Consider the following 230,686-nt stretch of genomic DNA (forward strand, 5'->3'; position numbering starts at 1 on the left):
TGGATAAATTCATGCATTTCGAGCGATCCCCTGATTTCAGGATCCTTACCAAGGAAGACACCCGAAAATTCAGGAAACTACCGAAGGATCTGGCTTAGGCTTCCTGCTCACCAGATACACCCCAAGGCATACCAGAAGGGCTGAGGCTATCTTAACCGGACTCAGCTGATCCTTCCCGCTCAGGACTGCGAACAAGATACCGACCAACGGTTGCACATAGACAAAAGCACTTACGGTAGATGCTTTTAACTGAGTTAGGGCAAAGGCGTTGAAGAGGTAAGTGCAGAAGGTGGTGCCCAACACCACAAAGGCAATTCCCCATAAGGCTTCCCCCGGCAGGGTGCTCCATGAGATCTCCAGGAATTCGGGCAGGGCCAGAGGGGCATTGAGAAAGATCCCGATCAGGAATAGCCATTTCATCAAGGTAAAGGGGTGGTACTTCTCAACCAGCTTCTTGGCCAGGATCAGATACAGGCCAAAGAACAGGGAGTTGACCAGGAAGAGGATGTTTCCCAAAGGGATGTTCGGGGCATCCTGCCGCATTTCCTGCCCGTAAAAGATCAGCCCCAATGCACCTGCCAACCCAATAATGATGCCGATGCCTTTCGTCAACCTGATTCGTTCCGCGATCAAGAATGCTGACAGAACGACCACGATGATGGGCGTAGTCGTTACCAATACGGCACTGTTGATAGGGGTCGACAGGTCGAGACCTTTAAAGAAGGCAAGCATATTGATGGCCATCCCGAAGCAGGAACAGAGGATAAACCGGCCCCAGTCCTTTTTTTCGACCCGTTCTTTCGGCCCCAAAAATGAGATCGCCCAAAAAAGTGCGGTAGCCCCCAGGACACGGATCATGATAAATCCGAAAGGTTTTACATATACGGGCATCACACCTTTGGCTATGGTGTGGTTCAACCCGTAGATCGTGGTTGCCCCGACGGCGGCCAGTAAGGCCAGGGTCCTTTTGTTCAAGGTTGGAGATATTCACGGGCCGCAGCCACTGTATTCCTGGAATTGCCGACAAAGATCTTCCCCGAGACCACAAGGACTGGTCGCTTTAAGAAGGTGTAATGCTCCAGGAGCAGATCCCTGAAATCCGATTCATCAAGGGCCTTTTCCTTGAGATTGCGTTCCTTGTAAAGGCGGGCGCGTTTGCTGAACAAGGCCTCATAACTTCCGGCCAGGTCTTTTAGTTCATGAAGTTGTTCCCGGGTAAGAGGTTCTGTTTTTATATCCTGCAACCTGATTTCTTCGGGGAGGTCGAGTTCTCCCACGATACGTCTGCAGGTGTCACAGGTACTGAGATAAAAAAAAGTGTCTTTCATCCTTCAGGTAATTTAGCTCGAGGAATAAACCCTTTGCAAAGAAACCCAAATATCTGCGAATTCTATACTTTTATAAAAACGAAGTCCATGGAAAAACTCTTCGAGATCACGGAAAGACTGCATGCCATCTACCATAAAATACTTTTGGATACCCCGGAAGAACAACTCTTTGAAATCCCGCCCAATCACAATAATCACCTCTTCTGGAATATCGCCCACGTCCTGGTTACGGAACAATCCCTTTTCTACAGGCTAAGTAATTTAACTCCCCGCCTGGATATGGAACTGATAAAAAAATACAGCAAGGGAACTTTTCCGGAAGGGGGAGTAGCCCCGGAAGATATAAAGTCAGTATCAGAGGCCTTGCCCCTGACCCCCAAATGGGTCAGAGAGGACTATGAAAAAGGAATATTCAAATCTTTTAATCCCTATACCACGAGTACGGGGGTTACACTCAATTCGGTTGAAGAGGCCATCTCCTTCAACCTCGTCCACCTGGGCTTGCATTACGGTACTATTCTCAGTATGAAAAAACAACTGAAGGCTTCTGCCTGAATCACAGCTTCATCCCCGGGGTGATGAATTGCTTGGCTTCCTTAAAGGGAATGGTCAGCTGGATCTGCCCATCGGCATAGGAAGCCACCTCGTATTGGTTGTACAGCAGTAGAATGCCCTTAGGCGTGAGCCCGATATTGGCAGGCAGATAGAAGGAATCCAGTTCAAACATAAATCCCGTACTGTTGATCGGGGCATCGGCTGGGATATTTTCCTGTTTTCTGAAAGCCTCTTCTGCATAGGAACGAAAGGCCAGCAGGTCTCGGAACAATTCCTGGGTATTTATTTTTTCTCCTTTCTGCACATCGAAATTCAGGAAATTCGTGGAGGTGTAGCCATGGGCTCCTCCCGTAAAAAGGTAGGAATCGAGCCTTACAGAGAGAATCCTGTGGTTTTCGAAGGAGACTTCTGCCCTGATCCTGGCCTCCCAGGGGACTGTCTCATCAGGGTAAACGGATTTTAATTCGGTGTACCCCATCGTAAAAGAATTGACCGCCTCGTTGATGTCGGTGACCTCCAGGCTGTCTGAGAAGGTCAGCAATCCTATGATCTCTTCTGTGATCCCCGCGTTTACAGCCCGGCCGATCTTTGTATCCTCAATCACCCTGGGGTATTCGATGGATACCTCCGGACAGTCGTCACAAGGAGCATTGGTATACACAATGGGTTCCATGACAAGGTTGGATTCTTCCTCGCAGGAAATAATTACTAACAAGAGCAAAGGAATAAAAGTAAGCCTGGAGAACTTCATAGGAATTCAATCTGATGTTCGAACAAAACTACATTTTATTCTGAACAGAACCATTCCTGCCGGGACGGATTATGATCAAAAAAAAACCCTTCGTTAATTCCCTGCCAGAACAATACCTTTGTAGCTCTAGACCAAGAACATGAGCAAGAAATCCTTACACTTCAACAGCAAGGCAATACACGGGGGACAGGAGCCTGATGCCGCCTACGGCGCCGTGATGCCTCCCATTTATCAAACTTCCACCTATGCCCAGTCTACTCCGGGCGGGCATAAAGGATACGAATATTCCAGAAGCGCCAACCCCACCAGGACTGCCCTGGAAAAGTCTCTGGCCAGCATAGAGAATGGAGAGTACGGCCTGGCCTTTGCCAGTGGCCTGTCTGCTATCGACGCTGTGATCAAACTGCTTTCTCCCGGGGATGAGGTCGTATCCACGAACGACCTGTACGGGGGCAGTTACCGGCTTTTTAAGAAGGTTTTCGAGAAATACGGGATCACCTTTCACTTTGTCGGGATGACCGATCTGGGGAAGATCGAGGAAAAGATCAATGACAAGACCCGCCTACTTTGGGTAGAGACGCCGACCAACCCCATGATGAACGTGATCGACATCAAAGGGGCGTCAGAGCTGGCTAGAAAACACAAGCTATTGCTGGCTGTTGATAACACCTTTGCCACTCCTTACCTGCAGAGGCCCTTAGATCTGGGTGCAGACATCGTCATGCACTCGGCCACCAAATATCTGGGAGGGCACAGTGATGTGGTAGTAGGAGCCCTTGTGGTACGCGACAAGGAACTGGCCGAGAAGCTTTATTTTATTCAGAATGCAAGTGGGGCTGTATGTGGCCCCATGGACAGTTTCCTGGTGCTGAGGGGGATCAAGACGCTCCACGTGCGCATGCAGCGGCACTGCGAGAACGGGGAAGCCATCGCCCGCTATCTCAGGGAACATCCCGGGATCGAAAAAGTGTACTGGCCTGGATTTGAGGACCATCCCAACCACGAGATCGCAAAGCGACAGATGAGCCATTTCGGAGGGATGATCTCTTTCATCCCCAAAGGCAGTTCTTTTAAAGATGCGGTAAGAATCGTCGAAAAACTGAGGGTCTTCACCCTTGCGGAATCCCTGGGTGGGGTTGAAAGCCTCGCAGGACATCCGGCCAGTATGACACATGCCAGTATCCCTAAAGAAGAACGGGAGAAAAGTGGAGTGGTAGATGCGCTCATCAGGCTTAGTGTAGGAATAGAAGATGTGCGAGATCTCATTGCCGACCTTGAGCAGGCGCTGTCGTGATCATTTTATCAAATACTTAAAAAAAAGGGCAAAAAATTATTCAAATAATATAATTTTGCCGCTATATTATGAATCTAACAACAGCCATTTAATAGAAAAGTCATATGGATGCAAAAATTAAAGCTTTCATGGATGAGGTAACTGCCCGGAATGGTCACGAACCCGAATTCATACAAGCGGTACAGGAAGTAGCAGAAACTGTTATCCCGTATATTGCCCAACACGAGATCTACAGCGGAAAGAATATTCTGCTGCGTATGGTAGAACCGGAACGATTGATCTCCTTCCGGGTAGCCTGGGTGGATGATGACGGGGAGATTCACGTCAACCGGGGGTACAGAATTCAGATGAACTCGGCTATTGGGCCGTACAAAGGCGGTCTCAGGTTCCACCCCACCGTGAATGCGAGTATCCTCAAATTCCTTGCCTTTGAACAGGTCTTTAAGAACAGCCTGACCACCCTTCCCATGGGAGGTGGTAAGGGAGGTTCAGATTTTGATCCCAAAGGGAAATCGGATGATGAGGTGATGAGATTCTGCCATGCCTTTATGACGGAATTGTGCAGGCACATTGGTCCTAACACGGACGTACCTGCAGGGGATATAGGAGTTGGAGCCAGGGAAATTGGATTCCTTTTTGGGATGTATAAAAAGATCAGGAATGAGTTTACGGGGGTGCTCACCGGAAAAGGGCTTTCCTGGGGAGGCTCCAAGATCAGGCCCGAGGCTACGGGTTACGGTACTGTCTATTTCGCTCAGAGCATGTTAAAGACAAGAGGGGAAAGCATTGAGGGTAAGACAGTCGTGATCTCCGGATCCGGGAACGTTGCCCAGTACGCAGCGGAAAAGGTCATCCAGCTCGGCGGAAAGGTTCTTACCCTATCAGATTCAGGTGGCTATGTCTACGATAAGGAAGGTATAGACGAAGAGAAACTGAAATGGGTCATGGACCTGAAGAACAATCGTAGAGGACGTATCTCTGAATACGTCGAAAAATACAAGTCGGCCTCCTATCACAAAGGGAAGACTCCCTGGGAAGTACCTTGCACCATCGCACTTCCCTGTGCAACCCAGAACGAACTGGACGGGGATGGGGCTAAGGCATTGATCAAAAATGGCTGTATTTGTGTAGCTGAAGGAGCGAATATGCCTTCTACCCCGGAGGCTATCCACGCCTTCCACGAGAAGAGGATCCTGTTTGCTCCCGGTAAGGCATCCAATGCCGGAGGGGTAGCAACTTCAGGGTTGGAAATGTCACAGAACTCCCTTAGGATCAGCTGGACAAGGGAAGAAGTAGATGAGCGTTTGAAGGGTATTATGGAGGATATCCATGATTCCTGTATCGAATATGGAAAAGAAGAGGACGGGTATTGCAATTACGTCAAGGGAGCGAACATAGCGGGCTTTGTGAAAGTAGCAGATGCCATGCTCGCTCAGGGGGTGATCTGATATATTCCTGTTCTAAACAAACCGGCCTCCACGGGACTCCGTGGAGGCTTTTTTGTACCTTTACCAGCCAATGAAATTCCCATGCGCGTAACCACCAGGGCCATCGTGCTCTCTTCCATAAAATACGGGGATACCAGCCTGATCGTCAAGATGTTCACAGAAACAGACGGACTCAGGACCTACCTCCTCAAAGGGGTACTCAATTCCAAAAAAGGCAAACTCAAGATCGCTTATTTTCAGCCTTTAACCCAGCTCGAGATCGTGGCGGTGCACAGAAACAAAGGGAGTATGGAGAGGTTGCAGGAAGTACGGGTCACCTATCCCTATGAAACCCTGCACACGGATGTGATCAAGAATTCCCTGGCATTCTTCCTGGCTGAGATGATGAGCAACAGCATACAGGAAGAGGAGCAGAACCAGGCTTTATTCCACTTCCTCGAAGCTGCCTTTCAATGGGTAGACCACAACCGGCAGATCGCTAATTTTCACCTGTACTTTTTGCTCGAATTAACCAAGTATCTGGGCTTTTACCCCGATGTGTCCCCACCCAGGTCGGCCTACTTCGATCTGCAGGACGGGCAGTACTGTGCCCGACCTTCTCTAAACCCGATGATCTCAGATATGGAATTAAGCTGGTTTGAAGCCCTCTTAGGCACAAATTTTGATGCTATGCATACGATCAAAATCGGTAAAAAGGAGAGACAAACGTTGTTGCAAAAAATAGTCCTCTATTTTGAATTACATTTGCACGGCTTTAGAAAACCCCGTTCTCTGGAGGTTTTGAATGAAGTTTTTAACTGAACATGCGCGTATTTTTCAGTATCGTATTTTTCCTGTTGCTTCACTGTGCATTTACACAGGAGATCAGGGTATTGGACGGGGAATCCGGCCAGCCCATTGTCAATGCCCTGCTTTACAATGACAGCAGGTCTAAAACGGTGCTGACCGATCTGGAAGGTCGGTGTGACCTATCGGTCTTTACGCCCTCTGAACGGATAACCATCAGCCATATCGGCTATGAACTCCGGATAACGAATAAAAGTCAGATCCGAAGGCGGAATAATCGGGTGTATCTCTTTCCCAAGACAGAACAATTAGATGAAGTGGTCATGTCTATCTCTAAGTGGGAACAGCAGAAAAAAGATATCCCCCAGAAAATTGAAACGATCAGGGCAGGAGATATTGCCTTCACTAACCCACAGACCGCAGCAGATCTTCTGCTCAACAGCGGGCAGATCTTTGTGCAGAAGAGTCAGCTAGGCGGAGGGAGCCCGATGATCAGGGGTTTCGCCACAAACAGGCTGGTTCTCTCCGTTGACGGGGTCCGCATGAATAACGCCATCTTCCGGGGAGGGAATTTACAGAACGTCATTTCCATTGACCCCTTTACCATCAAAAATACCGAGGTGGTCTTCGGACCGGGATCCGTGATCTACGGGAGCGATGCCATAGGGGGGGTGATGAACTTCTACACCCTTGAGCCACACTTTCCCCGGACCGATACTTTGATAGTCTCGGGAAATGGGAATATGCGATTTGCTTCCGCTAACAGCGAGTTTACCTTACATGGAGATGTGTCTGTCTCCTCCAAACGCTGGTCGTCCCTGAGCAGCGTCACCTATAACCGTTTTGCAGACCTTAGGATGGGCAGCCATGGCCCGGAGAGATATCTCAGGCCAAATTATGTCATCCGGGAGGATGGGACCGATGTTCTGGTGGCAAATAACAAGCCTGAAAAACAGGTGTCCACAGCGTATGACCAGATCAACTTCCTCCAGAAGATATCACACCGACCCGATACAGAGTGGCAATACGACTTTGGGCTCTATTATTCAGAAACTTCTGATTATTCCCGATACGATCGTCTGATCAGGCCAGACCGGGATGGCAGCGGCCTGCGGTCGGCCGAGTGGTATTACGGTCCGCAAAAATGGTTCATGGGTAATTTTCAGGCCTACCACAAGGGGGAGAACAAGTTCTATGACGGCCTAAGGCTCACCACGGCTTACCAGTTCTTTGAAGAGAGCAGAAATGACCGTGATTTTCAGGACCCGGAACTGAACAGGACACGGGAACAGGTAGATGCCTTATCCGTTAACCTGGATTTTGAGAACCGCAGGATAGGTGACCTTAGGCTCTACTATGGAGGAGAATACATCTTTAACTATGTCAATTCTGAAGGGAGTGTATTCAACATCGAAACCCTTGAAGAAGAAAGGGCAGCCTCCCGTTATCCCGATGGTTCTACCTGGCAAACACTCGCGGGATATGTGAATGCAGAATACAAGGCTCTGCCCAACCTCACCCTCCTCTCCGGGCTCAGGTACAGCCATGTATGGATAAACGCCGATTTTGAGACCACTTTCTATCCTTTCCCCTTTACAACAGCAAATCTCGACAACGGAGCTCTTACCGGAAGTCTGGGCCTGAGCTGGTTTCCCGACCAGACACTACAGATTACACTCAACGGGTCTACGGGATTCAGGTCCCCCAATATAGATGACATCGGGAAGGTCTTCGATTCAGAACCTGGGTCTGTGGTCGTTCCCAACCCCGACCTGGAACCAGAATACGCCTATAATGTGGATCTGGGTCTTAAAAAAAATATTAAAGATAAGGCCGTTCTTCGGGCCAATGCCTTTTATACTTATCTGGTCGATGCCCTGGTAAGACGGGATTTTACCTTTAACGGAGAAAGGGAGATCCTCTATAACGGGGAGTTGAGCAACGTGCAGGCAATTCAGAATGCAGCCAAAGCTTTCGTCTATGGCTTCGAATTCGGAGCCCAGGTAAGCCTGAACAGTGAGATGCAGATCACCTCCAACCTGACCATCACAAGGGGTACTGAGGAGGATGACAGCGGATTGGAATCAGCAGCGCGCCACGCCGCACCCACCTTCGGGGATCTCCACTATATCTGGACGACCCCGAGATTCAAGACTGATCTGTTCCTGGTTTATAACGGGGAGATCAGGTATGAGGACCTCGCTCTTACAGAAAGGAGTAAGGATTATATATATGACCTGGACGCCGATGGAAACCCCTATTCCCCTTCCTGGTATACCCTGAACCTGAGGTCTCAGTACAAACTGAGTGATGCGCTTACCTCTTCCCTGACCCTGGAGAATATAACCGACCAGAGATATCGGACCTACTCCTCAGGGATTTCTGCTCCGGGGATCAACCTTATCATCTCGCTGGGATATACTTTTTAAACCCTGGCTTTTACCACTGAACACCGCATTTTTAATTCGATGAATGTTAAAGTCTTCTGCTTGCCTGACTATCAGGCAACTAACCTGCCTTGTTTTATGTAATTCCAGTGTTTATAGGGTTTACGGAAGATATCATTCATAGACATTTAACAAAATTTAACAAATTTTTAGAAGGGTAGAATCGTTCATTGTTGTTGACTAGGTGAACAATAAACCCAAATAAAATTTTAATTCTATGAGACATTTTTTTAAATCGTCAATCTTAGTTTTAGCAACTGTATTTTTAACACAATCCTGCAGCAAGGATGACAATGAAGTGGATATGTCAGGAGAGACCTACAACACCACTTTTAAAATTACCGACGCTCCAATAGACAATGCCAATGTGGAAGGCGTTTTTGTTACACTTGCAGATGTGCGGGTAGATGGCAGGTCGCTGGATGGCTTCAGTCGAACTACGGTAAACCTGGCCGCTTTGGTCAACGGACAGACCGAAACCCTGGGGAGCCTCGACCTGGCAGCGCGGTCTTATTCCAGTCTCGAACTGGTACTCGATTACGACACGGATGCCCAGGGAAATGCACCGGGATGTTATGTAGCCCTGGCCAATGGCGCCAAGGACAAACTGACCGCCCAGTCGGACCGCATTTCCGTATCCGATGCCTTTGAGGTCTTTGGGAGAGCCACGAATGAAGTGGTGCTCGATTTTGACCTGAGGAAGACCATCATGGAAGAGCAGGGAACCCTCGAATCAGACTTTGAGTTTGTCTCCATGTCTGAGCTTTCGGCAGGTATCCGTACTGTAAATGAAGAAAGCACAGGTCGAATCTCCGGTATCGCCAATGATTCCCAGAATACCTCAGACAGGATCGTGGTGTACGCCTATGAAAAAGGCACCTTCGATGCCGAGACCGAGACCAGGGGTCAGGGAGAGAGTGATGTGACCTTTAAGAATGCGGTTACGAGTTCTGTGGTCAATGCAAATAGTGGTTCATACACCCTGAGTTTCCTTGAGGAAGGAGAGTACGAACTGGTCTTCGCATCTTACAACCGCGATGGCGATAAATTCTTTTTCAACGCCCTCCTGGAGGCCGAGTCGACCACAGGACTCAACCTGGGATCCATCAGTGTTACTTCGGCTCTTCAGATCAGTGCGAACGTGACTATCACAGGTACCCGATAATTTCTGTGTAAACCATAGAAAGAAAGGCCCGTTTACGGGCCTTTTTTTGTGGGGCATACCTCCTGATTTAAGACAAAAATCACTAATTTTGCCACCTTTAAATAGGTGAAACAACAGCGATTATGAAATTTCAGGAATACAAAGGACTGGATTTACCCCGAATAGGGGATGAGATACTCCAGCGCTGGAAGGAAAATCGCATTTTTGAAAAAAGTGTTGCCTCCAGGGAGGGAAAACCGGGTTATGTCTTTTACGAAGGCCCACCCTCTGCGAATGGTATGCCCGGTATCCATCACGTGATCTCGAGGACCATAAAAGATATCTTTCCGAGGTACAAGACCATGAAAGGGTATCAGGTGAAACGCAAGGCCGGATGGGATACCCATGGCCTGCCCATTGAACTCGGGGTTGAGAAGGAACTAGGCATCACCAAGGAAGACATAGGCGTCAAGATCAGCATAGAGGAGTATAACGCGGCCTGCAAGAAAGCAGTCATGAGGTACACCGATGCCTGGAATTCCATGACGGAGAAGATCGGCTATTGGGTAGATATGCAGGACCCGTACATCACTTACAAGTCGAAGTACATGGAAACCGTCTGGTGGCTCCTGAAAGAGATCTATGACAAAGGGCTGTTGTACAAGGGGTACACTATACAACCCTATTCTCCTAAGGCCGGGACCGGACTCAGTTCTCACGAGTTGAACCAGCCCGGAACCTATCAGGATATTTCGGATACCACTGTAACTGCCCAGTTCAGGGCCAGGAAGGAAAGTCTTCCCGCTTTTCTCCAGGAGGTGGAAGGCGATATCTTTTTTCTCGCCTGGACGACCACTCCCTGGACGTTGCCTTCGAATACGGCACTTACCGTGGGCCCAAAGATCGATTACGTCCTTGTAAAGACATACAACCAATACACCTTTGAGCCTATCCATGTGATCCTGGCCAAGGCCCTGGTCGGGGAACAATTTAAAGGCCGGTTCTTTGAAGTGACCTCCGAAGATGAATTAGCCGAATACAAGGCAGAAGATAAAAAGATACCGTACCGGGTAGTAAGATCCATGAAGGGGAAAGACCTGCTGGAGGCGAGATATGAGCAGCTGCTTCCCTACGCCCTGCCCTACCAGCATCCGGAAAATGCATTCCGAGTGATCGGAGGGGATTTCGTAACCACCGAAGACGGTACCGGGATCGTTCATACAGCTCCTACTTTTGGTGCAGATGATGCTCTGGTGGCAAAACAGGCTTCCCCTGAAGTGCCGCCCATGCTGGTCCTTGATGAAAGCAAGAACCCCGTACCCCTGGTTGACCTGCAGGGGAAATTCCGCCCGGAAATGAAAGAACTGGGTGGGAAATACGTCAAGAATGAATACTACGAAGATGGCAAGGCCCCTGAAAAGTCAGTAGACGTTGAGATCGCTATCCGACTCAAGGAAGAAAACCGGGCTTTTAAAGTAGAGAAATACCTCCACAGCTATCCCAATTGCTGGAGGACAGACAAACCCATTTTGTATTACCCCCTGGACTCCTGGTTCATCAAGGTCACCGAGATCAAAGACCGGATGTACGAACTCAACCAGACCATCAACTGGAAACCCAAAGCCACCGGTGATGGTCGGTTCGGAAACTGGCTGGCCAATGCAAACGACTGGAACCTTTCGCGATCTCGTTTCTGGGGAATTCCACTGCCCATCTGGAGGACAGAGGATGGAAAGGAAGAGATCATCATTGGTTCTGTGGCCCAGCTGAAAGAGGAGATCGGAAAATCTGTAGCCGCAGGCTATATGAAGGAAGATGTTTTCGCTTCCTTCGAGCCGGGTAATATGGAGGAGGCTAATTACGAGAAGATCGACCTGCACAAGAATGTGGTGGACGACATCATACTGGTTTCCCCGGGTGGGAAGCCAATGCGAAGGGAAACCGACCTGATAGATGTCTGGTTCGACAGTGGCTCCATGCCCTACGCCCAATGGCATTACCCCTTCGAAAACAAGGACCTCATAGACAAGGGGAAAAACTTTCCCGCGGATTTTATCGCGGAAGGGGTAGACCAGACAAGGGGTTGGTTCTACACCCTGCACGCCATCGCCACTATGGTCTTTGATTCGGTGGCCTACCGCAATGTAGTCTCCAACGGACTCGTCCTGGACAAGGACGGAAAGAAGATGTCGAAGAGACTAGGCAATGCCGTTGATCCTCTGGAGGTTGTCGGGGAACACGGCCCCGATGCTACCCGCTGGTACCTTATCTCCAATGCCAATCCATGGGATAACCTGAAATTCGACATGGAAGGTATTCTGGAAGTGAAACGCAAGTTCTTCGGAACACTGTACAATACGTATTCCTTCTTCGCCCTGTATGCCAATATCGATGGCTTTACATACAAGGAGGAAGAGATTCCATTGCAGGAAAGGCCCGAAATTGATCAGTGGATCCTTTCCGAACTGCATTCCCTGATCAGGACTGTGGATGAGGCCTATGCAGATTATGAGCCTACTAAAGCTGCCAGGGCCATATCAGACTATGTACAGGAGAATCTCAGCAACTGGTATGTTCGTTTATGCAGGAGGAGGTTCTGGAAGGGGGATTACCAGCAGGATAAGATCTCCGCTTACCAGACATTGCACACCTGTCTGCGTATTGTAGCCCAGTTATCGGCACCCATTGCGCCCTTTTTTATGGAGCGCCTATATACCGACCTGATGGAAGGGACAGAACTCAAGGGGGAGGAGAGCGTCCATCTATCGAATTTTCCTGCCTTCAACCAGGCTCTGGTAAACGCCGGGCTGGAGAGCAAGATGGCCAAGGCCCAAACTATCTCATCCCTTGTACTTTCTATCCGCCAGAAGGAAAAGATCAAAGTGAGGCAACCCCTTCATAAGGTCATGATCCCGGTACTCGACCAGCAGGAACGGAAAGAGATCGAAGCCGTGGCCGGACTCATCAAATCAGAGGTGAATGTGAAAGAGATAGAATTGCTGGATGATGCTTCCGGGATTCTCGTTAAAAAGATCAAGCCTAATTTTAAGTTACTGGGCCCCAGGTTTGGGAAAGACATGAAAAGGATCGCCCAAAAAGTGGCAGGGTTTTCGCAGGAAGATATCCAGAAAATCGAACGGGAAGGCGAAATATCCATTGAGTTAGAAAATAAAAGTATTAACTTACAGTTAGAGGAAGTAGAGATTTCCTCAGAAGATATCGCCGGATGGCTTGTAGCAAGTTCAGGTGGACTCACAGTGGCGCTCGATGTGACGATTGACGAAGAACTGAGAAAAGAAGGTATCGCCCGGGAACTTGTGAACCGTATCCAGAACCTGAGAAAGGAGTCTGGATTGGAAGTAACAGATAAAATTGACATTAAAGTACTTAAAGACGGTTTTGTAGAAAAAGCGATCGAAAGTAACATTCAGTACATTAAAACAGAGACGCTCACCGCCGATCTTGCATTGGAAGAGCAGTTGGAAACAGGTACGGAGATCGTGTTCGATGAGGTAAATACAAAATTGTTGATCAAAAAACATTGACATTATGGGACAAGATTTAAAAGTTAGGTATTCAGATAAGGAATTGGAAGAATTTCGGGTTCTGATAGAGGAAAAAATAGAGAAAGCAAAAAGCCATCTGGAACTGCTCAGGAGTTCTTATATGAATGACGGAAACAATGGTACGGATGATACATCCCCCACTTTCAAGGCTTTTGAAGAGGGCTCGGAGACCATGAGTAAAGAGGCCAACACCCAATTGGCTATCAGGCAAGAGAAATTTATCCGCGACCTCAGAAACGCCCTGCTGCGCATAGAGAACAAGACCTATGGTATTTGCAGGGTAACCGGAAAACTGATCAACAAAGAACGCTTGAAACTGGTCCCCCATGCTACCCTGAGCATAGAAGCCAAGAACATGCAGAAATAATCAACGCCCCGTCCAGGGGCGTTTTTATATGACCGAGGTGAAGTATTTTACCACCTTTTTACTACTACTCTTATGCCTTGATCAGGCTTGTGGCCAGAAGATCGTGAAAAAAGCCATGCTCTTGCCCCATATCACCTCCATTCAGATCGAAGCGCAACATTTCTCGGAGGTTCAACTGACCACGACCCCGGGTGTTGAATTGCAACTGGAGGCAACCATGGAAGGCGAGTATCAGAAAGATATAGGGATCGAAATGACCGAAGATGGGAACACGCTGACTATCTCAGGGTCATTCCAGCCATTCTTTGAGGCACCGAACGACAAACTGAGCGCTCATAAGGTCGTAGCGGTTTCCTTGCAGGTCCGCGTTCCTGAAGACCAGATCGTAGCTGTCTACGGAACCAATACCAGAGTGATGGCAGGAGGGATCTTTCGCGAACTGGAGATCGTCCTCAGTGACGGTCAATGCTCTTTGGAAAATCCTGAAGGATTTATTAGGGCGACCACCCTTAGCGGAGATATATTTCTTTCAGCCGAAACCGGGGTTGTGAAGGCCGAGTCTAAATACGGGAAGGTAGACATACCTGAGTTACCTGTCGGGAAAAATCGATTTAACCTGGAATCTGTCAGAGGGGATATTTATGTCAGGAAAACGCACTAGAATGATGGAATACCTGAACCCTGGTTTCAGTGCTGCGAAATGTATTAAATATCCCTATTTTTGCCCCTGCACCTCAGAAATATGAATATCAAGAAATCCCTTGTCCTAGTTATTGTGATCCTGTTGGTCGACCAGATCAGCAAAGTATATATCAAAACCCATTTTATGCTTGGGGAATCGGTCGATGTCTTCGACTGGTTCAAGATACTCTTCATCGAGAATGAAGGGGCGGCCTGGGGAACAAAACTCAGCGACCTGCTTCCGATCTCAGACAGTGCGGGCAAGCTGATTCTCACGGTTTTCCGGTTGTTTGCCATCACCGGGATAGGTTACTGGCTTTGGGACAGTATAAAGAAAGGTGCCTCAAGCACCCTGATCACAGCTGTTTCCCTCATCTTCGCAGGGGCGGTCGGCAATATAGTAGACTCTCTTTTCTACGGGATGATCTTTAATGACAGCTACAATACCGTGGCCACCCTGTTCTCTGAGGATCCCTATGGCAAACTGTTCTATGGGAAGGTGGTGGATATGCTGTATTTTCCCCTGATAGACACGGTCTGGCCTGAGTGGGTGCCTTTTGTGGGGGGACAGGACTTCCGATTTTTTGAACCTGTCTTCAATATAGCAGATACCGCGATCAGCACCGGGGTGGGAATCCTGGTTGTCTTCAACAAAAAAGCTTTCGGCAAGAAAAATCCAAATATGGAGGAGATCCCTGAGGAGGGTCAAAATTCATAGATCCTTAGGGGAGTAACACAGTAATTCAAAGGGATATCATGCTTGTCCTTATCTGTGATCTCATCCACTGCCTCAAACTGGCTGAGCCCTATCTTGATGCAGTCCTTCCTGCATTGGGCAAAGAACCTGTCGTAATACCCCTTTCCGTACCCCACCCGATATCCCTGGCGATCAAAAGCCAGTAAAGGAGTAAACACCACATCTATTGCATCCGGTGAAATGGTATCCCCATTTACAGGTTCAGGAATACCCCAGCGGTTGACCTCCAGGATGGTGTCTTCGGTTAATTGTATATGCTGGAGCTCTTGATTCGGACTCATCCTGGGCACAAGGATGTTTTTGTTCTTCTCCCTGAGGTTATCGATGATGAGTCGGGTGTCTAATTCTTTTTTTTCAATGCTGTGAAGAAAAATGTGGAAGGTAGCCAGGTCCCAAAGCGGCAACTTCAAAACATTTTCTGAAATATCTAAACTGGCTTTTGTTAGAGTTGAGGCAGGGGTATTCGCTCTCAGTTCCAGGAAGTGTGTCCGGAGGTCTTTTTTTAGCATCAGGCCGGGAAGTTCAGCGCGGTGGGGAGCAAAAGAACTTTAGTCTTTGGCAGAAACAGTAAAATAGATTTTGAAGAACAGCATCAATATAAGATACATGCCCAGGGTAATAAGGTAATTATCCATTTTAGTTTTGTTACGCTCCTAAAATAGGTAAAAAAAGATTACAAATTCTACAAGCGGTCCAATTTACCCGATGAAATGCACTTTTTTAGTAAAGATTTAACAGGGAAGCGAAAAATTTAAACAGGAGCAGGGTTGAAATGTGATGATTTTCCCCGCAGAAACAGTAGAATTATTTTGAGACCACATCAGGGGGAATAAATCCTCAGGACGTAAGGTTTCAAATGATTTTGCTACATTATCTTTGTGTAAAGCGCCTCCATCTCAACCTCATGCCAGAGTTAACCGTCGAACTTCAGCTCAACACCCTGCCCGGGTCTCCCGGGGTCTACCAGTTCTTTGACAAGGACGGTAAAATGCTGTATGTGGGTAAGGCCAAAAACCTGAAAAAAAGGGTGACTTCCTACTTTACCAAGACGCACGAGAACGGGAAGACCCGTGTGATGGTAAAGAAGATCCGGAACATCAAACACATAGTGGTCCCAACCGAGTCGGACGCCCTGCTGCTGGAGAACAATCTCATCAAGAAATACCAACCCCGCTATAACGTACTGCTGAAGGACGATAAGTCATATCCCTGGATCTGTATTAAAAACGAGCGATTTCCAAGGATCTTTCCCACCCGGAAACTCATCAGGGACGGATCGGAGTACTTTGGCCCGTATACGAGTATGAAAACGGTTAAAACCCTCCTCGACCTGATCAGGAGTGTCTACCCCTTGCGCACTTGTAACTACGATCTTTCCGAAGAGAAAATAACAGCCGGTAAGTACAAGGTTTGCCTCGAATATCATATGGGCAATTGTAAAGGTCCCTGTGAAGGGTTGCAACAGGAAGAGGAATACCGGCAGCAGATAGACGATATCAGGGAGATCATCAAAGGGAATTTTAAGTCGTCCCTGCATTATTTCCGAAAGGAAATGAAATCACTCGCCGCCGATATGCAGTTCGAGGCGGCACAGCAGATCAAGAACAAGATAGAAGTGCTGGAAAATTATCAGGCGAAGTCAACTATTGTCAATCCCAAGATCAACAATGTGGACGTATTTTCTATCATTTCGGATGAGGCTTATGCCTACATAAATTTCCTGCAGCTTTCCCACGGCTCTATCATCCGATCTCACACCATGGAGATCAAAAAGAAACTCCAGGAGACCGATAAAGACCTGCTGCAGCTGGCCATCGTGGAGATCCGCAACCGTTTTCAGTCCCAGTCCCGCGAATTGTATTTGCCCTTTCCTCTGGCTCTTCCGGATGATCTGAAAGTCACGGTCCCCAAACTGGGCGATAAGAAAAAGATACTGGACCTCTCTGAACGCAATGCCAGATTCTTCCGGCAGGAACGCTTTAAGCAGGTAAAGATCACGGATCCCGACCGCCATGTGAACCGTATCATGGCTCAGATGAAAAAGGATCTCAGGCTGCCCGAGGAACCCAGGCATATTGAGTGTTTTGATAATTCGAACATTCAGGGGAGCAACCCGGTTGCCGCCTGCGTGGTTTTCAGGGATGGCAAACCCGCCAAGAAGGAATACCGCCATTTCAATATCAGGACCGTAGAAGGACCAGACGATTTCGCTTCCATGGAAGAAGTGGTATTCCGAAGATACAGGCGGTTGCTGGAAGAAGGTTCCTCTTTGCCCCAGCTCATCGTAATAGACGGGGGCAAGGGTCAGCTCTCCTCCGCCCTCAAGAGCCTGGAAGCTTTGAATCTCAGAGGGAAGATCGCCATCATAGGGATCGCGAAGAGGCTGGAGGAGATCTACTTTCCGGGAGACCCGGTTCCACTCTATCTCGACAAGAAATCGGAAACCCTCAGGATCATACAACAGCTCAGGAACGAGGCACACCGATTCGGGATCACTTTTCACCGGGATAAGCGGAGTAAGAATGCCATCCATTCGGTCCTGGAGGACATACAGGGGATTGGAGACAAGACGGCGGAACAGGTCCTGAAAAAATTCAAATCCGTAAAACGGGTCAAAGAAGCATCCCTTGAAGACCTCAGTGAAGTTGTCGGATACGCCAAGGCCAAGAAAATATATGAAAACTTCCACTAAACCCCTATCTTCATTGCATGCATAAGTTTTTGCCCGTCTTTTTTTTACTGCTGATGGGGTGTCTGTTAACCGCCCAGGAAACTGATTCCCTGAAAGTGCCCAAGGTAGGACTCGTACTGAGCGGAGGAGGGGCCAAGGGACTGGCACATATAGGAGCTTTAAAGGTGATCGAGGAGGCCGGGGTCCGTATCGATTATATAGGAGGGACCAGTATGGGGGCTATTGTAGGGGCTCTCTACGCTTCGGGATTTTCGGCGAATCAGCTCGATTCCCTTTTCCGCAGGACCAATTTAACAGAGCTCATCCAGGACAACCTGCCCCGCGATGCCAAGACCTTTTATGAAAAGGAAGCATCGGAGCGCTACGCCCTGACCTTACCCTTCAACGACTTTAAACTCTCCTTCCCCCAGGGACTTTCGAGTGGGCAGAATATCTACAACGCCCTGGTGCGTATGCTCTACCACGTTAAAGACATACGCGACTTCAATGATCTGAAGATCCCTTTCTTTTGTATTGCCACTAATGTTGAAACCGGAAAACAGGTTATGCTTAACAAAGGATACCTTCCGGAGGCCATCCTGGCCAGCGGGACCTTCCCTTCCCTTTTCCAGCCGTCAGAGGTAGATGGGGAGGTATTGATAGACGGGGGTGTGCTTAACAACTATCCCGTGGAAGAACTGAGGGCCCTGGGTGCAGATGTCGTTATCGGGGTGGATGTGCAGCACGGTCTGAGGGACCGGACCAGTCTTTCATCCGCCACGGAGATTCTCCTTCAGATCAATAATTTCAGGACTATAAAGGATATGGCACGAAAATCGGGACTGACCGATATCTATATCAAACCGGATATGGATAATTTTTCAGTGATCGATTTCCAGCGGAAAGACACCATCATCAACACAGGGGAAGAAGTGGCCCGCAGGCACCTGGAGGAATTGAAAGAACTCGCTTCCAGGCAGGGGATACCTCCTGAAATACGGCCGAAGATCATCCTTCCGGATTCACTGGTCATAAACCGCCTTGTACTGCGAGGTGACCCGAATTACTCCCGAGGCTATATCAAGGGAAAGCTGAGGGTCAACCTGAATGAAAAGATCAGTTTTACCAAACTGCAGCAAGGCATAAACAACCTGGTGGCCACAGGCAACTTCAAGACCATCCGGTATGAACTTACCTCCAACGGGTTGAACCAGGATATGGTGATGACCCTGACAGAAAGCCCTGATAAGACCTTCCTCAGAATCGCTGCCCATTATGACAACCTGTATAAAAGCGCAGCCCTGATCAACCTAACCAAGAAAAATCTCTTTCTTCAGGACGATGTGGCCTCCCTGGACCTGATCCTGGGAGATAATCTCCGCTACAATTTTCAGTACTACGTAGACAAAGGTTCCTACTGGAGTTACGGGATCAATTCGAGTTTTTACGAGTTCGACAAGGAGGTAGATTACCGGGTACTTGAATCTAATTACGATTTTCCCGTCAACAGCAATGTCAGTAATATCAATTTAAAGGTAACCGACTTCACCAACCAGATCTACCTGCAGACGGTGCTGAAAGAAGAATTTGCATTCCAGATAGGGGCAGAGCACAAGGAACTGCGTTACAGCACAACAACGCTGAATGAACAGGGTAATGACAGCATTCCACCCGCAGCCGGAGGCGGTGATGTGACCTTTTTTGAGAAGGGGACTTACCTTTCTACCTATGGCAAGCTGATTCTGGACACCTATGACGACAAGTATTTTCCGTCGCGTGGTCTTTATTTCAATGGGGATTTTCATCTGTATTTCTGGTCGTCTGACTTCAACGATAATTTTAAGAGTTTTTCCATTGGCAAAGCGACCATCGGCGTAGCGTTCCCTCTATTTCCCAACCTGAGTGTAAATTTTGAGAATGAAGGCGGATTCAAACTTGGGACTTCGAGGGTCACTTCCTTTGATTTTGTACTGGGTGGCTTTGGCAGTTATCCCCTGAACAATTTCCAGCCTTTTCTGGGCTACGACTTTCTGAGTTTGCCCGGGAACAGCTATGTGAAATCCCTTCTCAAATTCGACTATGAGATCAGTCCGAAGAACCACCTGTTGTTCGCCGCCAACTTTGCCAATGTGGAGGACGACATCTTCCGGACAGGTGAATGGTTCACGGCGCCTGATTATACGGGTTACGGAGTGGGATATGGATGGGAGTCCTTCTTCGGGCCCGTTCAGTTCCTCTATTCCTGGTCGCCCGAGACCAGTGACGGAGAATTCTTTATTTCCCTGGGATACTGGTTCTGATAAGCACTTTATTTCTCATAGTCTAAAGGACCCGGCCGAAAGGCCAACTTTCCCTCTTTTTTACGATCTTTGCAAGGATAAAGTGCACTGATGAATTACAAGCTTGAAGAGATCAAAGCCCATCTGAGGGCCATGTGGTAAAGAACCTGCTTACCCAGGGAACCGAATTATTATATTATTTCTTTAATCAATTCAAAATCAAATCATGGCTACTTTAGATAACACTTCATTACATCTGCCCAAGGAAAATCCGGCTGCAGAGGATTTTCTTCCCTTACTGGGCACAGACCACGTTGAACTTTATGTCGGCAACGCCAAGCAGGCAGCCCATTACTACATGTCGGCATGGGGTTTCCAGCCCGTTGCTTATGCCGGACTGGAGACAGGTCTCAAGGACCGGGTCTCCTATGTACTGCAGCAAGACAAGATCAGGCTGGTGCTTACGTCTCCACTGAAATCCGGAGGGGATATCAACAGGCATATCGACCTCCACGGTGACGGGGTCAAGGCTATTGCCCTATGGGTAGACGACGCGACCAAGAGCTACGAGGAGACTGTGAAAAGGGGAGCAGAATCTTACATGGAGCCCAAAACGCTGAAGGATGAACACGGGGAAGTGGTCCTCTCAGGAATACATACCTACGGGGAAACCGTTCACATATTTGTGGAAAGAAGCGCTTACAAAGGTGCCTTTATGCCGGGATACAGACCCTGGAACCCACACTATCAGCCCTCAGACGTCGGGTTGAAATACATAGATCATATGGTGGGCAATGTAGGGTGGAACGAGATGAACAAGTGGTGTAAGTTCTACGCCCATGTCATGGGGTTTGCCCAGCTGGTCTCCTTTGATGACAAGGACATCAGCACGGAATACACGGCCCTGATGAGCAAGGTGATGAGCAACGGGAATGGCCGGATCAAATTCCCTATCAACGAACCTGCAGAAGGAAGAAAGAAATCACAGATTGAGGAATACATAGAGTTCTACAATGGTGCAGGTGTCCAGCATATGGCGCTGGCCACCGATAACATCATAGAAACGGTGAGTTCATTGAGGGACAGGGGTGTGGAATTCCTCACGGTTCCTGCTACTTATTACGAAGACGTTCTGGACCGCGTAGGTGAGATCGATGAGAAATTGGAGCCCTTGAGGGACCTAGGTATCCTTATAGACAGGGATGATGAAGGGTATTTATTGCAGATCTTTACCAAGCCTATCCTTGACAGGCCCACCATGTTTATAGAGATCATACAGCGAAAAGGCGCCAAGTCATTTGGCAAAGGCAATTTTAAAGCTCTTTTCGAAGCTATAGAAAGGGAACAGGAGTCGAGGGGCACTTTGTAATTTTCCCTTACTTTTTTAAAGGAAAGACCATAGATCTTATAATCTCTTGTTAAGACTCTCGTTAAATAAAGTTAAAACGAAAGGGAGTTTCATTTAGTTGTCTTACATTTGTTGTCATAAGGGGTGGTTCCCTTATAACTTTAAGTATTGGTTTTTCATAATTTAAAGTTTGGTTGGTTATTTAGGAAAAAGCTCCGACGCCCGTCGGGGCTTTTTTTTGTGCGGTACCTTTTGGAATAAAAATTGTTCTATTGACGTTATCGAGGTGGCCCATGGCCGACTTTTACTAATTTTGACCAAATTTTACAATGAAAAAGAAGCTGCTTATCTGTTTTCTCTTGCTCCAGGGTGCAGTATACGGCCAGAACATACACGAGGCCTTTAAACCCGGGGAGTGGCTCAAATTCAGGATACATTACGGTTTCCTGAATGCGAGCTATGCAACCCTGCATGTAAAGACAGACAGCGTTCAGGATACCCCCGTTTACCACGTCGTGGGGAGAGGTAAGACAACCGGCTTTGCCAGTATCTTTTTTAAGGTGGACGACACTTATGAAAGTTATTTCGACATGGAAGACGGCAAACCCTATCGTTTTATTCGTAAGATAGATGAAGGGGGATATACCAAGGATATCGAGATCAACTTCGACTATCAGAAAAAGCAGGCTCTCCTGGACGACAAGAAGAACGATAAAAAGTTTAATTTTAGCCTGCAGAATAATATCCAGGACCTGGTGTCCGGATTTTACTATCTCAGGAATAATTACAGGCCCGAAGACCTGGAGATCGGAAAGTCGATCCAGCTTAATATGCTGTATGACGATGACGGCATCTTCAAGTTCAGGTTAAAATTCCTGGGGAAGGAGATCCTGAGAACCAAATTCGGAAAAGTAGAATGCCTGATGTTCCGGCCATATGTTCAAGCGGGCAGGGTATTCAAGGAGCAGGAAAGCCTGACACTTTGGGTGTCTAATGACCTAAATCTGATCCCCATAAGGATCAAGGCCGACCTGGCCGTTGGATCTCTCAAGGCCGACCTGGACGGATACAACGGGCTGAAACACCAGTTCAAGATTATAATGGACTAACTTACAAATGAAGAAAAAAGAGCAGATCGATGCCCAGATCGCGAAACTGGCAGAAAAATACAAGGACTCGGGTCAGGACCTTAGTTCTTATCTCGATGGTTTGCTCTACCAGCGATACCTTACCTACTGGGATTACATCCACCTGGATACCCTTCTGAGCCTGCAGGTACCCCGGACCTACTTTCCGGATGAGGAGATCTTTATCATGTACCACCAGATCACCGAACTGTACTTTAAACTCATCATACACGAGGAAAAACAGATCGTAGACGACCAGTCGCAGGAAGTGCCGCTTTTTATAGAGAAGCTCAACCGGATCAACAATTACTACAAAGCCCTTATCTCCTCGTTCAGCATCATGATCACGGGGATGGAGCGGGAACAATTCATGCGCTATCGTATGGCGCTCCTTCCTTCAAGCGGATTCCAGTCTGCTCAGTACCGCATGATCGAGATCTATGCCACTCCTCTTGAAAACCTCGTGCACGAATCAGACAGGTCGGATTTTTCGGATGAGAACAGCATAGAGGAACTCTATGAGAAAATGTACTGGAAGAAAGGGGCCACAGATGTTAAGACGGGGGAAAAGACGCTGACCCTCAAGCAATTTGAATATCGCTATACGCCTCGCTTCATCAGGATCGCCAGGGAGGTGGAAGGCAATACGATCTACCACAAATACCTGAAATTACCTGAGAAAAGCAGGAATAATAAAGCCCTCAAAGACGCGTTAAGAAAGATGGACCTCAATGCCAACGTAAACTGGCCGCTGATGCATATGGGATCGGCCTACCGCTATCTCAGCAGAGGCGACAAGGCTATAGAGGCGACAGGGGGGACCAACTGGAAGGAATATTTGCCACCTAGCTTTCAAAAAGTGGTGTTTTTTCCGAACTTGCACACCGAAAAAGAATTGGAAAACTGGGGAAAACAATGGGTAGACCACCTTTTTAATCCCGAAAGAATCTCATAACGACAATGCGAAAATACTGGGGCCTCTTTTTAGCATGCGTACTAATGTCCTCCTGTGGGGAGGATAAGCAGGTTACTTCTCAAGCCGATCTTCCTGACGAAGATGCACATTCTGTTGCCGTCAAGCCCATAGAAAAATACGGATTTAACCTGTCTGACTTTACCGTGGTAGAGGACACCATAAGGAAGGGCGATATCTTCGGTGAGATCATGACCAGAAACAAGGTGGATTACCCGAAGATCTACGAGCTTACCCAAAGATTCAAAGACACTTTTGACGTGAGGCGGATTCGGGTTGGAAATCCATACACCATCCTGAAATCTAAAGACACCTCAGAAGTTGCACAGTTGTTTATATACGAAAATGATCCCGTGAACTACACTGTTGTTGATTTCCGAGATACCGTGCTGGCGTATAAGGGTAGAAAGAAAGTAAAGCTTGTAGAAAGAGAAGCGGCCGGTATCATACCAAGGGGTGGCTCTCTCTCCGATGTGATCGTGCAGCAGAATATCGATTACCTCATGGTCAACGAACTGTCCGGGATTTATGCCTGGACCATCGATTTCTTCAAACTGGATGCTGGGGATAAATTCAGGATCATCTACGATGAGAAGTATATCAATGACAGCATCTACGCCGGAGCCGGACCTATAAAGGCCGCATTTTTCGAACATAAAGGGGAACCCTTTTACGCCTTTGCGTATCACAATGACACCCTGGACATCAAGGAATACTACGACCAGGAAGCCAACAACCTGAGGCGTACCTTCCTCAGGGCCCCGCTCAAATTCGGCAGGCTCTCATCCCGATATAACCTCAAACGCAGGATACGGTATTACGGCTATAAGGTAAGGCCGCATAAGGGCACCGACTATGCCGCACCGATTGGGACCCCTATCCTTGCCACAGCAGACGGAGTAGTAACTGAATCAACGCGAAGGGGTGGTAATGGCAAGTATGTAAAAATTCGCCACAATGGCACGTATAGCACACAGTACCTGCACATGAAGGCCCAGAATGTAAGGCAGGGACAATACGTCAAACAAGGCGATGTCATAGGCTGGATCGGTATGACGGGCAACACAGGAGGGCCCCACGTATGCTACCGTTTCTGGAAGAACGGCAGGCAGGTAGACCCCCTGAGGGAGGAATTACCGGCCGCAGAACCACTTGCTGAAGTACTCAGGCCCGCCTATTACGATTATATGGGGCCCGTGAAAACACAACTCGACTGTATAGAGTTTCCCGGAGAACCCACAGACGAACTCCTAACACTCAATCCGTAAGATGTCCTTAGCCAAGATCGATCCAACCACTACCAAAGCCTGGCAAGAATTAACTGAACACTACGGGAATACAAAAAACGTCCACCTGAAGGACCTTTTTGAAAAAGATCCCGGTCGGGCAAAGCGATTCTCTATCCGATGGAATGACTTTTTCCTGGATTACTCCAAGAACCGTTTGGAAGACACTACCCTGGATCTCCTCGTTTCTCTGGCAGGAGAGGTAAAACTCAGGGACGCCGTTAACCAATATTTTTCGGGATCTATCATCAATGAAACAGAAGGAAGGGCCGTGTTGCACACCGCGCTAAGGGCCGGGAGAAATGAAGAGGTACATGTAGATGGTGAAAATGTGATCCCGGAAGTATATGAGGTCAGGGATCATATCCGCCAGTTCTCTGAGGCGGTTATTTCAGGAAAGATGAAGGGGTACACCGGGAAGACCTTTACCGACGTGGTGAACATCGGGATCGGGGGGTCGGACCTGGGTCCGGCCATGGTTTGCGAAGCCCTGAAATACTACAAGAATCACCTGAGAACTCATTTTGTCAGCAATATAGATGGGGACCATGTGCAGGAAGTCCTGAAGGAAGTAAATCCTGAGACCACTTTATTCATTGTGGTATCCAAGACCTTTACCACCCAGGAAACCCTGACCAATGCATTGACCATCAAGGAATGGTTCCTCAAGACAGCCTCTCAAAAAGATATCGCCAAGCATTTCGCCGCTGTTTCAACTAATACTGAGAAGATCAGGGAATTTGGGATTGCGCCCGAAAATGTATTCCCGATGTGGGACTGGGTAGGCGGACGCTTTTCCCTTTGGAGTGCCGTAGGCCTGTCCATCGCGCTCGCTGTGGGTCCTGACCATTTCGAAGGACTGCTAGAGGGGGCAAGAGAGATGGATAACCATTTCAGAACCGCCCCATTCAGTGAAAATATTCCTGTAATCCTGGCCTTGTTGAGCATCTGGTACAACAATTTTTACGGGGCCGAGACCGAGGCGATTATCCCTTATACACAGTACCTGAGCAGATTCTCTGCCTATTTCCAGCAGGGGATCATGGAGAGCAACGGCAAAAGCACCGCCCGCGACGGTTCGAGGGTTGCCTATCAGACCGGGACCATCATTTGGGGAGAACCGGGCACGAACGCCCAGCACGCTTTCTTTCAACTGATACACCAGGGGACCAAATTGATTCCGGCAGATTTTATCGGATATAAAAAATCATTATACGGAAATGTGGATCATCACCAGAAGTTGATGGCCAATTTCTTCGCCCAGACCGAAGCTCTGATGAACGGAAAAACGGCCGATGAGGTCAGGGCCGAACTCGAGTTGAAAGGGGTATCCGCAGATGAGGTTGAAAAACTAATCCCCTTCAAACTTTTCGAAGGCAATAAACCCACCAATACCCTGTTGATCGACAGGCTAACACCGGCGAGTCTGGGCGCCCTGATCGCCATGTACGAACACAAGATCTTTGTGCAGGGAGTGATCTGGAACATCTTCAGTTATGACCAGTGGGGAGTGGAGCTGGGGAAACAACTGGCCTCTCAGACGCTTAAGGACATCACTTCCTCAGAAATTTCCAAACACGACCCTTCCACATCACAATTACTGCAAAATTTTAAGAAATAATCAGGCGGGTCCGCAATTCTCGGAACAGGCCTATTTCTTTGGCTCTTTTAGGGGGAAATTTCACAATTATATGTTAAATTTGTTCTCCTTAACTTAACGCTGTCTTAATGTAAAATTGCTTGTTTTATGGCATTTTTGCAGATAGCATAAATACTAATTAACACGAGAACTTATGAAGAAACTTTACGTTGCTCTTGCCGCGTTTTTGATCACGGCAATGGCTTTTTCACAAGGGGTTACCACTTCTGCGATCAGCGGAAAGGTAGTCGATGACGCGGGCGAGCCTCTAGGAGGTGCCAGCGTAGTGGCAGTCCACCTTCCAACAGGAAGTACTTATGGCGCTGCCACTGATTTTGATGGCTTTTACCGAATATCCAACATGAGATCCGGTGGGCCTTACCAGATTACTTTCTCCTATATTGGATTTACGGAAGATGTGAAACAAGGCATCACCTTAACTCTTGGTCGGACGTCGACTTTTAATGTTACACTTTCTGAATCGGCAACTGCGCTGGAGGAAGTTGTACTTTCGGCGACAGCAACTGGGGTATTTGGAGCCAATAAAACGGGAACTGAAACTACCATTACCCAGAGAGAGGTACAGACCATTCCTGCAGCATCCAGGTCTATTGCGGATTTTGTCAGGCTGACGCCTCAGGCTCAGGTAACAGAAGGAAACGACGGCTTTAGTATCTCACTGGCAGGACAGAACAATCGTTACAACGCTATCTACATCGATGGTGCGGTAAACAATGACGTATTTGGACTGGCAGGATCGGGAACGAACGGAGGTCAGACCGGAGTAAACCCACTTTCTGTTGATGCGATTGAGACCTTCCAGATCAACATTGCTCCTTTTGACGTTCGTCAGTCAGGTTTTTCTGGTGGTTCCATCAACGCGATTTCACGCTCCGGTTCCAACAACTGGGAAGGATCAGCATATTCATTTGTTCGAAATGAAAGTCTGGCCGGTAAAACGCCTCCAAGTTTAGTTGGTGATGGAGAAGAACGTGAAAAGCTCGCGGATTTCTCTGCTTTGACATACGGAGCTAGGATCGGTGGGCCTCTTATTAAAGATAAAGTATTCTTCTTCCTGAACTATGAAAGGCAGGAAGATGAAACTCCTCAGCCTTTTAACTTCAGCAATTACACGGGTAGATCCAGTCTTGCTGATCTCCAGGGTCTAAGCAGTTTTCTTCAGAGTACATACGGATATGACCCCGGTATATTTGACAATAACACCAGGACCTTAGAAAGTAATCGTATTACGGCCAAGGTGGATTGGAACATCAACCAGGATCACAAATTGTCTTTACGATACGGATATACCGATGCAGACAATCTTGAAGCGAGAAATTCCGGAAATCGAAATATCGGCTTTATCAATGGTTCAGAATCCTTTGTATCCAAAACGAATTCTCTGGCTCTTGAATTGAGTTCACGATTTGGCAACAAATTTTCCAATAATTTCATCTTAGGATATACGACAGTGAGAGATGACAGGGATCCTGCAGGAGACCCGTTCCCAACCGTGGATATCCAGGATGGTGGGGGTACCATCTCTTTTGGTGCCGAGCCTTTCTCTACTGCCAACCTTCTGGATCAGGACGTGCTTACCCTTACCAACAACTTCGAGATCTATGCGGGACGCCATACGGTGACATTGGGAACCAACCTCGAGTTTGCCAAAATTAAAAACCTGTTCTTCGCCTTCAACTATGGAGATTATACTTTTGAAGACCAGTTTGACGGATCGGGTACGCTGACCTCTTCAGGTCTGAACCAATTCCTTACCGGGCAGGACGCCGACGTGTATCAGCATGGGTATTCTCTTGTAGGTACTGGTGTTGTCGGTGACGAATCTGCAGGTGCCTCGGAGTTCGATACCTTCCAGGCAGGATTCTATGTTCAGGACGAAGTGCAGATGTCCGATGATTTCAGAGTGACACTTGGAGCCCGAATTGATATTCCTTACTGGAGTGACGGAGCAGTTAATGACGACTTCAATGAGAGGACTATTCCTCTTCTCGAGGCGGCAGGCAAAGACGTTCAGGGAGCCCGTGTAGGGCAGGGGATCGATCCAACCCCTATGTTCGCTCCCCGCCTTGGTTTTAACTGGGATGTGAACGGTGAATCAACTACCCAGGTCCGTGGTGGTCTTGGAATTTTCACTTCTCGCCTTCCCTTGGTGTGGCCCGGAGGTACCTATAATAACAATGGTATCACCGGTGGATTCATGTTTGAATTCGGTCAGCCTTTTGAGCCTAACGTCAACAATCAATTTGAAGATCCCGCTCCTGGTTCAGGAGGTACAGGGGGGAATGTGGACCTTATCTCAAAGGACTTTAAATTACCTCAGGTGATCAAGTATAATATAGCCGTGGATCAGAAACTCCCCATTTGGAATCTGATCGCTTCGGCAGACTTTCTATACACTGATGTGATTACCGATATCTACTATGAGAACCTGAATTTAGGAGGACCCGTTGGAACTTACGAGGGAGCTGATAACCGTCCCTTCTATGATAGGAGAGCTGAGATCGATGATACCTACGGGCGTGTGATCCTCGCATCTAACACTGGTGGGGGATATGCTTATAATACCACTTTCTCACTGCGTAAACCTTATGAAAATGGTTTTGCAGGACAGATCGCATGGACCTTTGGAGATTCTTACAAGATCTTCGACGGTACTTCCTCACAGAACAGTTCACAGTGGAGGAATATCCAGACTGTCAATGGTAAAAACTCTGATTTACCGGTAACACGTTCAGATTTTGCGCTCGGTAACAGGGTAACTGCAAACGTTTCATACGAATTGAGGTGGAGCGATAATGTGAAGACTACCTTCGGCCTGTTCTACGAAGGATACCAGAGTCAGCCTTACAGCTTTACATACAGGGAAGGACGCGACCTGCTGAATGACGATTCCAGGGACAATGCCCTGATCTATATCCCGGCCAGTGCTGACGAAATTGTCCTGGTTGGAGATGATCCCGCTGCCGAATGGCAACGTCTGGATACGTTCATCGAGAGTGTTGATTACCTAAGGGAAAACCGCGGTAAATACGCTGAGCGCAATGGATCTCGGGGAATCTGGAGCCATGTTGTGGACCTGAAAATACTTCAGGATTTCAGCCTGGACTGGGGCGGAAAAAATCACACCTTCCAACTTTCATTGGATATGTTCAACTTCACAAACTTCCTGAATGAGGAGTGGGGCCAACGAAGGTTTATACGAAGTGAGGTATCACCTCTTACAACAGTATCTACCGGGTCTACCCCTGCATTCGAAATCAACGATGGAATAGTGAATGCTGATGGATCACCCAACTTGGTTGAGATAGATGATTTTGGTTTGGCTTCTTCCAGATGGCAAGCTCAAATCGGACTTAGGTATATTTTTAATTAATGTAATAACAGACTCAAGCATAAAACCCCGCTTTTTGCGGGGTTTTTTAATGGGTAAAAATCCGTACTTTTAAATTTCAAAATCACTTAAATGGAACTCTTACAAAACGTACACTCCTACCTGGCCTACGTGGTCCTGCTTATCCTGTTTATCGCAGTGGCCAATGCCATCACCGGCTTAATATCTAATCGCATGTTCAACCTGGAAAAGGACTACCGCCTCAGCCTCTTTACTCTCATCCTGAGCCACATTCAATTGCTCCTGGGACTGGCGGTCTATATCTTCTCGGCCAGCGGCCTAAACGCCCTGATGAATGTTCCCATGGGCAACATGAACGCGGCGGCACGCCTTTTGGCCCTGGAGCACCCCCTGACCAATATCCTGGCCATCGTGCTGATCACCGTGGGCTGGTCGCGCCACAAAAAATTCATGGAAGGGAAAAAGAAATTTAAAAGCATCGCCATTTTCTACGGACTCGGCCTGGTCCTGATCCTGAGTCGGATCCCGTGGAACCAATGGTTCAATTAAATACCGCTGTTATGAAAAAAATACACATCTTGTTGGCCCTGTTTCTTGTAACGGGATTGACTGCTCAGGAAAAGGATCTTTTTAATGGCAAAAATCTCGATGGCTGGACGATCTACGGCACCGAAAAATGGTATGTTGAGGACGGTCTCCTGGTCTCCGAAAGCGGCCCGGACGCCCAATATGGATACCTGGCCACCAATGATCATTACAAGGACTTCGAGCTCAGCCTGGAATTCCTCCAGGAAGCCGACGGCAACAGCGGGGTCTTTGTCCGCTCTACAATAGAAGGAACTAAGGTAAGCGGCTGGCAGGTAGAAGTGGCCCCCAAGGGGAAACACACAGGAGGAGTGTATGAATCCTATGGCCGTGGCTGGCTCGTAAAGCCGGAAGCAGAAAAGGAAATGGTCCTTCAGGAAGGACGGTGGAATACCCTGAAGATCCGGATGATGGGGGACCAGCTTACCTCATGGCTCAACGGGGTACAGATGGTCAGTATCAGCGATGAGGCCATCGGAAAAGGAGAAGGTTCCATTGCCCTCCAGATCCACGACGGAGGCGGCATCAAGGTGAAGTGGAGGAACATCAAATTAATCGTCCCTGAATAGGACCTTCACCTGCTTGACAAATAGCGCATACACCGGAAAGTGGTCGCTGTATCCTCCTGTATAATTTCCGGAGGTAAAACTTCGGAAAGGGTACCCTTTAAACCTGCCCCTTCTTTGCGTTAAAAAGTCCGGGTTGTGTATCCCCGCTTTCCAGAATCGAAGAGGACTCTCAGGCTTTGCTAGATTTCCACTCATATAGATCTGATCGAACAGACTCCAGGAATCCCTGTAGGCAAGACTTCCCATTCCCTTTCTGAAAAGGACTGTCATGGGATTGTACAGATCGCCCGACTGTATACTGTCTGAGTCCTTCTTAACTCTCAATACCTTCCTGAAAGTGTAATCCGTGGGATTGTCATTGAAATCCCCCATGGCAATAAATATGGGTTCAGGAGAGATCGTCCGGATCGAGTCCATGATCTCGAGGTTCAGTTCGGCTGCTGCAATCCTGTAAGGGCGGCTGCGCATTTCCCCTCCCCTGCGGGAAGGCCAGTGGTTCACCAGCAAGTAAATAGGAAGTCCGTCCATATATCCATGCACCACCAGCTGATCTCTGGTAAATTCCCTGAACCTCTCCTCGTTCCTAATGAGCAGCGGGTGCCACTTCATACTAACCGGCGAAAAAGAGGCCTTTCTGTACAGAAGGGCCACATCGATTCCACGTTCATCCGGACCGTCCCTGTGAATAATGCCGTAATCAAAAGTCCTGAGCAATTCGTGAGAGACCAGATCGGATAAGACGCGATAATTTTCTGCTTCACATACTCCCAGAATATCCGGGGGACCATACCCTGTTTTACTTCCAATATCCCTGATCGCCTGTGCGAGTCTCAGAATCTTTTCCTCATATCTGGTACTGTCCCAGTGATAGTCGCCTCCGGGAGTAAAGTCATCATCCATGACTTTCGGATCGTCAATGGTATCGAACAGGTTTTCGAGATTGTAAAAGGAAATCATCCTTATTCTGTAGGTAGTCTCCTGACTTACACATAACAGGGGCAGGCTGCAAAAAAGGAAGAAAGTCAGATAAAGCGATTTCAAAATCATTGACCGGGCTTTGAATACGAGTCGGCAAGGTATATTCCCGGGATGCAAGGGGATTGCAGCAGGCCCGGTTATTTTGGCCATGCTGAAAAGAAGGAATCGTATGAAAGAGGTCGGCACAAGGAACATATCAATCCAGATTTCCAAAAGGTATTGCCTTATGATATTGGCAGGGATCATAACTGTAAATGGGATTGCTCAGGAGGTTGTGATAAAAGGACGAGTCCTGGAATTTCTGGATCGAAAGGAATTGAAGGGAATTGAAGTACGACTTGAATCGGAAGGAGAACCGGTGATGACGGATGGATCCGGAGAATTTCTCCTGATCAGCAAAAGTAAAGGACACCAAAAGCTTCTCATCTCGGCTCCCCAATATCAAACGCTTATCTTCCCCTTGGTAATAGGCTCTCAGGATATCGACCTGGGTCCTGTCTATCTCAAACGGGATCTCGAGGTCGAGAAGACCGATAACCTGGTAACGCTCACAGAGGCTGAACTCATCGATGAGGCGGGTAATGAATCGAATTCAGGTTTTTTGCAGGCCACGAGGGACATTTTTCTCAATCGCGCGGCCTTTGATTTTGGTCAGGTATTCTTTCGGGTCAGGGGGTACGACTCCCGTGAAGGAAGCATTCTGGTCAATGGCATCCCCATGAATCGAAATTGGGACGGCAGACCCCAGTGGAATAACTGGGGAGGGCTCAATGACGTGTTTAGGAATCAGGAATTTAGCTATGGTCTGGAAGCTTCTGATCACGCCTTTGGCCGACCTATGGGAATCACCCTTATCGATGCTTCTCCTTTCGGGGCACGACCCGGGATACGCATTTCGGCAGCAGCATCGAATCGTACCTACAGGAACCGACTGATGGCTACCTATCATTCAGAAACAGGAGAAAAGGGCTTTAGGCATACTCTTTCATTGTCGAGGCGCTGGGCTGAGCAGGGATACGTGACGGGTACCCCCTATGATGCCTATTCGATCTTTGTATCCTCGGGAGTTGCACTGAACCCGAACCATACTCTCGGACTTACCCTGATCAATGCCTACAACAGTCGTGGCCGCTCTGCAGCTCTGACCGATGAGGTTGCAGAACTCGCCGGTCCGAGATACAATCCGTACTGGGGTTTGCTCGGTGGATCGACGAGGAATTCCCGCAACCGTACTATCCATGAACCGGTGATCATGCTGGATTACGACTATTCGAAAAATGACCTCCGCTTCAGGATTGCTGCAGCCTTTCAAACCGGAAGTACAGGATTCTCGCGTATCGGGTATTACGATGCGCCCAATCCCGACCCCACTTATTACCGCTATTTGCCGAGCTTCTATCTCAATAGTCCGATCGGGGCGAACTTCTCTGGTGCAGAAGAGGCGAGAATGAGTTTCCTGAAGAGATCGCAATGGCCCTGGTGGTCCCTGTATGAGGCCAACAACGCTCCGGCACAGGCAGGCAGAGCTGCCTATGTTTATTATGAGGACCAAAGAGAGGAAGATATATTCTCATTGAATACCGTGTTCAATCTACCCCTGAGTAGAAATGTCAAAATTGATGCAGGTGTCCTGCTACAGGAATCCGGTATCCGTAGTTTTTCGAGATTGAATGATCTGCTGGGAGCGACTTTCCTGTTAGATGAGGACAATTTCTCGAATACGCGAAATGACCTGAACGGAATGATCGAAAAAAAGGAAGGAGAAATATTCGGGTATCACTATAGGATCGATACCGGGCACCTGATGAGTTTTATTCAAACCCGTTTCTACTGGAAACAATGGGATTTTTATGTCGCTGGAGAATATGCTGAAAAGAGTTTTCAGAGAGACGGGTTTTTTTTGAACGAACGCTACCCCGATGCGTCTTTGGGGAAAAGTGAAGCCTTGAATTTCAGGTTTTGGGGTATAAAATCCGGTCTTTCCTTTGGGATTAATTCCAGGCATTGGATCAAAGCCCATGTATACAATGGGAAAAGACCTCCCCTCTTAAAACACATCTTCGTCAATCCCAGGGAGAGTAACAGGATCGTACCCGGCCTCACGGGAGAATCTGTTTTCAGTTCTGATATCAATTACTACCTGCGCTTACAGAGACTTAAAGGTCGGGTATCCGCATACTATAGCCGATTCCAGCACGAGACGGAGGTAAACTTTTTTTATGTGGATTCCGGATTCGGTTCTGATTTCGTTCAGGAAGTGGTTACGGGTCTCGACCGGTTGCACAAAGGTCTCGAAATGGGTTTGGAGTATGAGATATCTCCGGTTGTAAAGCTAAGTCTGGTGGCTGCTGCAGGCAATTTTGAATATGCCAGTGATCCGGATGTGTCTATAAATTTTGACACCTCGGGGGCAGAAGGGGAGTTGCGGCAATCCAACGGAAGGATCGATCTGGGCCCTGCTTTGATCAAAGGGTATAAGTTGCCCAGGGGTCCTCAAACGGCCCTGTCATTCGGAATCGAGTATCGTGACCCTTCCTACTGGTGGGTGGGCGTCACCGCCAATTACCTGGCAAACAATTACCGGGATATTGCCTTTATAAAGAGGACCCGCAGTTTTCTCATCGATCCGGATACCGGAGTGGAATTCGAAAATTTCAGCGAAGAGAAATATCAGTCTTTGTTAAAACATGAGCCGCTACCGCCCGTGTACCTTCTCAATCTCACTGCAGGTAAATCCTGGCTGCACAAGGGGAAATATATCAGTGCCTTCCTGAGTGCAAACAACCTTTTTGATGAGGCTTTTAAATCGGGGGGATACGAACAGAGCAGGAACGGAAATTACGGACAAATGTCAAAGGACAACCTCAGCGGCTCACCCTCCTTCGGGCCCAAATACTGGTATGGGTTTGGCCGAACTTTTTTTTTGAATCTGGCAATCAGTTTTTGAGATGTTTAAAAGAAGGTATTTGGCGTTAGGAATTTTATTGTTATTCCTGTTCTCGATGGGATGCCTGAGACAGGACGACTTGTCGGCTCCAGAACAGGACTGTGATGCGGAGTTGTCTCCAAATATCACCCTGCTTGAAGTTTTGGATTCTTTCGATGGAAGTACACGGGAGATCCGGAACGAATGGGTCGTCGAAGCATACGTGATCTCCTCAGACAAAAGTGGAAACTTCTATAATACCCTCCATCTTCAGGACAGACCTGCGGTTCCGCAAGCAGGGGTACAGGTAGAACTCGAAATGCGGAATTCCCATTTGTTCTTTCCATTGGGACAAAAAGTCTTACTAAACCTCAAGGGACTTTATTTAGGAAGGTCCAAAGGCATCTTCAAACTGGGCCATGTGTACACTTCTTTTGGGAACCTGCAAGTGGGACGTATCCCAAAACACGCTGTTGCTGATCACGTATACAAAGTGTGTGAACCGCCCCAGGCTCTGGTTCCAAAAATACTCTCGGTGTCGGATCTCACTTCTCAACCCGCGAATACGCTGGTCGGACTTAAGAATATGGAATTTACACGGGAATTGAAGGATTCGACCTATGCGCGAGCTGAGGAGGAAACGGTCCGGACTATGCAGGATTGCGATGACCGTGAAATCGGCCTGTTGAGCAGCGGGTATTCCGACTTCCAAACGGAAACTCTACCCTCAGGGAAGGGTGCCATTACCGCCATCTATTATCCGGAAGGTGGGCAGGCCATGCTGATGGTCAGGTCACCTGAAGATCTCGACCTGAAAGGAGACAGATGTGAAGAGCTGATCACAGAATTCACTTCTTCATCCCTGATCATTTCGGAGCTCGCTGACCCGGATAATAACAGTGCTGCCAGGTATGTAGAATTGTATTATGCAGGCTCGGAACCCCTTTCCCTGAACGGGTGGAGGCTGGATCGTTATACGAATGACAATACGGAGAGAGGATCTACTCTCGACCTTTCCGCTTTTACCCTTAACCCGGGTCAGTTTCTACTGATCGCATCAGACGCGGTCGTCTTTCAACAGACTTATGGATTTGCACCGGATATGGAAGGTGGGACGAACAGCCCGGCAGACTCCAATGGAGATGATAACCTGGTGCTGGTCGACCCCTTTGGAACCGTGATCGATATCTTCGGGGTCGTAGGGGAAGACGGATCGGGAACCAATCACGAATTCGAGGACGGGAGGGCGTATCGAAAAGCAGGTATACAGCTTGCCAATCCTGTATTCGACCCATCAGAATGGGAAATCTTTAACGATACAGGCGCTTCCGGAACTACCAACCAGCCTCAACAGGCACCCGGGGATTTTTCGCCGGGAGCGAGGGACTGAACCCGGAACATATAGAAAACCATATTCCGCTTCAGACAGGAGCCTTGTAGGCGTATTTAAGCAAGTTTTCCATATTCGTGTATTCCAGGGCCTTTTCATGTGTTGCTTCCAGGATCACGGGAGGTGCTACCCCGGCCTGTTCTGCTTCGATCCAGCGGGAAACACACAAACACCACTGGTCGCCCGGTTTGAGCCCCGGGAACTGCCACTCCGGTATGGGGGTGATCAGATCGTTTCCCCTGCTCCTTGAAAAGTCGAGGAATTCCCGGGTTACCCTGGCGCATACCACATGTGTACCCCTGTCCTCGGCAATGGTTTTGCAATAGCCATCCCTGAAGTATCCCGTTACCGGGTCCTGGCAACAGGAGATCAATGGCAGGCCGAAAACGTTTAGTGGATTGTTTTCCATATGGCAATATAACCCCATTTCGAGAACTTTCCCGTTCTAAGTGATTTCCAGACGGCATGCATGGATAGAGGATTTCTATAATGGGAGGTGAATCCTCCCCGTCATTATCGTACCTTTAAACAGTAGTTAAACAGGTATTTATGGCACAGGAAGCTTTTTTTGAGGCAATCAGACAAGGAGATCTCGAAACGATAAGTTCGCTGGGGGAGAAGAACCCCGATCTTTACCGTTCCAGGGATGGCAGGGGGTCAACTCCTCTTATTCTGGCGGCCTACTACAACAAGGAAGCCGTTGTGGATCACCTGCTCAAAACGGGTGTCCCTGTGGATGAAAAGGACGGAGCAGGAAACTCTGCCCTTATGGGCTGTTGTTTCAAGGGATATGAGGGCATAGCGAGAAAATTGATCAAAGCAGGGGCCGACGTGAACACGATCAATTCCCTGGGGTCGAGTTGTCTTATTTATGCCGTCACGTTCAATCAGACCGAGGTCGCTAAATTACTCCTCAACCATGGGGCGGATATCCATATCAGAGATGCCAGGGGTCATTCGGCTCTGGACCATGCAAAAATGCAGGGGTTCAACCATTTTTTACCTATGCTCACTCCTACACCATAATAACAGAATCACTTGGCGACAATTTTAGATATAGCACTCGTCCAGTCGGAGATTTTCTGGCACAATCCTGAAAATAACCGGCGGCATTTTGCATCCCTGATCGATGGGATTGACAAGAAGGTTGATCTTATCGTACTTCCGGAGACCTTTACCACGGGCTTTACCATGACCCCTTCTGAGATCGATCCCTCTGAAGGTAACCGGACCCTGACCTGGATGAAGGAAGTGGCCAGGGAAAAAAGGGCTGCCATCGCCGGCAGTATTCCATTTTTTGAAGGGGGGAAGTATACCAACCGCCTTCTCTTTGTGGAGCCGGATGGCAAATCTCACCACTATGACAAACGCCACACCTTCACCCTGGCAGGGGAGCACAGATCCTATGCGCGAGGGGAAAGCAAGGTGCTTATCGAATACTGTGGATTCAGGATCTGTCCGATGATTTGCTACGATCTTCGTTTCCCCGTATGGACAAGGAATACCGAAGATTACGATCTGCTCTTCTTTGTCGCCAACTGGCCCAAACCCAGGATTGATGCCTGGGATACCCTGCTCAAGGCGAGGGCTATCGAGAATATGGCCTATTGCATTGGCGTGAACAGGGTGGGAACAGACGATAACGGATATGAATACGTCGGTCATTCGGCCTGTTACGATCCACTGGGGCATAGAGTGGCCTTTTCCGATCGGGATGAGGTACTATATGTAAAACTCGATAAGTCCCGAATAAAGGAGGTCCGGGATCAGCTAAGGTTCCTGGACGATCGGGACGAATTCATTCTTCAATAAGGAAGAGCTGTTCAAGCTCCCAATTCGCCCTGACCTCAATAGGGGTGGGAAAATAAATGACCTTTTCGGGCTGGATTTTTTTGTAAAAATCCCCTGTATCCCAGCGATCATTTTCATTTTCATCAAAAACAGCTCTGACCAGGTAGTTGCCCGGGCTCAGCAGGTTGAATTCAAAAACCCCATTCTCAAAGGCCGTGATGGAGCGGATAGTTTTACCATTGGTATCTGTGAGCTGCAGGAGAATAGGATATGGCAGCTCAGTCTCCAGCCGGATTCTCAAATTCCCGTAATCGGCATAGCTGCCTGTGATAAGCCGGTAGTTCAGGGTATCGTTGCTGTTGCCGAAGATATCTGCAAGGGCACCCGGTAAGAGTTTCAGATAGTAAGCATTGTTGGGTTCCTTCTCGAAATCGACAATTAACCGCTGGCCCACTGTATCCAGGGTGACTTCCATGGGCTGTGGCACGGAATCCCTGTTCATCAGCGAAATGAAGGCCGTATCTTTTTTGACTAGTGGGATATTGGAGGTGATGGCCATGGTATCCAGAAAACCGATGCTGCTTCTGTAACTGGCTGAAAGCTGCAGGGAATCCGGGGGCAGCTTACGGGATTTTACAGTAAATGTATCCCTTTGTTGCAGTCGGGGATTAACCACCTCAAAAATCAGGGAATCCGGATCAAAGGGAGTAAACCAGAAATTCAGGGAGTCCCTTCCAGGCATCTTTGCCAGGTAAGTAAATACTGAATCAGGGATAGGGCTTACAGGTTTGATCTCCAGTTGCTCGTCCGGACCCTTGTATCCAAAAAGGAGCCTGTTAGATGCTTCGAATTTGGGCACTGAAAGGCTGTATTCCGGTATTTCCCGGAACAGATTCAAAAGATATATCGAATCCGTGGGCAGGCTGATGGTATCTGCCACAAAGCCGATCTTGTCTACCACGGGATCGTACAGATTATTTTTTGCCTCGTCTTTAACCGCTATCAGCCGGTATTTCCCCGCTTTCAGATACTGCAGGCGAAAGACCGTGGTGCTGTCCTGGGTATTGGCCAGGTAGTTAGGAGGTGTCTTCCTGATTACAGTGTCGGTGTACGCGGAGTCGATCTCATACAACATGACACTGATAAAATCTTCGGTTTCCTTGTTAAATGCGTCCTTTACAACGCCTGTCAGGAAGAGGGAATCCAGGTAATCCCCGGTGGAGAAAACATAGGTTAGGAAGGGGTAGGGATTGTTTTCATTGTTGTCTACGATGCTTTCACCAAAGTTCAGGGTATAGGTGGTGTTCTCCTTCAGGGTATCCTTGATGACGATCTCAACATACTTGCTCGCCCCTCCCTGAGGGCTGATATCAGGGGGGTATTTAAATGGGGGGGAAACGATCAGTTTGTTCTGTACGTCCTGCAATTTGATGTATTCATCAAAAAATAAACGGATCCTGTTTCCCTTGAAATTCGTGCTGAGGTTTTCAGGCTCTGCCCTGAGCAGTACTGGGGGATCCGTATCCTTGGGCCCACCGGAAGGGCTTCCTCTTCTGGCACACTGATAAAGGGCCATAGCCAGGAAAAGCAGAAAAACCCCCGAAAGAAATCGCTTTAGATGCGCCATAAAGCCCGTTGTTTGGGCAAAGAAACAACTAATTTACAGAATTCTAAAATCAGGGAACCATAGCTATGGTCGCGATATAAACTTCAATTTCACCAACCTTTTTAAGGGCCTGAACACAGGCCTCCAAAGTTGCCCCGGTGGTGATGACGTCATCTATCAGCAGCACTTTTTTTCCTCTTAATTCACTGCCTTCGGTTACCCGGAAGATCAGACTCCGCTCATACCACCGGAATAACCTGGTTTTCCGGGTCTGGGTCTGGGTATAGGTACTCCTGACCAAAAGATCTTCCCTATGAGGCACGCAAAGACTGCGTGCTATTTCACCACTGAAGCCCGTCACCTGATTATATCCCCTTATTTTGAGTTTTTTTGGATGAAGGGGTACCGGGATGACCATATCCAGAGGGGGAAGTGCTTTATCGTCTGAGAGGATATTGCCATACCACCTCCCTAGAAATAGGCCAATCTGCTGCTGGTTTTTGTATTTGAGGTAGTGAATGAGGTTGCGAACGATGCCTTTTTCGTGAAAATACAGGAAACAAGAGGCTTTCTGAACCGGGATTCGTCCGTAAAAAACTCTGTCTAATCGGTTTTCATCGCAAAAATTGAACTCGGTAAGCGGTAATTGGTCTCGACAAGGAACACATAAAATTTTCTCTCCCCGATATAATCGTGCATTACATCCAAAACAGACTGTAGGGAAAAGGACCGTGTTGAGATCATTTAGTATATTTGGTAGCTTAGTAATATTCAAATCTTTACGCATTTTAACCTACTTGCAACGTACCTTCCAGCGAATGGATCTTCAGGAAAATACATTCAATTACAAAATCATTCTCGCAGCACTTGTGGCAGTGATCATAGGTATCCTGATCGCCTTTTACTACAGCTATGCGCAGTCTCAGAATCAGATTATATACCTGGAGGATGAAAAGACGCTTCTGGTGCGAGACCTTACGCTCATGAAAACCGAGGTAGACCGTCTTTCTGCCCTCAATGAGGTCAATGAGATCGAATTACAGGATTCCCGGGACCGGGTACAGCAATTGCTCGACTCAGTGGGCCGTCTCAATTTCACCATAGGAAAATTGAGTGAATTTAGGACCCAGCTCCGCAATCTTGAAGCACAATATGACAGTATTAAACTGAACAATAATTTGCTGAGGTACAACAACAGACTGCTTGCTAATCAATATCAGGAAACCCGGGAGATGCTGGAAGAACTCAGGGGCAGAAGCAACACCCTGGCTGAAACGGAGGCTTTGCTCAGGAGAAAGAACCAGGAGTTGAGTAGGGAGCTGAAGATGAAGAGCTACCTCAACCTGGCTAATGCCGAAGGGAGCGGGTTCAGGATGAGAAGCGGGAGGCCGATCAAGACGAACAAGGCATCCACAGTAGAGAAATTAAGGGGGTGTGTCACCATACAGGAAGACCCCAATACGATAACCCCTAAAGAAAAGGTCCTCTATTTTCAGTTTCTGGGCCCCAATATGGGGATTATAGAAGACAATGCGAATGTCATTTCAGTGAACGGAAATATCTACAGCAAAAGGGTGACCCTGATCTTCAGGGGGGAGGAAATGAGTGTTTGCGATTTCATCACTGTACCCGAAGGATCCCTTCTGGACGGTACCTACACCCTGAATGTATTCGAGGATGAAAAATTGCTCTCCACAACCGAATTTCAGTTAAAATAAACTATCCAGTCTTTCCTTAAAATTCTATTTTTGCCCCATGGCAAATCAAGAGGACATTTTCAAAAAGGTAATTTCACATGCCAAGGAATACGGTTATGTGGCCCAGTCGAGTGAGATATATGATGGTCTGAGTGCGGTATATGACTACCTTCAGAACGGAGCCGAACTCAAGAAGAATATCAGGGAATACTGGTGGCAGGCCATGGTACAGCTCCATGAGAATATCGTGGGGATCGATGCTGCCATTTTCATGCACCCTACCACCTGGAAGGCATCCGGGCACGTAGACGCCTTCAATGACCCGCTGATAGACAACAAGGATTCCAAGAAAAGGTACAGGGCCGATGTACTGGTCGAAGACCATGTAGCCAAGATCGAAGCCAAGATCGAAAAGGAGGTAGCCAAGGCAGCCAAGCGTTTCGGGGATGCATTTGACGAGGCACAGTTCAGGTCTACCAACACCCGTGTCATGGATTACCAGGAAAAAGCGGATACCATCATCAAAAGGTTGGCGAGATCCCTGGAAAAAGAAGACCTGGAAGATGTAAAGAATCTTATCCTGGAACTCGAGATCGTTTGTCCTGTCTCCGGTTCCAAGAACTGGACCGATGTCAAGCAGTTCAACCTGATGTTTGGAACCAAGTTGGGGGCCTCTGCCGAATCTGCCATGGATCTGTACCTGCGTCCGGAAACGGCCCAGGGGATCTTTGTAAACTTCCTGAATGTTCAGAAATCCGGTCGGATGAAGATCCCTTTTGGGATCGCCCAGATCGGAAAGGCATTCCGAAACGAGATCGTCGCACGCCAGTTCATCTTCAGGATGCGGGAATTTGAGCAGATGGAGATGCAATTCTTTATCAGGCCCGGAACTCAGAAAGAATGGTATGAATCCTGGAAAGAGACCCGAATGAAATGGCACCTTTCCCTGGGGATGGGAGAAGATAATTACCGCTTCCACGACCATGAGAAATTAGCGCATTACGCCGATGCCGCCGCTGATATCGAATTCAGATTCCCCTTCGGCTTCAAAGAACTTGAAGGGATCCACTCCCGAACCGATTTCGATCTCGGGAGCCATGAGAAATATTCAGGCAAAAAACTTCAGTATTTCGATCCGGAACTTGAAGAGAGCTATGTCCCCTATGTCATAGAGACTTCCATAGGCCTCGATCGTATGTTCCTAGCAGTGCTGGCCCATTCCCTGGTGGATGAAGAGTTGGACAACGGATCGACCCGTACTGTGTTGAAGATTCCGGCCGTACTCGCCCCTACAAAGGCTGCCGTATTACCCCTGGTGAAAAAGGACGGACTTCCGGAGATCGCCCATCAGATCATCGACGACCTTCGCCTCGATTTCAATGTCACCTATGACGATAAAGACGCCGTAGGCAGGCGCTATAGAAGGCAGGATGCTGCGGGAACTCCTTTTTGTATTACCGTAGACCACCAGACCCTGGAAGACAGGACCGTGACCCTGCGTCACCGCGATTCTATGGAGCAGAAACGGCTTCCGATCGAGGAGCTACACACTGCAATAGACAGGGAAGTGGGAATGAGGCACTGGCTAAAAAAGATCCTGTAAAATCAGAGCGTGTATTTGAGGCGAAGACTGCCGTACACATTGCGGTCATTACCCGGATAGTAATACCGGGGTTCCGCACCTCCAAAGGCATTGGTGTTGATCAAAACGGACTGCGCATAGCGCACATTGAAGAGGTTGTTGATACCCAGGCTTAATCCCAACCCTAACCGGGTACTTACTTTTCTTTCATATCTCCATTTCGTCCCGAAGAGATGGAAGGCATCGCTCGACAGGCTGTTGGCATCGGTAAGAGGGATACTGCCCACATACTGGTGGGTAGTGTTCCAGAAGAAGCTACTGCCGTACTGTAGTTGAAGGCCGCTGTTTAGCCTGTGCCTGGGCACCCCTGTCAATGGATTGCCGGAAAAAACTTCATCCCCATCCACAAAATCCACGAATTGATGATCGCTGTAAGTGTAATTCAGAAAGGGCATCAACTGCCAGTCGGGCCCCAACTCCCACAGGTAATTCAGGGCGGCTTCCAGGCCCCTGTGCCGTGTCTTCCCCGCGTTCCTTCCCACAAATTGATCATCCCCGACGCGTTCAGCTACTAGGAGATTCGATACATTCATCTGGTACACCGTCAGGAGCAGGTTGAGTCGGCCGTCGAAAAGAAACAAGCGAGAACCCAGCTCGTAATTCACCCCTTTTTCCTGTTCGATATCCGGATTGATGACCCCGTCCGGGGTAAGGGTTTCCTCCAGGGTGGGGTTGGAGAAACCCCTGCTGATATTGGCGTAGACAGACTGATAGTCAGAGAACTTGTAATCCAGATTCAGACTGGGCAAGGCAATGGTCCTGAAATTGCGATCGGCACTCCGGTTGGCATCCCCGGAATTGAACCGGTCCCTGTAGTCGTATTGGGTATGGTTGATGTTCAGGCCGAGTTGAAGGTTCAACCTTTCAACAAGTTCGAAATTCAAGGTGCCAAATGCATTGATCTGGGATCTGAATTCCTTGTTGTCAGCAAAAATATCGCCCTGCAGGCTACCTTCTCCATTATTCTCCTGGTAGTCATTCTCGTACTCCTGCCAGGTAAATTCATCCCGGTAGAGTTCTGCACCAAAAGAATAGGTCGTTTTTCGATCGAGAAGCCGCGTACGCCCCCTGAAATGGGTCCGCAACCCAAAGCCATTGGTATATTCATCAAGGATTCCGAATGGACGGACCTCGTAATGGTCGAGATAGGAATAAAAGATACTGGTCGTATTACGGAAATCAGCTGAAAAACGATGGGTAAAATTCAGCCCGAGAAGGGTGTACCTGTTATCTTCAAAGCCTTTCGAGGCCCCCCATATAAAAGCTGCCTGGGTGGGGTCTTCCATGAAAGCCGTGATGCCTAGGGAACTCGGGATCTGAGCCGTATAGTCGATATAGCTCAGAAGCAGACCTATCTCATTCTTTTCATTCAAGGAACGTGACATGCGCAGCAGCAGACCGTCCCTTTCAAATCGGTTGTTCTCCCTGTAGCCGTCGGTTTCCAGATGCTCATAGTTAAGATTAACACTGGTAAATTCATCCCGATGAGAAAAATTAAGATTGTTCTTAAACAGACTGTAAGAACCCAGGGTAGTGCTGTTGCTGAATTGTGTCCCCGTACCGAGGTTCTCCCGGGTAGTCAACAGGATGGCCCCTCCGAGATTGGTGCCGAAGGTGGTGGCCTTTGGACCTTTTACAACCTCAACCTGACTGAAATTCTCAAGGTCGAAGGCCTCGATGCTTGAGAAACCACTGCCATCCGTGACGGGGATATCGTCATAGTACAACCGGAGTTTGTCTGTTCCAAATAGCGTCCGTGCTCCAATTCCCCGGATCGTGATCCTGTTCGTATTCAACGCCCCGGACAGGATATAGACCCCCGGGATCTGGTTGATGGCTGAGACTGCGTCAACCGGACTGAAATTGTCGAAAACCTTCGCCCCTATAATCTGGGAAGGAATGATCCCCTCTGTCTGCTTAACTTTTTGTTCTTCCAGCAGCAGTACCTCAGGCAAAACGGTGATACTGTCTGTTTGAATGGTATTCTGACCATAGAGTACCAGGGTGCAGAAAAGAAAGGGAAATAGTATAAAGGCCGACCTCATTATAAAAATCTGAGGGGCAAAAATAAGTATTAAAAGCGGAATCCAAGAGAGATACCTCCCCGGGGTACGACTTCCGGAGCGAAGTCCGAATTGAGAAAATTTCGACCAATTCCGCCATATACCTCAGCCAAAAAGCCTCTTTTGGATATGAATTTCCCGCCAATACTAACCCCAAGTGCAAAATCGGTGTATTTTTCATCTGATCGGATCAGGTTCCCCGTCTGTTCGTCGAATTCAGCGTACACATCTTCATTACCGGAATTCAGCATGGCAAATCCTTCCACAAAAAAACCACTCGCATAGCCTTTGGAGAAGTACTTCCTGTAAAAAGGGGTCAAAGAAAAACTTCTATCGTACCCTATATCCTCATCGTATTCCCCTATCCTGAACAGGAGGCCAACCCCAAATGAAGTCTCCTCATTGATAATTGCTTCATAGGTGATATCACCAAACTTAAATGCGATAAGATTAAACACATTGAGCTTCAATTCATTCTGAGCGGTTCCCGTAACATCCGAGGATGCAGGGGCAGGATCCTGGGCAGAAGAAGCAGACACCATCATCATCACAAAAAGGGAAGCGAAAAAGAATCTTTTCATTGGATAAAAGTTTTAGGAAAGATATGTCGAATTGACGAGAATCCGATATGGAGCTTTGTTCAAAAATATGAGGTGCCGAATTACAAATGCACACAGGCCCGGTTTCCTCAAATGTTACGGATTCTTTATTTTCGGGCGAAATTTCAATACATGAAGATCGTATCCTACAATGTGAATGGAATCAGGGCTGCCCTCAACAAGGGATTTTTGGAATGGCTGCAGGATGTAGACCCCGATGTGGTATGCCTTCAGGAAATCAAGGCGATGGAGGAGCAATTGGATGTAAGTCTTTTTGAAAAGGCCGGGTACCCCTTCCACTACTGGTTCAGTGCCGAAAAAAAAGGGTATAGCGGAGTGGCCATCCTCGCTAAAAAGGAACCGGATCACGTTGAATTCGGTACGGGCATCGATTATATGGACAGAGAAGGAAGGAACCTCAGGGCTGACATAGATGGGGTCTCAGTGATGAGCCTCTATATTCCTTCTGGGACCAATATTGAAAGGCTGGATCATAAACTTCAGTACATGGCCGATTTCCAGGATTATGTGGATGGCTTAAAACAAGAGAATCCAAACCTTGTAATCCTGGGGGACTATAACATCTGTCATCGCGCCATCGATATACACGACCCGGTGAGGAACAAAAATGTTTCCGGCTTCCTGCCGGTAGAGCGTGAATGGATCGGCAACTTCATTGACAGTGGCTTTATTGACAGCTTCCGTCATTTTAATAAAGAGCCACACCAATATACGTGGTGGACCTACAGGGCGAATGCACGCAACAAAAACAAAGGGTGGCGGTTAGATTACGGGATGGTCAGCCGTAATCTGGAAGATCGCCTTCGCAGGTCAGTTATACTTTCTGCGGCAAGGCACAGCGACCATTGCCCCATCCTGGTGGAGCTGGAAACTCCGTAATTTTAATTCTTAGACCTGATCCTTACCTTTGCGGCCGAAATTCAAACCTGAGTACCATGATCTATACCAAGTTGCCGCATACCGATATAGAGGTGAGCAAGATCTGCCTGGGCACCATGACCTGGGGGAAGCAGAATACGGAAGCGGAAGGCCATGAGCAAATGGATTATGCCCTGGACCGGGGCATTAATTTCTTTGATACCGCAGAGTTGTATCCCATCCCTGCACATCCCGATCGATATGCCCTTACGGAAGAGATCATAGGCAACTGGTTCGCCAAAACGGGGAACAGGGCTAAGGTGGTATTGGCCTCCAAGATCGCCGGCAAAGCAGAATTCACCAAATTCATCCGAAGTTCTGGTTTTAGTAAGGATTCTCTGATCGAAGCAGTGAATGGCAGCCTGAAGCGGTTGCAAACGGATTATATCGACCTCTATCAACTCCACTGGCCCGAAAGGAACACCAACTACTTTGGACAGAGGGGGTATAAGCATGACCCCTCGGATTTCTGGAAAGACAACATCCACCAGGTGCTGGAAACATTGCGAGATCTGATCAGAGAAGGCAAGATCCGCCATGTGGGGCTCTCTAATGAAACCCCTTGGGGGACCATGAGGTTCCTGGAAGAAAGCAAAGTACACGAAAGCCTGCCCCGGATGATCACCATACAAAACCCTTACAGCCTCCTCAATCGCTCCTTTGAAGTAGGGCTCTCTGAGATCTCCCTTCGTGAAAAAATAGGATTGCTCGCCTATTCCCCATTGGGATTCGGGGTGCTTAGCGGGAAATATCTTGGAGGTAAAAAACCTGAAAAAGCACGGATCACCTTATTCCCGGCTTACAAAAGATACAGCGACGAACAATCGCAAAAGGCCACTCAGATGTACTACGACCTGGCCAGGGATCACGGTCTCTCCCTCACACAAATGGCCCTGGCATATGTAAATACTCGGCCGTTTCTGACCAGCAATATTATAGGGGCGACTTCCATGGAGCAATTGAAGGAAAATATCGGCAGCATTGACTTACTGCTTACCGAAGAAGTACTGAAGGGAATAGAGGCCATTCACCGGGAAATCCCGGATCCGGCACCTTGATCTAAAACGATCCCTGATCCACGTCGTGTACGAACCGGATCACCCCGTCAAAATAATTCTTCTGATCATCGTATTGGGATAAATGACTGCCATTAGGGCAATAGAGGTAGCGGCCGTTCTGCACTTCTTTTGACATCCATTCCATATGATCAGGATCCATGGTATCATAACGGGCACCAATTACAAGGGTGGGCACTCTGATCTCCTTCAGCCGTTCCTTCACATCCCAGTCCTTTAAGGTTGCATCACCTGTGATCCCGAACTCACTATAGCCCTGCATGTGTACATACACCTGGTTATTGGCGTGCTTTAGGGTTCGCATCACCGCTTCCGGCCATTGATCCGTGGGCCTGCGTAGTACATGTTCCGTGTAATAGTGTTCAAAGAGCAATTCTCCATACCGGGGGTTGCCAAAATCCTCTGCTTCCTCCATGGCTTTGATCTCCTTGTAGATCTCCGGATCCATCTGCGGTCCCAGGACGGTCTGGGCATAGGTGTTGTACTCAGGGATACTGCTCATCATATTGGAGATAACCAGACCCTTGAGGTTATCCTGGTATTTGAGGGCGTATTCCATGGCCAGGATCCCGCCCCACGACTGGCCGAGGAGATAAAAATTAGAATTGTCAAGCCCCAGGGCTTTGCGCACCTGTTCCACTTCTTCTACAAAGCGCTCAGTGTTCCAAAGGCTCAGATCGGCCGGCTGGTCACTGTAATAAGAACCCAACTGGTCATAGTAAATATATTCGATCCCTTCCTGCGGAAAATAACCGTCAAAGCATTCGTAAAGCTCGTGTGTCATCCCGGGTCCGCCGTGCAATAACAACACTTTTTTAGTGGGGTTGTTTCCCACCCGTTTGGTCCAGACTTTGAATGTGCCATTATCCGTGTTAATCGGGATCATTTTGATTCCCCCTGTGTACTGGTCGTCCCTGTTCTCGAAGCTCAGGTATTCCTCAAAGGAGCTGTTTGCCTGAACACTGTCTTCTTTGGGGGTGTTCTGACATGAAATGAGAAAGAAAACAGGTAACAGAAGGCTGGCGAAGATTTTCATTGTGATGGTTTTGATGACTCCTAAAGGTAAAAATTATCCGTTTATCTCAGCCGAACAATTCGCGTATCACGTCTTCAATCTTTGATACCTTACTGATCAGGATGTTGTGTTTTTTCAAACCGATCTTGTTGTTCTTGGACACAAAGATCCGCGTAAATCCCAGTTTCTCTGCTTCCAGGATGCGCTGGTCTACCCTTCGTACCGGCCTGACCTCTCCCGCAAGACCAATCTCGGCCGCAAAGCAGGTTCCTTTTTCAACAGGAATATCAGCATTGCTTGAAAGTACAGCAGCTACCACTCCCAGATCGATCGCAGGGTCATCCACCGAAATCCCCCCTGTGATATTGAGAAAGACATCTTTGGCGCCCAGCTTAAAGCCGGCCCTTTTTTCGAGTACGGCCAGGAGCATATTAAGCCTCTTGGCATTAAAACCGGTAGCCGTTCGCTGGGGTGTACCGTAAACTGCGGTACTCACCAGGGCCTGTATCTCTATGAGCAAGGGTCGCATCCCTTCCAGGGTAGCCACTATGGCCGTGCCGCTCAGGGACTCATCGTGTTTGGAGATAAGGATCTCAGAAGGATTACTCACTTCCCTCAGCCCGTCGCCCTGCATCTCGTATATTCCCAGTTCTGCAGTGGAACCAAAACGGTTTTTCAGAGCCCGGAGAATTCGGTACATATAATTCCTGTCGCCTTCGAACTGCAGTACGGTATCCACCATATGCTCCAAAATTTTAGGCCCTGCAAGGGTTCCGTCCTTGGTAATATGACCCACGAGGATCACAGGAGTGCCTGTTTCTTTGGCAAAGCGAATGAGTTCTGCCGTACATTCCCTGATCTGTGAGATACTGCCTGCCGAGGATTCGATGTGGTCTGAGTGGAGGGTCTGTATGGAATCGATGATCACAATGTCGGGCGAAACTTCCCGTATTTGCCTGAAGATCTGCTGTGTTTTTGTCTCAGTAAGGATAAAGCAATTTTCGCTTTCAGGGTGTAGCCGCTGAGCCCTCATCTTGATCTGTTTCAGGCTTTCTTCCCCTGAGACATAGAGGGTTTTATAGGGTAGGCGAAGGGCGATCTGCAGCAGTAGGGTACTTTTTCCTATGCCTGGTTCCCCTCCGAGAAGCACCATGGATCCGGGTACCAGTCCGCCTCCCAGGACGCGATTGAATTCCCGGTCGTTGAGGTTGAGGCGTATCTCCTCATCGGTCCCTATCTCCGCTATGTTCACCGAAGTGGCTGTTTTGGGCCCTCCGTTCAAAGTCGGTCTCCAGTCGGATTTCTCCTCCTTCTGTATCACCTCCTCCACGATGGTATTCCATTCTTTGCAGGCCGTACATTGCCCGGCCCATTTAGCGAACTGGGTACCACAATTCTGGCAGAAAAAGGCGGTTTTGGTCTTGGCCATAATCTGGTTAAAGATATTGTGGTTCCCACTAATAACAAAAGAAACACCCCGCAAAAAGCGGGGTGTGAATGTCTGCTGTATTACTATTTCCTAAAAACCAAAATCGGCTTTCAGAGCGTCTATCTTCTCCAGGGCCAGTTCCTTGGTCAGGAAGTCGATTTCCTGCATACCAAAAGCCTTTTCAAATGTGCGTAAAGCCTTTTTGGCCTCCCCGAGATGTTCGTAATATTCCCCTTCGAAGTAAAAGCCCATCATGGTATCCGGATATTGCTTTTTACAGAGGTCAGAAAGGGCTTTTAAGGATTCAAAATCTTCCTTCTTTCGGGTTGCGGCATAAATGGCCATAATATCGTTTAAGCTGACGTCCTTCCTGAACCCGAACAGCTCTTCAATGGTTCCGTATTTGTCTTCCAGATACTTGATCACGGGTTCCTCAGAAGTGAGGATCTGCTCCTTGTATTCCTTAGGCGTAATGGGCTTGAAAATCTCGAACATCTTCTCCCAGGCCTTACCGAGTCCGTAGGTAACCACGGATAGCTCTCCAGCTTCGGGATAGGCATCGAAGGAGTAATGTAAGGTGGGTTTTTGAACAGACTTCAGGTTCTGGTCAAGGATCCCGACTCCATCCTGGGATTTTTGCTTGTTTCCCCCGGTGATCAGATGATAGAAGATCTGTTGATCAAGGGCGAGAAGTCTTTCAGGTACTCTTACCTCCATTTCCGGAGCAAGTCTGGGGGCAATGCTGATAAATGCATCGAAAAACGACCTGTCCTTGAAGAGGAAGTAATTTCCAAAATTGGCCGTAATTCCGTAGCCGATGAACATCCTGAAAGGAGCTGTACTGAACTTTGTGTCCAGATAAGGGACGATCTCCATGCCGATAAATTCGTAAAACAACTTTCCTTTTTCCGTGGGAAGACCCGTACCTTCTTCAAAGGCGCAATCCTCCCAGCGAAGGTCATTCGCATGCTGATCTATCCCCACGACGATCACTTCGGGCATGCCTTCGAACCTGCTGTAGAATTTTGCATTGGCCACAACCTGGTCAAAAAGGTACTCGGCATCCAGCACAACTACCACGGGATACCTCTTTTCTGGGGTATAATCTTCCGGAAAGTAGTAGGATACATTCCTCCTCTCCTGTAATTTAAAGGACTCGAAAATCTCATGGGTAACCTGGGCAAAAGACAGCTGTGTGAACAGAAAGCTAAGGACCACGATGATGGCACTTCTCATAGAGTTGGTTTTTTGGTATGGGTAAGACCTACCGGTTTCTGTTCAATAACGGTAAGAGAAGGAAAGATATTGCACCAAAGACCACGACCATAAGGGTTTGGGCGATCCACATGATCCAGCCAAAAGCATCGCCAGAAACAGCGCTTACACCATAGATCGACAGGGCTTTGCTCACCGCTATAGGATACAGGCCAATTCCACCATTAGTCGTAGACATGGCAAAGGCGCCTGCGATAAATGCGACCAGGAATTCCGAAAATGCCAGAGACATGGTTTCCGCCACTGTGAATTTGATCACCCAGAACATAGCGATATAGGCTGCCCAGATAAAGAGGGTGTGAAAAATGAACAACCATTTATACCGCATCCTGAAGATGCTCATCACCCCGTCGAGCAGGCCTTTGACCAGGTCTTTCAGCTTGATGGCAAGGCGGGAACTCGATCTTCGCAGAAAGGCGAGGAAAACAAAAAGCATCAATATTCCGACAGCCACAAGGACGAGGGTTGCCGTTAGCCCTATGCCATTTGCCTTGAGATAAGAAAGGATCACCTGGGTCTGGGAGATCAGGGCGATAAAAATGATCAGAAGAAGCATTAACAGGTCGATCACCCGCTCGGTCACGATGGTCCCGAAACCTTTTTGGAATGGGACTTTCTCATAGGTTGCCAGGGCTGTTGCCCTTAGGATTTCTCCTGACCTGGGGATACCGAGGTTGGCAAAATATGCGATGAGGATAAACAGGATGTTATTCCTGATCTTGGGTTTATAACCAAGGGGTTCCAGGAGATAGTTCCACCTAATAGCCCTCGAGATATGGCTGAGGATTCCTATAATCACCGATATTCCAACCCAAAACAGGTCGGCCTCTCTGATATATCTGAAGATCTCTTTTCTGTCCTCCGGGGAAGTGTTGTAGTAGGAATACCAAATCAAAAATACGCCCAGGAGGATGGGGACGACGATCTTTAGGAGTCTTTTGAAGCGGGTGTTCAAAGGTTAGTTTAACATGTTGTTCTCTTCATTGGGGAAGATCATGGCAGGCTCGAAGGTCCTGGCCTCTTCCAGCTCCATCCATGCATAGGTGATAAGGATAAGGACATCCCCCACAGCTACTTTCCTGGCTGCGGCACCGTTAAGGGTAACTTCACCCGAGTTCCTGGGTCCAGGAATCGCATAGGTTTCAAGTCGTTCTCCGTTGTTGTTGTTTACGATCTGTACCTTTTCACCCCTGATGATATTTGCCGCATCCATCAGGTCTTCGTCTATCGTAATACTGCCGATATAGTTGAGGTCGGCCCCGGTAACTTTTACCCTGTGTATCTTGGATTTAACTACTTCAATTTTCATGGTGCAAAAATAATCAATTCATCGCGATATTATCAATGAGGCGGATCCCTTCCGCATAAACGGCGATAAAGCCCCTGTATTTCCTGTTTTTCTGTTTTTTCATCACAGGGGTCAGGGTTTCTTCATCTGCGATCTGGAAATACTCGAGATCCATATCTTTCTGGGCAGAGAACACCTCTTTAACATACGCGATTACCTTAGTCGCATTTTCCGTGCCAAACATACATCTGGCTTTTTCCAGGGTTTGGTATATAAGTCCGGCCTTCTTTCTCATCTCTTCAGAAAGCAATCGATTTCTGGAACTCATGGCCAGGCCTTGTGCTTCACGAACAATAGGGCAACCGACAATTTGCAATGAGAAAGGTAGGGTACGTGCCAGATTCCTGACGATCTGTAATTGCTGGAAATCCTTCTCCCCAAAGTAGGCTTTGTCGGGCCTGATGAGTTCAAAGAGTTTTTGAACCACCGTGGCAACCCCATTGAAATGCCCGGGTCTGAAGGCTCCTTCCATGACCTTGTCCAGGCCATCAAAGAAATATTCCTTCGAGGTTACTTCCTCCCCGTACAATTCTTCGATAGAAGGAGCGAATACGATAATGCCTTGGTCTACAGAATTCAGGAGGGACAGGTCCTCCTCCAGGGTCTTCGGATATTTTTCGAGGTCTTCCGGGTTGTTGAACTGGGTGGGATTTACAAAGATCGTTACAAGAACAGTATCATTCTCGCTGATGGCCTTCTTTACTAAACTGAGGTGTCCCTCATGCAGGGCCCCCATGGTGGGAACCAGCCCCAGGGTACCCTTGTGGGAATCCAGGTGCTTCAGCAATTCCTTCCTGCCCGAAATCAACTTCATAGCACAGCTTAAAAAGCGTGCAAACTTACTATAATTACGGCTAATCTGCATAATTTTTGTAATTTTGCGGCTACGTTTCCGCGATAAATTAAAGTCGACCTGTATGAATGGTAAAAAGATATTGTTCGTATCTTCAGAATTAGTGCCCTACTTACCAGAAAATGAAGTTTCCTTAATGTCTTACGAAGCGCCCCGGATGGTCAACAGCAGAGGGGGCCAGATCCGGATCTTTATGCCCCGCTATGGGAATATCAATGAGCGGAGGCATCAGCTACACGAAGTGATCCGGTTATCGGGAATGAACCTTGTGATCAATGACATGGACATGCCTCTGATCATCAAAGTAGCTTCTATCCCAAGGGAACGTATCCAGGTCTATTTTATAGATAATGAAGAGTACTTCAAGAGAAAGGCGACCTTTACAGATGAAAACGGGGATCTTTTTCCTGACAATGATGAGCGTGCGATCTTCTTCGCTAAAGGAGTGGTAGAAACGGTCAAAAAGCTTAACTGGAATCCCGACATTATCCACATTCACGGGTGGATGTCCTCCCTTCTTCCTTTGTACCTCCGCAAGTTCTATGCAGATGAGCCCCTGTTCGCAGACAGTAAGATCGTACTTTCAGTATACGGCAAGAGTTTTGAAGGGATTCTCGACAAAGACCTGATCAAGAAGGTGGCATTTGATGGTATCCCGGATGATGCCCTCGAACTCCTGAAAGAGCCCACGTATAATAATTTGTTAAAAATAGGGGTGAGTTATTCGGATGCTGTAATTTTAGCTGCTGAAGGCATTCCAGAAGATCTGCTTTCATTCATCAAAGACCAGCAGAAACCCGTGTTGCCGTATGTGCCGATTCAGGAATTTGAAGAGGCTTATGCGAATTTCTATGACACCGAAGTTTTAAACTAAGCCCCATGCGATTTTTTCTCAAAGTAAAGGTTCCGGCCCTTTTAGGAACATTCCTCTTCCTTGCACTTATGTCCTGCGACGAAGACATCACAACCATAGGAAATGGGGTGATCGATGGAAGTCCCTTTGTCTCGGACAAGGCCGAATATGACGTCTTTGCCTACAACAGAAATGTAGTGGCCGTACAGACCAACAGGCTCCCATTATATCAGATCGGAGTTTTCAATGACCCTATCTACGGGAGAACGACGGCCAGCATCACTTCACAGGTCTCTCTGAGCGGGGGCACCGGCAATCCGACCTTTGGAAATTATTCTCAGCTGACCGAGGACAATGCTGATAACGATGATATTGATGCTACCATTGAAGAGAACGAAAGAATAAAAGAAGTAATTCTATACATTCCCTATTTGAGGAACAGCAGCGGAGACAGTGACCTCGATGGAGTGATTGACGAGTTTGATGTCGACCCAGAAGATCCCAACAGTGACAGTGATGGGGATGGCCGAACCGATAATGAGGAAAGATTGTCTGGGACTGACCCGCTTAACCCGGATACGGATGGAGACGGGATCAACGATGACGAGGATACCAGTACTTTACCCAACAGGTTTCCGGTAAAGAGGGACCTGGACAGCATTTACGGGAATAGGGATGTTCCTTTTAATTTCAAGGTAGAACGATCTACCTATTTTCTCAGGGACCTGGATCCGAACAGCAATTTCCTGGAGGCACAGGAGTATTATTCGAGCCAGGAATTTGCCCCTGCATTCGTGTCCGACGTGCTTTTCGACGGAGCGGTACTAATAGAGGATGAGCAGACCCTGGTTTTCGCGGAAGACGATCCGGACACGGAGGATGATGAGTCCCTGCAGGCCCCTGAGGTCATTGAACCCGGTATAAGGGTGGCTTTGGATCCAGACTTCTTCCAGCAGAATATCCTGGATAAGGAAGGGTCATCAGAGCTGATCAGCAGTTCTAACTTCAAAGACTTTTTCAGGGGAATACACATGTCAATAACTCCCATTACTGATGATATCATGTTGTTGCTAGATCTTAGGACGGCCACTATCACAATGAGCTATGAATACGACCGGTTAGTAGATGGTGAGATGGAAATAGCAGAGCGAACCTATACGTTGAACCTGATCACCGGACAGGGGAATGCCCCGATCACTGGTAATGCGGTAAACACCATCCTGAGTGAACCCTATCCGACACAGGTGAGCGACAATCTCAACACAGGCCAGAATGCCTCGAGGATTTACCTGAAAGGCGGACCAGGGATATTTGCGGAAATAGCTCTTTTCGAGGAGAATAACGGAGAGACTGTGATCAACGAAATCAAATCGCGGAACTGGATCATCAATGAAGCCAACCTGGTCTTTTATGTAGACCGGGAGACTCTGGACGCTGCCGGAGGGATCGTGGAACCCCCCAGATTATATATGTACAATACGGATACCAATGTCCCTGTATACAACCCGGCGAATGAGAATAATGCTGCGGATTCTCGATTTGGGATATACCTCGATTACGATGCCAGATTACAAGAGGAAAGCGACAGAGGGATCAAATACACGGTGCGGATCACCGACCATATCAACGACCTGGTCCTGAGAGATTCCACGAATGCGACCCTGGGCCTGGCGATTTCAGCAGACATCAGGATCTCAGGGGTATCCAACGCCCTCCTGGAGGGTAATGCAGAGAAGGATCTCCCGGTTGGTTCTAATTTGAGCCCTCTGGGCACTGTACTCTACGGCAGTGGCACCAACGTCCCTGAAGACAAAAAGCTCAAACTCGAGATCTTCTATACAGAGGCTAATTAATCCCATTTATCTATACCACTGGTGGAGAAAATTGCGTTATATAACGCAAAATCAACATTAGTTTTAATACATCTCGTAAATTTACGGACCGAAATATCGGCTTAATCCTTTATATATGTGTGGAATAGTAGGTTATATTGGGCATCGGGAGGCATATCCCATAATCATGAAAGGGCTTCAGAGGCTCGAATACAGGGGGTATGACAGTGCCGGAATCGCTCTTTTCGACGGGAATCAGATCAACATGTCCAAAACCAAGGGAAAGGTAGAGGACCTGAAGAACAAATCCGAAAAGAACATTGCCGTCAACGGATCCCTGGGAATGGGCCATACCCGATGGGCTACCCACGGTGTTCCCAACGATGTGAACTCTCACCCCCACTATTCGAACTCCGGGAATCTGGTAATCATTCACAATGGGATCATAGAGAATTACGAGGCGATCAAGACAGAGCTGTCTAAAAGGGGCTATGTTTTTGAATCGGATACCGATACTGAGGTGCTGGTCAACCTGATAGAGGAGGTAAAGAAAAAAGAAAAGGTAAAACTCGGAAAAGCGGTACAGATCGCTTTGAACCAGGTCGTCGGCGCTTATGCAATCGCGGTATTCGACAAAGAAAAACCGGATGAGATCGTGGTGGCCAAACTCGGTAGTCCGTTGGCCATAGGGATAGGCGACCGAGAATTTTTCATCGCCTCGGACGCTTCACCTTTTATTGAATATACCAATAACGCGGTTTACCTCGAAGACGAGGAGATGGCTATCGTAAGGCCGGGGAAAGAGATAAAACTGCGCAAGATCAAGGATGATGCTGTGGCGTATCCCATGATCCAGGAATTGAAGCTCAACCTGGAGGAGATTGAAAAGGGAGGATACGACCATTTTATGCTGAAGGAGATCTATGAGCAGCCTCGGGCTATAAAAGATACCTACAGAGGTAGGTTGCTCGTAGACCAGGGTATTATTAAAATGTCCGGGATAGACGATAACCTTGAGCGATTCATGAATGCAAACCGCATCATTATCGTGGCCTGTGGTACCTCCTGGCATGCCGGACTTGTAGCCGAATATATATTCGAAGATCTGGCTCGTATACCTGTAGAGGTGGAGTACGCCTCAGAGTTCAGGTATCGAAACCCGGTGATCACCAGCAAGGACGTAGTAATCGCTATTTCCCAATCGGGAGAGACCGCAGATACGCTTGCCGCGATCAAACTGGCCAAAGAGAGAGGAGCATTTGTGTTTGGTGTTTGTAACGTGGTGGGTTCTTCCATTGCACGTGAAACCAATGCAGGAGCATATACCCACGCCGGTCCTGAGATCGGGGTGGCTTCCACTAAGGCCTTTACCACACAGATCACCATCCTGATGATGCTCGCCTTAAAACTCGCCAAGGAAAAGGGTGAATTAAACGAATCAAAATATCATGAGATCCTTTCCGAACTGGAGAATATCCCCAGCAAGGTGGAAAAGGCGCTCGAGGCCAACCCGCTGGTAGAGATCATCGCAGACGTCTACAAAGAATCAGACAATTGCCTGTACCTCGGTCGTGGTTACAATTTCCCGGTGGCCCTTGAAGGGGCATTGAAATTAAAGGAGATCAGTTATATCCACGCAGAGGGGTATCCGGCTGCCGAAATGAAACACGGACCGATCGCCCTGATAGATGAACAAATGCCTGTGATCGTGATAGCCACAAAGAAAGGACATTACGAAAAAGTGGTGAGCAATATTCAGGAGATCAAAACCCGAAAAGGAAAGATCATCGCCATCGTAACTGAGGGGGATACACAGGTGAGAGAACTTGCAGACCACGTGATTGAGGTGCCTGAGACCCTGGAAAGTCTGAGTCCGCTCGTCACCACCATACCTTTACAGTTGCTCTCTTACCACATAGCCGTCATGAGAGGTTGCAATGTAGACCAGCCGAGAAACCTCGCCAAGTCGGTCACGGTGGAATAAATCACCATCACATACAACTAAAAATTTCAGACCCTTCATCATGAAGGGTCTTTTTGTGTTTTCGATCAGACGAAGCACTGTACAGAGATCTCATTTCTTGAGAGATTCACAATCCTGCCCTCCTTTTGTTTTGGGATTATCAATTCTGACCATTGCTTTTTTTAATATTACTATTCCACGATGTAAAAAAATCGTTAAATTGCTCGGAAATTAAAGACCCAGACGAATGAGAACAACGCTTTTATTATTCTTCCTGCTCTTAGGATTTGGAATGCACGCACAGACCACCGTTCAGGGAACGGTAAAAGATGAAGCCGGTGAACCTGTCCCGGGAGCCAACATTATTATCATCGGAACAACCACAGGTACCGTTTCCGATTTTGACGGGAATTTCACCCTTGCTGCTTCACAGAATCCCCCATTTGTCATCCGGGTCACGAGTATTGGTTATACAGAGGTAACGGCCCAGATCACATCGAACAATCAGACTGTAGCCATTGTGCTGCAGGAGGCACAGACCCTTCTCGATGAGATCGTGGTTTCTGCTTCGAGGACTCCGGAACGGCTATTTGAATCCCCTGTATCGGTAGAGCGATTTGGTTTGAAGGAGATCAAAAATACGGCAGCTGAATCATTTTATGGAGGACTGCAGAATCTGAAGGGAGTAGATATCAATACCAACAGTTTGACCTTCCAGTCGATCAACACCCGTGGTTTCGCCACCTTTGCGAACACCCGTTTTCTGCAATTGGTTGACGGAATGGACAACTCGGCCCCCGGTCTCAACTTCGTGCTGGGTAACCTGGTGGGGATGTCAGAACTTGAAGTGCAAAGCATTGAAATCCTGCCCGGAGCTTCGTCAGCACTGTATGGTGCGGGCGCCTTCAATGGTATTCTCTTTATGACCAGCAAGAGTCCCTTTGATTTTCAGGGGATCAGCGCCTATTTCAAAACCGGGATTACCTCCCAGGAGGCTGCCGGAGACAATAACTACTATGACTTTGGGATCAGGGCAGCCCATGCCTTTAGCGACAAGCTCGCTGTGAAAGCCAACTTTTCCTTCTTAAAAGGGGAGGATTGGCATGCCAACAGCACGGTTGACCTGAACAACCCGGGTGCAGACCGGACCAATCCGGCATATGATGGCCTGAATGTCTATGGGGATGAGGTATCTACACTTCTGAACTTTGATGCCCTTGCAGGTCTGCCATCGGGTACGGTTGGATCTGCTGTTGTGAGCAGAACCGGATATGACGAGATCGATCTGGCCAACTATTCGGCAGAAAGCGTAAAAACCGATTTCTCGGTGTATTACAGGCCGTTCGCAGACGATTTCGAGATCATCTATAACGGACGGATCGGTCGCGGTAATACCCTGTACCAGGGTGCTAACCGTTACTCCATTAAAAACTTTATTCTACAACAGCACAAACTGGAATTCCGAAATGACAATTTCTTCCTTAGGGGATATATCACTTCGGAGGGATCGGGAGATTCCTATGACACCCGTTTTGCTGCTATCAACGTAAACCGCAGATGGAAGGGAGATACACAATGGTTTACCGAATATGCCCAGACCTATATCGGGGCACGACTTGGAGTGGGAACCGGGGTTCCTCTCGATGAGGATACGGCACATGCCCTGGCCAGGCAGGCGGCTGATACAGGCCGTTTTGTTCCGGGAACACCTCAGTTCCAGAATGCTTTTAATGCCGTGATCAACGATGGGGACCTTACCACAGGGGCCAAGTTCATCGATAATACCCAACTGCGGCATGTCAATGGTAATTACAATTTCTCTCACCTGACAAAAGACTTCGCTGAGATCCAGATTGGAGGTTCCTTCAGGGAGTATGTCTTAAATTCCAATGGTACTATCTTTACAGATCTCGATGGACCTATCAGCTATAACGAATACGGTGCGTATATGCAGCTGCAGAAAAAACTTCTGGAAGAGCGACTGAAGTTTACCGGGTCCGTCAGGTATGACAAAAACCAATTCTTCGACGGATTCTTCTCACCAAGAGTTTCACTTGCATACACTGCGGGGGAGAAAAGGAATCACAATATACGGATCTCGGCCCAGCAGGGATTCCGGAATCCGACCACGCAAGATCTTTTTATTGGTCTCAATGCCGGAAGGGCTATACTCGTAGGCTCGGCACCGGATAACCTGGACAGGGATATCAGAACATTTCCTGTAAGTACCTCCGGGCAGGCTATTACCGGATCAAGTACGGCTACCGTAGTAGGAAGAGCGGCTTATGAGAATGCATTTTCCCTGGCCTCTGTCAATGCAGGGACTCCCACTGCGGTCAATACACCATTGGTACAGCCGGAAGAGATCACAGCTTACGAATTGGGTTATCGTGCACAACTGGGCAAGGTAGCTGTTGATCTTAGCGGATATTACAACCAGTATACCAATTTCATCTCCAATACCACTGTGCTTGTACCGTTTTACGGTCAGGCGGGGGACAACGGTTTATCATTGCTGGCCTTGCAGAATGGCGATTTCTTCGCCTACCAGAATTACACCAATTCTCAGGCCGACATAAATTCGTACGGTGCCACCGTTGGGGTTGACATGAAAATTTTAGGCAATTTCGACCTGGGTGTTAATTATACCTATGCCGAACTCGATTTCGATCAGGCCGCCTTCCCGGATTTCCGGACCAATTTCAACACGCCCAACCACAAGGTAAAGGCCTCATTTGGAAACACCGAATTGTTCGAGAATTTTGGCTTTAAAGTAAATTACCGCTGGAGTGATACCTATTTCTGGCAGGCTACTTTCGCTGATGGCGATATACCTTCCTACAGCGTACTGGATGCTCAAATTAACTATGCAGTACCGGATATCAAATCTGTATTTAAGGTTGGTGGATCCAATATCCTGGGAGAGGAGTATTTCTCAGCTGTGGGTACCGGGGCTGTAGGTTCCATTTTCTACGTAAGCTGGACGGTAAACCCTTAAGAGGCAACTTCTAACACAAAAATGAAAGCACCGTGGAAACGGTGCTTTTTTTATGCGAAAAAATCAACCTAAAGCCTTCTTATTTACAATGTGAAGATATATCTTTGCAGCCGGAAAAAAGGTGCCATATAAACGAGTAAAATGGCTGAGAATTTCCCTAATAGATAAAACTATAAGAATGGCTAAAGTAACTGGTAAAGTCTCTCAGATCATCGGACCGGTGATAGACGTTGAATTCGCTTCCGGGACCGACCTCCCGAAAATTTATGATTCTCTCGAAATCACCAGGGGTGATGGAACCATCCTCGTCCTGGAGGTACAATCTCACATAGGGGAGAACAGCGTGCGTGCAATTTCCATGGACTCCACTGACGGATTGAGCAGGGGAGTTGAAGTGGTAGCTACCGGTAAAGCCATTCAGATGCCTATAGGCGAAGATATTTACGGAAGGCTGTTCAACGTGATCGGTGACGCTATCGACGGGATAGGGAACCTGCCCAAAGAAGGGAAGAACGGCCTCCCCATCCACAGGGAAGCTCCCAAATTTGAGGATCTCTCCACCTCTACTGAGGTTCTCTACACCGGGATCAAGGTGATCGACCTTATCGAGCCCTATGCAAAAGGGGGTAAGATCGGTCTCTTTGGAGGTGCCGGGGTTGGTAAGACCGTACTCATCCAGGAGCTCATCAATAACATCGCAAAAGGACACGGAGGACTCTCTGTATTTGCAGGAGTGGGAGAACGTACCCGTGAAGGGAATGACCTCCTGAGAGAGATGCTCGAATCCGGGATTATCAAATACGGGGATAAATTCCTCCATTCCATGGAAGAAGGCGGATGGGACCTTTCTAAAGTAGATAAGAAAGCCATGAAGGAATCCAAAGCCACCTTCGTATTCGGTCAGATGAACGAGCCACCGGGAGCCCGTGCGAGGGTAGCACTTTCCGGACTTACCATTGCTGAGTACTTCCGTGACGGTTCCGGAGAAGGTCAGGGAAAAGATGTACTTTTCTTCGTTGATAACATCTTCCGTTTTACCCAGGCAGGTTCTGAGGTATCGGCCCTTCTCGGACGTATGCCTTCCGCGGTAGGATACCAGCCTACCCTGGCTACTGAGATGGGAGCAATGCAGGAAAGGATCACCTCTACCAAAAGAGGATCCATTACCTCGGTTCAGGCGGTTTATGTACCTGCGGATGACCTGACAGACCCTGCTCCGGCGACCACCTTCGCCCACCTTGATGCGACTACCGTATTGTCCCGTAAGATCGCAGAGCTGGGGATTTATCCGGCAGTAGATCCACTGGATTCCACTTCCAGGATCCTCACCCCGGAGATCCTCGGGAAGGATCACTACGCCTGTGCACAACGAGTTAAGGAGCTTCTCCAGCGCTATAAAGAGCTTCAGGATATCATCGCCATCCTCGGAATGGAAGAACTTTCCGAAGAGGACAAACTGGCTGTCGGCCGGGCAAGGAGGGTACAGCGTTTCCTCTCTCAGCCCTTCCACGTGGCAGAGCAGTTTACAGGTATCCCCGGAGTACTGGTAGATATAAAAGACACCATCAAAGGCTTCAACATGATCATGGACGGTAAACTGGATCACCTTCCTGAATCTGCCTTTAACCTCAAGGGTACCATAGAGGAAGCTATTGAGGCCGGTGAGAAAATGCTGGCAGAAGCCTAAGATATCCTGAAGGAAAGTAAGAGAATAAGAAGTTTTAGCAGATGCATTTAGAAATCGTATCCCCGGAAGCCACTTTGTTTGAAGGAAATGTCACTTCGGTGACCGTACCCGGACTAAACGGTGAATTCCAGGTGCTCGACAATCACGCACCTATTGTTTCCCTCTTACAGCAGGGCCTGGTTAAGATCGGGGGAGACATCACCATAGATGAGGAGCACGAGGCCAGGTTTAATAAAGCGGCCGATGGAAAGATGACCTTGTCTATAAGCAGTGGAACCATGGAGATGAACGATAATAAGGTAATTGTTCTGGTCGACTAACTTCTTGTACTTTAAAGTATAATTAAATACCAGTCCCTCCCATCGGACTGGTATTTTTTTAGTACCCGGAAGCCAATGGCCAGATGGGCCTCCAGGGATCTGCGGTTGCGGCCATCCACTTCGGTGACGATAAGATCGAACTCTTCGCGCAAAACTTCCTTCATGGTCCGGTACAACTCACGAAAAATACCTTTCTTCCTGTAGTCCTTGTCAATACAGACCTGGCCCATGACTATATAGGTCTTGTCTGGAGGTAAGTTTGACCTGACCTGATCGAACATCGATCTGAGGATGGGGATTTCGGCGGAGAAGGAGGGATGCATACACAGGGCATAACCCACAACCCGATCATCAGCCCTGGCTACGATATGGGGACAGACTTCGTTCATTTTACCGAGGAGTTCGGGGGTATGCCTGACCGTAAGGAACCCCTCCTGCTCGCGGATTTTATCCGTGAGTTGGTCAGGTAAGTTCTTTACCTGCAATTCCAGGATCTCCCTGAGGTCTTTTTCAGTCCTCGCCCTTCCGTATACGACAGACATTTCTAAAAGGTGTTGTGCTTGCGGTTTCGCAATTTCAAGATAACATTTATTCATCTAAATACTACCTTTGAAATATGGATGGATTTCCGAAAAAACTGGGGCAGAAGCTGCAGGAGAGGAGGGAGGAGAATACACTCCGAGAATTGAAGCTCCTCTCGTCAAAAACCGATTTTGTCAGCAATGATTACCTGGGGATGGCCCGTGAGGAGACCGTATTCCGAGGTGCCACCGGTATCCTGGAGTCTATGGGTATGTTGCGAAACGGGTCTACCGGATCCCGTTTGCTTTCAGGGAATTCTCCACTCCATGAAAAAACGGAAGCGGTCCTGGCCGGACTTTATGGGGCAGAGAGTGCCCTGATCTTCAACTCGGGTTACGACGCCAACCTCGGACTCTTTTCCTGTGTACCTCAGAGGGATGATGTAGTCCTCTACGATGAATATATACATGCCAGTATGAGGGATGGTATTCGCATGGGACTTGCCAAAAGCTACAAATACAGGCATAATGACCTGGATCACCTCAGGGAACTACTGCTTCGACTGAGGAAAGAAGGGGATAAAGACTCCCAATTTTACCTGGCCACAGAGGCGGTTTTCTCTATGGATGGGGATCAACCGGATCTGGATTCCCTGATCAAACTTTGCGATGAATTCCGGTGCAGGCTTATACTGGACGAGGCACATGCCATATTGGGAATAGACAGGACCCTGGGAGATCTCGCCGATCAGGAGACGGTCAGGCGGGTGGTCTTCGCGAGGATCGCGACCTTTGGCAAGGCCATGGGCGTACAGGGAGCCGCAGTGCTAGGTAGCCCACAGTTAAGATCCTACCTGGTCAATTTTGCGCGAAGCTTTATCTATTCCACAGCCCTGCCTCCCATGAGTGTAGCTGCGGTACTCTTCGCATGTGAACAGATAAATAAAGAAGAATACCTCCGAAAGAAGGAAAGGCTCAGGTCTAATATCGAGATGTTTCTGAAAATTAGGGACGATCTTGGTCTTCGGGAAAGGTTTATTCCCAGCAGGTCGGCCATACACTCCTGTGTGATCCCGGGCAATTCCGGTGTGAAGCGCGTGTCCGAAGATTTAAATAGGAAAGGGTACAATGTATTACCCATCCTTTCCCCCACCGTGCCCTCCGGGCAAGAGAGGATACGATTCTGCCTGCACAGTTTCAATTCCCGGGATGAAATAAAGGAAGTATTGAGTATCTTGGCCCGTGCCATTGAAGAGAACGTCCATGCCTGAAAAATTCTATACCCTCGGTGCCTTTGAGTTTCCGGCCGACGTGCAGGTCATCAAGGGCAGGCTTGAGGCCGAAGGGATCTACGTGTATCTCAGGGATGAGAATTTTTTAAATACTGATCCCCTGGTAAGTCAGGCTGTGGGAGGAGTCAAGCTACAGGTCTATACGCGCGACAAGGACAGGGCGATTGAGATCTACGACGAATTCAGGAGATACGCCATTGATGATAAGGGAAATCCAGTGACATGTCCCAACTGCAAAGCCCAGCGCTCGGAAGCCTACTATGCCAGAAAAGGCTTCTATCACAAACTCTTCCCTTTCTTCGAAAAGAAAAAATACAGATGCCTTAAATGCGGCATGATCACAAAACCCCAATAGACCGTGAAGAGAATATTTGTTACCGGGATCTCAACTGAGGTCGGAAAGACCATTGCCTCAGCCATCCTCGTGGAAGCCCTGCTGGCCGATTACTGGAAGCCTGTACAGGCAGGAGACCTCGACCATTCTGACAGTCATAAGGTCAGGAACCTGATCAGCAACCCCAAGACAGTGATCCATCAAAACAGCTATGCGTTGAAGACACCAATGAGTCCGCATGCAGCTGCCGGGATCGACGGGATCAGAATCGATTTAGATCAGATCACGGAACCGGATACAGAGAATCACTTGGTGATAGAGGGAGCGGGCGGACTACTGGTTCCTCTGAACGATAATGATACGATCGCAGACCTGATCAAACCCGATTACAAGGTGGTAGTGGTCTCAAGACATTACCTGGGGAGTATCAACCATTCCCTCCTGACCATCGAGGCCCTCAGAGCGAGGGGAATTGAACCCGTTATCCTGTTCAGCGGGAACGAACACCCGACCACTGAGAGCATCATATTGTCCAAGACTGGAGTGCAATGTGTCGGGAGGATCTCCGAGGAAGGGAATTTTGACAAGGAGACCATCCGCAAATACGCTACTATGTTCAGGGAGGCATTAATGGCCCTTTAGGCGGGTAAAAATCTCGGCTCTTCCCACTGTGCCTGCAAGGCGGTAGTGGTCAGATAAATAAGATCTCACATAGGCATCTTCCTCCACGTATTCCTTGTCGAATACAGATTTTTCTTTCCTGGTGACCACGGTTTTCGGTTTGAGAGAATCCAGGAGGTATTCCAATTCTTCCAGAGCATTTTTCCTGGGATTTTCAAAATAGGGATAAAGAGCCTGCCTGCAGATATTGCTGGGATGGGTCGCTGCCTTTGACGGGGGCGAGGCATCGAGGATCCAGTAGCCTATATGGTACTCAAAAAAAAGGACATCTTCGGAATTCAGTTTTTGTTCCCTGATAAAATCCGGAACAGTAAATCCTTCCCCATTATAATAAGTCCCGTGCTTTCTTTTATTGTCGATGATATTGGCCAGTTCTATATAGGATTCAACCGGCAGTGAAACAGCAAGGAAGAGAGCCAAAGGATAGTAAATCTGTCGGTGACGCAAAGCATGTGAGAGGGCGATACCCAGCAGGATGAGGAGCATGGGATAGAGTTGCATCAGGTAATGCCCATTCACTTTCCCGCTTTTCAGGAAGGAAAATACGACCCCGGCGAGAACCGCGGTCAGCAGGAGCACTTTGGGATCTGAGAAATCGATCCACTTTTTTTTCCAGCATATCATCCCGAATAACAACAAGACAGCTACCAAAGGCAGCACGTTCAAAACAGAGCTTTGCAGGTCATTGGAGTAGGCCAACGGGGCCCTGATCACAGAATCCATCCAGACCTCAGGGATCCCTGATGCCAGATAGGGCAGGAAAGTGGCAACGACAGGGAGTATGATCCCTGATCCCAAAAATACTATTCGTACAAATCCTCTTCGCGCCTTGCGCTCGAATATGGATATTCCAAAGACCCAAAGGAGCATCCCGATCACGGCATAGGCCAGGTTGAGTTTCATCATCAGGGATACGCCCAGCAATATACCTGCAATAAAAAACCATCCTGCCTTTCTGTGTTTCAGGAGTAAGAAGAGTGCCGGCATAAAGAACAGCATACTCAGGTGTTCGGACATCACACCCTGCAGGCTGCCGAATAGGCTCAAAAGGTAGACACAACCCAGGGAGGACCAGAAGCCGATTCGGGCCGAATACACTTCCTTCCCGGTCTTATAGGTATAAAATGAAACAACGGCTACAACGAGGGCGCCAAAAAATCTGATGGCGAGAAAACTCTTCCCAAAGATGTAAATGATCACCGAGAAGAAAAGAAATACCAGGGGTGGCTTCAGGTCCCACAACTGGGTATAAGGCAAATGTCCGTCTACCCAGGATTGTGCCATCAGGATGAATGTGCTTTCATCCCTGTCTATGTAGTCCCTGAAAAAAAAAGGAAAACGAAGGCAAACCGAGAGGAGGGCCAGACCTAAAAATACCTTACCATCCTTCAGATTCTGGTAATTAGGAATGAGAGATGTTATAAATTTGTGCGGCATGTCTTCCGGAGGATGTTCCTCCCCTGCAAGATATATAAATCAATGTTGCCTTAAAATAACAGGCTTGGAGAAACTTTCAGTCAGAGATAGAAAATACCTGTGGCACCCCCTTACCCAGCACAAGACCCAAGGGGACATGTTGGGGATCGTCAAAGCAAAGGGTGCTGTACTCACCGATGAGGAAGGAAAGGAATATATAGATGCGATCGCTTCCTGGTACACGGCTATGTACGGCCATTGTCATCCCGTGATCACTAAGGCTGTTTCGGAACAGATGAAAAAACTGGACCAGGTGGTATTCAGCGGTTTTACCCATCAACCCGCTATTGAACTATCGGAATCGCTGATGTCTGTGTTGCCTTACAATCAGCAAAAGCTGTTCTTTTCGGATAACGGTTCTACTGCTACCGAGATCGGTATCAAGATGGCCCTTCAGTATTTTCACAACCTGGGCGAAAAAAGGAATGTGATGCTCGCCTTTGAGGAGGGATTCCATGGCGACACTTTCGGGGCCATGTCAGTATCGGGTCTTTCGGCCTATAACGGGCCCTTCGAGGAGCATTTTATTCGGGTAGAACGCATCCCGGTTCCCAATGACGACAACGTGGAGGAAGTTCTGGAATCAGTGGAGAAAAGGCTGAAGAAAAAAGACATAGCAGGATTTATTTACGAACCCCTTGTTCAGGGTGCTGCGGCCATGAAAATGCACAGACCTGAGCACCTTTGCCGCATTTTACGCCTGATGAAACTGGAGGGGGTGATCACTATTGCCGATGAGGTGATGACCGGTTTTGGAAAGACGGGAACGTGTTTTGCCTCTGAACAGGTAACTGTCAAGCCGGAGATCATCTGCCTTTCCAAGGCGCTTACGGCGGGGCTCCTCCCTATGGCGATTACCAGCTGTTCGAAAAAAGTTTATGACGCTTTTTACGATGATGCCGTACACAAAGGCTTTTTTCACGGTCATACCTATACCGCCAACCCCCTGGCCTGTACCGCTGCCCTGGCTGCCCTTGAGTTGTTTCGATCCGATGAGATGCAGGGGAATATCAAGAGGATTATACGAAGACATAAGGAATTCGACTGCAGGATCAAGGACCACCCCAGAGTAGCTTCTACCCGCCAGACCGGGGTAATCTATGCCATCGATCTCACACTCAACACGGATCGCTACGGATCCCTGAGAGACAGGCTGTATTCGTATTTCATGGACCAGGGCATCTTTTTACGGCCGCTGGGTAACACCATATATCTCCTGCCCCCTTATGTGATAAGTGATACTGAGCTCGACAGAGTCTACCGAGCCATCGAAGGATGCCTTGAGCTCGACTTATAGCACATACATTTTAATTTCCTGAAACATTGAGCTCCCGGGAGGGGAGAATAAAAAGAGATAAGCCTTATTTTTGACCCTTTGAAGATGGCATTAAAAACACCGGTATCCATTGTTGCAATAGAATCCCTTTCGGCCCTGGGAATGGGAAGGGAGAAGGTCTGGTCGGCCTATTTGTCCCACAAGCACGGGATAGAGGAAAGATCTTTTCCGGGAGAAAAGGCATGGGTAGCGCCGATCTCGCCGGAATACAGTGATTCCCTGGAAGAGGTAAGGAGATCCCAATCGCATTACAGGAAGCTGGATGAGACCGTCATTTTCGCCCTGACTGTTTCCAGAAAGGTGGTGCGCTCAGCCCGATGGGATAAAAATGATAATTTTGGGATCAATATCGGCTCTTCGAGAGGGGCTACCGGGATCTTTGAATCCCACCACGGGCAATTCCTCCAGGAAGGGACCACTTCTCCCTGGACCTCCCCTGTGACCACCTTGGGGAACATTTCTTCTTGGGTCGCCCATGATTTGCAGACCACGGGTCCAGAAATATCACATTCTATAACCTGCTCTACTGCCTTGCATGCACTGCTTAACGGGGTGGCCTGGATACAGGGCGGGATGGCAGACCGATTCCTTGTCGGCGGTAGTGAAGCCCCCCTTACGCCCTTTACCGTGGCTCAGATGAAGGCATTAAAGATCTATGCCAAATCAGGGGGACCATTCCCATGCCGGGCCCTGGACCTCAATAAGGATGAGAACACCATGGTTCTTGGGGAAGGCGCAGTGATGGCCTGTCTGGAAGCCGGGAATTCCGCAGAAAGTCTGGCACTGATCGATGGAGTCGGCTACTCCACTGAGATCCTTGAATCTTCGGTTTCTATCAGTACAGAGGCCGATTGTTTTCAGAGGTCGATGCAGATGGCCTTGGGCGACTTGCATGCTTCGGAAGTTGATGCTGTGGTCATGCATGCCCCAGGGACGATCAAAGGGGATGAGTCTGAATTTCGGGCTGTTGAGAAGGTATTCGGTCAGGACACCCCATTGCTCACTTCTAACAAATGGATGATAGGGCATACCCTGGGGGCGTCAGGTATGCTGAGTTTGGAACTGGCTGTTCTGATGCTGCAGCATCAGGTCTTCATTCCGTTGCCTTATAGCGGGGACAAGCCCATGTCAAAAAGTCTGAACAGGATCTTGGTCAACGCCGTGGGCTTCGGGGGGAATGCAGTGAGCATCCTGTTAAAAAGGCCGTAGTGAATTAAGAAGAGGGATATCCGGGAGAATATGATATGTATTTGACAGGATTCTCTATTTTTGAGGGGGCTTTAAATCAAATAGATGAAAGAAATACGACATAATTGGACAAAAGAAGAGATCGTGGATATCTACCGGATGCCACTGATGGAACTGCTCTACAGAGCAGCCACTGTACATCGTGAATATCACGATCCCAACAAAGTTCAGGTTTCCACCTTGCTCTCCATAAAAACCGGGGGCTGTCCCGAGGACTGCGGGTATTGCCCACAGGCAGCCCGTTATCATACGGATATTGAAGGAAACGATCTGATGAGTGTATCGCAGGTAAAAGCCCAGGCCCTTCGCGCCAAGGCTTCCGGTAGTTCAAGGGTCTGTATGGGCGCCGCCTGGAGGAATGTGAAGGACGGACCTGAATTTGACCAGGTACTGGAGATGGTACGCACCATCAACAAGCTCGACATGGAGGTCTGCTGTACTCTTGGGATGCTCACCGAAAACCAGGCCAAACGCCTGGCAGAAGCCGGACTGTACGCATACAATCACAACCTGGATACCTCTGAGGACTATTATAAGGATGTGATCTCAACAAGGGCCTATAAAGACAGGCTGGATACCATAGACAATGTCAGGAAAAGCAATGTAACGGTTTGCAGCGGGGGAATCATAGGGATGGGAGAAAAACTGGAAGACAGGGCGGGAATGCTGGTTGCCCTGTCGACCCTGGATCCCCAGCCTGAATCTGTGCCGATCAATGCCCTGGTGGCGGTAGAAGGTACACCCATGGAAGATATGGAGCCTGTTCCTATCTGGGATATGATACGCATGGTGGCTACCACGCGAATCGTTATGCCCCGGACACAGGTAAGACTTTCAGCTGGCCGTACCGGAATGAGCAGGGAAGGGCAGGCCATGTGTTTCTTTGCAGGAGCCAACTCTATCTTTGCCGGTGATAAATTGCTCACTACCCCCAATCCGGATGTGAATGAGGATATGGAGATGTTCCGACTTCTGGGACTGGAACCTCAGGCAGCATTCGAAAAGATGCCTCAGCCCAAAACCGTGGAACAGGCAGACTCAAAATTCGAGTCGAAAGGAGAGAAGCCTAAATGGACCCGGCCCGGACATCAGATCGAAAGAAATGAGATAGCCAGGCAACAGGCAAAGTCCTGATACGAGCTGTTTAACCAGCCTTGAATAGTATCAATCAACGGTTTGATCTGATTTTTTACCTTTGATGAATTGATTAATCAGGTATTGAGTTGAAACTGAAAGAGATACCCCGGGTTGGATCACTGACCAAAGAACAATTCCTCAGGGACTTTCTGGGACCCCAGAAACCTGTGGTACTGACAGATAGTATCCGGGACTGGCCCGCCTATTCAAAGTGGGACTTCGATTATATCCGTAAGGTGGCCGGCGAAAAGACTGTGCCCTTATACGACAACAGGCCGGTAGATCATAAGGAAGGGTTTAATCAGCCTCACGCCACCATGAAGATGAAGGAGTATCTCGACCTTCTTCAGAAAGAACCCACCAAATACAGGATTTTTCTTTGGAACGTGATGAAGGAGGTGCCTGAACTGCAAAAGGATTTTTCATTCCCCGACTTTGGCATACCCCTGATGAAGGGATTACCCATGTTGTTCTTCGGGGGAAGGGATTCCTATACCTTCATGCATTATGATATCGATCTGGCAAACATCTTTCATTTTCATTTTGCGGGCAGAAAGGAATGTATCCTGTTTCCTCAAAGTGAAAATAAATACCTGTATAAAATACCACACTCCCTAATCACACACGAGTCTATAGACTTCTCAGACCCAGATTACAATCAATGGCCTGGTCTCCGGCACGCCACCGGTTACCGGACGTATCTGGAGCACGGGGAAGTACTCTATATGCCCGAGGGCTACTGGCATTATATGAAGTACGTGACCCCAGGATTCTCCATGAGCCTGAGATCGGTAGCCAGAAATCCGTTAAATCTCAGTAAGGCGGTCTACAACGTGGTATTTATGCGGCATTTCGACAACGGGATGAGGCGTATACGGGGCAAGAAGTGGATAGACTGGAAGAATCGAAAGGCCATTGAACGCACAGAAAAGGTGCTCAAAACCATGCCTTCCTAAGACTCAACCCGGAGGAAAAAGGTCTTCCAGCTGGTCATAGATCCTGGAGCTTTCCCATCCCCGGTAAAGCAGGTAATCGTAAAGCTTTTTTTTCTGCAAGCGGGGGTCAAGGCCCTTCAACTGTGTAAGACGCTTTCTGGCGAGGTCACGGAGCGTATCGGAATATTCACTGTTATCCAATTCCTCCAGGGCCAGCCTGATGATAAAAGGAGAAATATCCCTTTTCTTTAATTCTCTTGTGATCCTTACACGGCCCCATTTTTTAATCCGGAATTTACCCCTGGCAAAACTCCTGGCAAAACGCTCCTCATTGAGAAATCCATGGTTGATTAAATGCGCCATGATCTTATCCATGGCTTCCGGGATCATGCGCATTTCCCTCAATTTGCCCAGTACTTCCTGATGGCAACGGTCCTGGTAGGCACAATACCTTTCCATTTTTTTGGTGGCCTCAGAGACCGTAAATGAAGGTCTTTTCTGCATGGCGTAAAATTAATAAAACAAAAAAAGCGGCTTCTGCTGAAGCCGCTTTTTATATGAGATCTTTCCCATTCTTGTCTTTAAAATGGTACTCGAGGTAGGTATAGGCATCCCTGGGTTGGATCTTGATCCATTTTTTGTGTTCCAGGAACCATTTGGACCTGATCGATGGAAAACCTTTGGTCAGATACGCCGCGATAAAAGGGTGCGTATTGAGCACGATACCTTTTTCATTCTTGGAGTTCTTTAAAAGATGTTCAAGATCTACATTGATCTTTTCGATCAGCACTATGGGAGCTTCCACCTCCTGATTACTGCCACTGGGGTTCTCCTCAGTGGTCTTGATGTTTATTTCCGGCCTTACCCTTTGGCGCGTGATCTGCACCAGTCCGAATTTACTCGGGGGAAGGATTTTATGCTTCGCCCTATCGTCCTTCATCTCTTTCCTGAGATGATCGAAGAGTTTCCTTCGGTGATCGGATTTTACCATATCGATAAAATCGACCACGATGATGCCCCCCATATCCCTCAGACGCAATTGTCTGGCGATCTCGGAGGCGGCGAGCATATTTACCTCTAAAGCGGTGTCTTCCTGGTTGTTGGCCTTGTTAGACCGGTTCCCGCTATTCACGTCTATGACGTGAAGGGCCTCGGTATGCTCAATGACCAGATAGGCACCTTTGCTCATGGACGCGGTACGTCCGAAAGAGGTTTTGATCTGTCTTTCGATCCCGAATTTTTCAAAGATCGGAACCGAAGAACTGTACAACTTTACAATGGATTCTTTATCAGGTGCAATTTCATGCACATAATCCTTCAGTTGGGTATAAAGCGTTTCGTCATCTACGTGTATGCCCGTGAAAGTGTCATTAAAGACATCCCTTAAGATAGAGGAAGCTCTGTTGACTTCCACGAGGACTTTGGATGGGGTTGGCGCTTTGTACAATTTCTTACACATTGCTGTCCATTTGTTCAGCAAGTTCTGTAGATCCTTATCCAGTTCTGCGACTTTTTTGCCTTCTGCCACGGTCCTTATGATCACTCCAAACCCTTTTGGCTTGATGCTCTTCACGAGCCTCTTAAGCCGGTCTTTCTCCTTGTTGCTTTCAATTTTTTGTGAAACCGAAACGCGGTCAGAGAAAGGGACCATCACCAAATAGCGTCCGGCTATAGAAAGTTCGGAGCTAATTCGCGGTCCTTTGGTCGATATGGGTTCTTTTACGATCTGAACCAGCAGGGACTGATTCGCTTTCACCACCTGGTTGATGGATCCGTGCTTATCAATATCTTTTTCGAATGGAAAATTTTTAAGGGAATAATCCTTGAGTTTTCCCGTACTCACTTTCTTGATGAACTTCAACATACTGGACAGCTGCGGTCCCAGGTCATGGTAGTGCAAAAAGGCATCTTTTTCATAACCGACGTTGACAAAGGCAGCATTAAGGCCCGTTACAGGCTTCCTGATCTTCGCGAGGAGAATGTCTCCCACATTGAAATTATGATCGTTTTCGTCTTTGTGAAGTTCAATGAGTTTTCCATCTTTCAGTAAGGCAAAATCGACGGCGACGGAATTGGATCTTACGATTAATTCTCTATTCACCTGAATCAATTTATATCCCGCTAATGCAGGATGGATTAAACATTAGTTGTTACAGGTTTTGTAACCCGTCGAAATCCTTTTAGAATTTCTATGTCAATGAACGTATTAAAATGAAAAAGTAGTTTCAGCAACTACTTCTTCTTGTGGCGGTTGGCTCTTCTGCGTTTCTTACGCTTGTGTGTGGCCACCTTGTGTCTTTTTCTTTTTTTACCACTCGGCATAAAACTCTGCTTTTATTTCGGTTATTACTTTACTTCTACGTTGCTTTTTACTCCCTCAACAAAAACCTTAGCTGGCTTAAATGCCGGAATGTTGTGAGCAGGTATTTTAATGGTAGTATTCTTTGAGATATTCCTACCCGTCTTCTCCGCACGCGTCTTGATAATAAAGCTACCAAAACCTCTCAGGTACACATTGTCTCCGTTCTCGAGTGATGATTTGACCTCTTCCATAAAGGTTTCAACTGTTGCTTGAACATCACCTTTTTCAATTCCCAATTTTTCTGAGATCTTCGATACGATATCTGCTTTCGTCATGTTTATGTTTACTTAAACTGTTATTTTTCAGGCTTGCAAATATATAAATATTATTCATTCTTTTGTCCTAATGAACTAATTTTAAGTCTTTAAAAACTTACTTTTGGGCTCTTTTGAGGCATGACCCATTTTTCCAAAACCGTACTGCATTGGTATTCCCAAAATAAGAGGGACCTTCCATGGCGAGGCTCTTCGGATCCATATAAAATATGGCTGTCGGAGATCATCCTGCAACAGACCCGTATAAACCAGGGTCTGCCTTATTATCTGAAATTTGTCGAGGCGTACCCCACGGTATCGGATCTCGCCTCCGCTTCCGAAACAGAGGTCCTGAAACTCTGGCAGGGCCTGGGATATTATTCCAGGGCCCGTAATATGCACGCTGCAGCCAGGACGGTCGAGAATGAATTCAACGGAATCTTTCCTTCAACCTATAAAGAACTCATCCAACTCAAAGGAGTAGGGGACTATACGGCAAGTGCCATAGCATCCATTTGTTCAGGGGAACCGACCCCGGTAGTCGATGGGAATGTCTACAGAGTCCTGTCGCGTTATTTCGGGGTGGATACTCCCATCAATTCTTCCCGGGGGGCGAAATATTTTAAAAAACTCGCCACAGAGGTGATGGAACCCTTGGATATTGGAGAATACAACCAGGCCATTATGGAATTTGGAGCCATTCAGTGCAAACCTCAAAGTCCAGCCTGTGAAGCATGTCCGCTCAACTCAGGTTGTCTGGCCCTGAAACAGAGGAGAGTATCCGAACTGCCGGTCAAACTCAGAAAACAAAAAGTGAAGACCCGATATTTCAATTATATGGTCTACAGGGATCCAAAAAACAGGACCCTGCTTCATAAAAGAACTGAAAAAGGCATATGGCAGCATTTGTACGAGTTTCCATTGATTGAATCGGATCGGTTGCTGGAGCCTGAAGAGGTCTACGAAATATTGGAAAAGGATGACCATCCCCAGGGCGCGATCTCTCTCTGGAAGGAAAACCCCGTCGTACATAAACTATCCCATCAACACCTGATCACCAGGTTTTGGATCGTTGAACTGAAAAAGGAAATATCCCAAGGTATATCCCCGGAGAAACTGGATGAATATCCGGTTCCTGTATTGGTCTCCGAATTCCTCCGAACATATAAAAATTCGTACTTTTGAATTAAATTAGAATCATGAGCGGAACATTGAATAAGGTGATGCTGATCGGGCATCTGGGAGACGAGGTGAAATTACACTATTTTGAAGGAGGCAATTGCATAGGACGTTTTCCCATTGCCACCAATGAGACCTATACCAACAAGCAGACCGGTGAGAAGGTGACCACCACTGAATGGCATAACATCGTAGTGAGAAACAAAGCTGCTGAGATCTGCGAGAAATACCTTAGTAAAGGAGATAAGATCTATGTGGAAGGCCGGTTGAAAACCAGGCAATGGCAGGGGGAAGACGGCCAGACGAAATACACCACAGAGATCCATGTTCAGGATTTTACTTTCCTGACGGGTAAGCAGGACTCTGCTCAGGAGGAAGCTCCCAGATCCCAAAAAAGGAATCCTGAACCCAGTAAAGCATCCCAACCCCAGAAAGCAGAGCCTACCGGATCCCTCGCCGCCCCGGAAGAGGATGACGACCTGCCTTTTTGATTTATAACCAACTGACCTGCGTGTGGACCCGGAACCCTTACAGTTACTTTTTGGTTTTGCTGAAATTGAGAACCTTTTTGTAGTTAAGGTCATTGTCTTGATCATTCTTCTCGGCTGTTCTGCCATGATCTCAGGGGCGGAAGTCGCGTTTTTCAGCCTGTCGGTAACCGAGCTTAAGCAACTGCAGGAAAAGAATACCCCTGCGGGAAGCATCGTTGTAAAATTACTGGAAAGACCCAAAAAGTTGCTGGCTACCATCCTGATCTCTAACAATGCCATTAACATTGGGATTGTACTCCTCTTCAGCGATCTTGGGAACACCCTGTTCTCTTCCATTACCTATCAGATCATGGGTGTGGTCTCTGTACGTTTCCTCCTGGAGGTTGTGGTAGCGACTTTTTTGATCCTTATGTTCGGGGAGATCCTTCCTAAGATCTATGCCAACCGGAATAAACACCAATTCTCTCATTTTATGGCCTTTCCCCTGAAAGGTCTTGATATCCTCCTCACCCCGCTGAGCAGTCCGATGCGGTCGCTAACGATCTTCCTATTCAACAAATTTGGCAGGCAGAGGTCTAACCTGAGTGTTGACCATTTGTCACAAGCCCTGGAACTCACTTCGGAAGGAGATACCACCAAGGAAGAGCAGAAGATCCTCGAAGGCATCGTATCCTTTGGGAACACAGACACCAAACAAGTGATGAGGCCCCGTATCGATATTTTCGCACTCAGAGAGGATATGAAATTTCCGGAAGTACTGGAGGAGATCAAAAAGCACGGATATTCCCGCATCCCGGTATTTTCGGATCATATAGACAAGGTGATCGGCGTTCTCTACGTCAAAGACCTCCTTCCTTACATAGACCGGAAACAATTCGCATGGATCTCCCTGATCAGGGAACCGTATTTTGTTCCTGAGAACAAGAAACTGGACGACCTCTTGCTGGAATTCCAGGAAAAGAAGATACACCTGGCCGTGGTGGTGGATGAATACGGGGGCACTTCAGGGGTGGTTACCCTGGAGGATATCATAGAAGAGATCGTGGGCGATATCAGTGATGAGTTCGATGATGAGGACCTGGTCTTTTCCAAACTTGACGACCATAACTTTGTTTTTGACGGAAAGACCGCTCTCAAAGATTTTTACAGGGTGGCAAAAATTGAGAACGAAGCGGCATTTGAAGAACAAAAAGGAGAATCCGAGACCATCGCAGGATTTGTTCTGGAGATCGCAGGGAGTTTCCCAAAAAAGGGAGAGAAGATCACCTTCCTGAATTACGAATTTGTGGTAGAAAGCCTGGATAGGAAAAGGCTCAAACAAATAAAAATCACCTTACCGAATGAGGCTTAATTTCGTACCGTTTCTAGTTGTTTGCCTGCTTGTGCTCAGCTCTTGTGGGGAGGAGGTTCTGCCCAAACCCAAAGCCCAGCTCAGGCTCGAATATCCCGAGGGCACGGCTGATGTGGTGAATACCCCTGCTTATTCCTTTGAATCAAACAACCTGGCTCAGATACGGGATATGAAGGCCAGTTCCCTGACCCTGGATTACCCGGCCTTGAAGGGGGCCATCTACCTTACTTATAAACCGGTAGAGGGCAACCTGGTTCAACTGCTCTCCGATGCACAGAAATTGTCCTATGAACACGTCATCAAGGCAGATAACATCATGGAGCAAAAATACATAGACGAGGAGGGCAGGGTCTTTGGCATGTTTTACGAAGTGAAAGGGGATGCGGCCTCCCAGGCGCAGTTTTACGCCACAGACAGCACAGAACATTTCCTGACGGGATCACTTTATTTTTACGCCAAACCGAATTACGATTCTGTGTACCCAGCGGCGGTTTACCTGCAGAAAGATGTTCGCAGGATCCTCGAAACCCTGAAATGGAAATAAGCAGGTTATGGCTGAATTAAATGGTGATCAAATCCCTCTCTGTTACGAAAAGATCGCACCCTATATCCATCGTACTCCCGTCCTGACCTCCAGGCTGATCAATGAGATTACAGGGGCTGAGGTCTACTTCAAATGCGAGAATTTCCAGCGGATGGGAGCCTATAAAATGAGGGGAGCGACCCATGCCCTGTTATGCCTGAGTGAGCAGGAACGCAGTAGAGGGGTGGTGACCCATTCATCAGGGAATTTTGCCCAGGCCCTAGCCCTTGCTGCAAAGAGCCTTGGGGTGAAGGCCCATATTGTAATGCCTACGACAGCACCTGAGGTTAAGAAAAAAGGGGTTGTGGAATACGGTGGGATCATTTACGAATGTGAACCTACCCTGTATGCCAGGAATGCTAAGGCCGAAGAAATACAAAGCAGGACAGGAGCTGCGTTCTTACACCCTTCGAATGATCCTGATGTAATTCTCGGGCAGGGTACGGCGGCCTATGAACTATTACAGGATCAACCTGATCTCGATTGTATCCTGACCCCTGTTGGGGGAGGCGGACTCATCGCCGGAACGGCTTTGGCCGCTGACTTTATGAATCCCTCTGTAGAGGTGTTAGGCACGGAACCCTTTGCGGTGGATGACGCCTATCGCTCCCTGATAAGCGGAAGGATAGAAGGCAATGAAACGACAGATACGATCGCAGACGGACTCAAGACCCAGCTGGGGAGCAATACTTTCCCTGTGATCCGGAAATACGTGAAGAAAATCATCAGGGTAGAGGAAGAGGAGATAGTGGAGGCGATGCGACTCATATGGGAACGGATGAAGATCATCGTAGAACCCTCCAGTGCTGTGGCCCTTGCCGGTCTGTACCGGGACAGGGCTGATTTCAAAGGGAAAAAAGTGGGGATCATCATTTCAGGGGGAAATGTAGATCTGGGACATTTACCTTTTTAGTCCTGCTTAAGCAGGGCTTCAGCCCGCTCAATACTGCCATTGATATCTTCTCTGAGTTGGATCACTTTCTGTTCTTCTTCCAGTAGCCAGGCCCTTTTTTCTTCAGACAATTCCTTGCCGTTAAGGATCTCATCCGAATCAAATCGGGACCCAAACCCCTGCATCCAGTCCATCATGGACCGGTGCGCTGCCTGCAGGTCTTTCATCGCCCTCATATATTTCAGGCCGGCTTCTGTAGAATCGGCCATCGGTTTCAGTTGGGCGACCAGTTTACTGATGTCGGTCATTTTGGGCATGACCTCGTCATGTATGGCGATTACCTCCTGCATTTTGGTAGGTTGATCTGGTTTTTTATTCTCAGTCTTGCAGGAGAACATCAGAAGGAGGAAAGAGAGAATGAGAATTGTCCGTTTCATGGGATAAGGGCTTAAGAATTAGGACAAATTTACGAAACCCAATTCCCGGAATCCCATTAAAAACCCGCATTTTTGCGCCAAAATTGCCAGCTTTGAGCGATGTGAACAGAAAATGGGTGTACCTGGTCATACTTTCCATTATTTGGGGTACATCCTATATCCTAATCAAAAAGGGGTTGGAAGGATTTACTCCTGTTCAGCTGGGAGCTGTCCGCATTGTGATCACTTCAGTTGTCCTGCTTTCCCTTGGGTTCAGATCCCTAAGATCTATTTCCGGGAAGGAATGGTTCTGGGTGGGTCTGTCAGGACTCCTCGGTAGTTTTCTGCCTGTTTTCCTCTTCGCTTTTGCAGAAACAGAAATAGACAGCAGCATTGCCGCTATCCTGAATTCACTCGTACCCCTGTTCACCATTCTGATCGGTTTTGCGGCCTTTGGCATCACCTTTTCGAAAAGGCAGTTGGGCGGGGTTCTCGTGGGGCTGCTCGGAGCTGTACTGCTCATCGCCCTTGGTTCCGAGATCAATCCAGGTCAGAATTACTGGTATGCCGGACTGGTTGTTCTGGCTACGATCTTCTACGCCTGTAATGCTAACATCATTAAAAGTAAACTGCAGGAGGTATCTGCCATGGGCATCGCCGTGGGGAATTTTGCTTTTATGATTGTACCTGCCCTTTTCCTTCTGTTCTACTCAGGGGCACTGAGCAGCTCCGTCCGCCAGGGAGAATATTTCATGAGTTCCCTCGGCTATGTGGCCATTCTAAGTATCATCGGCACCTGTGTAGCCAAGGTGATGTTCAACAGGCTGATACAGATCTCCTCACCCGTTTTTTCGGTCTCGGTGACCTACCTGATCCCTGTGGTAGGGATCTTCTGGGGATTGATGGACGGGGAACGTTTCAGCCTATGGCAGGTCTTTGCTGCAGGGATCATCCTTATAGGGGTATATCTGGTAAACAAAAAAAAGAGCACATCCCGAAAGTGAAATGTGCTCTCTGATTATTGTCTTAAAGGACTAGTCGAAATCGGCATCCGTAGGGCCGAAATTGATCACGGCCTCCAGCAGTTTTGCTTCGATCGTTTGAGGTCCGAGGTTGCTGGTCCTCATGGTTGGGAATTTGATCCCGTCAAATTCCTGGTAATCCATCAGGGTGCTTTCCTGGTTCTGGGTCTGACCGTTCATTGAGGTCACAGAGGCCTCCTTAACCTTCAGCCCGGATTCCATATCGTAATAGTACGTGGCCTGTATGACCTTTCCGGGTACTTCGATCTTGATCACTTCCCTGCCGTCGAGCATTTCGGTTCCCCCGATCCTGGCATCCGGGTTAGCTGCAATTTTTTGTTCCGGGAAGATTCCCATGGTATTCTGCATATCCTGTTGCAGGTCTGGGGGTAAGGCCATTTTATTGGCACCCTGCTTCATATAAAGCTCATCTCCCTTGGCAATGACGCCCATCATGGGGGTATTGTTCATAAAGGTGGTCTGTGCGTATTTATCAGCAGTCCTTTTCTCCTCGATCTTGATAGTAGCTCCCATCGCACTGCCCTCGTAAACGAGCTTCAGGGACTGGATCTCTGCTACTTTGTCCTTGCCGCCAATCGCCTCAAAATACTTGTCGATCACCGACTGAACCGTGGTTCCTTCAGGGATACTCGCCTCGTAGTTTGGCTTTTCAGCTTCGTTGGCGTATTTGTCGTAGTACTTTATCGGGACAGACTTGCCATTAAAGGTTACCTTCTCGAGGTTTTCCAGGACCTCACTTCCCTTACCGGCTACCACTATCCTGGCATTGTCGGTTGAAAAATACTTCCTGGCAGCCGCCTGTACATCTTCGATGGTAATAGCATTGATCTTTTCCAGGTAGGTCTTGTAGAAATCCTTGGGCAGGTCTTCGGTTTCGATATTCAGGGCATACCTGGCTATGGTAGAGGGCCTTTCCAGGGCCATCACAAAGTTACCTACATATTTAGCCTTGGTATTTTTCAATTCTTTTTCGGAAACGGGCTCCTTCGCGATGCGGTCGATTTCTTTTAAAAGTTCGACAACGGAACTGTCCGTGACCATATTTCGCACGCTGGCCGAAGCCCTGAATCTTGAAGGGGCGTATTTACTATCCCCGATTCGGGAGTAGGAACCATAGGTATAACCCTTGTCTTCCCTAAGGTTCAAGAACAAGCGTGCCTCTCCACCTCCTCCGAGGATCTGGTTGGCAACAATGGCCGGAAGGTAGTCGGGATCTTTCATCTTAAGATCTACGAGATTTTGTACCGTGATCTCAGACTGCACGGCATTGGGCACGTCTACAAAATTGATCTGTGTATACTGGGCATCCGAAGGATTGGAATATGAAAAAGAGGGTGGTGCCGCCTTGGTCCAGGGAGTAAAGGCCTCAGTGACCAGCTCCTGGACCTGCTCAAATTCCACATCCCCTATGACCACGAGATAGGCATTGGCAGGCACGAAATAATTCTGATAGAATTGTTTCACATCCAACAAACTCACATTGTTCACGGTTTCTTCGGTGGTGAATTCTCCGTAGGGATGTCCCTTGCCGTATGCCAATGCGGTCTGCACCCTGCCTGCTATGGCAGAAACGTCTTTTTCCTGGGTCTTGAGCCCTGTGATGAGTTTGTCCTTTTCCTTGTCGAATTCTTCTTGTGTAAAATTCGGGTTGATAGCGGCATCCGCCATCAGTTCCAGGATCCTGGGGAAATACTTCGACAGTGAACTCGCAAAAGCGCTCTGGGAGCCAAAGCTGATGTTCGCTCCCAGGAAGTCGACCTCCTCATTGAATTCATCCTTGGGGATGGAGGTGGATCCATTGCCCAGCAGTGCTCCAGTAAGACTGGAAACGCCGGCCTTGTCTCCCTCCAGGATAGGAGGGTTGTCAATGGTTAATTGAATGGATACTCTGGGTAGTTTATGATTTTCAACCACCAGTACTTTCAGGCCGTTGTTCAGCTCAAATCGCTGTGGTTCGTCCAGGTTGATCTCAGGCGCCGGACCCGGTTCCGGCATTTTAGAACGGTCTACCTGCGCGGTTACGGATACCGCGAGAAATGCGACCAATAAGGTAAAATATATTCTTTTCATTTTCTTAGTTGTCTGTTTTGTCTTTAGGTAAGTATTCGATGACCACACGCTGATTGGGTTTGAGATATTTTTCGGCCACTGCCCTGATCTCCTCACGGGTGATGGAGCGGAAGATGTCTATCTCTTTGTTGATGAGGTCAGTGTCACCATACAACATGTACGAGGTGGCAAGAGTGCCGGCTATTCCTTCCACACTGGAATTCGAATTCACAAACCGGTTCTCAAACTTGTTTTGAAGTTTCTGATAGTCTTTCTCAGAGATAAGGTCGGTTCTAACCTTGGCAACCTCTTCCTCCATCTCTGCGGCAAGTACCTCCAATGAGGTCTCCCCTACTGGCAAAGCGAATACCAGGTACATTCCATAATCTTCCTGCCCGATATTAAAGGCTCCTACCTGCAGGGCCTGTTTCTGGTCGTCCACGATCTTTTTGTACAGTTTAGAGCTCTTACCGTCACTGAGGTAGGTAGAGATCATATCCAGCACATAGGCATCGCGTTCTGCAAATCCGGGGGTCCTGTAAGCGACCATGATCGCAGGGATCTGGATGTTTGGGTCGTATGCCTTGGTCCTGATCTCAGTTGTGATGGGTTCCTCCTTTGGGTAGTTACGTACAATGTCTTCTCCCCTGGGGATGGGACCGAAGTAATCAGCGATCATTTTTTTCGTCGAAGGGATATCGATATCGCCTGCAACCACCAGTACGGCATTGTTGGGAACGTAATATTTTTTGTTGTAGGCGATCACGTCCTCCAAGGTGGCCGCATCCAGATCCTCCATATAGCCGATGTTGGGATCCTTGTACGGGTGGACCTTGAACAGGTTTTCCCCCAGGACAGGCAGCAGCTGACCATAAGGAGAATTGTCGTAGCGAAGTCTCTTTTCTTCCTTGACCACCTCCTGCTGGGTATCTATTCCTTCCTGGTTGATGATGGGATGCAGCATGCGCTCAGATTCCATCCAGAGGCCCAGTTCCAGATTGTTGCTCGGGAATACCTCGTAGTAATAGGTCCTGTCCTGGGAAGTATTAGCGTTGTTCCTGCCTCCGTTGGAAGACACGATCTCGAACCATTTGCCCCTTTCTATGTTCTCAGTGCCTTCGAAGAGCAGATGCTCGAATAAATGTGCAAATCCGGTACGTCCCTCTGTGCGGTCCTTTCCACCCACATGGTACATGACTGAGGTAGTCACCACCGGAGCGGTATTGTCCTGATGCAGGATCACGTGCAGCCCGTTGTCAAGGTCGTACTCCTCATAGGAAACCTCCTGTGCCGCGACAGACAAAGAAGAGAGGAGCAGGGCCAATAAAGGTGCCCGAAAATTTCTTTTTCTCATGTGTTTTCGATTAAATTTATAAATGAAGTGTAATAGACTCGAAGGCAGACAGTAGCGTGCTTTCAGCCCTGTTTTTTTAGCTTAGTAAATATAGAAATTCCCCTAGCTTTAACAAGAATTAACAGCGGAATTAACGATAATTTCATACTTTGAAGCCATTCCAACAACCAAAAAACTATGAATAAAGTTGCCTTGCCCATACGTTTTGGGATCGCCGCCAGTGGAAGTTTGATCGCTTATTTTTTGATCCTCTCACTGGTCGATCTCCACACCAATGTATTTTATAGCCTTTTTAATGGTGTGATCACGGGATTTGCCATTTTTGAAGCCATCAAGTATTTCAAGATCCAGGAAAAGGAGAAATTTTCATACGGCACGGGCTTCAAGGCTGGCATCGTAACCGGATTTGTGGCTACCCTTATCTTTACGATCTTTTTCGCGATCTACTCTACGGAAATAGATCCGGAATTTCTCGCTCAACTCTCCGAACAGTGGTTCAGCAGATTCGAGAGTTTCGAGGCTATCGTCTTTTTCACTGTGGCCATCATGGGATTTGCGACCACTTTGGTCCTGACCCTGGCTTTTATGCAATTGTTCAAGTCTACGAACAACGCCTAGGGATAAGTATCTTTTTTATAGGTAAAGCCCTTGCTAATTATCAATTTAGCAGTATATTTGCACCCTCCTAAATCGCGCATTGAGCGCATAGGTAAATAACAATAATTCAAAGCTATGTATGCAATTGTAGAGATAGCAGGGCAGCAATTTAAGGTTGCGAAAGACCAGAAGGTTTACGTGAACCGGCTCAAAGAAGAAGAAGGAAAGAAGGTTTCTTTCCACAATGTACTTCTTCTTGAGGACGGGAAAGACGTTACTGTTGGCGCCCCGGCTATAGACGGCGCGGCCGTTGAGGCGAAGATCGTCAAGCACCTGAAAGGTGACAAGGTTATCGTCTTTAAAAAGAAAAGACGAAAAGGGTATCAGAAAAAGAACGGTCACCGACAGTTCCTCACTGAGATCCAGATCGAAAGTATCATTGCCAAAGGAGCAAAGAAAGTTGAGGCTAAAAAAGAGACTGCTCCTAAGAAAGAGGCTCCTAAAGCAAAGAAAGAGGCGCCCAAGGCAACTAAAGTTGAAAAGAAAGCTGCAGCTCCTAAAAAAGAGTCTCCAAAGGCTTCCGCCGACCTCAGTAAGCACACCGTTGCTGAACTTAAGGAAATGGCAAAAGCCAAAGGTCTTGAGGGGTATTCCTCAATGAAGAAGGCCGAGCTCATCGCTGCGCTAAGTAAATAATCAAGGAGATCACTCCGCTAAAAAGAAAGAATTATGGCACATAAAAAAGGTGTAGGTAGTTCCAAGAACGGAAGGGAATCAGAATCGAAACGACTCGGGGTAAAGATCTTCGGTGGGCAGGCAGCTGTTGCCGGAAATATTATCGTAAGGCAGCGCGGCACTAAGCACAACCCCGGTGAAAATGTATATGCAGGTAAAGACCACACACTGCACGCTAAAGTAGACGGACTTGTGAAGTTTGAGAAAAAGGCCGGAGGCAAATCTTATGTTTCTGTAGAACCTTTTGATGCTTAATAACAGGTCTAAGAAAACAAAAAAGCTCTTGAATTCTCAAGAGCTTTTTTTTTGCGTTAAAATCAGGTATCAATACCGGTAATAATCCGGTTTGAATGGTCCGTACTGTGGCACGCCTATATAGTCTGCCTGTTCTTTGTCTAATTCCGTGAGCTCTGCGCCGAGGCGAGCGAGGTGCAGCTTGGCCACCTTCTCATCCAGGTGCTTGGGCAACATGTATACCTTGTTTTCGTAATTCTCCCCGTGTTTCCACAGCTCGATCTGAGCCAGGGTCTGGTTTGTGAAGGAATTGCTCATCACAAAACTGGGATGACCGGTCGCACAGCCCAGGTTTACGAGTCGGCCTTCAGCCAGAACAACGATATCCTTGCCGTCAATGGTATACTTGTCTACCTGAGGCTTGATCTCATCACGGGTGTTACCGTAATTTGTATTTAACCAGGCCATGTCAATCTCATTGTCGAAATGCCCGATGTTGCAAACGATGGCCTTATCCCTCATCGCCCTGAAGTGTTCTTCCTTGATGATATCCTTATTTCCGGTTGCCGTGATGATGATATCAGCAGTTCCTATAACAGATTCTATTTTCTTGACTTCATAACCGTCCATACAGGCCTGCAAGGCACAAATAGGGTCTATCTCCGTAACAGTGACAATTGACCCGGCTCCTCTGAAGGAGGCAGCCGTTCCTTTACCTACATCCCCATATCCGGCAACCACGACCCTCTTGCCTGCCAGCATGGTATCGGTAGCCCTGCGGACAGCGTCTACCGCGCTTTCCTTGCATCCGTATTTGTTATCGAATTTGGATTTGGTCACACTGTCGTTCACATTGATAGCCGGCATGGGAAGTGTTCCTTTTTTCATGCGCTCATAGAGTCTGTGTACTCCCGTGGTGGTCTCTTCAGACAATCCCTTGATGCCGGTTGCGAGCTCAGGATAACGATCCAGCACCATGTTGGTGAGGTCTCCTCCGTCATCGAGAATCATGTTCAGGGGTTTTCTGTCTTCCCCGAAGAACAGGGTCTGCTCTATACACCAGTCGAACTCCTCTTCGGTCATCCCTTTCCAGGCATACACCGGTATACCGGCTGCTGCTATGGCTGCTGCTGCGTGGTCCTGGGTGGAGAAGATATTACAGGAACTCCAGGTAACTTCTGCTCCTAGGGCAACCAGAGTCTCGATCAGGACAGCGGTTTGAATGGTCATGTGCAGACAACCTGCAATCCGCGCTCCCTTGAGCGGTTTTTCTTTTCCGTATTCTTCCCTCAGCGACATCAGGCCGGGCATTTCTGCTTCCGCCAATTCAATTTCCTTTCTCCCCCAGGCTGCCAGAGACAGATCCTTCACTTTGTAAGGTACATAGGGTATGGTTTTGGTGCTCATCTCTTATTTTATTTTTACTTTCGTTAGCGTGCGGGAAACCGCAATTTTTTTGGACCTCAAAGATAGTGATAACTTAAAATATCCCATGCCTCTTTACAAAACAATAACAATGGATCCTGGTGTCCGGGTGCATATCTGGAAGATCACGGAGACTGAGGAAGCGTTGGCAAAAGGGATATCGCTCACGCCCCATTGCCGGGAGCGTTACGAAGGCATGAAATCCGAACTCCACAGGAGGGGATTTCTCAGTATCCGACACCTTATGGCGCTGGAGGGGTATGCAGACCACGACCTTCACTATGACGAACTAGGTAAACCACACCTGAGGGATGGTTCCTTTATTTCCATTACTCATAGCTACCACTTTACCGGCATCATCGTCAGCGATAACGTACCGGTGGGTATCGACATTGAAAAACAGAGGGATAAGATCCTGAAGATCGCTCATAAATTTACCCCTGTATCAGAATACCATGAGATTCAAGATCCTGTCTTGCTGAAAAGGAAGCTAACCGTGGTCTGGTGCGGGAAGGAATCCCTGTACAAGATTGATTCGACGGTAGGGCTGAGCTTTCTGAAGAATATCGATATCAGGGATTTTGGGTTGGATCAGCTACGGACCACGGGTCTCATCCACCTGAATGGCGATTCCTTTTTCTTCGACATCCACTTTCTGGAATTCGAAGGCTTTACCTGTGCTTATGCCCTTCATTTAAGGTCCGATACCTCAGAAGACTATTTGATCCTGAACGCAATCAATGACCTATGAACATTTCTGTCGAGCTTACCCTGAGTCCGCTGCAGGACGATTTTGAACCCCCTGTGATCGCTTTTATCAAAGCCCTCAGGGCCTCGGGCCTGAAAGTAGTGGAGAATCCGCTCAGCACCCAAGTCTTTGGGCCATATGACCAGGTCATGACCTTGCTCCAAACCGAGTTGAAGGAGGTCTTTGAATCCATTGACCACGGGTTGCTCTACATGAAGATCGTCAAATCTGACCGCAGCGATTATGAACCCCATTTCTGATTTTTTCCTGGATCCTTACAGGGAAAGAGAGGCATATCTCATCGCCCTGGAAGCAGTGGCCTTCTTCTTCGGTATCGCCAGTGTGGTCTATGCAAAACGGGAAAACATCCTCGTCTATCCAACCGGCCTTGTGGCGACTGTCATCACGGTGTACCTCTTTTATATGGATGAACTATTCGGGGACATGATGATGAATTTCTATTATTCGATCATGAGTATTTATGGCTGGTGGAACTGGGCCAGGAAGAAAGACGACAAGCGTGTGGTGCGTATCTCCAGAACGAATGCGAGAGAAAAAGCCATCGGTTTTGGGATGTTCCTGCTGACCATGGCTGTTACCTACGGGGTGTACAGAGCTTACGGAACCCTGCTTGAAGGAGCCAACTACATAGATATTTTTACCTCGGGTGTCTTCTTTACAGCGATGTGGTATATGGCAAACAAGAAACTGGAGAACTGGACCCTCTGGATCCTGGCAGATGTCATCACGGTACCCCTATACGCCTACAGGGGCTGGGGGATGCTTTCCCTCCAATACCTTATCTTTACAGTCCTTGCGATACAAGGGTACCTGGCATGGAAGAAAGATTTAGACAACTCCCTTCAGACATCATAAAAGTAGTACTGTTCGGTCCTGAATCTACCGGCAAGACCACTCTTTCCCAGGATCTGGCAGAACATTATCAGACCCTGTGGGTTCCGGAATATGCCCGCGAATATCTGCAGGATAAATGGGACAGGGAACATAAGACTTGCGAGCCCCACGACCTTCTTCCTATTGCCGAAGGTCAGATCAGGCTAGAAAATGAAGCCACTGAGAAAGCAAAACGCCTTTTGATTTGTGATACGGACCTTTTGGAGACCATGGTCTATTCTGAGGCGTATTACCTTGGGTATTCCGATCCCATCTTAAAGAAATATGCCCTTGATAACACTTACGATCTCTACCTGCTGACCTATATCGATACCCCCTGGGTAAAGGACGACCTGCGTGACAAACCCGGGGAGCGGGAAGAGATGTACAGGTATTTCGAGCAGACCCTGATCCGGTATAAACGGAATTTTATTATTTTAAAAGGAGATAGGGAAACCAGGCTGAAAACGGCCATAGAACATATCGACAAACTAATTACACATGATAGAATTCACCCAGAGGGACATAAGGCAGATCGAAGAGAAGGGGATCAGCAAAAAAACGGTTGAAGAGCAGATTCGGACCTTTATGGAAGGGATCCCAAATGTAAATCTTTACGCCCCTGCCCGGGTGGGGGAGGGAATCCTGAAATTGAATTCAAAGGAGATAAAAGAGTATATAGAAGTCTTTGAAACGGCCGGGCATTCCTTTTCCCTCTTGAAGTTTGTCCCAGCCTCCGGAGCAGCATCCCGCATGTTTAAAGCTCTTTTTGGTTTTCTTGAGAAATTCAACCCCGAGAAGGAGTCTTTTGAAGACTACTTAAAAAATCAAGGGGACAGTAATATTGAGAACTTCTTTAAGAGAGTTGCTGAGTTCCCATTCTACCATCTGGTGCTCCAAAGACTGGGGATTAAGGATCTGACCTCAGATGCTGATAAGTACGCCTTTGTAAATGAACTTCTCAGGGAGGATGGCCTGAACTACGGTTTTTACCCAAAAGGCCTGTTACCCTTTCATAAATACGGAAAGATACTTACAACTCCCTTTGAGGAACACCTGTTCGAAGCAGTGGACTACGCAAGTGCAAATAAAAAGGCTGCTTTACACTTTACGATATCAGAGCAGCATCAATCCCTTTTTGACGAGGAATGGGAGAAGATCCAGGAGCGGGTTACTGAGAAGACCGGTACAGCGTTTGAGATCGGGTATTCCTATCAAAGTCAGGCCACTGACACCATCGCAGTTACACCGGAGAATGAGCCTTTCAGGAATGAGGACGGGAGCGTGCTTTTCAGACCCGGAGGTCATGGGGCTCTCCTGAGAAATCTGAACGAACAGGATGCAGACATCATCTTCATCAAGAACATCGACAATGTGGTTACCCGTGATCAATCGCCTGAAACAGCGGCTTCCAAAAAACTCCTTGCCGGGGTATTACTGCATTTACAGGAGAAGGTATTTGGTTACGCCCGACTTCTTGAGGGGGATACGATAAGCGGGAATGATATGGAAGAGATCAAAACATTTTTGATAGATGAGCTCAATGTTCGTTTCTCAGACAGTTATGAAAGCTTTACCATAGGGCAGCAATTGGAGATCCTGAAAGATAAATTACACCGGCCGCTCCGGGTTTGCGGGATGGTAAAAAACGAAGGAGAACCTGGAGGAGGGCCTTTCTGGGTAAAGGACAGGAATGGCAATATCAGTCTTCAGATCGTGGAATCGGCCCAGGTTGACCTGGACAGGGAACACCAGGCCAATATATTCCGTGAAGCCACCCATTTCAATCCGGTGGATATCGTATGCGGGGTGAAGGATCACAAGGGAAGCAAATACGATCTCCTGCGTTTCGCTGATGAGAAGCAGGGTTTTATCACCCGTAAAACCCAGGAAGGAAAACCTCTAAAAGCCCTGGAACTACCGGGCTTGTGGAACGGGGGTATGGCATACTGGAACACGGTTTTCGTGGAAGTGCCCATCAGTACTTTCAATCCGGTCAAGACCGTCAATGACCTCCTCAAGCCAGCCCACCAGGTACAGTCAGAATAAAGATCCTCACAATTGGCAAAGATTTCACAACAAGTACGTATCTTTGCACAGTCTCAAAGGGGTGCCTTTACATTACCGGTCCTACCCGGGGTTAAAGGCTGAGAGTACACCCAATGAACCTGGGCGGGTAATGCTGCCAAGGGAACAGGCCTTCCGAAATACGGCAGGTCGGATTTGAGAAAGATTCAGACCCATGTTCGATTCTTTCCCAATGGGTATCCACAAATAATCGGTTCAACAGAATAAGTACCCCTTTTATTCTAAAAAAAGTTTTTGGAATGAAAAAAGGAGTTTTGTTCGCATTGATTGGATGTGTTGCCGTTTTCGCAAACGCACAGGAACAGGCAAAGGACACCACATCGGCCAGGGAGATCGTATTGGATGAGGTTCTGGTGTCTTCCGTAAGGGTAACCAGGGAATCCCCTGTGACCTTTTCGAACCTGACCAAAGAAGAACTTGCCCCCAGGAACCTGGGGCAGGATATTCCGATCCTGCTCAACTTCCTTCCCTCTGTGGTAACTACCTCAGACGCAGGGGCCGGAGTGGGCTATACCGGAATACGTGTTAGGGGAAGCGATGCTACGCGGGTCAACGTCACCATCAACGGCATTCCCTATAACGACTCTGAATCCCATGGGACCTTCTGGGTAAACCTGCCCGATTTTGCCTCTTCTACCGAGGACCTTCAATTGCAGAGGGGCGTAGGAACCTCCACCAACGGGGCAGGGGCCTTTGGCGCCAGCCTGAATCTGCTTACCGACGCTGTTTCCGAGGAGGGATATGCGCAGTTGTCTTCATCTTATGGCAGTTTCAATACGATGAGAAACAACGTGAAGTTCTCTACAGGGCTCCTGGGCGATGCCTTCGAATTTTCCGGACGATTGTCGAGGATCATCTCAGACGGATATATCGACAGGGCCTCTTCGGCTCTGGACTCCTACTTCCTTCAGGGGGCTTTCCGGGATGAGAATACCCTGGTAAAGGCGCTTCTCTTCGGGGGGCATGAGATCACCTACCAGGCGTATTTTGGCATTGACGCCGAGACCCTGGCTACTGACAGGCGTTTCAATCCGGCCGGACAGTACACGGATGAGAACGGGCAGACCCGTTTCTATGAAAATGAGGTGGATGACTATAAACAGGACCATTTTCAGTTGCACTGGAACCAGGCACTTGGCAGGGGATGGAATTCAAATATCGCCCTGCACTATACTCGGGGAAGGGGCTATTTTGAGCAGTTCAGGGAAGATGATGATTTTGCCACTTACGGATTCGAACCGGTGACTGTTAACGGGGAACTGGTTACGGAGACAGACTTGGTAAGAAGGCGATGGCTCGACAATGACTTCTACGGCACGGTCTTCTCCCTAAATCGTGATTTTGAGAAAGTAAAATTTATCCTGGGAGGGGGGTATAACTGGTATCAAGGCGATCATTTTGGTGAAGTAATTTGGGCCAGGATTGCTCCCGGTGCAGATCTCAGAGATCGCTATTATGACGATTCCTCCAGAAAAACGGATCTGAACCTGTATGCCAAGGCCAATTATCAATGGACAGACCGCTGGAGCTTTTACGGCGACCTGCAGGTGCGGTCGGTAAATTACCAGGCTGATGGAAATGAGACCGGTATCGTGGATGACACCTTCAGTTTCTTCAATCCCAAGGCCGGGGTGATCTATGACCTGAACCGGAATAACAATTTTTATTTTTCATGGGCAGTGGCCAACAGGGAACCTAACCGAAACGATTATGAGAACGGCAACCCAAGGCCTGAACGCCTGAACGACCTCGAATTGGGCTGGCGCTATATCAGCCCTGATGTGCAGGTCAACACCAACCTTTTTTACATGAGGTATAAGGACCAGCTAGTACTCACGGGAGAACTCAATGATGTGGGGGCACCATTGAGAGCAAACGTCGGCGACAGTTATCGGTTTGGCCTTGAGATTGACGCGGCTATCAAACTCGGAGACTCTTTTATCTGGCAACCTAACCTCGCCCTGTCGACCAATAAAAATATAGACTACGTCTTCCAGCGGGATGGTGTGCTGGAAGAACTGGGAAATACCAATATTTCATATTCCCCGGGTATCATTGCAGGGAACAGGATCGCCTATGAACCAAATTCGGATTTTACCCTGGCCCTCTTGACCAAATATGTTGGGAAACAGTATATGGGAAACATAGATTCTGAGGCCTCCATCCTGGAAGCCTATTCCCAGACAGACCTGAATGTGTCCTATGAGATCAGGCCTGCAAATTTTCTGAAGAGGGTGGTGCTTTCAGCCCTGGTCAACAATGTGTTCGATGCCAAATACGTCTCCAATGGGTATTTCTTCACCTTCGACGACACCTTTAGCAACCCGGGTACGACCACGACTGTAGAAGGAGCCGGCTATTATCCCCAGGCCGGGATTAATTTCCTGGCTGGAATCCAGCTCGAATTTTAATTAAAAAGAGCTGTATTTACAGAAAAGGCAGTCCTAGTTGCTGATCGTAATGATATTTCCGCTCTGGACCGCCCTGTACTCCAGCATGTTGAAATATCGGTTCCCGTCCTGGGGGACGGAAAGTTGCTGTCCTGTAAACAGGCTGTATTCAAATCCTTCACAGGCACATACGGCAGTTTGTCCCTCCAGCTGAGTGGTGGAACAGGAACTTGGGCTGTGGTTTGGGCAACTGGCCTCGAAAGCCCTGTATGCGAATCCCGTATTCATCACAAAAACACCACGGACCCCGACTCCCTGTGCTCCTATGTAGACCGCGTTGCCCGGATTTGTTAGGGGGCTGTAAAGCGGGAGATTCAGGTTCACCTCAAATCGGAAGCCTATCTCCTGTAGATAGGGATTGCGTTGCCCCTGGTCATTGCTGCAGGAGAGTAGGAGAATACAAAGGGTAAATAATTTTATTATTCTCATGGGATTACACCTGTGGGTCTCCCTGCAAAAGTCATCAAAAATTCTGTATCTTTGACCCTAATCCTCTCGAAAATACGTTCCCGGCGGGAGCAGTAGATGAAGGGGATTTTCTATTTATAAAACGAGACGATATGAGCAATGTATCTTATTATACAGCTGAAGGATTAAGGAAATTAAAGGAAGAGCTCAATCATTTAAGGGACGTTGAGCGCCCACGTGCCTCTCAGGCGATTGCCGATGCGAGGGACAAGGGCGACCTGTCGGAAAACGCAGAATACGACGCCGCCAAGGAGGCGCAGGGCCACCTGGAACTCAAGATCGCCAAACTGGAAGAGACCCTGGCGAATGCCAGGCTCATAGATGAATCCCAGTTGGATACCTCCAAGGTACTGGTGCTGTCGACCGTAAAACTTCAAAACAAACAAAACGGGATGAAGATGACTTATACCCTGGTGGCTGAGAGCGAAGCAGACCTCAAGGCAGGAAAGATCTCTGTGACCTCTCCTATCGGGAAAGGGCTCCTGGGCAAAAAGGTGGGTGAAACGGCAGAGATCAAGGTCCCGAACGGAACCCTTAAACTGGAAATACTCGAGATCAGCAGGAGCTGAGGAAGAATATTCACTATCTTTAATCCTGTCATTCTTATGACAGGATTTTTTATTGCTGTACTATGCCCACACTATTCACCAGGATCATCAAAGGAGAGATCCCCTGTTACAAGATCGCGGAAGACGAAAACTTTTTTGCCTTCCTGGATATCAACCCGAACGCTGTCGGACATACCCTGTGTATTCCAAAAAAGGAGGTTGATAAGCTCCTCGACCTGGATGAGCAGACCTATACGGGCCTGATGAAGTTCGCCCGGAAAGTCGGACTGGCCATTGAGGCGGCCGTCCCGTGTAAACGGGTGGGAATGACGGTCATTGGCCTTGAAGTTCCCCATGTGCACGTGCATTTGATTCCCCTGCACACTATGGCGAACGCAACTTTTCAGCAAAAGGTCTCCCTCTCTCCTGAGGAGTTCGAAGAAGTAGCTGCCCGAATCAGATCAAATCTTTGAAAAATCCGGCCTGATATAAATAGGCTGATACCCCAAGCAGAACGAGCAATACAACAAGAAGCCAGACGGACAACCCTGTAAGCTTTACACTACTGGGTCTGGGAGTGGTCAGTTTTTGAAAATATTCAAAGCTCCTCTCAATATCATCCGTCCATGATACCGGATAGATTACTGAGCCACAAGTCAGGCATTTGATCTCATGACTAACCTCGGAGGTGGTCCTGTTGAAGAACCTGCTGATCAGGTGTTTCTGATAAAAAGTCAATTTGAGCTCCTGGTTAAAACATTCGGGGCAGTTGTTTGTCAGATCTGCCTCTTTGATCATTTCCAGTTGTTCCTTCGCCATAGTTATGGGTTTATCAATAAAGAGATTTGCATGATGGTGCCCTGCTTACTGGAGGTCAGGACTTTTATCTTACCCTTGTGATACTCTTCAACGATCCTTTTTACAAGAGAAAGGCCCAGACCCCATCCCCGTTTCTTTGAGGTGACGCCCGGTTCAAAAATGGTCTGAAAATTACTCTTTGGAATCCCCTGACCTGTATCTGAAACCAGGATGTTGACGTATTTCCCTTCAGGAATAATCTCGATGGAGATGGAACCTTTCCCCTTCATCGCATCTATTCCGTTTTTAACAAGGTTCTCAATGGTCCAGTTGTACAAGGCAGCATTCAGCATGATAGGGAGGGATTCCACTTTTGAATGGAAGGTGAACCTGATCAGGCGTGAGCTGCGAAGCTGGAGATATTCGTAAGCTTTGCGCGTTTCTTCCACGATATCCAGCCTCTCCAGTTTTGGGAGGGATCCTATATTGCTGAATCGTTCGGTAATGGTCTGAAGTCTGTCGATATCTTTTTCGATCTCCTCTGTAATTGCATTATTGAGATCTTCCTGCTTCAGCAATTCATTCCACCCCAGGAGGGAGGTAAGGGGAGTGCTGATCTGGTGGGCCGTCTCCTTGGCCATCCCGGCCCAGAGCTTGTTCTGTTCCGAAGCTTTGTTCGTTTTAAAAAAGAAAAAGATGACCGTACCGAAGAGCAGAATGATCAGTAATAAGGCGATAGGATAGTATTTTAGTTTATTCAGGACTTCTGAGTTCCCGTAATACAAAGTAGCCAGGGTTTCCCCGTCATAGCTGATCTCTATGGGCGTGTTCTCATTGCGGAATTTTGTGATCTTTTTCCGGATCTTCAGGGAATCGGCCGCTTCCTCTTCAGGCATGTTATTGGTCTTTATGGATCCATCCCTGTTGACCAGGATCATAGGGGTAGAAGTGTTGTTTTGAAAGATCTTGACATGAAGATTACCCAGATCCCTGTCTTCTGAAGACTGAAGGAGTTCTGACTGTGCTGTTGCCCATATTTCCATCTTGTGCCTTTCCTCTTCCTTGAATTTCCTGAAGAAACTGTTGGTATTCCAAAGGATAAGACTTACGATAACAAAGGATGCTATCAGCAAGATAAGATTGTTGAATTTGTTTTTTGGATTGATTTTCATCCTCGCATTGCGTGACTTAAAGATAACTTAATTTGATCTCTTTTGTTGCATTCAAAGCCTTGGGAAGCTTCCGGGAATGGTCACATTTTGCGTACCTTTGTCTCCTATGAGTGAGACGGTAACCATAGTTCCCGGGGAGGTGCCGGTGGCGCGCCTACACGGCTATTTACTGGGGGCGGTGGGCCCAAGACCTATCGCATTTGCCAGTACCATAGACGAAAAAGGAAGACCTAACTTGTCTCCTTTCAGTTTTTTCAATGTTTTTAGTGCCAATCCTCCGGTACTCATCTTTTCTCCGGCCAGGAGGGTGCGGGATAATACCACCAAACACACCCTGGAGAACGTACTCAGGATCCCGGAAGTGGTGGTCAATATCGTGGATTATGACATGGTACAGCAAATGTCCCTGGCTAGCACTGAATACGAAGAAGGAGAGAATGAATTCGTGAAGGCCGGGCTGACCATGGTGCCATCAGAAAGGATCAAACCCTACCGTGTGGGAGAGTCGCCCGTACAATTCGAATGCAAGGTTACCAAGGTAGAACCCCTGGGAAAGGAAGGAGGTGCCGGGAATCTTATATTTTCCGAAGTCGTGCGCATTCACATCAAGAAATCGATACTGAACGCCGATGGGGGAATAGATCAGCATAAAATTGACCAGGTGGCCAGAATGGGCGGAAATTGGTACTCCAGGGCCAGGTCCGGAATGTTTGAAGTGCCCAAGCCCCTGAGCACAAAGGGAATAGGAGTGGACAGCCTGCCGGAACAGGTGAGGACAAGCACGGTTCTGACGGGCAATGATCTGGGCATGCTCGGGAATGTGGAAAGCCTGCCCGCCCCGGAATCCTTAGAGGCATTCATGCAAGAGCATCCCGATCTTAAGGAGATAAGTGGAGATGTACAGAAAGTACATCAAAAAGCAAGAGAATATTTAATGAAGAACGACGTATCTTCCGCCTGGAAGGTACTCATGTTAAAACAGTGATTATGGAAATACAAGGCAAGATCAAAATGATCGACGAGACCAAAACCTACGGATCCAACGGTTTCCGGAAGAGAGAGTTGGTCGTGACAACAGAAGAACAATACCCCCAGCACCTGATGATCGAATTCGTTCAGGATAAGACCGATCTTCTAAATTCCTACAGGGAGGGAGACAGCGTAAAGGTCAGCATCAACCTGAGAGGCAGGGAATGGGTGAACCCTCAGGGGGAAACCAAATACTTCAATTCCATTCAGGGATGGCGTATAGAAAAATTACAGGTTGGGGAAGGATCACAGGAGATGCCTCCCGTACCTCCGATGGATGCCTTTGAACCAGCCAATGAGCTGAATGAGGAGGATCACGACGATCTTCCTTTCTAAGATCTTTTTACACTCTTCCGGAAGATAACTCTGTTGTCGTGAAGAACAAGAACACGCCCATTACCTTCTTGGATGATCGGCTGGTATTTCCCCCGGTGGAGATGGCCAACCAGGAGGGCTTGCTGGCTGTAGGAGGGGATCTCTCCCCTGAAAGGCTCATTTTGGCTTACCGCAATGGGATCTTTCCCTGGTTCAGTGAGGATTCCCTTATCCTTTGGTGGAGTCCGGATCCGAGAATGGTCTTGTTTCCTTCCAAGGTAAAGGTGAGCAAGAGTATGCGGAATACTCTGAACAGGGGTATTTTTACAGTTACCCGAGACAAGGCCTTCGAGGAGGTCATCGATGCCTGCTCCAAGGCACCCCGTCCCGGGCAGCATGGTACCTGGATCACCGAGAAAATGAAAGAGGCTTATATCCAATTGCATCACAAGGGCATTGCCCATTCCTATGATGTCTGGAAGGACAATAAGCTGGTCGGGGGACTGTACGGAATAGACCTGGGACATGTATTCTGCGGGGAGAGTATGTTCAGTAAAGCTCGAGACGCCTCCAAATTTGCCCTTATCCATCTGGCCAGGGAGCTGGAGGAGAAAGAGTATAGCCTGATCGACTGCCAGCTACACACCACCCACCTTGAAAGCCTTGGAGCTGAATTGATCTCAAGGACAAAGTACGTAGCTATTCTAAAGGGAGAAAACCAAGGAGGAGTTTAAGAAAAGAACCGGCCGCGTACTTGCCGTATAATCTTCCATCCTGTATTCCAATCCCACCTGCCATTGCAGGTCTTCTTCCAGCAACCAGCCCAGGGTAGCGGTAAAACGCTGGTCGAACTGGGATGACATACCCCTGCCTGCGCTAAGCAAGGCTTCCGCGTTAAGGATCATGTAAGTTTCTCGCACATCGACTTTTTCTCCCTGGAGGGGGAAATCCAGTGTAAAACGATATCTGAAGCGATGTATAGTCAGGTCAGGGAAAATTCGTTGCTCCGACCTCAATCGATGTCCGTATCGGGCTATCAACGGACGCGAAGTGATGTTCATTTGTTGAGTGAGGCGAAATTCATTATTCCGTTCCGGTTCAAAAAGCTCCCTGAATCTGTACATTAGACCCAGCCCCAAACTTGAATTGGCCCCCGATGAGAAAGTGGAAAAATGGGTAATATCCAGGTTTCGGCCTTGAAATTGAGTTTCCCCGTCTCTATAGATATAATTCCTGTTTCCTATGGTCAGGTTGTGACTATAAAAAGGCAATACCTTATAATTAAAGGCCAGTTGAGGCTGGAAGTAGGTGGTAAATGAATCCTGCCCCATCAGGCTGTTCATTCCAAGGAAGAACAAGCAAATCAGCAGAAATCTAATACAGTATATGGTCATAATTTGGTGGTAAGGAAATCCTGCGGGAGATAAAGGAACCCTCAGCGTTAAAGAGATATTCGTATTCCACCCGACCTGTATCCTTTCTGCAGGAAACGATCAGTTCGTAATTGATATAGGGGAGGATTAGGTTCTGGAAGGCATCTCTGATCACGGCTTCGGTATTCCTTTCCATTGTCATCGGGTACTGCTGCTGTAGTCTGCGTATTTTAAAACGGCTGCATTCCCCTGTGATATAATTCTCAATAGCCTGGTATACCTCCCGCGGGATGTCAACCTCCTCGATCAACAATTCGATGTCCTCAAGTTCACCCTGGGCATTGAATTCAACACTGTAATGAAGTCTGTCCTTTTTGAACTTCGCTTCATAACTGACTCTGGCGCTGTCTATCTCCTTGTAAAACCTAACCCTTCGCGCATCTTTTAATTCTTCAGCTATCCACGTAAGGGCCTGCTCAGGAAACTGTGATTTTGTGATCCTGAATTCGCGTTCGTATTTAGCCTGACCGCACAGGTGAAAGGAGACCAAAAAGCTCGCAATGGTTAAAAAAAAGCTATACTTCATCATATCTGAAACACGAGGTGAGGTGATCATTTACCATGCCGGTTGCCTGCATATGGGCATAGACTACGGTGCTCCCTACAAACTTGAATCCCCTTTTTTTAAGATCTGCGCTAAGTCGATCAGACAATTCTGTCCTGGCCGGCAATTCAGAGAGGTCAGTAAAGGAATTTTTTACAGGGGTGTGATCTACGAACCCCCAGATATAGTCACTGAAGGTGCCAAATTCCTCCCGGATCTGTATAAAAGCCTTCGCATTGCTTACGGTGGCCTTTACCTTTAATTTATTCCTGATGATCCCCGGATCATTCAGCAGGGAATCTAATTTCTTGTCGTCGTAGTGCACTATTTTCCGAAAGTCGAAGTTGTCAAAGGCCTGGCGGAAGTTTTCCCTTTTGTTCAGTACGGTAAGCCAGCTCAATCCCGCCTGGAATGTTTCCAGGATGAGAAATTCGAAGAGTGCATCGTCATCCTTTACGGGGACTCCCCACTCTTCATCGTGATATCGGATATAACGCTCACTGCCTTTACACCACCCGCATCGAATTTTGTCCATCCCGAGAATCCTTTCTCTAAAGATAAGATGAAATTCTAGAACGATTGAATAATGTACAGGTAGATGGGCATGCCGATTGTAATGTTAAATGGAAAGGTTATAGCCAGAGCCATGGGCACATAAAGACTGGGGTTGGCCTTAGGGGCGGCGAGTCGCATCGCTGCGGGTACCGCGATATAGGAGGCACTTGCGGCAAGGATAGCAAACAGGAACCGGTTCCCAATGTTGTCTGTGACAAAAGAGCTGAGCATGGCTACGGCACAACCGTTGAATAGTGGGACGAGAAGGGCAAAGAAAAGGGCTGTCCAGCCGTTATCGAGAAAAGACGCGAGTTTTTTTCCGCTGGTAATTCCCATGTCCAGGAGAAAAACAGCCAGGAACCCTTTAAAGATATCAGTGGTAAATGGTGTGATCCCTTCGGCCTGATGTTCATTGGCTAGGAAGCCGATTACAAGGCTTCCGAGGATCAGCAACACACTGCCATTGGTAAGGGAATGGTGAAGCACGCTTCTGAGACTGACCTCCTTTTGTTTCCCGTTCCTGCAAAGCGACATCAGCAGTACCCCAACGATGATGGAGGGCGCTTCCATCAGGGCCATTACGGCCACCATATGTCCGCCAAAAGGGATCTGTTCGATCTCCAGGAAGGACACGGCGGTTACAAAGGTCACAGCGCTTACAGAGCCGTATGCCGCGGCGATAGCACCGGCATTATCTACCCCGAATTTCTTCCGCAACAGGGCAAAGGCGTATAAAGGTACTGTGACGGCTAAGAGGACTCCGAACAGGAGGGACCAGAGGATCTCCATATCGAGTTCACTGTGGGAAAGTTCCAATCCACCCTTGAACCCTATTGAGAACAGGAGGTATAGGGAAATGAATCGGGAGGAACTGGCCGGAATCTCCAGATCGCTCTTTAGTTGAACGGCCAGGATCCCAAAAAAGAAGAACAGCAAGGCAGGGTTGGTCAGATTATCGACCAGCAGATGTAGATCCATATCTCTCAGAAGGTTACCGGGTACCTAACCCGGTACCGGCTTTTATTCCTCTGGCAGGAAGTTGATTTTGATGTTACCTTCGATCTGCAGTGTCAACCCGGCATCCCGTGCTTCCAGGATCAGATCCTTTACCTGCATTTTGGCAGCTTTTAATTCCTTGATCCTTTGCTCAGAGTGAACAGAATCAATACCAAAACGCTCCTGAAGGCTCAGGATTTGCATGTTGTGGAATTTGATCTTATCCCCGATAAGGGCGAACAGGATATCAGCGGCTTCCACAGGTGTGTAGGTGCCTTCCACGAGTTTGATGGTGGTCTGCTCCTTTTGGATTTCTTTTTGTTGAGTTTGCATTTGATGTGTGATTAAAGGATTAAATAATTTACTTTCTGATAGTTACGAGTTTCATAAAGACGATGCACCCCAGGATGAAGCCCAGTGCGAGAAGCTCTTTGAACATGAGATCATAGTGCATGGAAAGTGCGATGAAACCCAGGAAAAAGGCCGATCCCAGAGTGAGAGTGATCATTGTTTTTGACGATAGCATATAGAATTGTTTATGTAATGAATATTCTTATTGGCCCTGTCCGAGGGAAAATGCGGGTTTTCCTTCGAAGGTGTACAGGTTTTCGGTTTTGATCACATCGATCCCGTGGTCGATGGCCTTTTGGAGAAGGGAAACGATCTCCTCTTTGGACACGGATTGTCCATTGGGATTGGTATACCTGCATCTCCAGTGGTCTGTACAAAAGGTCTCATCGAAGCCTTTTGGCCATACGACGATCCCCCTGTTGGTGATCATGGATAAACCGATATTCTCAGTGTTTAATTTTTGTAATCGCTCTGCGATCTCGGAGGCCTTGTAGCCATCCCAGTGCACGAAGAGGTCTACCCCCTGGAGCTCCTTGTTTGCACCTTGTTTGCGCTTATAGGCGGGAAGTTGCAGAGGGGAACCCTTTTCGTAGGACACTTTTTCGAGTATTTCGGGAGTCTGCCCCAAATGGTCTATCACGGCCTGGGCGAACTCCCTGGTCCCTACTTTTTTCTTGCTTACCCCTTCCTTATAAATGTCGTAGGTGTGGATCCCTTTTTCTACAGTGGTAAGCCAGGCGTTCTGGATCTTTTCGGCTACTTCGGTCTGACCTATATGATTCAGCATCATGATGGCTCCCTGCAGCAATCCTGAGGGATTGGCCATATTCTGTCCGGCTCGTCTGGGGGCAGAACCGTGGATAGCTTCGAACATGGCACAGGACTCACCGATATTGGCAGAACCAGCGAGGCCTACTGAACCTGCGATCTGTGCCGCCACATCCGAGAGGATATCCCCGTAGAGGTTTGGCATGACAACGACGTCAAAGGCTTCCGGGGTGTCTGCTAGTTTTGCGGCACCTATATCTACGATCCAGTGTTCGTTCTCGATATCCGGATATTCTTCCGAGACCTCCTTGAAGACCTGGTGGAACAATCCGTCGGTCTGCTTCATGATATTGTCCTTGGTGAAGCAGGTCACTTTCTTTCTGTTGTATTTGCGTGCAAATTCGAAGGCGTATCTAACGATCTTCTCACATCCCGGCCTGCTGATCAGTTTAAGGCACTGCACCACTTCATCAGTCTGCTGGTGCTCGATCCCAGCGTAAAGGTCCTCTTCATTTTCCCTGATGATCACTACATTCATCTCTGGATGCTTGGTGTCGACAAAGGGTGAAAGACTGAAACACGGCCTGACGTTGGCGTAAAGTCCAAGCGACTTCCTGGTGGTCACATTCAAACTTTTGTAACCTCCACCCTGTGGGGTGGTGATAGGGGCCTTCAGGAAGATTTTATTTCGTCTTATGGATTCCCAGGCTTCAGATGAGATACCTGAGGAATTCCCCTGCAGGTAGACCTTTTCGCCTACCTCGATCTCTTCGATTTCAAGTTCTGCCCCGGCAGCTTTCAAAATTTCAAGGGTGGCGTCCATGATCTCAGGACCTATTCCATCTCCTTTGGCAACTGTGATTTTTGTCATAGCTTCTGTAAATTTTGGCGCAAAGAACGGACCTTTGATTCATTTATTTTTATTTATATTTACAATGCAATACATAAATATTATTTATGAATTATACTTTGCAGCAGCTTAGGATCTTCAAGACAATCGCTGAGACCAAGAGTATTACCAAGGCCTCCGAGGTGCTTCACCTTACTCAGCCGGCTGTGTCCATCCAGCTTAAAAAACTTCAGGAACAGTTCGATATTCCTCTGACCGAGGTGATCGGCCGACAGTTATATATCACGGAATTCGGGCAGGAGATCGCCCAGGTGAGTGAACGCATCCTCAATGAGGTACAGACCATTCGCTACCGATCCCGTGCCCATAAAGGTCAACTCGTAGGAACCCTCAAAATCTCTATAGTCTCTACTGCAAAGTATGTGATGCCGTACTTCCTTTCCGGATTTATGAGAGATCATGAAGGAGTCGACCTACAGATGGACGTCATCAATAAGGCGGGGGTGATCCGGAGCCTGGAAGAGAATGCGGTCGATTTTGCCCTGGTCTCTGTTTTACCGGAACAATTCGATATAGACATGGTCACCCTCATGAAGAACAAATTATACCTAGTGGGGAGTAAGGCTCCATTCGAGAAAGGGAAGGCGATAAGAAAATCGGATTTCTCGAAATTGCCTTTTATTTTCAGGGAAAAGGGTTCGGCTACGCGAAGGGCCATGGTTGACTTTCTGCAGGCTAACGGGATCAGGACCGGGAAGATGATGCAGCTTACCTCCAACGAGGCGGTTAAGCAAGCGGTTATAGCCGGACTCGGCTATTCCATTATGCCCATTATAGGATTGAAGAATGAACTAAATATGGGCTCCCTCCAAATATTGCCCGTAAAAGGACTGCCAATAAGCACTACCTGGAACCTGATCTGGTTGAGATCAAAAAAATTCTCTCCTATTGCTGAAGCGTATCTTGAATATGTCAGGGCCGAGAAGGACGCAATTATTCAGGAAAAATTCAAGTGGTATGAAGGGTATTAACGGACAGGCAGGGTCAAAAAAAAAACCGGCCTGCCAAATTCCTTAAGATCGGAATGACAGGACCGGTATCAGAGAACAAACACTTATTTTGTTAGCTCACCCGCAGTAAGTGCATCTTCGAGGTAAGCGTCTACAGTTTTAAAATTCCTGAAGAATTTCTTTCCATCAGTACGTCTGAGGGTCACTTTCGTATCCCCGTCTGAAGTGTAGGCGAAATCCACCACTTCCACTTCCTTTCCATACACAGTTTTCATGTCTGCAATGCCACCGCGTTTGATAATAAAATTCTTTCTGGGGAAAAGGACATATCTGTATTGGTCGGAGACGGGCTCCGCAATGGTCAACAGGGTACCTTTTTCAACGGTGACCTGCTGTTTATCCTGGGCCTGAAGCGTAAGGCTTCCACCAAGGATGCAAAGTGTTAATAGAAATTGTCTCATAGTTATCAGTTTTGTTGTTCAGGTCAAAATTAGGCAAGTTACACCACTTAATCAAGTAATACTCTTGTTAAAAAATAGTTAAACTATTAAGATATGAAAGTAATACTATTATTTTTGCGACAGTAACCAAAGAAACACCGGATGAAACATCTCTTGCAGACCATCAAGATCGAGGTCAATAACAAGACCTATGTGAAGGATCCGGAGTCGTCTGATCTCGGGAAAAGGATCGTTGAACACAGTATCCTGATGATACATGAACTGGGCTTCGACTCCTTCACCTTTAAAAAACTGGGAGATAAGATCGGCTCCAACGAGAGTTCAATTTACCGCTACTTTGAGAACAAACACAAGTTGTTACTCTATCTCACCTCCTGGTATTGGGGATGGTTGGAGTATCAGTTTGTATTTGCGACCAACAGTATTTCCAATCCGGCTGAGAAATTGCAAAAGGCCATCGAGGTCATCAGCAAGCCGGTAGTGCTCGACGCATCCTTTTCACACATCAACGAAGTGTTGCTCAATGATATCATTATCAATGAGTATTCGAAATCATACCTGACCAAAGAGGTTGATAACGAGAATAAGGAAGGCTATTTTGAGATCTACAAGCGCATGGTGATGCGAATGAAAGAGATGATCACAGAGGTCTCTCCTGAATATCCCTTCGCGGCGAGTCTGGCAAGCACGGTATTAGAAGGTACCCTGCACCAGTACTTTCTCGTCCAGCATTTTCCTTCACTTACGGATTGCGGTGATGAGGTTACACCCACAGAATACTTCACGGACCTTGTTTTTAAATCAATAGACAAGTAAGAAATGGCAAAGACTGTACTCACGGCCTGGCAACGTCTGCTCGGGCTTTTGAAATTGGATAAAAGGGATATTTTCCAGATTTTTTATTACGCGATCTTTGCGGGATTGGTAAACCTGTCCCTCCCTCTTGGGATACAGGCGATTATAAATCTCATCCAGGGAGCGCAGATCAGCACTTCATGGATTGTACTGGTAATTCTCGTGACCCTGGGTGTGGCTTTTGTGGGCGTACTGCAGCTCATGCAGATCAGGATTATTGAAAACGTGCAGCAGAAGATCTTTACCAGGGCATCTTTTGAATTCGCCTACAGGTTCCCCAAGATAAAACTCAGTGAACTGAGAAATTTCTATCCCCCGGAACTGGCCAACAGGTTTTTTGATACCCTGACGGTTCAGAAAGGTCTGGCCAAGATCCTGGTAGATTTCCCGGCCGCACTGCTGCAGATCATTTTTGGCCTGATGCTGCTCTCTTTCTACCACCCGTTCTTTATCATTTACGGATTTCTGCTTCTCTTTTTGATCTACCTGGTCTTCAAGTTTACAGCTCAAAGAGGACTGGAGACCAGTCTTGAAGAATCAGAAAACAAATACAAAGTGGCTCACTGGCTGCAGGAGGTGGCCCGGTCTATTCTCAGTTTCAAACTTTCCGGCAAGACCAGCCTGGCCATGGACAAGAATGATGCGCTCGTAGAGAAATACCTGGAAGCAAGGGAGAGCCATTTCCGAATCCTCGTGATACAGTTCATACAGATGATCGGGTTTAAGGTGCTGGTAACCGTCGGACTGCTTCTCATCGGAGGTATCCTGGTGCTTAATCAGGAAATGAATATCGGTCAGTTCGTGGCCGCCGAGATCATCATTCTCTTGGTCATCAACAGTGTGGAGAAACTCATCCTGGGTCTCGAGACCTTCTATGATCTGCTGACCTCTCTGGAAAAATTGGGGCAGGTAGTAGACAAAGACCTCGAGCCTATCGAAGGCGAAAGACCCTTTAAGGAGAACGAATCCTTCCACGTGGAACTCAAAAATGTGGAATACGACATTCCGGGAACCAATATCCCTATTATCAGGGATCTGTCAATGACGATCACCCCGGAATGTACCATACAGATCAAAGGGGAAAGCAGTTCCGGCAAATCAACCCTGCTGAGGCTTATCGCCGGGATCATTGAACCGGACAAGGGTATGATCTATGTGAATAATGTGTCTTTAAAGCAGATATCCCTGAATTACTACAGGTCGCACATAGGGCAATCCCTGACAGAAGAGTCTCCTTTTGAGGGAAGTATCCTCGAGAACATCACCTTTGGAGACTCCTCCATTTCCGATGAGGATGTGTACTGGGCGCTGGATAAGACCGGACTCACGGATTTTGTCAAAGACCAGCCTGCAGGATTAAGAACTATGCTTTATCCGGAAGGACAGCAGATCCCTTATGTAGTGGGTAAAAAGATCGTACTGGCAAGAAGCATCGTTCGCAAGCCCAGGCTTCTTATCCTCAAGGATCCCCTGGACCATTTTAATCCGACTGAGGCAGAAAAGATCATAGATTTTCTGTCAGACAAGTCTAACCCCTGGGCGCTAGTCGTGGTAAGTCAGAACTCGAGGTGGACCAGGAAGTGCAACCGCATCATTACCATGAAAGCCGGCCAAATCATTAACGAAAGCTAACGGATATGCTCAATATTTCTCCAAATAGACTCAACAGAAAGGTAGACCTGATGCCTTACAAGTCTTCTCAGAAGGTATTTCATGAGAGGGACCACAAGCATTTTAACCGTTTTCTGATGGTTTTTTCTTTCATCGGATTGATCGTACTGTTCCTGCCATGGACACAGACCATACAGGGGAAGGGATACCTTACCACTTTAAATCCTGAGCACCGGCCTCAGACGATTCAGTCGCCCATACCCGGAAAGATCGAGAAATGGTTTGTTAGGGAAGGAGATTTTGTCATGAAAGGCGATACTATCCTCTTCATTTCTGAGATCAAGAATGAATATTTCGATCCCAACCTCATCAACAGAACCGGAGATCAGATCCGGGCAAAATCCCAGGCGGTGGTCTCCTATCAGGAAAAGGTAAAGGCCCTGAATGCACAGATCAATGCCTTGGGGCAGGAACGCAGCCTGAAACTGGAGCAGGCGAGAAACAAACTGCTGCAGGCTAAACTCAAAGTCCAGAGCGACAGTATTGACCTGGAGGCTGCCAAGACGAATATTACCATTGCTCAGAGGCAGTATGACCGGGTGGTACAGCTGCAGAGCGAAGGGCTGAAGGCCATTACCGACGTGGAGGAAAAAAGGCTTAAACTCCAGGAGACTCAGGCGAAGCTGATCTCCCAGGAGAATACCCTCCTCGCCTCAAAGAACGAGATCATAAACGCCAATGTGGAGATCAACAGGATAAAGGCAGAATACACCGACAAGATCTCCAAGGCCCAGAGTGATATGTTCACAGCCCAGTCGAACCAATTCGATTCCGAGGCCCAGGTGACCAAACTCGAGAACGAGTACACCAATTACGAGATTCGAAGCCAGATGTACTACATCCGCGCTCCTCAGAGTGGGTATATCAACAAAGCACTGCAGGGAGGTATAGGGGAAACTTTTAAAGAGGGAGACAGGCTCGTCGGGATAATGCCTTCTGATTATGCACTGGCTGTGGAAACTTACGTGGAGCCAATAGATTTGCCCCTGATACATATTGGCGAAAAGGTACGGATTCAGTTCGATGGCTGGCCTGCAATCATATTCAGTGGCTGGCCCAATGTGTCCTATGGAACCTATGGGGGGCAGGTGGTCGCCATCGAAACGTTTATCAGCAGCAACGGGAAGTACCGCGTCCTTTTGGCTCCTGATCCGGACGACCATCCATGGCCGACAGATATCCGGGTGGGATCAGGTGCCAATACGCTGGCCCTGCTCGAGGATGTACCTATCTGGTTCGAGCTCTGGAGACAACTGAACGGCTTCCCGCCCAACTACTACCAGCCCGAGAATGGCATGGCCCAAAGCGACAAAAAATAGGAATGAAGAAGTATCTCTCCATACTCATCCTCTTATTTACCTTTCCGCTCTTCGGACAGGCAGGAGACTCACTTGTGCTCAATTTCAGGGAGTATCTGGGGTATGTCAAGAAGTACCATCCGGTGGCAAGGCAGGCAGAACTGGTCATTGCGATCGGGGAAGCCAACCTCATGAAGGCCAGGGGTGGATTTGATCCCAAGGTAGAAGTTGATTTTGACCGGAAGCAGTTCAAGGGTACAGAATACTACGACAGGCTCAACGCCACGTTTAAGATTCCGACATGGTATGGGATAGAATTCAAAGGCAACTTCGAACAGGCCGAAGGGGACTTTCTCAATTCCGACGAGACCTTGCCGGATGACGGCCTGTACAGTGCAGGGGTATCCTTTTCCCTGGGAAGGGGATTCCTAGCAAATGACCGTATGGCTACCCTTCGCAAGGCAAAATTCTTCCGGGAGCAAACCAAGGCAGACCGGGACCTGCTGATCAACGAAATCCTGTACAATGCCTCTTTGGCTTATTTCGACTGGTTACAGGCCTATAACGACCGGGAGATCTTTCGCAACTTCCTGCAGAATGCCCAAATCCGCTTTGAAGGGATCCGAGAGAGGGCTATCGCCGGGGATATTGCAGCCATCGATACCGTGGAGGCCAAGATCGCATTCCAGAACAGGGCACTGAGTCTTACCCAGGCAGAAGTAAACCTCAGGAATAAGGCATTGGAATTGTCAAATTTCCTTTGGATGGCCAACGATGTCCCGGTTGAGCTCAGGGAAGGGGTAATTCCGGATACCTCCCTTCAGGGGGAGATTGATCTGGCCCTGGAAATCATGGGACGTCCTCTGGACAGTTTTACGCTGGAGAACCATCCCAAGATCGTTTCCCTGGGACTCAAGATAGACCAGCTCACCATAGACAAGCGATTGAAGACCAATCAGTTGTTGCCCCAGATCGATCTGGAGTACAATTTTCTGACCGAGACACCGGAGTTCCTCAATTCCTTTGAGGATCAAAACTACAAAGGAGGCCTGAACATCAGTTTGCCTCTGTTCCTCAGGAAAGAAAGGGGGGAGCTGAGGCTGGCCAAATACAAGTTGAGGGATGCAGAATTTGAATACGCCAACGCCTCCATCACCATTGTAAACAAGGTGGTCGCGATCTATAATGAGCTGGATTCCTTCCAGGAGCAAAACCGGCTGGTATACGATATCGTTGACAATTACCGCACCCTACTAGACGGGGAGGAGCGCAAATTCAGTTTTGGGGAGAGTTCCCTTTTCCTGATCAACAGCAGGGAAAGCAAACTGATAGATGCCCGCCTTAAACAAAATGAATTGCAGAACAAATTCTTTAAGGCCAAAGCCAAACTCTTCCAAAGCCTGGCGATCAACCCGGAAGGGATCTGACCTGCATTCGCAATTGGTCAGGTGTAAGGATGCACGACTTTTTACTACAGAGTAGGGATCAGGAAATTCACTAACGGATCTAATATCGATATGGATGTAAGAAAACCGAAATACCATCAGGAACTGTTGAAAGATGCAATTGACTCGGCCATGAGTTACCGGGAATTCAGGGAACTCGTATCAGAACTGGCAAAGAATAATGGAACAACGGGGCCGGAGCAATCAGAGGCTTATAAGAATTACACTACTCTCAATGACAGGAGGATGAAGCGCTGGGACAAGACGCTCAGGATCCCCGATGACCATTTAGATATTATAAAGCATTTTGATCAGAAAGTCTACTGGCTGGTAATCACTGAAAGCTGGTGCGGAGACGCCGCTCCCAGCCTTCCTGTGATGAACAAAATCGCAGAGGAAAATGAAAATATAGCACTCAGGATCATTCTGAGAAGCGATTCTCCGGAGGTCATGGATCTCTTTCTCACAGATGGGAAGCAGTCCATTCCCAAGCTGGTCGTTTTGGATCAGGATTACAAAGCTATCTCTACATGGGGCCCGTTACCGACAAAGGCAGCAGAGATCGCCGCTGCTTACAAGGCAGAACACGGTGTTCTGACAGCCGAATTTAAAGAGGAATTGCAGCATTGGTTCAATGCGGACAAAGGGAAGGACGTACTCCTGGACTTGGTGGAACTACTTACTTTGAAAGAGGTAGGTGATCGTTCCTAGCTGAATCTGTTTCGAACCCGGACTGAACCGGGCCTGTGCAGCGTATTTCAGGGCATTCTCAACAAGGCAGCCGTTGTCTGTGCTGGAACTCGTCGCATTGAAATCCACTTCCGTTACATACCCCAATCGGTCTACCTTGATATTGATGACTACCTTCCCTCCTTCCAGGCAGGTATAAATGGGCGGGGGAAGATCATAGGATGTCCGATCTACCAGGGAATAAGAGATCCTAGTCCTTTTATTGATCAGGTTATCGGTGTACTCCTTTTTGTCTGCCTCCTTCTCACCTAACTGTTGTTTGCGTTCTTCCCGGATCTTGGCCAATTCCTTTAGAGAGGCCCTGTAGGCTTCATCATCCTGCAACAGGTCGTCAGGGCTGTCATCTGCATTCATTTGCTGTTCCTCCAGCAGTTCCTCCAGGGTTTTCAGGGGTTCCGGTGCACCTATACTGGGTTTTGCCGTCTCATTCATGGCGCGGTTGGTCTTCTCCAGGTCCTGATTGTCCAACTCTTCGGCCTTCTTCTCCTCCTGTTCAAGCAATTCCACCAGTTCTTCGTCTGCCAGGCTCAATTCGATGACATACTCATCCTGCTCTTCAGCACCCAGGTGAAGATTAAAGAGCAGCAGGACCATGATGGACAAGGAAAAAAAGGTGATTATGAACGAAAGCTGGTTCCTGCTCAGGTCCTTGATCCAATCGAAGTATTTGAGAAATTTAGCCATGACCACTTCTCATAACGCCTTAAATTACGATAAAGTGCCGACTATTCAGCAATTATCAGCTTTTTGAATACCTCTGGCGTTATAGCATTATCTACGGAAAAAGACCCTATTTTGGTTCTTCTGAGGGCTGAAAGATGACCACCTGAGTTGAGTTTCTGGCCGAAATCATGCGCCAGGGAGCGAATATAAGTGCCCTTACCGCACACCACCCGAAAATGAACTTCCGGCATCTCTACGGAGGTGATCTCGAATTCATAGATCTCTATCTCCCTGGCATTTACCTCCACCTCTTTGCCTTTTCGTGCGTATTCATATAACCTTTTGCCTTCTTTTTTTATGGCGGAAAAGACAGGGGGTTTCTGGTAGATCTTTCCGGTAAATGACTTTGTGGCTTGTAGTACCTGATCCTTTGTGAGATGATCAGTTGAAAATCTTTGATCTACCTCCGTTTCCAGATCGTATGAGGGGGTGGTGGCTCCCAGGGTGATCGTACCCATGTACTCTTTTTTCTGGTCCTGAATTCCGGGGATATTTTTGGTAAACTTCCCCGTGCAAACAACCAGCAGGCCGGTTGCAAGCGGATCCAGGGTTCCCGCATGCCCAACTTTGATCTTTTTCAGATCGAATTTCTTCCTGAGAGCCCATTTTGCGGAGTTGACCACCTGGAAGGAGGACCAGCCCAGGGGTTTGTCGAATAGTATGACCTGTCCGTTGAGATAATCTTCTTTTGATAAGGATCCCCAATTCACGATTGAAAGTCTGTTAATTCCAGAAACCGACGGCGATTGATATCAGCCCTACAAGGAAACAGTAGATGGCAAAGTACTGCAGTTTGCTCTTCCGGACCAATTGGATCATCCAGGTGCAGGCCGCCAGCCCTGCGAGGAAGGCTGCCGTGAAGCCCGCGCTGATCGGGACGATCTGATCACTCTGAAAATCGATCTCACCCTGGTAAAGATCAAGGGTCATTTTCCCGAGGATCAGCGGTACTACCATTAAAAAGGAAAAGCGGGTTGCTCTGGTTTTGTCAATTCCCAATAAAACGGAGGTCGAAATGGTCGCTCCGCTCCTGGAGATACCGGGCAGGATCGCTATGGCTTGTGAAATACCAATAATAAAGGCATTCAGGAAATTTACGCTTTTTTCCGTTTCACGGGCCCGGTCTGCCAGGTAGAGGAGAAGAGCCGTGATGATCAGCATAAAACCCACAAGGATCACATTATCCCCAAAGAGACTTTCCAGTTCTTTTTCAAAAAAGATCCCTATAAAAACTGCCGGGACCATAGACAGGATGATCTTCGAAGAAAACCGGGTCTCTTCATTCCATTGAAACTGAAAGAGTCCTTTGAATATGTCGAAGACATCTTTTCTGAACACGACGATGGTACTCAGGGCTGTGGCAAAATGAAGTACAACGGTAAATAAGAGGCTGTCCTGGGGCAACTGATTCTCACCCAGGATGGCTTTGCCCAGTTCCAGATGTCCGCTGGATGATACCGGCAGAAATTCGGTCAGACCCTGTACGATACCCAGGATGATGGCGTCTATAAGTTCCAATTAGTCTTTCTTATGGGGATTCAACAGGATGGCATAAACCTCCAGCCCCAGGCCGATCAGGACAAGGGTTGGGGCGAGTTTGATCCTCCTGAAACTGTAGATGTCCGTACTGAAGACGAGAGGGTCGTCACTGCCTCCTCCACTCATCAGAATAAACCCCAGGGCAATCAATGCAATACCAGCAAACATGAACAGATAGTTCTTTTTCTGGAAGATGAATTCTTTGCGCGGTGTATCACCAGCCTTTTTCGGTTTTTTTCCCATGATCGCAAAGTTAGTAATATAAATCGTCTGTCCTCAGGTTCAGGAATCGCTGTGTTGCAAAAAAGGTACTCAACAGGGAGATGATCACCCCGAGAACAAAAACCCCCAGGAAGAGGCCTCCGAGGAACAAGGTGTCCTGCAGCAGTTCCAGTTCCGGAAAATTCACGTCCATATAGTAGAGCAGTCCCCCCAGTAGTACAAGCGCGAGAACGGCGCCGAGCATACCGAGCTTCACGTTGGTCCAGATAAAGGGCCATCGGATAAAGGATTTGGTCGCTCCCACCATTTGCATTGTCTTGATGATAAATCGCTTTGAATAGATGGACAACCTGATCGAGCTATTGATAAGCAGTACCGCTATGAAGGTAAAGATGCCGCATACCACAAGGATCCAAAAGGAGACCCGCTTCACGTTTTCCGTCAGCAGGGCGATCAGTGGTTTGTCATAACTGACCTCTTCCACATAACCCTTCGCAGAAAGTTCTTCCGCGATCTGGGCTATCTCCTCAGGGGTGACGAACTCGGCGTTGAGCTGAACATCTATCGAATTCTTAAGTGGGTTGTATCCCAGGAATTCGATAAAATTCTCGCCGATCTCCTCGCTGTGCTGTTCCGCGGCTTCTTCTTTGGAGACATAGGTGGCATTTTTTGTATAAGGTGCAAGGACAAGGCTTTTTTGCAGTTGGTCAATTTCCACCTGCTTGGCATTGTCCTTTAAAAAGACCGAAAGAGTGATCTGCTCCTTGAAGTGATCTGCCAGTTTCTTGGTATTCAGGACAAGGAGCCCCAGGACACCGAGAAGGAATAGAACCAGGCTGATGCTCAGAACTACGGAGAAGTAGGAAGAAATCAGTTTTCTCTTCTGATATCGCTCAAAGGAAGTGCTCATACAAAAATATAATGCTGTAAAAATACTAAAGTATGGACAACCAACTTACACGGAAAGAGAATAATGCTTAGGTTCCTCCATTCACCTCACAAGGGAAAAATGACCTTGTTTTGACAAATCTTCAATTCTTACGGAATACCAGTAATCTCCGGATGGCATTAACCTGTTTTGGTAGGTTCCATCCCATCGCAGTGGTTCGCTTGAGGTGGATTTGATCAATTTTCCATACCTGTCAAACACACTGATCTCATAATCGGATAGCTCCTGTACTCCGGGGATTTCAAAAAAATCGTTGATCCCATCCCCGTTTGGTGAGAAGAACCTGGGCACCGCCAGGTGAAAAAATTCTTCTTGCACAGGAGGACATCCTTCACTGGCTCTGACTGAGATGGTGTATAACCCACCCGGAATGTCCACAAATAAAGGCTGTAACTGATAATTGATTCCATCGAGGGAATATGCAAAAGTTCCGGTGTTGCCAAGGCTGATCGCAATATTTTCATTCTCAGATTCAATAGAGCTTATCACAGGGCCTTCTACTTGTGTTAACCTGATCGTTTTGAGATTGGAACACCCTCTGGGATCCTCTACCTCAACTGAATAGGTCCCCGGATCAGAAACCGTGATCGAGGAGGTAGTCTCCCCTGTGTTCCAAAGGTAGGTGACACCGGAAACACCGGCTTCCAGGGTAATCTCCTCATTTTCACAGAAGGTGAGGTCCTCATCTGCCACTTCGGGCAGGGGATAGAATTCTAGCGTAACAGCGGTCCTGCTTGGTGAGGGACAATAAGCCTGGTTCGATACAGCCTCAGCATAGTAGGTACCTGCGGTTCCTGTTTCATAGGTGATGGTGTTGGATGCCAATAGATTTCCACCTGCGGGGGCATCATACCAATCGACTCTGACTCCCGGCGGTACCCTGACGGTCAGCTGTGCGGATTCAAAATTCTCACATAATTGTCTGTCCCCAACATTGGAAGGGGGTCTGGGGGTTGGAACAAATATGATCTCAAAAACCTCTGAATTCACATTACAGAGGTTGTTGGAGATATTTATCAGATCCTCGGAAACAACCACCCGGTAATACCGGTCGGTGGTGAGCACAGGTGTGGTATAAGTGTCCGAGGTCTCTCCGGGGATATCAGCCCAGCTCGAGCCATCGGTACTTTCCTGCCATTGATAAAAATGGCTGGCGAAAATACTGAAATCCGGAGAAGCTGTGAGGGTAAGGCTGGGAACAGGCCCATCATCCTCACATTGGATTATTGAGGTCCTGGTTTGAGTATCTGTTAGCGTTACGAGATCACCGCAGGATCTGAAAACAATATCGTCAATGGCCAGATCATTCCCGCACCCTCCCCCGCTGTTGTTGATCATCTTGAGGATGACGGAGGTCTGACCCGGAAGGGAGGTGAAAAGCAGGGCATATTGTTCCCATTCCGGCTCGATTTTATCCATGATGTCGCCTGTATCCCCCGAGGCCAGCAAATTCGTATCCGTACTGTCCCAAATCTCAAATTTTACATTGATGGGAATTCCGTTATTGGGACATCCCACCCCTGTCCGAGGATGCAGATTTAACAGCCAGGACGAAAATTCATAGGACGTATTCTCACATAGTCCCGTTATTGCCCTTCGATAAAATTCTCCCGGCGTAAAACTCGCATTCACGATGAACGCTTTTCCACTGACATCATCCGGGGTATGGTCCTGAATATTGAACCAGTCGAAATAACCGGCAGTACTGCTCGTAATCGTATAGCTCCCGTCATCCGGGGCCCCGTTTACATAGGTGTAGGTAGTGGTCCCGGGAGGTAACGCCGGGCCGTTGGTGGTTCCCGTGCCAAAATCCTCAGTAAAAATGGGAGAGCCAGAATTACCCTGGCAAAATCCCAGCTGGGCTATCCCCAAATGGGGAATACAACACAAGGCAAGGATTAATATGAGCCGGAACTGTTTCATGTACCATCAGGAAGATACGTATTTCAACTTCCAGTTCAGAAACGAAGAGAGGAATCGTATTATTGTTGTGGTCCTGCGCTTTTCCCTTTCGGGGATTACACCTATTTTTGCCGCTATAGCTAGAGAACGAATCAGGATGAAATACGATTTCAGGAGGATTGAGGATAAATGGCAGGAATACTGGGCCAAGAACCAGACCTTTAAAGCCGAGAACAACTCTGCAAAAGAAAAATTCTATGTCCTTGACATGTTTCCCTATCCCTCTGGTGCCGGGTTGCACGTAGGTCACCCTCTGGGATATATCGCCAGCGATATCTATTCCCGATTTAAACGTCTCAAAGGGTTCAATGTCCTTCATCCCATGGGATATGATTCTTTTGGTTTGCCTGCCGAACAGTACGCGATTCAAACAGGACAGCACCCGGCGATCACTACGGAAACCAATATTAAAAGATACCGGGAGCAGCTAGACCAGCTGGGTTTTTCTTTCGACTGGAGCCGGGAGGTGCGCACCTCAGACCCGGCCTACTACAAATGGACGCAATGGATCTTTATCCAATTGTTTAATTCCTGGTACGACCAGGAGGCTGATAGGGCAGAGGATGTCTCTGTTCTAATCGAAAGGCTCAGCAAGGAAGGTAACAAAAACATAAAGGCCGCCTGCGACGATGATACTCCTGTGATCACGGCAAGTGAGTGGAATGCCATGGAGGAAGAAGAGCGGGAGCGCTTCCTTTTAAAATATCGCCTCACTTACCTGGCCGATACGGAAGTGAACTGGTGCCCGGCCTTGGGGACCGTTCTTGCGAATGACGAGATCGTGAATGGGGTCTCGGAGAGGGGGGGTCACCCCGTGGTTCGGAAAAAAATGACCCAGTGGAGCATGAGGATCACCGCCTATGCCCAGCGACTGCTGGATGGGCTTCAGACTATCGACTGGCCACAGCCCCTGAAAGATGCACAGACAAACTGGATCGGTCGTTCTGTTGGAGCTTCCATCACTTTTTATACGGAACCTACGGAGGAGAACAACTCCTCTTACCCTATCGAGGTTTTCACCACCAGGCCTGACACGCTTTTCGGGGTGAGTTTTATGACCCTTGCCCCTGAACACCCTCTGGTAGAAAAGATCACGACCAAGGCGCAAAAAGCAGAGGTAGACAGATATGTGGAGGCCTCCGCCAAACGGTCCGAAAGGGACCGGATGGCAGATGTCAAGACCATTACAGGTGTATTTACAGGCGCCTATGTAAAACACCCCTTCAGTGGGGAAAAAGTACCTGTGTGGATAGGCGATTACGTCCTGGCGGGATACGGTACAGGGGCTGTTATGTCCGTCCCCTGCGGAGATCAGCGGGATTATGATTTTGCAAGGCATTTCAACATCCCCATCCCGAATATATTCGAAGGGGTGGATATTTCCGAAGAGGCGTTTGCCGACAAAGAAAACACGGTTATTGCCAACTCCGATTTTCTCAACGGACTCTCTTATAAGAAGGCCACTGCTGCCATCATCAAGGCTCTGGAAGAGAAGGGGATCGGGAAAGGCAAGGTGAACTACAGGCTGAGGGATGCCGTATTCAGCAGGCAGCGATACTGGGGTGAACCTTTCCCCGTGTACTACGTGAACGGGATACCTAAAATGATAGACGCAAAGCACCTTCCGCTGACTTTGCCTGAGGTAGAGAAATACCTTCCCACAGAGACCGGAGAACCACCGCTGGGGAATGCCACCGACTGGGCCTGGGATACCAAAACCAACAAGGTGGTTTCCAATGACCGGATCGATCACAAGGAAGTGTTTCCTCTTGAACTCAATACCATGCCGGGCTGGGCGGGCAGCTCCCAGTATTTTAACCGCTATATGGACCCCCTCAATGATGAGGCGATCTTCTCAAATGAAGCAATCTCGTACTGGCAGGACGTCGATCTGTATATAGGTGGGATAGAGCATGCCACAGGGCATTTGCTCTACTCGAGGTTCTGGCAGAAGTTCATGTACGACAAAGGGTGGGTGGTAAAGGACGAATACGCCAAGAAACTGATCAATCAGGGAATGATCCTTGGGACAAGCGCTTTTGTATACCGGGAAGAAGGGACGAACCGGTTCCTGTCCAGGGGCTTGACAGAAGGCAAAAAGGTAGATCCCATCCATGCCGATGTGTCTCTGGTAAACGCCTCGGATGAACTCGATGTAGAAGGTTTCAGGGAATGGCGTCCTGAATTCAAGGATGCAGAGTTTGTTAAGGAAAAAGGAGTATTCCAGGTGGGAAGGGAAGTGGAAAAAATGTCCAAATCCAAGTATAATGTAGTTAACCCGGACGCCATTTGCGAAGAATACGGAGCGGATGCTCTCAGACTCTACGAGATGTTCCTTGGTCCGCTGGAACAATCCAAACCCTGGAATACGGCGGGGATTACAGGTGTATTTGCCTTCCTCAAGAAGTTGTGGAGATTATATCATTCCGGGGAGCATGGGTCTTTTTATCTCTCTGAGAATGAACCTGACCAACAGGCACTTAAAACCCTCCACAAGACCATTAAAAAAGTAACGGAAGACATAGAGGACTTCTCCTTCAATACCTCTGTATCCACTTTTATGATCTGTGTCAATGAACTGTCATCTCAGAAATGCCATGCGCGTGGGATCCTGGAACCTCTTATCGTACTGATCTCGCCTTATGCGCCGCACATAGCTGAGGAACTTTGGTCGAAGGCCGGTCACAATACTTCCGTCAGCCATGCAGAATTCCCTGAATTCGACGAGAAATTCCTCGTGGAAGATCAGAAGGAATACCCTATCTCCTTCAACGGGAAGATGCGTTTTACCCTTACCCTTCCGCTTGATCTGAGCAAAGAGGAGATAGAGAAAAGGGTGCTGGGCGATGAAAAAACCCAATCGCAACTCGGAGGTAAATCCGCACGCAAGGTAATTGTCGTTCCCGGGAAGATTGTAAATATTGTTGTATAGACTCACTCCCCCCTTTATATTTACATTTACTTTAAAATAATATATATATTTTGGAGAAGACCCCCTAAAAAATAGGGGTATAATATAAAATAAATGACTTTTTAGGAGTCATACCCCTGCATTTCATCGATTTTTTTTCCTCGAGACGATATATAATTTCATTTTTGAGGAACGAACAAAACAATTCTATTATGATAATCGGGGTACCTAAAGAGATCAAGAACAACGAAAGCCGTGTGGGTATGACCCCCGCAGGGGTCTTTGAACTGGTGAAGAACCACCACAAGGTTTATGTGCAATCCACTGCCGGCGAAGGAAGTGGATTTTTTGATGAGGATTATGTAGAAGCGGGTGCCGCCATCCTACAGTCCATTGGTGAGGTTTACGAACTCAGCGACATGATCGTGAAGGTCAAGGAGCCTGTCGAGCAGGAATACGACCTGGTAAGGCAGGGTCAGGTGATCTTTACCTATTTCCACTTTGCGTCCAGCGAAGCCCTGACCAGGGCTATGCTGAAGAGCGGTGCCATCTGCATCGCCTATGAGACAGTTGAAGACAGCGACGGTACCCTTCCTCTTTTGACACCCATGTCTGAGGTGGCCGGCAGGATGGCAATTCAGCAGGGAGCTAAATACCTTGAGAAACCCAAAAAAGGGAGAGGAGTATTGCTGGGCGGAGTCCCCGGTGTGGCCCCGGGAAAAGTACTGGTCCTCGGCGCCGGGGTAGTAGGAACACAGGCTGCTAAAATGGCAGCCGGCCTGGGAGCACACGTTACTATTCTCGATATCAATATGAAAAGGCTACGGTATATCAATGATGTGATGCCCAGCCATGTAGTTACCGAATACTCCAATGAATTCAACATCAGAAAGCACATTCAGACCCATGACCTCATCGTTGGGGGCGTACTTCTCAAAGGGGCAAAAGCTCCCAATCTGATCACCCGCGACATGCTAAGGACGATGCGTCCGGGCACGGTCATCGTAGACGTCGCCGTAGACCAGGGGGGGTGTGTTGAAACCACCAGGCCCACCACACACGAAGACCCCATCTATATCATTGACGATGTGGTGCATTATTCAGTGGCCAATATGCCCGGAGCCGTGCCTTACACTTCAACCATGGCGCTGACCAATGTGACCCTGCCCTATGTGCTGGAACTTGCAAACAAAGGCTGGTACAAGGCCTGCGAGGAAAGCCTTGCCCTGCATAAGGGCTTGAATATCATAGAAGGTGAGATTGCCTATAAAGAGATCGCAGAGGCCTTTACTTTGGAACCTGCCTTTGCCTAGATATGTACATTTTGTCAGTAAAGCAGACCCCGCTATAATTGGCGGGGTTTTTGCTATGATCTTCGTACATTTAATCTAAATTTTGAAACATATGATGATCTATTATATACTGTTGGGAGCCATAGCCCTGGTGAGCTGGCTGGTGAGCAGTAAACTCAAAAGTAAATTCAAGCACTATTCCAAGGTACACTTGCGAAATGGTATGAGTGGGGCGGAGATCGCCGAGAAAATGCTGTCAGACCATGGCATAAGGGATGTGAAAGTGATCTCTACCGCCGGAATGCTGACAGACCACTACAATCCTGTCAACAAAACGGTCAATCTCAGTGAGGGAGTATACAGCCAGAGAAATGCCGCTGCGGCAGCCGTGGCAGCCCACGAGTGCGGGCATGCTGTACAACACGCCAAGGCCTATGAATGGTTGACGATGCGTTCAAGACTCGTCCCGGTGGTCAGTGTGACCTCGGGTCTGTCTACCTGGGTTGTACTGGGAGGAATTGTATTGGGGGCAGCTTCCGGGTCCGGACTTGGATTTTATGTCGCCGTTGCCGGACTCGTTATGATGGGGCTGGCCACCCTGTTCAGCTTTATTACCCTTCCGGTGGAGTACGATGCCAGTAACCGTGCCCTGGCCTGGCTCAAGAGCAGAAATATGGTAACTCCGGAGGAGTACAAAGGTTCTGAGGATGCCCTGAAATGGGCTGCGAGGACCTACCTGGTTGCAGCCATCGGTGCCCTTGCCACTTTGGTGTACTGGGGATTCCAGGTTTTTGGAAGCAGGGACTAAACTAGAATGCAATAGAAAAAGAAACCCGGGAGAATTTATTCTTCCGGGTTTTTATATGGTGATCTGGCGATCTATCTGCTGGTTGAGGGAGATGAATGTCTCAGTCCTTGATACTCCTTCGATCTGCTGAATTTGTTTGTTGAGCACGTACATGAGATGTTCGTTGTCCTTGCACAACACTTTGATCAGGATAGACCAGTTCCCCGTTGTGTAATGACATTCCAGCACTTCAGGAATCTTTTCAAGGGCTTTTACCGCGGTTGGGTTGCTCATCGCCTTATCGAGAAAAATTCCAATGTAGGCCATGGTCGTATACCCGAGGATTTTTGGATTGATCATAAACTTGGAACCTGCAATAAGCCCGGATTTTTCCAGTTTCCTCAGCCGCTGATGAATGGCGGCACCTGAGATCCCTATATTCCTGGCTATCTCGAGGATGGGCTTCCTCGCATCCTCCATTAAATATCTAAGGATTTTTTTGTCGATCCCGTCTATTTTGACCTTATCGTTTGAAGCGGGCATATTTTAATTTTGAAGTTCTGTTAAATATACCAATTCTCCTTACAATATCTAACCTGCTACGGAATCTGGATTATACCCGAGGTAGGGAACCTCGTATTCCCTGAATTCAACCCCATAGCCCTTCAGTTCTCTGAGGATGGGTTCGTATACTTCCTTGCTTATCGGAATGCGCACTCCGGGTGTAGTGATCTTATTGTTCAAAATGAGCAGGGTAGCCATCGCAACCGGTAACCCCACTGTTTTTGCCATTGCGGTATGTGTCCTGTTCTCACCAAGGACCACCATGTTGGCGTCGATCTGTTTTTTCTTACCGTTTAGCTCATACCCGAACTTATGGTACATCACGATCATGTCCTTGTCGTCTTCACCCAAGGTCCATTTGTCTTCCAGGATCTTCTGAAGCATTTGGGCCGGGGTGGCATTTTTCAGGCCAATGATCTTTTTCGGGTTAAAGATGTCGAGCTCCAGCAGTTTGCTCCACATGATATCGTCCTGGTCTATCTTCAGGTAATGTCTCAGTTTGAGTTCAACGGAATCCGTAGGCGAATACGGAAGGAAGAGGTTGGTAAACTCCCGGTAAGACATCTTCTCCGAATTTTCAACCGTATAGCTGTCATCTGTCATCCCGAGCTGTACGAACATGTTCCACGCCTTGGAAAAACCTACGCGCCTCATGGTACCTCTGTAGAGGGTCAGTGCCTTCTGCAGGCCATAGGCTTCCCGGTAATTGAGGGAATCGCGGTTGGCGTATGCTTCAAAGATGCCATAACCGGGGATCTCCATGAATTCTGTCCGCCTGAACAGTTTGTGGTATGGGATGTATTTATAGGTGCCTTCCTGGATGAATTTTGCAGCTCCCCCCTGTCCGGCCAGGACTACGTTCCTCGGGTTCCAGGTGAATTTATAATTCCACTGGTTCGTATCACTTTCGGGAGCGACCAGTCCGCCTGTAAAGGATTCAAAAAGAAGCATATTCCCTCCCCGCCCCCGGATATCGTCAATGATCTGCATGGCGCTCATATGGTCTATCCCCGGATCCAGGCCTATTTCATTCATAAAGATGAGTCCGCTTTTCTTCACTTCCTCCTTCATCTCCTCCATTTCCTTGCTAACATAGGAGGCGGTCACCAGGTTTTTTTTCAGGTCGAGGCAATCCCTGGCGACCAGGTGGTGCAATCGTGCTGGTAGCATGGAAACAACTATATCTGCTCCGGACACTGCTTTCTTCCTCGCTTCGGCATCCGTGATATCCAGCCTGGAGAGGCTGACAGCATTGTGATTCTGAATATGGGCTGGGAGGTGGTCTGTATGCAGATCTGCAATAGTGAGTTGTAGCGCTTCAGATCCTGATTTTTCTATAAAATAATCGAGGAGATAGGAAGTGGATTTTCCTGCTCCGAATATCAGTATGTTCCGGCTCATGCGTATTGATTACCTTTGAAAAACGACGGCACTAAGGTATCAATAAGAAACGTGTTTAAGAATTTAAAGGAGTTAAGTTATGAACAGGAGAATTATGTTGACAGGCGTTGTATTTGGTCTTTTGTCGGTGATCCTGGGGGCTTTCGGGGCGCACGGACTCGAAGACCTCCTAAGCGGCCCTTCCCTGGAAAGCTATGAGACGGGGGTGCGATATCAGATGTACCATGCTCTCCTCCTCCTATGGCTGGGTTCTACCTCCGTCATCCGTGAAAAAGACAAGAAATGGATCTTTGTATCTCTGACTTTGGGCATCATACTGTTCTCTTTTTCGATCTACCTGTTGGCTACGGACAGCCTTACATCTGTCCCCTTTAAAGGGATCGCTTTACTCACTCCTTTAGGGGGATTTTTCCTGATTCTGGGATGGACGATACTGGGATATCGCATTTTTAAGTATTTCGACTAAACTATGCCTGAAATCCTGTTGCGTCCCTTAAATTTTTTCTAGTTTTGTGCCACAAAAACTACTTTTCATGGCAACCTCCAAACCATTTACGAAATCGATTTCGTTAGCTGCCTATGGCATTAAAAGCAAACGTGTTCACTATCAGTGGGATCCCGATCAGCTCCATCAGGAAACCCTGAACAAAGGCATGGGTCGCGAGGCTTCTTCCGGCGCATTGGCAGTTAATACAGGAGAGTTCACAGGACGTGCTCCTCAGGACCGGTTTATCGTCAAAGATGCTATTACAGAGGATAAGGTATGGTGGGGGCCCGTCAATAAACCATTCGACCCTGAGCAATTCGATGCACTCTATGACCAGGTCACTGCCTACCTCTCTGACAAAGAGGTCTATGTACGTGATTGCTTTGCATGTGCTGACAAGGATTATCAGCTAGGGATACGGGTGATCAATGAATACCCCTGGTCGAACCTGTTCGCATATAATATGTTTATCCGGCCTTCTGAAGCAGAGCTGGAAAATTTTGCCGCAGACTGGCTTGTGGTCAATGCTCCCGGCTTTAAGGCCGATGCAGCCACAGCAGGGACTAGGCAGCACAATTTCGCCATCCTGAACTTTACCCGCAAGATCGCATTGATAGGAGGTACAGGATATACCGGTGAGATCAAAAAAGGTATTTTTTCAGCCCTGAATTTCCTCTTACCTGTATTTCAGAACACCCTGCCCATGCATTGTTCTGCCAATGTGGGTGCAGAGGGAGACACAGCCATTTTCTTCGGACTTTCCGGAACGGGTAAGACGACCCTTTCCACAGATCCCAATCGGAGACTGATTGGAGATGATGAACACGGATGGACAAAAGAGAACACCATCTTCAATTTTGAAGGGGGATGCTATGCTAAGGTGATCAACCTTTCCGAAGAAAGCGAACCGGAGATCTACCACGCTATAAAAAAGGGAGCCATTCTGGAAAATGTCATCATGGACGAGGACGGGCATGTCGACTTTGGAGATACCAGTATTACTCAGAATACAAGGGTAAGCTATCCTCTCCATCACATCGAAAATACGCAGCAGCCCTCCATCGGTAAGAATCCAAAAAATATATTTTTTCTGACTGCGGATGCTTTCGGGGTACTTCCTCCCATTAGCAAACTCACCCCGAGTCAGGCTGCCTACCATTTCATTTCCGGATATACGGCCAAGGTAGCCGGAACGGAGGCCGGAGTCGTGGAACCCATCCCTTCTTTCTCGGCCTGCTTCGGAGCTCCTTTCATGCCACTCCATCCCACCAAATACGCTGAGATGCTCAGCAGGAAGATGCAGGAATCCGGAGTGAACGTCTGGCTGGTGAATACGGGATGGACCGGTGGACCTTACGGCGTGGGGACTCGGATGAAACTCAAATATACCCGGGCCATGATCCATGCCGCTCTCAGCGGCGAATTAGGCCTTTATACCTATGACACTTACCACATCCATTCGGTGTTCGGGGTGGCACAGCCCAGAATCTGCCCGGGAGTACCGACCAGCGTGTTGAGTCCGAGAGCAACCTGGAACAACGACGAAGCCTATTATAAGACGGCTTTTAAACTATCCAATGCTTTTCGAGAGAATTTCAAGAAGTTCGAGAGCTATGCCAGTGAAGAGATACGCAGGGGAGGGCCCCAGCGATATGCTTTTTAAAATAGTGTAAAAGGGTAAAAAGGTCCGGGAACCGGCCTCAGCTTTATTTCTTGTTTACGCTGGTAATGTATTTCTGGAGCGCCATGGTCATGGAAGGTGTTTCAGGTGTGGGGGCCTGGATATCGATCCTGAGTCCCGCTTCGGTGGCAGCCTGAATCGTTGAGTTTCCAAACACGGCAATTCTGGTATTGTTCTGCTCAAAATCAGGGAAGTTCTTGAGCAGGGATTCAATACCGGAAGGACTGAAGAAAACCAGCACATCGTAATACACGTCCCTCAGGTCAGAAAGGTCGCTTATTACCGTTTTGTAGAATATGCCCCTTGTCCAGTTGAGTTTTAATTCGTTGAGAGTATCCGGTACTATGGATTTCAGGACGTCGGAGGAAGGGAGAAGGAATTTCTCGTCCTTGTATTTCTTGAACAATGGCTGTAGGTCCACAAAGTTCCTCTTACCTACATAGATCTTCCTTTTTCTGTACACAACATACTTCTGAAGGTAAAAGGCCACGGCCTCAGACTGGCAGAAGTATTTCATGGTATCCGGCACCTTGAACCTCATTTCCTCTGCGATGCGGAAAAAATGGTCTACCGAATTACGGCTGGTCAGGATGATGGCGGTGAAATCCTTGAGGTCTATCTTCTGTTGCCTTACCGATTTTGCATCTACGCCTTCTACGTGAATAAAAGGCCTGAAATCTACCCGAACGTGTTCCTTCTCGATAAGCCGCAGGTATGGAGAGTTTTCCATTTTAGGTTCAGGCTGGGATACTAAAATCGTTTTGACTTTCATAGACATCAAACATTTAGTGTGTTCAGAATAATGATCAAAGGGGCAATTTCAAGTGCGCAAAGGTACAAAATAAAATAGAAAAAGTAAGAAGCTACGAACTTAAGATGCGTTTTAATAATGGTTGCCCAACCGATGACAAAGATGATGCCCGCAAGGGTTCCTCCGAGGAAATAAATCTGCTTAGACCCTATGAATACGAAGGCCAGCAAAAGATTCATCAAGAAAATAACTAACCCGCTGTAGTTGAGATAGGTGATCTTCTTGAAAAGGATTTCTGAAATTACCGAGTGAGAATTGAAGATCGTGCCACCGCCCAGCTGTGTAAGTATTTTCGCAAGCAGGAACAGGAAAAGGAAGATCAGGATAATCCCGTAAAGCAGCAGGGACGAGATCATCCCTTCCGGTCGATATAGATCAATGCCAAAATAGATGAAAAGAGAAAAATTGAGCAGGGCAAAGATCCCCAAGAACAAATTAAACCAGTTGAGCAACTTGTCCTTTTTGTTATAGAGAAAGACGTATTTGCTGTTGAAAGGGAGAATGATAAAATTCATGAAACGGGTGTAAAAGAGCGCCTTTGCAAGGACCAGAAATACGGCACTCGTGAAGATGATCACCGTGATCCAATCCGTTTGACCGATCTGCCTGAGTACGGGTTCCATTATTCTAACTCTTTTCTCTTTCCGTTAAGCCCCCATCTCAATCCATTTTCAGAAATGACCACCTTAATGAAAGTAGCATTATCCAAAGGCTCTTTTGGGAACAGGGCATGCATACTGATACTTTCACCTGGGGGAATAAGGGTTTGATGCTCTTCTGATATGACTTCTACAGGGATAACCTTTTGGATCTGTTTATACCCGTCCAGCAATGCCAGTCCGAATTGTAATTCCGCCAGGGGGACCTCAAAGTCGTATGGATTCCTCAACTCAAATGAGAAACGGCTTCCCCCTGTTGTTTTCGGAATGTTGACAATTTCTGTCCGAAGTTTTCTATATGACCTGAACGGATCTATATAAATTCCATAAAACAGAGTGCTGTCCGGCATGGTAAAGGAGATGTCTCCTTTTGGCAAATATCTCGATACATAGAGTACGCGTCTGTTTCTCACCCGGGCTTCGGATGAATCGATGGAATACTGGTTTTCCCGGTACCAGGCGTTGTTCAGGGAAAAAGATGGATTTCCGGAGTAGAATTCAAACATAGGGGCCATTCGGTATGAGTTCTCAAAGACCACCGGGATTTCCCCAGCCTGTGAAGTGATTTTTTGAACCCATGTACGGTTTCCATGGGTCTCATAAACTACCGGAAACAGAGGTTCGAAAACAAGGCCGATCCTCAGAAACATCAGGATACCGATGTTCACCAGCCCCATTCTGAAGATCCACTTCCGTACACCTTCGTGTTCCAGCATATACCTGTACGCCAGCACTGCCATGGGGATACAGATAACAATGATCCATTGGGTCTGTACCCGTCTCTGAAAGCTGGAAATAAAAAAGAAGAGCAATATCCCAAAGCTGACAAAGAGCAGGGCCCTCGTCAGCAGGTCCTTTGCAGGTGTTTTAAAAGCAGCCTTGTAGATCCAGAAAAAGGTGAGTCCGAAGACCGCGATGAGATTGAGGAAGTAACCCAGTGTAAAATCAAAGAATTCATAAGGCCTGTTGGGCCTTTCGAACAGATGGTAATTTACGGAAACAAAGCGATTATCGTAGAGCCACCAGAGATGAGGGCTATAGGCCAGGAGTGAAACCAGAACGGCCAGCCATGCAAAGCGATCCCTGATCAGGCGGGGGTTCGAGAGTATAACAAAGAAAATGACCAGGAAGGCGTGGTACTTGCTGTACATCAGAGCGGCCATGACCAGGCCCAGTAAGAGGGCATTCCCGACTCCGGGCGCACCCAAAAAATTCCGGTACGTGAGAAAGAACAGGGCCGTAAAAAAAAGCAGGGGTGTGTCCGGCAGGGTTAGGAATCCATAGGCATGTAAAAGGGGCATGGAGGCCAGCAACACAAAAAAATGAGGGATGTATTCTTTTTTCTTTGGCGTATCGATCAATAGCCAGATCACAGTCATGGTCCCTATTCCAAGGATACAACTCATCAGCCGAACCCCGAGTTCGCCTTCAAAAAAGACCTTGCTCAGGGCGATAAGGAAAGCCACCATGGGAGGGTGGTCAAAATATCCCCAGCTGAGATCTTTTGCATAATACCAGTAATAGGCTTCGTCAAAGATCAGTTGTGTAGCAGTAGCCTGTATGAGGTTCAGGAGAAGGAAAAAGCCTAGGAAATACAGGAAGATCTTAGGGAATTGGTTTCTCATGCTGTTACTGCTTCGGGCCAAAATTACAAATAATCACACCTTACTCTTTACCTCATCTGCCAAGAAAATTCACCATCATTCAATTACAGTCGGGTGAAAGCTTTATTTTTGCCATAATCCACCGCTACTGATGACGGACAGTTTAGTAATCATCCCCTCGTACAATGAGATTGAGAATATCAAGGCGATCGTGAAAGCCGTTTTCGACCTGCCTAAGGATTTTGATGTCCTGGTAGTTGATGATAATTCTCCGGACGGAACAGGGGCGGCAGTAAAGGAATTGCAGAAGAAATTCCCGGAAAGGCTTTTCCTGGAGGAAAGGAAAGAGAAATCAGGACTGGGGACGGCATATATCCACGGCTTTAAATGGGCTCTTGAAAGAGAGTACCGGTATATCTTTGAGATGGATGCCGATTTCTCCCACAGACCCTCAGATCTTCCGAGATTATACAGAGCTTGTGTCAATGGGGCCGATGTAGTGGTGGGATCCAGGTATAAAAAAGGGGTAAATGTGGTCAACTGGCCCCTATACAGGATCCTCCTTTCCTATGGTGCTTCCTTCTACGTAAAACTGATCACCGGGATGAAGGTACACGACCCAACGGCCGGCTTTGTCTGTTACAGGAGGGAGGTGCTGGAAACACTCGACCTCGATTCGGTAAAATTCATAGGGTATGCCTTTCAGATCGAGATGAAATACCGGGCGTACCTTAAAAAGTTCAGGATAGAGGAAGTTTCCATCATATTCACGGACCGGGAAAAGGGAAAATCCAAAATGAGCACCTCCATCATCTGGGAGGCCGTATTTGGGGTGATCAGTATGCGGATACGGAGTCTATTCAAAAGAAATGGTTTTTAGGTATGAGTAGTACGATCATAAAAAATGCAAGAATAGTAAATGAAGGCACGATCACAGAGGGAGACCTCCAGGTGGAAGGGGAGAGGATCCTGAGAATAGGACCTTCCCTTTCTTCCCCGACGGCGAGGGTAATCGATATTGATGGCAAGTATCTAATGCCGGGAATCATTGACGATCAGGTCCATTTTCGGGAGCCGGGCCTTACCCATAAAGGGGACATTTATTCAGAAAGCCGGGCGGCACTGGCCGGGGGGATCACCACTTATATGGAACAACCCAACACGGTCCCTCAGACCACCACCATTGAGAAACTGGAGGAGAAATTCCGGATGGGAGCCAGGTCGTCCTTTGCCAACTATTCCTTCCTTTTCGGCGGAACCAATGACAACCTGGAAGAATTGAAGAAGCTCGACCGCAATGCCTGCTCCGGGGTAAAACTTTTCCTGGGATCTTCTACGGGAAATATGCTGGTAGATGACGAGGTGGTCCTTGAACAGATCTTCAGCAATACGGAAATGGTCATTTCGGCCCACTGCGAGGATGAGACCACCATCAGGGAGAATCTGGAGAGGTACAGGGAAAAATACGGGGATGACATCCCCATCAAATGCCACCCGCTCATCCGAAGTGAGGAAGCCTGCTACCTTTCTTCTTCAAAGGCTGTGGCCCTGGCTGAGAAAACAGGCGCACGCCTCCATGTGTTCCACCTTTCTACAGGGAAGGAGATGAGTTTGTTCACCAATGAGATCCCGCTTGAGGAAAAGAAGATCACAGCTGAGGTGTGCTTACACCACCTCTGGTTCTCTGATGAGGATTACGAGTCAAGGGGTACCCATATCAAATGGAACCCGGCAGTAAAAAAAGCATCGGACCGGAAGGCTTTGTGGGAGGCCCTACTAGACGGGAAAATAGACGTGATCGCCACAGATCATGCCCCCCACACCCTGGAAGAAAAGGACCAGAAATATTTGAAGGCTCCTTCAGGAGGCCCCCTCGTTCAGCATCTCTTACCCGCCATGATGGAAAAAATGCTGGATGGGAAGATCTCTGTGGAAATGATGGTCACCAAAATGTGCCATAACCCTGCTATCCTTTTCCAGATAAAGGAGAGGGGCTATCTCAGAGAAGGGTACTACGCTGATCTTACTGTGGTGGATCCCAGTGATCCCTGGCAGGTGGGAAAAGAGAATATTCTTTATAAGTGCGGCTGGTCACCCTTTGAGGGAACAGGTTTCCGCTCCAGGGTAACCCATACCTTTGTCAACGGGCATCTGGCATTTGACAACGGAACTATTTCAGAGGAAAGAAAAGCGAAACGCTTAACATTCAACAGGCCATGAAAAAGAGTATCTTCTATGCGCTCATATCTGTACTGGTGTATTCCTGTGCCGAAGAGGTTATTAAAAAACCTGAAGACCTTATCCCGAGGGAGACCATGACTGAACTCATCTACGAGATGGCTCTGCTGAATTCCGCCAAAAGCACAAACAGGGCTATCCTGGAGAAACACTTTGAAAACCCTACCGATTTTCTCTTCCATCAATATGGGGTAGACAGCCTTCAGTTTGTGAAAAGCGATGTGTATTACGCATCTCAGCCCCTGGTATACGAGGCGATCTACAAAGAAGTGGCAGCCCGACTCGATAAGGAAAGGACCGCATTTGAAGAAGAGCGGCAGAGACGCAACGACAGCCTGATCTCAAGAAGCAGGCAGATTAAGGATTCCCTGGCTGTTGAGGAGGATTAGAAGAAGGCAGAAGGGTAGGTCTTGCGGAAATATTCGCAATAACGGTATATACTTTCCCTTAGATCGGTGAATTCAAAACCCAGGGTGTCTTTAATTTTTTGGGAGGAATACAGGCGTGGATTTTTCAGGGAATGGACAGTGTCACGAGTAAGACGTCTTTTAGTCCTCAGGAAGTGATGGCTGAACCAATCTAACCTCCACCCCAGTTCCAATACCCATAATGGGATCTCCTTTTCTGGACGGGGTTTTCCAAAAGCCTCGCTCAGAGAGCCAAGAAACTCCTCGTACGAGATATTTTCGCCAACAGTAATAAATCTCTCGTTCCGAACTTCCGATTGCATGAGATGGTACATACAATGAACCACGTCCATCACATCGACAAAGCCCGTACCTCCGGGAAAATAACGCTTCATCCCACGAGCTGTGTTTTTAAAGAACCTCAGACTGCCCTGGTTCCAGTTGCCGGCACCGAGGATCACACCCGGGTTCACCATGACCACATCAAGTCCTTCCTGGGACCCCCTCCAGACCTCCATCTCAGCCAGGTGTTTGGACAGGGCATAGACACTCGATTCTGTCTCTGCCCATTCGTTTTCCTCTGTCACGATTTCCTGCTGTATCCCCTTCCCGACAGCCGCGATAGAACTAGCGTAACAGAGTTTTTCCACCCCATGTGCCAGGGAGAGGTTCACGATATTGGCCGTACCCTCCACGTTGGTTTTTTTCAAAGCTTCCCAGGCCGCCGGGTTAAAGGAGATCATGGCGGCTGCATGGTAGACTCGGGTGATGCCTTCAAAGGCAGATTCCAGTGAGGGTATGTCTGTGATATTGGCCCTGACCCATTGGATCTTTTCAAAGAGCAACTCCCCGTCCCTGGAATAATATTCAAAGAGGGATCTGGTTTCATCCAATGATGATTCGGTTCGGTAGGTAGCCCTCACCACCTCGTTATTGCGAACTAAGGTGAGTAAAAGATGTGACCCCAATAAACCCGTGCCTCCCGTAACTAGAACCATGGGTCTAAAGTAGTCAAATCCCCCCGATTTATTAAAAAAAGCACAGGTTTGGCACACACGGATTTCTGTTATCTTTGCACCATTCTTTAAAAACGGTTATCCGATGAGATCAAACTTTGTTGCAGAGTTGAAATGGAGGGGCATGCTGCACGATGTCATGCCAGGAACAGAAGAACACCTTCTTTCCGGAATGCAGGCTGCCTATGTGGGCATAGACCCTACGGCAGACTCCCTTCACATCGGACATTTGGTGGGAGTCATGATGCTGAAACACTTCCAGTTGGCCGGTCACAAGCCCTATGCGCTCATCGGCGGGGCTACGGGAATGATCGGGGATCCCTCCGGGAAATCAACCGAACGAAACCTCCTCGATGAGACTACCCTGAGGCTGAATCAGGAAGCGATCAGGGAGCAATTGTCCCGTTTTCTCGATTTCGATTCCAATGCTGAAAACAGTGCGGTCCTGGTTAACAATTACGACTGGATGAAGGATTTTACCTTCCTGGATTTTATAAGGGACGTAGGGAAGCATATCACCGTAAACTACATGATGGCTAAGGATTCGGTGAAGAAACGGCTCGATGCAGAGGCTAAAGAAGGCATGTCATTCACTGAATTTACCTACCAGTTGGTGCAGGGTTACGACTTCCTCTACCTCTACCAGCACCACAACTGCACCCTTCAGATGGGGGGAAGCGATCAGTGGGGCAATATCACCACAGGGACTGAACTGATCAGACGCATCGGGGGAGGAAAAGGCTATGCTCTCACCTGCCCTCTGATCACCAAAGCAGATGGCAGCAAATTTGGCAAAACCGAAGGAGGAAATATCTGGCTTGATGCCCACAGAACCTCTCCTTATAAATTTTATCAGTATTGGATCAATACCTCCGATGAGGATGCCGAGAAATACATCAAGATCTTTACGTTCCTTTCCAGGGACGAGATCGAAAAACTGGTGGAAGAGCACAGGAAAGCCCCTCACCTGAGGCTGTTGCAAAAACGACTTGCTGAGGAAGTCACGGTCATGGTCCATTCCAGGGATGATCTCGAAAATGCCGTCAGGGCGAGTTCCATCCTTTTCGGTAACTCGACTTCCTCCGATCTGAAGTCGCTGGATACCCATACCTTCCTCGAAGTTTTTGAAGGAGTACCCAAGGCAGAGATCGGCAGGGAAGAGCTGGCCAAAGGCCTTGATATGATAGGGGCCCTGGCCGCAAAAACCGGTTTCCTCAGCTCCAACGGGGAGGCCAGAAGGGAGCTCAAGCAGAATTCAATCTCCGTTAACAAGGAGAAAGTGGGAGAGGATTACACGATCACGGAATCCGACCTTATCGGAGACAGCTACGTGCTGTTGCAACGCGGCAAGAAAAGCTACTTTATCCTGGCGGTAGTGTAGCCCTAAAAAGGCGCAGGTCAGGTAACCATCAGGTTGCAACCCCTGATATCCGCATTGTCGAATCTCCCGAGAACCTCAAAACCTCCGCCAGGCGACAGTCTGCCAAGATCCTGAGTGGCAATGAAGGAGCAGGAATACAAATTGGCCAGGTCTATGATGTTGATCCCGCCAGATCTGCCTGTTGGCTGAAGACTCAGGGGATCTTCTGTACTCCGTATGAGGATCTTCATCCAGGGAGGTGTCTGAAACACCCCTTTACCATCCGAATATGCCTGAGAGAGGAGTTCGGTCATCCCGTATTCGGAATGTATGGATCCGAGCCCAAATCCTTCGCACAATCTCTTGTGCAGGTCTTCCCGGATCAGTTCTTTCCTCCTGCCCTTCATCCCCCCGGTTTCCATCACTATCGTATTCCTTAGCTTCATGGGATGAGCTTCTGCCAAATCAAGAAGGGCATAGGATACCCCGATCAAAATTGTGGGTGTATTCTTTGCTTCGAGTAGCCTGAGCTTCCCGGCCAGGTCGGGCAGGTTGTGGAGGTAGAAACCGCTATCGGGATGACCGCTCGATTCGATCAGGTCATTGACCATGTAGACCAGGGAAGAACCGCCGCGTTCCAGATAGGAGGGTAAGAGGGCCAGGATGCAGTATTCCTGAGATTCTCCATAAAAGCCCCTGAAAGATTCCCGGAAGCTTTTTTCGTACAGGCTTAGGTCTTTTACAAAGTGTTTGCTCGTCTGTCCGGATGTGGTCCCGCTGCTGCTGAAGACGATATCTGTTCGATCTGTGTCGCAGACAACTCTTCTCGACTTAAAAAATTCGATGGGCAGGAATGGAATTTGATCGATCCCTTTAACCTTCCTCAAATGGATTCCCATTAGATCACAGAACTGCCGGTAAACAGGATTATTCTCGTACTGGTAACGGAAGACGGAGATGGCTGCGGTCTTAAAATCACCGTCATTTTGGATGCTGAAAATACTCTTGGGATCCATAGGGAGAATTGGTACCCAAAAATAAGAAAATATACCCCGGAGAGGGGATACTGAACAGTACTGTCAATAGAGTCCTATTTGACAACCAGTTTACGGGTGATCGTTTTTTGCCTTTCGGTTACCTGCAGCACATAAACCCCGGGTACCAGGCGGGAGATATTCAGGGTATTGGTGGAGATGCGATCAGTGAGAACTACTTCTCCCAAAACATCATACACGGTTATTACCTTGGTATCATTGTACTCCGAAGTGATATAGACCACATCGCTGTAAGCCGGGTTGGGATAGAGCTTGAAATTAGGTATCTCCTGGGAGGGCGGTGAATTCGGCGGTTCTTTATCCTGCCCGAAACCCCAAAGGGAGAATAGCAAAAAAGCGGTTAAGTAAAGTATTTTCATCAATATTGATTTGGGATCAATACTGAAAGGTATTCAATCATGGCCTCCAGGCCTATAAATTGTTGTGAATCAGAAAAAAATGTAGGTGAAATTAATTGGTCTTGCGTTTCATCGATAAAACCGTACTTTTTATCGAGACGACAGAAGGATTTCTGACCTGTATATCCCCGGAAAATTACGGATTACTTACCCTTATTTAACAACCAGCTTTCGGGTAGCCTGCTTATCCTTTTCCATTACCCTGAGTACATAGACGCCCGCATCGAGATCAGTGAGGTTCAATTCTTTTCCGATGATGGTAGTTTCAATGACCTTGGTGCCCAGGACATCGTAGATAAGGATTTTCTTTGGGGCATTGGCCCTGGTCTCGATATAAACTTTACCGTTTGTTACTGGATTGGGATAGAGGTTAAATCCTTCGATCTCACCCGGATTGGCAGGTCTGTTCTGAGCAAACCCGGAATATAAAACCAATAAGAAAGCAAGTAGGTAAAAGTGTTTCATATTGAGGGGGTTACATAGAACACTGAACAAATATAGGTATTTTGGCATTCGACCTCTCGCTCAGGTACTATTCTGATTGAGAAATTCGATGAAATGCACATTTATGTCCATCTAATCCACAAATCGTACCATTTTAAGTGCTACTTCAAGCTGTTTTCAAAAAAAAATCGGTAATCCCCATTTTTAAGCGTTCTAGGACCTGTGTTATAAAATTGTTATGTTGTCGTTTTCACCTGAACAGGGCTTCAGGTTGTGTTAATAATTCCTATTTTTGGTAGGATCAGTAAATTAGAATTCGATGAAGAAACAGGACATCAGAATCCTCCTTGTAGATGATGAACCGGACATCCTGGAGATCTTAAAATACAATCTGTCTTCTGAGGGATACCAGGTTTCTACTGCGAAGAATGGTGCTGAAGGGGTAGCCAAGGCAAAGAAGAAGAAACCCCACCTGATCATTCTCGATGTGATGATGCCTGAAATGGATGGGATTGAGGCCTGTGAGAAGATACGAAATACGGAAGGGCTAGAGGATACGCTGATCACTTTCCTCACCGCAAGGGGGGAAGATTATTCCCAGGTGGCTGGTTTTGATGCCGGGGCAGATGACTATATTACAAAACCGGTTAAGCCCAAGGTCCTGATCAGCAAGATCAAGGCGTTGTTGCGAAGGTTAAAGAATGAGGAAGATGCCACTCCGGAAATTAAAAAAGTAGGGAATATCGTTATCAACCGGGAAGAATACAAAGTCGTGAATAAAGGGGAGGAGATCATCCTGCCCCGTAAGGAATTCGAGCTGCTTTCCCTGCTTACCTCAAAACCGGACAAGGTATTCAAAAGAGAAGTGATCCTGGACAAGGTCTGGGGACAGGAAGTGGTCGTAGGTGGCAGAACCATCGACGTTCACATTCGGAAACTCAGGGAAAAAATAGGCGATCATCACTTCAAAACTGTTAAGGGCGTAGGCTATAAGTTCGTTCTGTAATGGCCATCAAACTCAGGAAATCCTATAAGTTTGCACTGAGGTCTTCCCTGTATATTTCTGTATTTCTCTTTTTCCTGTCACTGTTCCTCTTCGAATATTTTTCCCTTTGGGATTATTGGACAGCGTTGGCAATTGCAATGGCCGTTGTTTTTGGCGTTTCCTTTCTGGTCATTCAATTCAGGGTGGAGAAATTCATTTATAAGAGGATAAAGAAGATTTACGATGACGTGACCCTGCTAGAATCCACTTCATTTGCTTCGCGACCCATCACCACCGATATGGCCACCCTTACCGAGGAAATAGAGAAATTTGCCAAGGACAAACGCATCGAGATCGATACCCTTAAGATCAGGGAAGAGTACCGTAAGGATTTCCTTGGGAATGTTTCCCACGAACTCAAGACCCCTTTATTTACGGTTCAGGGTTATATTTTGACCCTGCTCGACGGGGCCATGGAAGACAAGAAGGTGCGCAGGAAGTACCTTCAGAGGGCCAATAAAGGAGTGGAACGACTGATCTACATCGTCAAAGACCTCGACCTGATCACAAAACTGGAAGCAGGGGATCTCAGCCTGGAGATCTCTACTTTCGATATCGTGGAGCTGATAAAAAGTGTCTTTGAACTCCTCGAAATGAAGGCATCGCGCAAACAGATCACTCTGACGTTCGATATGGAATACAGGGAGCCTATCTATGTGAAGGGCGACAGGGAAAAAATACAGCAGGTGATCACTAACCTGGTGGTGAATTCCATCAAATACGGACATCCGGATGGCACTACAGAGGTCAGTGTGGAAAACCTCATCAAGAACAAGGTGATCATCAGGGTGACCGATAATGGGGAAGGAATACCGGAGGCTCATCTACCCAGGATATTTGAACGGTTCTATCGGATCGACAGGAGTGGAAGCCGGAAGGAAGGAGGGTCCGGCCTGGGCCTTGCTATTGTCAAACACATCATTGAGGCGCATGGAGAGAAGATCTATGTGGAGAGTGTGGTTGATGTGGGTTCAGAATTCTCCTTTACCCTGGAAAAGGCGAAGAAACCCACGGCCTGATAATTTGCCCATTTGATGAAATCCTTAGCTTTGCATGGAATCAAACCTTCCTTTTTGTGGGTAGTAAGAACAAACTCAAACGCTTCAGGGAAAACGAAACTTTTCCCAATGTTGTCCAGCCAAAAAGGGAAGAGATCGTTTCAGGGTCCTTTTCCCACAAGGGAAAATGGGCAGAATTCTTCGGCAATGACCACCCTCTCATTCTCGAACTGGGGTGCGGCAAAGGGGAATACACCCTTGGCCTGGCCGGTTTACATCCCGAAAAGAATTACATCGGAATAGATATCAAGGGAGCCAGACTGTGGAGGGGTGCCAAGACAGCCCTGGAGCAAGGCATGACCAATGTAGCATTTCTGCGCACACAAATCGACCTTATAGATCAGCTCTTCGCCCCCGGGGAAGTCTCAGAGATCTGGATCACTTTTCCTGATCCCCAGATCAAATACAAACGGACCAAACACCGGCTTACTAACCTCGATTTTCTGGGGAAGTACAAAAGCATTCTCAAAGAAAAAGGGACTGTTCATCTAAAGACCGATAGCGAATTTATGCACGGATATACCCTGGGCATACTGCATGCCTCCGGTATGAACGTACTGTATGCGAACCACGATGTCTACCGAAATGAGGGGAGTCCGCCCGAGGTACTGACTATTCAGACTTTTTACGAAAAACAGTATCTTGAGATGGGAAAACCCATCACCTATCTAAAATTCAGGTTCCCATTCCAATGACCCACCTTATCATCTTGTTCTTTGTCACCTATTCTGCCGCCTTTATGGCTACCGTGCCTCCCGGTTTGCTGAATATGAACGCAGCAAAAACAAGCGTGGAAAAAGGCAAGTTGAATGGAGTCGTATTCAGCCTGGGTGTCTCCACCATGATCATGATGCAGGCTTATGTGGCTGTTCTCATCTCGAAATTCCTTTACAACAATCCGGAGGTGATCGACCTCTTGATGAAGATCGCCCTGGGAATCTTTGCCTTTTTTGCTATCTATTTCTTTGTCCTCGCCAAGCGTTTCAAGCCCAACAAGATCCGCATCAGCAAGATGAGCAAGAAAAACAGCTTTTTTAAAGGCATGCTCCTGGCGGCTCTGAATCTGCTGACTATTCCGTATTACAGCGGACTCAATGTGATGTGGAATGCCTCGGGATGGATCAAGTTCGAACTCTGGGACATTGCCACTTTCATCCTCGCAGCCGGGATGGGTACTTTTACCGTACTGTATTTGTATACGTTTTATTTCAATAAACTAGACCTTAAGAACAAAACCTTTTCGAAGAATTCTAATTACGTACTCAGCGCTTTGATGCTCATACTGCTCGTCATCACGCTGATCCGACTTTTTTACAGAGACCATGGATAAGAAAGGGAAGGATTTTTTTAATCAGGTATACGAGGTCGTAAGGCAGGTCCCCTACGGAAGGGTAACTTCCTATGGCGCCATAGCGAGGTACCTGGGCACTACCCGAGGGGCGAGGATGGTTGGCTGGGCGATGAATAATGTCCCAGACAGGGAAGATGTTCCTGCACATCGCGTGGTGAACAGGGTGGGATTGTTAACGGGAAAGCACCATTTTGGTGGGACCAACCTGATGCAGCAACTTCTGGAAAACGAGGGACTCGTGATCGTCGAAGACCGAATACAGGAATTTGAGAAGCATTTCTGGGACCCTCTGAAAGAACTGGGTGAACCCGATTGAAATCCTATTTTTACCTCGATATTGAAGGATCAAATGGATGGCCTGCCCCATGCGCCATTTCCGCTTAGTTCCTTCCGAATCTCGGCCCGAAACCGTATCTTTGTTGTTTAGAAAGATTACACATTGAGAAAGGGATAGGCCGGATGAAACTCGATAAAAAAGAAATACTAAAAGCCCTGGAAACCATCTCCGTGCCCGGAGAGGGTCAGAACATGGTGGAAAGCGGGGCCGTACGAAATATTCAGACCTTCGGGGACGAGGTAGTGGTGGATATCACCATCAAAAATCCAAGTCTTCAGGCTAAAAAGAAAGCGGAAGTTTCCATTCTTCAGGCTATTCACAGAGAGGTCTATGAAAAGGCCAAGATCACGGTCAATATCACTGTAGATGCCCCTGCAAAACCCAGGGCGAATGAGATCAAAGGGGCTCCCATACCTGGTATTAAGAACATCATAGCGGTGGCCTCCGGGAAAGGAGGAGTGGGAAAATCTACCGTTACGGCCAACCTGGCCGCGACCCTCTCAAAAATGGGATTCTCTGTGGGGATTTTGGACGCTGACATCTATGGTCCTTCTATTCCTATCATGTACGACGTTGCCTCCCAAAAACCATTGGCGGTTGAGGTGGGCGGTAAATCCAAGATGAAGCCGATTGAGAATTACGGGGTAAAGATCCTGTCTATAGGATTTTTCACTCAGCCCAACCAGGCTGTTATCTGGAGGGGCCCCATGGCAGCCAAAGCCCTTAATCAGATGATCTTCGATGCCCATTGGGGAGAGCTCGACTTCCTCCTGATCGACCTGCCCCCGGGAACAGGTGACATTCACCTGAGCATCATGCAGGCTTTGCCGGTAACCGGTGCGGTGGTGGTAAGCACGCCTCAAGAGATCGCCCTGGCAGATGCCAGGAAAGGAGTGGCCATGTTCCAGCAAGACGCTATAAATGTCCCAGTACTCGGGATCGTAGAAAATATGGCCTATTTTACTCCGGCTGAACTTCCCGACAATAAATATTACATCTTTGGACGGGATGGGGCCAAGAACCTGGCCGAAGACATGGAAGTACCGTTTCTCGGAGCCCTTCCTCTCGTACAGAGCATTCGCGAAGCCAGTGATGCAGGTCGGCCTGCCGCTTTGCAGACTGCCACGCCCCTGGAATCCTCATTTGAAGAGATCACCAGGAATGCCGTTCAGGAACTCGTGAGAAGGAACAAAGACCTGCCTCCCACGGAAGCGATCAAAATAACTACCATGGCCGGATGTTCTGCCGTTAAAAAGAAATAATCATGACTGAAAAGGACCTGCGCCAAAATGTGGAAAAAGCACTGGATGAGATCCGACCCTTCCTTCAGAGTGACGGCGGGGACATCTCCCTGATCTCTATTGACGATGGCAAAACGGTGACCGTTCGACTGGAAGGAAATTGTGTGGGATGCAGCGTAAATCAGATGACCCTGAAAAGCGGGGTGGAGATGACTATTAAAAAATACGCTCCCGCAGTAGAAAAGGTGATCAACGTGAGCTGATCGCCCGCTATTCTTTCTTCTAACCCGACCTTTTCATCATGTTTTAGATCCTGGCCTGGTAGGTAAACAGGTTGTAGTACCGGCCTTCTTTGGCAATAAGTTCATCATGGGTCCCGGTTTCTGCAATCCTTCCCTCTTCTATCACCAAGATCTGATCGGCCTTCCTGATGGTGCTCAGCCTGTGAGCGATTACAATGGTGGTCCTTCCCCTTGTCAGTGCTGCCAGACTCTGCTGGATCAGACCCTCGCTTTCAGTATCGAGGTTTGAGGTGGCCTCATCCAGGATGAGGATCTTGGGGTCTGCAAGGATAGCCCTGGCAATCGCGATACGCTGTCTTTGTCCTCCCGAAAGTTTGATCCCCCTCTCGCCGATTAAGGTGTCCAGGCCGTCTTCAAACCGGTCTGTGAACTCATCTACATAGGCAGAGCGTACGGCATTTTGCAGCTCGTCCTCCGTAGCCTTGGGTCTCGGAAACATTATATTTTCCCTGATAGTCCCTTCAAAAAGAAAATCGTCCTGTAAAACCACCCCAAGGTGTTTCCGGTAATACTTTAGGACGATCCTTGAGAGGTCGAACCCATCGACGGTGATCCTTCCGCTTTGAGGTTTCAGAAAGCTCGCCGCAAGCCCCGCAATGGTACTTTTGCCCGATCCTGAGCTCCCGACCAGGGCTACCACACTTCCCGGTTTTACCTCAAAACTGATATCGTGCAGCACCTCTTTCTCTTCTTCGTAGGCAAACGAAACATTCTCAAATACGATATGCCCTTCGATCCGTTTTGGCTTTAAGGTTCTTTGCCCGGGATCCTCTTCTTCCGGCAAATTCATCAGCTCTTCTGTCCGATCCAGGCCTGCCAGGGCTTCACTTAGCTGACTCCCTATATTGCTCATCTGAACGATAGGTGCTACCATCAGCCCGAGCAGAAAGGTGAACTCCAGGAACTCACCCAGGGTCAGGGCGTCGGTCATGATCTTGTATCCTCCAATACCCATAATTCCTGTAGTCGCTACTCCCAGCAGAAAGGTGGAAGAGCTTGTCATTACAGCTGTTGCGGTCAGGCTCTTTTTTACATTTTGGTATAATCGGTGTACTCCGTCCTTGAATACGTCGTGTTCCTGTTCTTCTGCATTGAACCCCTTGATGACCCGGATCCCGCCAAGGGTCTCCGTAAGCCTTCCTGTTACCTCTGCATTGATCTTGCCCCTGTTCCTGAAAATGGGACGAATGACCTTGAATGCCTTCAGGGCGACAACGGCAAAAACGGCCAGGGGGATCAGAGCGAAGAGGGTCATGGAAACGCTGATTCGGAGCAGGAGGATCAGGGCCACTACTGCCGTGATGGTACCTCCAACTAACTGCACCAGCCCGGTTCCGATAAGGTTCCTCACCCCTTCCACATCGGTCATGATCCTGGAGACCAGTTCACCGGACTTCGTATTGTCAAAAAATCGAATAGGCAAGGTTAGGACCTTTTGCTGGACCTGGGCCCTGAGTTCGGAGATCATATACTGAGCCTGAACGCTGAGGATCTTGGTCAGGAGGAAGGAGGTCACTGCCTGGACAAGGATGGCCAGGATCACCACGCCGATCAGTACCTTCAGGAATGGGATATCCTTGTTGGGGATAATGTCGTCCATGAGGTATTTGAGAGACATGGGTGCGACAAAGCTGGCCGCCTTACTGATGACGATCAGGATAAGACCGATCAGCACCAGGTTTCGCCTGGGCCAGATAATCGTCCTGAATGCGTTGAGGATGCTGACTTTTTTCCCTGCCATCGTAATGTAAATCCGTAATAAAGGAGGGCCTAAGATACTTATAATTTGACAGCCTCAGTTGTGGTGGATTCTCCCGGGAAAGAAAATTAGTTTTTCCCGCCTAAGTCGATTAAATTCACGGAGTCTTCAACCTGGAACTCATGAAAAAATACTCCGTCCTGACCGTTATTTTACTGCTCACCTGCCTTGTCTACTCCTGCGGCCGGGTGAGGGAACTCTCTGAATTGGAACGGTGGACAACACATGCAGAAAATACGACCATAATTCGGGACAACTTCGGTGTGCCCCATATCTATGGGAAAACGGATGCCGACGCAGTCTTTGGTTTGTTGTATGCCCAGTGTGAGGACGACTTCAACCGGGTGGAACAGAATTATATATGGGCCACAGGCAGGCTGGCTGAAGTGGAAGGGGAAGACGCACTTTACAGCGACCTCAGGGCCCGAATGTTCATGAGCCAGGAAGAGGCAGAAGCCATGTACGATAATGCCCCGGAGTGGCTCAGGGAACTGTGCCTGGCCTTTGCGGATGGGATCAATTACTATCTCCATACCCACCCGGAAGTAGAGCCCAAACTTCTTACCCGCTTCGAACCCTGGATGCCCATGTACTTCAGTGAGGGATCCATAGGAGGCGATATAGAACGCATAAGCACGCGGAAGTTGCAGGCGATGTATGAGAAGGGCATCGAATTTCCGAAATCCGTCGAAATGGAGATCGAAAAGAAGGAAGAAGAATTGGAGCCCCAGGGGTCTAACGGGATCGCCATTTCCGGAAACCTGACCCAGTCGGGGAATGCCATGCTACTTATCAACCCTCATACCTCTTTCTATTTCAGGGGGGAGGTCCATGCTGTGAGTGAAGAAGGCCTGAACGCTTACGGAGCGGTGACCTGGGGACAGTTCTTTATCTACCAGGGGTTTAATGAGAAGACTGGATGGATGCATACTTCTACCTATACAGATGTCATCGATGAGTTTGTGGAAACCGTGGTGGAGCTGGATGGGGAGCTTTTTTATCAATACGGGGAAGAACTCAGACCGGTTGAAGTTTCAGAGGTGAAACTGAAATACAGGGATGGGGACAAGATCAGGGAAAAAACCCTTCCCTATTACAGGACACATCATGGGCCCGTTACCCATATGGAAGGAGACAGGGTAGTGGCCACTGCCATGATGTGGGACCCGGTAAAGGCCCTGGAACAATCCTACATAAGAACTAAGCAATCCGGCTATGAAGGATTCAGGAAAATGATGGACATACGGACGAATTCTTCCAACAATACGGTCTACGCTGATGCGGAGGGAAATATTGCTTACTTCCACGGGAATTTTATCCCGGTCCGGGACACCTTGTTCGATTATACCCAGCCTGTGGAAGGTAAGGATCCGGCGACAGACTGGAAGGGTCTCCACACGGTAGACGAGAACATCCTCCTGCTCAACCCTCCCAATGGCTGGATACAGAACTGCAATTCCACGCCCTACACGGCGGCCCTGGAATACAGTCCAAAGCGGGAAGATTATCCCCGGTATATGTCCCTGGACAGGGAGAATTTCAGGGGCATTCACGCCATAGAGTTGCTTAGAGATCGGAGCGGTTATACCCTGGACAGCCTGATTAAACTGGCCTACGATCCCTATTTGCCGGCTTTTGAAGCCCTCATCCCCGGCCTGTTTGAGGCTGCGGACAAAACTCGTGGACTGGACACGGAAACGAAAGAAGCGATAGACATGCTCAGGCAGTGGGATTTCAAAACTTCAAAAGAATCTGTGGCCATGACCCTGGCTCATTTTTACGGGACGGCATATGGGAGGGAGGGATCCAGGCCCTATCCCATGAGTGATATGGAGGCCATGTCTTATTTTGGCTCAGAGTCGCCTCCTGAGGAGCGGCTCCGGATTTTTAAGGGTGTGCTCGAGAGACTCAATGCCGATTTCGGTACATGGAAAATGCCCTGGGGAGAAGTGAACAGGTACCAGCGATTAAACGGTGATATCCGCCAGCCTTTTGACGATGACCAACCCAGTATCCCGATCGGTTTTGCTTCAGGTCGATGGGGTGCGCTGGCAGCCTACGGGGCCCGTTATGACAACGACACTAAAAAGATCTACGGGACCCGGGGGAACAGTTTTGTAGCCGTAGTGGAATTCGGGGACAAGGTGAAGGCCAAGAGTATCCTGGCCGGAGGGCAAAGTGGGGATCCCGCATCCCCTCATTTTGACGACCAGGCCCAGATGTATGCTGATTCGGAATTTAAGGATGTTTTATACTATAAGGAGGATGTACTAAAGAATTCGGAAAGTACCTACCATCCGGGGGAGCGATAGGAATTTTTATTCCTGAACGATAATCAGGGAAGCCTTAGACCCGGTGGAGAGCAGCCATTTGTTGGAATAGATGAGCTGGCCCTTATCGTCATAAACATCTACCTGGGCGGTATTGGGTCCTGAGGTTCCCTGGTTGAGGGCCTCAAAGTCGAGACGGTTAAAACCCTTGTCGAGGTTCAGGTTGATCCCTTTAAAACTGCCGGTAAGTAAGATGTTTGGGTCGACTACTTCCCCGTTGGCATAGATCTTAACACGGTCCCCATCTACATATTCGTGGTCCCTGCAGACTACACCCACAAACTTGGATGAGGTCTTGACATCTCCCAGGTACATATCCCCGTAATGCTTGTTACCGTCCCCTTTTTCCCTTTCCCCTACTTTAGGATCGATATCCATGTCGAACCCCGCCTGCTTCAATTCCCTGTCCGGGAGCATTTTAACGCCCGGATTCATAGAATCATTGAGATTGGGGGTCTTCCCCATATCGATCACAGAGGGCATTTTCAGGGAGGCGTTGGGAGTAGGAGTCGCTTTGATGTCCAGGTTTGGTTTAGGCCCGATCTTCAAAGGCTGGGTCTTGGGAATATCGGTCTGTGACATTCCAAACACCGTTCCTCCAAGGATCAAAATGAAAGTAATAAAGGCCTTCATGGCAGTACTTTAGGAATATAAAGGTAACAAATACCCTGCCAGGGAGATATAAATCCCTGTTAAATTCGACCAATGTAATGGGGCTTACCTGTTACTCAACTTCAGGATTGTGCCCTTCTTTAGAGGGTTTTTCGTCCCAGTATTGAGGGCGGGTGTCCTCGGTTTGCTGATTCCAATAGGCCGGGGTTACCTTTCTGCCGTCCGGGGTCCTGAGTTTACGCTGGTAGACCCAGATAGTGGGGTTGAAAACCATATCAGTCACGGCAACTGTATAGAGCTGAGGATCTTCCTCACTCTTCCTTTTTTCTTCTTCGGTCAGGACTTCGAATCCGTTGTGTTCCAGGAGTGCTTTCAGAAAATCCCTTCGGTTGGCATCTACTCCTTTTTCCACAAAGGTCACCCGTGTATCTTCAATACTCCCGAACATGTGTTTTCCTGCTAAGCTCATTTCATATCAATTTAGGGTGTTGCTCAGGGCATATATATAATCGTAGATCGGACTGTAGAGTCCCAGGGCCAGGATACCTACCACGGTGATCACCAGACCGATACGCATATAGAGTGCATTGGTAAAATGGGGGATGGGGTGATCGCTCTTGCGAAGGAACATCGCCCTGACAACCAGCAAATAGTAATACAGTGAAATCGTAACATTGACCACGGCGAGAAAGACCAGGAAGTAGTACCCCTTGCTGGCGGCTGCTGTAAAGAGGAAAAATTTACCAAAAAAGCCGGCAACAGGAGGGATCCCCGCCAGGGAGAACAATCCGAGCATCATAACGAGGCTTAACTTGGGATTCGTGCGATAAAGGCCTTCGTAATCCCGCATATTTTCCTTTCCGGTCTCTGTTGAGATGGCCTGTACCACTCCAAATGCCGCCAGGTTTGAGAAGATATAGATCAGTACAAAATAGATCACGGTGGCAACCCCCAGGGTCGTTCCGGTGATCAGACCGAGAAGGATAAATCCGGCTTGTGCGATGGATGAAAAGGCCAGGAATCGCTTCATATTTTGTTGTCTCAGGGCAAAGAGGTTGCCGAGGAACATCGTCAGCACAGCCAGGAGATAGAACAGGTTTTCCCAGAGGTGGATGAGGGGTTTTAACACGGTAAAGAAAAAGATCATCAGGATAAACACTGCCGCACCTTTCGAAATTACCGAGAGGTACGAGGCCACCCCGATGGGAGCCCCTTCATAGACATCGGCGGTCCAGAAGTGGAAGGGAACCAGTGAAATTTTAAAGCCAAGACCCGCAAAGAAAAGGATCAGGGCCATCACCGTCAGGTTGTTTTCAGAGATCAAAGTTCCCATTTCTGCAAAGTAGATCGTCCCGGTGGAAGCGTACATCAGAGAGATCCCAAAAAGGGTGATCCCTGAGGCCAGGGCCGATGAGAGAATGAGTTTGATCCCAGCCTCGCTGGATCGCCTCCGATACATCTCGAAGGCTGACAGGGCTGCCAATGGTAAGGTGGATAATTCCAGCCCCAGGTAAAACATCAGAAAATCCCCTGAGGAGATCAGGAACTGAAGGCCGAGCAGGGATGACAGCAACAGGATAAAGAATTCGGATCCCCTGTGCTGGGGAACCAGTTCTCTTTTTACCCATTCGGCCGACTGTAACAGTACGATGAGTACCCCGATATTCAGGATGTTCTTAAACAGATGTATTAGCGCATTGGTCCGGAACATCCCCCCGAAGAGAAGACCTTCCTTCATATCCAAAAACCCTATGCCTGTGTGGAGAGCGAACAAAATGATGGTGAGGGATACAACGCCTTCTTTTTGTCTGTCGCCGGCAAAGATCTCAAAGATCAGGAGCAAAAGGGCGATGATGAGAATGGATATCTCCTGTCTGAGCAATAAAACGGTTTCCATGTTCATGGTTCCGGAATTTATAATACCCCCTGTATAAAGGGTTGAATACTTTCTAAAATCATCTCGCTTAACCATAGAGGCGCCACCCCTATCCCTATGATAGGCAGCAACATTAGCAGGATCCCGGTCTTCTCATACCAGGTGGCCTTTTCCATAGGCGTGATTGAATTCTCTTTTAAGGGACCCATCAGCATCATGCCCACAACCCTGAGGATGTAAACTGCGGTTACCACAATGGCCGAAACAGCGAATATGGAAGCGATCCTGTAAGGGATCTCCGGGTGCTGGAAAGCCCCAACAAAAATGTTCATCTCCGCCACAAAGCCACTGAAACCTGGAAGCCCCAGGGAAGCGAGACCGGCTATCACATAGGTTGCCGAAATAAAAGGGATCACCTTGAGCAAGCCTCCGAGTTTTGTCACGTCGCGCGTATGGGTCCGTTCGTATATCATGCCGATGAGGGCAAAGAACAGAGCCGTCATAAAGCCGTGGGAAAGGGATTGAATAATCGCCCCGTTCCAGGCTGTTTTATTGAGCATCAGCAAGGCAAAGAGGACCAGGCCCAGGTGACTCACCGAAGAATACGCATTGATGTATTTCAGGTCTGTCTGGCGGATAGCGGCAAAGGCACCGTAGATCACCCCAAAGGTGGCGAGGACGATAAAGAACCACGACCAGTGGAGTGTCCCTTCCGGCATGAGGTACATGGCTACCCTGAAGACCCCGTATCCTCCCAATTTCATAAGCACGCCCGCATGGAGCATGGATACTGCCGTGGGGGCAGAGGCATGACCGTCGGGAGACCAGGTATGGAAGGGGAACAAAGCCCCAATCACTGCAAAACCTATAAAAGTTAGGGGAAAGAATAATTTTTGTGCTTCTACCGGGATCTGTACTTCTGCAATTTCGAGGATGTTGAAGGTCAACGGACCACCTCCCGCACCCGAATTAAAATAGATCCCGAGGATACCCACCAGCAGTACGGCCGAGGCACCCATCAGCATCAGGGTGAGTTTCATCGCTGCGTATTCCCGGGGCCCGGAGCCCCAAATGCCAATGAGCAGGAACATAGGGATCACGGCTATCTCAAAGAATACGAACATCAGGAACAGGTCGAGGGATATAAAAAATCCATAAACTCCTGTAGAAAGGACAATGAGGGAAATAAAGAATTCCTTGGGCAGTTCCTCCATCTTCCAGGAGATAAAGACTCCTGCCAGGACCACCAGGGCTGTGAGCATGAGCAGGGCAACGGATATCCCATCTACCCCTACACTGTAATGGATATTAAAATCCCTGAACCAGACCAGGTCCCGGGTAAACAACATGAGCTCATCACTGACCGCCCTTTCTCTCAGATAGGCGAAAAGGAGGTTCACAGACATGGCCACCTGCACCAGCGTCCCGATCAGCGCAATCATACGGGCCTGCTTCAGAGATCTGGCCGTGAGCAGGACGAGGACCGTAAGGAGGGGGACGACGATAAATAATGATAATATATCCATAAGCTCTGCCTTAAGAGGTCCACAAATAAATAAACAGTAAAGCCAGAATTACCGTTCCGCTCACGAAGGCCATGGCGTAATCCTGTACTCTGCCGGATTGCATTCCTTTTATCTTTTTCGAGAATAACACCGTTGAATTCCCGATGAGGTTCATGGTGCCATCCACAATTTTCCTGTCGGCCCAGGCAGCTCCTGCTGCAATTCCCTTAAAGAGGATGTTTTTGGTCACAAAGAGGTAAACTTCATCCATATAGAATTTCCGGTGTGCCCAGGTGTAAAGCACTCCCAATCGGTCTGTCAGTCGTGTCGCAAGACCACTTTCTTTCTTATAGAGCATCCAGGCAATTCCGATACCAATGAGAGCTACTGCCACGGCCGTTATCGCCATAGGGATATCGATATGAGCGTCGAAGCCTGCCCGGTCCGGACTGATAAACTCGCTGAAAGGGATAAATCCCACGGTTGCGCTGAGTACAGCCAGAACGATCAATGGAACGGTCATGGAGGCGGGAGATTCAGCCGGCCTGTGCTCATAAGTATTGTCCTTTCCCCAGAAGATCCCGAAATAGATCCTGAAAATATAGAGGGCCGTCAGACCGGCAACAAAGATGCCTACAACATAGAGGAAGGTATTTTGCTGATAGACCGCGACGAGAATCTCATCCTTGCTCCAGAACCCTGCAAAGGGAGGAATTCCTGCAATTGCCAGGGCCGCTACCAGGAAGCTGAGGTGGGTAATGGGCATGTATTTTCTCAACTGGCCCATGTCTTTCAGGTAATTGCTGTGTACCGCGTGTATCACGGATCCGGCACATAAGAACAACAGGGCCTTGAACATGGCATGGGTAAAGAGATGGAACATGGAAGACATATAGCCCAGTCCCTGACTGCCCTCATAACCGGAAACGCCAAGGGCAAGCATCATATATCCCAGTTGTGACATGGTAGAGTATGCCAGGACCCTTTTGATGTCTGTCTGGGTCAGGGCGATCACTGCCGCGAACAAGGCCGAAAAGGCCCCTACAAAGGCGACGATCTGCAGCGCAAAACCTTCTTCCACAAAGAAATACATGGGGAATAACCGGGCGACCAGGAAAACACCTGCCACCACCATGGTGGCCGCGTGTATGAGGGCAGAGACCGGGGTAGGCCCTTCCATGGCATCGGGTAGCCAGATGTGAAGAGGGAACATGGCCGACTTACCTGCGCCTCCGATAAAGATCAGGATCAGGCCCCAGGTCAGTACGGACAGCCCCATAAAGGAGGCCGGTGCCCAGTGGGTGAGGGTCGCTCCCTCGGGATTATTCAGCGTCTCAAAATCATAGGTCCCGGTATAGTAACCGATCAGCAGGATACCGATGAGGAAGCCCAGATCTGCAAAGCGGGTGACGATAAAGGCCTTCTTGGCGGCAGCCACCGCAGATTCTTTGGTGTAATAATAGCCGATAAGCAGGTAAGAAGACACCCCAACCAGTTCCCAGAAAATGTAGATCTGAAAGAGGTTGGTTGCCAGGACCAGACCGTACATAGAGAAGGTGAAGAGGGAGAGAAAGGAAAAGAACTTCGTATACCCTTCATCCCCTTTCATATACCCCCGGCTGTAGATATGTACCATCAGGGAGATGGTGGAGACCACGATCAGCATCATTACGGAAATGGGATCGATCAGGACCCCCATATCGATTCTTAGAGTTTCTGTGAAATTCATCCAGACCGTCGATTCTACAAGGGTCGGGTAAGCACCCGAAACTTTTCCCAGTACCATAAAATACTCGAATGCTGTGTAAAAGGAAAGTAGTGTGCTCACCAGCATCCCCCCAACCCCTACAAGTCCGGAAACTCCGGGTCCGATCTTCCGGTTGAACAGGCCAAGGACCAGGAATACGGCCAGGGGTATCAGTGGGATCAGGATGATGGCGGTGTAATTCATAATCGAGTCACTTTAATTTTTCATGGTTTCCACTTCCTTCACTTCCACAGAACTGATCTTCCTGTACAAGTTGATGATTATAGAAATAGCCAGGGCGGTTTCAGCAGCCGCCACAGCGATGATAAATATTGAGAAGATCATCCCCTGGAGGACCTCGGGATACAGGTACTTGTTGATCACCACAAAATTAACGGCGGCTCCATTGAGGATGAGTTCGACCGAGATCAGTACTGAGATCAGGTTTTTACGGGTGATAAAGCCATATACCCCGATAAAGAAAAGGATGGTACTCACCGTCAATAGTTCATATATGGAGATACCTTCTATCATGTGTTCTCATTTTTATTTTCGGCCAGTGCTGTGCCTTTTGCGATCACAATGGCCCCAACCATGGCTGCCAGGAGCAATACACTGATCACCTCAAAAGGCAGGATAAATCCCCCCTCGCCATAGTCAAGTAGTTTTTCTCCTATGTCGATTACCTCTGTTCCTGAGCTTTGACCCGTTACTTCAAATTCATAGGAATAGATCACCGAAAGAAATACGGCCATTCCCAGGGCGCAGGCGAGGCCTGTAAAAAGGAGCTTAGACGTCTTTGCGATCTCCATGCGCATCTCGATATGATGTACGAGAAGCACCGAAAAGATAATAAGGACGATGATCCCTCCTGCGTAGATGGTAAGTTGAATGGCTCCCAGGAAATTGTAATCCATCATAAAGTACACTCCGGCTACCCCGCAGAGCACGAACAGGAGATAGATGACTGAACGCAGCATTCTTCGACTCATCACCGAGGCCAGGGCCGAGGCGATCATGATAAGTGCGAGGGCATAAAAAATAATTCTCTCCATAGGCTTAATCTTCTACGCCTTGCATCAGGGTGGATCCCGGTTTGTTTAGTACCCGTGTTAGGGTCGATCTGTCATAGACCGAGTTCTCAAAATTCTGCCCCCATTTTATGGCATCGTGCGGGCAAACATCTATACAGAGGCCGCACATGGTGCACATGCTCAGGTGGTAGATAAACTGGTCTATCTTCTTTTTCTTTTTCCCTGTAGCCTCATCTATCCCCCGGTCCCAGATGATCTCTATGGTTCCATTCGGACAGGCGATCTCACACTTCTGGCAGCCGGTACAGCGGTGTTCATTTTCCTCATTATGGGGCATGATCACCTCCCCCCTGAACCTGTCGAACATCTTCAGGGTATCCCGGTTGTCGGGATATTGCTGGGTGATAGCACCTTTTCTGGAGGTGACGAAATATTTACCCGTGACACTCATTCCCGTCAGGAGCGTCTTTATGCCTTTGTAGATTTCAGAGAAGTAACTCATACGTCATAGTCTTATCGTTAGATTGAGCCAAACCAACAGGGCCATCAGCACAATGTTGACCAGGTTGATGGGCAGCAGGTATTTCCATTCCAGGGTGAGCAGCTGATCAACCCTCAGCCTGGGGAAGGTCCACCTGAACCACATCATCAGGAAGACCAGGGCCATGGTCTTCAGCAGGAACCAGAATACACCCAGCTCGGGGATGGATTCCGTAATGCCGAAGGGAGAGAGCCATCCGCCAAAAAATACCGTAGCTGCGATAGCGGAAATAATGAACATGTTGATAAACTCTGCCAGGAAGAAATAGGCGAACTTCATCCCGGAATATTCCGTGTGGAAGCCGGCCCCCAACTCTGATTCAGCCTCGACCATATCGAAGGGTGCGCGGTTAGTTTCAGCCGTTCCTGAGATCATAAAGATCATGAAGGCAATAACCGCCGGGATGTGCCCCTGCAGGATCAGCCAGCCACTCTTTTGAATCTCAATGATCTCTGACAATTGAAGGGAACCAGTGATGACGACCATTGTCAGGAGGGAAAGCCCTACCGAGAGTTCATAGCTGATGGTCTGAACCCCGCTCCTCATGGCACCGATCAGGGAGTATTTGTTGTTGCTGCTCCATCCGCCCAGCAAGATACCGATCACCCCGATGGAGGAAATAGCGATCAGGAAAAAGAGTCCGATGTTGATATCGAAGGCGTGGAATTCCGCTGAAAAAGGTATAACTGCCAGGGCCATCAGGGCCGTGATAATAACGAAATAGGGGGCCAGGTTATAGAGGAACTTATCCGCCCTTTCTGTACCGGTGAGCTCCTTGGTCAGTAATTTGATGGCGTCAGCCATAGTTTGCAACAACCCCTGTGGCCCAACCCGATTGGGTCCGATCCTTAGTTGGAACCAGGCGGCCACTCTCCTTTCAAGCAAGACCAGGAATAAGCCTGCCACTGCAAAAATAGTGAGGTATACCACTGCGATAAGGACCATCTCAACGATGCTGGCAACGCCCTCAGGCATGACGCTGAAGAGCCAGTTGTGTACATTCTCAGTAATTCGCAATTGCATCATGTCACTTCATTAACGGTCAATATCCGGTATCACCAGGTCGAGTGTGGCCATGGTGGCCACCAGATCCCCGATCTTTCCTCCAACCGCAATATGGTTCAGGAGGGAGAGGTTGGAAAATCCCGGGGATCGGAATTTAAGCCGGTACGGGTTCTTCGTTCCTGTACTGATGATGTAAACCCCGAGTTCACCTCTTGCCGTCTCTACTTTCTGGTAGTATTCCCCCTTGGGTAATTTAATCACTGCATTGGTGGAGACCCGGTGTTCCCCTTCTGGTATGTTGTCTATCAATTGTTCTACGATGGAGAGGGATTCCCACATCTCCTGTATCCGTACTAAGTAACGGGCATAGGTATCTCCCTCAGTATGGAGTGCCTCCGTGAAGGTCACCCGGTCGTAAGCGCTGTAAGGATGGTGTTTGCGCACATCGCAGGAATATCCGGAAGCTCTCCCCACAGGTCCGGAAGCACCAAAGGAGATAGCATCCTCCCTGCTCAAAACGCCTACCCCTTTTGTTCGTTTCTGGAAGATGACATTCCCGGTCAGGAGCCTGTCATATTCAGGAAGTTTGGACTTGAAGTGGGTGACAAATTCCTTGACCCGCTTGACAAAGTTTGGGTGGATATCCAGCATGAGTCCGCCCGGCACATTGTAATTCATGGTCAATCGCGCCCCACAGGTCTCCTCCATGATGTCGTTGATCATTTCCCGGTCGCGGAAACCGTAGAAATAAGTGGTAAGTGCTCCGACATCCATTCCCATCACGCCCCACCACAGGCAGTGTGAGGAAATCCTGGTGAGTTCGGCTATGATGGTCCTGATCACCTTTACCCTTTCCGGGATCTCCAGCTGAAGGGCATTCTCCACGGCAAGGCAGACGGCTTCGTTGTTGATGTTCGCAGATAGGTAGTCCATCCGGTCGGTCAGGTGTACGATCTGCTGGTAACTGTCGCGTTCGCACATCTTTTCGATAGAGCGATGAATATACCCCAGGTCGGGTTCTACCTTCTTGATGATCTCCCCATCGATTGTCAGAACGAGTCGCAGAACCCCATGGGTGGCGGGGTGCTGAGGCCCCATATTGATGAAGTATTCCTCAGATTTGAAATTGTTATATAGAATCTCGGTCTCCATACGCTATCAATGTAAGATCATATTGACGTCGTCCTCGTAATCCTTCCTCAAAGGGTATCCTTCCCAGTCCTCCGTCAGGAAGAGTCGCTTTAAGTTCGGGTGGTTCCTGAAACGGATACCAAAAAAGTCGAATACCTCCCTTTCGTGGAATTCCGCCGTGTACCAGATATCACATACTGTATCCAATTCGGGGTTTTCCCGGTCTGCTGTTGTAACTTTTACCACCAGGATATGCCTTTTTGTGGTGGATTCAAGGTGATAGACCACCCCCAATTCTTCCCCCCAGTCTACGCCGGTCAGGCAGAAGAGATAATCAAACTCGGTCTCGGGATGCTCCCTCAGCTGCTGCATCAGGGCGTGGAGATGCTCCCGGGGAACCTTGACGTTCAGAAACTGGGATTCCTCCGTTGTAAATTCCAGGTCGTCAAACCAGCCTCCGATGAGGTTTTGTAAAGCGTCGTCAGTCATAGATCCATCAATTAAAGTCCTTCATCAAATCCTTCCACAGGATTTTTCTTGTCTTTCCTGCTCTCCCTTCTGATCTTGTCCTGTAACATCAGCATGCCTTCCAGTAGGGCTTCAGGCCGCGGAGGGCAGCCGGGGACATAGACGTCTACAGGGATCACGTGATCAGCTCCTTTGACCACGGAATATGTGTTGTAAAAGAAGGGTCCTCCTGAAATAGCGCAGGCACCCATGGCGATCACGTACCGGGGTTCTGCCATCTGTTCGTACAGCCGTCTGAGCACAGGGGCCATTTTATTCACAATGGTGCCGGCGATGATGATCAGGTCTGCCTGTCGGGGTGAAGGCCTGGCCACCTCAAAACCAAAACGGGAATAGTCGTGCCTCGCCGCTCCGGTTTGCATCATCTCGATGGCACAGCAACTGGTGCCGAAATACAGGGACCAGAGGGAGTTAGACCTTCCCCAGTTGATGATCTTATCGAGGTTCGTCACCACGACATTCGCTCCGTTTCCGGCCGGGATCACTTTCCCGGGGAAATCTTCCGGTATTTTATTTGCTTCGTTCATTCCCATTTCAATGCTCCTTTTTTCCACGCGTATAACAATCCGACCCCCAGGATAAATAAAAAGATCAGGATCTCGACAAAGGCTACAGCCCCTATTCCTTTATAAGCCACAGCCCAGGGGACCAGAAAGGCGATCTCCACATCGAAGACCAGAAAGAGGATGGCAAAGAGGTAATACCCGACCTTAAACTGTACCCAGGTGGGCCCAATAGTGGTCATTCCGCTTTCGTAAGGATCCCTTTTGGCAAGGCTGTCTGACTTTGGCGAGATCAAATTCGATAAGAAATTCGCCCCGGCGACCAGTACGATCCCTGCCAAAAAGAATACAATGATTGCTTCCGAACCCATAGTTCAATGTTCAGTGGTCATTTGATTTCATAGATGTCTCCCGAAAAGAAGAGGTCTTTGGTCTTCCTGAAGGCAGAATCCGATTTCACCTGAACGGTGAGAGCGTCTTCCCGCTCTTCAAAGGTCACGTCCTCATAACTTCGAATGATGCCTGTTACCATAGGATATTCCAGCCTTACCAGCATCTGGTGCAGGGTCGGATCCTGTTCTTTGGCATCGTGAATCAGGATGTCAGTCTCCTCGATTCCATCCTCGCCAATGGTCACAACTTCAAGGCGCAGGCCTTTAAGTATCAGTCCTTTATTCTTTTCCTTCCCAAATATCATAGGCTTCCCGTGTTCAACAAAGAGCTGCCTGTCTTCCCGTACAGCCTTGTCGGTGTACTTGGTAAAGCAACCATCATTGAAGATGGGACAGTTTTGCAGCACTTCTACCAGGGCGGTCCCTTTGTATTTCTCGGAAGCGATGAAGATATCGGTCATCTCCTTGGGTGTATTCCCTCCGATCCTCGCAAAAAAACGAGCTTGAGCCCCTAAGGCAAGTTCCCCTGCAGAGAAGGGAGGCTGGGTGTTGCCGTAAGGAGAGGATTTTGTCTTCTGCCCAACCAGGGAGGTCGGGGAGAACTGTCCCTTGGTGAGGCCGTAGATCTCGTTGTTAAACAGGATGATATTGAGATCGAGGTTCCTTCTAAGCACGTGGATAAAATGGTTCCCGCCAATAGCCATAGAGTCACCATCTCCCGTGATCACCCAGACACTGAGTCCGGGATTGGCCAGTTTGACCCCTGATGCAATGGCAGTAGCCCTCCCGTGAATACCGTGCATCCCATAGGTATCCATGTAATATGGGAAGCGGGAGGAACATCCGATACCTGAGATAAAGACGATGTTCTCCTTGTTCACCCCGATCTCCGGCAGTGCTTTCTGTACCGACCTCAGGATCACATAATCATCACATCCGGGACACCAGCGCACTTCCTGGTCACTTGCGAAATCTTTATAGGTGTATTCCTTAACAGCAGTTTCCATGGTCATGACAGGATTTGTTTGAACTTTTCTTTTAATTCGTTGTTAGAGAAGGGTAACCCCTGAATCTTATTGTATTGCAGGAACTCGTGATTGTTGAAGTTTGATTTCAACACCTTCACAAATTGGCCTGTATTCAGCTCGCAAACGATGATCTTCTTGAAATTCCTGAGAACCTCTTCCGTATTTTTCGGCATGGGATTCAGATAGTGAAAATGCGCTAAACCGATATTCCCATATCCTTCTTCATTGAGGTGTTTTACCGCAGTGTGTAAACTGCCATAGGTGCCTCCCCAGCCTACGACCAGGAGGTCTCCTGATTGCGCAAATTCAACTTCCTGGTCGGGGATATAATTTTGCACGCGCTTGATCTTTTCAGCCCTGATTCGGGTCATATATTCGTGATTCTCCGGGACGTAGGAGACGTTTCCTGTGACCTTGTCTTTTTCGAGTCCCCCTACCCTGTGCTCCAGCCCGGGAGTTCCGGGTACTGCCCAGTATCGAGCCAGGGAATCCTTTTCCCTTTCATAGGGATGGTAATCCTCTTTTGCTTCGGTCAGTCGCATATTATTGATCTCAGGCATCTCATCTACCGTCTGTATCTTCCAGGGGGCAGACCCGTTGGCGATATACCCGTCTGTGAGCAGGATCACTGGGGTCATATGCTCAAGGGTGAGTTTGGCAGCTTCGTAGGCCGAATTAAAGCAATTGGCCGGAGTGCTGGCAGCAATTACAATTACGGGACTTTCACCATTTCTGCCATACATGGCCTGGAGAAGGTCTGATTGTTCTGTTTTGGTGGGCAGGCCTGTGGAAGGACCACCCCTTTGGACGTCGACAACCACCAGTGGGAGTTCTATCATCATCGCAAGGCCGAGAGCCTCTCCTTTCAGGGCCAATCCGGGTCCTGAGGTGGTAGTGATCGCCAAGTCGCCGGCAAAAGAAGCCCCAATGGCCGATGTGATCCCGGCAATTTCGTCTTCGGCCTGCAGGGTTTTTACCCCGAAGTGTTTGTGTTTAACGAGTTCGTGCAGGATATCCGATGCAGGAGTAATGGGGTAGGAGCCAAGGAATAGCTCCATCCCTGATTTCTCAGCCGCCGCAAGGAATCCCCATGCCGTAGCAGTGTTCCCCATAATGATACGGTAGGTGCCTGCCGGCATTTTGGCCGGGGAGATCGTATAGGCATTCGGGATGAGTTCCAGGGTTTCGGCGAAGAAGTAGCCTGCGTTGAGCACCTTGGTATTGGCCTCAATGATCTCGGGTTTGTTCTTGAATTTCTTTTTAAAGAAATCGATGGTATGATCTGTGGAACGGTGGTACATCCAGTACACCATGCCCAGGGCGAACATGTTCTTGCTCCTTGTGATGGCTTTATTATCCAGGCCCTGCACGTCCTTGAGAGCTTCTTTTGTCAATGAGGTCATGGCGACCTCTATAACCCTGTAGTTCTCAAGGCTGTTGTCTTCAAGGGGGTTGGATTCGTACAGTGCCTTTTCGAGGTTTTTCTTGGTGAAGGCATCCGTATCGACAATGATAGTATGTCCGGGTTTAACGGCGTGCAGGTTTGTCTTGAGACCGGCCGGATTCATGGCTACCAGGAGGTCTACCTCGTCCCCAGGGGTACTTATCTCAACACTTCCTATGTGCACCTGGTACCCGGACACTCCGTACAAACTCCCCTGGGGAGCGCGAATTTCGGCCGGGTAATTGGGGAATGTGGCTACATCGTTCCCGAACATAGCCGACGTATCCGAGAACTGAGTTCCCGTAAGCTGCATTCCATCTCCGGAATCTCCAACAAAACGAATGATGACGGCTTCCAGGATCTCTTGAGGGGTTTCGGTATTTATATCCATGATTCCTAGGATTTAGAAGTAAGAACTACAGTAACGGCTGGGACATATAAAGATCAAATTTAATTTCTGGATAATCAAGGAAACATGATTTTTATCATTAAATTAGGGGGTACGGATATCTACTTTTACCTTCATAAGTACTCAAATTAAGTTATTATGGCTATAATAATCACAGACGAATGCATTAACTGCGATGCCTGTATATCAGAATGTCCTAACAACGCGATCTACGAACCGGACCAGGAATGGTCATATTCGGATGAAACCGCTTTGTCAGGTACCATCACGACCCCGGGAGGCGCAGAGGTCGATGCCGATGCAGAGAATGATCCCATTTCGGATGAATTCTATTATATAGTTCCGGATAAATGTACAGAGTGCAAGGGATTCCATGAAGAACCCCAGTGTGCCTCAGTTTGTCCCGTAGACTGCTGTGTTCCTGATGAGGACCACGTGGAATCCGAAGAACAGTTGCTGCATAAAAAAGCATGGCTTCACGGGGAATAAAGCGCGTGTAGCCTTACCGGTTGCTCACAAAGAGTAGCTGCCGGATCAAGAGTTTATTTCTATCGAAGAGATCACTCCTTGTCCCTGTATGGGGACAGGGAGTGATTTTTTTTCGTCCTTTAAGAGTTTTGACCGGTGAACTCTAAATTTTGGTAATTTCTCCACTTGTATCCCATTCTTTTTCAACTGGTTCCTGCCGGATTCTCCACCTGATAAATGTCATAGTTTACCCTGTTGCATAATGGTACTTTTAAAAGATTTGCAGGCTGAGGTACATCCTGGTGAGGGTTTTCAGCTAGTGTCTCCAGGTCATTCAGCTACTGCGATCAGATATCTAATCAGGGTTTTAATCTAACAAGGACACCATGAAAAAAGAATTTCCAAAGCTGATCTGCGACGCCAATGAGGCCGTCGCAAGGATAGCTCATAAGACCAATGAGGTCTGTGCCATTTACCCGATTACCCCAGCTTCGCCCATGGGTGAGCATGTGGATGTCTACAGCTCGGAAGGGCAAAAGAATATATGGGGCAATGTTCCCCGGATTGTGGAGATGCAAAGTGAAGGAGGCGCTGCCGGTGCCGTTCACGGGTCTTTGCAGGCCGGTGCTCTTACCACCACTTTTACGGCCTCCCAAGGCTTGCTGTTGATGATCCCCAACATGTATAAGATTGCAGGGGAGCTCCTGCCGGCAGTGATCCATGTTGCGGCAAGAACGGTAGCTACCCATGCCCTTTCAATTTTTGGTGACCACTCAGACGTGATGGCGACCAGGCAAACGGGATTTTCAATGATGTTTGGAGGTTCTGTACAGGAGGCCATGGATTTTGCCCTGATCTCTCAGGTGGCTACCCTGCATACAAGGGTGCCTTTTCTGAATATCTTCGACGGCTTCAGGACCTCCCATGAGATCTCCAAGATCGACAACATCCCGGATGAGGTGATAAAAGCCATGATGCCGGATGATAAGATCACGGAACACAAAAAGCGATCCCTGGATCCAGACCATCCGGTAGTAAGAGGGACTTCCCAAAACCCGGATGTATTCTTCCAGGCTAGGGAAGCTGCTAACCTTCACTACGCCAAGGTTCCTGAGGCTGTTATGGAGGTAATGGATGAGTTCTACACCCATACCGGCCGCAGGTATAATCTCTTCGATTATATAGGACATCCGGAAGCCGAGCGCGTAATTATCATCATGGGCTCAGGAGAAGGAGCCGTACGGGAAACTGTGGATACCCTGGTAGAACAGGGAGAAAAAGTAGGAGCTGTATTTGTCAGGCTTTACAGGCCTTTCTCCATGAAGCATTTTATGGATCAGCTGCCCGAATCGGTTAAAAAGATTGCGATACTCGACAGGACCAAAGAACCCGGAAGCCTCGGGGAACCCCTTTATCTTGATGTGGTTACCGCTTTTGTGGAAAGCCAGCGAAAAATGCCGGTAGTGGTCGGTGGTCGATATGGTCTCTCTTCCAAAGAGTTCAATCCCGCCATGGTCAAAGGTATTTATGATGAGTTGCTTAAAGAAGAACCCAAGAACCATTTTACCATTGGGATCAAGGACGACCTGGGCCATACAAGCCTGGACTACAACCCGGTCTTCAAAACGAAAAAGACGACCTTCAACTGTATGTTCTACGGCCTGGGGTCTGATGGTACCGTAGGGGCGAACAAAAACTCCATCAAGATCATTGGAGAAACAACCGATAACTATGTGCAGGGATATTTTGTTTATGACTCCAAGAAAGCAGGAGCTCAGACCATTTCCCATTTGCGATTTGGGCCAGATCCCGTCTATTCGTCCTACCTGATCAATACAGCCGATTTTATCGCCTGTCACCAGTTCAATTTTATCGAGAAATACGATGTCCTGTCGCATATTAAAAAAGGAGGGACCTTCCTGCTGAACTCCCCCTATTCCAAAGATGAGATCTGGGACCAACTGCCCAGCATCATGCAACAGGAGATCATAGACAACGAGCTGAATTTCTATGTGATAGACGCCACCAAGGTGGCTCACGAAGCTAAACTAGGGAAACGCACCAATACGGTACTCCAAACCTGTTTCTTCGCGATCTCAGGGATACTCCCCCGGGAAGAAGCCATTGAGAAGATCAAGAATGCCATCGTGAAGTCTTATTCCCACAAAGGCGAAAAGGTAGTGAAGATGAACTTCAAGGCGGTTGACACCGCCCTGAAACACCTCGAAAAAGTGGAATATCCTAAAAAGACCACGAATACAAGAGGGTTGAAATCCATAATGAGTGGCGAACCTGATCCTTTTGTCAGGGAGGTCCTCGGCAAAATCCTTGCCGGCAGGGGAGATGAGCTTCCAGTGAGTTTCTTCCCAATTGATGGGACCTTCCCAATGGGAACTACCCAATATGAGAAAAGGGGTATAGCCGACTTCATCCCGATCTGGGATGGGGAAGACATCTGTACGCAGTGTAATAAATGTGTGGCGATCTGTCCGCATGCAGCCATCAGGGCAAAGGTTGTTCCCAATGAGGATCTTACTTCCGCTCCGGACACTCTGAAAAGGGTACCTGCCAAAGGCAGACCTTTTACCAGTGAAACGGAATCTTATATTCTGCAGGTCTCACCGGAAGACTGCACCGGTTGTGACCTCTGTGTAGCTGTGTGTCCGGCAGAAAGCAAGGAGATACCCGATTTCAAGGCGATCAACATGCACAGAAAACTCGATGTGGATACTGTTGAAAATGAGCATTGGAACTACTTTACCCAATTGCCGGATTACGATCGCTCCGAACTGCAGATCACTAATATCAAAGGTTCCCAGTTCCTCGAACCCCTGTTCGAGTTTTCAGGTGCCTGTTCGGGATGCGGGGAGACGCCTTATATCAAAATGCTGACCCAGCTATTTGGGGACAGTATCATGATCGCGAATGCCACGGGTTGTTCTTCCATCTATGGAGGAAACCTGCCTACCACTCCTTACAAGACCAACAAGGAGGGCAGGGGACCTGCCTGGGCGAATTCCCTCTTCGAAGACAACGCCGAATTTGGCTTTGGTATGAAACTGGCCCTGTCCAAGAAGCAGGAAATTGCCGTAGGCCTGCTTAAGTCTCTGGAAAATACCGTTGGAAAGGAATTGGTTGAGGCCATTCTGAACAACCCGGAGGAGGATGAGGCGCAACGCAAGGAGAAGTTCAGGCAACTGGATGAACTCAGGGAGATCCTTCTTAAAAACAAAGAGATCCCGGAAGCCACCAAATTGTTAAATCTCACCGAATACCTCCGTAAAAAGGCGGTGTGGATCCTGGGAGGTGATGGATGGGCTTATGACATTGGATATGGCGGAGTAGACCACGTACTTGCCTCCGGCGAAGATATCAATATCATGGTCCTCGACACTGAGGTGTATTCCAATACCGGCGGACAGACCTCCAAGGCAACACCCCTGGGTGCAAGCGCCAAATTCTCGGTCTCCGGTAAAAGGACCGGCAAAAAGAGCCTGGCATTACAAGCTATTTCTTACGGAAATGTCTACGTAGCCCAGGTCGCCCTTGGCGCCAAGGATATGCAAACGCTCAGGGCGATAGAAGAGGCAGCAGCCTATCCCGGACCTTCCCTGATAGTGGCCTATTCGCATTGCGGGGAGCACGGATACGACCTCAAAGAAGGAGCACTCCACCAGGAAAGAGCCGTGGAAACAGGCTACTGGCCCCTGTTCCGCTTTGATCCTTCCAAACCCAAAGGCAAGAAATTCAAACTGGATTCCAAGGAACCCAGCAGACCGCTCGAAGACTTTATGTACAGGGAGACCCGTTTTACCCGGGTAGCCAAGGAAAATCCCGAACTGGGTAAAACCCTTTTAAAACAGGCCCAGGAAGAGGTAGAAACAAAATGGGAACGCCTCGAACTATTTAGAAATATGTAAGTGTTCTCCCCCTGTAAATCTCAGGGGGAGCCTTATGCGATTGTACAATACTTAAAACTGAAATCATGGAAACCTTAGCAAACCCCTATTTTGAGATCGCCGTGGAAAAAATGAAGGAAGCCAACAGGGAACTGTACAGGCCGGAGGAGGATGTTGTCTCTTTTCTGGTTTGTAAGAACGCCCAGATCGCCGTTCAGAACTATCTCAGAGGCTATCTGTTGCGCAGTGGTATCGAGACTAAAAAAGAGGATACTCTGGACTTCCTTTATAAACAATGCGTAGAGCTCAATGGGAATTTTAAAGAAGTGAACCTCGCCGGCTTCAATTGCCAGTATGAAAACATGGATTCCAAATACTGTCAGGGTGTGGAGAAGGTGAGCAGATGCTTTGAAATAGCCAACAGGCTGGATACCTTCCTGAGAAAGGAAAAGGTGATCAACTAACCTGCGATTAAAGAAGCAGTAGGGGATCTCAGACCATTCTAATGATCCCTGGCAGCCACTTTCCAGGTTCCGGTAACCCTTCCGTTTACAACGGTCAGGGCCTCCGGATATTTAGCTACAGTTGGGCAGATATGCATGGGAATGGCATAATACACCTCCCCAATAGGAATATCTGTAGTGTCATCGGTTCTAAGCACCAGGTGTTCTTCGCTCTGCCCGACCTGCTCTGCATGATCCATACCGAAGATCCTCACCCTTGGGAAATCCATCTCCGGGGCTACCGACTTATGTCCCAGGTCGAGACAAAAGATACTTTCTGCAGGCTTGCTGATCACCCGGGTAAGCAGTACGGCCGCCACCTGGAAGTTCATGTCCGGAAAGGATTCTGAGTATCGGGCGTCCCAGAGAAGGGTAGTACCCGGACTCGCGATGACTCCTTCACGCTTCGCGTGGATAGGAAAAGTAGGGGACCCCCCGGCTATGACCTCCTTAACAGGAAACCCGGCCTTTTCGAGTTGAGTCCTCATTTGAGCAACTGCTTCGAAGGCAGCGTTGCATACCTTTCTTCTCTCAATTATATCAGGGTTGCGGATATGGCCGTCATAAGCGTGTAACCCCGCCGGGATCAGCCAATCGTGTTCAGAGATCATCTTGTAGAGTGATCGGGCTTTTTCCGAAGGCCTTATTCCGGTTCGGTCCATGCCCACATTCACGTCGAGATAAAGAGGCACTTTTATACTTCTTTCCCGCGCCTGTGTCCCTATTTGAACAATACTGCTTTCATGGTCTGTAAGAGTGGAGAATGCTGTATCGGGATACTCTGCCACAAGATCCAGGTATCTGCCAATATTCGGGCCGACAGGTTGCATGGCCAGCAACACATCAGGCGCCTTGCACCGGCCAAGCAATTCCGCTTCGGTCACCGTGGCACATTTGAATTTTGTGATTCCGTGTTTTAATTGAAGCTCTATGATCTCGGCCATCTTATGGGTCTTCACATGAGGCCTGAGTTTCTCAGCTCCGCCCGTCATCTCGATCATCGTCCTGATATTCTGTTCAACCCGTTCAGGGTAAACCAGGAGGGTGGGACTGGCCACCTTCTCTTCCTCTTCGATCTTATACCAGGGCCTTTTTTGCATTTCAGGGTGTTTAATGCAGTTGAAACATGGCTTCGATCTCCACAGCCACCTGTCCGGGAAGGGTCATGCCCACAGCACTGCGGACCCCCACTCCGTTCTCCATCCCGAAAATGTCGGACATCAGCTCGCTAAATCCATTGATCACCAGCGGATGCTGGTCGAATTCCGGGGTAGAATTCACCATCCCCAGAGTCTTGACCAGCCTTTTGATCCGATCGATCTCCCCGAAATGGGCTTTGATGATTGAAAGCATGGTAAGGCCAACCTGTTCTGCGGCCAGTTTGGCCTCTCCCAGGCTCATCGTATCTCCAACCTTACCTGTTATATAGGTCCCGTCGGTTTTCATCGGACCCTGACCTGAGACATAAAGGAATCCGTCTATGACCAGGACGGGTTTATAAAGGCCGGCGGGGGGAGGCGGAGGAGGTAATATCAACCCAAGGTCCTTGATGCGTTGTGAGGGTAGCTTGCTCATAGTGTTATACAAATTGATTTAAAACGAGAACACCCAGCAGCCCGGTTACTCCAACGGTAGTTTCCATAAGGGTCCAACTGCGTAAGGTATCCTTCACTGACAGGTTAAAATACTCTTTAAAGAGCCAGAATCCACTGTCGTTGACATGAGACAGCATCAGGCTGCCCGACCCAATGGCAAGGACCATGAGTTCCGGGCTAACCCCCGTGGTCTCGATCATTGGCAGCACGATCCCGGCAGCTGTAAGCCCGGCCACGGTGGCAGACCCCACACAGACCCGGATCACTGTGGCAATGATCCAGGCCAACAGCAGGGGAGAGAACGAAGATCCTTTAAGGAGGTCTGCAATATATTCGCTCACTCCGCTGTCTATAAGGACCTCTTTAAGGGAACCTGCACCGGCTATTATGAGCAATACCATGGTAATTCCGGCTATGGAGGCTCCAACCGAATCCATCAGCTCCTTCATTTTTTTTCCCCTGAGGAGGCCCAGGGAAAAGATGGCAAAGATCACAGACAGCAGCATGGCGATCACGGGGTTGCCTAAGAAGTTCAATCCCTTGGTGATCCAGAGTCCTTCCGGAAGGAATAACCCTGCAAGTGTAGCCATGGCGATCAGGACGACAGGCATCAGGGCCGTGAGGATACTGATCCCGGTACCGGGCATTTCTTCCTCTGACAGGGGCCGTGGATTTACAAACTCTTTTAGGGGTGTCGCTTCAATGTGTTTTAAGGTGCGGGAGAAGATGGGTCCGCCCAGGATGATAGCCGGAACCGCTACAATGATACCGTAGACCAGAGTCCGCCCCAGATCTGCACCGAACATGGTAGAAATAGCTGTGGGAGCAGGATGCGGGGGAAGATATCCGTGAGTTACCGAAAGGGAGGCAAGCATGGGCAAACCCACATAAAGCAAGGGGAGACCCGTTGCCGCTGCTACCGTAAAAACCAGGGGGACCAGGATCACAAAGCCAACTGTGTAGAACATAGGGATCCCGACAATAAAGCCCGTCAGTACCACTGCCCACTGTATATTTCTGATCCCGAATCGCGCGATCAATTTAGTGGTAATCCGCTGTGCGGCACCGCTGTCGGCTACCAGTTTTCCCAACATGGCCCCCAGCCCTAAAATGATAACCAGGAAACCAAGCGTATTGCCAATGCCCCGCTGTATGGAATCGACCACCCGGATAAGATCCATCCCCTGGGCTATCCCCACGAAGAGGGAAACGAGAATAAAGGCGATAAAGGGGTTGAGTTTCCACCAGGCGATAAGCAGGAACAGGATGAGAATTCCGATAATAACAATGAATAAGGGCATCGACCGGATTTAAGCTTGCGGATGAGTTACTAAATATACCATTTTGAACAGAACTAAGGGATCATTTTTTTATCTTGTAAAGGAAACCGGCCAATATGGATAAACGCACTTTCTTGCGCAGGATGGGCCAGGCTGCCCTGGCTACTCCTTTTCTTCCCCTGACCCTTAGCGGAAAGGATTTGGAACACAGGGGTTCTTATGACCTGGAGGATGAGGAAGAGTTTTGGCAGAGGATTCGCCTCGACTATGCCCTGAAACCGGATTACATCAATCTGGAGAACGGATATTACAATATCGCCCCTATCCCTACCATCCAGAAATTTCACAGGCATATCGAGCAGGTGAATTACGAGGGATCCTACTATATGCGTACCGTGCAGTGGGATAACAAAAAACGGATCGCGGCCAGACTGGCTCATCTGGTGGGTTGCTCCCCTGAAGAGCTGATCATCACCAGAAACACGACTGAATCTCTCGATATGATCATAGGGGGATATCCCTGGGAAAAAGGAGATGAGGCGGTTTTTGCCGTACAGGATTACGGGGCGATGCGGGAACATTTCAAGTTGATAGCAGACCGGTATGGGGTAGTGAATAAGACGATATCCCTGCCCAATCATCCTGAAAATGACGAGGAGATCGTGTCCCTGTATGAATCTGTGATCACCCCCAGGACCCGATTGATCATGATTTGCCATATGGTCAATATTACAGGGCAGATCCTGCCCGTTAGGAAGATCTGTGATATGGCACACAAACATGGGGTGGAGGTGATGGTAGACGGAGCCCATTGCGTAGGCCACATCAGGGTAAATATAGAAGAGCTCAACTGCGATTATTACGGGTCGAGCCTCCACAAGTGGCTGAGTACTCCCCTGGGTGCCGGTATCCTTTACGTATCCAAAAAGAATATCTCCAAGATCTGGCCCCTTTTGGCCGAACACCACCGTGAACCGGATGATATCGGCAGGCTGAATCACATCGGGACGCACCCTGTACACACAGACCTCACAATCAATGACGCTATAGACTATCTCGAACTTATTGGAATGGAGCGGAAGGAGAACAGGTTGAGGTACCTGCAGCGATACTGGAGTGATGCGCTCAGGGAAACAGAGCATATCACCATCAATACACCTCTGGAAATGCACAGGAGTTGTGGGATCGCCAATATAGGGATTGCCCATATGAAGCCAGCTGACCTGGCCAAAACCCTGTTTGATGAATTCGGGATCTTTACCGTTGCCATAGACCAGGATAACGTGAAGGGCTGCAGGATCACACCGAATGTTTATACGACAACTGCGGAACTCGATACGTTCATAGAGGCCATGAAGGAAATGGCTGCCAGAATATGATTCACGGTAAGACGATATGACCAAAGTCCATAAATTCCTGCCATAAAACTGATATTAATCATAGAAAATGAAGGGTATAGCCTTTAGTTTTGATCGTTTTATACTGTTTAAAAAAAGGGTTCTCCCGATTCATCAGAAATAATTACTATAACCAAAAATTTAACTCAATGACTGAATTACTTCAAAGGGAATCACTGCTTAAAAGCGTGGTTTTTCTGCGTATTCTCATAGGGTGGCACTTTTTGTATGAAGGGGTCATCAAATTGTTCAATCCGGACTGGACGGCCTTCGGGTACCTGGCCACAGCCCAGGGGCCATTTAAATCCTTGTTTATTGCCCTTACAGGCGATGGGGTAATAGGGTGGGTAGATACCCTGAATACACTGGTCCTGATCTTTGTCGGGGTGACACTGGTCCTCGGGATTTTTGAAAAATGGGGTATCATCGCAGGGATGGTCCTCCTGGCCATGTACTATTTTGCCCATCCACCTTTCCCCTGGCTGGAACAGCGCAATGTGGAGGGCAGTTACTGGTTCGTGAACAAGAACCTGATCGAAATAGGTGCCCTCTGGGTACTATACCATATCCCGACGAGTTCCTATTTTGGCCTGAACTATCTGTTTAAGAAAGAACCCAAACCCGCTAAAACCCCTCAATCATGAAATGGACCAGACGAGACATATTAAAAGGCTTAGGAGGATTACCCATCCTCGGCTCCATTTGGTGGGCCGGGGCGGCAAATGCGCTAGTCAAGAGTAAGGACCGCACGGAGATCCTCGAAATGCTAAAAATTGAACCGACCCTTCCATCGGCCCTTCCAGAGATAGGAGGTGATCCCATCCGCATAGGCATTATAGGTTTCGGTATCAGGGGTGAACAACTATGCAGGGCTTTGGGCTTTGCCACAGAGGAATGGATCGAACAGATGAAGGAAGAGGAACGCCTAACTGGAAATACTCAGCTCAAGGAATTTCTGGAGCAGGAAAAACTGAACCTTAGGATTGCAGGAGTATGCGATATCTTCGATGTCAGGGCGGAAAACGCCATTGCCTCATTTTCCACTGCAGAACACCAGGTAAAGCGGTATGATACCTATCAGGAGATGATCCGGAGCGGGGAGGTGGATGCCGTGATTATCGCCACGCCGGACCACTGGCATGCGCCTATGTCCATTGAGGCCCTGGAAAACAACGTGCATGTCTATGTGGAGAAACCCATGACACACACCATAGAAGAGACCTACAGGCTCAGGGATGCCGCCAGGAATTCCAAAGCCCATCTCATGGTAGGTCACCAGCACAGGCAGACACTGAGCTTCCAGACTGCCAGTGACATCATTGACAAAAAGGTATTAGGCCATGTCTCCGTGGTACAGACCTTCACCAACAGGAATGACGACAACGGTGCCTGGAACTACGATATTCATGATAAGGCCAGTGAGCAGACCATCGACTGGCAGCAATTCCTGGGCAGTGCTCCGCAAATCCCATTCAACAAGAATCACTTTTTCCGTTGGAGGAAATGGTGGGCCTATGGATCGGGATTGTCCGGTGACTTGCTGACACATGATTACGACCGACTCAACTGTGTCCTCAATATGGGGATTCCGAAATACATCACGGCTTCCGGAGGTATTTACACACACAATGATGGCAGGAATGTACCAGATGTTCTCCAGGTAAACATGGATTTCCCGGATTTCAGTACCGGTAGCACTCAGGCTCCCGGAAAGGAAAAAGGGATGACCTTTACCTATAATGCCACCCTTGGCAATGGATTCAACAGGCCGACCATCCTGATGGGACATGATGCCTCAATGGAACTGGGGAATAACCTCACGATCTGGCCCGACAGTGGATCTACAAAATACGCAGAGTTGATGGAAACCGGGAAGATGAAACCCAATGTCCCCATCTATCATTACAATCCGGGGGCCAATGTTCCGGATGCCGTATCTTCAGCTACTTCTCAGTATTTTGCAGACAAAGGCCTGATGTGGACCTATATTGACGGGGTACGGGTGAATTCAACCTATCTCCATCTCAGGGAATGGCTCAGTGCTATCCGCAACGGGGGAACCCTGAGCTGCGGCATCAAGGAAGGGTTTGAGGAGGCTATTACAGCCCATATGACAGGGTTGGCCTATAAACTGGGCCGCCGTATTGAATGGGATCCTGTGGCTGAACAGATCGTTCCTATTGACGATATTGATCTGGATCAGGTCCTTCTCTCCAGTACCTGATGACCCGGGGTTCATCGCATTAAATCAATTAAACCTGCTTTTCAGCAGGTTTTTTTTTGGAATTCACTGGAATTCAGGGTGATGAGCCCCAAAACTGACAAATGTCATAGTTAAAGTTTGGCATTGGGTCTAAATTAAGGGTATAAAATTTAATGTCATGCAAGTCAAAAAAAATCCAAAAGCCGATTTAAATAGAAATAGTGGCCTGTATTTTGTTATCGGGCTGACTGTTGTTTTGTTCCTTACCTGGCGTGCCCTTGAATACAAATCTTATCCCAAAGATGAGGTAGTAAGAGAAATGGTTCAGACTGTCGACGATCTGAAAGAGGATGTTCCTGTTACAGAGATGATCAAGACACCCCCTCCCCCTCCTCCTCCTGCAGCTCCTGAAGTGATCGAAGTAGTTGAGGATACTGAGGAGGTTGAAGAAACCATTATTGAAAGTACAGAGACAAGCCAGGATGCTGTTATTGAGGAAGTTATAGATGTCGATGATGTGGAAGTCGGGGAAGAGGAAGAAGAGATCGTTGTTCCTTTCGCGGTCATTGAGAATGTCCCGGTGTTTCCGGGCTGTGAGTCTGCCAGAGGTAATGAGGAGCGCAAGGCCTGTTTCCAGGAAATGATCCAAAAACACATCATTAAGGAATTCACCTATCCTCCAACCGCTCTTGAACTAGGTATACAGGGACGCGTATTTGTTCAATTTGTGATCGACTCCAAAGGAAATATCGGAAATATCAGAATGAGGGGTCCGGACAAGAACCTGGAGAAAGAAGCGCACCGAATCGTCGCTTCTCTTCCTAAAATGAAACCTGGAGAGCAAAGAGGCAGGCCGGTATCCGTTCCGTACAGTATTCCAATCAATTTTGTGATTCAGACACCCTAAGGTATAATTCAAAAAGATCCTTCTCATAGAGCAGGTCTAGGTGGGGCTAGATCTTGAGGAGGGTCTTTTTTTATCGTACTCCTTTAATTTTTTTGGCCCTTCCAACACGACTCTTACGATCTGAAGGGTTCCGTCTTCTTTGGTAGAAATATGCCATTTGATCAGGGTGATCTCCCCGCCGGAGATCTCTATGCCGGTAATACTTCGCGGGTGAACACAGCTACCGTCGTTAAAGAAGGGAATCTCACCCGGGTTCGCGAACCGGGGACGATGGGTATGTCCTGCGATGGTTAGGATGGAATTATTCTCAAGGATCCACTTTTTTATCCTGCGTTCTACCTTGATAAGTTCCTTGTAGTTCTTAGCCGGACTCGTCGGATCCGCGATTCCCCACACCTGTAAGGGTTTCCAAAGGACGCGTACCAGGAATCGGCCCCACCTCCAGAAAGTGTAGTTCCACCAGTCGGCCTGATGACCATGCAGCAGAAAGATCTCCTGCCCGGTGTCTCTGTGTTTCAGAATGAGTGCTTCATGGAACTCCAGTTCGGGAAAAAGGGGCTTGTCCTTCTCATCAATCGGATCAAAATAGCTGGCCAGGTTTTTCCTGACCAATGCAGGGTCCTTGTAGACCATATCGTGGTTTCCCCAGATCATATGAAGCCTGTTGCCCATATAGAAGTTTCGCATCTGCAGATAAACATTCTTATGAGCCTCGAAAAGATCTTCAAACTCTATGTTTTCCCAAAGCTCGTCCCCGTCCCCGAGTTCACAGTACTGGAAACCTTCTTTGAAATAGTGCCTCAGGGCGTGGAAGTAGATGTTTCGGTTATTCGCAAAATCATCTGCAAAACTGTTGTCTCCCCTGTGGCAGTCACTGAAAAAGATGAACTTCGACTGGTCATCAAAAAGAACGGTCTTGGCATTTTTATAGGCCCTGTTCAGCCGGTAATTGGAAGACATAGATCAATTTTCCACTAATATCGAAAAAAATGCGAGACCCCATCTCCCCCGGGGATCAGGCAGGCTAATCGATCTAATTTATTCTTGCTGATCAGCCAGGGGCATAAACACCTCAGCCTTCCAACTGATCTCATCCACACCTATATTAGGGTTGTTGTAGAAAATCTCTACGGGGAGGCCTGTAACTTCAAGGTCATTTTTTTCGGCATAGTCCAGGAGGGCATACCAGGCCCTGTCTGAAGTGATGTAATTACCATTGTAGATCGCCTTGATCGCCCGCACAGGTTTGCGATATCCGTACTTCAGATCGGGGTGTTGAGGCAGACTGTCATTCCTGACAATGGGATAGCAGAAATTGAACTCGAGACTGTCTTTTTCCCTGTCCCACTTTAGAATTTCAATGAAAGGTTTGCCATTGAGTTCTACCCCATTATTGACCAGGAATGGGTCCAGGAGGGGAAAATCACGCATCATCCCACCGGCTTTGCCGAATTGGGTGGTCTTGTTGTGGACGAAGGCATAATATGTAGAATCAAGTTCGGCCTCACCTTCGACACGTACACGGATATTTTCAATGTGGTTCGCGAGGAGGTCGGCAAAGTTCCTCAGGCTATTCTCGGTCCGTCTTTCAATATCAGTGTCGTAAAATGGTACCCTGAGCTTGTTCGCAAAGCTATGGGCACTGTCCTTTACAAAGACCCTGATCTTTGAGACGGAATCATTTACTGCGGAGATCCTCCAGTCGTATATGTGGGTTGAATCCCCAAAATGCAGAGTCTGACGGAGTTCCTCCAGGTTGGCCCCGGCTTCAATACTGCTGTCATCAAGACTGGTGTTCCATAATTTTACGATCTGATTGACTGTTCCCCTGTTGGCCTTAGCCTCAAGGGTCACCAGGTAGTCATAGGGATAGATAAAGAGGTAAGCGATGATTCCTCCTGCGATCAGGAAGGTAAGTGCGATAAGCGCTTTCTTCATGGGTTATTCACTTTGAGCCAGTTCTGATTCGTTTTCCATCTTGAGTTTCCCGACGATATAAGAGCCCAGATCTCTCCCTTGTTTTACACCCACTTCCACGGCTGCACGGTAATGTATTCCCCCGTACATTCTGCTGATCGCGGCTTCGTCTGCAGCTTCCCTGAAGGACCTAAAAGATCGAACCGGTAAACCGTAGGCAAGTTCGGTATCGTCGTCAAAAGAAAAGTCCTCTCCAAAGATATCCGTCAGGACTATGGAGGCTGCACCGGAAACCACACTGTGGCCACTGGTGTATTCAGGAAATGGAGGGGTCTGAAGCACAGGCTTCCAGTTATCGTCAATATGTTCGTTTATCAATGTCTCAGGCCGGATGAGATTGGAGCGGTATTTTTCATCCCAGCAACTGATAAAGGCATCGGCAATGGCCATTGAGGTCTTGGTATAGGCATACACCGTTTCGTTGAAACCCGAATTGGATTTCCTGCAAGCGATCTTGGTGATCCCTATCCAGTGCGCCCCGGGGGTAATTTTTTTAGTGGCGAACATAAGGTGTCCGCGGGTGACGGAAACATATGGGTTGCAATCCCAGAATTTTGCGATCTCCACCTCTTCCGATCCGTCTCCCTCGGCCTCCATCTTTTTACTGATATCGTATACTTCCCTGACCTCTTTGTAGAAATCAGAGCCTTCTTCCATAGAGAATGGGGGAGGAGGCACCGGTTTGAACTGCTCCGCCGAATCAATCACAAAAGGCCGAATCTTACTCCAGTGCGGTTCTATTCCGGCCATATATGCAGGTGGAGTAGGCTGCCAGCGGGAAGGCTCATCCGTATTCACGGTGAACTTGGGCATGGTCCGGGTCTGTTTGTAATTGTCCTTATCCATCCACGCCGCAATATGTTCGGCTACCTGCATACCGTATTCCTTAGAGGCTTCGAATTCTGCTTTATTCTCCTCAGACCAGATGGCGTATAAACTGTCGCGATAGCTGATCATCCGATCTTCGCTGAAGATGAGCCTGCGGCTGAGATCTATATGGGCGATCAGAGCAGCAAGGGACTTGTTCACCTGTTTTTCAGGGTCGGCCTCAGGGACAGGAGTGAGTTCGTGCACCTGCCCGGCCAGTGACCGGTATTTATCATCATCCTGTGCTATGATCTCGTATGCAGCGATATTGGGATAGGTGAAGATCCTGCTGGCTACAGGGGGCGAGAAGATATCGTGAATCATGATTTCCGTCACCTTATCGACACTGCTGTGCATCAATTCCGGTGAGATCTCAATAGGAGCTTCTTCCCTCTGACAGCTGAGGGAGACCAACACCATGAGAAAGAGTATTTTTTTCATTTGGATTCGCTTTTGTTTATGAATTGGTATAGTTGTGCGGCATCGTCATTGAATGTCGCCAATAAATAAGGTTGGCCCTTTATGGTTAGTATGTTGAGGTGCCTGATGGATTTTTGAATGAAATCCAATCCCAGTCGGTCCCCCAAAATTATATCATTTTTACTTTTTATCATAGCCCCGGCAAAGGCTCCAAGCCTTCCGTGATAGGGTTTTACCCCGAAGTAATTTCCTCCGGTCAGGACCTCCTGAGACCCGTCTCCGTCAAAATCAAATTCCAGGAAAGCGGTGATAGGTGCTACCTGCAGTTCCATCGGGAAGGGTACAAAGGTGAATTTACCCTCCTGGTTCTCCAGGTAACCGGACCTCAATTCGTGGACTTCGTATACCTCAGCCTGCCTCAATTGCTCCTTCTCCAGGACTTCTTCAACCGGTTTTCCGGCAAATGACCTGTAGGAGGTAAATTTCTTCCTGAGGCTGACCATCTGTTCGGCAAGGCCTTTTAATCCTTCAATAGGAAAATTCTCCCCGTCTTTTACAGTCGTCAGGATGGTCTCTGAAGTCCCGTTCTGATCAAAATCACCGTAGTAGAGTTTCATAGGATCCTTTTCCGAAGCGATAAATTTGGTGTTCAGGCCCCAGTTCCCGAGGAGGTAATCCCTATCCCCGTCTCCGTCAATGTCAAAACCGAGGATGCTTTCCCATAACCCCGGTACATCGTCTTCCAGGACGTTATCCCTGACCAGTTTCCCGCCTTCATTCCTGAAAAAAACGGGAGACATCCATTCTCCCACAACAATGAGATCGGTAGAGCCATCCCTGTTGTAATCGTCCCAGATGGCATCAGTTACCATCCCGACCTGTTCCAGGTCTTTGTTTGCAACCTTCTCGAGTTTTCCGTCATTATTCAACAGGAGATAGGACTCCGGAATTTTACCAAAATCGTTAGTAATTATATGATTACCCACAAACAGATCGATGTCCCCGTCTCTATCGAAATCTGAAGGGGCGATAACCGAAGCATTTTGGTAGGAATCCGTTAGCTTTTGTTTGATAAAGGTTGAATCGGATGCCGTGTAATACGAGTCCAGCAAAGGGGCCATCTGATTGTAAAAATCGGCTCCCCCTGTTCCTACAAAAAGGTCATTATGCCCGTCACCATTTAGGTCTTCGATCACTGCAGAAATGTCTTCTGTGATAGAGTCCCTTGCAATGCTTTCTATTTTCTTTTCTTCAAATCCATCCGGGGTTTGGAAATAAAAGCGAGGAGGTTCAAACTTCGATCCTCCAAAATACACGTCATCTTTACCATCTCCGTTCAGATCACCCACAGCCACTGCAGGGCCACGATCCGATCCCTGGTAGGGGATAAGTTTCTGGCGGTTGAAATCGAGGTAGGGATCCTCTCTATGAACAAACCCGATCCCCATATTGTCCTCCACTTTTTTGAAAAGTGTACTTTTTACCGGTTTTAACCAGGGAGGATCAAAAGGCATTACATCCCCTTGTTGGATGACCAGGGTCTGGTTGGGGGAAACGTCCCTGAGCAGCTGCGTGGTCTTGTCCGGCCACAGGATACGCAGGGAATCTACCTTTTCCGCCGAACCGTACCCGAAATGGAGAACAGGTTCGGACGAAGCCTGAAATCCCCTTACCGTATACAGTTCCCTGGATTGCATTCTACCCTGGTGGTAGGACAGGATCTTGGTCCCGATGCCGTAGGAGTTCTTGCCATTATATTTCAGTTTAATCTTCAGGTAATGGGCTTCCTTTTTGGATTGGTTGATGTAAAGGGTGGGCTCGCTGTTGATGTTGTTGACCACCAGGTCCAGGTCTCCGTCATTGTCGAGATCTCCCATGGCTGTTGCACCCGAGACCAGTGTGTCGCTGGTGATCCAGTCTTTGGAACGGTCCTCAAACCGGGCTTTTTCAAGGCCTTTGAAAACATAATTATGGATCTTACCGGAGGGCATCAGGTCAAGGGCTTCCTGATCCACCAGTTTCGTATTGTCTATCTTCTTCTTGATCTGTTCGTTTGAAACAAAATTTATAAAATCGAGATCGTTTGGTCTTTTGGGAATTCCGTTGGAAATAAAGACGTCCTGTTGTCCATCTGCATCGTAATCTGCAAAAAGGGCACTCCAGCTCCAATCGGTAGCCGCTATCCCGCTCATCAGGGCCGTTTCTTCAAAACCAGCCCCCGGCCTGTTGATCTGCAGCATATTCCGCGTAAATTGAAAATGATACCCGTATTGGTTGATGCGCAGTTTCTGGATCTGAATATCATCGTCCCCTTCGGATGACTTCAGAACGGTTTCGTCCTCAGGGAGCATGTCCAGAGATAAGATATCCGGCCAGCCATCGTGGTTGATGTCAGCCACGTCATTACCCATGGAGAACCTCGTAGTATGGGTAAAGTACGTTTTCAGCTCTTCGGAAAAAGTACCGTCCCCATTGTTCAGGTAGTAATAATCATCTTCGTGAAAATCATTCCCCACATAGATGTCGGGGTATCCGTCCAGGTTGAAATCACTGATCGCCACCCCAAGGCCGTATCCGTTGATCCCCCCGAATATACCGGCTTCTTCACTGACATCCTTGAACCTGTCCCCATCATTGCGGAGCAGCCTGTCTCCTGTCTGGAAATCACGCCTCAACCTCAGGTCTGCCTTACCGAATGATTCCTGGGTATGAACAGCGTGGTTGAGGAGATAAAGATCCAGGTCGCCATCAAGGTCGTAATCGAGAAAAGCGGCATTGGAACTAAAGGTGTCAAAATCGAGCCCGAATTCTGCCGCACTTTCCGTAAAGGTGAGATCTCCATTATTGATGAAGAGTTCATTGTACCCATTGAATCCGTTGATCCCGACTACTGCGCACACGTAAATGTCGAGCAGACCATCCCCGTTGACATCCCCCATAACGGCACCCGTATTCCAGGAACTGTTTCCCCCAACTCCGGCTTTTTCGGTAATGTCCTCAAACCTGAGGTCCCCTTTGTTGAGGTAGAGCCTGTTCTTTACCTGGTTTCCCGAAAAGTAGATATCCGGAAGGTCGTCTCCGTTGATGTCCCCTATGGCTACGCCTCCCCCGTTATAGAAATACAGGTAGTCGAGGATATTGAGGTCGTCGGTTTCTGTGAGCGTATTTTGGAAGGTGATACCCGTTTCCTCGGAAGGCGGATTGGTAAAGAGATCTCCTCCCTTATCACCGCAGCCGACTAATAAGACTAATATCCCTATGAGAATCGTTCTATTCATTGAGCTTATAGATCTTAGGTTGGGAATCGTTTATGGCGGCTATCAGAAAAACACCCCCGTTTCTATCCTTGAATTGCCCCAGGTGTTTGATCTCCTCCCTGATAAAGAACCCGCTTTTGGAGTAGTCCTCCCACTGATAGTCGAGTTCCTTGTTGCCAAGCAGCACGTTTCCGTAGCTGGCGTCCAGTCTGGAGTATTGGGGTTTGAATTCAAAATTGTTTCCTCCCATGATCAGGTCCACATACCCGTCCTTATTGATATCTGAACAGGAAATACCACATACGCAGGACAACTGGACCCGAGGCGGAAGGTTTTTAGTGGTGAATTTTCCTCCCCCTTCATTGATGGCAATGATGGATTCTGAAATGGCCGCTTTCTTCATGATGGAGCTTTGTATGACGTTCGGGGGCCATAACTCGTCTATGCTCCTCCTCGCGTATTCTGAGGCTTTCAGGTTCTGCTTCTTGAGGGATACGATCTGGTTGGTGAGCTCTTTTTTCTGATGTAAGGGGAAATCCCTTCCATTTTCCTGTAAGGTCACGATTTGCTCAATGGTCCCGTTTCCGTCAAAATCATTTACCCACATCTTCATGGGTTGATTAGGTCCCGGTTTGTAATGCAGGTTGGCTCCCTGGTTACCCAGGACGAGGTCGTTATCGCCGTCATTGTCTAGATCAGCAACCTCCACTACGTTCCACCACCCGTCCAGGGCATCGAGGTCGGTGGCCATTTTTGAAAGGCGCCTCCCTGAATTGCGATAGACCCGTGGTGTACCCCATTCTGAGACGGTAATGAGGTCTTTTTTGCCGTCCCCGTCCATATCGGCCCAGGTGGCATCCGTGACCATGCCTGCATCCCGGAGGTCATATGCCAGTCGCTCCGTCGCATCACGGAAAGTCCCATCCCCGTTGTTCTCCAGGAACAGGTGATCCGGATCCACACCATAGGTGCCCACGACGCTTCTCGACCCTATAAACACATCCACGTCCCCGTCCTCATCAAAATCATAAGGCGCTATAACCGAGGTATTTTTGAACCTTGAAGGCAAAGACTCTTCGGAACGGGTGAAGTTTCCTTTCCCATCATTCAAATAAAGCCTGTTTCGGTAGCTCAGCTCCCTTCCGACCTGGTTTCCGCCCGAACCTACCAGGAGATCGATATCCCCGTCCCCATCGGCATCAAAGAAAGCGGCTGATGTATCCTCGAAATCCAGGTCTTCCATCAGTATGCGTTGCGAAATGGGTCTTACCTTTCCATTCCCGAGGTGTTTATAGATCATTCCGGACTGGCCGGCTGCACCACCGATGAAGATGTCCTCATTCCCATCTCCGTCTATGTCCCCTATAGCCAGGGCGGGACCTTCTTCGGAAAGCAGTTTATAGATAAGGCCTTCGTAATCAAAATCATTGTAATTGTCCTCTCTGTGAGAAGTCAGTGCGGTATTGGGGATTTCCTTTAGGAGTGGGACGATTTGCTCTGGCTTTGGAGGGGTATATTCTTCTAAGTCTTCCTCATAAGAAAATGAAAGTACCTGATTTGGCCTGACAGCTGTCAGTAATTGGGTCTTATTATCCGGCCAGATCACCCTCAGGGAATCGATCTGAGCAGTCTTCCCCAAACCAATGGTCATAGTGTAGTCCATGGACGACTGAAATCCTCTTGAGGGGATCAATTCCTGAAAGATGACCGTATCGTCATAATAGAGATTCACGGTGGTGCCTATGGCAAATTTATTCTTCTCGGGTCCCTTGAATTTTAACTGGATATAGTGGTTATCAGTCATGGTATCCGTATGGTTCTCATAGAGGAAGGTCTCCATGTTCACATTACTCACCACCAGGTCCAGGTCCCCGTCGTTGTCGAGGTCCCCATAGGCTGCGCCGTTAGACATGGTGGGCAATTCGAATCCCCATTCCTTGTTGGCGTTCGAAAAAGTGAGGTCGCGGTTGTTTTTGTAGGCATAGTTGGGCTGTGGCCTGATGGGCATCTTGTTGATAATGGAATCTATGGATTCCTTACGGCCGGTCAATGCCATTTTCTGGATGATCTCATTGGCAAAGAAATCCACAAAATCGAGGTCTGTAAGGTCGTGGTTGATCCCGTTGGTGACAAAGATGTCCCTGAATCCGTCATTGTCCATGTCGAACATGAGTCCGGCCCAACTCCAGTCTGTAGCATCAACCCCACTGTAATAAGCGATCTCTGAGAAGGAACCATTTCCGTTATTCAGCTGGAGGGTATTCTGGATATACTGCTGATAGAAATCCTTTTCCTGTTTAAGACGGAATACGTCATACCCGTCAAATTCCATCACGGACTTGACCCGTTCATCCGCTTCGGGTAGCATATCAGTGATAAAGATCTCAGCGTGCCCGTCGTTGTTGATATCGGCCATGTCTATCCCCATGGCAGAGAGGGAAAGGTGGGAGGTCCAACCTTTAATGTCTTCTGTAAATGTTCCGTCCTGGTTGTTGATGTAAAGGTAGTCCCGTTCGTAGAAATCATTGGAGACATAAATATCCGGGTAGAGGTCTTTATTGATATCTGTGATCATGATCCCGAGGCCAAAACCGATCAGACTTCCGTAGATGCCGGCTTCCTCACTCACATCGACAAAAACCCCGTTGTCATTTCTCAGCAACATATCTCCCACACCCCTGAAAATATCGGGTACACCTTCCCAGTCCTGGGCCCGCACCTCCCGCTGGGCGGCATAACCGAGGCTGCTTACCGGGATATTGCTATTGTTCAGGATATACGCATCGAGGTCCCCGTCTTTGTCGTAGTCGAAGAATGATGCATGGGTGGAGAACCCGGTCTTTGCGAGGTTGTACTCCTCCGCCTTCTCTGAGAAAGTGAGATCACCATTATTAATGTACAAGTCGTTGTCATGGTTATCCCCCTCCATATTCCCTGCATTGCTCACGTATATATCGAGCAGGCCGTCCTGGTTGATATCCACCATGACCACTCCCGTAGACCATGGCTTGTTCCCTTCTACTCCAGCCGAAGCCGAGATATCCTCAAACTTCAGATTCCCTTTATTAAGGTATAGTTTATTGGGGACCATGTTCCCTGTGAGGTAGATATCTGGAAGGCCGTCATTGTTGATATCCCCTATGGCAACTCCCCCTCCGTTGTAGAAATTCCTGTATTTGAAGATATTGAAGTTCTTCTGATTCTCCACCTCGTTCACAAAGTCGATCCCGGTCCGGGAAGAGGGGAGGAGGGAAAACAGTGTCGGGGCAGATTCAGCCGTTTCCTTCTTTTCGCTTTCGGAAGTGCAGGCTGTGAGCCAGAGGGCAATACCTAAAATGAGCAATCGTCCTGTATACATTTTTCTCATAATGCTTTATCCTTATGTGTCGTTAAAAAAACGGGATGGTCGTTATTGATGCCGATCAGAAAATGGTCCGTTCCGTTGATTTTGATCTTGGTGATAGATCTGGCAGGTCCGGAGATATCTATCTCGGGAGCAGGCCGCCACTGAAAATTTCCTTTCTGATCATTCAGCAAAATTATGCCATGTGAGGCGTCCATCCTACCCAGTTGGGTGCTAATTTCATATGTATTCCCTACCAGGAGCAGGTCCAGATAACCGTCTGAGTCAAGATCGCTGATCAGGATGTCGTGGGTGCTACTGGCCTGTGCCATCAGGGGCAATGCCTTCCTGGAAAACCTTCCCGTTCCGTCGTTTGAGAAATAAAGGGTCGCCAGTTCAAAAACCTGCTTTTTTTCAGCTTTTGAAAGAGCTTCAGGGGTGAATAGATCGGTGAGGCCAGCCTTGGCGAAGGAGGTATAGGAAAGAAATTTCTTGTTTAGGTTCGGGAGTTGTTTGACCATCTCATCCTTGGAGGCAAAAGGGGTTTCTACCTCCCCTTCATAATAAGTAACCACAGGATCTACGGTCCCGTTGTTGTCAAAATCCTTCCTGTACAGGGTAACTGGTCTTGATACGGTAGCTTTCAGTCGAGTATTCCGGCCCCAGTTCCCCGCAAAGATGTCCAGGTCGCCATCTCCGTCTATATCGGCGAAGTTCACAGTATTCCAGAATCCATGAGTTTTTTCTAAACCGGTATTCTCCATTTTTTTCAGAGACCCGTCCTGATTCTTGAGGATAGTCAGAGGCTCCCAGTATCCGGCAGTGATCAGTTCTTCCTGTCCATCTTTGTCGACATCTACCCAGACAAAATCCTTTACGCTGCCCAGGGAGGTAAATGCGGCAAATCGTTCCTCGTCTGCCAAAGTAAAACGGCCTTTTCCGTCATTCAGGAATACATATTGTCTTGAGGTGGATCCGAATTGAAGGGGTTGCTGGTCAGATGCGATCAGGAGATCCAGGTCCCCGTCCCCGTCCAGGTCACGGGCATCGGTTTTGGAGGCATTCATCCAGACCCCATTGAATTGGTGGCTGTCCTTTTCGAGCAAACCCTTGCGGTTAATATAGAGACGCGGCTGTAGTCGCTCTCCATTTGGGAATTCATTCCCTCCGCTTACGACCAGCAGGTCCATCCACCCGTCTCCATCAGCATCGAAAAAGACCTGAGAGACATCTTCGCTCAGAGCATCTTCCAAAAACAGATCCTTTTGACTCTCGATAAATTCACCATCAGCTGTCTGGAGGTACAATTGCGACACCTGTGCTTTGGCTCCGGAGAAAAATAGGTCATCCCTGCCGTCACGGTCGAGGTCAACTACCGATATGGAGGGTCCCTCATTGGTGTTCGCAAACGGGACCAGAGGATCCCGATCGAACTCCAGGGTAGCCGGTTCCCTGTGGCGAAAATTTACAGGGGCGTCAACCCTGTCTAGAACGATCCCAGAAGAATGAGAAGGTTTTGGTAATTCGATAACATCGGCATCTGATTCACTTACGACCAGAGTGGTATCTGCCTTAGGGGTCTTGAGCAAGTGCACGGCCCCGGTTGGCCATCGGATTAACAAAGAATCAATAGTGGGGTTATTTCCGAGGCCAAAGTGCAGGGCAGGAGGAACGGCCGAAAGGAAACCCCGCGTAGGGAAGTTTTCACGTGTCTGAATTTTTCCATCTGCGAAAAGGTCGATTGTAGCTCCGACTCCAAAGAGATTTCCGCCCTCTCCGGCCAACTCTATCTTTAGGTAGTGGTTAGTTTTTGAATTATCTGCCCTGTTCTCGAGTACCATGGCTTTTTCATCCATATTGTTGACCACCAGATCCAGGTCTCCGTCGTTGTCGAGATCTGCATATACGGCACCATTACTGAAGGAAGGCAGTTCTTTAAACCAGCTATTAGTTACGTCTTCAAATGAAAGATCCCCTTTGTTTTTAAAGAAATAATTGGAGGACTTTATCTGGGGGATCTCAGCGATAAAGCTCATATCTTCTGCAGACATGCCTTGTTCTAATCTCTGTTGAATCGATTCATTCGCGATGAAACTGATGAAATCCATATCGTTTGTGGCTCTCTTGATCCCGTTGGTGATATAGAGATCCTTAAAGGAATCATTGTCAAAGTCGGCCAGCAAGGCGCTCCAGGACCATTCTGTCGCTGCGATCCCCGAAAGCTGGGCAATTTCACTGAACGTTTCATTCCCCAGGTTCACATGCAGGGTATTTTGCATGTATTGGGGGGAGTATCCATTCTTCAGATAATATTGATACGTGGGATAAGGAAACTCCAGTCCGGAGGTCTTGTAGGTCTCGAGATCTTCAGGCAGCATGTCGAGGGATACGATATCTGCGAGACCGTCATTATTGATGTCTGCTATATCGTTGCCCATAGAATAATGGCTGGTATGGCCCATTGATCTGTCGTTTGAGGAGATCAGTTCCCTGAAGGTTCCATCTCTTTGGTTGATGTACAGGTAGTCATTTTCAAAGAAATCGTTACCAATATATATGTCGGGATATCCGTCTCGGTTTAGATCGCTTACTGTAATTCCCAGTCCGTACCCTATCCTTCCCTGAAAAATGCCGGCCTGCTCCGATATATCTGTGAAGATCCCGTCGTCATTTCGGAATAGTCGATCTCCGGATGAAAGGTCGGGCTGTAAGCGCTGAGACCCTTTGCCATAAGTCAGATTGGGGTGAACAGAATGGTTCAGGAGAAACATGTCCAGATCCCCATCTAGATCGAAGTCGAAGAAGGCAGCCTGTGTGGAAAAACCACTGAAATCTAAGCCATAGGCCTCCGCATCTTCTTTAAAAAGTGGAATGCCCTCATCATTTACTCCCTGGTTAATGAAGAGCAGGTTCTTTCCTTTTATCGATCGATAATCCCCCACCTTGCAGACATAGATGTCAAGCTTTCCATCGTGATTGATATCTACATGGGTCACCCCCGTTGTCCAGTTTCCGGTGTTTTCAATCCCGGCCTGGGCAGTGATGTTCCTGAACTTCATGTCACCTAGGTTGAGGTAGAGTTGATCTTCTCCCTGGTTGGCTGTGAAGTACAGGTCTGTGAGTCCGTCTGAGTTGAAATCTGCGGCAGCGACTCCGGCCCCGTTATAGAAATAGAGATAGTTCAGGATGTTTAATTCAGGGGTCTCGGTAAGGGTATTCTCGAATTCGATCCCTGTTTGTGATGCCTGAAGGGAAACAAACTGCCCGGGAGGGGTCTTTTCGCATCCGGCAGCCAGCATGGTCAGTCCTAAAATATACCCGTAGATCCTTTTCATCATACATCTGAAACGGGCCACAAGATACTCAATACGGCAGGAAGATGGAAGTTGTCACCGTTGGGTTTTAAGCCTGGGGGACGTTAAAAAGGTTATGGAAAAATTAATAATATTTAATTGCTGGATAATTTTATAAATTATCCGATATATTTAAAGGATCAAACGAACTAACTAACTAACCGAATCATGATAGGAATACTATCCTTTGTCGGCTTTACCTCCTTGGTGGCCATTATCTCGTATTTTGCAACCAGAACCACAGATGAAACTTCCTCAGACGGGTATTTCCTGGGTGGAAGAAGCCTGACAGCCGGGGTCATCGCGGGGTCTCTCCTCTTGACCAACCTTTCCACGGAACAGATCGTCGGCCTGAACGGAAGCGCTTATAAGGACGGACTGTCCGTCATGGCCTGGGAGACACTGGCTGCAATTGCCATCGTTATTACGGCCATCTTCCTCTTACCCCGATACCTTAAAGGCGGTCTTACAACCGTACCCCAGTTCCTCGCCAAAAGGTTCGACGTGTCGACCAAGACTATTACATCAGCCCTTTTTCTAACGGGCTATGTGGTGGTGTTACTTCCTGTTATCCTGTATTCGGGATCAGTGGCCATTAGCGGGATGTTTAATGTGCCGGAGATGCTCAATGTTTCGGATAAAACAGCTTTGGTTTTATGTATCTGGGGGATCGGGATCATCGGTTCTATTTATGCCGTATTTGGGGGACTTAAGGCAGTTGCTGTGTCAGATAGCATCAATGCGATCGGCCTCATACTGGGAGGGATACTGATCCCGATATTCGGATTGATGGCCATAGGAGACGGCCATGTATTTCAGGGCCTGGAAAACCTGATGGCGGCTAATCCTGAACGATTCGACTCTACTGGGGAAGCCGGGCAGGAGGTCCCATTCGAGACCATTTTTACCGGTATGATGCTGGTGCAGCTGTTCTATTGGGGTACTAACCAGCAGATCATACAGCGCGCCCTGGCGGCCAAGAATCTGGCGGAAGGTCAAAAAGGATTATTGCTGGCTTCTTTTCTGAAGATCCTTGGACCCATTATCTTGGTCTTGCCCGGGATGATAGCCTACCACTATTTTGAAGGAGGTTTGTCGTCCAGTGACCTCGCTTATCCGGAACTCGTCCGGGCTGTTTTGCCAAAGCCGTTGATCGGGTTTTTTGCAGCCGTACTCTTTGGGGCCATTCTGAGTTCTTTTAACAGTGTTCTGAACAGTTCGGTAACCCTTTTTGGAATTGATATCTACAAACAGCATATCAACCAGGAGGCCCCCGAGAAGGTAGTCGTTCGCTACGGAAAGATCTTCGGAATCATTTTGGCTCTTGCCGCCATGTTTATTGCACCCATGATCGCCAATGCAGGGAGTTTGTTCAATTACCTGCAGGAAATCAACGGGATCTATAGCATTCCTATCCTGACCATCATTGTCATTGGTTATGCGACCAAGAGGGTGCCAGCTATCGCCGCCAAGGTCGGGATCATTTCAGGTTCTCTGCTCTATATAATATCCCAGTTTTGGTTACAGCCCAGGTACGTCAGTGAAGCCCTTGAGGGAGCGGCGGCCATGGGAATTACAGATCCATCTGAACTAGCCCTGATTGAGGCTGACGCCTACCCTCATTATTTGCACGTAATGGCCATTTTGTTTATTGCCAACATAGCCATTATGCTTCTTATCGGAAAGTTTAGACCAAGGGCTACAGCCTATGTACAGGAATACACTGAACAGGTGGAGATCACACCTTTTAAATATGTGAAACAGGTCGGCATCCTCATAGTGCTAACAGTGGTGGGTATTTACATATACTTTGCCCAGTAGGATACTCTATCAGCTATAAAAGAACACTTCGTCTTGAGACTTAAGGGAAGTGATTGAACGAGAACCCCTTTAAAAAAGTGTTTTTACTCCTCCCTGTAATCTCTGGGCATAATTTAACAGAATCTATTATAGCCTTACTATAGGTTTTTCATAAAGTGCCATAGTTCTTACTCTGATGCAATAAGGGCATGTGAGGAATTTTCATTTTGTGATATGGAAGGGACTTATTAACCTCAGGCATTTGATCAAAAGACTCGACCAGTTTCCGCTGTATCAGAAATGAGAAGAAGTATAATTATTACTCAGGCGAACCGGAGATTCAGAAATGTCGAATAATAGGAAAAGGTATGAGGTGTAGCGTTGGGATTAAAGGTGCAAAAAAGGAATAAAAAAACCCCGGATAAACCGGGGTTTTTGTAGATATTATAAGATCTAGTATCCAGGATTCTGAACCAGATTTGGGTTCGCCAGTAACTGTGCAGGAGGGATCGGGAACACGTGTCGATTTGTGTTACCAATTTCGCTGGATTCTTTGAAAAGCCAGTCTCTGGTATACTGTCCAAAACGGATCAGGTCATTCCTTCTCCAAACTTCCTGGTACAACTCACGACCTCTTTCGTCGAGAAGTTGTTGCTCGCCTACAGATCCGAGAGGTGTTGCTCCCCTAAGTACGCGAAGTTCGTTCACCATGGCGGTTGGGTCTCCGCCGCTGCGCATCATGGCCTCTGCCTTCATTAGGTGGGCATCTGCATATCGGAAGACAACTTCGTGTCCGGCAAAACCTCCACCGTAACGAGGGTTGTATTTCATTACCCTGATACCTGTGGTCTCGTCGTTGTTAATGAAGCTTGGGGCTCCGGTACCATCAACGAAATCCCTTTTAAAGGTAAGAGGCGCTCCTGCCCTGTCTGTCAACGGAGTACCGTCGAGAGCGTATTGCTGTCCGATCAGGTATCCGAATCCAACGTTTGAGCCATCTTCCAGTCCGCCGTTATCTGAAGTACCGGGTTCTCCGGTGAAAGGCTTTCCTGCTGGTGGAACTCCACCGCGGCGTTCTTCCTGCCCGTCTAATGGATTACCATTAACATCAGCGCGGTTGTTGTTAGGATCACCTTCATACAGGTCGTAATACTCAGCAAGAGTACTAAACCCGTTCCAACCTCCGCCTCCGAGAGAGGTAGAGTTGTAGTGAAGTCCATTGTAAATCCTGTTTCCTGTTATAAGTGCAGAAAGAGACCAGATGGTTTCGGTATTTCCTCCTGTATCTGCAGGATCACGGAAAAGATCAAAGAATCCGGCCTGCAGGGCAAAGCCATCTGCGGCAATCTGATCTACCAGAGAAACCACCTCATTCATATCTCCCGAATCAGGGCTACCTCCTAAATAGATGTGCTTATTGAGGAGAACTTTAGCCTTTAAATACCTGGCTGCAGCCTTGCTGGCGCGATTCAAAGTAGCGCCACTTCCGGCAGCCACTGTTGGCAGGTTAGCAATAGCCTGATCCAGATCGGCCAGGATAAAGTCGACAGCGGCCTGACCTGTCAGTACTTCCGGCAAGGAAGAACTCGGCAGGCTGGTGTCCCTGAAAGGCACCTGGCCGTAGTTGTCGAGGATGACCCACATACTGAAGGCCCTTATAAAACTGGCATCTCCAATGTTCTGAGCAGAAGGGTTACTTCTGGAATCGAGGACTCGAGACGCAGCCAATTGATTACCGTTGAACTGGTTCCAAACAGTACCTATAAAGGCGTGTTCTCCGTTCCAGGTATGGTTGTGGAGCACCCTCCACAGTCCGTTATCACCCCAGTCTGTTCCCCTGGTAGGTACCAGGGCCGCATCTGTGGTCACTTCTTGAAGGGCGAAAAAGTTCGCCTGGTCACCATACTGCCCACCTAATGAACTGTACAGTCCGTCAATTGCCGAGGACGGATCAGCCAGACCCTGGAAGCCTTCACTGATGATAGAATCAGTCGCTTCGATCTCCAGGTCGGTGCAGGAAGACATTCCTACGACGGAGGCGATGGTTAAAAAATAGATTTTAAATTGATTTCTTTTCATGATATTCAATTTTTTTAATTAAAAGGATGCGTTTAATCCGAAAGTAATGGTTCTTGGGTTTGGGAATCCAGCCCAGTCAATTCCCCTGGTGGGAACTCCTGAACCTAGGTCACCGGTAGCCACTGTGATCTCGGGATCGAGACCAGAGTAATCCGTGATCAGGAACAGGTTCTGCCCGGTCAAGGACAACCTTAGGGTTTTGAAAAGACCGTCACCTGAAAGAGGCACGTTGTACCCAAGGGTTGCGTTCTGCATCCTTATAAAATCACCTTTTTCAAGGAATCTTGTGGATACGTCTGCTGAGGCCCCTCCGTTTTCGCCACTGGCGATGACATCCTGGGTAACATTACGTGCGTTGTTGATAGCTCCTCCAGTAAAGAAACCATTCCTTGTATTGTTGTATACATAGAATCCGAACTGGCCGGAGAAATAAGCTGATGCATCCCAGTTACCACTTCTGAAGTTCAAAGATAAACCAGAGGTAATATCTGGCAAGGCGTCTTCACCTACGAAGGTCTGATCTGCGATGGGATCTCCGACACCATTTCCATCAACGTCCTGATAGATCGGGAATCCATTGCTATCGAAGCCTTCGAAAATGGCCATGTAATAAGAGAACAATGACCTTCCGGCTTCAAAACGCTGTGCAAAGGCTCCGGAAAGACCTTGTCCGTTGATCTCACCTGTGTTGATCGCACTGGCAAAATCCTGTACCTCGTTCTCGTTGTAAGCAATGTTGAAAGAAGCTGAGAACGTGGTGTTTTGAGACTGAATAAAGTCGTAAGCAATGGCGAACTCAATACCCTGGTTCAGGATAGAGGCATCTACGTTACCGAACTGGAACGGATCCACAGCCGGTGCGGCAGGAGGAGTACGCAGCAATACGTCATTAGTTTCGTTTCGGTATACGTCAATGCTACCGGAGAGGCGGTCAGAGTTGAAACCGAAGTCCAAACCTACGTTAAGGTTCAGGGTCTCTTCCCATTTCAAATCCGGTACATCAGTGGCAACGATGTTCAGACCGCTGGGGTTGACCTGGTAGTTACCTTGAACACCCAAACCTCCAAAACGCTGACGTGCAACAAAGTTACCATATCCCAGACCTTCCTGGTTACCTACCAGACCACCGCTTAAACGCAGCTTCATAGTAGAGACGTTGTCTCCCAGGAATCCTTCCTCATTGAGTTTCCAGGCAAATGCACCTGAGGGGAAGTATCCATATTGGTTTTCAGGACCAAAACGGGAAGAACCATCCGCCCTCATGGTAGCGGTGAAGAGGTATTTATTATTCAGGCTGTAGTTAACCCTGGCAAAGAAAGACTGTAATTCGTCTGTGTTGTCAAAGGTATCAGCAGTCATTCCACGTACGAGCCTGTTAAATGCAAACCCGATCTCCTCTCCGGCAACGACAACAGGCTGCAGCCTGTTTACGATAAGGCCGGTTGTATTTGAGCCGTAGTAATATTGCTGATAAGCACCGTCAATTGTGCTTGCTGCTCCATTTACAGTTTCCCTGAGATCTGCCCCCATCTGATTGAGTTCGGTAGTTCCGAAGCCCCTTCCCTGGGCATTCCTTCCATTGACATTAAAATCCTGGAAAGAATAACCTACCAGAGCATCGATGTTGGAATTACCAAAATCCTTTCGGAAATTCAGCGTAGCTTCCAACAGGTGGTTTTCCCTGTTCAGGGTATTGTAGGTACCAAAGCCCTGGCCTGAAATATCCGTAAAACTCAAAAGGTCACCGGAAAGAACAGAGGTGTTTTCTCCTTCAGACTTGTCGTAACCCACGTTGATCTTACCGGTCAGCTCGGGTGTGAATTTATAGTCGATGGAACCATTTAAAAGAACCCTGTTAGTATTTGTCTGGTTTTGTGTATTGGCCAGGTAATTAGCTGGTTTGATCTGCGTTCCTCCATCATTGAAAGTGGAAGAAGCAGGCCAGGTCGGATTGGCCGAATAGCTTGCACCCAGTATATCGCCACGGAAACCGGCACCACCACTTAAGGGTGCAGTTTCGTCATTCACCCTGGAAAGAGTGGTTTGCAGTCCCAGCGTCAACTTGTCATCCAGAAAGCGGTGCGTCAAGTTAAGCCTACCGGTAATACGTTCCAGGCTGGTCTTTTCTACCACACCAAATTGCTTTTGGTACCCGAAGGTAGCTCGTATATTCCCTTTTCCATAGTTGTTGGAATAGGAAACGTTCTGGTTTTGGGAAGCAACGGTCCTGGTGATAAAATCCTGCCAGTTAGTATTAGCTCCAAAATCTACAGCTGAGGGGTTGCCTCCGTATTGTGCAACACCGGCCAGGAATTCTTCCCTATTGAGAAGGTCATAGCTGTTTGCAGGTGTGGCAACACTTAAAGAAGATGCAAATTCCAACCTTCCACCGGTACTACCTTTTCCACTCTTGGTGGTAATGATCACAACCCCGTTAGCACCCCTAGAACCGTAAATGGCAGTCGCAGAGGCATCCTTGAGGATAGAGATACTTTCAATATCGGATGGGTTTAAGAAGTTCAACGGGTTTCTCGTCGCGCTACCGCCATTACCGGTATCTCCTCCGGGAGCGGTATTTCCTCCGGCAAGAGGCACACCGTCTACAACGAATAACGGGTTATTATCACCACGTACGGAATTGGAACCCCGGATATTCACCTGTATACCAGCACCCGGCTCACCACTAGTTTGCTGGATGTTTACCCCGGCTGTCTTACCCTGGATCAGTTGCTCTGGAGATGAAATCACCCCTCCGTTGAAGTCCTCAGAGGTGACAGCTGTCACAGCTCCGGTTGCATCTTTAACGGTGGTAGTACCATAACCAATGATCACCACCTCATCCAATGCCTGGGCGTCCTCCTCGAGGACCACATTAATTGTGGAGCGGCCGTTGACGGCTATCTCCTGTGTCTTGTACCCGATGTAGCTGAAGACAAGAACGGCATCACTGCCAACATTGCTCAAGCTGTAATTACCATCGAAGTCTGTTTGCGTACCATTTGTAGTCCCCTGAACTACAACACTGGCCCCTGGAAGAGGTCCATTGGCATCAGAAACAGTACCTGATACGTCTTGCGCCTTAACCAATCCGAAGCTCAAGATCGCTCCAACCAGCATAAGACCTTTTAGTAGTGTAATCTTCATAAAGAGTTAATTTTAAGTTTAGTTAATTTAATTCAAGCGTTAAACATATGTAAAAAAAGTGTTAATATTCGAAAACACGGGCCGTAGCCGCTTACGAAAACGGTTTCGTGTTAATAACTTTTTAAAACATGGTAATTTAATAATTTAAGTATCCATGTTTCGATTATACTCTATTTATGGGGTGTTTTAATTATCGAATTCGAAACAAATATAATAATTTTTCAATGCGAGCTTCGAAAATTATTGATTTTGACGCAGCTTCGCCAGTCTGAAAAGTGTTAAAAAAACGGTTTTTTTAACACCGCTTTATGTACCTTTATTTTGAAGTCTAATTGACAGAAATTCCCATTGAAGCGCAAAATCACCTTAAAGCACATTGCCAGAGAGCTGGATGTTTCTATATCTACCGTTTCAAAAGCACTCAAGAACAGTGAGGAAATAGGGCAGGATACTAAGGAGAAGATACAGGCTTTTGCAAGGCTTTACAATTACCGGCCGAACAATATCGCCATAAGCCTGAAGAACAAGAAGACCAAGAATATCGGGGTGATTATCCCGGATATTGTTCACCATTTCTTTACTACAGTATTCAGGGGGATCGAGCAGTACGCAAATGCCAAAGGCTACAATGTCATTGTTTGCGTCTCTGATGAATCCTTTGACAAGGAGGTGATCAATATGGAAATGCTCGCCAATGGAAGTATCGACGGATTTATCATGGCCCTGGCAGGGGAGACTCAGCTAAAGAATGATTACAACCACCTGAAGGAAGTGACTGAACAGGGCATTCCTTTGGTCTTGTTCGACAGGGTTACGGACGAGATCCATTGCGACAAGGTGATCATCAACGATGAAGAAGCCGCATACCTGGCCGTAAAAAAGCTCATTGCATCCGGCCGCAAAAAGATCGCCCTCGTCACGACCGAGGGCTATCTGAATGTCAGTGCGAAAAGGACAGAAGGATATTACAGGGCACTTAGGGAGCATGGCCTGGAGGTTAAACCCGACCTGGTCCTTGAGTTGCCTTACCAGAAAGAAGACGACAAAAAGAGCGAGGCCTTCTTTAAAAACAGGTCGATGGATGCCGTACTTTGTGTAAACGAGATCTTTGCAGTAAAGTCAATGGGAATCGTGCAAAGGTTGGGAAAACGAGTTCCGGAAGATATCGCTTTTGTCGGATTTACAGACGGGATCCTTTCCCGCCTTTCGACCCCCACGTTGACCTCAGTAGACCAGCATGGGGAACTCATGGGCGAGACCGCTGCCAGGATGCTTATTGAAAAGATCGAAAATGATCATGATCAGGAGGAGGAAGAGAGCTATGAGACCCAGATCATACGTGCCACCCTGGTAGAACGCGAATCTACCCTGGGTCAGGTTTGATGGTGCTGATCCACTCTTCATTACATGATAACCTCTTCACCTGCCATCGTGTACCTGTTTTTAGTTTTTGAATCAAAGGCATCTCTTCCAGAATAGAGACATCTTTGTATATTGGCGGGAAATTTATTCGGGCTGCCGTACTTTCTACCGGGATAACGGATATACATATAAATAAAAGGTGTTCTTAAATGCATGACAAAGGATTTATATTCGACCTTGACGGAGTAATCGTCGATACCGCCAAATACCATTACCTGGCCTGGAAACACCTTGCAGATGAATTGGGAATACCTTTCACCGAGGAACAGAATGAACAATTCAAAGGGGTAAGCCGAAAGAGATGCCTGGAGATCCTCCTGGAATGGGGAAACATGAAAGTGCCGCAGGAGCAATTCGATACCTGGCTGGCAGAGAAAAATGAGGACTATCTCGTTTACATAGACAAGATGACGGAAGATGAGGTACTGACGGATGTTCCCAAGGTGCTCAATTTCCTGAGAGAGCACAAGGTTCCCATGGGATTGGGATCAGCGAGCAAAAATGCCCGGCCCATATTGAAAAAAGTGGGACTTATTCCTTATTTTAACACCATTGTAGACGGTACGCAGGTCAGCAAGGCTAAACCCGACCCAGAGGTTTTTTTGATCGCTGCCAGGGAACTGAAGCTCCCACCGGAGAATTGTATCGTCTTTGAAGATGCCATTGCGGGGATCGAAGCTGCCAATATCGCTGGTATGACCAGTGTGGGTATTGGAGATAAAGATGTGCTATCTGATGCCAGATATGTTTTTAAGGACTTTACCGAGATCGATCTCGACTTTATCAAAAAACTAGCAGAACTATAATATATGAATCAGGATTATATCGTACCAGACAACTGGTCAATCATAGAAGAAGGATTTGACAGGGAAAATGTGAAATCCTCGGAGAGTATTTTCAGCCTTGGGAACGGAGCCATGGGACAACGGGCAAATTTTGAAGAACATTACTCGGGCCCGACATTTCAGGGAAGCTATATAGGCGGGGTCTACTATCCCGACAAGACCAAGGTAGGCTGGTGGAAAAACGGCTATCCGGAATATTTTGCCAAAGTGATCAACGCTCCCAGTTGGATCGGTATCCAAGTAATGGTAGACGGAGAGGCACTCGACCTTAATACGTGTTCCCGTGTGGATCAATTCCGAAGGGAACTGAATATGAAAGAGGGTTGGTACAAGCGCAGTTTTACAGCCACTCTGAAGAACAAAAAGACCATTGAGGTAAAGGTCACCCGTTTCCTGAGCATGGATCTGGATGAGGTAGGAGCAATCCGGTATGAGGTCACTCCGGTAGGAGACGATCTTACGATCACTTTTTCGCCCTATCTGGACAGTGGGATCACCAATGAAGACAGCAACTGGGACGACAAGTTCTGGAATACTACAAAGGTTTCCTCTGAGGGGAACCAGGCCTTTATTGAGGCGCATACCATGAAGACCCATTTTGAGACATGTACCTTTATGGAATGTCAGCTGGAATACCAGGGCAAGACCCAGAGTAAACCCATGGGGACAGAAGAAAAGGAACTTTGGGTAGGCCATACGTATGAGCAAAAGGTAGATAAGGGCTCCACAGTCACCTTCTATAAGTTTGGAGGATACACCGTTTCCCGCAATCACAAGAACGGCGATCTGGTCGGGGCTGCAAAAAAAGTACTTGACAAGGCGAGACAAAAAGGGTTCGACGGGCTTCTGGAGGCACAGAAAAAATCCTGGGCCGGAATATGGGAGATGAGCGATATTACTATCGGGGGTGATATCAAGGCCCAACAGGGAATCCGATTCAACATCTTCCAGTTGAACCAGACCTATACAGGGAAAGACTCCAGGCTTAATATCGGCCCCAAAGGATTTACGGGTGAGAAATACGGGGGGAGTACCTACTGGGACACAGAAGCCTATTGTATCCCTTTCTACATGGCGACCAAGGACCATCACGTAGCCAGGAACCTGCTTAAATACAGGTACAACCATTTGGAAAAGGCCATTGAGAACGCCAAGAAACTCGGCTTCAATAACGGGGCAGCACTTTATCCCATGGTAACGATGAACGGGGAGGAGTGCCACAATGAGTGGGAGATCACCTTTGAAGAAATTCACCGAAACGGGGCAATCGCCTTTGCGATCTACAATTACTATCGTTATACGGGCGATTATTCCTATATCCCTGAAATGGGACTGGAAGTCCTGATCGGGATCGCCAGATTCTGGCATCAGCGTGCTACCTTCTCAAAACAGAAGAACAAATACGTGATCCTAGGGGTTACCGGGCCTAATGAATACGAAAACAACGTCAGCAATAACTGGTATACCAACTATATTGCCCGTTGGTGTATCCAATACACCCTGGAGCAACTCGAGAAAGTCAAGACCGGCTACAAGGAAGACTATGACCGGATCACCGGGTATACCAAGCTGAAAAAGGCGGAAATGGAGGAGTGGAAAAAAGTGGCTGATAATATGTACTTCCCCTTTTCCGAGGAATTGGGTATCTATCTCCAGCAGGACGGCTTCCTCGACAAGGAGCTGGTGACCGTGGCAGATCTACCCAAGTCTCAAAGGCCCATCAACCAGAAATGGAGTTGGGACAGGATCCTCAGGTCGCCATACATCAAACAGGCTGATGTCCTGCAGGGTTTCTATTTCTTTGAGGATCACTTTTCTATAGAGGATCTCGAGAAGCATTTTGATTTTTATGAACCTTTTACCGTTCACGAATCTTCTCTTTCGCCTTGTGTGCACAGTATACAGGCCGCGAAACTGGATCGCATGCAGCAGGCGTATCAGTTTTACCTGCGTACTTCCCGACTAGACCTGGACGATTACAACAAAGAGGTGGAAGAAGGACTCCACATCACTTCCATGGCCGGTACCTGGATGAGTATCGTGGAAGGATTCGGAGGTATGAGAATTCGAAACGATAAATTGTCTTTCCGACCAAGGATCCCGGAAGAGTGGGAGTCTTATTCCTTTAAGATCAATTTCAGGAACAGGATACTCAAGGTTCTAATCGATAAGAACGGGGCCCATTTTGAGCTGGAGGGCGACCATGAGATGTCGATCCGCCTCAACGGGGAGCGCCTCGTGTTAAAGCCAGTTTCCAAAACGGCTGCAAAATAAATGTGTACTCAGGGGTCTGCTTGGCGCAAGGGTTATTGGCCTCTGCCCCTGTGTCTTTTTATTTCATTATCCATCTTCCTGATGACTATTAATGTGGCACATGCCCAGATAGAACGTGTTGAACCTCCAAACTGGTGGGTGGGGTTTAAGGATAACTCCCTGCAGTTGATGGTTAAAGGTGAAGGGATAGGAGCCTATTCCGCAGCCGTAAGGGGAGATGGGATCACGCTTGAGGCGAGCCACGGTGCAGACAGCCCCAATTATATCTTTCTCGACCTGTCGATTTCCCGAGATGCATCTCCCGGTGAGATTCACCTGGTTTTCTCAAAAGCCGGAAAACCAGATATCACTTTTTCATATCCCATCAAAGAAAGAATATTCAAACCGGAGGAATACGTCGGATTCTCAAGTGAGGATGCTATCTATCTAATCACGCCCGATCGCTTCGCCAATGGGGATACTTCTAATGATATCGACCCTTCCCTGCAGGAGAAGAAGATCAACCGTAAGGACGATTACGCCCGTCATGGGGGTGATATCCGGGGGATGATAGACCACCTGGATTATATTGCCGACCTCGGTTTTACGGCCATTTGGCCCAGTCCACTTTTGATCAACGACATGCCGAGGGAATCATACCACGGTTATGCCATAACGGACTACTACAGAGTAGACCCCAGGTTTGGCACTTTGGACGAATATAAAGAGCTGGTCAGCAAGGCCAGGGCAATGGGGATCAAGGTGATCATGGACCAGGTGAACAACCACTGCGGCTTGGCCCACTGGTGGATGAAAGATCTGCCTTTTACGGATTGGATCCATTATCAGGAAGGTTTTGAAGAGGGAAAAGATATTACGGTGACCAACCACAGGCGCACGGTGAACCAGGATATGTACGCTTCAGACCACGACAGGGAACTCATGGACAATGGCTGGTTCGTGCCCTCCATGCCCGATCTGAACCAGGATAATCCATTCCTGGCGAAATACCTGATACAGAACAGCCTGTGGTGGATAGAAACCCTTGGCCTTGGAGGGATCAGGCAGGATACCTATCCCTACCCGGAAAAACACTTTATGGCGAGATGGGCCGAGAGGATCATGACAGAATACCCTTCATTTTCTATTGTGGGAGAGGAGTGGAGTTATAATCCCCTGGTGGTAGGCTACTGGCAGAGGGGTGCCCAAAACCGTGATGGTTATGAATCACACCTGCGGTGTACCATGGATTTCCCACTGCAACAAACACTGGTCGATGCCCTTAAGGAAGAAGAGGACTGGAATACCGGCCTTATTAAATTGTACGAAGGACTGGCCAATGATTTCCATTACGCCTCCCCTGAGGACATGATGCTCTTCGGCGATAACCACGATATGGACCGCCTTTTTACGCAGCTCAAAGAGGATGAGGTTCTGACCAGAATGGCCCTGGCCTTTATCATGGTAGCGCCGCGAATTCCACAGGTGTACTACGGCACGGAGATCCTGATGGAGAATTCTGACAAACCCGGTGACCACGGCCTGATCAGAACGGACTTTCCCGGAGGCTGGCAGAATGACCGGATAAATGCCTTTACGGGGAAAGGGCTGGATCTCAAAAAAAAGCATATGCAGGAATTCGTCAGGAAGCTGGCGCATTTCAGGAAAGGACAGAAGGCTATCCACCACGGCGGGACCAAACACTTTAGCCCGGAAAACGGGGTGTACGTGTTGTTTCGGTATTTGGAAGACAAGATGGTCATGCTGATTCTCAACAAGAATGACAAGCCTATCACCCTGCCCCTGGGGAGATTCGCTGAAATGAACATCAGCGGGAAGCAGTTCACAGACGTCTTCAAAGACAGGAATTTTGAGCTTGGAAGGGAATTAGTCCTGGAAGAAAAAGGGGTTCTGCTGTTAACTAATTAGAGATTGATGAAAAAGTGTGGGTCCTTAATTATCATTGTCATCTTGCTGCTGTTGAGTTGCATGGGAGGGCATGAAAAGGACACAAAAAGTAATGATAGAAACCAAATGAAGAGACAAGGAAAGATCGTGATCTATCAGGTATTCACCAGGTTGTTCGGGAATACTGAGACGAACAACAAACCCTGGGGGACCCTTCAGGAAAATGGTGTCGGGAAATTTGCCGACTTTACTCCCGCTGCCTTAAAGGAGATCAGGGACCTGGGGATCACCCATATATGGTACACCGGGGTTCCTCACCATGCCCTTGTCACAGACTATACCGCCTATGGGATCACAAATGACGACCCGGATGTGATCAAGGGAAGGGCTGGTTCGCCCTACGCGGTCAAGGATTATTACAACGTGAACCCCGATCTGGCTGTGGATCCTGCAAACAGGCTGGAGGAGTTCAGGCAGTTGATCGACCGAACCCATAAAGCAGGGATGAAGGTGATCATCGATATTGTGCCCAATCACGTGGCACGGCATTACGAAGGTTCTTCCACTCCTGAGGGGAAGGAGCCTTTCGGTGCCTCGGATGATACTACTGTGGAATATGCCAGGGACAACAATTTTTACTACATCCCCGGGACACCTTTTCAGGTACCCGAATGGAGGGATGGATATCAGCCCCTGGGAGGAGACCCGCATCCACTGGTTGACCATTTCTTTGATGAGAATCCGGCCAAATGGACGGGGAATGGATCCCGCCTGGCCCAACCGGATTTCAATGACTGGTATGAGACCGTAAAGATCAATTATGGGGTCAGGCCGGATGGCACCTATGATTTCGAAAGATTGCCCGAAGATGCAGGTTCCAAAACACATGAACAACACTTCGAATTCTGGAAAGACAAAACGGTTCCCGATTCGTGGATCAAATTCAGGCACATCGCCCTGTACTGGTTGGATCTCGGGGTGGATGGTTTTCGATTTGATATGGCCGAGATGGTCCCAGTGGAATTCTGGAGTTACCTCAATTCCCATATCAAGGAGAAAAACAGGGAAGCGCTGTTACTGGCCGAGGTGTACAACCCTTCCCTTTACCGTGATTACATTTTCAAGGGTAAAATGGATTACCTCTATGACAAGGTGGAGTTGTACGACAGCCTGAAGCATATCATGCAGGGTCACGGCTGGACGGACCATATCCCGGTGGTGCAAAAGGGCCTTATGGATATAGAGCACCATATGCTGCATTTCCTGGAAAACCATGATGAGCAGCGGATCGCCAGCCCGGAATTTGCCGGGGATGCCAGGAGGGGAATGCCGGCCATGGTGGTTTCCGCTACGCTCAGTACTTCCCCCACTATGGTCTATTTTGGGCAGGAAGTGGGCGAGCCCGGAGCCGAAAATGCAGGATTCGGAAGTCCATCCAGGACATCGATCTTCGATTATATAGGGGTGCCCCACCATCAGCGATGGGTGAATGAAAAGGCCTTTGACGGAGGTCAATTATCGGGGGAAGAAAAGGAGTTGCGGGATTTTTACAAACGCCTCCTCAACCTGACCATCAGCAGTGAGGCCCTGATGGGAGCTTACGAGGATATCCATTATTTCAACAGGGATCACACGCCAGGGTACGACTACAGAGTACATTCCTTTGTACGCTGGAAAGATGGTCAGCGGTGGCTGGTCCTGGTCAATTTTGACGCGGAGCGTTCTTATGATCTCGAGATGAAGATCCCGCCATCAGTGGTTAATGCATGGGAACTGAAAGAAGGAAATACCTATCAACTTTCAGACCGCCTCTATGAGAACACAGAGGTAGAACTGAAAATAGAAAAGGGACAGGGCCTTTTTAAGATCGGCCTTGCCCCTTTGCAATCCTATATTCTTGAACTGAGGGATTGAGTTGTCCTCTAGACTGAATTACGCATGTCCTTCTTTAGGTTGTGTCGACTTGTACATAATGCCGATCACGGCTCCTATGATCCCGTAGTAGACGATGTCGAGAACGGCTTCAACAAGATGGCCTGTCAAATCCATGAATTCTGAGGTGGCATACCAAAGCAGCCCCATTCCTAGGCCTACAAAGACACCGATCCAGATCCCGAACTGAAATCCGCCCCCAAAACTGTGATAGCCTCTGGCCCATTTGTCGTAAATGGTGCTCAGGGCGAAGGCGGCAATGAGGTTAGAGAGGACCAGAATCGGGAAATCCGGTTCTTCCTTCATCGCATCGGTTAGGGTGTGACCCTCAAAAAAATCCACTGTTGCCACGCCCCATATCAGGAAGCCCAGCACGAACATGGCCACGGCAGCTACTACGGTGGCCAGAAGATTTTGTTTTGTAAACATAGTTTTGTTTGTTAATGGGTTGTTGTAATCCCAAAGATATCAAATAATAAATACGATAAATGAAAATAATTATGATAAAAAACGATTAAAACTCAACTAATACCTTAAAATAATACGGACTACAATAATTAATTCTCATCAAAACATTTTTGCCTGCAAATTGTATTTTTGGGTAAAAGAAAGGGAATAGAAATGAAAAGAATATTAATACTGATAGTCCTTTGTATTCTATCGGCGTGTACAAATACAGAACAAAACATGATAGTCATTGGTCATAGGGGCGCCATGGGGCACGAAACGGAGAACACCCTGGCATCAATTCAGAAGGCACTCGACCTGGGTGTGGATATGATTGAGATCGATGTGTTCCGGGTAAAAAGCGGGGAGATCGTGGTGTTTCATGACGAAAGACTTGAAAGGCTCAGCAATGCGGGCGGACCTATTGAGGACTGGAATTACTTCGACCTAAAAAAGGTGGTCCTGAACGGGAACCACCAAATACCCATCCTGCAGGATGTCCTTAAGCTCATAGATCACCGAGTTGCGTTGAACATAGAACTCAAAGGTGCCAACACAGCTGAACGGGTGAACCACATCATTGCCTATTACATAAAAGCCAGGGGATGGAAACCGGAGGACTTCCTGATATCCAGTTTTAACTGGGAAGAGCTCAGAAAATTCAGGGCGATCAACCCTGATATCGCTATTGCCGTACTCACAGAAGGAGACCCTGAAGAGGCCCTTCCGGTAGCCCGTGAGCTGGGAGCCGTGGCCATCAATCCCTATTTTAAGAATCTCACAGCAGAAAACGTCAATTCACTCCAGGAAGCAGGGTTTAAAGTCTATACATGGACGGTCAATAACAAAGCAGACATTGATCTGATGCGGCAGTTTGGAGTAGACGGAGTCTTTACCAATTTTCCGGAAAGGGCTCACTGATGTATGATCTCATTGTCGTCGGAGGCGGTGCTGCCGGTTTTTTCGGGGCTATCCACGTCGCCGAGCAAAGACCTGATTTAAAGGTAGCCATCCTCGAACAGGGCAATAAGGTACTTTCCAAGGTCAGGATCTCCGGAGGAGGGCGCTGTAATGTCACCCATGCCGAATTCAATCCGGCTGAACTCGTAAAAGCCTATCCCAGGGGGGAAAAGGAATTGCGAGGACCTTTCCACGTCTTTCAGCCAAGTGATACCGTGGCATTTTTTGAAGCAAGAGGGGTGCCTCTGAAGGTTGAGGAGGATGGTAGGATGTTCCCTGAGAGCGACTCTTCCCAATCCATCATCGATTGTTTTATGGACAGTGTCAATACCCTGGGCATTCACTTGATCAAAAACGCTTTGGTAGTTGAGATCATCCCAGTGGAGAGTCCAGTTCACGGTAAGATTTGGGAGGTAAAAACCAAGTCGGATTCCTTCCACTGCAATCATCTCCTGCTTGCCACCGGGAGCAGTCAGAAGATGTGGAATCTACTAAAGGTACTGGGACACCGGATCATTGACCCCGTTCCTTCCCTCTTCACTTTTCATATAACAGATACAAGGATCGAAGGTATACAGGGGGTAAGTACAAATGCGAGGGTTGAATTGGTTTCCAGGGAACTGCCCGGCAAAAAATTGTCCGGAGCGATCAGAACTTCATCGAAGCGATCTGCAGGTCTGACATCCGAAGGCCCCTTGCTGATCACACATTGGGGGATGAGCGGCCCTGCCATCCTGAAACTTTCAGCATGGGGTGCCCGCATCCTCAACGAATACAATTATCGCTTCCGGATCAGGGTGAACTGGACACCCGATTATCACCAGGAGGGAATGTATGCCTTTCTGGTCGAGGTAAAGGAGGTGGAAGCCAGGAGAACGGTCTTCCGGACCTGTCCTTTGGAGATTCCGAAACGCCTTTGGAGAAAGCTGGTGCTGGCAGCGGGGATCACCCCTGATCAGAAATGGGCTGAAGTACAAAAAAAACAATTACAGCAGCTCGCAGCACAGCTGACCTCTACAGAATTCCTGGTAGAGGGGAAGAGTCCGTTTAAAGAAGAATTCGTAACCGCAGGAGGATTAGATCTCAGGGAGATCAACTTTAAAACCTTTGAAAGTAAACTCCATGAACGTCTGTATTTTGCCGGAGAGATCCTGAATATAGATGCTATAACGGGAGGGTACAATTTCCAGAATGCCTGGACAGGTGCCTATCTGGCTGCCAGGGCGATCACAGGCTCAGAAAATTGAGAGCCTACTAGAGTAGGAGGTAAAGTGCTGCGGCTATGATCCCTCCCAGAACTGGACCCAATACAGGCACCCAGGAATATGCCCAGTCTGAGCTGCCCTTATCCTTTATCGGAAGGATTGCATGGACGATCCTGGGCCCCAGATCACGCGCCGGGTTGATTGCATAACCCGTGGTGCCCCCCAGGCTGAGGCCAATACCCCAAACCAGCAAGGATACCGGCAAGGCACCCAGAGAGCCCAATCCGATCACCTCTTCGGTGGCGAGCAAGGACGCATCCGTGAAGAAAAGCACGGTAAAAACAAGGACAAAAGTTCCGAGGACCTCACTGAAAAAGTTAGACGGGTAATTGCGCAGGGCCGGGATGGTGGAGAATACACCCAGTTTTATGCCCTTGTCCTCGGTGATGTCAAAATGGTCTTTGTACATAATCCAGATCAGTGCGGCCCCGATCATGGCTCCGAGCAATTGAGCAAGCAGGTAAGAGGGAACGTCTGTCCACTCAAATAAGCCGGATACGGCCAGGCCGATAGTTACCGCCGGGTTGATATGGGCCCCGCTGTACGGTCCGGCGACCACAACGCCGACAAAGACAGCAAACGCCCATGCTGTGGTTATGACGAGCCAGCCGCTCCCCTCACCCTTTGTTCCCTTGAGGATCACATTGGCGACCACTCCACATCCAAGGGTGATCAGAAGGGCCGTTCCTATTAATTCTGCAACAAATGGTGTCATATCTGTGTTTCGTTTTCTTTGCTCCAATATTCAGTGGCCCCGATGGCCCGGTACCAACCTTTGATCCCTTCTTCTACAACAGTTCTGTCCTGAACCGGGTCGAACCGTCTTTCTGTTTCCCAGATCCCCCGGATCTCATCGAGGCCGGACCAATAACCGACCGCAAGTCCGGCGAGGAAAGCAGCCCCCATAACGGTGGTTTCCACGATCTTGGGCCTGACAACTACTGTATCCAGAACATCGGCTTGGAATTGCATCAGGAGATTGTTGACCGTCGCCCCACCATCTACGCGTAATTCCCTGATATCAATGCCGGCATCGGCCTCCATAGCCTTGAGCACATCCATGGTTTGGTAGGCGATCGACTCGATGGCTGCTCGGGCGATATGGGCATAGGTGCTGCCCCTGGTTAGCCCGAAAATACTCCCCTTGGCGTGCTGATTCCAGTGAGGCGCTCCCAGTCCGGCAAAGGCGGGAACAAAATACACCCCGTCCGAAGTGTCAACGGTGCAAGCCAACTGTTCCACTTCCCCGGAGGATTCAATAATGCGAAGGCTGTCACGAAGCCATTGGACTACTGCCCCGGCTATAAAAATACTCCCTTCCAGGATGTAATGAGTCTTGCCATCGATCTGCCATCCCACCGAAGTGAGCAGATTATTTTTTGAAATGATGGGTCTTTCTCCTATGTTCATCAACATGAAACAACCGGTTCCATAGGTGTTTTTAACCATTCCGGGTTGCGTACACATCTGCCCGAATAAGGCAGCCTGCTGGTCACCTGCGATCCCTGCGATCGGGATCTCCTTTCCCAGCCAACTGGAAGTCGACTTCCCATATACCTCACTGGAAGCTTTTACTTCGGGAAGCATTGATTTCGGGATATTCAGAAGGGCCAGCAACTCATCATCCCACTCAAGATTATTTATGTTGAAGAAGAGGGTGCGGGAGGCATTGGTCACGTCGGTTATGTGAAGGGCACCTTCGGTCAGTTTCCAGATCAACCATGAATCTATGGTCCCCAAAAGGAGGTCTCCCGATTCAGCTTTTTCTCTCGCTCCATCGACATTGTCGAGGATCCATTTTGCCTTGGTCCCCGAAAAATAGGCGTCAATGACGAGTCCGGTCTTCTCCCTGATCAAAGGCGAGAGACCGTCTTTTTTGAGCTGATCACAATACCGGGCCGTCCTCTTGTCTTGCCATACTATAGCGTTGTATATGGGCTTGCCTGTATTCCTATCCCATATCACGACGGTTTCCCGTTGATTGGTGATCCCTATCCCGGCGATGTCCTCAGGCGAGATCTTTTTGGAAGCGACAGCCTCTTTCATCATCTCGGCCTGGGTCTCCCAGATCTCCAGGGCATCGTGTTCTACCCATCCTGATTTAGGAAAGTACTGCTTGAATTCTTTCTGGGCTGAAGAGACTATACTTCCGTTTTTGTCGAAGATCAATGCCCTGCAACTGGTGGTACCCTGGTCTAAGGCCAAGATGTATTTTTCCATGGTCCTGCGTTTGAAGAGGTTCCCTTACATATTGGTGTCTAAATGTAATGGAATTATTTCTTTTTCCACGATAGGGTGTTGAGGACATGGAAGACGAGAAGGCTTTGAGAAGGAAGTCTGAGAATTTAGTTGAGGATCCAGATATTAAAATTGAGGACCATAGCAAAACATACCCAGAGGAGGTATGGGAGGAGCAGATAAGCCGCCGGCTTGCTGACGATCTTGAACCATTTGATGGTGGCCAGGATAAGGATGATCAGGATGAGGATGACCAATAGAGCCCAGAAGGGTTCCCTAAGCCCAAAAAACACTATACTCCACATGGCGTTGAAGAGCAGCTGAAATCCAAAGTAATACAGGGCAGTTTTTACCCAAATATGGTAGAATCCCTTAGCCCACACCAGGCCGGCAGCAATACCCATGGTGATGTAGAGGAAGGTCCACACCGGAGCAAAGATCCAATTCGGGGGGTTGAAGCCCGGTTTGTTGAGGCCTGCGTACCAGGTATCAACAGAACTCTGGGTGGCGAATCCCGAAAGAAAACCAATGAGAAGGCAGACGATCACGGCAAAACTGATATAGGTCGCTTTTTTCTTCATAGAATTCTCAACAGAGTGTCCTAAAATAGGAATTTATTTTAATTGGCCTCAGGCCGATACGCCCTAAGGACTATCTTTGCAAGAAACATTGGAGTCCATGCATGAAAAGGATTTTATCCCTGCTGAAATCGAGGTAATGACAGACCGGGGGAGCGCATCATGGAGGGCGCCCAGCAATATAGCCCTTGTGAAATACTGGGGGAAATACGAAGGGCAGATCCCGGCCAACCCTTCTCTTAGCTTTACTCTTTCCGCTTCCCATACCACTACTACCACCCATTTTAGAAAGCAATCCGGCACGGCAAGTTTCCCGACCTTCGACCTGCTCTTCGAGGGTAAAGTAAAGGCCGACTTTAATCCTAAGGTCAGGTCTTTCTTTGAACGTATTATTCCCTATTCACCCTGGTTGAAGGATTTCCACCTGGAGATTAACACGGAGAACAGTTTCCCGCACAGCAGCGGAATAGCTTCTTCGGCCAGCAGTATGGCAGCCCTCTCCCTTTGCGTTCTCGAGATGGAACGCCTACTGTATCCTTCCATGACGGACGATGTTTTTCTCAGAAAGGCCTCCTTCTTAGCACGACTGGGTTCCGGCAGTGCGTGCAGGAGTGTTGAAGGGCCTCTTGTTAGCTGGGGGCAGCATGAAAAGATTTCCGCCGGATCCGACCTGTTCGGGACCGTCTACCGGGGCTCTGTCCATGAAGTTTTCAGGGATTACCGGGACACAATCCTTCTGGTGCACAAAGGGCAGAAAACGGTAAGTAGCACCGCAGGGCACTCCCTTATGAAGGACCACCACTATGCCAAACAGCGTTTTTCACAAGCCCATTCCAACCTTAGTCTCCTCCTGGATGTCCTTGAGAATGGTGATCTGGAAGGGTTTGCAAGGATCGTTGAGAGCGAGGCATTGAGTCTTCACGCCATGATGATGACCAGTATACCCTATTACCTCCTTATGAAACCCAATACCCTCGCGATCATCGAGAAAATATGGGAATTCCGCAAGGAAACAGAAGAATCCCTATGCTTCACCCTTGACGCGGGAGCGAATGTTCACCTCCTCTATCCGGCAAACAGGGAGGATAAAGTTTTGCAATTTATTAAGAATGAGCTTGTTGCGTATTGCCAAAAGGGGCAGTATATTTGCGACCAGTCAGGGCAGGGAGCAAAAAAATTAGAGTCCGCTGTTTGATATCAGCAAATTAGGACTACCTTTAACTGGCGGAAACGCAGTGTATTATGAAGGGACCACTTTTTTATTCCAAAATCCTTTTATTCGGGGAATACGGTATCATAAAGGACTCAAAAGGCCTTTCTATTCCTTACAACTTCTTCAAAGGGGCCCTGAAAACAGAGCATCCCCTTTCCGATGTTGCCAAAAGATCTAACGAAAGCCTCAGAAAATTTGCTGATCATCTGGAACAGATACAAAAGGAAGACCCTTCCTTGGTTCAATTTGAGATCGAGAAACTGAAAAAAGATCTCGAAGAGGGGATGTATTTTGACAGCTCTATTCCCCAGGGATATGGGATAGGTAGCAGCGGCGCCCTGGTCGCAGCCATTTACGACAAATACGCCAAGGATAAGATCACCGTACTGGAAAACCTCACCAGGGATAAATTACTTCATCTCAAGGCTATCTTCGGGAAAATGGAATCCTTTTTTCACGGGAAATCTTCAGGGCTCGACCCCCTGAACAGTTACTTGAGCCTGCCTATCCTGATCAACTCTCAGGACAATATTGAGTCTACCAGCATCCCCTCACAGAATATCAACGGGAAAGGTGCCGTCTTTCTCTTAGACAGTGGGATGACCGGGGAAACAGCACCTATGGTTCAGATCTTTATGGAGAAGATGAAGAACGAGGGCTTCAGGACTGTACTCAAGGATCAGTTCATCAGGCACACGGATGCCTGTGTGGAGGATTTTCTCTCGGGCAATATCAAATCCCTTTTTGGAAATCTGAAACAATTATCTCACGTTGTGCTCGATCATTTCAAGCCGATGATACCCCAGCAGTTCCACGAGCTATGGAAGAAGGGGATCGATACCAATGACTATTATCTCAAACTCTGTGGTTCAGGAGGTGGCGGGTATATCCTGGGATTTACAGAGGATATTGAAAAGGCAAGAAAAACCCTGAAGGGACACAAACTGGAAGTGGTTTACAACTTCTAAACCCCACTTTATGCTAAGCAGAAAAAACAGGCTCCTGCTTTTAAAGCTGTTGAGTCTGTTTTCCATTGTCAGGGGATATAACGTCCTGGTCATTGTCATTGCACAATACCTGGCTGCCATTTACATTATGGCTCCCGATCTGCCACTCCGCAGCGTGGTATTCGACCTTAGCCTTTTTGTGATCGTCCTGGCATCTGCCCTGGTGATCGCTGCCGGTTATATCATCAACAGTTTTTACGACTCCGAGAAAGACCTGATCAACAAACCGCGTAAGACCATGCTCGACCGGCTGGTGAGTCAGCGCACGAAGCTAAGTACCTACTTTGTACTGAACTTCCTATCGGTGGTTTTTGCCAGTTACGTATCTTTTCGGGCGGTCCTCTTCTTTGGGGCTTACATATTTGGTATCTGGCTGTATTCCCACAAACTAAAAAGGCTCCCGTTTATCGGAAACCTCGTTTCTGCCACCCTGGCTATTACACCTTTCTTTGCTGTATTTGTCTACTACCGGAATTTTGAGGCGGTCATCTTTGTTCATGCCCTTTTCCTTTTCCTGCTTATCCTGTCACGGGAGATGATCAAGGACATGGAGAACCTTGCCGGAGACCTCGCCCTGGATTACAAGACCATTCCAGTGCTTTTTGGAACCCGATACTCCAAGATCATCATAACCTTCCTCGTCCTGCTGGCCCTGTTGCCGGCCTTCCTGCTGATAGAGACCTTTGATGTAGGATATATGTACCTCTATTTTATCCTGGCCATGGGATTGCTGATCGCATTCCTGATTCTTATGTGGAAATCGAGCTCCAAGAAACATTACGTATGGCTTCACAACATCCTTAAATTCATCATAGTTTCAGGGGTGTTCAGTATTCTCCTTATCAATGTGGACCTGGTCCTGAACCGAATCCTGTGATCCCCGCGCTTTGAGACAGGCGGCATTTTGCTATTTTTGATAAAAAATACACCATGAGCAGGTTTGATAATAGTGGAGGAGGCAAATTCTCAGGCAGGGGAGACGGTAATTTCAGGCGCAAGAGCTATGCAAGGGGCAATGCCCCCATCAAGAAGAAAAGGGAAAACGTTCAGCCTCCGGATCCGAATCTGATCAGGTTAAACAAGTACATCGCTAACTCAGGTGTCTGTTCCCGAAGGGAGGCAGATACCTATATCACTGCAGGGAACATCACCGTCAACGGGAAGACTATCACCGAGATGGGACACAAGGTAAAGCTCACGGATGAGGTGCGTTTTGACGGCCGTCTCCTGAGTCCGGAGAAAAAGGAATACGTCCTGCTCAACAAACCCAAAAATTTTATCACCACCACCAGGGATGAAAAAGGGAGGAGGACCGTTATGGAACTCATCTCAAATGCCTCCAAATCGAGGTTGGTCCCTGTGGGCAGGTTAGACCGAAACACAACCGGGCTCTTGCTGTTTACCAATGATGGCGATATGGCTAAGAAACTCACGCATCCGAGATATGGGGTAAGGAAGATCTACCATGTGGAGTTGAACCGCAACCTCACGGCAGCTGACTTCAAACGCATACAGGAAGGCCTCATGCTGGAGGATGGACTGATTCAGGTAGATGAGGTGAGCTACCTGCAAAATGCCCCGAAAAAAGAAGTGGGTATCGAGATCCACAGTGGTAGAAACCGCATAGTCAGGAGGATTTTTGAACACCTGGGGTACGATGTGATCAAACTGGACCGGGTGGTCTTTGCCAATCTCACCAAGAAGGATCTGCCACGCGGCCACTGGAGGCATCTTTCCAAGCAGGAGGTCATCAACCTTGGGATGCTGCAATAGGTGATTAATCGGAATGCCTGGCCTCCAGTATGCTTCCCACCGTGTTCCAGAACACAGCTCCCGCAGGATGTTTGTCCTTTTGTGCGGTATTCTCGTCCAGATATTCTCCTACCATTAGTTTTAAGTGCGTGATCTGGGCGTTTTCCCCGTAGAAATTCTCAAAGGCCATATCCCAGGAAGAAAAGACACGTTCTTCCCTCTCTTCGTAGCTGAGAAGTTCCACGTTTTTGTGTCGGGGATCGGTTTTTATCTTGTCGAATAATGTCAGAACCTTGTACTGATTTCCCTCCAGGTATTGGATAAACTCTCCCCGGTGATAGAGCAGGCAACCGGTGATTCCCAGGGAGCGATTATTTTCCTGTGCTTTTATGAGCATCTCCTGGATCTGGTCCAGGGTAAAATCCGGTTTTGCAACGGACTTATATACCAGGCTGAACATGGTCTGTTTTCTTTTTGGTCTTGGTTATCGGATTAAAGATAAAAGAAAAAAACAGCTGAACCGATATCACTTTGAAAATCGCTCCATCTTCTGGCGGATCTCCTCCAGGCAGAGATTGCCGATACTTCCGATATGGGTGTGGACCGCATCTTTCGAAGACTGGAAGGCACCCTTTTCCACTTGAAAAGCTATTTCTTTGTAAGCATCCCTGAATGGCATGCCATCCTTTACTAGCTCATTTAGGGCGTCTACCGTAAAAAGAAGGTCGTATTTGGGATCTTCGAGGATATCTTTCTTTACTTCGATCTTTCTGAGACTAAAAGTCAGGATGTCGAGACAGGCTTTTAATTCCTGCATGGCGGGTACCAGGCTGTTCTTGGTCAGCTGGAGGTCCCTGTGGTATCCGCTGGGCAGATTGGTCAGCAGCATAGACAACTCGTTGGGAAGAGCCTGTATGACATTGCATTTGGCGCGCACCAGTTCAAATACATCGGGATTCTTTTTGTGGGGCATGATGCTGCTCCCGGTGGTCAGGTCGTCCGGAAAGGAAATAAAATTGAAATTCTGGTTCATGTACAGGCAAATGTCCATTGACAGTTTGGCCAGAGTGGCACCTACCGAAGCCAGGGCCCTTGCGGTGGAAACTTCCACCTTACCCCTCCCCATCTGGGCGGCAACCACGTTGTACTTCAGGGTAGCAAAGCCGAGTTCTTTTGTGGTCATGGCCCGGTCTATTGGAAAGGAACTTCCGTATCCGGCGGCACTGCCCAGAGGATTTTGGTCGGCTATGGCAGATGCAGCCCTTAGCAGGATCATGTCATCGACAAGGCTCTCCGCGTAGGCAGAGAACCACAGCCCAAAGGAAGAGGGCATGGCCACCTGTAAATGGGTGTAGCCCGGAAGTAAGACCTTTTTATGGGTATCCGCCAGGTCCAGTAAGAGGTTGAACAGGTCGTGGACCTGTTGCATCACCGTTTTCAGTTCCTCTTTGATATACAATTGAATGGCCACCAGTACCTGGTCATTCCTCGATCGGGCCGTATGTATCTTTTTCCCGGTATCTCCCAGCTTTTGGATAAGCAGGTATTCGATCTTGGAATGCATGTCCTCAAATTCCTCCTCAATGGTAAAGGTTCCTTCTTCGATCGAAAGGGCAATGGCGTCCAGTTCAGCAAGAATGGCTTTGCTTTCTTCCTCGCTCAGCAAACCGATGGATGCCAACATACTGCAGTGAGCCTTGGAGGCCATGACATCGTATTTGGCCAGTAGGAGATCCAGTTCCCGATCATTGCCTACTGTAAACCTATCTATTTTCTCATCCGTTTTCAAACCTTTTTCCCATAGTTTCATAATTCGATGGTTTTTGAGGGTTATGCGGATTTTGTGAGTAAAAATCCATTCAGAATATCAATATACAATGCGATCCCTTCTTCTATCTCGGAGATCCAAATAAATTCGTCAGCGCTGTGAGACCGTTTACTGTCTCCCGGACCTAATTTAAGGGAGGGACAACTGAGGGCTGCCTGATCTGAAAGGGTAGGAGAGCCATAGGTTTCTCTTCCCAGTGCTATCCCGCTTTGAACCAGCGGGTGTTCCCTGGGAATGGATGAAGAATTCAGATGAAGAGATCTTGGTTGTACATTACAGGGAGCGTTTTCCTGCAGGATATCGGCTACCTCCCGATTGGTGTACCTGTCGTTCACCCGTACATCGATGACGAGGTTCACTCCAGCGGGAACCACATTGTGCTGGCTCCCTCCGTTGATCTGGGTGACGGTCAGTTTTACCTCCCCCAGTACTTCGGACACTTTGGCAAAACGAAATTCCCTGAACCATTTCAGCACGTCTATACAATTGTATATAGAATTGTCAGCATTGGGATGGGCAGCATGCGAAGGAGTACCTTTTACTTCGGCATCGAAGACCACAAGCCCTTTTTCGGCTATGGCCAGTTGCATGAGAGTGGGTTCACCCACTATGGCCACATCGATCTTGGGAAGTATTTTAAGCATGGAATTCAAGCCATTGGGCCCTGAACTTTCTTCTTCGGCTGATGCTACTATGATGAGATTGTGAGACAGGCCTTCCCTCTCATAGAAATGCGTGAACGCAGCAATCAGGGAGACCAGAGCCCCTCCGGCATCATTGCTCCCCAATCCAAATAATTTTCCATCTTCAACAGTCGGCAGGAAAGGATCCCTGGTATAAGCCGTATTGGGCCTTACCGTATCGTGGTGGGAATTCAGCAGAAGAGTGGGCTTGCTTTTGTCGAAGTACTTGTTGAGGGCGTACACGTTGTTCACTGTACGTTGATGGGGAATACCCCTGTTCATGAACCATCTTTCGAGCAGCTCGGCCGTATCGTTTTCTTCCGAGGAGAAGGAAGGCGTGGCGATCAGATCTTTTAGTAGCCCAATAGCGTCTGTGGTCAGAGAAGGGATGTTTTGCTTCATAACGTCAAAGTTGTAAATGGCGATGGTTTTGTCTGTAGCATGTTGATATTGCCTACGCAGACCTTGTGGACCGAATGGTCGAGGGCGTGAAAACAATTCTCAAGTTTAGGGAGCATCCCTTCTCCTATGGTTTGCTCCTTGATCAGGCTGTAATAGGTCTGTTTGTTGATATGCGGGATCACTGAGTGATCGTTGCTGACATCTGAAAGGACGCCCGATTTTTCAAAACAATAATACAGGGTGGTGCTGTAATCCCTGCTCAGGGCGATGGCCAGCTCGGAAGCAATAGTATCTGCATTGGTATTGAGCATCTGCCCTTTCTCATCGTGGGTAAGGGCACAGAATACAGGAACGAGACCCGAACTGAGGAAGGTGCGCAGGGCATTAGTATGGACAGAAACGATGTCCCCTACAAAACCAAAATCAATTGGTGCTGATGGTCTTTTTACCGCCTGTATGATCCCGGCATCGGCCCCACTGAGTCCAATGGCATTGCAATCCTGAGCCTGCAGCTGACTCACGATGCTCTTGTTAATGAGCCCTGCATAGACCATGACCGCCACCTCCAGACTATCCTTATCTGTGATGCGCCTGCCGTTCACCATGGTGGTCTTTATCCCGAGTTTTTCACCGAGTCGGGTTGCCTTTTTGCCCCCGCCATGGACGAGGATCTTGGGTCCCTCTACAGTAGCGAAAAGCTTCAGGAAGCGATTGAGCTCGGTCTGGTTTTCGATGACATTACCACCGATCTTAATGACAGATAATGAGGGTTTCATAGAGATTCCAGTATTTTTATCAAGGCTGCCTGTGCGGCATAGGTTCGGTTGTTGGCCTGTTCTATTACAAGAGAATTATTTCCGTCTAGTACGGCGTCCTCTACGATCACGTTTCGTCTCACGGGCAAACAATGCATAAAATAGGCCTTCCCTAATTTTTCAGGAGTGATCATCCAGTGCGGGTCATTGTTCAGGACCGCCCCGTATGGATTGCTGGCACTCCAGTTCTTTACATAGACAAAATCGGCGTCCTTAAGCGCCTCATTCTGATCGTGGTAAACCGGGCTGTCTCCTATAATTTCCGGATTGAGTTCATACCCCCTGGGGTGAGTCACGCAAAAATCGAATTGGGGATTATTCCTCATTATACTCGTGAAGGAGTTGGCGACAGCCTGTGGCAACGCCCTCGGGTGAGGAGCCCAGGAAAGCACGACTTTGGGTCTTTTGGTCTGTTGATGCTCCGTTATGGTGATCAGGTCGGCCAGAGCCTGGAGCGGATGCCCTGTGGCACTCTCCATGTTCAGGACAGGGATGCCGGCGTATTTTTTAAAACCATTGAGCACCTGTTCTGCCTCGTCTTTTTCCTTATCCTCCAGGGAGGCAAATGCCCTTACTCCCAGGACATCACAATACTGAGAAATGACCTGAGCCGCTTCTTTGATATGCTCCGCTTTTCCCTGATCCATAATGGTCCCATCTTCGAATTCCAGTGCCCAGCCTTCACTGCCAATATTCATGATCATGCAATGCATTCCAAGGTGGTAGGCGGCTTTTTGAGTGCTGAGACGGGTGCGCAGGCTGTTGTTGAAAAAAAGAAGGCCCAGTACCTTGCCCTTCCCCAATTTCTCGTATTTAAAAGGTTCTTTCTTGCATTCTGCTGCCAGAGACAGCCAGGACGCTGAAGAGTCAATGTCATTTACATGGAGGAAATGTTTCATGCCAGCTCCTTTTTTAATGCTGTAAAAAATTGATCTATTTGTTCCCTGCTCACATTTAGAGCAGGCAGGATCCTCAAAACGTGTTTGTCCTTGGCACTGCCTGTAAAGATATGCTGGTTTACAATCAGTCTTTTCCTCAGCGGGGCGACCTCAAAATCAAATTCGAGCCCCAGCATCAGCCCCTTTCCTTTCACTCGCTTTACCTCCGGGATTCCTGAGGCGCATGATGTGAAATATTCTCCCATTTCAGAGGCGTTCCGAATGAGTTGTTCTTCTTCCAGTACTTCGAGTACAGCAAGACTGGCCGCACAAGCCAGATGGTTGCCGCCGAAGGTGGTGCCCAGCATGCCGTGGGAGGCTTTGAATTTGGGGTGGATCAGGATACCACCCACAGGGAAGCCATTGCCCATCCCTTTGGCTATCGAGATGATATCCGGATCTACGCCATGGTGCTGGAATGCAAAGAATTTACCGCTGCGCCCAAATCCTGATTGTACTTCGTCTGCGATCAGGACGACATTGTGCTCATGGCACAGTTTTGAAAGTTCCCGATAAAAAGGAGTCGAAGGTTCATCGAGTCCGCCCACACCCTGAATGGCCTCCAGGATCACTGCACAGACATCCCCTTTTTGAAGTTCTTTCTCAAGGGATGAAAGGTCATTAAAATTTAGGAAGGTAACCTGTTGCTGTTTGTTTATAGGCGCGTTGATCCCCGGGTTGTCTGTGGTAGCAACCGCCGCTGAGGTACGCCCGTGAAAACTGTTGTGAAAGGCGATCACTCTGCTTTTCCCGGTGTGAAAGGATGCGAGTTTCAGCGCATTTTCATTCGCTTCGGCACCTGAATTACAGAGGAATAACCGGTAATCGTCGCATCCAGATAGGGCCCCCAAGGCATCCATCAGTTGCTGCTGTAAGGGATTTTGAACCGCATTGCTGTAAAAGCCAATTTTATCCAGTTGTTCCTTGACCCTGTTTACATACCGGGGGTGCCCGTGTCCTATGGAGATCACAGCGTGCCCCCCGTACAGGTCGAGGTACTCCACCCCATGGTCATCTACCAGGGTAAGGCCTTTGGCAGACACCGGGGTTATATCGTAGAGGGGGTATACATCAAAGAGTTCCATACTATCCTTTTCTTATCTGACTGATCTTCTCGAAGGACGCCACGATCCCCCTGATGAGGGAAGAACTCAGTCCTTGGTGTTCCATTTCGTTCAGGCCTTCGATGGTGCAGCCCATAGGTGTGGTTACCCGATCTATTTCTTCTTCCGGATGGTTCCCCGATTCGATCAGCAGGGCTGCAGCCCCGTTGCAGGTGTGCATAGCGAGTTCCTGTGCCTCCCTGGCATCGAATCCCAATTGTATGGCCCCCTGGGTGGTAGCCCTGATCAATCTCATCCAGAACGCGATACCACTGGCGCAGATGACCGTGGCCGCCTGCATCTGGGATTCGGGTATCTCCATGGAATGTCCCATACGGTTAAATATGGCCTTGGCGAGATCTATCCGTTTTGCCCCCGCGGTATTGCTGCACAAACAGGTCATGGATTTGCCAACGGAAATGGCCGTGTTGGGCATGCTCCTGATGATGTAGGCATCCTTTCCTATGACCGACTCAATTTTCTGAATGCTGAATCCGGTAATCGTAGAAATGACCACGTGTTTTTCTGTAAGCAGGTCTTTCACCTCGTGCAGGATGGCTTCAAAATGCCCGGGTTGCACGGCAAAGATGAGAATGTCCGATTCCCGGACGGCCTTGCTGTTATCCGAAGTTACAGTAACGTTCCCATACTTCTCGAATTCCTTGATGGAGTCAATATGTCTTTTGGTGAGGTGCATGGTGGTGGCCCCATTGCTGTGGAGGATTCCCTTCGCAATGGAAAGCCCCAGGTTGCCTGCTCCTATGATTGCTATTTTCATTTGTTTCTCGGTTAGTATACGATGGATTTAAGTCCCAGTCCGGCATCTTCTTCGAAACCGAACATGAGGTTCATATTTTGTACGGCCTGTCCGCTTGCCCCTTTGAGCAGATTGTCAATGGCCGAACTGACCAGGAGCATGCCTTCGTGAACTGTCAGGTGTAAATGACAATGATTCGTATTGACGACGGGTTTCAGGGAAATAGGTTCGCGGGAGAGGTGAGTAAAGGGAGCCTGGGCATAAAAATCACGGTAGAGTTCATGCGCCTCTTCCTGGGTTCCTTTGAACCTCGTATAAGCCGTGGCCCAGATCCCTCTTGTAAAATCACCCCTGTTGGGCACGAACCAGAGTTTGAAATCCCCTGTTTGCCTGAAGGAGAGACTCTCATGAATCTCATCCAGGTGCTGGTGGGTAAAGGCCTTGTAGTGAGACATGTTGTTCTCCCTCCAGCTGAAGTGCGTTGTAGGTGATAAGCTCGCCCCGGCCCCGGTAGAGCCAGTGGTGGCATTTACATGAACCTCCTTACCTAATAACCTGGCGGCAGCCAGGGGGAGCAGGGCCAGTTGGATGGCCGTTGCAAAACACCCCGGGTTGGCAATGTTTGTGGTATTCATGATCTGCTCCTTGTAAAGTTCAGGCAGGCCATAAACAAAATTCCTGCCCTGGAAACTGCTGTCCTCTTTCAGGCGAAAATCCCGACTCAGATCCACGATCCTGGTTTCCTTGCTAAAGGAGTGTTCCTGAAGGAATTTCTTGGAATTCCCGTGACCCAGGCAGAGGAAAACCACGTCTGTGTCCGGGTCTATCTTGTCTGTAAAATTGAGGGAGGTTACCCCGATAAGATCGGGATGTGCCGAGGAGACCTTTGCTCCTGCACGGGTAGTACTGTAGACGAAGTCGATCTCCACCTGAGGGTGGTTGAGCAAAATTCTGATGAGTTCTCCCCCTGTATACCCGGAGCCTCCTATGATACCTGCTTTAATCATGGACTTTGTTTATCTGGTTAGCGATCTTTCCAGGATTTGAAAGGATCTTGATAAAACCCTTGGCATCCTCAGCGGTCCAGGCCCGATTCATCTCCCCATAGCTGCCAAACTTGGCAGACATCAGGTCGTGTTGAGACCGGATCCCGTTCAGCGTAAACCGATAGGGATGAAGGGTTATGAATACCTCCCCGCTGACATTTCTTTGGGTATCAGCCAGGAAAGCCTCAATATTCCTCATTACCTCATCCAGATAATTGCCTTCGTGCAACAGCATCCCGTAGAAATTACCGAGCTGTTCTTTCTGAAATTGTTGCCATTTGCTCAAGGTATGCTTCTCCAGCAAATGGTGGGCTTTCAGGATGATCAATGGTGCTGCCGCTTCGAAACCTACCCTTCCTTTGATGCCGATAATAGTATCCCCTACGTGGATATCCCTCCCAATGGCATAGGCAGATGCAACTTCCTCCAGTTTTCGGATGTTGTTCACCGGATCGTCTTCCTTCCCATCAAGGGCGGTCAGTTCTCCCTTGGTAAATGTTAAGATGATATCTAAGGAATTCTCTTTTTCCAATGGGCTTGGAAACGCTTCATCAGGAAGCCCTTTTTCAGAGGTAAGGGTCTCGGCCCCGCCCACGGAAGTCCCCCACAGGCCTTTGTTGACGGAATACTGTGCTTTTTCCCATGAATATTGCACGCCCTTGTTCTTTAGGTATGCGATCTCTTCCTCCCTGGAAAGCTGCTGGTCCCTGATAGGTGTGATGATCTCAATTTCGGGGGCTTCTATCTGGAAGATCATATCGAACCTCACCTGGTCATTGCCGGCTCCTGTACTGCCGTGGGCAATGGCTGTTGCACCCACTTCTCTTGCATAGTGGACGATCTCAAGGGCCTGAACGATTCGTTCAGCACTTACGCTCAGGGGATAAGTGTTGTTTCTCAGTACATTTCCGAAGATCAGATACCTGACCACCTTCTCGTAAAAGGTTTGTACGGCGTCTATCGATCTGTAAGAATGTACACCCAATTCAAGAGCCCTTTTCTCAATCTCTCTGATCTCTTCCTTCGAGAAACCTCCGGTATTGACGCTTACGGCATGAACCTCGTAGCCCAGGTCCTGAGAAAGGTGCACAGCACAATACGAGGTGTCCAGGCCTCCGGAATAGGCGAGTACCAGTTTTTTCTTTTTGTTGTTGTCGGTTTTCATATCAGGCTTTCTTCTTTTTGAGCAGGAGCTGTTCTTTGATACTTTTCAATCGCTGAAAAGCCGTGCTGTTCATTTTCCTTTTATCCAGTGCAGAGCTGGCCGGATCGTATAACATGCCGGTGCAAAGGCACATTTTTCGCTCGGTACGGGTGAGGATATCAAAATTCTTGCAGGTCTGGCACCCTTTCCAGAATTCCGGATCGTCGGTGAGTTCGGAGAAGGTGACGGGTTTATACCCCAGCTCGTAATTCATTTTCATCACGGCCAGTCCGGTAGTGATCCCGAAGATCTTGGCGTCCGGGAATTTCTTCCTGGAAAGGTCAAATATGGCTTTCTTGATCTTCTTGGCCAGACCCTGGTTCCGATAGTCGGGATGGACGATCAGGCCGGAATTAGCCACAAATTTCTGGTGCCCCCAGACTTCGATATAGCAGAATCCGGCAAAGCGATCCCCGTCAAGAGCGATCACGGCATTGCCGTTGACCAGCCTCTTGATAATGTACTCCGGTGTTCTTTTGGCGATACCAGTGCCCCTTACCTTGGCTGATTCTGAAATGGTCTCGCTGATGACCGATGCATATTTAATGTGGGATTCGTTAGCAATTACAATATCCATTGCTGTTAAAATTTGTCGAAATAATATTGGCTTGAGGATCGATGCGGAAATGGACTCACCTATTTCCAGGACAGAATAACACCCTTACGGGCGACGGCGAGAAGGCACAAAAGTTTTCCAGGCTGGGACAGCGTGGAAAGGATAGATTATGTGGTCTGTCGTTTTCATCAGGACCAAATGTACAAATTATATTGAATCAGCCTTAAACATCGCCTAATTTTTGGGAATTATCGAATTAAAAGTTCGAAGTTTAAACAATTCGTAGATGAGAAAGCCGTATACCGACAAATATTCAACGATGAGGAAACCCATCGATTCCTCCACCACAGGATCAGTACGGTAGGCTGAATAGCTGAGGACTAGGGCTGCAGACCAGACAAGAGGGAACCTGAAATCTGTAAAAAGGCATAAAACTACCAGGGAAATGATATACCAGGGATGTACGGTTGGGGTGAGCAGGAAATAGACTGTCAGGGCAAGGAGCATGGACAAAATGAGTCCACCCGAAGTCTTATTCCTTTTCATAAACGAGAGTATGCTGACCCACAGAATCACCAGGAAAGGAAATATCCTGCCGTAGATCTTTATCATCTCCCATGATTTTATATCGATTCTGTTACCCAGATCCTTCAGAACGTTATATATACTGGCATTGAATTCGAAATTTGAGAACCACAGAGATAGGGTGGCAGTGTAATTTTCTGAGAATTGCGGATGGAGAAAAGGTAAAGCCGTGATTGCGACCCCCACGAGCACAATCGCGTTAAATAATCCTCCTCTTACGATCCCAAATGTTTTGAAGAAGAGTGGCAGAAACATCAGGGGGATGAGCTTGACAGAAATTGACAGTGACAGTACCAAGGCCGCAGGGATCCACCTCCCGGAGTGGATCAGGTAGACCGCGTAGAGCAGGAAGAAAAGCATCAATCCCTCGAAGTGTACATTGCCTACCAGTTCAATGATCACTAGCGGATTGAGAAAATACCAGAAGATCAGATGAGGGGATCTATTGAGGAGTTTTAGCAACTTCCTGCCGAAATAAAAGATCCCAAGGTCTGCAAGCAGGAGCACAGTTCGCATGACCAGGAGTGAACTCATGACCTTGCCACCTCCCAGCCAGACGCTGACCCCGTATAGCAATTGGCTCAGAGGAGGGTAATTGCTGAAATGGGAGGCGCTCAGGGGCCCCATTCCATTCAGGAGGTAATCACTTAATGGGACAAGGGAAATCGGTTCTTCCAACAATCCGGCGGGAGTGAAGAGGTATGGGTTTTGTCCGGCAACCACCAGGTGTCCGTCCCAAAGGAATCTGTAAAAGTCCTGGGAGAGATTAGGGATAGAAAAGAAAAGGACCAGTCGGAAGATCAGCCCGAGGGCCAACAGTAACCTGAAATTCCATTTCTCAAACTGTATCAGTTTGTAGCATAGGAAGAACAGCAGTCCATACAGGATAAAGAGCTTAGTGAACTCCGAACGTTCCAGGTGATAGCCAAATGCATAATAGAGCAATCCGCAAAGAAGGGAGAGCAGGAGGGAGACCTTGTGGAGTTTCCAGTACCTCAGCAGGGCATTCGACATCCTTTTAAGGGGTAGAGGGTTTCTGCAAATAACAGAAAAAAAGAGGAATCCCTGAAAAAACAAAGAGCCTCCGAATCATCCGGAGGCTCTTCATCATTTATTAATGGAAGGCTAATTGTATCGTGTGATATTCTATGCTTTTGCCGTTAGGGAATTAAAGAATACAAACCCAAATCCGAGGAACAACATAAAATGGAATGGAAACAGACCAAAATCATTAAGAGGGATGGCGCTGTACATTCCAAACAGGAAGTAAACCATCAGCGCAAACTCCAGGATCATGTTTGGCGACAGTTTGCGGGCCAGGTATTTGTTGCCCTTCCAGCTATCCGTCAGGCTGTTGATATTGAACTTAGGAGTCCTTACAAATTCACTCCTTTTACCCATATGGCCTTCGAGCACTGCCACCGTGTTGTGAAGGGAGAAGCCTAGGGCCACTGAGAAAAAGGTAAAGAACAACTTGATATAGTCGATGAAATTATCAAAACTGCTACCCTGAATACTCTTATACGTAAACCAGTAGCAAATAAACAGGATGATGGTCGACACTATGAAAAAGCTGGTCACTTCGAATACCCATCCCAGGTGTCCGTATGTATTCTTGATGTACAGCATAGGGATACTCAGGATAGCTACCAGGAACACAAAGAGGAACATGGAGCTGTTGAGCAGGTGCATCACCCCGTGGAATTTGGTCTTAAAAGGTATGTTCTTGGCCGTGATGACGTTCATGACGGTCTTCCTGAAGTTCTCCGCACCCCCTTTGTTCCAGCGGAATTGCTGTGATCTTGCGGCACTGATCACCACGGGAAGTTCTGCAGGGGTCTCCACATCTTCCAAGTATTTGAATTTCCAGTTCTTAAGCTGCGCCCTGTAGCTGAGGTCGAGATCTTCGGTAAGGGTATCCCCTTCCCAGTTCCCGGCGTCCAGAATACATTCTTTCCTCCAGATACCTGCGGTACCATTAAAGTTGATAAAGTGTCCTTTGGCATTCCGACCAACCTGTTCTAGGGTAAAGTGGGCATCCAGGGCAAAGGCCTGAATACGGGTCAGAATGGAGTAATCACGGTTGATATGGCCCCAACGCGTCTGTACCACGCCTATCTCTTCATCCTTGAAGTAGATAACCGTTTTCTTCAGCCAATCAGGATCCGGCAGGAAGTCGGCATCAAAGATGGCGATAAAATCTCCCTTCGCGATCTTCAGGCCCTCTTTCAGGGCTCCGGCCTTGAAACCTTGTCGGTTCTCCCTGCGGATGTGCTTGATGTCGAGTCCGCTCTCCTGCAGTTCGGCAACGCGTTTGGCCGTCTGTTGTACAGAATTGTCTGTAGAATCATCCAATACCTGAATTTCAAGCTTACTCTTGGGATAAGCGATCTTTGAAATATTGTCAAGGAGGCGTTCTACTACATATTCCTCATTGTAGATCGGCAACTGTATGGTCACCGATGGGATCTCTTTGGGATCCATGAGGTTGAATTTCGGTGCCTCGTTCTGTGTTCTCTTGAACCCGAGGTAGTTCAGCAACAGGTTTAGTTGTGCCAGGCTGTAGAAAAAGATCAGTACCAGCGCCAGGCTGTAAATCCCGATAATGATGTAAGAAATTGTTAAACCCATTTTACTTTATGCTGTATTTAAATATCCAACCCAGGATTTTTATGCCGGCAAATATAGTACCTTTTATGGTACCAGACACTTTTGAAATGCCAATTCTTTTTTTGTAACGCACTGGTACTTCGGTATATGCTATTTTTTTCTTCAACACCTTCAACTGCATTTCCACCGTCCAGCCGTAAGTCTTGTCCTCCATATTCAGGTCCATCAATGTCTCATATCTGATCGCCCTGAAAGGTCCAAGATCCGTGAATTTAGATCCGTATATCATCCTCATTAAGAACGTGGCCAAACCGTTGCCAAACCTTTGCTGTGGGGTCATAGCGCCCTTTTCGCGCAAAGCACTGGTCCTGGCTCCGACAACAAAATCCACTTCTCCGTCCAGGATCGGTTTTATCACCTTGTGGAGGTCCTCCGGATAGTCCGAATAATCTCCGTCCATAAATACGACAATCGAGGGGGTTTTGGATTTGCCGGACACATAATTAATTCCTTTGAGGCAGGCATACCCATATCCCATATTTTCCTCTAAGAGCACAGTAGCCCCGGCTTTCCCGGCAACAGCAGCCGTATCGTCTGTAGAATTATTGTTTACCACAATGATCTCCTCCACCAGAGAAGGGACCTCTGCGATCACCCGACCTATGGATTTTCCTTCGTTATATGCGGGGATGATGACGACGATCTCTTTCATGGACAGGATATGACAGAAGTACTGGGATGTTCGGGATGGCAAAAATAGGATAACGCTTTCATTTCCTGTTCACCAGTTCCATCAAATTCACATCATTGCCCAAGAGGACCTCTGTGGGATTGATTCTCCCTTTCTCCGGTCCGTTCTCCAGTTTCAGGACTCCCCTGGGGCAGACTGCGGCGCAGATACCGCATCCCACACAGCTGGCTCGGATGATATTCTCCCCTTTTTGGGCATAGGCACGCACATCGATCCCCTGCTCACAATAAGTAGAGCAATTGCCACAGGAGATGCACTGCCCGCCATTGGTGGTGATCCGGAACCTCGATTTAAAGCGCTGAACAATGCCCAGATAAGCTGCCAGGGGACAGCCAAACCGGCACCATACACGGTTCCCGAAGATGGGATAGAATCCCGTGCCCACGACCCCGGCGAAGATAGCCCCAATAAAGAGGCTGTAAGCGTTTTGCACCCCCGAGGTCTTGATGCCGAGTACGGTCCCGGTCTCCGAAAAGAAGCTGTAAAGCGTTATCAGGGTCATGCCCACGGCAAAGACCAGTACCCCGTGAACCAGCCACCGTTCTATCCTCCAGGATAGCAGTGTCTTACTGGAGTGCTGTCTGTAGGGATCACCCAGGGTCTCCGCGAGTCCGCCACATCCACAAACCCAGGAGCAGTACCAGCGTTTCCCAAAAAAGTAGACCATTACGGGTACGATCACCAAAGTAAGGGCGATGCCCCAGACCAGGATAAAGATCCCGATGCCCCCGCTGTTGATCAGGGAGCGCAGGTTCCACTGGAAGAAGAAGTCGTAATCAAGAGGGAAAGCATTTTTAAAATCGTAGTAGGGCATTTGCAACCGCACCATGATCTCTGGGATCAGGAAGGCAAAGACGATCTGGAAAAAGAGCACGGAGGTGGTCCGGATCATCTGGTAACGGTTATGCCGGTATTTGATGTACATCCGAACGCCCATCACCACCATAACGGTACAATACATAAAGCCGTAGACAAACCAGTGGCCGGCCTGGTTACCGCTCAATCTCTCGCTGATGGGGTCCATGAGGTAGGTCCAGTTAACGGCGTATTGAGGTCTGAAGTAAAGGATGAGGTAGAAGGCGATCAGGTAGAAGAAGACCCCCCAGGCGATCCATCCCCTGTTGGTGGCATTCTGGTGGTAAATCCCATTGTTCTTGATTCCTTTTGCACCCAGCAGAATTACATTGGGCAGGATGAACATCAATGCTCCGAGGATCCCAAGGCCAAAGGTGGCCCACCACATTAGCCCTTTCTTTTCCGCAATAAAACCTATTCCTGCCTGCTTTCCGATCTCCGCGGCCATATCCGTGGCTTTGGTGTAGATCACCTTGTCGTATTCCCTGTTTTTGCGATGGGTGGCGTTTGCTTCCTCCAGGTTTTTTTCGATCACCGGGGAGAGTTCCATCATCCCCTCAAAGGTCCTGTCTGCTACATCCTCTTGCAGGGCCGCAGCGAACAATTCACTTTTAATCCTCTTCTGCTCGACCCATTGATCGATCTCGGACGAAGACATGGAATAGGTTCCCAGGAAGGGGAGGGTTGAAAAGATCGTCAATCCAAGCAGGAAGATGATAAGGCCGATGTGTTTGATGGTTCTCATATGTCCTTAGCTTCCCGTGTAATTCAAAATTCGCCTCCAGCTCTTCTTCTGCGGTCTGATCTGCGTATTGAATGAGGCATTATAGGCAGATACGATCTGATCTTCGTACGTTCTGTAAAATTCCGGATCGAAATTGGCGTCCCTGAGGTGTTCCATCACGTGGTCGATGGACTTGCCTTCTGTCAGCCAGCGATCCACGACTTCGTGTCTCATCCTGATCCCGAAGGTGTTGATCCCCAGAAATTTTCTGTCATCAGTATGAAAGGCGGCGGTGATGCAGATCTTCTCCTGCGGATGGCGCCAGTGGAAATGCCCTTCCTCCTTTGGTCGCGATCCTTCACCCCTTACCCATCCGTAGGTCTGGTATTCGATATCGAAGAATTTAGCCGAATTGAACCAGTGACCGGGGTTGTATTTCCGCCGATTTCCGCACAGGGTGTGGGCAACGGTTTCGCCCATCATCCGCCCGGTGTACCAGACGGCCTCCACTGTCCTCCTTTGCCCAATCGCCTCCTCCTGTTCGGCGCAATCCCCGATGGCATACACATCCGGGATGTTGGTTTCCAGGTACCGATTCACCAGCACCCCTTTGTTAAGTGCTATACCGGAATTTTTTAAAAAATCCACATTCGGGCTTACCCCGGCAGTGAGGCCGACCAGGTTGCAGGGGATGGTGTCACCCTTATCAGTGACCACGGCTCTGGCCCTGCCGTTATCATCTGCGAGGATCTCTACCAGATTCGTGCTCAGGCGGAGGTCGACATGATGTTCCAGGATATGCTCGTTGATCATCTGTGATTCTCCCTCAGGCAAAACATTGTTCCAGAAACTGCTCTCCCTTACCAGGAAGGTCACCGGGATATCCCGGCTCCTCAGCATCTCGGCAAGTTCAATACCGATGAGTCCGCCCCCGACGATCACAGCCCTGGTACAGGTCTCCTTGTCCGGCGCATCTCTCTCGAGCTGCTCGAGTTCCTGTTTGGAATAAAGGCCTTGTACCCCTTTGAGGTCCTGACCCGGCCACCCAAACCTGTTCGGCCTTGAACCTGTGGCGATGATGAGCTTGTCATAGGAAACAGGCTGACCTGCCTTTAACAGAAGTTTCTTCTTTTGGTGGTCCACTTTTTCCACATGATCTTGTACTAGTTCGATCCTGTTCTTTTTCCAGAACCAGGGCTCGTAGGGCTGGGTATGTTCAAACTTCATATGTCCCATATAGACATACATCAATGCTGTACGGGAAAAGAAGAACTCACTTTCTGAAGAAATGACGATGATGTGCTTGTCGGACAATTTTCGGATATGCCTGGCGGCTGTGATCCCCGAAATACCGTTTCCAATGATAGCGATCGTCTCTTTGGGCATGGTCAGGTTTTGATCTTGAGTCGGATTAAAGATAAGAACTTAACAATCCCCGGGGTTAAATGGATTTTAAAAAATTGTAGCTTTGAGAGAAACGTATTCCTCTGATGAGACGGTTTTTTCTTGTTTTTATGGGCGTATTGCAGATGTCCTGCAGCAGCCAGTTCGTGGGCAAGATCAATGGGGTGAGCTTTGTTGCGTCGAGGGACAGGGCTACTGAGGCTCACATTGCACCCGTGAAGAAGATTCATGCGGGGCATGCTGCTGTAATGCCCTTTGGATTTATTCGGGAGGTAAACTCCCCGGAGATCATTTTTGATACGGACCGTCAGTGGTTTGGGGAAACCAGAGTAGGGGCAAAACAATACATTGACCTCCTTCACGGCAATGGGATCAGGGTGATGCTAAAACCACAGATCTGGATCTGGAGGGGCGTCTTTACGGGAGAACTCCGGATGGAGTCTGAGGAAGATTGGGAGCGCCTCGAGGCGAGCTATGAGGATTTTATCCTGACCTATGCCTCACTTGCTGAGGAGACCGGGGTAGAGATTTTTTGCATAGGCACTGAACTGGAAGGGTTTGTCAGTGCGCGCCCCGATTACTGGAAGGCTTTGATCGGAATGATCCGGGAAACTTATTCCGGAAAACTGACCTACGCAGCCAACTGGGATGAATTCGGGCGTACCCCTTTCTGGAATACACTGGATTATATTGGCATCGACGCCTATTTTCCTTTATCGGAAGCCCAGACCCCGTCGGTGGAAGAACTAAAGGAGGGATGGAAGCCATGGAAGGAAAAGATCGCATCTTTTTCAGAAACCGTCGATCGCCCCGTACTCTTTACCGAATTCGGTTACAGAAGCATGGATTACACGGCAAAAAAACCCTGGCTTGTCAGCAGGGGTGAGGAAAAGGTAAACCTGGTTGGGCAGGCCAATGCCAAGAAGGCCCTCTTCGAATCATTTTGGGAGGAAGACTGGTTCGCGGGAGGATTTGTCTGGAAATGGTTCACCAACCACGAACGTTCGGGCGGACCTGATGACAACCGGTTCACTCCGCAGAACAAACCGGCTCAGGAGGTGATCAGTACTTTTTACAGAATCTACCGTCAGGCGAATGCTGAGTAGTACCTATCCTCCCTGCTTGATGTACTTATCGTAGTAAGCATACAGGGCATCAGGTCCTTTCCCGCGGAAATACAACCAATGGATGCATGCAAAATGATACTGTAGCTTGAATCTGCCATTCAATTTGTATTTTCTCGCCGAGGTTCGGAGTTCATAAGGCAACACTTTAAAATTGGCCCTTCTGTAAATTCTGCCTACAAATTCGTTGTCCTCGTATACCCGGTATCTCTCGTCAAAACCCCTGAGGGTGTCAAAGAGTTCACGGGAGATGAAAAGGGACTGGTCGCCCCCCCGGCAGATGGGAAAGTTAAAACGGGAAAACCAGGCAAAAAAGCGAAGAAAAAGACTGGGACTGTCGAACTGCAATCGAAAGCACCCGGCCTGAGTTTTATTTTCCAGGGCATCGAGTATCAACCCGTCATAGTCAGCCGGAGGCACACTGTCTGCGTGCAGAAAATAAAGTATCTTCCCTTGGGCTACTCTGGCCCCGGCATTCAACTGGCGGGCCCTGCCTCTGGGAGCCGATAGAACCCGAACCCCAAATGATTCGGCCACTTCAACGGAATGATCAGAGCTGCCGCCGTCTACGACGATGATCTCGACATCCTCTCCACTGCCTGCCTCTTGCCTCAGATAGGGGATCAGCTTTTGGAGGTTCTCCTCTTCATTGAGAACCGGGATGATCACGCTTATTTCAGGGGAATCACTTTTTCTCATTCAGGCTCCAGTCGTACGGGAGATAATTTATTTTGGCCGTTTCTCGGATCTTAACCTTGGTAAAGGGTTGAAGGTAACTGATCAGACTTCTTTTTTGCATGAAATCACCCCTGTACCACTTAAAGATAGGGGATAGGAATATTTCCTCCTCAGTAAACCGATTCTTGCTTTTGTCATTGATAAAACCCATGGCTGCCTGCTGCAACTGGAGTTCCATCCCTTCTGCCGTGTAGGCTTTGTTCCATAGTTTAGGGCAGGAATAAGAGGCGCAGTTAATGGCGAAATGAATTCGGGGTTCGTTCATCTTCCTCAGGATGCCGAATTCGATCTTACTAAGGGAAATACGGTCTTTTCCTACCCGGATCCGGTTTTTCCCCCAGGGGGAGTCAATATCTTTAATGCTCTTGAGGGGATAATTCTCCAGGATCAGATCGACAGTTGCGGCGTTGTACAAATTGATGTAATAAGCCAGTTTTTCATTTTGGTGTGCTGATGCTTTGGGCTCATTATCCCCCAGATAAGCGAGATATGCTTCGAGATCTTTTTTGCGCTTCATGAATCCCGGGTAATCCACAAATCCTTCCTTCGAAACATTTTCCTGAAGTAACCGGTCCCAGGCCGTATGGTCTGCAGTCTGTATATCTGAAGACGACCCCATTTCAAAAGAGGGGATGAGTAAGGAAGTCAACCAAAAAAGGAAAAGATAGGTTTTCATAGTTCAGGGATTAACAACAGCCTCCCCCGTCATAATGCCAGGTGCTTTCACTGATATGGATCTCATCCGACAGCTGTGCCAGAGCTGCTGCTGTTTTATCGCAAACAGCCAGGGGCTGGTTTTGCAGTAAGACATGTCCTTTCTTGTCATCCAGGTAGGGTTCACCCCCGAAGTAGATGGCGGTTTTACCCGTGAACACGCAGGGACCGTCTTCCGGCATGGGATCCTTGATGGCAGCGATCTCAATAGATTCTATATGGATCAGCTCATCGGTGGGGTAGTGGTTGGGAGAGAGCACCCTGTAGGATTTCCTCGCCCTGATCTCTATGGTCCCGAAACCGGCATCTGTCAACATCTTCACATAGTCCCTGATGGGGATGCTTCCACTGAGGCATTGTGCCCTGAGGCGGTCGTCGTTGCGCAGCGCTTCATTCATGTGTTGTTCACAGACAGGGTCGCTCATCACCAGTCTGCCGTGAGGTTTAAGCACGCGGTACATCTCGCCGATGGCTTTTTTTAAATCCTCTGTCTTAAAGATATTGAACAGGCAATTCTGAGCAGCCACATCTATGCTTTCACTTTCGATGGGCAGGTTGAGGGCGTCGCCCTTGACCAGTTCAACGAAATCGCTTTTGAACCAGGGATTTTCCTTTTCGGCTACCTTAAAATTTTTCCTGCAGGCTTCGAGCATCTCGTCTACCACATCCACGCCGGTGACCCCGCCGACCTGCCTGGAGAAATAGGCAAATTGAAGCAGTTCCATTCCTCCTCCGACCCCCACATAGAGTACCTTGGGTTCATTGACCAGGTCTGAGGCAGAAACGGTGCTTCCGCAACCGTAGTTCATCTCCTGCATGATGGTTGGTATAGACAGGCCCGGGAGCTGCCATACCGGATTCGTGGTACAGCAGAGGCCCACATCGGGGGTCAGGGCTGCTTGTTTATACAGGTCATTGGTCGCTTCCAGATAACTCATAATAGTTGTATTAATTCGGTGAATAATGTAATCATTTTTGGTTCTGTCCTGGCGGCTACTTCCAGGATCTCAGAAACATTGACCGGTTCCAGGTCGTCCGGATCACATTCGTCCGTCAGAACTGAGACCGCTATTACAGGTAGTCGTAAATGATTGGCAATAATTACTTCGGGTACCGTACTCATCCCTACCGCATCAGCTCCGATGATCTTCAGCATGCGGTATTCGGCTTTAGTTTCCAGTTGAGGACCTACAACGGCCGCATACACTCCTTTTTGCAGGGAGATCCCCATTTTTGTGGCGATCTGCTCGATCTTTTTGCGCATATCGGGGTCGTAGGGATCACTCATATCCACGAACCGGTCACCGAATTCCGCCACGTTCTTAAAAGCGAGGGGGGAGCCACCCTGTAAATTGATGTGGTCTTCCACCAGCATGATATCCCCTTTTTTAAAGTTGAGGTTGATGGCCCCTGCCGCATTGGAGATGAACAATTTATTGATGCCCAGTTGCCTCATCACCCTGATGGGGTAGGTGACATCGGTGAATTCGTAGCCTTCATAAAGGTGGAATCTACCCTGCATGACCACCACCTTTTTCCCTTTGAGAGTGCCGTAGACCAGTTTTCCGGAATGGAATTCCACGGTGGCCAGGGGAAAAAAAGGGATGTTGTGGTAATGGGCCACCAGGGGATCCTCTATCTCGTCTACCAGTTTCCCCAAACCTGTGCCCAGCACAATGCCGATCTCCGGTTTGTGAAATCCTTTGGATTGCAGGTACTGGGTGGATTCATCCAGTTGTTTTTGAGTCATTTTTTATCTTTTATAAATGGCAAAAACGCCGGGTTATCAATGATATCATCAAGCACGTCCACGTCATTCTTTGGAGGTAGCATAAAACAATCCTGCCCTTCCAGGTCAGACAGGGTCTGCTCGAGTACTTCAGCGGATCCCCAGTTCTTGTTTGTGAATAAGGCTGGGGTAAATTGCCTCATCCCGAGAAGATAGTAGCCTCCATCAAGGGCCGGACCCAGGACGAAATCATGCTCCTTCAACTTTTCAAATGCCATTTCCAGGTCTTCCGTATTCAGGTCGAACAGGTCGCTGCCAATGATCAGGATACGCTCGTATCCTTCCTTAAACCCTTCCCTGAAGGCATCGGCCATACGTTCTCCGAGATCTGCACCTTTCTGTTGTGCTTTTGTATAGATCTTCTCATCCCACACGTCGTCCGTTCCAATGTGATCTGAGTAAAACACCCTTTTATCAGTCTTCAATGGGGCCGATACGGCAGCAGTATGCCGCAAAAGGAACCTGTAGATCTCAAGGGCGGCCTTATCTCCCACTGAGGCTGCCAGGCGGGTTTTGCACTGTCCCAGGACGGGGTTACGCGTGAAGATGAGCAGGAGGTCCTTTTTTTTATCCTTCATCCTTCTCTTCATCTTCAGGACCGTAGACCTTTTCTCCCTTCTTTAGCAGCATCCCCCAAAATCGGTTGTAAGCATGCACCTTATGAGTGGGTTTTTCATTGCTGTCCAGTATGATGTTTCCTTCCTCCACCCATTTAAATATCCCACCGGAGAGGTTTCTGACGTGAGAATATCCCATCTGCTGAAGCTTCTCTCCTATCTTGCCCGAACGTATACCCACTGAACAATAGACCACATAGGTAGCTTCTTTATCCGGAAAGGAGGAAGTGAATTCCTTTGGGTCAAAATTGTCATAACCTATGTGACTGGCATGCGGGAGATGGCTTACGTCAAATTCCTCTTTTTCCCTTGCATCGAGACGGATGTAGGAGGGGTTTACCCTTACTTCCGTCACAGAAACCAGAGGGACCTCATCCCCCGAAAGTCTATCCATGACCTTCTCCAGGGTTCGCTGTCCCAAGGCCGAGGATGTGGTAAGTAAGATCCCGATGATGAGTCCTGTTTTGAGCATAGGGACAAAGATAGGATTTTGCTCAGGTTCCGAAAACAAACCCAGGGTGGGGAGCAAGCGAATTTTGATGTATTTTAGGAAGATGGAAAGAAAAACTATTTGGATTGCCTTTTGTGCAATGACCATCCTGCTGCTAGGTTACCAGTGTAAGCAGGCTCCGGAGATGGAAAAAATTACGGCGGAAGAGATCGGCTATTACGAGGAGCCCTTTCGCCCTCAGTATCATTTTAGTCCGCCTGAAAAATGGATGAACGATCCCAATGGCCTGGTCTATCACCAGGGGGTTTATCACCTA

Annotated in this window: 209 protein-coding genes (2 of these 209 only partly in view); 106 read left to right on the forward strand and 103 right to left on the reverse strand. The window is 48.3% G+C overall.

What is annotated here, in order from left to right; genetic code table 11:
• Positions 1–98, forward strand: the end of a protein-coding gene (locus tag IEV19_RS09060) for an acyl-CoA thioesterase (protein WP_229732521.1). The gene continues 382 nt to the left of window position 1, outside the view; 98 of the gene's 480 nt are visible here — the last part of the coding sequence; its start codon lies off the left edge, out of view; the stop codon is at positions 96–98.
• Here the strand turns inward: IEV19_RS09060 and IEV19_RS09065 are convergent.
• A complete protein-coding gene (locus IEV19_RS09065) occupies positions 70–975 on the reverse strand; it encodes a DMT family transporter (RefSeq protein WP_188370332.1) in 906 nt (301 codons plus the stop codon). The genes IEV19_RS09060 and IEV19_RS09065 overlap by 29 nt on opposite strands.
• Positions 972–1,328: an arsenate reductase family protein gene (locus tag IEV19_RS09070; RefSeq protein ID WP_188370333.1), complete on the reverse strand. Its 357-nt coding sequence runs from the start codon at positions 1,326–1,328 to the stop codon at positions 972–974. Before IEV19_RS09070 ends, IEV19_RS09065 begins: the two co-directional genes overlap by 4 nt.
• A gap of 87 nt (positions 1,329–1,415) precedes the next feature.
• On the opposite strand from IEV19_RS09070, the gene IEV19_RS09075 reads away from it, so the two are divergent.
• Positions 1,416–1,883 (forward strand): DinB family protein, encoded by a 468-nt coding sequence (locus tag IEV19_RS09075; protein ID WP_188370334.1) that lies wholly within the window; start codon positions 1,416–1,418, stop codon positions 1,881–1,883.
• 1 nt (position 1,884) lies between these two features.
• On the opposite strand, the gene IEV19_RS09080 is transcribed toward IEV19_RS09075, so the two are convergent.
• A complete protein-coding gene (locus tag IEV19_RS09080) occupies positions 1,885–2,634 on the reverse strand; it encodes a DUF3298 and DUF4163 domain-containing protein (protein ID WP_188370335.1) in 750 nt (249 codons plus the stop codon).
• 139 nt (positions 2,635–2,773) lie between these two features.
• Between IEV19_RS09080 and IEV19_RS09085 the strand changes: the two genes are divergently transcribed.
• The 9 genes from IEV19_RS09085 to IEV19_RS09125 all read left to right on the forward strand — a co-directional run bounded on the left by IEV19_RS09085 (position 2,774) and on the right by IEV19_RS09125 (position 15,085).
• Positions 2,774–3,928, forward strand: a complete 1,155-nt coding sequence (locus tag IEV19_RS09085) for a cystathionine gamma-synthase (protein WP_188370336.1) — start codon at positions 2,774–2,776, stop codon at positions 3,926–3,928.
• A gap of 104 nt (positions 3,929–4,032) precedes the next feature.
• Positions 4,033–5,376: an NADP-specific glutamate dehydrogenase gene (gene gdhA, locus IEV19_RS09090; RefSeq protein WP_188370337.1), complete on the forward strand. Its 1,344-nt coding sequence runs from the start codon at positions 4,033–4,035 to the stop codon at positions 5,374–5,376.
• 81 nt (positions 5,377–5,457) lie between these two features.
• Complete coding sequence (gene recO, locus IEV19_RS09095; RefSeq protein WP_188370338.1) at positions 5,458–6,177, forward strand: DNA repair protein RecO; 720 nt, start codon at positions 5,458–5,460, stop codon at positions 6,175–6,177.
• 2 nt (positions 6,178–6,179) lie between these two features.
• On the forward strand, positions 6,180–8,591 hold the full coding sequence (locus tag IEV19_RS09100) for a TonB-dependent receptor (protein ID WP_188370339.1): 2,412 nt from the start codon (positions 6,180–6,182) through the stop codon (positions 8,589–8,591).
• Between the two features lie 235 nt (positions 8,592–8,826).
• A complete protein-coding gene (locus tag IEV19_RS09105; RefSeq protein ID WP_188370340.1) occupies positions 8,827–9,774 on the forward strand; it encodes a DUF4382 domain-containing protein in 948 nt (315 codons plus the stop codon).
• Positions 9,775–9,896: 122 nt separating this feature from the next.
• On the forward strand, positions 9,897–13,298 hold the full coding sequence (gene ileS, locus IEV19_RS09110; RefSeq protein ID WP_188370341.1) for an isoleucine--tRNA ligase: 3,402 nt from the start codon (positions 9,897–9,899) through the stop codon (positions 13,296–13,298).
• A gap of 4 nt (positions 13,299–13,302) precedes the next feature.
• A complete protein-coding gene (locus IEV19_RS09115) occupies positions 13,303–13,686 on the forward strand; it encodes a TraR/DksA family transcriptional regulator (protein ID WP_188370342.1) in 384 nt (127 codons plus the stop codon).
• Positions 13,687–13,723: 37 nt separating this feature from the next.
• A complete protein-coding gene (locus IEV19_RS09120; protein WP_188370343.1) occupies positions 13,724–14,347 on the forward strand; it encodes a DUF4097 family beta strand repeat-containing protein in 624 nt (207 codons plus the stop codon).
• Between the two features lie 81 nt (positions 14,348–14,428).
• Positions 14,429–15,085: a lipoprotein signal peptidase gene (locus IEV19_RS09125; RefSeq protein WP_188370344.1), complete on the forward strand. Its 657-nt coding sequence runs from the start codon at positions 14,429–14,431 to the stop codon at positions 15,083–15,085.
• Here the strand turns inward: IEV19_RS09125 and IEV19_RS09130 are convergent.
• Positions 15,073–15,633, reverse strand: coding sequence for a 5-formyltetrahydrofolate cyclo-ligase (locus IEV19_RS09130; RefSeq protein WP_188370345.1), 561 nt, complete (start codon positions 15,631–15,633; stop codon positions 15,073–15,075). The genes IEV19_RS09125 and IEV19_RS09130 overlap by 13 nt on opposite strands.
• 395 nt (positions 15,634–16,028) lie before the next feature.
• Here IEV19_RS09130 and uvrC point away from each other — a divergent pair, with 395 nt between their 5' ends.
• The 10 genes from uvrC to IEV19_RS09180 all read left to right on the forward strand — a co-directional run bounded on the left by uvrC (position 16,029) and on the right by IEV19_RS09180 (position 30,974).
• The gene (uvrC, locus tag IEV19_RS09135) at positions 16,029–17,816 is read left to right on the forward strand and encodes an excinuclease ABC subunit UvrC (RefSeq protein WP_188370346.1); all 1,788 of its coding nucleotides are present in this window, start codon (positions 16,029–16,031) and stop codon (positions 17,814–17,816) included.
• A gap of 17 nt (positions 17,817–17,833) precedes the next feature.
• Positions 17,834–20,095 carry a patatin-like phospholipase family protein gene (locus IEV19_RS09140; RefSeq protein WP_188370347.1) on the forward strand — a complete coding sequence of 754 codons (2,262 nt, stop codon included), beginning with the start codon at positions 17,834–17,836 and terminating at the stop codon, positions 20,093–20,095.
• A gap of 205 nt (positions 20,096–20,300) precedes the next feature.
• Entirely contained in the window at positions 20,301–21,443 is a 1,143-nt protein-coding gene (gene hppD, locus IEV19_RS09145) for a 4-hydroxyphenylpyruvate dioxygenase (RefSeq protein ID WP_188370348.1), read from the forward strand.
• A gap of 308 nt (positions 21,444–21,751) precedes the next feature.
• A complete protein-coding gene (locus tag IEV19_RS09150; RefSeq protein ID WP_188370349.1) occupies positions 21,752–22,531 on the forward strand; it encodes a DUF3108 domain-containing protein in 780 nt (259 codons plus the stop codon).
• A 7-nt stretch (positions 22,532–22,538) separates the two neighbouring features.
• Positions 22,539–23,504: a tryptophan 2,3-dioxygenase family protein gene (locus IEV19_RS09155; RefSeq protein ID WP_188370350.1), complete on the forward strand. Its 966-nt coding sequence runs from the start codon at positions 22,539–22,541 to the stop codon at positions 23,502–23,504.
• Between the two features lie 5 nt (positions 23,505–23,509).
• The gene (locus IEV19_RS09160) at positions 23,510–24,790 is read left to right on the forward strand and encodes a peptidoglycan DD-metalloendopeptidase family protein (protein WP_188370351.1); all 1,281 of its coding nucleotides are present in this window, start codon (positions 23,510–23,512) and stop codon (positions 24,788–24,790) included.
• A 1-nt stretch (position 24,791) separates the two neighbouring features.
• Positions 24,792–26,429 (forward strand): glucose-6-phosphate isomerase, encoded by a 1,638-nt coding sequence (pgi, locus tag IEV19_RS09165; RefSeq protein WP_188370352.1) that lies wholly within the window; start codon positions 24,792–24,794, stop codon positions 26,427–26,429.
• A gap of 172 nt (positions 26,430–26,601) precedes the next feature.
• Positions 26,602–29,841, forward strand: a complete 3,240-nt coding sequence (locus IEV19_RS09170; RefSeq protein WP_188370353.1) for a TonB-dependent receptor — start codon at positions 26,602–26,604, stop codon at positions 29,839–29,841.
• A 90-nt stretch (positions 29,842–29,931) separates the two neighbouring features.
• Complete coding sequence (locus IEV19_RS09175) at positions 29,932–30,369, forward strand: hypothetical protein (protein ID WP_188370354.1); 438 nt, start codon at positions 29,932–29,934, stop codon at positions 30,367–30,369.
• Positions 30,370–30,380: 11 nt separating this feature from the next.
• Complete coding sequence (locus tag IEV19_RS09180) at positions 30,381–30,974, forward strand: 3-keto-disaccharide hydrolase (RefSeq protein ID WP_188370355.1); 594 nt, start codon at positions 30,381–30,383, stop codon at positions 30,972–30,974.
• Here IEV19_RS09180 and IEV19_RS09185 read toward each other — a convergent pair.
• Complete coding sequence (locus tag IEV19_RS09185; protein WP_229732522.1) at positions 30,957–31,931, reverse strand: endonuclease/exonuclease/phosphatase family protein; 975 nt, start codon at positions 31,929–31,931, stop codon at positions 30,957–30,959. The genes IEV19_RS09180 and IEV19_RS09185 overlap by 18 nt on opposite strands.
• Positions 31,932–32,178: 247 nt before the next feature.
• Here IEV19_RS09185 and IEV19_RS09190 point away from each other — a divergent pair, with 247 nt between their 5' ends.
• Entirely contained in the window at positions 32,179–34,899 is a 2,721-nt protein-coding gene (locus tag IEV19_RS09190; RefSeq protein ID WP_188370357.1) for a TonB-dependent receptor, read from the forward strand.
• A 19-nt stretch (positions 34,900–34,918) separates the two neighbouring features.
• Positions 34,919–36,268, forward strand: coding sequence for a DUF5689 domain-containing protein (locus IEV19_RS09195; protein ID WP_188370358.1), 1,350 nt, complete (start codon positions 34,919–34,921; stop codon positions 36,266–36,268).
• 31 nt (positions 36,269–36,299) lie between these two features.
• Here IEV19_RS09195 and IEV19_RS09200 read toward each other — a convergent pair whose 3' ends face one another.
• Positions 36,300–36,677 (reverse strand): DUF2237 family protein, encoded by a 378-nt coding sequence (locus tag IEV19_RS09200; protein ID WP_188370359.1) that lies wholly within the window; start codon positions 36,675–36,677, stop codon positions 36,300–36,302.
• Positions 36,678–36,817: 140 nt separating this feature from the next.
• On the opposite strand from IEV19_RS09200, the gene IEV19_RS09205 reads away from it, so the two are divergent.
• Complete coding sequence (locus IEV19_RS09205; RefSeq protein ID WP_188370360.1) at positions 36,818–37,294, forward strand: ankyrin repeat domain-containing protein; 477 nt, start codon at positions 36,818–36,820, stop codon at positions 37,292–37,294.
• A gap of 12 nt (positions 37,295–37,306) precedes the next feature.
• Positions 37,307–38,080, forward strand: a complete 774-nt coding sequence (locus IEV19_RS09210) for an amidohydrolase (RefSeq protein WP_188370361.1) — start codon at positions 37,307–37,309, stop codon at positions 38,078–38,080.
• Here IEV19_RS09210 and IEV19_RS09215 read toward each other — a convergent pair.
• Both IEV19_RS09215 and IEV19_RS13860 read right to left on the reverse strand, forming a co-directional pair.
• A complete protein-coding gene (locus tag IEV19_RS09215; RefSeq protein WP_188370362.1) occupies positions 38,067–39,686 on the reverse strand; it encodes an Ig-like domain-containing domain in 1,620 nt (539 codons plus the stop codon). The two genes, IEV19_RS09210 and IEV19_RS09215, sit on opposite strands and share 14 nt — an antisense overlap.
• 49 nt (positions 39,687–39,735) lie before the next feature.
• A complete protein-coding gene (locus IEV19_RS13860; protein ID WP_229732523.1) occupies positions 39,736–40,083 on the reverse strand; it encodes a ComF family protein in 348 nt (115 codons plus the stop codon).
• Positions 40,084–40,483: 400 nt separating this feature from the next.
• On the opposite strand from IEV19_RS13860, the gene IEV19_RS09225 reads away from it, so the two are divergent.
• Both IEV19_RS09225 and IEV19_RS09230 read left to right on the forward strand, forming a co-directional pair.
• On the forward strand, positions 40,484–41,383 hold the full coding sequence (locus IEV19_RS09225) for a DUF8428 domain-containing protein (RefSeq protein ID WP_188370364.1): 900 nt from the start codon (positions 40,484–40,486) through the stop codon (positions 41,381–41,383).
• A gap of 37 nt (positions 41,384–41,420) precedes the next feature.
• Positions 41,421–42,965 (forward strand): glycine--tRNA ligase, encoded by a 1,545-nt coding sequence (locus IEV19_RS09230; protein WP_188370365.1) that lies wholly within the window; start codon positions 41,421–41,423, stop codon positions 42,963–42,965.
• A gap of 2 nt (positions 42,966–42,967) precedes the next feature.
• Here IEV19_RS09230 and IEV19_RS09235 read toward each other — a convergent pair whose 3' ends face one another.
• Together IEV19_RS09235 and IEV19_RS09240 are read right to left on the reverse strand one after the other, a co-directional pair.
• Complete coding sequence (locus IEV19_RS09235; protein WP_188370366.1) at positions 42,968–45,049, reverse strand: TonB-dependent receptor family protein; 2,082 nt, start codon at positions 45,047–45,049, stop codon at positions 42,968–42,970.
• A gap of 29 nt (positions 45,050–45,078) precedes the next feature.
• Positions 45,079–45,648: a DUF3575 domain-containing protein gene (locus IEV19_RS09240; protein ID WP_188370367.1), complete on the reverse strand. Its 570-nt coding sequence runs from the start codon at positions 45,646–45,648 to the stop codon at positions 45,079–45,081.
• A gap of 150 nt (positions 45,649–45,798) precedes the next feature.
• On the opposite strand from IEV19_RS09240, the gene IEV19_RS09245 reads away from it, so the two are divergent.
• Together IEV19_RS09245 and IEV19_RS09250 are read left to right on the forward strand one after the other, a co-directional pair.
• Positions 45,799–46,566 carry an exodeoxyribonuclease III gene (locus IEV19_RS09245; protein WP_188370368.1) on the forward strand — a complete coding sequence of 256 codons (768 nt, stop codon included), beginning with the start codon at positions 45,799–45,801 and terminating at the stop codon, positions 46,564–46,566.
• 56 nt (positions 46,567–46,622) lie between these two features.
• Complete coding sequence (locus IEV19_RS09250) at positions 46,623–47,663, forward strand: NADP(H)-dependent aldo-keto reductase (protein WP_188370369.1); 1,041 nt, start codon at positions 46,623–46,625, stop codon at positions 47,661–47,663.
• Between the two features lies 1 nt (position 47,664).
• On the opposite strand, the gene IEV19_RS09255 is transcribed toward IEV19_RS09250, so the two are convergent.
• The 6 genes from IEV19_RS09255 to panC all read right to left on the reverse strand — a co-directional run bounded on the left by IEV19_RS09255 (position 47,665) and on the right by panC (position 53,562).
• Positions 47,665–48,717 (reverse strand): proline iminopeptidase-family hydrolase, encoded by a 1,053-nt coding sequence (locus tag IEV19_RS09255; RefSeq protein WP_188370370.1) that lies wholly within the window; start codon positions 48,715–48,717, stop codon positions 47,665–47,667.
• Positions 48,718–48,763: 46 nt separating this feature from the next.
• Entirely contained in the window at positions 48,764–50,125 is a 1,362-nt protein-coding gene (gene radA / locus IEV19_RS09260; protein WP_188370371.1) for a DNA repair protein RadA, read from the reverse strand.
• 90 nt (positions 50,126–50,215) lie between these two features.
• Positions 50,216–51,361, reverse strand: a complete 1,146-nt coding sequence (locus IEV19_RS09265; protein ID WP_188370372.1) for an alpha/beta hydrolase — start codon at positions 51,359–51,361, stop codon at positions 50,216–50,218.
• Between the two features lie 28 nt (positions 51,362–51,389).
• Entirely contained in the window at positions 51,390–52,355 is a 966-nt protein-coding gene (locus tag IEV19_RS09270; protein ID WP_188370373.1) for a lysylphosphatidylglycerol synthase transmembrane domain-containing protein, read from the reverse strand.
• Positions 52,356–52,358: 3 nt separating this feature from the next.
• Positions 52,359–52,709: an aspartate 1-decarboxylase gene (gene panD / locus IEV19_RS09275; RefSeq protein WP_188370374.1), complete on the reverse strand. Its 351-nt coding sequence runs from the start codon at positions 52,707–52,709 to the stop codon at positions 52,359–52,361.
• Positions 52,710–52,722: 13 nt separating this feature from the next.
• Complete coding sequence (panC, locus tag IEV19_RS09280) at positions 52,723–53,562, reverse strand: pantoate--beta-alanine ligase (RefSeq protein ID WP_188370375.1); 840 nt, start codon at positions 53,560–53,562, stop codon at positions 52,723–52,725.
• A gap of 103 nt (positions 53,563–53,665) precedes the next feature.
• Here panC and IEV19_RS09285 point away from each other — a divergent pair, with 103 nt between their 5' ends.
• The 6 genes from IEV19_RS09285 (at position 53,666) to IEV19_RS09310 (ending at position 63,254) form a co-directional block, all read left to right on the forward strand.
• On the forward strand, positions 53,666–54,475 hold the full coding sequence (locus IEV19_RS09285; protein ID WP_188370376.1) for a glycogen/starch synthase: 810 nt from the start codon (positions 53,666–53,668) through the stop codon (positions 54,473–54,475).
• Positions 54,476–54,480: 5 nt separating this feature from the next.
• Positions 54,481–56,307, forward strand: coding sequence for a DUF4270 domain-containing protein (locus IEV19_RS09290; protein WP_188370377.1), 1,827 nt, complete (start codon positions 54,481–54,483; stop codon positions 56,305–56,307).
• 115 nt (positions 56,308–56,422) lie between these two features.
• Complete coding sequence (gene glmS / locus IEV19_RS09295; RefSeq protein ID WP_188370378.1) at positions 56,423–58,270, forward strand: glutamine--fructose-6-phosphate transaminase (isomerizing); 1,848 nt, start codon at positions 56,423–56,425, stop codon at positions 58,268–58,270.
• A 226-nt stretch (positions 58,271–58,496) separates the two neighbouring features.
• Entirely contained in the window at positions 58,497–61,247 is a 2,751-nt protein-coding gene (locus IEV19_RS09300) for a TonB-dependent receptor (protein ID WP_188370379.1), read from the forward strand.
• A gap of 178 nt (positions 61,248–61,425) precedes the next feature.
• The gene (atpD, locus tag IEV19_RS09305) at positions 61,426–62,934 is read left to right on the forward strand and encodes a F0F1 ATP synthase subunit beta (protein WP_188370380.1); all 1,509 of its coding nucleotides are present in this window, start codon (positions 61,426–61,428) and stop codon (positions 62,932–62,934) included.
• A 41-nt stretch (positions 62,935–62,975) separates the two neighbouring features.
• Positions 62,976–63,254 (forward strand): F0F1 ATP synthase subunit delta/epsilon, encoded by a 279-nt coding sequence (locus IEV19_RS09310; protein ID WP_188370381.1) that lies wholly within the window; start codon positions 62,976–62,978, stop codon positions 63,252–63,254.
• An 11-nt stretch (positions 63,255–63,265) separates the two neighbouring features.
• On the opposite strand, the gene IEV19_RS09315 is transcribed toward IEV19_RS09310, so the two are convergent.
• The gene (locus tag IEV19_RS09315) at positions 63,266–63,796 is read right to left on the reverse strand and encodes a GNAT family N-acetyltransferase (RefSeq protein ID WP_188370382.1); all 531 of its coding nucleotides are present in this window, start codon (positions 63,794–63,796) and stop codon (positions 63,266–63,268) included.
• Between the two features lie 74 nt (positions 63,797–63,870).
• On the opposite strand from IEV19_RS09315, the gene IEV19_RS09320 reads away from it, so the two are divergent.
• From IEV19_RS09320 to bioD, 3 genes are read left to right on the forward strand one after another with little or no spacing between them, the layout of a single operon-like run.
• Positions 63,871–65,046 (forward strand): aminotransferase class I/II-fold pyridoxal phosphate-dependent enzyme, encoded by a 1,176-nt coding sequence (locus IEV19_RS09320; protein ID WP_188370383.1) that lies wholly within the window; start codon positions 63,871–63,873, stop codon positions 65,044–65,046.
• Positions 65,039–65,422: a putative signal transducing protein gene (locus IEV19_RS09325; protein WP_188370384.1), complete on the forward strand. Its 384-nt coding sequence runs from the start codon at positions 65,039–65,041 to the stop codon at positions 65,420–65,422. Before IEV19_RS09320 ends, IEV19_RS09325 begins: the two co-directional genes overlap by 8 nt.
• Before the next feature lie 3 nt (positions 65,423–65,425).
• A complete protein-coding gene (gene bioD / locus IEV19_RS09330; RefSeq protein ID WP_188370385.1) occupies positions 65,426–66,043 on the forward strand; it encodes a dethiobiotin synthase in 618 nt (205 codons plus the stop codon).
• On the opposite strand, the gene IEV19_RS09335 is transcribed toward bioD, so the two are convergent.
• Positions 66,029–67,519: an ArnT family glycosyltransferase gene (locus IEV19_RS09335; RefSeq protein ID WP_188370386.1), complete on the reverse strand. Its 1,491-nt coding sequence runs from the start codon at positions 67,517–67,519 to the stop codon at positions 66,029–66,031. The two genes, bioD and IEV19_RS09335, sit on opposite strands and share 15 nt — an antisense overlap.
• 64 nt (positions 67,520–67,583) lie before the next feature.
• Between IEV19_RS09335 and bioA the strand changes: the two genes are divergently transcribed.
• From bioA to IEV19_RS09355, 4 genes are all read left to right on the forward strand, one after another.
• Positions 67,584–68,855 carry an adenosylmethionine--8-amino-7-oxononanoate transaminase gene (gene bioA / locus IEV19_RS09340; RefSeq protein ID WP_229732524.1) on the forward strand — a complete coding sequence of 424 codons (1,272 nt, stop codon included), beginning with the start codon at positions 67,584–67,586 and terminating at the stop codon, positions 68,853–68,855.
• Positions 68,856–68,939: 84 nt separating this feature from the next.
• On the forward strand, positions 68,940–70,103 hold the full coding sequence (locus IEV19_RS09345) for a beta-ketoacyl synthase N-terminal-like domain-containing protein (RefSeq protein WP_188370388.1): 1,164 nt from the start codon (positions 68,940–68,942) through the stop codon (positions 70,101–70,103).
• Between the two features lie 84 nt (positions 70,104–70,187).
• Positions 70,188–71,276, forward strand: a complete 1,089-nt coding sequence (gene bioB / locus IEV19_RS09350) for a biotin synthase BioB (protein ID WP_188370389.1) — start codon at positions 70,188–70,190, stop codon at positions 71,274–71,276.
• Between the two features lie 89 nt (positions 71,277–71,365).
• Positions 71,366–72,235: a cupin-like domain-containing protein gene (locus IEV19_RS09355; protein WP_188370390.1), complete on the forward strand. Its 870-nt coding sequence runs from the start codon at positions 71,366–71,368 to the stop codon at positions 72,233–72,235.
• A 3-nt stretch (positions 72,236–72,238) separates the two neighbouring features.
• On the opposite strand, the gene IEV19_RS09360 is transcribed toward IEV19_RS09355, so the two are convergent.
• The 3 genes from IEV19_RS09360 to IEV19_RS09370 form a co-directional block, all read right to left on the reverse strand.
• Positions 72,239–72,718 carry a regulatory protein RecX gene (locus IEV19_RS09360; RefSeq protein ID WP_188370391.1) on the reverse strand — a complete coding sequence of 160 codons (480 nt, stop codon included), beginning with the start codon at positions 72,716–72,718 and terminating at the stop codon, positions 72,239–72,241.
• A 49-nt stretch (positions 72,719–72,767) separates the two neighbouring features.
• Positions 72,768–74,315 (reverse strand): Rne/Rng family ribonuclease, encoded by a 1,548-nt coding sequence (locus IEV19_RS09365; protein ID WP_188370392.1) that lies wholly within the window; start codon positions 74,313–74,315, stop codon positions 72,768–72,770.
• A 245-nt stretch (positions 74,316–74,560) separates the two neighbouring features.
• Positions 74,561–74,851 (reverse strand): HU family DNA-binding protein, encoded by a 291-nt coding sequence (locus IEV19_RS09370; RefSeq protein ID WP_129606118.1) that lies wholly within the window; start codon positions 74,849–74,851, stop codon positions 74,561–74,563.
• A gap of 120 nt (positions 74,852–74,971) precedes the next feature.
• On the opposite strand from IEV19_RS09370, the gene mutY reads away from it, so the two are divergent.
• From mutY to IEV19_RS09395, 5 genes are read left to right on the forward strand one after another with little or no spacing between them, the layout of a single operon-like run.
• On the forward strand, positions 74,972–76,015 hold the full coding sequence (gene mutY / locus IEV19_RS09375) for an A/G-specific adenine glycosylase (protein WP_188370393.1): 1,044 nt from the start codon (positions 74,972–74,974) through the stop codon (positions 76,013–76,015).
• A gap of 14 nt (positions 76,016–76,029) precedes the next feature.
• Positions 76,030–76,500: a single-stranded DNA-binding protein gene (locus tag IEV19_RS09380; RefSeq protein ID WP_188370394.1), complete on the forward strand. Its 471-nt coding sequence runs from the start codon at positions 76,030–76,032 to the stop codon at positions 76,498–76,500.
• Positions 76,501–76,522: 22 nt separating this feature from the next.
• Entirely contained in the window at positions 76,523–77,851 is a 1,329-nt protein-coding gene (locus IEV19_RS09385) for a gliding motility-associated protein GldE (RefSeq protein WP_188370395.1), read from the forward strand.
• Complete coding sequence (gldD, locus tag IEV19_RS09390) at positions 77,841–78,395, forward strand: gliding motility lipoprotein GldD (RefSeq protein WP_188370396.1); 555 nt, start codon at positions 77,841–77,843, stop codon at positions 78,393–78,395. Before IEV19_RS09385 ends, gldD begins: the two co-directional genes overlap by 11 nt.
• Before the next feature lie 7 nt (positions 78,396–78,402).
• The gene (locus IEV19_RS09395; RefSeq protein ID WP_188370397.1) at positions 78,403–79,347 is read left to right on the forward strand and encodes a pyridoxal-phosphate dependent enzyme; all 945 of its coding nucleotides are present in this window, start codon (positions 78,403–78,405) and stop codon (positions 79,345–79,347) included.
• Here the strand turns inward: IEV19_RS09395 and IEV19_RS09400 are convergent.
• Positions 79,344–79,763: a hypothetical protein gene (locus tag IEV19_RS09400; RefSeq protein ID WP_188370398.1), complete on the reverse strand. Its 420-nt coding sequence runs from the start codon at positions 79,761–79,763 to the stop codon at positions 79,344–79,346. The two genes, IEV19_RS09395 and IEV19_RS09400, sit on opposite strands and share 4 nt — an antisense overlap.
• A gap of 101 nt (positions 79,764–79,864) precedes the next feature.
• Here IEV19_RS09400 and IEV19_RS09405 point away from each other — a divergent pair, with 101 nt between their 5' ends.
• The gene (locus IEV19_RS09405) at positions 79,865–80,746 is read left to right on the forward strand and encodes a DMT family transporter (protein WP_308418536.1); all 882 of its coding nucleotides are present in this window, start codon (positions 79,865–79,867) and stop codon (positions 80,744–80,746) included.
• Between the two features lie 30 nt (positions 80,747–80,776).
• Here IEV19_RS09405 and IEV19_RS09410 read toward each other — a convergent pair whose 3' ends face one another.
• Positions 80,777–82,855: a M16 family metallopeptidase gene (locus IEV19_RS09410; RefSeq protein WP_188370400.1), complete on the reverse strand. Its 2,079-nt coding sequence runs from the start codon at positions 82,853–82,855 to the stop codon at positions 80,777–80,779.
• 4 nt (positions 82,856–82,859) lie between these two features.
• On the reverse strand, positions 82,860–84,188 hold the full coding sequence (locus IEV19_RS09415; RefSeq protein WP_188370401.1) for a M16 family metallopeptidase: 1,329 nt from the start codon (positions 84,186–84,188) through the stop codon (positions 82,860–82,862).
• 177 nt (positions 84,189–84,365) lie between these two features.
• On the opposite strand from IEV19_RS09415, the gene IEV19_RS09420 reads away from it, so the two are divergent.
• From IEV19_RS09420 to rpmA, 3 genes are all read left to right on the forward strand, one after another.
• Positions 84,366–84,806 carry a DUF4199 domain-containing protein gene (locus tag IEV19_RS09420; protein ID WP_188370402.1) on the forward strand — a complete coding sequence of 147 codons (441 nt, stop codon included), beginning with the start codon at positions 84,366–84,368 and terminating at the stop codon, positions 84,804–84,806.
• Positions 84,807–84,920: 114 nt separating this feature from the next.
• Positions 84,921–85,481, forward strand: coding sequence for a 50S ribosomal protein L21 (gene rplU / locus IEV19_RS09425; protein ID WP_188370403.1), 561 nt, complete (start codon positions 84,921–84,923; stop codon positions 85,479–85,481).
• Between the two features lie 33 nt (positions 85,482–85,514).
• A complete protein-coding gene (rpmA, locus tag IEV19_RS09430; RefSeq protein ID WP_188370404.1) occupies positions 85,515–85,775 on the forward strand; it encodes a 50S ribosomal protein L27 in 261 nt (86 codons plus the stop codon).
• A 69-nt stretch (positions 85,776–85,844) separates the two neighbouring features.
• Here rpmA and ahcY read toward each other — a convergent pair whose 3' ends face one another.
• Positions 85,845–87,161, reverse strand: a complete 1,317-nt coding sequence (ahcY, locus tag IEV19_RS09435; protein WP_188370405.1) for an adenosylhomocysteinase — start codon at positions 87,159–87,161, stop codon at positions 85,845–85,847.
• A 109-nt stretch (positions 87,162–87,270) separates the two neighbouring features.
• Here ahcY and IEV19_RS09440 point away from each other — a divergent pair, with 109 nt between their 5' ends.
• The 6 genes from IEV19_RS09440 (at position 87,271) to IEV19_RS09465 (ending at position 93,320) form a co-directional block, all read left to right on the forward strand.
• The gene (locus IEV19_RS09440) at positions 87,271–87,930 is read left to right on the forward strand and encodes a 4'-phosphopantetheinyl transferase family protein (RefSeq protein ID WP_308418533.1); all 660 of its coding nucleotides are present in this window, start codon (positions 87,271–87,273) and stop codon (positions 87,928–87,930) included.
• Complete coding sequence (locus IEV19_RS09445; protein ID WP_188370406.1) at positions 87,927–88,187, forward strand: thiamine-binding protein; 261 nt, start codon at positions 87,927–87,929, stop codon at positions 88,185–88,187. The genes IEV19_RS09440 and IEV19_RS09445 overlap by 4 nt, the downstream gene beginning before the upstream one ends.
• Positions 88,171–88,803 (forward strand): nicotinamide riboside transporter PnuC, encoded by a 633-nt coding sequence (gene pnuC, locus IEV19_RS09450; protein ID WP_188370407.1) that lies wholly within the window; start codon positions 88,171–88,173, stop codon positions 88,801–88,803. The genes IEV19_RS09445 and pnuC overlap by 17 nt, the downstream gene beginning before the upstream one ends.
• The gene (locus IEV19_RS09455; protein WP_188370408.1) at positions 88,764–89,390 is read left to right on the forward strand and encodes an AAA family ATPase; all 627 of its coding nucleotides are present in this window, start codon (positions 88,764–88,766) and stop codon (positions 89,388–89,390) included. Before pnuC ends, IEV19_RS09455 begins: the two co-directional genes overlap by 40 nt.
• Positions 89,323–90,870: a DUF4301 family protein gene (locus IEV19_RS09460; protein WP_188370409.1), complete on the forward strand. Its 1,548-nt coding sequence runs from the start codon at positions 89,323–89,325 to the stop codon at positions 90,868–90,870. Before IEV19_RS09455 ends, IEV19_RS09460 begins: the two co-directional genes overlap by 68 nt.
• Before the next feature lie 278 nt (positions 90,871–91,148).
• On the forward strand, positions 91,149–93,320 hold the full coding sequence (locus IEV19_RS09465) for a TonB-dependent receptor (protein WP_188370410.1): 2,172 nt from the start codon (positions 91,149–91,151) through the stop codon (positions 93,318–93,320).
• Positions 93,321–93,353: 33 nt separating this feature from the next.
• On the opposite strand, the gene IEV19_RS09470 is transcribed toward IEV19_RS09465, so the two are convergent.
• Positions 93,354–93,788 (reverse strand): Rieske (2Fe-2S) protein, encoded by a 435-nt coding sequence (locus IEV19_RS09470; protein ID WP_188370411.1) that lies wholly within the window; start codon positions 93,786–93,788, stop codon positions 93,354–93,356.
• Between the two features lie 131 nt (positions 93,789–93,919).
• Between IEV19_RS09470 and greA the strand changes: the two genes are divergently transcribed.
• Together greA and IEV19_RS09480 are read left to right on the forward strand one after the other, a co-directional pair.
• Entirely contained in the window at positions 93,920–94,396 is a 477-nt protein-coding gene (gene greA, locus IEV19_RS09475; protein ID WP_188370412.1) for a transcription elongation factor GreA, read from the forward strand.
• Between the two features lie 62 nt (positions 94,397–94,458).
• A complete protein-coding gene (locus IEV19_RS09480) occupies positions 94,459–94,848 on the forward strand; it encodes an HIT family protein (protein ID WP_188370413.1) in 390 nt (129 codons plus the stop codon).
• Here the strand turns inward: IEV19_RS09480 and IEV19_RS09485 are convergent.
• Both IEV19_RS09485 and IEV19_RS09490 read right to left on the reverse strand, forming a co-directional pair.
• On the reverse strand, positions 94,832–95,194 hold the full coding sequence (locus IEV19_RS09485; protein ID WP_188370414.1) for a hypothetical protein: 363 nt from the start codon (positions 95,192–95,194) through the stop codon (positions 94,832–94,834). The two genes, IEV19_RS09480 and IEV19_RS09485, sit on opposite strands and share 17 nt — an antisense overlap.
• Before the next feature lie 2 nt (positions 95,195–95,196).
• Positions 95,197–96,345 carry a sensor histidine kinase gene (locus tag IEV19_RS09490; protein ID WP_188370415.1) on the reverse strand — a complete coding sequence of 383 codons (1,149 nt, stop codon included), beginning with the start codon at positions 96,343–96,345 and terminating at the stop codon, positions 95,197–95,199.
• A gap of 106 nt (positions 96,346–96,451) precedes the next feature.
• Here IEV19_RS09490 and IEV19_RS09495 point away from each other — a divergent pair, with 106 nt between their 5' ends.
• Genes IEV19_RS09495 through aat form a run of 3 tightly spaced genes read left to right on the forward strand, consistent with a single transcriptional unit; the run spans position 96,452 to position 98,423 of the window.
• On the forward strand, positions 96,452–97,330 hold the full coding sequence (locus IEV19_RS09495; protein WP_188370416.1) for a flavin reductase family protein: 879 nt from the start codon (positions 96,452–96,454) through the stop codon (positions 97,328–97,330).
• Positions 97,331–97,332: 2 nt separating this feature from the next.
• The gene (locus tag IEV19_RS09500; protein WP_188370417.1) at positions 97,333–97,710 is read left to right on the forward strand and encodes a DUF3127 domain-containing protein; all 378 of its coding nucleotides are present in this window, start codon (positions 97,333–97,335) and stop codon (positions 97,708–97,710) included.
• A 38-nt stretch (positions 97,711–97,748) separates the two neighbouring features.
• Entirely contained in the window at positions 97,749–98,423 is a 675-nt protein-coding gene (aat, locus tag IEV19_RS09505) for a leucyl/phenylalanyl-tRNA--protein transferase (protein WP_229732525.1), read from the forward strand.
• On the opposite strand, the gene IEV19_RS09510 is transcribed toward aat, so the two are convergent.
• From IEV19_RS09510 to IEV19_RS09540, 7 genes are read right to left on the reverse strand one after another with little or no spacing between them, the layout of a single operon-like run.
• Entirely contained in the window at positions 98,394–99,083 is a 690-nt protein-coding gene (locus IEV19_RS09510; RefSeq protein ID WP_188370418.1) for a DUF2490 domain-containing protein, read from the reverse strand. The genes aat and IEV19_RS09510 overlap by 30 nt on opposite strands.
• Entirely contained in the window at positions 99,064–99,678 is a 615-nt protein-coding gene (locus tag IEV19_RS09515) for a hypothetical protein (protein ID WP_229732526.1), read from the reverse strand. The genes IEV19_RS09510 and IEV19_RS09515 overlap by 20 nt, the downstream gene beginning before the upstream one ends.
• Positions 99,638–100,201, reverse strand: a complete 564-nt coding sequence (locus tag IEV19_RS09520; protein ID WP_188370419.1) for a DNA-3-methyladenine glycosylase I — start codon at positions 100,199–100,201, stop codon at positions 99,638–99,640. Before IEV19_RS09520 ends, IEV19_RS09515 begins: the two co-directional genes overlap by 41 nt.
• Before the next feature lie 35 nt (positions 100,202–100,236).
• Entirely contained in the window at positions 100,237–101,199 is a 963-nt protein-coding gene (locus IEV19_RS09525) for a sodium-dependent bicarbonate transport family permease (RefSeq protein WP_188370420.1), read from the reverse strand.
• A gap of 42 nt (positions 101,200–101,241) precedes the next feature.
• Positions 101,242–101,550 carry a hypothetical protein gene (locus IEV19_RS09530; RefSeq protein ID WP_188370421.1) on the reverse strand — a complete coding sequence of 103 codons (309 nt, stop codon included), beginning with the start codon at positions 101,548–101,550 and terminating at the stop codon, positions 101,242–101,244.
• Between the two features lie 28 nt (positions 101,551–101,578).
• Positions 101,579–101,725: a hypothetical protein gene (locus IEV19_RS09535; protein ID WP_188370422.1), complete on the reverse strand. Its 147-nt coding sequence runs from the start codon at positions 101,723–101,725 to the stop codon at positions 101,579–101,581.
• 45 nt (positions 101,726–101,770) lie between these two features.
• A complete protein-coding gene (locus tag IEV19_RS09540) occupies positions 101,771–103,207 on the reverse strand; it encodes an NADP-dependent isocitrate dehydrogenase (protein ID WP_188370423.1) in 1,437 nt (478 codons plus the stop codon).
• Positions 103,208–103,293: 86 nt separating this feature from the next.
• Between IEV19_RS09540 and IEV19_RS09545 the strand changes: the two genes are divergently transcribed.
• Positions 103,294–104,217, forward strand: coding sequence for a LysR family transcriptional regulator (locus tag IEV19_RS09545; protein WP_188370424.1), 924 nt, complete (start codon positions 103,294–103,296; stop codon positions 104,215–104,217).
• 83 nt (positions 104,218–104,300) lie between these two features.
• On the opposite strand, the gene IEV19_RS09550 is transcribed toward IEV19_RS09545, so the two are convergent.
• Positions 104,301–104,657, reverse strand: coding sequence for a hypothetical protein (locus tag IEV19_RS09550; RefSeq protein ID WP_188370425.1), 357 nt, complete (start codon positions 104,655–104,657; stop codon positions 104,301–104,303).
• A 141-nt stretch (positions 104,658–104,798) separates the two neighbouring features.
• On the opposite strand from IEV19_RS09550, the gene IEV19_RS09555 reads away from it, so the two are divergent.
• The 5 genes from IEV19_RS09555 (at position 104,799) to IEV19_RS09575 (ending at position 110,637) form a co-directional block, all read left to right on the forward strand.
• The gene (locus IEV19_RS09555) at positions 104,799–105,473 is read left to right on the forward strand and encodes a TetR/AcrR family transcriptional regulator (protein WP_188370426.1); all 675 of its coding nucleotides are present in this window, start codon (positions 104,799–104,801) and stop codon (positions 105,471–105,473) included.
• A 3-nt stretch (positions 105,474–105,476) separates the two neighbouring features.
• Positions 105,477–107,144 carry a peptidase domain-containing ABC transporter gene (locus IEV19_RS09560; protein ID WP_188370427.1) on the forward strand — a complete coding sequence of 556 codons (1,668 nt, stop codon included), beginning with the start codon at positions 105,477–105,479 and terminating at the stop codon, positions 107,142–107,144.
• Positions 107,145–107,149: 5 nt separating this feature from the next.
• Complete coding sequence (locus tag IEV19_RS09565; protein WP_188370428.1) at positions 107,150–108,502, forward strand: HlyD family secretion protein; 1,353 nt, start codon at positions 107,150–107,152, stop codon at positions 108,500–108,502.
• Positions 108,503–108,504: 2 nt separating this feature from the next.
• Positions 108,505–109,908, forward strand: a complete 1,404-nt coding sequence (locus tag IEV19_RS09570; RefSeq protein WP_188370429.1) for a TolC family protein — start codon at positions 108,505–108,507, stop codon at positions 109,906–109,908.
• Positions 109,909–109,998: 90 nt separating this feature from the next.
• Positions 109,999–110,637: a thioredoxin family protein gene (locus IEV19_RS09575; protein ID WP_188370430.1), complete on the forward strand. Its 639-nt coding sequence runs from the start codon at positions 109,999–110,001 to the stop codon at positions 110,635–110,637.
• Here IEV19_RS09575 and IEV19_RS09580 read toward each other — a convergent pair.
• From IEV19_RS09580 to IEV19_RS09605, 6 genes are all read right to left on the reverse strand, one after another.
• The gene (locus IEV19_RS09580) at positions 110,602–111,360 is read right to left on the reverse strand and encodes an energy transducer TonB (protein ID WP_229732527.1); all 759 of its coding nucleotides are present in this window, start codon (positions 111,358–111,360) and stop codon (positions 110,602–110,604) included. The two genes, IEV19_RS09575 and IEV19_RS09580, sit on opposite strands and share 36 nt — an antisense overlap.
• A gap of 41 nt (positions 111,361–111,401) precedes the next feature.
• Complete coding sequence (gene truB, locus IEV19_RS09585; protein WP_188370431.1) at positions 111,402–112,109, reverse strand: tRNA pseudouridine(55) synthase TruB; 708 nt, start codon at positions 112,107–112,109, stop codon at positions 111,402–111,404.
• A 13-nt stretch (positions 112,110–112,122) separates the two neighbouring features.
• A complete protein-coding gene (locus tag IEV19_RS09590; protein ID WP_188370432.1) occupies positions 112,123–112,917 on the reverse strand; it encodes an undecaprenyl-diphosphate phosphatase in 795 nt (264 codons plus the stop codon).
• Positions 112,918–113,181, reverse strand: coding sequence for a DUF3098 domain-containing protein (locus IEV19_RS09595; RefSeq protein ID WP_188370433.1), 264 nt, complete (start codon positions 113,179–113,181; stop codon positions 112,918–112,920).
• Positions 113,182–113,191: 10 nt separating this feature from the next.
• Positions 113,192–114,070, reverse strand: a complete 879-nt coding sequence (locus IEV19_RS09600; RefSeq protein ID WP_188370434.1) for a cell division protein FtsX — start codon at positions 114,068–114,070, stop codon at positions 113,192–113,194.
• Positions 114,071–114,151: 81 nt separating this feature from the next.
• Positions 114,152–116,032 carry a T9SS type B sorting domain-containing protein gene (locus tag IEV19_RS09605; protein WP_188370435.1) on the reverse strand — a complete coding sequence of 627 codons (1,881 nt, stop codon included), beginning with the start codon at positions 116,030–116,032 and terminating at the stop codon, positions 114,152–114,154.
• A gap of 136 nt (positions 116,033–116,168) precedes the next feature.
• On the opposite strand from IEV19_RS09605, the gene leuS reads away from it, so the two are divergent.
• The 3 genes from leuS to IEV19_RS09620 all read left to right on the forward strand — a co-directional run bounded on the left by leuS (position 116,169) and on the right by IEV19_RS09620 (position 121,082).
• A complete protein-coding gene (leuS, locus tag IEV19_RS09610; RefSeq protein ID WP_188370770.1) occupies positions 116,169–119,003 on the forward strand; it encodes a leucine--tRNA ligase in 2,835 nt (944 codons plus the stop codon).
• 191 nt (positions 119,004–119,194) lie between these two features.
• Positions 119,195–120,295 carry an alanine dehydrogenase gene (ald, locus tag IEV19_RS09615; protein ID WP_188370436.1) on the forward strand — a complete coding sequence of 367 codons (1,101 nt, stop codon included), beginning with the start codon at positions 119,195–119,197 and terminating at the stop codon, positions 120,293–120,295.
• Between the two features lie 91 nt (positions 120,296–120,386).
• Entirely contained in the window at positions 120,387–121,082 is a 696-nt protein-coding gene (locus IEV19_RS09620) for a zinc metallopeptidase (protein ID WP_188370437.1), read from the forward strand.
• Between the two features lie 51 nt (positions 121,083–121,133).
• Here IEV19_RS09620 and IEV19_RS09625 read toward each other — a convergent pair whose 3' ends face one another.
• Together IEV19_RS09625 and IEV19_RS09630 are read right to left on the reverse strand one after the other, a co-directional pair.
• Entirely contained in the window at positions 121,134–121,604 is a 471-nt protein-coding gene (locus IEV19_RS09625) for an Lrp/AsnC ligand binding domain-containing protein (RefSeq protein WP_188370438.1), read from the reverse strand.
• A 48-nt stretch (positions 121,605–121,652) separates the two neighbouring features.
• Positions 121,653–123,026, reverse strand: a complete 1,374-nt coding sequence (locus tag IEV19_RS09630) for a saccharopine dehydrogenase family protein (protein ID WP_188370439.1) — start codon at positions 123,024–123,026, stop codon at positions 121,653–121,655.
• Between the two features lie 79 nt (positions 123,027–123,105).
• Between IEV19_RS09630 and IEV19_RS09635 the strand changes: the two genes are divergently transcribed.
• Complete coding sequence (locus IEV19_RS09635) at positions 123,106–123,492, forward strand: DUF423 domain-containing protein (RefSeq protein ID WP_188370440.1); 387 nt, start codon at positions 123,106–123,108, stop codon at positions 123,490–123,492.
• A 67-nt stretch (positions 123,493–123,559) separates the two neighbouring features.
• Complete coding sequence (gene pckA, locus IEV19_RS09640; RefSeq protein WP_188370441.1) at positions 123,560–125,176, forward strand: phosphoenolpyruvate carboxykinase (ATP); 1,617 nt, start codon at positions 123,560–123,562, stop codon at positions 125,174–125,176.
• A gap of 43 nt (positions 125,177–125,219) precedes the next feature.
• Here the strand turns inward: pckA and IEV19_RS09645 are convergent, their stop codons facing one another.
• From IEV19_RS09645 to IEV19_RS09655, 3 genes are read right to left on the reverse strand one after another with little or no spacing between them, the layout of a single operon-like run.
• The gene (locus tag IEV19_RS09645; protein WP_188370442.1) at positions 125,220–125,966 is read right to left on the reverse strand and encodes a uroporphyrinogen-III synthase; all 747 of its coding nucleotides are present in this window, start codon (positions 125,964–125,966) and stop codon (positions 125,220–125,222) included.
• A 5-nt stretch (positions 125,967–125,971) separates the two neighbouring features.
• Entirely contained in the window at positions 125,972–126,628 is a 657-nt protein-coding gene (locus IEV19_RS09650; protein ID WP_188370443.1) for a DUF4271 domain-containing protein, read from the reverse strand.
• The gene (locus tag IEV19_RS09655) at positions 126,628–128,289 is read right to left on the reverse strand and encodes an ArnT family glycosyltransferase (protein ID WP_188370444.1); all 1,662 of its coding nucleotides are present in this window, start codon (positions 128,287–128,289) and stop codon (positions 126,628–126,630) included. The genes IEV19_RS09650 and IEV19_RS09655 overlap by 1 nt, the downstream gene beginning before the upstream one ends.
• A gap of 130 nt (positions 128,290–128,419) precedes the next feature.
• Here IEV19_RS09655 and IEV19_RS09660 point away from each other — a divergent pair, with 130 nt between their 5' ends.
• The 3 genes from IEV19_RS09660 to IEV19_RS09670 are packed head-to-tail and all read left to right on the forward strand — an operon-like array spanning position 128,420 to position 130,895.
• The gene (locus IEV19_RS09660; protein ID WP_188370445.1) at positions 128,420–129,148 is read left to right on the forward strand and encodes a polyprenol monophosphomannose synthase; all 729 of its coding nucleotides are present in this window, start codon (positions 128,420–128,422) and stop codon (positions 129,146–129,148) included.
• Positions 129,149–129,150: 2 nt separating this feature from the next.
• Entirely contained in the window at positions 129,151–130,488 is a 1,338-nt protein-coding gene (locus tag IEV19_RS09665; protein ID WP_188370446.1) for a dihydroorotase, read from the forward strand.
• Positions 130,485–130,895 (forward strand): DUF4296 domain-containing protein, encoded by a 411-nt coding sequence (locus IEV19_RS09670; RefSeq protein ID WP_188370447.1) that lies wholly within the window; start codon positions 130,485–130,487, stop codon positions 130,893–130,895. Before IEV19_RS09665 ends, IEV19_RS09670 begins: the two co-directional genes overlap by 4 nt.
• On the opposite strand, the gene IEV19_RS09675 is transcribed toward IEV19_RS09670, so the two are convergent.
• Positions 130,892–131,911 (reverse strand): NAD-dependent epimerase/dehydratase family protein, encoded by a 1,020-nt coding sequence (locus IEV19_RS09675; RefSeq protein ID WP_188370448.1) that lies wholly within the window; start codon positions 131,909–131,911, stop codon positions 130,892–130,894. The two genes, IEV19_RS09670 and IEV19_RS09675, sit on opposite strands and share 4 nt — an antisense overlap.
• 103 nt (positions 131,912–132,014) lie before the next feature.
• On the opposite strand from IEV19_RS09675, the gene tyrS reads away from it, so the two are divergent.
• Positions 132,015–133,310, forward strand: a complete 1,296-nt coding sequence (gene tyrS / locus IEV19_RS09680; protein WP_188370449.1) for a tyrosine--tRNA ligase — start codon at positions 132,015–132,017, stop codon at positions 133,308–133,310.
• A 17-nt stretch (positions 133,311–133,327) separates the two neighbouring features.
• Here tyrS and IEV19_RS09685 read toward each other — a convergent pair whose 3' ends face one another.
• From IEV19_RS09685 to IEV19_RS09695, 3 genes are all read right to left on the reverse strand, one after another.
• Positions 133,328–134,305, reverse strand: coding sequence for a LuxE/PaaK family acyltransferase (locus IEV19_RS09685; protein WP_188370450.1), 978 nt, complete (start codon positions 134,303–134,305; stop codon positions 133,328–133,330).
• Between the two features lie 74 nt (positions 134,306–134,379).
• Positions 134,380–134,703 (reverse strand): T9SS type A sorting domain-containing protein, encoded by a 324-nt coding sequence (locus tag IEV19_RS09690; protein ID WP_188370451.1) that lies wholly within the window; start codon positions 134,701–134,703, stop codon positions 134,380–134,382.
• Between the two features lie 192 nt (positions 134,704–134,895).
• The gene (locus IEV19_RS09695) at positions 134,896–135,207 is read right to left on the reverse strand and encodes a T9SS type A sorting domain-containing protein (protein WP_188370452.1); all 312 of its coding nucleotides are present in this window, start codon (positions 135,205–135,207) and stop codon (positions 134,896–134,898) included.
• 298 nt (positions 135,208–135,505) lie between these two features.
• Here IEV19_RS09695 and IEV19_RS09700 point away from each other — a divergent pair, with 298 nt between their 5' ends.
• The 7 genes from IEV19_RS09700 to IEV19_RS09730 all read left to right on the forward strand — a co-directional run bounded on the left by IEV19_RS09700 (position 135,506) and on the right by IEV19_RS09730 (position 140,481).
• Entirely contained in the window at positions 135,506–136,192 is a 687-nt protein-coding gene (locus IEV19_RS09700; RefSeq protein WP_188370453.1) for a response regulator transcription factor, read from the forward strand.
• Entirely contained in the window at positions 136,192–137,250 is a 1,059-nt protein-coding gene (locus IEV19_RS09705) for a sensor histidine kinase (protein ID WP_188370454.1), read from the forward strand. The genes IEV19_RS09700 and IEV19_RS09705 overlap by 1 nt, the downstream gene beginning before the upstream one ends.
• 56 nt (positions 137,251–137,306) lie before the next feature.
• Positions 137,307–137,984: a tRNA (guanosine(46)-N7)-methyltransferase TrmB gene (gene trmB, locus IEV19_RS09710; RefSeq protein ID WP_188370455.1), complete on the forward strand. Its 678-nt coding sequence runs from the start codon at positions 137,307–137,309 to the stop codon at positions 137,982–137,984.
• On the forward strand, positions 137,981–138,619 hold the full coding sequence (locus IEV19_RS09715; RefSeq protein ID WP_188370456.1) for a LysE family transporter: 639 nt from the start codon (positions 137,981–137,983) through the stop codon (positions 138,617–138,619). The genes trmB and IEV19_RS09715 overlap by 4 nt, the downstream gene beginning before the upstream one ends.
• Positions 138,612–138,956, forward strand: a complete 345-nt coding sequence (locus tag IEV19_RS09720; protein WP_188370457.1) for an MGMT family protein — start codon at positions 138,612–138,614, stop codon at positions 138,954–138,956. Before IEV19_RS09715 ends, IEV19_RS09720 begins: the two co-directional genes overlap by 8 nt.
• 143 nt (positions 138,957–139,099) lie before the next feature.
• Positions 139,100–140,239, forward strand: coding sequence for an Mrp/NBP35 family ATP-binding protein (locus tag IEV19_RS09725; RefSeq protein ID WP_188370458.1), 1,140 nt, complete (start codon positions 139,100–139,102; stop codon positions 140,237–140,239).
• Positions 140,240–140,241: 2 nt separating this feature from the next.
• Complete coding sequence (locus IEV19_RS09730) at positions 140,242–140,481, forward strand: NifU family protein (protein ID WP_188370459.1); 240 nt, start codon at positions 140,242–140,244, stop codon at positions 140,479–140,481.
• 43 nt (positions 140,482–140,524) lie between these two features.
• Here the strand turns inward: IEV19_RS09730 and IEV19_RS09735 are convergent, their stop codons facing one another.
• On the reverse strand, positions 140,525–142,261 hold the full coding sequence (locus IEV19_RS09735; RefSeq protein WP_188370460.1) for an ABC transporter ATP-binding protein: 1,737 nt from the start codon (positions 142,259–142,261) through the stop codon (positions 140,525–140,527).
• Positions 142,262–142,401: 140 nt separating this feature from the next.
• Here IEV19_RS09735 and IEV19_RS09740 point away from each other — a divergent pair, with 140 nt between their 5' ends.
• Positions 142,402–144,591, forward strand: coding sequence for an acylase (locus tag IEV19_RS09740; RefSeq protein ID WP_188370461.1), 2,190 nt, complete (start codon positions 142,402–142,404; stop codon positions 144,589–144,591).
• Positions 144,592–144,597: 6 nt separating this feature from the next.
• Here IEV19_RS09740 and IEV19_RS09745 read toward each other — a convergent pair whose 3' ends face one another.
• The 15 genes from IEV19_RS09745 to IEV19_RS09810 form a co-directional block, all read right to left on the reverse strand.
• The gene (locus tag IEV19_RS09745) at positions 144,598–145,242 is read right to left on the reverse strand and encodes a hypothetical protein (protein ID WP_188370462.1); all 645 of its coding nucleotides are present in this window, start codon (positions 145,240–145,242) and stop codon (positions 144,598–144,600) included.
• A 91-nt stretch (positions 145,243–145,333) separates the two neighbouring features.
• Complete coding sequence (locus IEV19_RS09750) at positions 145,334–145,690, reverse strand: hypothetical protein (RefSeq protein WP_188370463.1); 357 nt, start codon at positions 145,688–145,690, stop codon at positions 145,334–145,336.
• A 6-nt stretch (positions 145,691–145,696) separates the two neighbouring features.
• On the reverse strand, positions 145,697–147,124 hold the full coding sequence (locus tag IEV19_RS09755) for an NADH-quinone oxidoreductase subunit N (RefSeq protein ID WP_188370464.1): 1,428 nt from the start codon (positions 147,122–147,124) through the stop codon (positions 145,697–145,699).
• A gap of 11 nt (positions 147,125–147,135) precedes the next feature.
• Complete coding sequence (locus IEV19_RS09760) at positions 147,136–148,623, reverse strand: complex I subunit 4 family protein (protein WP_188370465.1); 1,488 nt, start codon at positions 148,621–148,623, stop codon at positions 147,136–147,138.
• A 10-nt stretch (positions 148,624–148,633) separates the two neighbouring features.
• Positions 148,634–150,553: an NADH-quinone oxidoreductase subunit L gene (gene nuoL, locus IEV19_RS09765; protein WP_188370466.1), complete on the reverse strand. Its 1,920-nt coding sequence runs from the start codon at positions 150,551–150,553 to the stop codon at positions 148,634–148,636.
• Positions 150,554–150,565: 12 nt separating this feature from the next.
• A complete protein-coding gene (gene nuoK, locus IEV19_RS09770) occupies positions 150,566–150,883 on the reverse strand; it encodes an NADH-quinone oxidoreductase subunit NuoK (protein WP_188370467.1) in 318 nt (105 codons plus the stop codon).
• Positions 150,880–151,404 carry an NADH-quinone oxidoreductase subunit J family protein gene (locus tag IEV19_RS09775; protein ID WP_188370468.1) on the reverse strand — a complete coding sequence of 175 codons (525 nt, stop codon included), beginning with the start codon at positions 151,402–151,404 and terminating at the stop codon, positions 150,880–150,882. Before IEV19_RS09775 ends, nuoK begins: the two co-directional genes overlap by 4 nt.
• Positions 151,405–151,408: 4 nt before the next feature.
• The gene (locus IEV19_RS09780; protein WP_188370469.1) at positions 151,409–151,885 is read right to left on the reverse strand and encodes a 4Fe-4S binding protein; all 477 of its coding nucleotides are present in this window, start codon (positions 151,883–151,885) and stop codon (positions 151,409–151,411) included.
• A 3-nt stretch (positions 151,886–151,888) separates the two neighbouring features.
• Positions 151,889–152,950 carry an NADH-quinone oxidoreductase subunit NuoH gene (gene nuoH / locus IEV19_RS09785; protein WP_188370470.1) on the reverse strand — a complete coding sequence of 354 codons (1,062 nt, stop codon included), beginning with the start codon at positions 152,948–152,950 and terminating at the stop codon, positions 151,889–151,891.
• A gap of 9 nt (positions 152,951–152,959) precedes the next feature.
• Positions 152,960–154,081, reverse strand: coding sequence for an NADH-quinone oxidoreductase subunit D (locus tag IEV19_RS09790; RefSeq protein WP_229732528.1), 1,122 nt, complete (start codon positions 154,079–154,081; stop codon positions 152,960–152,962).
• 6 nt (positions 154,082–154,087) lie between these two features.
• Positions 154,088–154,549 (reverse strand): NADH-quinone oxidoreductase subunit C, encoded by a 462-nt coding sequence (locus IEV19_RS13865; RefSeq protein WP_229732529.1) that lies wholly within the window; start codon positions 154,547–154,549, stop codon positions 154,088–154,090.
• A gap of 11 nt (positions 154,550–154,560) precedes the next feature.
• Positions 154,561–155,115, reverse strand: a complete 555-nt coding sequence (locus tag IEV19_RS09795) for an NADH-quinone oxidoreductase subunit B (RefSeq protein WP_372946493.1) — start codon at positions 155,113–155,115, stop codon at positions 154,561–154,563.
• On the reverse strand, positions 155,112–155,462 hold the full coding sequence (locus IEV19_RS09800; protein WP_188370471.1) for an NADH-quinone oxidoreductase subunit A: 351 nt from the start codon (positions 155,460–155,462) through the stop codon (positions 155,112–155,114). Before IEV19_RS09800 ends, IEV19_RS09795 begins: the two co-directional genes overlap by 4 nt.
• Before the next feature lie 17 nt (positions 155,463–155,479).
• Positions 155,480–156,496 carry a 2-oxoacid:ferredoxin oxidoreductase subunit beta gene (locus IEV19_RS09805; RefSeq protein WP_229732531.1) on the reverse strand — a complete coding sequence of 339 codons (1,017 nt, stop codon included), beginning with the start codon at positions 156,494–156,496 and terminating at the stop codon, positions 155,480–155,482.
• The gene (locus IEV19_RS09810; protein WP_188370472.1) at positions 156,493–158,346 is read right to left on the reverse strand and encodes a 2-oxoacid:acceptor oxidoreductase subunit alpha; all 1,854 of its coding nucleotides are present in this window, start codon (positions 158,344–158,346) and stop codon (positions 156,493–156,495) included. The genes IEV19_RS09805 and IEV19_RS09810 overlap by 4 nt, the downstream gene beginning before the upstream one ends.
• A gap of 156 nt (positions 158,347–158,502) precedes the next feature.
• On the opposite strand from IEV19_RS09810, the gene IEV19_RS09815 reads away from it, so the two are divergent.
• The 3 genes from IEV19_RS09815 to IEV19_RS09825 all read left to right on the forward strand — a co-directional run bounded on the left by IEV19_RS09815 (position 158,503) and on the right by IEV19_RS09825 (position 163,195).
• Positions 158,503–158,853 carry a 4Fe-4S dicluster domain-containing protein gene (locus IEV19_RS09815; protein ID WP_188370473.1) on the forward strand — a complete coding sequence of 117 codons (351 nt, stop codon included), beginning with the start codon at positions 158,503–158,505 and terminating at the stop codon, positions 158,851–158,853.
• A gap of 365 nt (positions 158,854–159,218) precedes the next feature.
• Positions 159,219–162,752, forward strand: a complete 3,534-nt coding sequence (gene nifJ / locus IEV19_RS09820; RefSeq protein WP_188370474.1) for a pyruvate:ferredoxin (flavodoxin) oxidoreductase — start codon at positions 159,219–159,221, stop codon at positions 162,750–162,752.
• 65 nt (positions 162,753–162,817) lie between these two features.
• The gene (locus tag IEV19_RS09825) at positions 162,818–163,195 is read left to right on the forward strand and encodes a HEPN domain-containing protein (protein ID WP_188370475.1); all 378 of its coding nucleotides are present in this window, start codon (positions 162,818–162,820) and stop codon (positions 163,193–163,195) included.
• Positions 163,196–163,233: 38 nt separating this feature from the next.
• Here IEV19_RS09825 and IEV19_RS09830 read toward each other — a convergent pair whose 3' ends face one another.
• Genes IEV19_RS09830 through IEV19_RS09840 form a run of 3 tightly spaced genes read right to left on the reverse strand, consistent with a single transcriptional unit; the run spans position 163,234 to position 166,130 of the window.
• On the reverse strand, positions 163,234–164,334 hold the full coding sequence (locus IEV19_RS09830; RefSeq protein ID WP_188370476.1) for a D-TA family PLP-dependent enzyme: 1,101 nt from the start codon (positions 164,332–164,334) through the stop codon (positions 163,234–163,236).
• A 10-nt stretch (positions 164,335–164,344) separates the two neighbouring features.
• Complete coding sequence (locus IEV19_RS09835; protein ID WP_188370477.1) at positions 164,345–164,809, reverse strand: RidA family protein; 465 nt, start codon at positions 164,807–164,809, stop codon at positions 164,345–164,347.
• Positions 164,810–164,813: 4 nt separating this feature from the next.
• A complete protein-coding gene (locus IEV19_RS09840; RefSeq protein WP_188370478.1) occupies positions 164,814–166,130 on the reverse strand; it encodes a gluconate:H+ symporter in 1,317 nt (438 codons plus the stop codon).
• Positions 166,131–166,225: 95 nt separating this feature from the next.
• On the opposite strand from IEV19_RS09840, the gene IEV19_RS09845 reads away from it, so the two are divergent.
• From IEV19_RS09845 to IEV19_RS09860, 4 genes are all read left to right on the forward strand, one after another.
• A complete protein-coding gene (locus IEV19_RS09845) occupies positions 166,226–167,488 on the forward strand; it encodes an aminotransferase class V-fold PLP-dependent enzyme (protein WP_188370479.1) in 1,263 nt (420 codons plus the stop codon).
• Between the two features lie 167 nt (positions 167,489–167,655).
• Positions 167,656–168,150 (forward strand): DoxX family protein, encoded by a 495-nt coding sequence (locus tag IEV19_RS09850; protein WP_188370480.1) that lies wholly within the window; start codon positions 167,656–167,658, stop codon positions 168,148–168,150.
• Positions 168,147–169,730, forward strand: coding sequence for a Gfo/Idh/MocA family protein (locus IEV19_RS09855; RefSeq protein ID WP_188370481.1), 1,584 nt, complete (start codon positions 168,147–168,149; stop codon positions 169,728–169,730). The genes IEV19_RS09850 and IEV19_RS09855 overlap by 4 nt, the downstream gene beginning before the upstream one ends.
• A gap of 157 nt (positions 169,731–169,887) precedes the next feature.
• On the forward strand, positions 169,888–170,616 hold the full coding sequence (locus tag IEV19_RS09860; protein ID WP_188370482.1) for an energy transducer TonB: 729 nt from the start codon (positions 169,888–169,890) through the stop codon (positions 170,614–170,616).
• A gap of 36 nt (positions 170,617–170,652) precedes the next feature.
• Here the strand turns inward: IEV19_RS09860 and IEV19_RS09865 are convergent, their stop codons facing one another.
• From IEV19_RS09865 to IEV19_RS09890, 6 genes are all read right to left on the reverse strand, one after another.
• Positions 170,653–171,576, reverse strand: a complete 924-nt coding sequence (locus IEV19_RS09865) for a metallophosphoesterase (protein ID WP_188370483.1) — start codon at positions 171,574–171,576, stop codon at positions 170,653–170,655.
• A 78-nt stretch (positions 171,577–171,654) separates the two neighbouring features.
• Complete coding sequence (locus IEV19_RS09870; protein WP_188370484.1) at positions 171,655–172,554, reverse strand: GyrI-like domain-containing protein; 900 nt, start codon at positions 172,552–172,554, stop codon at positions 171,655–171,657.
• Positions 172,555–172,557: 3 nt separating this feature from the next.
• Complete coding sequence (locus IEV19_RS09875; protein ID WP_188370485.1) at positions 172,558–173,901, reverse strand: vanadium-dependent haloperoxidase; 1,344 nt, start codon at positions 173,899–173,901, stop codon at positions 172,558–172,560.
• Positions 173,898–177,158 (reverse strand): VCBS repeat-containing protein, encoded by a 3,261-nt coding sequence (locus tag IEV19_RS09880; protein ID WP_188370486.1) that lies wholly within the window; start codon positions 177,156–177,158, stop codon positions 173,898–173,900. The genes IEV19_RS09875 and IEV19_RS09880 overlap by 4 nt, the downstream gene beginning before the upstream one ends.
• Positions 177,151–180,504, reverse strand: a complete 3,354-nt coding sequence (locus tag IEV19_RS09885; RefSeq protein ID WP_229732532.1) for a VCBS repeat-containing protein — start codon at positions 180,502–180,504, stop codon at positions 177,151–177,153. Before IEV19_RS09885 ends, IEV19_RS09880 begins: the two co-directional genes overlap by 8 nt.
• Positions 180,501–183,818 carry a CRTAC1 family protein gene (locus IEV19_RS09890; protein ID WP_229732533.1) on the reverse strand — a complete coding sequence of 1,106 codons (3,318 nt, stop codon included), beginning with the start codon at positions 183,816–183,818 and terminating at the stop codon, positions 180,501–180,503. Before IEV19_RS09890 ends, IEV19_RS09885 begins: the two co-directional genes overlap by 4 nt.
• A gap of 183 nt (positions 183,819–184,001) precedes the next feature.
• Between IEV19_RS09890 and IEV19_RS09895 the strand changes: the two genes are divergently transcribed.
• Positions 184,002–185,654, forward strand: coding sequence for a solute:sodium symporter family transporter (locus IEV19_RS09895; RefSeq protein ID WP_188370487.1), 1,653 nt, complete (start codon positions 184,002–184,004; stop codon positions 185,652–185,654).
• A 432-nt stretch (positions 185,655–186,086) separates the two neighbouring features.
• Here IEV19_RS09895 and IEV19_RS09900 read toward each other — a convergent pair whose 3' ends face one another.
• Both IEV19_RS09900 and IEV19_RS09905 read right to left on the reverse strand, forming a co-directional pair.
• Positions 186,087–187,712: a RagB/SusD family nutrient uptake outer membrane protein gene (locus tag IEV19_RS09900; protein ID WP_188370488.1), complete on the reverse strand. Its 1,626-nt coding sequence runs from the start codon at positions 187,710–187,712 to the stop codon at positions 186,087–186,089.
• A gap of 18 nt (positions 187,713–187,730) precedes the next feature.
• A complete protein-coding gene (locus tag IEV19_RS09905) occupies positions 187,731–190,856 on the reverse strand; it encodes a SusC/RagA family TonB-linked outer membrane protein (RefSeq protein WP_188370489.1) in 3,126 nt (1,041 codons plus the stop codon).
• 348 nt (positions 190,857–191,204) lie between these two features.
• On the opposite strand from IEV19_RS09905, the gene IEV19_RS09910 reads away from it, so the two are divergent.
• The 5 genes from IEV19_RS09910 (at position 191,205) to IEV19_RS09930 (ending at position 199,198) form a co-directional block, all read left to right on the forward strand.
• On the forward strand, positions 191,205–192,239 hold the full coding sequence (locus IEV19_RS09910) for a LacI family DNA-binding transcriptional regulator (protein WP_188370490.1): 1,035 nt from the start codon (positions 191,205–191,207) through the stop codon (positions 192,237–192,239).
• Positions 192,240–192,427: 188 nt separating this feature from the next.
• Entirely contained in the window at positions 192,428–193,084 is a 657-nt protein-coding gene (gene pgmB, locus IEV19_RS09915; RefSeq protein ID WP_188370491.1) for a beta-phosphoglucomutase, read from the forward strand.
• Between the two features lie 3 nt (positions 193,085–193,087).
• Positions 193,088–195,397, forward strand: a complete 2,310-nt coding sequence (mdxK, locus tag IEV19_RS09920; RefSeq protein ID WP_188370492.1) for a maltose phosphorylase MdxK — start codon at positions 193,088–193,090, stop codon at positions 195,395–195,397.
• A gap of 81 nt (positions 195,398–195,478) precedes the next feature.
• Positions 195,479–197,305, forward strand: a complete 1,827-nt coding sequence (locus IEV19_RS09925) for a glycoside hydrolase family 13 protein (protein ID WP_229732534.1) — start codon at positions 195,479–195,481, stop codon at positions 197,303–197,305.
• Positions 197,306–197,311: 6 nt separating this feature from the next.
• Entirely contained in the window at positions 197,312–199,198 is a 1,887-nt protein-coding gene (locus tag IEV19_RS09930; protein ID WP_188370494.1) for an alpha-amylase family protein, read from the forward strand.
• Positions 199,199–199,216: 18 nt separating this feature from the next.
• Here IEV19_RS09930 and IEV19_RS09935 read toward each other — a convergent pair whose 3' ends face one another.
• Positions 199,217–199,645 (reverse strand): DUF4199 domain-containing protein, encoded by a 429-nt coding sequence (locus IEV19_RS09935; protein ID WP_188370495.1) that lies wholly within the window; start codon positions 199,643–199,645, stop codon positions 199,217–199,219.
• 258 nt (positions 199,646–199,903) lie between these two features.
• On the opposite strand from IEV19_RS09935, the gene IEV19_RS09940 reads away from it, so the two are divergent.
• Positions 199,904–200,584 (forward strand): glycerophosphodiester phosphodiesterase, encoded by a 681-nt coding sequence (locus tag IEV19_RS09940; protein WP_229732535.1) that lies wholly within the window; start codon positions 199,904–199,906, stop codon positions 200,582–200,584.
• Positions 200,584–201,870, forward strand: coding sequence for a BaiN/RdsA family NAD(P)/FAD-dependent oxidoreductase (locus tag IEV19_RS09945; protein WP_188370497.1), 1,287 nt, complete (start codon positions 200,584–200,586; stop codon positions 201,868–201,870). Before IEV19_RS09940 ends, IEV19_RS09945 begins: the two co-directional genes overlap by 1 nt.
• A 7-nt stretch (positions 201,871–201,877) precedes the next feature.
• On the opposite strand, the gene IEV19_RS09950 is transcribed toward IEV19_RS09945, so the two are convergent.
• From IEV19_RS09950 to IEV19_RS09960, 3 genes are all read right to left on the reverse strand, one after another.
• Positions 201,878–202,603 (reverse strand): MIP/aquaporin family protein, encoded by a 726-nt coding sequence (locus IEV19_RS09950; protein WP_188370498.1) that lies wholly within the window; start codon positions 202,601–202,603, stop codon positions 201,878–201,880.
• Positions 202,600–204,108: a glycerol kinase GlpK gene (gene glpK, locus IEV19_RS09955; protein WP_188370499.1), complete on the reverse strand. Its 1,509-nt coding sequence runs from the start codon at positions 204,106–204,108 to the stop codon at positions 202,600–202,602. Before glpK ends, IEV19_RS09950 begins: the two co-directional genes overlap by 4 nt.
• Positions 204,109–204,233: 125 nt before the next feature.
• Complete coding sequence (locus IEV19_RS09960; protein ID WP_188370500.1) at positions 204,234–204,707, reverse strand: TspO/MBR family protein; 474 nt, start codon at positions 204,705–204,707, stop codon at positions 204,234–204,236.
• A gap of 97 nt (positions 204,708–204,804) precedes the next feature.
• On the opposite strand from IEV19_RS09960, the gene IEV19_RS09965 reads away from it, so the two are divergent.
• The 4 genes from IEV19_RS09965 to IEV19_RS09980 are packed head-to-tail and all read left to right on the forward strand — an operon-like array spanning position 204,805 to position 208,697.
• Entirely contained in the window at positions 204,805–205,899 is a 1,095-nt protein-coding gene (locus IEV19_RS09965; RefSeq protein WP_188370501.1) for a diphosphomevalonate decarboxylase, read from the forward strand.
• Positions 205,900–205,946: 47 nt separating this feature from the next.
• On the forward strand, positions 205,947–206,885 hold the full coding sequence (locus IEV19_RS09970) for a mevalonate kinase family protein (RefSeq protein ID WP_188370502.1): 939 nt from the start codon (positions 205,947–205,949) through the stop codon (positions 206,883–206,885).
• A gap of 10 nt (positions 206,886–206,895) precedes the next feature.
• On the forward strand, positions 206,896–207,801 hold the full coding sequence (locus IEV19_RS09975) for a geranylgeranylglycerol-phosphate geranylgeranyltransferase (RefSeq protein ID WP_188370503.1): 906 nt from the start codon (positions 206,896–206,898) through the stop codon (positions 207,799–207,801).
• Positions 207,802–207,854: 53 nt separating this feature from the next.
• Positions 207,855–208,697 carry a pseudouridine synthase gene (locus IEV19_RS09980; RefSeq protein WP_188370504.1) on the forward strand — a complete coding sequence of 281 codons (843 nt, stop codon included), beginning with the start codon at positions 207,855–207,857 and terminating at the stop codon, positions 208,695–208,697.
• A gap of 4 nt (positions 208,698–208,701) precedes the next feature.
• Here the strand turns inward: IEV19_RS09980 and IEV19_RS09985 are convergent, their stop codons facing one another.
• From IEV19_RS09985 to IEV19_RS10055, 15 genes are all read right to left on the reverse strand, one after another.
• Positions 208,702–209,136 (reverse strand): BLUF domain-containing protein, encoded by a 435-nt coding sequence (locus tag IEV19_RS09985; RefSeq protein WP_188370505.1) that lies wholly within the window; start codon positions 209,134–209,136, stop codon positions 208,702–208,704.
• 66 nt (positions 209,137–209,202) lie between these two features.
• On the reverse strand, positions 209,203–210,486 hold the full coding sequence (argH, locus tag IEV19_RS09990) for an argininosuccinate lyase (RefSeq protein WP_188370506.1): 1,284 nt from the start codon (positions 210,484–210,486) through the stop codon (positions 209,203–209,205).
• A 20-nt stretch (positions 210,487–210,506) separates the two neighbouring features.
• On the reverse strand, positions 210,507–211,589 hold the full coding sequence (locus IEV19_RS09995; protein WP_188370507.1) for a M20 family metallo-hydrolase: 1,083 nt from the start codon (positions 211,587–211,589) through the stop codon (positions 210,507–210,509).
• Positions 211,586–212,365: an acetylglutamate kinase gene (gene argB, locus IEV19_RS10000; RefSeq protein WP_188370508.1), complete on the reverse strand. Its 780-nt coding sequence runs from the start codon at positions 212,363–212,365 to the stop codon at positions 211,586–211,588. Before argB ends, IEV19_RS09995 begins: the two co-directional genes overlap by 4 nt.
• Positions 212,362–213,303 carry an N-acetylornithine carbamoyltransferase gene (locus tag IEV19_RS10005; RefSeq protein ID WP_188370509.1) on the reverse strand — a complete coding sequence of 314 codons (942 nt, stop codon included), beginning with the start codon at positions 213,301–213,303 and terminating at the stop codon, positions 212,362–212,364. The genes argB and IEV19_RS10005 overlap by 4 nt, the downstream gene beginning before the upstream one ends.
• Complete coding sequence (locus IEV19_RS10010) at positions 213,300–214,427, reverse strand: aspartate aminotransferase family protein (RefSeq protein ID WP_188370510.1); 1,128 nt, start codon at positions 214,425–214,427, stop codon at positions 213,300–213,302. The genes IEV19_RS10005 and IEV19_RS10010 overlap by 4 nt, the downstream gene beginning before the upstream one ends.
• Position 214,428: 1 nt before the next feature.
• Positions 214,429–215,223: a pyrroline-5-carboxylate reductase gene (gene proC / locus IEV19_RS10015; RefSeq protein WP_188370511.1), complete on the reverse strand. Its 795-nt coding sequence runs from the start codon at positions 215,221–215,223 to the stop codon at positions 214,429–214,431.
• Between the two features lie 11 nt (positions 215,224–215,234).
• Positions 215,235–216,209 carry an N-acetyl-gamma-glutamyl-phosphate reductase gene (gene argC, locus IEV19_RS10020; protein ID WP_188370512.1) on the reverse strand — a complete coding sequence of 325 codons (975 nt, stop codon included), beginning with the start codon at positions 216,207–216,209 and terminating at the stop codon, positions 215,235–215,237.
• Positions 216,202–217,413 (reverse strand): argininosuccinate synthase, encoded by a 1,212-nt coding sequence (locus IEV19_RS10025; protein WP_188370513.1) that lies wholly within the window; start codon positions 217,411–217,413, stop codon positions 216,202–216,204. The genes argC and IEV19_RS10025 overlap by 8 nt, the downstream gene beginning before the upstream one ends.
• 1 nt (position 217,414) lies before the next feature.
• Entirely contained in the window at positions 217,415–218,029 is a 615-nt protein-coding gene (locus tag IEV19_RS10030; protein ID WP_188370514.1) for a GNAT family N-acetyltransferase, read from the reverse strand.
• Between the two features lie 213 nt (positions 218,030–218,242).
• The gene (locus IEV19_RS10035; RefSeq protein ID WP_188370515.1) at positions 218,243–219,607 is read right to left on the reverse strand and encodes an MptA/MptB family glycosyltransferase; all 1,365 of its coding nucleotides are present in this window, start codon (positions 219,605–219,607) and stop codon (positions 218,243–218,245) included.
• Between the two features lie 132 nt (positions 219,608–219,739).
• On the reverse strand, positions 219,740–221,224 hold the full coding sequence (locus IEV19_RS10040) for a cellulose synthase family protein (RefSeq protein ID WP_188370516.1): 1,485 nt from the start codon (positions 221,222–221,224) through the stop codon (positions 219,740–219,742).
• 1 nt (position 221,225) lies between these two features.
• Positions 221,226–221,915: a glycosyltransferase family 2 protein gene (locus IEV19_RS10045; protein WP_188370517.1), complete on the reverse strand. Its 690-nt coding sequence runs from the start codon at positions 221,913–221,915 to the stop codon at positions 221,226–221,228.
• Positions 221,916–221,973: 58 nt separating this feature from the next.
• Positions 221,974–223,554, reverse strand: coding sequence for a 4Fe-4S binding protein (locus tag IEV19_RS10050; protein WP_188370518.1), 1,581 nt, complete (start codon positions 223,552–223,554; stop codon positions 221,974–221,976).
• 6 nt (positions 223,555–223,560) lie between these two features.
• Positions 223,561–224,919: an NAD(P)/FAD-dependent oxidoreductase gene (locus tag IEV19_RS10055; RefSeq protein ID WP_188370519.1), complete on the reverse strand. Its 1,359-nt coding sequence runs from the start codon at positions 224,917–224,919 to the stop codon at positions 223,561–223,563.
• 104 nt (positions 224,920–225,023) lie between these two features.
• Between IEV19_RS10055 and IEV19_RS10060 the strand changes: the two genes are divergently transcribed.
• On the forward strand, positions 225,024–226,043 hold the full coding sequence (locus IEV19_RS10060; protein ID WP_188370520.1) for a glycoside hydrolase family 113: 1,020 nt from the start codon (positions 225,024–225,026) through the stop codon (positions 226,041–226,043).
• A 3-nt stretch (positions 226,044–226,046) separates the two neighbouring features.
• Here IEV19_RS10060 and IEV19_RS10065 read toward each other — a convergent pair whose 3' ends face one another.
• Genes IEV19_RS10065 through IEV19_RS10090 form a run of 6 tightly spaced genes read right to left on the reverse strand, consistent with a single transcriptional unit; the run spans position 226,047 to position 230,391 of the window.
• Complete coding sequence (locus tag IEV19_RS10065) at positions 226,047–226,760, reverse strand: TIGR04283 family arsenosugar biosynthesis glycosyltransferase (RefSeq protein ID WP_188370521.1); 714 nt, start codon at positions 226,758–226,760, stop codon at positions 226,047–226,049.
• Positions 226,747–227,475 (reverse strand): DUF547 domain-containing protein, encoded by a 729-nt coding sequence (locus IEV19_RS10070; protein WP_188370522.1) that lies wholly within the window; start codon positions 227,473–227,475, stop codon positions 226,747–226,749. Before IEV19_RS10070 ends, IEV19_RS10065 begins: the two co-directional genes overlap by 14 nt.
• A 10-nt stretch (positions 227,476–227,485) precedes the next feature.
• Positions 227,486–228,451, reverse strand: a complete 966-nt coding sequence (gene arsM / locus IEV19_RS10075) for an arsenosugar biosynthesis arsenite methyltransferase ArsM (RefSeq protein ID WP_188370523.1) — start codon at positions 228,449–228,451, stop codon at positions 227,486–227,488.
• Positions 228,448–229,263 carry a purine-nucleoside phosphorylase gene (locus tag IEV19_RS10080; protein WP_188370524.1) on the reverse strand — a complete coding sequence of 272 codons (816 nt, stop codon included), beginning with the start codon at positions 229,261–229,263 and terminating at the stop codon, positions 228,448–228,450. Before IEV19_RS10080 ends, arsM begins: the two co-directional genes overlap by 4 nt.
• Positions 229,260–229,880, reverse strand: a complete 621-nt coding sequence (locus tag IEV19_RS10085) for a TIGR04282 family arsenosugar biosynthesis glycosyltransferase (RefSeq protein WP_188370525.1) — start codon at positions 229,878–229,880, stop codon at positions 229,260–229,262. Before IEV19_RS10085 ends, IEV19_RS10080 begins: the two co-directional genes overlap by 4 nt.
• On the reverse strand, positions 229,870–230,391 hold the full coding sequence (locus IEV19_RS10090) for a rhodanese-like domain-containing protein (RefSeq protein WP_188370526.1): 522 nt from the start codon (positions 230,389–230,391) through the stop codon (positions 229,870–229,872). Before IEV19_RS10090 ends, IEV19_RS10085 begins: the two co-directional genes overlap by 11 nt.
• A gap of 82 nt (positions 230,392–230,473) precedes the next feature.
• On the opposite strand from IEV19_RS10090, the gene IEV19_RS10095 reads away from it, so the two are divergent.
• Positions 230,474–230,686 carry the start of a glycoside hydrolase family 32 protein gene (locus IEV19_RS10095; RefSeq protein ID WP_229732536.1) on the forward strand. Its footprint extends 1,353 nt past the window's final position, so 213 of the gene's 1,566 nt are visible here — the first part of the coding sequence; it begins with the start codon at positions 230,474–230,476; its stop codon lies beyond the right edge, outside the window.

It is taken from the genome of Muriicola marianensis, from assembly GCF_014638095.1.
GTDB classification, from domain to species: Bacteria; Bacteroidota; Bacteroidia; order Flavobacteriales; family Flavobacteriaceae; genus Muriicola; species Muriicola marianensis.

Coding starts and splice junctions, on each gene's coding strand:
- IEV19_RS09070 (WP_188370333.1), bottom strand. CDS start 1,328: ATGAAAGACACTTTTTTTTATCTCAGTACCTGTGACACCTGCAGACGT.
- IEV19_RS09075 (WP_188370334.1), top strand. CDS start 1,416: ATGGAAAAACTCTTCGAGATCACGGAAAGACTGCATGCCATCTACCAT.
- IEV19_RS09080 (WP_188370335.1), bottom strand. CDS start 2,634: ATGAAGTTCTCCAGGCTTACTTTTATTCCTTTGCTCTTGTTAGTAATT.
- IEV19_RS09085 (WP_188370336.1), top strand. CDS start 2,774: ATGAGCAAGAAATCCTTACACTTCAACAGCAAGGCAATACACGGGGGA.
- gdhA (WP_188370337.1), top strand. CDS start 4,033: ATGGATGCAAAAATTAAAGCTTTCATGGATGAGGTAACTGCCCGGAAT.
- recO (WP_188370338.1), top strand. CDS start 5,458: ATGCGCGTAACCACCAGGGCCATCGTGCTCTCTTCCATAAAATACGGG.
- IEV19_RS09100 (WP_188370339.1), top strand. CDS start 6,180: ATGCGCGTATTTTTCAGTATCGTATTTTTCCTGTTGCTTCACTGTGCA.
- IEV19_RS09105 (WP_188370340.1), top strand. CDS start 8,827: ATGAGACATTTTTTTAAATCGTCAATCTTAGTTTTAGCAACTGTATTT.
- ileS (WP_188370341.1), top strand. CDS start 9,897: ATGAAATTTCAGGAATACAAAGGACTGGATTTACCCCGAATAGGGGAT.
- IEV19_RS09115 (WP_188370342.1), top strand. CDS start 13,303: ATGGGACAAGATTTAAAAGTTAGGTATTCAGATAAGGAATTGGAAGAA.
- IEV19_RS09125 (WP_188370344.1), top strand. CDS start 14,429: ATGAATATCAAGAAATCCCTTGTCCTAGTTATTGTGATCCTGTTGGTC.
- IEV19_RS09130 (WP_188370345.1), bottom strand. CDS start 15,633: ATGCTAAAAAAAGACCTCCGGACACACTTCCTGGAACTGAGAGCGAAT.
- uvrC (WP_188370346.1), top strand. CDS start 16,029: ATGCCAGAGTTAACCGTCGAACTTCAGCTCAACACCCTGCCCGGGTCT.
- IEV19_RS09140 (WP_188370347.1), top strand. CDS start 17,834: ATGCATAAGTTTTTGCCCGTCTTTTTTTTACTGCTGATGGGGTGTCTG.
- hppD (WP_188370348.1), top strand. CDS start 20,301: ATGGCTACTTTAGATAACACTTCATTACATCTGCCCAAGGAAAATCCG.
- IEV19_RS09150 (WP_188370349.1), top strand. CDS start 21,752: ATGAAAAAGAAGCTGCTTATCTGTTTTCTCTTGCTCCAGGGTGCAGTA.
- IEV19_RS09155 (WP_188370350.1), top strand. CDS start 22,539: ATGAAGAAAAAAGAGCAGATCGATGCCCAGATCGCGAAACTGGCAGAA.
- IEV19_RS09160 (WP_188370351.1), top strand. CDS start 23,510: ATGCGAAAATACTGGGGCCTCTTTTTAGCATGCGTACTAATGTCCTCC.
- pgi (WP_188370352.1), top strand. CDS start 24,792: ATGTCCTTAGCCAAGATCGATCCAACCACTACCAAAGCCTGGCAAGAA.
- IEV19_RS09170 (WP_188370353.1), top strand. CDS start 26,602: ATGAAGAAACTTTACGTTGCTCTTGCCGCGTTTTTGATCACGGCAATG.
- IEV19_RS09175 (WP_188370354.1), top strand. CDS start 29,932: ATGGAACTCTTACAAAACGTACACTCCTACCTGGCCTACGTGGTCCTG.
- IEV19_RS09180 (WP_188370355.1), top strand. CDS start 30,381: ATGAAAAAAATACACATCTTGTTGGCCCTGTTTCTTGTAACGGGATTG.
- IEV19_RS09185 (WP_229732522.1), bottom strand. CDS start 31,931: ATGATTTCCTTTTACAATCTCGAAAACCTGTTCGATACCATTGACGAT.
- IEV19_RS09190 (WP_188370357.1), top strand. CDS start 32,179: ATGATATTGGCAGGGATCATAACTGTAAATGGGATTGCTCAGGAGGTT.
- IEV19_RS09200 (WP_188370359.1), bottom strand. CDS start 36,677: ATGGAAAACAATCCACTAAACGTTTTCGGCCTGCCATTGATCTCCTGT.
- IEV19_RS09205 (WP_188370360.1), top strand. CDS start 36,818: ATGGCACAGGAAGCTTTTTTTGAGGCAATCAGACAAGGAGATCTCGAA.
- IEV19_RS09215 (WP_188370362.1), bottom strand. CDS start 39,686: ATGGCGCATCTAAAGCGATTTCTTTCGGGGGTTTTTCTGCTTTTCCTG.
- IEV19_RS13860 (WP_229732523.1), bottom strand. CDS start 40,083: ATGGTCATCCCGGTACCCCTTCATCCAAAAAAACTCAAAATAAGGGGA.
- IEV19_RS09225 (WP_188370364.1), top strand. CDS start 40,484: ATGGATCTTCAGGAAAATACATTCAATTACAAAATCATTCTCGCAGCA.
- IEV19_RS09230 (WP_188370365.1), top strand. CDS start 41,421: ATGGCAAATCAAGAGGACATTTTCAAAAAGGTAATTTCACATGCCAAG.
- IEV19_RS09235 (WP_188370366.1), bottom strand. CDS start 45,049: ATGAGGTCGGCCTTTATACTATTTCCCTTTCTTTTCTGCACCCTGGTA.
- IEV19_RS09240 (WP_188370367.1), bottom strand. CDS start 45,648: ATGAAAAGATTCTTTTTCGCTTCCCTTTTTGTGATGATGATGGTGTCT.
- IEV19_RS09245 (WP_188370368.1), top strand. CDS start 45,799: ATGAAGATCGTATCCTACAATGTGAATGGAATCAGGGCTGCCCTCAAC.
- IEV19_RS09250 (WP_188370369.1), top strand. CDS start 46,623: ATGATCTATACCAAGTTGCCGCATACCGATATAGAGGTGAGCAAGATC.
- IEV19_RS09255 (WP_188370370.1), bottom strand. CDS start 48,717: ATGAAAATCTTCGCCAGCCTTCTGTTACCTGTTTTCTTTCTCATTTCA.
- radA (WP_188370371.1), bottom strand. CDS start 50,125: ATGGCCAAGACCAAAACCGCCTTTTTCTGCCAGAATTGTGGTACCCAG.
- IEV19_RS09265 (WP_188370372.1), bottom strand. CDS start 51,361: ATGAGAAGTGCCATCATCGTGGTCCTTAGCTTTCTGTTCACACAGCTG.
- panD (WP_188370374.1), bottom strand. CDS start 52,709: ATGAAAATTGAAGTAGTTAAATCCAAGATACACAGGGTAAAAGTTACC.
- panC (WP_188370375.1), bottom strand. CDS start 53,562: ATGAAGTTGATTTCGGGCAGGAAGGAATTGCTGAAGCACCTGGATTCC.
- IEV19_RS09285 (WP_188370376.1), top strand. CDS start 53,666: ATGAATGGTAAAAAGATATTGTTCGTATCTTCAGAATTAGTGCCCTAC.
- IEV19_RS09290 (WP_188370377.1), top strand. CDS start 54,481: ATGCGATTTTTTCTCAAAGTAAAGGTTCCGGCCCTTTTAGGAACATTC.
- glmS (WP_188370378.1), top strand. CDS start 56,423: ATGTGTGGAATAGTAGGTTATATTGGGCATCGGGAGGCATATCCCATA.
- IEV19_RS09300 (WP_188370379.1), top strand. CDS start 58,497: ATGAGAACAACGCTTTTATTATTCTTCCTGCTCTTAGGATTTGGAATG.
- atpD (WP_188370380.1), top strand. CDS start 61,426: ATGGCTAAAGTAACTGGTAAAGTCTCTCAGATCATCGGACCGGTGATA.
- IEV19_RS09310 (WP_188370381.1), top strand. CDS start 62,976: ATGCATTTAGAAATCGTATCCCCGGAAGCCACTTTGTTTGAAGGAAAT.
- IEV19_RS09315 (WP_188370382.1), bottom strand. CDS start 63,796: ATGTCTGTCGTATACGGAAGGGCGAGGACTGAAAAAGACCTCAGGGAG.
- IEV19_RS09320 (WP_188370383.1), top strand. CDS start 63,871: ATGGATGGATTTCCGAAAAAACTGGGGCAGAAGCTGCAGGAGAGGAGG.
- IEV19_RS09325 (WP_188370384.1), top strand. CDS start 65,039: ATGCCTGAAAAATTCTATACCCTCGGTGCCTTTGAGTTTCCGGCCGAC.
- IEV19_RS09335 (WP_188370386.1), bottom strand. CDS start 67,519: ATGCCGCACAAATTTATAACATCTCTCATTCCTAATTACCAGAATCTG.
- IEV19_RS09345 (WP_188370388.1), top strand. CDS start 68,940: ATGGCATTAAAAACACCGGTATCCATTGTTGCAATAGAATCCCTTTCG.
- bioB (WP_188370389.1), top strand. CDS start 70,188: ATGAAAGAAATACGACATAATTGGACAAAAGAAGAGATCGTGGATATC.
- IEV19_RS09360 (WP_188370391.1), bottom strand. CDS start 72,718: ATGCAGAAAAGACCTTCATTTACGGTCTCTGAGGCCACCAAAAAAATG.
- IEV19_RS09370 (WP_129606118.1), bottom strand. CDS start 74,851: ATGACGAAAGCAGATATCGTATCGAAGATCTCAGAAAAATTGGGAATT.
- mutY (WP_188370393.1), top strand. CDS start 74,972: ATGACCCATTTTTCCAAAACCGTACTGCATTGGTATTCCCAAAATAAG.
- IEV19_RS09380 (WP_188370394.1), top strand. CDS start 76,030: ATGAGCGGAACATTGAATAAGGTGATGCTGATCGGGCATCTGGGAGAC.
- gldD (WP_188370396.1), top strand. CDS start 77,841: ATGAGGCTTAATTTCGTACCGTTTCTAGTTGTTTGCCTGCTTGTGCTC.
- IEV19_RS09395 (WP_188370397.1), top strand. CDS start 78,403: ATGGCTGAATTAAATGGTGATCAAATCCCTCTCTGTTACGAAAAGATC.
- IEV19_RS09400 (WP_188370398.1), bottom strand. CDS start 79,763: ATGAAACGGACAATTCTCATTCTCTCTTTCCTCCTTCTGATGTTCTCC.
- IEV19_RS09410 (WP_188370400.1), bottom strand. CDS start 82,855: ATGAAAAGAATATATTTTACCTTATTGGTCGCATTTCTCGCGGTATCC.
- IEV19_RS09415 (WP_188370401.1), bottom strand. CDS start 84,188: ATGAGAAAAAGAAATTTTCGGGCACCTTTATTGGCCCTGCTCCTCTCT.
- IEV19_RS09420 (WP_188370402.1), top strand. CDS start 84,366: ATGAATAAAGTTGCCTTGCCCATACGTTTTGGGATCGCCGCCAGTGGA.
- rplU (WP_188370403.1), top strand. CDS start 84,921: ATGTATGCAATTGTAGAGATAGCAGGGCAGCAATTTAAGGTTGCGAAA.
- rpmA (WP_188370404.1), top strand. CDS start 85,515: ATGGCACATAAAAAAGGTGTAGGTAGTTCCAAGAACGGAAGGGAATCA.
- ahcY (WP_188370405.1), bottom strand. CDS start 87,161: ATGAGCACCAAAACCATACCCTATGTACCTTACAAAGTGAAGGATCTG.
- IEV19_RS09440 (WP_308418533.1), top strand. CDS start 87,271: ATGGATCCTGGTGTCCGGGTGCATATCTGGAAGATCACGGAGACTGAG.
- IEV19_RS09445 (WP_188370406.1), top strand. CDS start 87,927: ATGAACATTTCTGTCGAGCTTACCCTGAGTCCGCTGCAGGACGATTTT.
- pnuC (WP_188370407.1), top strand. CDS start 88,171: ATGAACCCCATTTCTGATTTTTTCCTGGATCCTTACAGGGAAAGAGAG.
- IEV19_RS09455 (WP_188370408.1), top strand. CDS start 88,764: ATGGAAGAAAGATTTAGACAACTCCCTTCAGACATCATAAAAGTAGTA.
- IEV19_RS09460 (WP_188370409.1), top strand. CDS start 89,323: ATGATAGAATTCACCCAGAGGGACATAAGGCAGATCGAAGAGAAGGGG.
- IEV19_RS09465 (WP_188370410.1), top strand. CDS start 91,149: ATGAAAAAAGGAGTTTTGTTCGCATTGATTGGATGTGTTGCCGTTTTC.
- IEV19_RS09470 (WP_188370411.1), bottom strand. CDS start 93,788: ATGAGAATAATAAAATTATTTACCCTTTGTATTCTCCTACTCTCCTGC.
- greA (WP_188370412.1), top strand. CDS start 93,920: ATGAGCAATGTATCTTATTATACAGCTGAAGGATTAAGGAAATTAAAG.
- IEV19_RS09480 (WP_188370413.1), top strand. CDS start 94,459: ATGCCCACACTATTCACCAGGATCATCAAAGGAGAGATCCCCTGTTAC.
- IEV19_RS09485 (WP_188370414.1), bottom strand. CDS start 95,194: ATGGCGAAGGAACAACTGGAAATGATCAAAGAGGCAGATCTGACAAAC.
- IEV19_RS09490 (WP_188370415.1), bottom strand. CDS start 96,345: ATGAAAATCAATCCAAAAAACAAATTCAACAATCTTATCTTGCTGATA.
- IEV19_RS09495 (WP_188370416.1), top strand. CDS start 96,452: ATGAGTGAGACGGTAACCATAGTTCCCGGGGAGGTGCCGGTGGCGCGC.
- IEV19_RS09500 (WP_188370417.1), top strand. CDS start 97,333: ATGGAAATACAAGGCAAGATCAAAATGATCGACGAGACCAAAACCTAC.
- IEV19_RS09510 (WP_188370418.1), bottom strand. CDS start 99,083: ATGACCATATACTGTATTAGATTTCTGCTGATTTGCTTGTTCTTCCTT.
- IEV19_RS09515 (WP_229732526.1), bottom strand. CDS start 99,678: ATGATCACCTCACCTCGTGTTTCAGATATGATGAAGTATAGCTTTTTT.
- IEV19_RS09520 (WP_188370419.1), bottom strand. CDS start 100,201: ATGGACAAAATTCGATGCGGGTGGTGTAAAGGCAGTGAGCGTTATATC.
- IEV19_RS09525 (WP_188370420.1), bottom strand. CDS start 101,199: ATGGATCTACATCTGCTGGTCGATAATCTGACCAACCCTGCCTTGCTG.
- IEV19_RS09530 (WP_188370421.1), bottom strand. CDS start 101,550: ATGCAAACTCAACAAAAAGAAATCCAAAAGGAGCAGACCACCATCAAA.
- IEV19_RS09535 (WP_188370422.1), bottom strand. CDS start 101,725: ATGATCACTCTCACTCTGGGATCGGCCTTTTTCCTGGGTTTCATCGCA.
- IEV19_RS09540 (WP_188370423.1), bottom strand. CDS start 103,207: ATGACAAAAATCACAGTTGCCAAAGGAGATGGAATAGGTCCTGAGATC.
- IEV19_RS09545 (WP_188370424.1), top strand. CDS start 103,294: ATGAATTATACTTTGCAGCAGCTTAGGATCTTCAAGACAATCGCTGAG.
- IEV19_RS09550 (WP_188370425.1), bottom strand. CDS start 104,657: ATGAGACAATTTCTATTAACACTTTGCATCCTTGGTGGAAGCCTTACG.
- IEV19_RS09555 (WP_188370426.1), top strand. CDS start 104,799: ATGAAACATCTCTTGCAGACCATCAAGATCGAGGTCAATAACAAGACC.
- IEV19_RS09560 (WP_188370427.1), top strand. CDS start 105,477: ATGGCAAAGACTGTACTCACGGCCTGGCAACGTCTGCTCGGGCTTTTG.
- IEV19_RS09565 (WP_188370428.1), top strand. CDS start 107,150: ATGCTCAATATTTCTCCAAATAGACTCAACAGAAAGGTAGACCTGATG.
- IEV19_RS09570 (WP_188370429.1), top strand. CDS start 108,505: ATGAAGAAGTATCTCTCCATACTCATCCTCTTATTTACCTTTCCGCTC.
- IEV19_RS09575 (WP_188370430.1), top strand. CDS start 109,999: ATGGATGTAAGAAAACCGAAATACCATCAGGAACTGTTGAAAGATGCA.
- IEV19_RS09580 (WP_229732527.1), bottom strand. CDS start 111,360: ATGGCTAAATTTCTCAAATACTTCGATTGGATCAAGGACCTGAGCAGG.
- IEV19_RS09595 (WP_188370433.1), bottom strand. CDS start 113,181: ATGGGAAAAAAACCGAAAAAGGCTGGTGATACACCGCGCAAAGAATTC.
- IEV19_RS09600 (WP_188370434.1), bottom strand. CDS start 114,070: ATGAGCACTTCCTTTGAGCGATATCAGAAGAGAAAACTGATTTCTTCC.
- IEV19_RS09605 (WP_188370435.1), bottom strand. CDS start 116,032: ATGAAACAGTTCCGGCTCATATTAATCCTTGCCTTGTGTTGTATTCCC.
- leuS (WP_188370770.1), top strand. CDS start 116,169: ATGAAATACGATTTCAGGAGGATTGAGGATAAATGGCAGGAATACTGG.
- ald (WP_188370436.1), top strand. CDS start 119,195: ATGATAATCGGGGTACCTAAAGAGATCAAGAACAACGAAAGCCGTGTG.
- IEV19_RS09620 (WP_188370437.1), top strand. CDS start 120,387: ATGATGATCTATTATATACTGTTGGGAGCCATAGCCCTGGTGAGCTGG.
- IEV19_RS09625 (WP_188370438.1), bottom strand. CDS start 121,604: ATGCCCGCTTCAAACGATAAGGTCAAAATAGACGGGATCGACAAAAAA.
- IEV19_RS09630 (WP_188370439.1), bottom strand. CDS start 123,026: ATGAGCCGGAACATACTGATATTCGGAGCAGGAAAATCCACTTCCTAT.
- IEV19_RS09635 (WP_188370440.1), top strand. CDS start 123,106: ATGAACAGGAGAATTATGTTGACAGGCGTTGTATTTGGTCTTTTGTCG.
- pckA (WP_188370441.1), top strand. CDS start 123,560: ATGGCAACCTCCAAACCATTTACGAAATCGATTTCGTTAGCTGCCTAT.
- IEV19_RS09645 (WP_188370442.1), bottom strand. CDS start 125,966: ATGAAAGTCAAAACGATTTTAGTATCCCAGCCTGAACCTAAAATGGAA.
- IEV19_RS09650 (WP_188370443.1), bottom strand. CDS start 126,628: ATGGAACCCGTACTCAGGCAGATCGGTCAAACGGATTGGATCACGGTG.
- IEV19_RS09655 (WP_188370444.1), bottom strand. CDS start 128,289: ATGAGAAACCAATTCCCTAAGATCTTCCTGTATTTCCTAGGCTTTTTC.
- IEV19_RS09660 (WP_188370445.1), top strand. CDS start 128,420: ATGACGGACAGTTTAGTAATCATCCCCTCGTACAATGAGATTGAGAAT.
- IEV19_RS09665 (WP_188370446.1), top strand. CDS start 129,151: ATGAGTAGTACGATCATAAAAAATGCAAGAATAGTAAATGAAGGCACG.
- IEV19_RS09670 (WP_188370447.1), top strand. CDS start 130,485: ATGAAAAAGAGTATCTTCTATGCGCTCATATCTGTACTGGTGTATTCC.
- IEV19_RS09675 (WP_188370448.1), bottom strand. CDS start 131,911: ATGGTTCTAGTTACGGGAGGCACGGGTTTATTGGGGTCACATCTTTTA.
- tyrS (WP_188370449.1), top strand. CDS start 132,015: ATGAGATCAAACTTTGTTGCAGAGTTGAAATGGAGGGGCATGCTGCAC.
- IEV19_RS09685 (WP_188370450.1), bottom strand. CDS start 134,305: ATGGATCCCAAGAGTATTTTCAGCATCCAAAATGACGGTGATTTTAAG.
- IEV19_RS09690 (WP_188370451.1), bottom strand. CDS start 134,703: ATGAAAATACTTTACTTAACCGCTTTTTTGCTATTCTCCCTTTGGGGT.
- IEV19_RS09695 (WP_188370452.1), bottom strand. CDS start 135,207: ATGAAACACTTTTACCTACTTGCTTTCTTATTGGTTTTATATTCCGGG.
- IEV19_RS09700 (WP_188370453.1), top strand. CDS start 135,506: ATGAAGAAACAGGACATCAGAATCCTCCTTGTAGATGATGAACCGGAC.
- IEV19_RS09705 (WP_188370454.1), top strand. CDS start 136,192: ATGGCCATCAAACTCAGGAAATCCTATAAGTTTGCACTGAGGTCTTCC.
- IEV19_RS09715 (WP_188370456.1), top strand. CDS start 137,981: ATGACCCACCTTATCATCTTGTTCTTTGTCACCTATTCTGCCGCCTTT.
- IEV19_RS09720 (WP_188370457.1), top strand. CDS start 138,612: ATGGATAAGAAAGGGAAGGATTTTTTTAATCAGGTATACGAGGTCGTA.
- IEV19_RS09725 (WP_188370458.1), top strand. CDS start 139,100: ATGAAACTCGATAAAAAAGAAATACTAAAAGCCCTGGAAACCATCTCC.
- IEV19_RS09730 (WP_188370459.1), top strand. CDS start 140,242: ATGACTGAAAAGGACCTGCGCCAAAATGTGGAAAAAGCACTGGATGAG.
- IEV19_RS09735 (WP_188370460.1), bottom strand. CDS start 142,261: ATGGCAGGGAAAAAAGTCAGCATCCTCAACGCATTCAGGACGATTATC.
- IEV19_RS09740 (WP_188370461.1), top strand. CDS start 142,402: ATGAAAAAATACTCCGTCCTGACCGTTATTTTACTGCTCACCTGCCTT.
- IEV19_RS09745 (WP_188370462.1), bottom strand. CDS start 145,242: ATGAAGGCCTTTATTACTTTCATTTTGATCCTTGGAGGAACGGTGTTT.
- IEV19_RS09750 (WP_188370463.1), bottom strand. CDS start 145,690: ATGAGCTTAGCAGGAAAACACATGTTCGGGAGTATTGAAGATACACGG.
- IEV19_RS09755 (WP_188370464.1), bottom strand. CDS start 147,124: ATGAACATGGAAACCGTTTTATTGCTCAGACAGGAGATATCCATTCTC.
- IEV19_RS09760 (WP_188370465.1), bottom strand. CDS start 148,623: ATGGATATATTATCATTATTTATCGTCGTCCCCCTCCTTACGGTCCTC.
- nuoL (WP_188370466.1), bottom strand. CDS start 150,553: ATGAATTACACCGCCATCATCCTGATCCCACTGATACCCCTGGCCGTA.
- nuoK (WP_188370467.1), bottom strand. CDS start 150,883: ATGATAGAAGGTATCTCCATATATGAACTATTGACGGTGAGTACCATC.
- IEV19_RS09775 (WP_188370468.1), bottom strand. CDS start 151,404: ATGGAGAGAATTATTTTTTATGCCCTCGCACTTATCATGATCGCCTCG.
- IEV19_RS09780 (WP_188370469.1), bottom strand. CDS start 151,885: ATGAGTTACTTCTCTGAAATCTACAAAGGCATAAAGACGCTCCTGACG.
- nuoH (WP_188370470.1), bottom strand. CDS start 152,950: ATGATGCAATTGCGAATTACTGAGAATGTACACAACTGGCTCTTCAGC.
- IEV19_RS09790 (WP_229732528.1), bottom strand. CDS start 154,081: ATGGAGACCGAGATTCTATATAACAATTTCAAATCTGAGGAATACTTC.
- IEV19_RS13865 (WP_229732529.1), bottom strand. CDS start 154,549: ATGACTGACGACGCTTTACAAAACCTCATCGGAGGCTGGTTTGACGAC.
- IEV19_RS09795 (WP_372946493.1), bottom strand. CDS start 155,115: ATGAACGAAGCAAATAAAATACCGGAAGATTTCCCCGGGAAAGTGATC.
- IEV19_RS09800 (WP_188370471.1), bottom strand. CDS start 155,462: ATGGGTTCGGAAGCAATCATTGTATTCTTTTTGGCAGGGATCGTACTG.
- IEV19_RS09805 (WP_229732531.1), bottom strand. CDS start 156,496: ATGACCATGGAAACTGCTGTTAAGGAATACACCTATAAAGATTTCGCA.
- IEV19_RS09810 (WP_188370472.1), bottom strand. CDS start 158,346: ATGGATATAAATACCGAAACCCCTCAAGAGATCCTGGAAGCCGTCATC.
- IEV19_RS09815 (WP_188370473.1), top strand. CDS start 158,503: ATGGCTATAATAATCACAGACGAATGCATTAACTGCGATGCCTGTATA.
- nifJ (WP_188370474.1), top strand. CDS start 159,219: ATGAAAAAAGAATTTCCAAAGCTGATCTGCGACGCCAATGAGGCCGTC.
- IEV19_RS09825 (WP_188370475.1), top strand. CDS start 162,818: ATGGAAACCTTAGCAAACCCCTATTTTGAGATCGCCGTGGAAAAAATG.
- IEV19_RS09830 (WP_188370476.1), bottom strand. CDS start 164,334: ATGCAAAAAAGGCCCTGGTATAAGATCGAAGAGGAAGAGAAGGTGGCC.
- IEV19_RS09835 (WP_188370477.1), bottom strand. CDS start 164,809: ATGAGCAAGCTACCCTCACAACGCATCAAGGACCTTGGGTTGATATTA.
- IEV19_RS09840 (WP_188370478.1), bottom strand. CDS start 166,130: ATGCCCTTATTCATTGTTATTATCGGAATTCTCATCCTGTTCCTGCTT.
- IEV19_RS09845 (WP_188370479.1), top strand. CDS start 166,226: ATGGATAAACGCACTTTCTTGCGCAGGATGGGCCAGGCTGCCCTGGCT.
- IEV19_RS09850 (WP_188370480.1), top strand. CDS start 167,656: ATGACTGAATTACTTCAAAGGGAATCACTGCTTAAAAGCGTGGTTTTT.
- IEV19_RS09855 (WP_188370481.1), top strand. CDS start 168,147: ATGAAATGGACCAGACGAGACATATTAAAAGGCTTAGGAGGATTACCC.
- IEV19_RS09860 (WP_188370482.1), top strand. CDS start 169,888: ATGCAAGTCAAAAAAAATCCAAAAGCCGATTTAAATAGAAATAGTGGC.
- IEV19_RS09865 (WP_188370483.1), bottom strand. CDS start 171,576: ATGTCTTCCAATTACCGGCTGAACAGGGCCTATAAAAATGCCAAGACC.
- IEV19_RS09870 (WP_188370484.1), bottom strand. CDS start 172,554: ATGAAGAAAGCGCTTATCGCACTTACCTTCCTGATCGCAGGAGGAATC.
- IEV19_RS09875 (WP_188370485.1), bottom strand. CDS start 173,901: ATGAAAAAAATACTCTTTCTCATGGTGTTGGTCTCCCTCAGCTGTCAG.
- IEV19_RS09880 (WP_188370486.1), bottom strand. CDS start 177,158: ATGAATAGAACGATTCTCATAGGGATATTAGTCTTATTAGTCGGCTGC.
- IEV19_RS09885 (WP_229732532.1), bottom strand. CDS start 180,504: ATGAGAAAAATGTATACAGGACGATTGCTCATTTTAGGTATTGCCCTC.
- IEV19_RS09890 (WP_229732533.1), bottom strand. CDS start 183,818: ATGATGAAAAGGATCTACGGGTATATTTTAGGACTGACCATGCTGGCT.
- IEV19_RS09895 (WP_188370487.1), top strand. CDS start 184,002: ATGATAGGAATACTATCCTTTGTCGGCTTTACCTCCTTGGTGGCCATT.
- IEV19_RS09900 (WP_188370488.1), bottom strand. CDS start 187,712: ATGAAAAGAAATCAATTTAAAATCTATTTTTTAACCATCGCCTCCGTC.
- IEV19_RS09905 (WP_188370489.1), bottom strand. CDS start 190,856: ATGAAGATTACACTACTAAAAGGTCTTATGCTGGTTGGAGCGATCTTG.
- pgmB (WP_188370491.1), top strand. CDS start 192,428: ATGCATGACAAAGGATTTATATTCGACCTTGACGGAGTAATCGTCGAT.
- mdxK (WP_188370492.1), top strand. CDS start 193,088: ATGAATCAGGATTATATCGTACCAGACAACTGGTCAATCATAGAAGAA.
- IEV19_RS09925 (WP_229732534.1), top strand. CDS start 195,479: ATGACTATTAATGTGGCACATGCCCAGATAGAACGTGTTGAACCTCCA.
- IEV19_RS09930 (WP_188370494.1), top strand. CDS start 197,312: ATGAAAAAGTGTGGGTCCTTAATTATCATTGTCATCTTGCTGCTGTTG.
- IEV19_RS09935 (WP_188370495.1), bottom strand. CDS start 199,645: ATGTTTACAAAACAAAATCTTCTGGCCACCGTAGTAGCTGCCGTGGCC.
- IEV19_RS09940 (WP_229732535.1), top strand. CDS start 199,904: ATGATAGTCATTGGTCATAGGGGCGCCATGGGGCACGAAACGGAGAAC.
- IEV19_RS09945 (WP_188370497.1), top strand. CDS start 200,584: ATGTATGATCTCATTGTCGTCGGAGGCGGTGCTGCCGGTTTTTTCGGG.
- IEV19_RS09950 (WP_188370498.1), bottom strand. CDS start 202,603: ATGACACCATTTGTTGCAGAATTAATAGGAACGGCCCTTCTGATCACC.
- glpK (WP_188370499.1), bottom strand. CDS start 204,108: ATGGAAAAATACATCTTGGCCTTAGACCAGGGTACCACCAGTTGCAGG.
- IEV19_RS09960 (WP_188370500.1), bottom strand. CDS start 204,707: ATGAAGAAAAAAGCGACCTATATCAGTTTTGCCGTGATCGTCTGCCTT.
- IEV19_RS09965 (WP_188370501.1), top strand. CDS start 204,805: ATGCATGAAAAGGATTTTATCCCTGCTGAAATCGAGGTAATGACAGAC.
- IEV19_RS09970 (WP_188370502.1), top strand. CDS start 205,947: ATGAAGGGACCACTTTTTTATTCCAAAATCCTTTTATTCGGGGAATAC.
- IEV19_RS09975 (WP_188370503.1), top strand. CDS start 206,896: ATGCTAAGCAGAAAAAACAGGCTCCTGCTTTTAAAGCTGTTGAGTCTG.
- IEV19_RS09980 (WP_188370504.1), top strand. CDS start 207,855: ATGAGCAGGTTTGATAATAGTGGAGGAGGCAAATTCTCAGGCAGGGGA.
- IEV19_RS09985 (WP_188370505.1), bottom strand. CDS start 209,136: ATGTTCAGCCTGGTATATAAGTCCGTTGCAAAACCGGATTTTACCCTG.
- argH (WP_188370506.1), bottom strand. CDS start 210,486: ATGAAACTATGGGAAAAAGGTTTGAAAACGGATGAGAAAATAGATAGG.
- IEV19_RS09995 (WP_188370507.1), bottom strand. CDS start 211,589: ATGAAGCAAAACATCCCTTCTCTGACCACAGACGCTATTGGGCTACTA.
- argB (WP_188370508.1), bottom strand. CDS start 212,365: ATGAAACCCTCATTATCTGTCATTAAGATCGGTGGTAATGTCATCGAA.
- IEV19_RS10005 (WP_188370509.1), bottom strand. CDS start 213,303: ATGAAACATTTCCTCCATGTAAATGACATTGACTCTTCAGCGTCCTGG.
- IEV19_RS10010 (WP_188370510.1), bottom strand. CDS start 214,427: ATGGAACTCTTTGATGTATACCCCCTCTACGATATAACCCCGGTGTCT.
- proC (WP_188370511.1), bottom strand. CDS start 215,223: ATGAAAATAGCAATCATAGGAGCAGGCAACCTGGGGCTTTCCATTGCG.
- argC (WP_188370512.1), bottom strand. CDS start 216,209: ATGATTAAAGCAGGTATCATAGGAGGCTCCGGGTATACAGGGGGAGAA.
- IEV19_RS10025 (WP_188370513.1), bottom strand. CDS start 217,413: ATGAAAACCGACAACAACAAAAAGAAAAAACTGGTACTCGCCTATTCC.
- IEV19_RS10030 (WP_188370514.1), bottom strand. CDS start 218,029: ATGGATATTGTAATTGCTAACGAATCCCACATTAAATATGCATCGGTC.
- IEV19_RS10035 (WP_188370515.1), bottom strand. CDS start 219,607: ATGTCGAATGCCCTGCTGAGGTACTGGAAACTCCACAAGGTCTCCCTC.
- IEV19_RS10040 (WP_188370516.1), bottom strand. CDS start 221,224: ATGGGTTTAACAATTTCTTACATCATTATCGGGATTTACAGCCTGGCG.
- IEV19_RS10045 (WP_188370517.1), bottom strand. CDS start 221,915: ATGAAAGAGATCGTCGTCATCATCCCCGCATATAACGAAGGAAAATCC.
- IEV19_RS10050 (WP_188370518.1), bottom strand. CDS start 223,554: ATGAGAACCATCAAACACATCGGCCTTATCATCTTCCTGCTTGGATTG.
- IEV19_RS10055 (WP_188370519.1), bottom strand. CDS start 224,919: ATGCCCAAAGAGACGATCGCTATCATTGGAAACGGTATTTCGGGGATC.
- IEV19_RS10060 (WP_188370520.1), top strand. CDS start 225,024: ATGAGACGGTTTTTTCTTGTTTTTATGGGCGTATTGCAGATGTCCTGC.
- IEV19_RS10065 (WP_188370521.1), bottom strand. CDS start 226,760: ATGAGAAAAAGTGATTCCCCTGAAATAAGCGTGATCATCCCGGTTCTC.
- IEV19_RS10070 (WP_188370522.1), bottom strand. CDS start 227,475: ATGAAAACCTATCTTTTCCTTTTTTGGTTGACTTCCTTACTCATCCCC.
- arsM (WP_188370523.1), bottom strand. CDS start 228,451: ATGAGTTATCTGGAAGCGACCAATGACCTGTATAAACAAGCAGCCCTG.
- IEV19_RS10080 (WP_188370524.1), bottom strand. CDS start 229,263: ATGACTCAAAAACAACTGGATGAATCCACCCAGTACCTGCAATCCAAA.
- IEV19_RS10085 (WP_188370525.1), bottom strand. CDS start 229,880: ATGAAGGATAAAAAAAAGGACCTCCTGCTCATCTTCACGCGTAACCCC.
- IEV19_RS10090 (WP_188370526.1), bottom strand. CDS start 230,391: ATGCTCAAAACAGGACTCATCATCGGGATCTTACTTACCACATCCTCG.